Raw genomic sequence first — 213,047 nt, forward strand, 5'->3', positions numbered from 1 at the left:
CGAATGTCTTGGATCAGCTCTTAGGCGTTAACAAGACGGGTACTGCGACAGCCGCACAAGACTCTTTACTCTACGCAGTGGCCGGTCAAACCGCAGCAAGCCTTCCAGGCTTTGCACAGTCCCTCTCGGGCGAGATCCACGCGGCCTCCGCTGCGACCTTGCCACAGGCAACACAGCGGGTGCAGCAAGCGGTGTTGGCACGCCTAGGCGACTTCCCGATGGCACCGAATCAACTCAACGGCGGTGCTGGCGCCGGCAACGCAGCCACCCCCTTATCGGCAGGCGCCATCACAGGTAATAACCCCTCAGGGCTACCTACCGCCAACATGAGTTCAAACCCCGCCGTCAACCCGAAGTCCGCAAATATTACTAGCGCAGCCGTAGCAGACGGTCGTGCCTGGGGTGAGATCGCCTACCAGCGCGGTGAGCGTTCAGGTAACAGCGGTGGCAATGGCTTTAACAACAACCTATACCAAGCCGTGTTTGGCGTGGATGCATATACAAACGCTGCGCTTGGGCTCAAACTTGGTGGTGGCTTAGCGCTCTCAAACACCACAGTTAATGCTACGGGTGGCAACAGCACCATCCAACAGGGTGCACTGTTCCTGTACGGCAAGATGCCTGTGGCAGAAGATTATGTACTCGACGGTATGGTCAGCCTTGGCCTAAGTTCAACAAACCTCTCGCGTAGCGACATCACCGGCATCAGCAATGGCTTTAGCAACAAGTCAGTGATGGGTAACGATGTGCTGGTGAGCGCAGGACTGAGCCGTCCGTTTGAGACCAGCGGTGTGCGCATCACGCCGTATGTACGGCTCACTTACCAGTACGTGGGCCAAGCCGCTTACGATGAAGGCGCAAGTGCTGCAGCACTTAACGTCTCACGCATGGGCGCCAATGGCGTACGTGGAGTGATCGGAGTGGGGGCAGGGTCGCTTAACAAAGATCCGCTCAAAGATGAATACACCTACCGTGCGAACCTCGCCATCGGTGCCGACTCGCAGGGCTTACTGAACCCGACGCTTAACACCACCCTAGGTGGTTACTCAAGCAGTGTGACCACCCCCACAGCGGGCTCTACGTTTGTGCAGGCAGGTTTGTACGGCACAGTGAAAGTCGCTGACAGCGCCTACGCCTATGCAGGCGTCTCGGTCGAGGCTAGGACAGGGCAGACGTTGTATGGCGGGAGTGTGGGTTTAAGGGTGGCGTTTTAGGGAGGGTGCCCAGAGTTCGTATCCCTCCCGCAGACCAAAAGCAAAAAACCTGAGATTGCAGCACCTCAGGCGATTTGTGATGCAGTCAAGGCTGCCCCGCTAAGTAGTAAAGCAAATCAAGCACCCTCGGGTGCTTTTTGTTTTTTTACATATCAATTCGGCACCTGCGACTAATTGTTTTAGCCGATGCACAGTGTTTTGCTCAAACGATGCTATTCGGGCATAAAAAAGCCACCCGAAGGTGGCTGTCTTGCTTGTTACCCCAGTGGGTGAGGGTTGCCGGTGTAGTAGGAACTGATACCAGTGAAAGACATTATTAATAATGAGCCATCCTTGCAGCTCGTACACTTAAGTTAATGCTTGAGTCGTCCCTCGAGCACCACTTAGGCCCTTACTACTCCATAGGCGATGTGAGCAAATGGGGTCCAAGCAATGAAACCAACCACCACGGTAGCGAGGGTCATCGCGCCTGAGGGTTTCTGTTTTGAGTGAGAGGTGGCTGAATCTAGTCGTCTCATTCTACAAGAGATGAGATCCAAAATGCCCCAGAGCAGGACGCCACCAAATAAGAGGATGCCCGCGAGACTGCCAATCGTGGTGAGATGACAGAGCGCCCAAACAATGACCCCTACAAGCATTGGATCTTTAAGTTTGGCTTTAATGGCATTATTTGGAATGTAGGCTGCCGCGACCAAAATGAGTGAGACAAGGCTGAAGTACACGGTGATGTGCCAAGCCCAAGGTGGGGGTGTCCAGATCGTGATGGGTTGCGGTCTTGCTTCTAGGTAACCAACAGTGATCAGTGCCAAGCCAGCGATCGAAATCAAGGAATAAATTATCTTCCAGGTGACAACACCAAATTTTTTGACCTGTGTATTTCGCCATTCGTGCGCAACGATACTGACTGAATGGATTCCTAAAAAAAGGATTAATCCAAAGATGAGTGTGGTCATAACGTTCCCTTAAATATACGACTAGGCAAATATCATAATAAACAACTGTTTAATATGATACCTGACCTTGTGGTAATTAAGGTTCGTCTATCCAGTGGGGTGTATCAGCTGACCAAGCTAACGATTTTGCCCACCAAGCCGTTCTTTGGTAGGGCCGGCAATTGATCAAACGGGATCTTAGAAATTTCGTCAGCTCTTTTGGTATCTACCCCTAAACTCAGTAGTAAGGTGTAAACGATCTCGGTCTCATATCCTTCTGTATGCTTCGAATTGAGTGCGTCTTGAACCCCAACTCTTAGGGCGCTGATCACGAGATTGACACCGATCTCAACAGGCATATCTGTGAAGTAGCCTTGTTCAATACCCGCTGCGATATCGTTTTGAATGTCCTTATAGCCTTTGTGTCGGGCGTCGCCAAACGGCCACTCAGTTTTCAACATTAGCCTACCCAACAAGGGCACGCTGGTCATCATACGGATGCCAATTCTAGTTTTAGTCGCTGTGCGTAAGGCGATGTCAGAAATTGTAGAACCAACCGAGTTGACGGGTTTTAGTAGCTCTACGCCAGATTTTTTAGCACTGGCATTCAGAAAATCTTCTACGCTTCGGAAACATTTATAGAAAGATGCCCTGGACATCTCCGAATGTGCTGCGACATCTTCAACTTTTATGTCGCTGATCGGTTTCGTCGAAATCAACTTGGCGCTACTCGACAGGATACGCGCGCGCGCCCATTGGCGCCGTTTTTTATCATCGGTAAAGAGGTGGTTAGTAATCTTAGCCATCGTTAATTTTCATGACACATTGACCCACAAGGGTAAGTTTGTCGAAGACTAATTATCTAACGCAGCGACCTTGCCTAGTAATCCAGTTGTTGGCAGTGCGGGTAGAGCAGGAGATGGGATTTTCAATAGTTCATCAGCAGTTTTTGCATCCAGACCCAACCCAATGAGCGCTTGGTATAGCACTTTGTTCTCATAGCTTGTGGAGGGTGACTTGCTAAGCATGACGCTAATTCCACCAATTAGGCTGCCGACCAAAAGGTTGCACCCAATGGACGCAGGCATTTTGGCGAATAACCCTTCTTTAATGCCAAGTTCAACATCCGAACTGATGTTGGTAAAGACATTGAACTCAGTGTTTTGAGTCGGCCAAGGCAGTTGAATCAGGAAATTCCCTAAAATCTTATGCTTGGCCAAGCTGCGCATGGTTAATTTTGCATTGACGACCAATCGGTTAGCCGTGCTGGGGATTTGGTGGGTGATTGCATCGATCTCTGCGGTGAGTTCGTGTGCCAGTTGGTTTGCCAAGGCTGGAATTAATGCCTGAACCGAGGGAAAGTACTTATAAAAGCTGCCTCTCGACACCTCTGCATGCTTAATGATGTCGTCAACATCTATCTCATGGATAGAGACCTCAGAGGCTAGAGCAAGCAAGCTAAACATGAGGGAGTTTTGCATCTCTTCACGTCTTGATGCCGCAACTCTAATTCGATGGTCTTGTATTTTAAGCATCCTCGTATTTTAGGTCATCTGCATTCTTTTTAAAAGAATCGCGAGTTTTTTGGGCATTTTCGCCAGCCTGACCTATTTGAGGCCTCGCACGTCAATGTTTGACACGGCACAAATCAGGCCTCCTGCGTGATTGCATTGACACGCCAACCAATGAATTTGTATACTAAGTGTCACTATGACATTTAGTTTATTTACTTTTTGACAACAAGTATTTGTCAAAAAAACCAGGGTAGGAATCGAACATGTTTGGCTCAAAAAATCTCCGTTCTCTTTTAGGACTCATCGGTCTAGTTACGGTACTAGTGGGTTGCGGAGAAGGTTCGTCTTCATCGAGCAGTTCGCAAACAGATCCGGGCACGCCAACGACGCTGGTGACCGCGGCCAATGGAACAAGCACTCAATTCTGCGCTCCAAATGCTCAGTGTATTTCCCCTCTGTTTGCAAAACTCGCTCAGGTTTCAAACAAACTGAGCATAGCCGCTACGCCTTGGACCAACACTACGACTAATATTATTACCATCTCTAAAACTCCTTACGTCGAAGGGGCGGTGACGGCGGCCCAGATCGACCCGGCAGGTAGTGTCTTCTCAATCACAACCGATGACAAATATCGCTACTTTCAAGGCAATGGTTTGCCAAGTACGCCAATGGGAAATTATCCTGTCCAGCCAGGCACCGCGGCGTACTCGTATTACTCGGCCTTACCGGGTGGTACCGATCCGCGAACAGGTCAACAATATTCCTCTGCTGCCGCCATTTCTATTTCTCCTTACGACCTGAGAGGGAAATTGCCGTTAAATCCCGTGGTGACTGGCTTTAATCCGATTAACTCGCTCATCATTGGCATCACGTTGACCGGCACAGTTTGGCATGCAGAAATCGCAAACGATTCAAGTGGTAATTGGTACAGCCCAACCAATGCGCTTCCGAATGATCAGTGCTTTGGCCATCCTTATTCTCAGCAATACCACTTGCATGGCTATTCATGGAAGTGCTTCCCCAATCAAGGGACCACTGGTCACTCGCCCTTAGTTGGCTATGCGTTGGATGGTTTCGGCATTTATGGTCCACGCGGTGAAGATGGAAAGATGGTCACGAACGCTCAGTTAGATGCGTGTCATGGCCATACTCACCCAGTCGAATTTAATGGCACGGTTCAAAATATCTATCATTACCATTTGAATAATGAATATCCTTTTTCTGTAGGCTGTTTTAGAGGGACGCCAGACTATGCTGCGGCACTTGGCTCTGAAACGATGCGACAGGGCGTCCCCTATGACAAGCTCCCGGACCTGGCAGGGATTGTTGTTCCTCCGGATGTGACTTCTGAAATTTTAAAACCGGGTGTGCGTTAGGTACGATCGAAGACGTGACCCTTAATGTTCGTGCGGTGAGTGCTGGCAAAAGTCAAACCTTAGCGCGTTTGCAAACTGGCGAGATACTAGGATGGGGCGGAGCGGGTAGCGGACGCTATTCGCCTGGAAATATCGATATCTGCAGCCCTAGAAGATCGAATCGCGATCCTGTATACGTTGGACAATCTGAACGTTTTTCTTCAGCGTCAGCAGGCTATGGTGTCAGTCTGGGCGTGACGATGCAAAACGAAGTGTTGGTTTGGGGTTGGAATCCAATCGGTATCGGTGGTATTGACGCAAGTTCTGAAATACCCAGCCTCATAGAATCCATTGCTCGCCCTGTATCCGTGGCGGCAGGTCAATCAATCTTTGCTGCTCTTGATGAAGCGGGCAGACTCTACACCTGGGGTCTTAATGTGGATCACGCTTTGGGCCGAACGACTGAACACATGAATACTTTGCCCGGCATTGTGTATGGCCTACCCGCTCTACAAGCGGTAGCGTTAGGCGATAACTTTATGATCGCGTTATCGCGCGCGGGCGAAGTTTTTTCTTTTGGTAGTAATTCCGTGGGGCAACTTGGGTTGGGCCATTTAAGAAACGCAGCCACTCCAATGCCTGTTCGCATTGCGGCTTCGATTAAGAGTATCGCCGTTGGCGCGACCCACGTCTTAGCCCTTTGCCGTGATGGCAACGTTTACGCTTGGGGTAGCAATCAATACGGACAGTTAGGTCATCGACGCCAGCGCTACGACAGCCAAGCGACTTTGCTTGAGATGCCAGAAAAAATATCAGTACTCGCTGCCGGTATGCATTTTTCATTAGGGCTAACAGAAGCCGGTCACGTCTACGCTTGGGGGTGGAACGGTTTTGGCCAACTTGGTACCAATGACACGCAGCCTCGAAGTACACCCACAAAAGTGCAGGGGCTTGCCCAAGTGCAGGCAATTGCTGCGGGTGAGATGCATGCTCTGGCGGTTAGCAAGCAAGCTTTATTCGGATGGGGTAATAATGAAGTCGGTCAGATCGGTGGTGCCGCTCAACAACAACTGATACCTTTCCCTTTCTGGGAAAATGGCTGATGCGACCATGACGAACGGCCACGAACAAGAACATGGCAGGCGTCAATTTTTACGCTACGGGTTGAGTGTCGCTTCAGGTGTCGTGGTGCCAGTAAGCTTAACGGCTTGTGAGCAACGCGAGACTGAGCGTCAAAAAACTCCGATACAAACCTTCGTCCAACCGCCATTGGTCGAAGCAAAAAATGGTTTGTTGGATGTCACGCTCACAGCTTCCTATTTTGACACTGTGTTATCGGGCGTACATCCAAATGTCCGTCATCCCGTGTCCTTACGTGCCTATGGCTATGACGCTCAACGTGCAGGGTACGCAGGCCCAACCTTAGTGGTGCGCGGCGGCGATACCTTGAGGATTAGGCTGCTGAACCAATTGCCAGAGAATCCTCCCTTTAGAGCGTTTCGCGATCCGACAAATTACATCAAGCCGAACACGACGAATTTGCATGTACACGGTTTGCATGTGTCTCCCGCTATCAATGAGGACGCAACACCGCCCGAATATGGCGACTATGTGGTGGATCCGAATTACGGTGGCGTATTGCCGAACGGGGAGTCTCGTCAGTACGTCCACCGCATACCCAATAATCACCCTGCCGGTCCGTTCTACTATCACCCCCAATATCATGGCTCAAGTGCCTTGCAAGTCGGCAGCTTGATGTCGGGTGCGATTATGGTCAGAGGAGAGGTGGATGACTTGCCAGAAATGGCGCAAGCGACGGAGCTGATCTTTTTATTTCAGGCGCCTTATTTTGCGTTAAATCCCTTCTTTAATGACGCGATGGGTGTTGCCGACGGTCGCTTAGAAAAGTTTCTTCAGTTGACGCAATACCCAACCGGTCGAGGCTTAAAGAAACATACTCGCGCCGATGAGTATAGCGATGCTCAGCCTGTACTGATTAATGGTGTGCGTCAACCTACGATCGTGATGCGTTCTGGCGAAGTCCAGCGCTGGCGATTGATCAATACCCAAGTGTTTAACTCTCTGAATCTCAGTCTAGATGGGCACGTGCTAAAGCAATACACAGCGGATGGCTGGGGTAGCACTTCGTATATAGAACATGACGACGCCAGAAAAGCGAGCGGACTTGGTTTGCACCTCGCGCCAGGTAATCGCGCCTCTGTTGTGGTCCAAGCAGACAAGCCGGGCACCTATTACTTGCGCGGCTTGCCTGTAAAGATTTCCGGAGGTGCTGATCCAATCGTATTGCCAGAAGATACCTTGGTAAAAGTGATCGTGGTCGACGTTAAACACACCATGTCAATACCGAAGACGCCCTTGCCGGTCAGTCACTTTTTAGCGCCCATTACGGATGACGAGTTTGCCAATAACGGCGGTAAGAAACGCAACATTATTTTTAAGATGACCGGCAATGACGCGTTGTTAAATGCTCAACAAACACCAGGTCCGTTGGAGCAGGCGGCAGAAGTACTCAGCTCCCTTGTCGCGCAGGCGGAAAAGTCTTACCAACATCACAAGTTGCAGCTTCAAGAAAAGATCGTGTCAACCTTCGGGTCGCGGTCTCGGACGCCAATCTACCCACCACCGCCAAACCTTGTGCCGCCTTTTGATATTCAGGCCGCCAACACAGTCCATGAAATTGCGATACTGGATGCAGTTGAAGAATGGACTATTTTCAACATGAATCACTTGGCTCACGTGTTTCATATTCACGTCAATCCGATGTACATCATCAAGGTCAATGGCAAGCCTATTGAGCCATACTGGTGTGATACGGTCGCTTTACCTACGGGTGGTACCAGCCAAAATCCTAGCTCAGTCACGTTTCGGATGCGGTTTAAGGATTTTACTGGGCCCTACATCCTCCATAATCAGCGGCTGCAAGCGAGCGATCTTGGAATGATTCAACGCGTCACTGTCGTTGCGCGGGGTTGAGTTGACATGGCCAGTCTGATCATTCGTTGCCCTGTACACCCCGTCGCAAACAATGTTGAAGACTGGTCGGCGCAAGAGCTGTATTTCTCTTGGACGCTGAGCAATGAAACCGATTTTAAAAAAGTGTTGGATTTAGACGCTTTGCCGGTCGCAGACTCTGTGCTCGCGATTATTCCTGGCATTGACGTTCGATTAAAAGAACTCAAGGTTCCAGCGGTCAGTTCTAAGAAAATCATTCAGATTTTACCGATGCTCATGGAAGATGAGTTGTTGGCTTCAGTTTCGGACACCAGTATTCAGCTGCTTCCCCCGATGTTGAATCAAGCTCCCGATCGAAGATTAGTAAGCGTGATCAATCGCGACTGGTTGTTGTGGCTCAGTCAAAAACTTTCGGTGATCAATTGCGAACAGCTTCAATTGATTTCAGAGAGCCTATTGCTGCCAGAAACGACTTCAGTTATTTTTTATCAACAAGAGGACACAACAAATTTCTATACTTCAAAAAAATCGTCGACTGATATCGTGTGTTGGTCGCAACCAGTGGATGAGCCTGTTCTATTCACTGAACAATATAGCGATCAGCCGGAAATGCTGGAGCTGTCCGCAGAGCTCTTAGTTAGTGGCGTGACGATATATAAAGAATCGTATAAAGCAGTTAATTTACTACCAGACGAATACTATGATTTTAGAAAAGACCGACAAAGCGAACTACAACACTGGCTATCGCGAGATTTATGGAAAGCTCCCTTACGATGGGCAAGATACGCGACACTGACGCTTTGTACGAGCTACCTTTGTTACATATTGACCTTGCTATGGCAAGATCGTCAGTGGGAAGCCCGCCTACAGAATGCAACGAGTCAATTCTTAACAGCTCGCACAGATAGTCAAACGAGTTTTGCAAGCTTAGTCAACGTCAGTTGCCTTGCTGCACATAGAAATCTTGAGACTTGCAGCGGCGATTTTGAGCCACAGTTAGTGGCTTTGCAAAACGTACTAAGGAACGCCCCACCCGAGGGCTTAAAAGTCTTGGAGTATTCAAAAAAAGGGTTGATCTTTGAGTTGCAGGAAGCGACTCTTTCGACTAGCCAGCGTTTAGCCATTATGCAAGATCACTCGGTGCAGTCTCTCGGCCCGACGCGGTTTTTGTTGAGTCCATACGCGAGTCTTGCATATGACTAATACCGTCTTGTCGCCAGCGATAAAAGAGACTCTTCTGCGCATCTTTAAACAGTTGCCGCCTAAGATCATTATTGGCATTGGTGCATTACTGATGCTGGGTGTTTGTTGGTCATTGCTGGTTCAGCCACTTCAGCAAACCCTCGAGCTGCGTTTACAAAGATACCCAACTCAATTAATGAGTATTCAAGAGCTCAATCGAACGTTACTCAACTATAAAGATAAGAGTGTACGAATCCCAAGCTTGTCAGAAAGTGAATTGTCTGTTTTGCAACAAAAGCTATTTTCTGAGGGAGTCAAATTCACCTTAACTCGAGTTGAGACGACGGACCTAGTGCGGCTCGAGCTGAAGATTGATGAGATTGAATTCAGCCGATGGCTTGAGCTCGTGGTGGATTTTCGAAAGAATAATGGGTTGTACGCGAGCGATGTCGTCATCAAAAAAATTGATCGTGTGGGCGTGATTCAGCTGAACGCAACCTTGGTGCAAGTGCGATGAAGATTAAATTTGAGCGCCATTCGTTCGGTTTCGGGTGGCCGAGCCGAATCGTTCTTTTGGCTAGCGTGCTAATTCTAGTGATCGCTTGTTTTCCAATACGCTGGCTGAGTGCAAGCGTTGCAAAATTGACAAATTGTCAATTGGCTGTTCTCCAGCCCGAAGGGACTCTGTGGAAGGGGAGTGCACAGCTGGGCTTTTCGGATATTAGATTAGGTACTTCAGAGACGTGCCAGGCTCCGGGGGCTGGCACTGACAGATTTTCATGGAAAACGCAGTGCTCAGTATTTGATGTTAAGTGCACGTGGTTGATTCAGTATGTCAATACGATACGACCCATTGAGTTAAGTGTTCAGCCCAGCACAATCACGTTGGCCAGTAATCAAATCGAACTGCCGGCCAATCTGCTTGAGGTTGCGGGTGGTGTATTTCGCTCTCTACATCTTCGCGGAAAATTAGTGATTCGTTGGGACGATCTTATTTGGGATTCTTCGCGTAAAGGCCTTGTCGAGGTTCAATTTTTACAATTGGCGAGCCCTATCAGCCCGGTTAAACCACTCGGTAGTTATGCATTGACGTTTCAAATTGCGCAAGAGTTGAAGTTGGATTTTTCGACAATCAATGGACCGTTGCTGTTATCGGCAAAGGGAACGATTGAGAAGGGTCGCTTGTCATTGCATGGGGAGGCAACGGCTTCACCAGAATCGCTTGACTCCTTAATTGGCTTGCTCTCAGTCATTGGTAACAAAGACGGCGCTGTTTACCGCTTTAAAATTTAAGGCTCATTATGTTTCGTTTCTTTAAAAACACCGTAACGTTAGCGTTTATCGTCTTTGTGCAACAAAACTGTTTTGCGCAAAGCAATGGTATCAACCTGTCGTTTAATAATGCGGATGTCGAGGCTGTCATTTCAACCGTTGCTCGAGCCACTAATCGTTCGATTGTGGTTGACCCAAAGGTTCGAGGCAAGATCTCTTTAAATAGTAGTCGGCCGCTTACGCCTGATCAAGCGTTAGACAGCTTGTCAACAGCCTTGCGAATGAACGGCTTTGCGCTAGTGAATACTGCCGGTGGTTACCGTGTTGTGACAGAGGCGGATGCAAAATTACAGTCCTCACAGACTTACTCCTCAAAAACAGATGTCACGGGCGATCAAATTATTACCCGCATATTTCATTTGAACTTTGCATCAGCGGCCAATGTGGTCAATATACTTAGGCCTCTGATTGCGCCTAACAATACGATCAACGCCTTGCCTGGTAATAACTCAATCCTTGTGACTGATTACGCCAGCAACCTCGAGCGAATTGAAAAAATTATTCAAAGCGTCGACAACCCCTCCGCAACCAAAGTGGAAACAATTGCATTAAAAAATGCGCAAGCGGCGAAAGTGGCATCCCTTGTCAATCGAGCGCTCGAAACTAGTGTCCCGCAAGGAGGGGATCCTATTTCGAAACCCACCGTTCTGGCAGATCCTAGAACAAATTCATTAATCGTTCGCAGTGGCAATGCCGAGCGGTTAGCGCAAATTCGAAGGCTTGTCGCTACGCTCGATACCGCAAAGAATGTAGGTAGTGTGTATGTGGTGCCTTTGAAAAATGCAGAGGCGTCCCAATTAGCGATTACCTTGCGGGCACTTGTGGCAGCCGATAGCTCTTCGACTGACCCTACCAATACAAACGTTCAAGGCAACGCCAATCTTAGTGCGCAAGCACCAAATCCTATTCAGGGTGGCACATCGCCAATAAACCTTGGCGGCGGTGTCGGCGGCGGCGGGGCCAATCCTCTTGGAGCCGGAATGTCGGCTGCGGCATCCACTGCGTTGACCAGCAGCAGTAGCCCTTCGACCGGAGGCATTATTCAGGCCGATCCCAATACAAACTCACTGATTATTACGGCGACCGAACCCGTTTTTAAAGATTTAATGAAAGTGATCGCGCAGCTCGACCGGCGCAGGGCCCAGGTCTATATCGAATCCATGATTGTTGAGTTGACGGATGCGAATGCTGCCGAACTTGGCGTCCAGTGGCAGGCACTCAACAGTTCGAATACTGCCTTTGCAGGCACCAATTTTACCGGACCCACCTCTTCGGGTAACACAAACATCATCGGAGCCAGCGCTGCAATTAACGCACTACTTGGCACAGCTGCTGCAGGAACAGTTGCTGCAGTCACACCTGTTCCGACCTTGGGTCTTGGAATCAATATCGGTTCAATCACAAATTTTGGTAGTAATTTGGCATTCTCATCGCTCCTGAGAGCGATTTCAACAATTTCTGGTGCAAACGTTTTATCGACGCCTAATTTAATGACGCTCGATAACGAAGAGGCCCGCATTATTGTTGGTCAGAATATTCCAATTGTGACGGGTTCGTATGCGCAGACAGGAAGCACTTCGACCGTCACGCCGTTTCAAACATTTACGCGACAAGATGTTGGCTTAACACTCCGTGTGCGGCCACAAGTGTCAGAAAATGGGACGGTGAAACTTCAGATATTTCAAGAAGTATCGAGCATCCAATCCGTTTCGAACGCCACCGGAATTATTCTAAATAAAAGAAACGTTGAGTCCAATGTGATTGTTGAGGACGGACAAATCATTGTGTTGGGCGGGCTGATTGGGGATAACTACACGGATGGTAGCTCTAAGATTCCTTGGCTAGGTGATCTTCCGTTAATCGGCGGTCTGTTTAGATATGATAATAAGTCTCGAACTAGAACAAATTTAATGGTGTTTATACGCCCATCGGTGCTGCGCAACAATGAACAAATTAATACGTTTTCAAATAACAAATTAGATGACCTAGAAGAAAAACGTAAGACTTTTGTGCAGGCTCCGTTATTGCTTCCAAAAGAGAATCTAAATACAGCGTCTTTGAGAGACATCAGAGACATCATGCATGACATTGCACCGTGATCAGAATTCCATTTTCCTTTGCTCAGAGTCACGAGGTCTTATTGCGAGATCTGGTGGGAGAGACTCCAACTCTATTTTTTAGCACTAAAACAAAGCCTTCAACTGTCCACGAAGTTGCGCGCAACTTGGGGCCCCTGCGCTATTGTCAAAAGAGTTCAGAAGAGCTTCTTTCAATGATTAGTCAAGAGTATGCTCAAAAAGAAACGGATGCAGCGACGGTCGTTGATGAGTTAGAAGAAAGTGTTGACCTGGCGCGTCTCATGCAAGAGATCCCACTCACACAGGACTTGTTGGAACTCAGTAATGATGCGCCCATCATTCGTATGATCAATAGCCTGTTCAAGCAGGCGAGTCGTGATGATGCGTCAGATATTCACTTAGAGGCCTACGACAAACAATCTGTTGTACGTTTTCGGGTGGACGGAAACTTACGAGATGTTGTGGATTTGAAACGAGGTCTGCATGCAGCCTTGGTCTCCAGAATTAAGATCATGGCTTCATTGGACATCGCCGAAAAGCGCATGCCGCAGGACGGCAGAATCTCTTTGAGAGTGGGTGGTAAGGCGCTAGACATTAGAGTGTCAACGCTACCGACCGCCCACGGTGAGCGCGTTGTGATGCGTCTGTTGGAAAAGAATTACTCTAAATTGGATTTAAAAGCGCTTGGTATGGCGGTGGATACTGAGAAAAGTTTTTTAGAGTTAATTAATAAGCCTTATGGAATTGTGTTGGTGACGGGCCCAACCGGTAGTGGAAAAACGACCACGCTATACAGCGCACTATTAACCTTGCGTTCGCAAGTCAATAATATTATGACTGTCGAAGATCCCATTGAATACAATTTAGAAGGGGTCGGTCAAACGCAAGTGAATTCACGTATCGAAATGAACTTTGCGCGGGCGCTTCGGGCAATCTTGCGGCAGGATCCTGACATCGTCATGATTGGCGAAATCCGTGATTTAGAAACGGCACAAATTGCAGTCCAGGCTTCCCTCACTGGTCACTTGGTTCTTGCAACATTACACACAAACGACGCACCCTCGGCGGTGACTCGCTTGATCGATATGGGTATTGAGCCGTTTTTGTTATCTTCTTCGTTGTTGGGTGTTTTGGGTCAGCGTCTTATCCGGCTGACCTGTACGGCCTGTCATGGTCAGGGTTGTGCAGACTGTACTCAGACTGGATTTAAAGGCCGAGCCGGTATTTACGAGTTAATGACAACGTCGGTTGAACTTAAGGAGCTAATCCACCAAAACGCTTCTGAAGCGCAGATACGACAAAAGGCCCTAGAAAGTGGGATGCGTTCGTTAGTGCAAGATAGCGAGAGATGGGTGAATACGAAGATGACCACGCTTGCCGAGGTGAGGCGTGTGACGGGTGCAAATCACGTGGATATTTAGCCATGCCACTATTCCAGTTTGAAGCTGTTACCTATGCTGGTAAAACAGAACGCGGCACCGTTGAAGGCGATAGTCTGCGCGCGGTCAGGCAGCTTTTGTTGAGTAAAGAGTTGGTTCCTCTTTCAATTGTCGATGTCGCATTGACACAAGCGGTTGTCAATGACCGTCGTTTATTTTCGAGTCGCCGGTCGATCTCTTCAAAAGACTTGGCTATTCTGTCAAAGCAGCTAGCGCTTCTGGTTAGATCGGGAATCTCTATCGAAGATGGTATCAGCATTCTTTCCGAAGATTCTAGTATCAAGAAGCACACGCGCAAGGTGCTTGATTCAATCTTGGCAGATATCCGTTCTGGTCTACCTCTCTCTCAGGCGCTAGCCAACCACCCCCAATCTTTCGGCGCGTTTTATCAAGGTATCGTCGCTGCGGCTGAGCAGTCCGGCCAAATGGCCGAGGTGCTGACGCAATTGGCCTTTTTTTTAGAAAAGCGAGAAGCGCTTAAGCAAAAAGCCTTAGGCGCCTTAGTCTATCCCGCAACACTCGCCAGTATTTCAATTGTCGTGATCATCTTTTTAATGACGTATGTGGTTCCCCAAATTGTTCGCGTCTTTGAATCGACTAAACAAACAATGCCAGTCATCACTCAAGTTGTGATGGCAATGTCTAATTTTTTAAGCAAATGGGGTTTGGTTCTGTTGCTGGCAGGCTTGGTGAGCACGCTGATCTTTAAATATTTGTTACGCCGCCCTGATTTTAAATATCGCTGTCATGAGCTATGTTTAAAGATTCCCGTTGTTGGGGCATTACTTCTCGAGTTTGAAACGGCCAGATTTGCCGGGACAATGGCCTTGCTTTTGGGGGCCAATATCCCCATACTCTCCGCGTTGCATTATTCAAAGAATACGCTTTCTAATTTGGTTCTGAAGCGAACAATCGAGCAGGCTGAAGTACGGTTGTCTGAAGGATCGTCTCTTGCCAAGGCTATCGCGAACCAAGGGATATTCTCACCTATCCTTGTACATTTAATTCGCTCGGGGGAGGCTAGTGGCCAGTTAGCTGAAATGTTGCGTTATGCGGCAGAGAATGCCGAGGCTGAAGCCGAACATAAAACCAAGCTATTTACCAACTTACTTGAACCACTATTGATTTTATTGATGGGAGGGTTGGTGCTTGGCATTGTGATGGCGGTGATGCAGCCGATCTTAGAGATGAATAACGGAATTCGTTGAAATACAGGTTAAAAGGAATGGGCTCACTTCACTTGAATAATTCTTTGCTTGCTCCATAAAACTGCGGTGTAGTTTTTATCAGACTGTGGAGTTGTAAATCTTCGGATGAGCGCTTGGGTATGAATACTGCGCTGCTCGATGAGCATGTTGGTATGTGCCAACCAGTAATCGGATTTGACTTCCACTGAGCTCAGAGGCTGCAGTGCTCTATTTGGTTGAATCTTTGTCAGTAACTGAGTGATATCGTTCTGGCTTTTTAAAGGCATGCTCACTCTCAACTGTATAAATCGCATGGCATCTGCTTGCGATAAGGTTGGCAGTAATGCTAACAAGATCTCGTTAGACGTCGTATTCATGTTGATCGCGGTCGGCTCTGGCAATACGATTGCAAAGCGGCTAAGTTTTCTTAACATATCACTGCTGTAGCCTGGTATGTTGATCAGTTCATCAAGATATTGCAGTCGGCGGTTATTCCGCAAAACATACTGTGCCGTTTGGTCGGCTAGATTCTTGTTAAGTCCAAGTTGCTCAAGCAAATTTGCATAGGTCTGAAGTCCGGCGAGATTGACACTGCTTGTGTTGGAATCCCACAAGTTGGCAATATTAAAAAGTGCTTGGGCGTCTTGGATCGCACCGCTAAATTTGATGCTTCTTAACTCTTCCGGTAGATCTTGGTTTTTAAGGTAGTCTTCTACGCGACTATTTTCGATGGGTAGCGCCCAGATCTCGCCTAAATGATCGACTCCGGGGCTGTTCACTAAATCAATTTTCAATACCAGTCTCACTACATCAATGAGTGATCGTTGCAGCCAAGACACCTGCGTATTCTCTTTATAAATTTGAGTCTTTCTGATTTCAAAATCTTGTTGCCACATCAGGCTTGATACGCAGATCGCAATCAGGCTGACTACAACTAACGCGATAAGCGTAGCCGAGCCTTTTTGTGACTGTGACTGTGAGTATGAATCACACATCTATAACTTCCCTTCTGCGATACAAGAACTTGTCAGAGGAGCTCGCATGCCGACACGTGATAGTGAAAGTTGCAGACCGACAGCCGATGTTTTGGTGTGCGAACTCCAGTACGGTTCAATCTTTTGCTGCAAGACTCGTGGCAATTGATAGGAGAGTTGAGCAGAGGCTAACCCTAGGTCTGGATCTTTTGACAGCACTGCGAGCATCTGTGCCGCATCTTGCTTGTCGCGAAAGGGCGGGGTGGTATATCTTTTAAGGGAGTTGTCTGAGACGGTATAGCCGACAAATTGCCAGCCACTCGCTTGCACGGAGGAGTAGTGCCGCATGATCCAGGTGTACGTATTTCCTTGGATAAAACTAGGTGGTGATTTTTCGTCAGCATTTTTGACCATTGTCTCGCAGTCATTTTGAAAGTGTTTCAGCATGACAACAACCGTTTCGTGATCCTTGATTTGTTCCTCTACGCTGTCTTTCACTCGAAACGCACCACCTAGGCCTTGACTGGCCATGAGGCCAAGGATGCCTAAAATAAGAAGCGCAACCATGGTCTCAATTAACGTGAAGCCTTGATCGTTCTTCATAAATTTGACGTTAAATAATTGAAGACAATCGTTGTGAGTTTGGCCAGCCGTTGACCCTGTGCTGAGGTTGGGTCAGTTGGATTTGAGAGGTAGACTTCAATGACGACCCGTCTAAACAACGGATTTGGTGTGGCAAAGGTAGAACGGATGCAAACTAATGGTACGTTTAGTTGCGAGCAGTTTGTTTTATACGTTTCAAATTCTGGCCATACCTTTTGTAAGTAAATTCTGTTGAGCGCATCATTGGCCGATAGCATCGCAAAATACTGTTGCTGAACTGTCGTTTGCGTTTGAACGCTTTGTGTTAACGCTTTAACGCCAGCCATGAGGGCAATCGCTAGTATTGAAAGGCCAACCAGGACTTCTATTAAAGAGAAGCCTAGTTGCTGAGCATTATTCTTATGTCTGAACTGCATAGCTGTTAACGAGTTTCAAAATAGCCATCCCGACGGCGATGAATTGTGGCGGTCAAAGAGCCTTGAATAATCTTAAATACAACGGGTGACGTTGAGCCCGCTTCGTCTAACTGAAATTGAGTGATTCCTTCGACATTTGTTTGAGTTTTCCAAGCGTAGGGGGAGAGCGCATCGCCAAGCACATAAAACTCGTCTTTTAAGTTAGGTGCTAAAAAGCGCCAGCCTTTTCTATCGATTTGAAACACAATCGGCGCACCAGACAGAGTTGTTTCATCTTTACCGTGATTCAGACTAACGAGCAGTCTGCGATTCATATCTTTCCACTGCGTTTGCTCAGTATTGAAAAACGATACTGACATCATCCCAAACGTAATGCTGAGGACTAATAAAACAACGAGTACTTCAATGAGTGAAAAGCCAGCTTGGTCGTCTTTGTTACCAATTACCAAGATCGGCGTCAAAGCCGGTTCCTCCAGGCTTATTGTCGGCGCCGAGACTAAAGACATCAATTTCTGCTCGGGTACCTGGATTTGAGTATTGATACGCAAAGCCCCACGGATCTTTTGGTAGGCGGTCGACATAGCCGTTTGGTTTCCAGTTTTGCGGGATGGGTTCGCTAGTAGGTTTTGCCACCAGAGCGGAGAGCCCTTGTTCGGTGGTGGGATAGCGACTGTTATCCAGGCGATAAAGTTTGAGTGCTTGAACGATTGAGCTAATGTCTTGTTTGGCAGCTATTACACGTGCCTCATTGGGTTTACTCATAATCTGCGGCACGATCAAGGTTGCCATGATTCCGATGATCGCGATGACAACCATCACCTCAATCAACGTGAAGCCAAGCTGTGAGCGATTTTTGGCGAGACAACCCTCGTGGGTTCGGTCGAAGATGTTAATTTTTCTCATTTGAGTTGAAATCCTAAATAGACAAAAGTAGGCCAGATAGGGATAAAATCGGGATTCGAGATCATCTTTGACAACCTATTCAAACAGTGCCTAATCAATTAAGTTCGCTCGCTCGGTGGTTCAGAAAGATCAAAGAGTTTCTAACTGCTGATCGCTCGATCGACTGGGCAACGTCTGGGCATAAAGTTGTTGGTTACCTGACATCAAAGCCTGCAAATCAGAACTTGTATCGTTCTCGGCAGTGGGGTAGCTTTTTCAATCAATTGAAGCCCCTATGGTTTGCGAAGGTAATCAGAAATATATTAGTGTTGTGTATCGTTTTGACCCTGATCTACACCTACTTAGCGGTGCAGCGTTTGCCAAGATTTTCGGATGCTGTTCAACCCGCGCAGATTTATCAAGTGCATGATATTCAACAAGCTGCTAACCTCTTCGGTCATAAGGACCTTGACCTCTCTAAGATTCAACTGACAGGTTTGATGCGTCATGATGCTTCATCCAGTGGGTATGCGATATTTGAGATCGATGGAAAAAATTCGGGAGCCATTGCTGTTGGTGAGACTTTTGATAAAGGGTACTTTTTAAAGAGTCTTGGGCCCGATAGCGTCGAGGTTGTTTATCAAGGTAAGCAAATTTCAGTTCCGATGACGGCAAAACGCTTTTAAACTTCATTAGAAAAGACAAAGCAGATGTATGTTTACGTTACCGTCTGGATTGTCTTGCTTGTGTGGGCATCGCTCATCGATCTAAAGGAGTTCAGACTTCCCGATTGGATCACTCTGCCGCTCATCGTAAGCGGCGTGATATTCAACACGTTTAGTACAAATAATTTTTGCTCAACCGCTGAGGCATTGCTTGGCATCATGATCGGGTATGGATTGCTACGGTTAGTCGATGAATGTTATTTTAAAATTACAAAACGACGAGGGATCGGACAAGGTGATGCAAAATTGCTGGCAGCGATTGGAGCGACTTTAGGCTGGCAAGCAATCTTTCCGATATTGTGTTTTGCCTCGATACTCGGGTTTATTGTTGGCCTAATCCTCATTAAATTCAAACGTTTGACGCTTCAAAATCCCATACCCTTCGGGCCATTTTTGAGCATATTCGCCTGTGCGTTTATTCTTGATAAAGTGCTATTGGCTGGGCCTTAAATCTTTTGCTGAACAACCCGCCTGCTTTCAGCGGCCATGCCATCCGATATTTCTTTACGTTTACGGTTGTAAACACCCCAAGTAATGTTTCCTTGATAAAGATCTAAGCGATTTTTTTGAGCCGCTGGAAACGCAACCAGTTTGTTGTAATCGGCCATCTGCTTGTTTGCGGCCGATGTTAAAGCCAGCGCTTCGTTCATTTCGTTAGCAAGTTTGTCATACGCCTGGGCCCAGGCGTTAAGAGCGTTTTTTTGCGCTTGAGTGATTTTGGTTCTGTCGGACATCATGGCAAGGCTCAATTCGCTGGGTGTGCAAAAGGTCTTGGCAAAGTACGTCGCATACTCTGGTTCAATACAGAGTGATTTTATTTTTTTGCTCACGGCGATGACGGCTTCTAGCGGTGAAGGCTCTTCTGCTGGCGCAGGGTTTAGGATACTGCCACCAGGGGGAACTGCGCACGCGCTGAGCAGCATGACTAGAAGTATGGCAAGTGCGCGCATAGGCTCTACAAGATAAGTGCACCAATGGTGATGTTCAAAGAATTAAGTTTGGCCAACACAAGTACGGGCCCTTGGAAGCAACCATAGTTGACACTATATCATAGTGACAAAAATGCTATTTTGTTAGATATAGTGTGGCGCGCTGAACTTTGGCCGTAGAGCATGTCAAATTCGACCCCCCTTTTGTTGGGGAGGCGGGCGTTGATACCTTCATCCGCCGCTCAAGTAGCAAATAAAAAAACGCCCCTTAGGGCGCTTTTCTACTTCTCGATCCGCTTAATTGACTTTAATGCCGGCTTTTTCAACGACCGGTTTGTACATCGCTAGGTCACGTTTGATTTCGTCACCAAACTCAGCCGGTGTTGTATTTGCCGCTTCGATTCCAGAGCCAAGTAACTTTGCTTTAACTGTCGGATCCTGCAAGACGGCATTGATCTCTTTGTTTAACTTGGCAACGATGGCAGCGGGTGTTTTTGCTGGAGCCATGACACCGACCCATGAGTTCAGTTCAATCCCAGGGATACCCGCCTCTTTAAAGGTTGGAATGTCAGAGTAGGCTGCCGAGCGGGTTGCGCTTGGCACACCGAGGGCCACTAATGTCCCAGCTTTTAAGTGTTGATTGATGGAGGCAGCCGAAGCAAAAGTCAACGGAATGTGTCCTGCCAAAGCGTCGGCGACAGCAGGGCCACCGCCTTTATATGCGACATGCACAAAATTGGAGTTGGACTGTTGTTTGAGCAGTTCGCCGGCTAAGTGCACGATACTGGCATTACCCGACGTGCCATAAGAAAGGCCACCGGGCGTGCTGTTTGCCAAGGCCACCAGTTCTTTCAGGGTCTTTGCCTTCACATTTGGATTGGCCGCCAAAATAATGACGGAGTTACCAATTTTTGCGATCGGCTCAAAATCCTTTAGTGTATCGAAGCCAATCTTAGAATACGCATGGGGGTTAATTACCAAGGTCCCATCCAGCGCTAAAAACAGCGTGTAGCCATCGGGCGCCGAGGTCGCTACTTGCTGGGCACCAATATTGCCGGAGGCACCGGGCTTGTTTTCAACTATGACTTGTTGACCCAGTCGTTTGGATAAGCCCTCGGCGACGATGCGACCACTCGTATCAGTCACGCCGCCAGGCGCGAAGGGCACCACAAGCTTAATCGCTTTAGTAGGGAAAGCGTCTGCTGCTTGCGCTTGCGCCTGACCGCCTGTTAGACCAATCCCTGCCACCGCCATCAGCGCTGCACAGAGCTGTTTAACAGGTAAAGTTTTCTTCTTCATTGTTGTCTCCGTAAGCCAAGCCATAATAACCATGACGCATACTATACACATTAGGGAAGCCTAAAGTGGCTATGTCAGGATTGAAGAATTTATATTGTATAAAGACCCCACAAAGCTATCCGTATGAGTTGATTCGTCAATTAGGAAACTATTCATGAGTACTGCAAAAGCAAAACACAATAAAGTCATGATTACCTGTGCGGTGACAGGCGCAATACATACGCCGACGATGTCGCCCCATTTGCCCATTACAGCGGATCAGATTGCGGATGCCGCTTTGGAGGCACATGCTGCGGGCGCAGCTTTGGTGCACCTGCATGCGCGAGACCCTGTCAATGGTCGCCCCGATCAGCGCCCTGAGGCCTTTACGCCTTTCTTGAAGCGCGTCAAAGACAATAGCAATGTCGTGATCAACATTACGACTGGTGGCGCGCCGACGATGAGTGTGGAAGAGCGCCTTAAACCCTGCGCATATTTCAAACCTGAGGTCGCCTCTTTAAACATGGGTTCAATGAACTTCGGTTTGTTCCCGATGCTGGCGCGCTATCCAAAGTTTCAATTCGATTGGGAAAAGCCTTACTTAGAAGAGTCGGATGACCGGATCTTTAAAAATACGTTTCGAGACATCGCAAATATTCTGATAACGTGCGCGGCTAATGGCACCCGCTTTGAAATCGAGTGTTACGACATTGGGCATCTGTATACGCTGCGTCACTTTGCAGATCGTGGTTTAGTCAAACCACCATTTTTCATTCAATCCGTTTTCGGTATCTTGGGTGGAATTGGGCCGCATCCAGAAGACGTCGCTCACATGAAGCGTACGGCGGATCGTTTGTTCGGTAACGATTACTATTGGAGCGTCTTGGGTGCGGGACGAAATCAGCTGCCGATCGCGGCGCAATCTGTAGCCCTCGGTGGGCATGTGCGTGTTGGCCTGGAAGATTCGCTTTGGATAGGCCCAGGAAAACTGGCCGAGAGCAATGCCATGCAAGTACGCGCGGTGCGCCAGGTGATTGAGGGGCTTGGGTTAAGTGTTGCCTCTTCTGACGAGGCGCGCGAGATGTTGCAGCTCAAGGGCGGCAACGATGTTAACTTTTAATGCCCTGAGCACAGCTCCGGTCTCGAGTGAAGATGACTTGTCGCAAGGGTTGTTGGCTCAGCAAGCACATTGCTCGCCAAAGTATTTCTATGACGCGTTAGGGTCAACATTGTTTGATGCGATTACGCATCTACCTGAATACTATTTGACACGAACTGAGGCGGCCATTTTTACTGAGCATGCTGAGGCGATTCATGCGCAAATCCCTGCGCAGGCGGCATGGCTTGATCTCGGCGCGGGGAGCTGTGAGAAAGCAGCTCGCTTGTTTGAGCGTACTCCCCCAGGTTTATATGTCGCCGTAGATATCTCACTAGACTATCTCACTGGTACGTTAGAGCGGTTGCAACGCGAGCATCCTCAGGTTCCGATGGTTGGTGTGGGGATGGATTTTTCAAGCGACTTAACGTTCGCGCCCGAGCTACAAGCGCAGCTTTCAGCGAAACCTGTCTTTGCGTTCTACCCAGGCTCTAGTCTGGGTAACTTCGATCCTGTTCAGGCCTTAGGTTTTTTGCAACGTATCGTCGGGGTATGCAAAGCTGCACGACCCGGCTCAGGCTTGCTGATAGGGATCGACCTCGTGAAAGACGCTGCGGTTTTAGAGCGCGCGTACGCGGATGAGCTTGGTGTGACGGCCGCCTTTAATCTAAACGTACTGAGGCACGTGAATAGCTTGCTTGGTGCTGATTTTGAGGTGCGCGACTGGGAGCACCTAGCGAATTTCAATGTAAAAGAGTCACGTATCGAAATGCATTTGCAGGCGCGTCGTCAAGTGACTGTGTCGTGGCCTGGCCATCAGCGTGTTTTTCAAAAAAACGAAACGATTCACACTGAAAATTCGTATAAATGGACAGTTGAAAAGTTTTCAAAACTTTTGCTGTCGGCAGGCTTTACGCAAACTCAACACTGGACTGATCAACAAGAGCAGTTTGCTGTATTTTGGGCTAGCTAAGGGCAGACGCGCCTAGAGCGCACAGGTTCTGAAGCCTGAATAGATGTCGCAGCGCTCGGGTGTAAAAAAATTGCGGTACTGAACATGGCGTAAAGCGCGGTGGGTTGCGCGGGCCGCGCCGCGGAGCACTTTGCGTGTTCCAAACCAAGGTGCAGAGTATTCGGCATAGGGATGCACGACGAAACCCTCGAAGGGCTCAAACGTATCTTGTGTCCATTCCCAGACCTCACCCCAGTTAAAGTTTGCGAGAGTGCGTGCCGCACAATCCCACTCGGCTTCGGTTGGCAGTCGACATTGCGCCCAGGTGCAGTACGCTTGTGCGTCGTCCCAAGAGATGTGAACAGCTGGTGCTTGCATAACCATAGGCGCCCAAATACCAAAAGTTTGCACCTCGAAGCTTGACCCCACATGACGAACATAAGGAGGCAGTCTATGGCCCGTTGACACAATAAATGTCATGTATTGAGCCCAAGAAACAGGCTCGAGACTGATTTCAAATGCCTGAAGTGCGACGCTGCGAGTACCTAGTTCATTATCAAAACAAAAATGGTCGGATGCCGAGCCGAGTGTCCAGTGCTGTGAGGGTAGCTTCGCTGTCGTGCTTTGCGATGCCGATCTGTGTATGGGCGCGCTGTATACCCATGCTGCGTCAAAGGGGATGGAAAGTGCTTGCGCCATATAGACGCCTGCCTCGAGATGCATCGCTTCGTGTTGTAAGACGAGCCAATAAAAGTAAACCGCTGGGTCGTCGTCTAAGGTGTTTTGTAAGAGCGTGAGGGTCTGCTCTAGTGTTTGCGCTGCATAAGTCAAGCACTCATCGCTGGAGGGGTATCCTTGCCCCCAGCGCGTTTCGTGCTGTACTTTAGCGCTGTCGTACCATTGATCTGCCTTAGCGAGCACTGAATTTTGTTTAGGAAGGCCGCTTCGCATTGCGACTCCTTCACTGCGTGTCGGGTTGCGCGCGATCCAGTATTCTTGAAACCAAGCTATGTGACCAAGTTCCCAGAGCGGCGGATTGAATTCTGGTTTGTAGGGAATGTGAAGTTGTTTTGCACGCGCATAGAAGCTAAATGAATCTAGAGTATGCGCGCGCATTTCCTGCAGTGCGGCAGACAGCTCTTTGGTATTAGCCTCACGCATCTTGGTTTAGTTACTCTTCATGTTGACAGCTGCTCAAATTCGCAAGCCCAGAGTTGTTATTGTAAGTCCGGCACTGGCAAGCGCCAATAATGGTAATTGGCAGACGGCTAAGCGTTATGCCAATATGCTTTCGACAACTTGTATGGTCCGCATTGTCAATGAATGGGATGGTGCCCGAACAGATGACGTGTTGATTGCCTTGCATGCTCGGCGCAGTTATTCATCGATAGCTGCCTGGTATGCTCGGCGAGGTTCTGAGGGCCTATGTGTGGTGCTCACCGGTACCGACCTCTATCGGGATATCAAGCAAGACCCTCAGGCACAGCAGTCCCTGGGTTGGGCCAAAAAGTTAATCGTGTTGCAACCAGCGGGGCTGGCCGAGTTGCCAACGAAGTTTCAAGATAAAACGCAGGTGTTGTTTCAATCGACGAGTACTCGTCAGACCTTGCTCAAAACGAGCCGTCATGTGCGAGCGGTTATGGTGGGGCACTTAAGATCAGAAAAATCCCCTCAGACTTTTTTCGAGGTGGCTACGTTATTAGCCGAGCGTAGCGATATTGAGCTGCGTCATATCGGTGGCGAACACGATCAGGTTTTGGCACAACAAGCGCACGATACCGCAGCTAAGCATCCGAACTATCGGTTTTTGGGTGCTCGCAGCCATGAGCAAACTCGACGCTATATTCAGCGTTCGCACGTTCTTGTGCATCCGAGTGTGATGGAAGGCGGGGCCCACGTCATTATGGAAGCTGTCTGTAGTGGCGTTCCTGTGTTGGCCTCCCGCATTGCAGGCAATATTGGAATGTTGGGCGAAGACTATGTTGGATTTTTTACAGTCGGTGATGCGCGCGAGCTCGCGAGACTGCTGATCCGCTTTAGAGAAGACTTGTCGTTTGCTGCGCAATTACAAATGCAGTGCGCACAGCGTGCATATTTATTTGAGGCCGCTCGCGAGAGCAGTGGATTGATTACAATTGTTGAAAACCTAATACTCAAGGAAGCATGATGCCTAACAATGAACCTCGTTTGACCTCGCTCTCGCATGGCGGTGGCTGTGGTTGCAAGATCGCGCCAGCGGTCTTATCTGAGATTTTAAAAGGTACCTTGCAGATGCCGATTCCTAAGGAGTTGATGGTAGGGATTGCGACGGCAGATGACGCCGCGGTCTATAAAATCAACGATGAGCAGGCGTTGATTGCAACAACTGATTTTTTTATGCCAATCGTCGACGATCCCTATGACTTCGGTCGCATTGCGGCAACTAATGCAATCAGCGACGTTTACGCGATGGGTGGAAAGCCAATCTTGGCTTTGGCGTTAGTTGGAATGCCGATCAACGTCTTGTCGACTGAAACAATCGGCAAGATCCTGGCCGGGGGAGCTTCGGTGTGCAACACCGCTGGGATCCCAATTGCAGGAGGGCACACGATTGATTCCGTCGAGCCGATCTATGGTTTGGTAGTACTGGGCTTGATTCATCCCGATCGTGTCAAGCGCAATGATGGTGCGCGTGCTGGTGATGTGATGGTGCTTGGTAAACCTATCGGTGTTGGAATTTTATCTGCGGCACTCAAAAAAGAAGCGCTTGATGCAGCAGGCTATGCGTCGATGCTGACGAATGCAACCAAACTCAATACACCAGGCCCGGAGTTAGCTGAATTGCCCGGCGTGCACGCGTTGACCGACGTCACGGGGTTTGGTTTGGCGGGTCATGCCTTAGAGATCGCTCGAGGCGCGAAGTTGACTGCCAATATCAATTGGGCTGACGTACCGTTGCTGCCAGATGTTTCTGAATTGATCAAAAAGGGCATGGTGACGGGTGCTTCAGGCCGCAACTGGGAAGGCTACGGTAAAGAAATCACACTGGGCTCGGGCTTGCCAGCAGAGTGTCAAACGTTGTTGTCTGATCCGCAAACAAGCGGTGGCTTGCTGGTGTGTTGCTCACCCGATACGGTGCCAGAGGTGCTCGCTGTGTTTAAGCGTCATGGTTTTGATGATGCTGCTGTGGTGGGCCATATCGGCGAGGCACAGGCTACCCGTTTGATGGTCAGCTAGTGTTGAGTCGGTCTCGCTGGGTGCTCAGGCTGGCCTGTTGGGCGCTAGCAGCGTTTTCGTTGCCAGCGCTGTCTCAGCCTTTGGTGGTGGGCTCTAAGCGCTTCACGGAATCCTACATCTTGGGCGAGATTGTCAGCCAGTCAGTTGTCGTCGCAGGTCAAGACCGGGTGCGGTTAAAGTCTGGTTTAGGTAATACGGGGATTTTATTATCTGCTTTGCTAAGCGGCGAAATAGATCTCTACCCGGAGTACACCGGAACGATAACCCGCGAGATCTTAAAAACAGAGCAGGCGCTGTCACTAGAACAAATTAACGAACGCCTGGCACCGCTTGGGCTTCAAGCCGGTGTGCTGTTGGGTTTTGACAATTCTTATGTGCTCGCAATGCGGCGTGAGCAGGCGCAAGAGCTTCAAATAAAAACGATTTCGGATTTAACTAAGCATCCGCGACTCGTGCCGGGTCTATCGCACGAGTTTATTGGGCGCAAAGATGGTTGGAAAGGTTTGTCAGAGGCCTACCAGTTAGGTGGGATGTCACCGCGTGGGCTTGATCATGGGCTTGCGTATGAGGCGATCGTTGCAAAGCAGATCGACGTAGTAGACGCCTACGGCACGGATTCGAAGTTAAAACGTTACGGTTTGACGATACTGCAAGATGATCGGCGGTTCTTCCCGACGTATGAAGCATTACTGTTGTATCGGGCGGATGTGCCGACTAAGTTTCCAGAATCCTGGAAAATCATCCAAACCTTGGAAAACAAGATTTCACAGGGAATGATGCTTGATCTCAACACCCGTGTTGAGATCGAGGGGCAAACCTTCGCTGCCGTGGCGCAGCAATTTTTATTGCAACAGAAAACGGATCAAGCGCAGGGCACCTCTAGTGGCGTGAACTCGAGCGACGGTCAGCGGGTGAGTACCCTGCAGTCATTTTCGCGAACACTGTTTGCACCTGACTTTTGGCGTTTGGGTGCACAGCATATTTTCTTAGTGCTGTTCTCCTTGCTTCTGGCTCTTGTTGTTGGCCTCCCTTTGGGAATAGTCTGTTTTTATTGGCCCCGCACCGGGCAAGCTGTCTTATCTGTGATTGGCGTTATTCAAACCATCCCATCGTTAGCACTACTAGCATTTTTAATTTCATTGTTCGGTCTCATCGGGACCATACCCGCGATCGTGGCGTTGTTCTTGTACGCTCTGCTACCTATCGTGCAAAGTACCCACGCAGGGTTCAGTGAAATTTCTTCCTCAATGCGACAAGCGGCTACCGCGCTTGGTCTTGGCTTTAGACTCCGCTTATTTTTGATTGAGCTGCCCCTTGCACGCACAATGATTTTGAGCGGCATTAACGTCGCGGCCGTCACAAGTGTTGGTACGGCGACGATCGCAGCCTTTGTGGGCGCAGGTGGCTTTGGTGAGCGCATCGCACAGGGTTTAGCGCTCAACAATACGTCGATGTTGCTTGCTGGTGCAATCCCGTCAGCGACCCTTGCGCTGCTGATACAGGGTGGTTTTTATATCTTTGAACGCAGGCTGGCAACTAGCAGGCGTTAAGTGCTCTGTATCAGGTCTTGTTGCGATGCTTGAGTATCTAGGCAACATGCCTTGCAATATAAAACACTCCAGCAAAGCTTACGCCGAGTACGGTGGTCATCCAGGCAATCATTCTCCAGGTGCAGTGGGTGATTTCTTTATGAATGGCGGCGGTCAGTTTTAGCTCTAAGTTTTTTAGGTCTTCTTTTGTAGCTAAAGTTGGCAAAATTGCGTCAAAGCGTGTTTCAAGTGCGGTCATGCGGTTTTCCAAAACAGAATCCTAAGATGCGACGTCAGCCAAGATGCTAACTTGCCGTCGTATGTTTGAGAAAAGTATCGCCGAAAACTAGCTATTCGTATGAGTCCCGTTACACTTATTACCATAATTAGTACATTTAGCTCCAGCTCTTCTTGGGAATCATTTGATGACGAACACTGTCGGCGTAATTGGTCTGGGCAATATGGGTCGTGGCATGGCGCTATCGCTCGAGCGTGGCGGTTTCTCTGTCATTGGTACAGATGCGCTTGCTTCAACGCGGGACGCACTTACAAAAGAAGGTGTCGAGGTCAGGCAGACCATCGGCGAGGTGATCGCGGCGTGTGATTTAGTGATTCTTTCCTTGCCTACCGCGGCGATTGTTGAGGACGTTGTCGCGGGTGCCGACGGAATCCTTGCGCATGCCCGCAAGGGTGTGTTGGTGATTGATACCTCGACCTCGCATCCTGACACGACCCGTCGTTTGGCAGTCAAGCTCGAAGCCGCGGGTATGAGAATGCTGGACGCGCCAGTAAGTGGTGGCCCCAAGGGTGCGATCACAGGCACTATGGCCATGGTCATTGGTGGAGACGCTGCAGATCTAGCGAGAGCAGAGCCGGTCTTGGCTGCCATGACGGCCAAACGTGTGCACGTTGGCGCCATCGGTGCAGGACACGTTGCAAAAATTGCGAATAACTTATTTGCTGCTGCGCATTTGCTGGTTGCAGGCGAGGTCACCCGTATGGCAGAGAAGGCGGGCGTACCGACTGATCAATTGCTTCAGGGCATTAATGCGGGATCGGGGCGCAGTTTCATTACTGAGCATAGCTATCCGACCTGGATCATGAACGACAAGTTCGACTCCGGTTTCACAATGAAGCTGATGCGCAAAGACGTGCGCTTGTCGCAAGAGCTGATTGGCGCGCTGGGTGTGGATTTGCCGCTTTCTGCAAAAGTGGCGGAGCTTTGGGCAAAGAGCGCAGACTCCATTGCAGACGATGAGGATTTCAACAGAATCGTTGAGCTAGGTACACGTTGATCTAAGTTCTCGCAGTGCCCATTAATCTTATATATGCATTAGGTGAGTCATGAGTCTGAATCAAACTGAACAGTTATTAGCCGCCTATAAGACCTTTTTTGCAGATGGCGTGGTTGGCTCTTACGTGAATGGCGCGATGCTGTTGGGCGAAGCCGAACCCATTAAGCTCATTAACCCGGCAACGGGTGATGTGTTTTTGCAATATCAGGATGCAGGTGCTGGGGTCGCTAAGCAAGCGGTTGCGGCTGCAATCGCCGGACAAACGGTCTGGGCTGCCCTGAGCCATGCCGAGCGGGGCCGTTTGATGCAAGAAGCCGGAAGGCTACTGCGCGCAAATATTGAGGCGCTCGCGCAGCTGGAGTCAGTCTCAGCAGGCAAGCCAATCAGGGACTGTCGCGGCGAGGCGCTGCGTGTCGCAGAAATGTTTGAATACTATGGCGGCTGGACAGACAAACTTTATGGCAACGTCATTCCTGTTCCGAGTGGTCACCTCAATTACACCCGACGCGAGCCCTTTGGCGTCATTCTGCAGATCACACCTTGGAACGCACCCTTAAATACCTGTGGCTGGCAAATTGCGCCGGCAATGTGCATGGGTAATGCTGTAGTGCTTAAGCCCTCTGAGCTCACCCCCTTGAGTTCCCTTGCAGTGGCCAAGCTCGTTGAGCAAGCCGGTATCCCCAAAGGAGTCGTAAACGTGTTGGCGGGGTACGGTCACACAACTGGGCAGGCTGCGCTAAGCCACACGGCAGTGAAGAAAGTTGTCTTCGTGGGCTCACCTGCGACAGGCGGCAAGATTGCAGCAGCTGCTGCAGTGCGCGGAATACCTTGTTTGTTAGAGTTGGGCGGTAAGTCCGCCAATATCGTGTTCGAAGATGCTGACTTAGATCGTGCCTGTATTGGCGCGCAGGCAGCAATCTTCGGTAATGCAGGGCAGAGCTGTGTGGCGGGCTCACGGTTGCTGGTGCAGCGTAGTGTTTACGATAAGTTCGTGAAGATGGTGGCCGATGGCGCAAGCAAGCTACGCGTCGGTGAGCCGACCGCGGCAGAAACTGAAATTGGTCCGATTCAGAACGCCACACAATTCAAACATGTCATGAATATGATTGAGACGGGCGTACGTGAGGGCGCTGAGGTTGTCAGCGCCTCTGCTGTCACCGGAACAAACAGTGCTGGTTATTTTGTGCGACCAACCGTTCTTAAAAATGTGACGAACGACATGGCTGTTGCACGTACTGAAATTTTTGGTCCCGTGGTTGTTGCGATTCCCTTTGACACTGAGGAAGACGCAATCCGGATTGCAAACGATAGTGACTTTGGTTTGGCGGGTGCCGTTTGGACAAAGGATATTGGGCGTGCCTTTCGCGTAGCGGGTCAAGTCAAAGCAGGCACGTTCTGGGTCAATATGTATAAGGTGATTAACGTGGCCTCACCTTTTGGTGGGTTTGACGCTAGCGGCTATGGGCGTTCAAGTGGCGTTGAAGCGTTGCATGAGTACACGCAGGTTAAGAGTGTTTGGGTCGAGACCGCTGCGCAGCCGAATCAGCCATTTGGGTATGCGCCGTCTCTTGATTAAGTCTGGTTTTTGCAACAACACAGGAGTATTGTGTTGTTGCAATGAGGTACGTTATTTTCTCAGCACATAGATTCTGGAACTAAGACAACTTTATACAAATTGGAGTTCGGTCATGATTCGTCGTTTATTGTCATTATGTTGTGTCGCGATGTTTGCGTTAGTGGGGATGTCCGCCACGTCTTTTGCGAATCCGGCTTGGCCCACAGCACCGATCCATATCGTTGTTCCGTTTCCACCTGGTGGTAGTAATGATGTCATCGCCAGACGCTTGGCAGATCGTTTGAGCAAAGCGTTTGGTCAGACAGTTGTGATTGAAAACAAAGGTGGGGGAGCAGGAACCATCGGTTCGCAAGCTGTTGCGATCTCAAAGCCGGATGGATACACCTTCTTGTTTATTTCAAGCTCAATCTCCACTTCAGCTGCCGTACAAAAAACGCCGTATGACCCACCCAAGGCGTTTATGGGTGTCGCACAGGTAGCGCGTTCGCCGTTTGTGGTGCTTACAAGCAAAGATTTTCCAGCCAAAGATATCAAAGGTTTGATCGCTTATGCCAAGGCGAATCCCAGCAAGATTAATTTCGGCAGTGCGGGCTTAGGCGATAGCACGCAAATGGCGACTGAGCTCTTTAATGAAACCTTTGACATCAAAATGACTGCAGTGCCTTACAAGGGCATCTCGCCGGCCCAGTTAGATCTGGTAGCAGGGCGCCTTGACATGATCATTACGACCATTGCATCGATAAAAGGTAACGCGGCAGATAGTCTGCCAAAGCTTGCCTTCACCGGAGCCAAACGTGAACTGGACTACCCAAGCATTCCTACCGTGATGGAGGCGACAGGCACTCCGTTTGACGTGGACGTTTGGTGGGGATTGTTTGCACCCGCAGGTATTCCGCCTGCGATCCTACAAAAGATGAATGCAGAAGTGAATAAGATCGTAAAAGAGCCAGATTTTGCAGATTTCCTCAAGACGGTTGGCGCCTCGCCGGCAACTGGTACGCCAGAGTCTTTTCAGCAACTGATGGTTAAAGATTTAGAGCGTTGGCGTGCGATCGCGAAGCGTGCGGGTGTGCAGTAGCCGAGGTTCGCAACTTAACGATAACGGCTCGAATAATGATAGGAGACTTTAAGTGAGTGATCGTGCGCGACAGGCCGACATAGATGCGATTCAGACGGCTTTGCAACAGACCAGTGAACTCTTGCATCAGATTGTGTCTCGCTCTGATATCAAGCAGATTTCTGCTGAAGTTTTACGGCTGAATGAAGCAGTGCGACGCGGTGCCGCAGGTCGCATTCAAAGCGGGGATCATCCGCAAGATTTTGCAATGATGCTCTTGGCTGAGGCAGATGACACAAATCGAATGGGTTGATCACTATGCAACTAACGTTAAATCAGCCTTCGGATATTCTAGAAGCTTCAATTAGTGAGGTTGGCGCGCGTTTAAGGCGCAAAGAGTTAAGTTCAGAAGAGTTAACGCGGCATGCAATTGATCGTGCTGTGCAGACTCAGCCAACGCTTAATGCCTTCATCGACATCTGGGCAGACAGTGCGATTGCGCAGGCAAAGCAGCTCGACCTTGAGGCCGCCTTAGGGAAATGGCGAGGGCCTCTGCATGGCATCCCCCTCGCACACAAAGACTGCTTTGAGCGGGAGGGTCTGCCCATGACGGTAGGCTCAAAGGTGACGGGCAAGGATCTTGGTCGAACAACTGCGTCTGCTTTGCAAAGGCTAAACCAAGCTGGGGCAGTGGATTTGGGCCCGCTCAACATGAATGAAATGGTTGCTGGGCCGACTGGACAGAACCCACACTTCGGCGATTGCCGTAACAGTTGGGACCCAGACCGTATTTCTGGTGGGTCTTCAAGCGGTTCTGGTGCGGCGGTAGGCGCTGGGGTGATCTATGGTGCGCTCGCCTCTGATACGGGGGGATCAACGCGGTTGCCGGCGTCGATGAATGGGTTGTTTGGAATGAAGGGGACGTACGGACGTGTTTCTCGTGCCGGTTGCTTTCCTCGGGCATTCTCGTTGGACTGTGTGGGGCCTATCGCCCGCACCGCTCAAGATTGTGCGATGTTGCTACAGGTTTTAGCAGGCTGGGATCCACGTGACGCCTCCAGTATCGATGCGCCAGTACCTAACTACCCTGCTCTTATCGAGAATGCAGGTCAGGGCAGTCGATGGGCCGCCTTGGAAGGTATCGCTTCCTATCATCCAGACATTAGTCGCGCTTTTGAGTCGTTCATTGAGGTCGCTCAAAAAAGATTTGGACATGTTGATCGTGTTCGCTCTGATCAAATTGCGACGTGTTATGCGATGGCCGATATTTTTTCTAAAGTTGAAGCTGCGACGTTGCATGGCCAGTGGATGCGAGAGAGACGTGAACTTTACTCGCAAGCCGTATTTTCTAGGACAGAGCCCGGTCTGCATGTCCCTGCTGTACGCTACCTTGAGGCGCTTCAGATGCGTGCAAAGATACTTCATGAGTTTCTGCATGGCACGATGCGAGATTTAGATATCCTTGTGTGCCCGACCATGCCGATACCGGTTCCAACCCATGAGGAAGCCGATGTTGAGACTCCTGGCCGCGTGTTTGGTGTTGTGACTGCGTTAACGCCACTCGTTCGCCCATTTAATTATCTAGGGCTGCCCTCGCTCACTATGCCAATCGGAGTCGATAGCGCGGGGATGCCTATTGGTGCTCAATTGGTTGGCCGACCTTTTGCAGAGGCTCGTTTATTGTCTGTCGCGCATCAATTGTCGGCGGATATCGGTTGGGATCGTTTGGCTAACATGAAAAGAGCGCAAGCATTAAAGGAAAAAAAATAATGAGCACCCTTTGGGAAAAGTTTTTAACAAACGAAGATAGAGCCGTACTTGCGCGCGGTAAGTTCGGTCGGAGAATGGGATTCGGGCAGCAACCCGCCGTGTTGGTGATCGATGCGCAACGCTATATGGTGGGTTCTGTAGAAGATGAAAAAAGCTGGCCATCAAGCTGTGGTGAGGTGGGACGTGAATCAATGCGTTATATCGCGCAGATCGTGCAGGCTGCCCAGCAAGTGGAAGTGCCTTGTATTTTTACGCGTTTCGAAATTGATCCCTCCGGTGCGGATATGGGAGTTTATCGACGCAAGAGAGATTTATTGCAGTCTGACAAATGGTGTCTAGCGGGCACGCTGGGTGCCGAACTTTCCCCGCTGCTCGCACCCACAGAACGAGACCTCGTCTTTGTTAAAAAGAAACCAAGTGGTTTTCATGGAACACCGCTTTTAGGTTATCTGATTGACCGTGGCGTGGATACGGTCATCGTTGTTGGTGGGGCAACAAGTAATTGTGTCCGAGCGACTGTTTTTGATTGTGCCTCTTATAACTATCGTGCCATCGTGCCGCAAGAAGCTGTATTTGATCGCATTCCAATTTCCCATGCGATTTCGCTCTTCGATATGGATCGTCAGTTCGCTGATGTTTTGCCTACCGCTGAGGTGATGGACTATTTGTCGGCGTGCCGTGGGGGCCGATTTGAAGCGGGTCGTTCTAATAAATGATGCGAAGTAAACTTTTCGTACCGGCGTCGAGACCTGAACTTTTTACGAAAGCGCTGTCCTCGGCCGCTGATGCGATCTCCTTCGATTTGGAGGATGCCGTAGAGGAAGGGCAAAAAGGCTTTGCACGGCAAGCACTAGTTGATTTTTTTAAAACCAGTCAGGCGCAAACGACTAAAGCAATTGTCGTCAGAATCAATGCAATGGACACGGCACATTGCTCTGCGGATCTCGAGGCAGTGGTCTGTTCGGCAGTTCACATCATTAATTTGCCAATGGTCGAGTCAGCTACCGCTGTTCGCGATCTCAGTGCGCGTATCGGCAAACTCGAGACGGATAGGCGTCTGACGCGTCCAATCGGGATACTGGTCAATATCGAATCACCCAAAGGGCTGCGTCAAGCTGCAGAATTAGCACTGGCGGATCCACGTGTGGTGGGCCTGCAAATCGGCTTTGGCGACTTGTTTGGACCCTATGGGATCGTGTCTGGCGAGCCCTCTGCAACGCAAGTCGTGAGAGTGTTGGTCAAAATGGCTGCCGCTGAAGCGGGCATAGAGGCCTATGACGGTGCCTATGTGGATATTGCAAATCCTGACGGGTTCACGCTTGATGCTCAGGCAGCCTACCGTTTGGGATTTGCGGGTAAGAGTTGCATTCATCCTTCTCAGGTGGGATTGGCGAATGCGGTGTTTCGACCCTCGGAGCAGCAAATTCAACAGGCACTGAGGGTTGTTCAGGCTGCCAAAGAAAATCTTGCCAGAGGCGTTGGTGCTTTCGTCGTGGATGGACAGCTCGTTGACGGCCCGCTGATTACACGGGCCGAACGAACTGTTGCTTTAGCGCGCCTTGCTGGCTTGATTTGACGGTAGCGAACGGTCTCTATCCTGCGGTCGCGCCCGTTGAGCGCACGACATCCCCCCACATCTTGATCTCGGCAGCAACAAAAGCTCTGAATTGTTCAGGAGTGCTGGATTGAACAATCGCCGCCTGCGCTGCAAAAGTCTCCTGCACGTCTTTCATCGCGGCAATCTTCGCGCAGGCAGCTGAAAGTTTATCTACGATTTCTCGTGGCGTCTTTGCTGGAGCAAACAAGCCATTCCAAGACGTAATGTCAAAATTTGGAACGCCTGCTTCGGCCATGGTTGGAACATCGGGCATCAGTGCTAAGCGCTTAGGCGCAGCGACTGCCAAGGCCCTGAGCTGTCCTGACTGAACACTTGGAATAGCGGATAGAGCCGTTTTGAAACCAAAGTCCGTCACCCCGCCTATTGTGTCCGTCAGCGCAGGCGCTGCTCCCTTATACGCGATGTGAGCGATGTCAAGCCCGAACCGCTGCTTGAACATTTCACCTGCGAGATGGGGTGTCGTGCCGACGCCCGATGAGGCGTAGTTCATTTTTCCGGGGCGCTCTTTTGCGTATTGGATAAGTTCCTGCACAGTTTTGACGGGTAGCTTAGAAGACGAGACGAGAAGCGCTGGTGCGCTCGAAATATTGGATATGGCTTCGAAGTCTTTGAGCAGGTCGTAGCCAGGATTTTTAAAGAGCGACATATTGATGGCGTTTGCGACTGTGCCCAAAAAAAGCGTGTAGCCGTCTGCGGGGGATTTAGCCGCCAGTTCTGACCCGATGTTTGAGCCACCACCTGGTTTGTTTTCAATCACGATCCGTTGGCCGATAATTTCCATCAGCTTTGCCGAAACAATTCGAGCGGTCACATCGGTTGAGCCACCGGGGCCGAAGGCGACGATCAATTTAATTGTTTGTGATGGCCATTTAGAGACAGAGCTCTGCGCCAGAGCCGGTACGCTAACGACTGCGCCTAGCGCTAATCCACCTTCGATAAATTTTCTGCGATCCATAATATCTCCTCGAGTAATTGGGCTTGCTTTAGTAATTGAGAGTTCTGAATAAACATCTTGTTAAGACGCCGTCGATCAGTACTGATCGAACATGCGTTGTATTTCGGTTGAGTCTGTTGTTTTAGTTAATGCTAACGCTAACAGAATTCTGGCCTTTTGAGGATTTAAATTATCGGCTCTCAGGAATCCCGCTTGAACTATTTTGCTTGGTCCGAAGGTTCGACCAGAACCTGCGCGCGAAGACATGACCACCTTGATGCCTGCTGCGACCGCCTCCTTCATTGCAATATTCTCTTCCGGTGACATCAGACCGGGCGCAAAGGCCGCGCCAATGATGCCCTTGGCTCCTCCTTGAATGAAGGCGCGTGTCGCCATGCCGTCGCTTCCGGCGTAGTGGTATGCGATCTCGACGCGTGGAAGTGCATCAAGAGTACGGATATCAAATTCCGTGTCAGGATTGTGGCGCCTAAGGGATTTTCGGTAGAACACAACACGATCCCCATCGGCATGGCCCAAGACCCCAAAGTCTGGAGATCTAAAAGTTTGTAAGCGCGCTGTCGAGGTTTTGCTTACTTCGCGCGCAGCATGTATTTCGTCGTTCAAACAGACCAAGACGCCTAAGCCACGAGCCTCGGGTGTTGTAGCAATTCGCACAGCGTTAAAGATGTTTAGTCCAGCATCTGACGAGAGTGCACTCGCCGGACGTTGTGCGCCTGTGATCACGACGGGGAGGTCAGTCTTGAGGGTTAAGCTCAACGCATAGGCAGTCTCTTCTATTGTTGCGGTGCCATGCAGGATCACAATACCTTGTAGGTTGGGTGTGCTGACCAGTAGCTGATCAATCATTAATGCTAGTTTTTTCCAGTGCGGAAAAGATACTGCAGTGGAGGGAAGGGTATCAAACTGAACGGGTATGACGTTAGCAATCGTTTTTGCTTGGGGAAACTTTTCAAGCATTTCTGTTGCGTTTAGTCGCGTCCCCGTCGCCGTGTACTCGAAGAGGTCTAGTTCGCCATTTGCGCTGATGGTTGTCAGAGTTCCGCCGGTACTGATCATGGCGATTGTTGGTTTTGCACTCATTCTGTTCTATCTCCGAGAAATGATATTTTTTATATTCGGCGGTGGCATACAAGTAAAGCGTTCTAGAGGGCTTTACTTGTCAGTATGTAAGACTCAAGATACTATTTCTTCATAATACAAACAAGCATCTAGGAGACGCATGATGGATAAGCTAGAAAAATGGCGTGGCTTTGTTCCTGATCACGAGCTCGAGACTTACCGCAAAGGTGGATTCGCGCAGCGGATTGGCATGGGAGAGCGTGTGGCATTGCTCAATATCGATACGACGCACATGTTCGTTGATCCAGCGTACTCGATGTGCGGACGAGATATGGATTCAGTTAAATCTTCCTTGATTCAACTGACGCAGGCTTTTCGTCGACTCGATTTACCGATTTACTACAGTCGACGCGATGATCGGAGTCATCCGACCTATCGTGGAGCCTGGAACTATAAGTTGGCAGAGCCGGACTCTTTTCAGTACACACTCGATCCTCGTGCTGATGAATGGCCGGAGGAATATGCACCAAGGGCCGTCGATCGGGTCGTCTTCAAGAATAAACCTTCGTGTTTTTTCAGCACCCCGCTTGAGGCATTTTTACGTTACGACAAAGTTGATACGCTGGTGATCTGCGGAATCTCTACCTCTGGCTGTGTCCGCTCTGGGGCAACGGATGCGTTTTCTCATAATTTCCGAGTCATTCTTGTAGATGAGGCTTGTGGTGATCGTAGTCCTCAGGCACATAAAGCGAACATGTTTGATTTGGATATGAAGTTCGCCGATGTCGAGTCGATGGATTACGTTCTTGCAGAGCTAGATAAAAAATTCGGAAAGTAGACGAATCCTAGAAAAAAGATAGAGCAATTTTTACGAATCTAATTTCAGGACAATTCGCCACGAATTGTCCTTTTTTTTGCTCCTGCGGTTGTGGGTTTGTGAATACTTTTAGTGGACCTTTTACCTTTTGATGTGGACCACACATTCCCCTTCGCTGACTGTGTACGTTCAAGGTCTACACCATATTGGTAGATATCTGGACGATATTGAACGGAGATCCATTCGACCGGTCGGTCTGCTAGGTCATAAACAACCCTTTCAGATACCAGAAGTGCTTCGCCACGTTCGATGTGCAGGGCGCGTGCTACCGCTGCCGTTGCGTTTTTTGCACTGATCACCTGTTCCGCTCTACCAATAACAATGCCCGCTCCTTCCAGCAGTTCTAGCAAGGGTTTGGCCGACATTTGCTCCGTCTTGATTTGTCGCGTGACCACTTGTGGCAGATAAGTGACGGCGTAAGAGAACGGCACGCCATCTAAGCTTCTAACGCGCACTGACCATAAGACAGGTTCACCTCGTTTTACTTTCAGCGTCCGCGCGACATCTTCAGTAGCGGCGATCGTCTCGTGGGACAGAAGCTCGACTGTTGTCGAGTCACCCATCCTACGATTGTTTTCAATCATGCCCTCAACACCGGCTAATAGGTGGGTGCTCGGCCGATAGGCGGCTACACGAGAGGCCTTGCCTTGTTGACGACTAATTAGGCCTCGCGCAGAGAGTTCATCCATCGCGCGACGCGCTGTGATGCGGGAGACATTAAGCTCTTTCTCGATCTGACTCTCACTCGGGAACAAGCTGCCTGGCGGGAAAATACCGTTTTGAATGCAGTCTCGTAGGTGAGAGTAAATTTGGTGGTAGAGCGGCGTTGGTAGAGACTTACTTACATTGAAGTTAGACCATTTCATATGTAGTGATTATGTGAGCCCAGGAAGCCAAAGAACAATCTGTGGGAAGAAATAAATGAGCGCCATCAATAATAGATAAAGTCCGTAGAAGGGCATGGTTCCCTTGATAACACTGCTGAGTGATTCACCCGAAATATTCTTTATCACAAATAGATTCATGCCCATTGGAGGTGTGACCTGACCTAGTTCAACTAAAAGAACAATTAAGATACCAAACCATATAGGATCAATGTTGTAGACATGTAGTGAGGGCAAAAGAATGGGCACGGTAATAACCATCATGCCCATGCTATCTACAAAACAGCCAAGAATCGTCAACGCTAGAATGACAAAAAGCAGAAACATTTCTTTTGAAATGCCTGCTTGTGTGACTCCCTCTGATATCTCCTTTGCAATTCCAGCCATGCCAATTGCATAGGAAAACAAAAAAGCCGCATATACGACAAACAGGATAGATCCTGTTGCAATGACTGACTTCCGCATGGCACGGCGAAGCGTCGAAAACGACATATCGCCCCAGATCTTGGAGACTAACCAAGCGATACAGCATCCAAGTGCGGCGGCTTCTGTTGGAGTCACGATCCCGCTGTATAGACTTCCCATCAATAAGATGATCATCACGCCAAATGGCATGACATCATTCACTACGGCAAGCCATGCCGTGGTTGATCCGGAGTTGTCCTTGGGCGCTAGGGTGGGATTAAGGACAGCGCGTATGCCAATGTAGAGCATAAAGAGTCCGGTCAGGATTAAGCCCGGGACAATGCCTGCCAAAAACAACTTGGCAATCGATGTTTCGGCGAACGTGCCGTAAACGATCATCGCGATTGATGGTGGAATCAGAATTCCCAGAGTGCCGCCCGCCGCCAAGGTCCCAGCGGCGAGAGACATGTCGTAGCCTCGCTGCCGAAGCTGAGGGACGGACACTGTTCCGATAGAGGCTGCGCAAGCTACGCTTGAGCCACTCACTGCCGCAAAGACTGCACAACCAGCGATATTCGTTTGTAGAAGTCCGCCAGGTAAAAAGCGTACGACTTGAGAGAGACCCCGGAAAATTCTCTGGCTTAAGCCGCTTTCAAGAAGAATCTCTGCCATGAGTATGAATAAGGGGATTGCCGTCAAGGTGAAACTGTTCATGCTTCCCCAGCTCACCAAGCCTAGGGAGGTGAGGCTTGGCACGCCACCGGCATGTATGAGGTAGGCGAGAGCCGCAATTCCGACAGCAAATGGGATCCACATCCCTGAAACAAGAAGTCCAAGAAAAAGAAGTAAGAGGGGGATCGTTGCGCTATCCATTTAAGACCTCTTTTCTGTCGGTCTTAAACAGCAACTTGTAGTCGTTGATAATGTGCACCACAAGAACAAGAGTGGTGGAGAGTGCTCCGACAACCATTAGGAGTTGAGGTATCCAAAGTGGTGTCCGCAGTATTGTCAGGGCAGAGATCTCTTTTGCATGGGATCGCGTGACGAGACCCCAAAAGTGCCAGAGCAGCAAAAGCATGAATGCGAGTGTGAGTATATCGAAGACCAATTGATATCTTGCCCGATTGATGGGTGATAACCAATCGTAGAAAGCGTCTACACGAAAAAGAGCTTTTTCGTGTAGCGCTATCGAGAAGCCAAAAAAAGCAAGGCAAACTAAGGCATAGCCGCCAAGCTCGTCTACAACCAGGATTGACCAATTGACCGACCAGCGCAAAAGCGCGTCTACCGAAATACAGACTGCTAGCGTACCGAGTACAAGCTCACAAATAATGAGCTGCAGGTTCGTTAGCTTTCTCACTAGACTTGCAAATCGGCTCTCGTCGATGCTGGCATTCACAGGCATTCCTTTCGGACTGGGTTATTTGTTTAGCGCTGCGCGAACTTTCTTCAATGCTTCGATCGCTTCAGGACCGCGCTGTTTTGCCCAATCCTCCCAGTAAGGTGCCATTTTCTTTGTGGCAGCAGCAATTTGCTCGGGCGTCGCTTCGTTAATGACCATCCCTTTGGCTTTTAATGTTTGTGTCACCTCGGCTTCTTCCTTGCCCAGTTGATCCGTTGTGGAAGGAGCTAAACGTTGCACTGCATCTCGGATTTTTTGTTGATTTGTGGCTGACAGCTTATCAAAAGCCTTTTTGTTTACGATATAGACACCGTCGAAGTAGTTGACTCCTAAGCGGTAGTTGTATTTAAGCAAGTCACCCCAAATTTTTCCGCCACCCGCACTAGCGGTGAACACACCATCGATCGTGCCGCGCTGAAGTGAAGGGGGTACCTCAGGAGCGCCTAAAGTGATAGGGACGCCACCAAAACGCTTAACGAATTCAGCTTGTTCGGGTGAAGTGACTCTAAATTTCTGTCCAGAAAACTCTTCGAGATTCCCCAGTTTCTTTGTCGTGAAGGCCACTTGAAACGGAAATACAAAGCGCCCCAACACGACAACATCTTGCTTTGCAAACGCTCTGTCGATATAGGGCCGCATGATCTTTTCGGCCTTATCGAACTCTTCCCTGCTGCTGATCAACATTGGGAGTCTTAGAACGCCTGCTATTGGCACTGCGCCCAGGAAAAATCCGTCATCACCAAATTGAACGGTTCCTTCACCAGTTGCCTGAGTAATATCAGAGGACTGAATTGGAAGTGATCCAGCCAAGTTCAGCTTTATTTTTACTTCGCCATTCGTGTCTTTTTCGATGGCGGTGATGATGCGTTTCAACCCCTGAACGTTTGCGAGAGCTTCAGAAGGTCCAAACGTGTATGCATTCCACGAGGTGGCTTGTGCGTGACTGCTAGAGTTGGCGGCCAAGCTAATCGTCAAGGCCATAAACATAGTACTGAGTTTCGTTTTCATTTCATGTCGTCCTTAGAGGTGTAGTTGTTTTCTAGTTCAATGAAAGCAGGATATTCAAAAAGATTCCATAACCCACGGTGGTCAAGCATTTGATTCGACATGGATTTTGTGGATCCTGTCTTTAGTAACTCCGTATATAAGGTATTTCCAATTGATGCAAAAACACGAGTGATTGAATTTGGATAGATCGCCAATCCATACCCCAGTACTTCGAGCTCTTTGGCGGGAAGCATCGGTGTTCTGCCGCCTTCCACTTGATTGGCAAGAGTGGGTGTTTGAATCGCCTGATTGAGTAGACGCATTTCGTCCACGCTTTCTGGTGATTCGACGAACGCGACGTCCGCTCCGGCCTCTGCATAGAGGTTGGCGCGTTCGATTGCAGCTTGAATGCCCTCGCTTGAGCGCGCGTCAGTGCGCGCGACAATGACCGTTTGTTCGTCTTGACGCGTATCAACTGCGGCACGAATGCGACCGACCATTTCCTTTATAGAAACGATTCGTCGACCTGGTTCATGTCCGCAACGCTTTGGCCAATCCTGGTCTTCAATCTGAATCCCACTCACGCCAGCGCGCTCCATCTCTCTGACGGTGCGCATAATGTTTAATGGACCGCCATAGCCAGTATCTGCATCGGCAATTAGAGGTAATTTAGTCACATCACAGATGCGTTTTGCTTGGTCAAGAATCTCAGCAAAGGAGAGCAGTGCAATGTCTGGGGCTCCGAGGCGTGTGATGGAGACTCCTGAGCCCGTCATGTACAAGGCTTTTGCCCCTGCTTGTTCAGCAAGTCTTGCTGTGAGGCAGTCGAAAACGCCTGGAGCGATCAATAGTTTCTTTGATGCCAACATGGCGCGAAGCGTTGCATTTTTTCCGCTGTGAATGCCCAGCGATAGTGGCATCTCTTTCATGTTTTACCTTTTTGCTTTGCTAAAGTGATTGCGGCAAGAACTTCTTCACAGGTGTGAGTCGGATATCTTGCTTTGAAAAAATTTATAGAGCCTTCATGGAGCTTTGCGTTGGGTGTTGCAACGGCATCCTCTAGCACCACAACGTAATAGTCGTGATAAGAGGCGGACCGAACTGTCGATTCCACACATCCTTCGGTAGTCGTGCCTAGAAGAATGACGCTCTGGATACCTTGCGTGCGTAGAATGTGATCTAAGTTTGTGCCAACAAAGCCATCCGGTCTAAACTTTTCGACGACCCAATCTTCTGCGCGAACGTCAAGTCCATCAACAAATTCCCACCCCCATGTTCCTGGTTTCGTGTAGTCGGGGGCTTTACCGTCTCTCGTTTTAAATCTAAGCCAAGCGGGCGAGTCCATGCGTCCATCAGGCAGGGAGGCCTGCCGCAAAAATATTGTTCTCATTCCGAGGTTCTGAGCCGCCTTGACGAATGAAACCATTTTTTTGACGGCTGGCTCCATGCGTGCGACGTCTTTACCGTACTTTGCAAAATGCCCTTTTGTGCTGCAAAAGTCATTCTGAATATCGATCACAACGACAGCTGTCCATCGAGGATCAACGAGCTCATCTAATGTGTCGAGCACTTCACGATCTAGAATTTTTTTCATGGCTTTCTGATGTCTAAACTAAAGCGTTTCGATAGTGACTGGGAACAGGTCGCGATGATCTGCAGCGGGCATCACGTGATATGCGGAAAATCGATATGCTTTCCCCGCCGCAAGTTCTGGTGGAGTGAAGGGAAATGCAAGATTGCCACCTGTGCACTGGCGGCCATTAAAGCCCTGGTGTAGTAAGAACTGCTTGAAGGTCTTGGCGGCCGCAAGTGCCAGGTCTGGAGTTTGCGCAATGACCTCTATGAGAATAAATGATTCGCGTACGGGCGTTGATACATTCCTATTCTGCTGCGGATATACACCGTCTATGCCATACAGCCTTGGGTAGATTTGGTATTCGCCAGGGACGAGTGCACGAGTGGTTGATTCGACCGTGGCAATTAACTCAGGAAGCCGTTGAATCACCTTAGGATCTGCCGTGCCAGCCAGTAAGACAGCTCGATGGCCAACAAGCATGCTTGCCTCGACTTTGATGGTCGTATGGGTTGCGTCTTGCCAGGTCGCGCCCGATACGTAAGTCCGTCGATCATCTAGCGCCCGGTACGTCGCTGTATCCACCTTGAGTGTGCCGTCTGGCTCTGTGAAGCTTACGGGATCAGCTTGTTCATACAAGCTGTGTGCCGCCACAGATAGAGGTGTTGCACGACGTTCCGGGTTCATGCTTTCTAGCTCAAAGCCCTTGGCATCAAGGGTCGCGAGCATCGCATCGCGACCACCTGGCTCACAGCAAATTGAGGTGCACTCAATAATCTTCGCCATGTGCATGACGTTTGCCATGTTGAAGCCCAACATTTTAGGTATCGAGGCAAAAACGGCTGTGTCACAGGCTCGCCCCGCAATAATGACGTCCGGCTCAAGGGCGAGTGCCTGCTCAAACGGAGCGCAGCCCATTTGCCCGACAATATGGGTGCTTGCTCTCAAGTCCTGTGCCGAGACGGAAAGATCTCCTCCGAGTGGGACCAGTGTGTTTGCCTCTAAGGCTTGAATGACCCGATCTGCTTTGAGGTCCGCCCGAATGGAGGCGAGACGAAAATGTAGGTTATGTTCCGCTGCGATTGAGCGAATCATGTCGAGTGTGGCATCAAGGTGTGGTCCGGCACCTGAGGTACCTGCAGTCCCTATGATGAGAGGGATATTGAGGCGTCGTGCTGCAGTCAGGACAGCAGCGAGATCGCCTCTCGTTACGGCCGGGCTTGTGGCCATTTCGCCAGACCCAAGATAGGCGGGGCCCGGATCTACGGATCCCATGTCACAGCCGATGAAATCGGGATTTCGAGCGAGACCCGCGGCAAGTGCTTTATGCGGTATGCCGTAGCCCAGCTGACCCGATGCAGACAACACGCGTAACGTGCTGGGGCGACGTTTTAGAAGTGCCTGAACTGCGCTCATAGCTCTAATCCAAGAAGAGGGACGTGTTGTTGGGCTCCGTATACATCCCGGTCGCCTGGCGAACCTGATACGATTTTGCGAGGCATGGCGATTTTGATTGCTCGCGCAGCATCATAAGAAGTCACTGAGATTTTTTCGGGGGCTGTGTCGTACAGGCGTCCAATCGCTTCGGGTGTGAGTGAGCTCGAGCGTAGGGCGATTCGATAGCTCTCCTCACTCGGGAACATTAAATCAAGTGACAGGGTGAGCGGGCCGGCATTTTTACTGCGGATGACAGTGGCGAGGTCCTGAAGTTGAGTCATTTTTATTCATCTAATAAAGTGTTCGTTGCTCGGTTTTTCTTCTGGCGGTAGATTTCATTAATCTCTGGGGTAGTGTTATCTTGTTATAACAAGCTGTCAAGTAAAAGCGAGGTTTGTCAACGGGGCTAGTAATCTCAGTGGGGTCGTTGTATTGTTTGGATCAGATTCAAACACTTCAAGGAAACCTTTATGATTCGCTCTGTTCGCCACTTTGCAAAAGTAGCCAAACTCTCCGTATTGACGGGTCTTGTCGCAGGACTCTCGCTTGTTGGTTCTTCAGCAGTTGCCCAAGCTGACTATCCAAACAAGCCCATCCGGCTGATCGTAGGTTTCGCTCCCGGCGGAGGCTCTGACTTGATCGCGCGTCTCGTGGCCGTGAAGTTGGCCCCCGTGCTTGGGCAGCCGGTTATCGTAGAGAACAAGCCTGGTGCTGGCAGTAACTTGGGCGCTGAAATTGCACTCAAATCCCCACCAGATGGATACACGCTGTTCTTGTCGGCAGCGAGCTACACCGTGAACCCCAGTTTTTATAAGCTGCCTTTTGACTCTGGCACTGATATGACGCCAATCGCGCTGCTTGCACGCGGTCCGTTCATCATCACGACCAACAAAGACTTTCCGGTAAAAACGTTGAAGGAGTTGGTGGAGCTCGCTAAGGCCAGCCCAGGTAAATACAGCTATGCTACTTCTGGCACTGGAAGCATCACCCAGTTAGCGACTGAGTACTTCAATGAGATTGCTGGGATCAAACTTTTGCATGTTCCCTACAAAGGTACATCACCTGCTTTGACTGACACGGTTGCTGGTCACACGAACATCGTGTTTGGAACGGTCGCTTCGACTCTGCCTTTGGTCAAGTCAAATCAGCTGAAAGCGCTTGCGGTGACGACTCCGGCGCGTCTTGCTGCCTTACCTGATGTTCCCACGGTGAAGGAAGCGGGTTACCCTCAGTACGAAGTGACCAATTGGCACGGCATTATTGCTCCGAAAGGAGTACCTGTTGCGATCCAGCAGAAACTGAACAAGGCCATCAACCAAGTCTTACAAGACAAAGAAATGGAAAAAACCTTGACCAGTGACGGCTTGACTGCAGCTGCGTTGACGCCTGAGGAGTTCGGCGCCTTGCTCAAGAGCGAAATCGCTCGTTGGGGTGCAGTGGCCAAGAGCCGCGGTCTTTCGATTAAGTGAGGTGAATTAACCGCCCAGGTTTCGTCATCATGCTGTTTTTTGTAGAGGTAGCATGATGACGATTTCCAGACCTCCGTCGCTTGAGACGTGAGCCGAGAGGAAGCCTTGGTACAAGTCGATAATGCTCTTGCACAGGTCTAGATCTTCTCCAGGGCATTGCAAGTTAGAGTGATGTAAGCGCAATGAGACGGCAACCAAGGTTCGCTCGCAATGGAGAGTGACTTCGTCGTTCTCTTGAATGCTCTCAAGCGCGGCATGAATCAGTATGTTCAACACTTGCTGTAGCTGCTTTTCGTTAGCCCGCACTATCGATGTACCACAACGTTTCATCGCAACTTGCGCTCCGCGCGCATTGAATTGCGGATAGAAAGCCGATAGCGTACCTGCGAGTAGCTCTGGAAAATCAACGTTGTCGATGTGTTGTGAGGGCAATTCTTTATCGTCTTGCGCGATCCTTTTTAGATCAGCGCTGAGCTGCTCTAATTGGGACAGGTCAGAATAAATACTGTCTTGTAGTCCCTGCCTAGCTGATTCGCTCTCTGAATCGTTCTTGATGGCAAGCCGATCAATATTGGCGCGAAGATTGGCTGTCTTGCGTTCGAGTTCCCTTGCAGAATAGCTCGTCAATTGCCGTTTTACGTTAACAGCCGTCGCTTGCTCGGAGCGGTCGTCTTGCATTGTACGTAGGGCTGTGATGGGCGTTCTGCTCAGGTGATTGATCGAGACAGCGAGAATTGCGATTAAACCTAACGTAACTGCGACGCCTAATCTAATAGCTTTTTGGTTGTCCTGCTCGAAGACCCAATCCAACGAGAGCGAATCGTGTACTTGAAGTTGCACGATTAGGCCGAGCATCCCCACAAGAGTGAGGCAAGCTAGGACTGTGACAAGCAAGATTTTTTGATTGACTGGGATTTTCAAAATGCGACGATACCGCAGGGTTGCTCTGTCCAAGAGAATGTAGCGTCCACATCACCTTCCGTCAACCGAAACGTACAGTACAAAAAATGTCTCTGCATCTCTCGCGTCCCGACCTTAGACACTTTTGGTGGTCACTACCGCGGTACGTAGGACGCATTTCTTCCGTGTTGTCGGGCGGACAGAGGAGGTAACCTGCGGTAAGCTAAGCATGTATTTGACCGGTCGATCTGGTCCATCCCCTTTGTGAAGCAACGTATCTATGTCGACTACCCAGAGAGGTGCAGCCGGATTGGCTGCTCTTGAAGTACGTTTAAAAGAAGATTTGGCTTGGCTTGAGTTGCCAGCTAAACGCTGGGTGGTTGAGCGCTCACAGGACGGACAGCCTTTGCTCGAGGTTGCCATCATTGGCGGTGGTATGGCTGGCATGGCTTCTGCGGCAGCCTTGCGGATGGTTGGTGTGCAGGCGGTTATCTTTGATCGGTCGCCTGCGGGCTCTGAAGGACCTTGGGTAACGACTGCCCGTATGGAAACTCTGCGTTCTCCGAAGCAACTCACAGGCCCTGCGCTCGGATTGCCAGCCTTAACGTTTCGCGCTTGGTTCGAGGCCCAGTTTGGCCGCGAGCAATGGGATGCGCTAGACAAAATCCCACGCACGCAATGGATGGACTACTTACGTTGGTATCGTCGCGTGATGTCACTTGATATTCGCAACGAGCACGACGTCATCCGCGTCTCGCCACGCAGCGATCAGTGCGTTGAGCTAGAGATCAATACGCCTGAGGGACGGCACATTGTATGCGCGCGCAGGTTAGTCATGGCTACAGGCAGAGATGGTCTTGGTGGTGCTTATGTTCCTGACATCGCAAAGACCTTACCCCGTCAGTTCTGGGCACATTCATCTGATGCCATGGACTACGCGAGCTTGCAAGGCAAGCGTGTCGCGGTTGTTGGGGCAGGCGCTTCTGCGATGGATAGCGCGGCAACTGCGCTCGAGGCCGGTGCGCTGAGTGTGGATATGCTGGTGCGTCGTGACGATTTGCCGCGTGTTAATAAGGGTAAAGGCGCAGGCAACGCCGGTATGGTGCATGGCTTTATGAGTCTTCCTGAAAAATGGAAATGGCGTATTCGGCATTACCTCGGTACCCAGCAAGTGCCTCCACCACGCGGCAGCACGCAGCGCGTTTCAAAGTTTCAGAACGCGCGCTTTAACCTTGGCTGTGCGTTGGAGCGCTTTGAGGTCTCCGACAAAGACTTTGTTGTGCACACGACGAAAGGCACCTTTGCGCTGGACTTCGTGATTTTTTCGACGGGCTTCATGATTGACTGGTGGAAGCGCCCCGAGTACGCCGCCATCGCACCGAACGTTTTGTCGTGGGGCGAGCGCTTAAGCACACCATCCGAGCCAGGAGGTCAGGAAATGATCGATTCACCTGATCTGGGACCTGCGTTCGAGTTCAAAGAGAAAAATCCGGGACAGTGCCCGGGTTTGGAGCGGATTCATTGCTTTTGTTACCCCGCAGCACTGACGCATGGGACCGTATCCGGAGATATTCCCGCTATTAGCGATGGCGCTAAACGGCTTGCTCAGGGTATTGCAGCACACTTCTATCGCGAAGATATTGACGAACACTATGCTCGCATGCAACGCTATGACGAGCCTGAATTACTTGGTGATGAATGGACACCAGCAGTACCAAAGAAAAATTAACTCAAGGAATAACTATGGTTGATGCAAAACAAACGGACACAGTCGATCGCTTGGTCGGCCTGACCACTGCAGATCAGACGTATCAGGTGCGTCATCAGCGAGATAAGGTCGTTGCGGCGACGCAGGGCAGCGAGAATGGTCTGTTTGATCCGACTCTAGATGGCTTGACTGTCACTGAGCGACTTTATGTGGCACTCTTTGCCTGTGTGCTGACGCCCGCGCCAGAACTGACTAAAGAATATGCCGAGCGACTCATTCGTTTAGGTGCGGATACTGAAATTATTGATTTTGTGTCTGCTGGCGCGTTAGAGAATATTCAAAGCCCCAGACTGCACACGATCCTTAAATTTACGCACACCTTAATCACTGATCCAGTGAAGGCAGACCGCCAAGCATTATTGGCATTGCCTCAGGCGGGTCTGTCGACTCCCGAGGTGGTGACCCTCGCGCAACTCATTGCTTTTGTGTCTTATCAAGTGCGATTGGTTGCTGGACTGATGGCGATGAAGGCCCTGGAGAAATCAGCATGAGCGCACCCATCGATATAAAAGGCTTCACGAATGACACGCTGGGCTGGAAGGCCTGGCTTGATGTGGTCTCGCTGGATACGGCAACACCTGAGCAGATGGCTGTACTTGAAGAGAGTCACCCCAAAGCGAAGGTGTCAGACTACTACCTGTTTTTAGTACATCAGCCAGAGATTCTGAAACAGCGGTCTGTTGCGTTCAACGCGATTATGTATGCTCCAGGCGGGATGCCCCGTGCCGAGCGTGAGTTGGGTGCGACGGTTGTTTCGCGTATCAACGGTTGCGTATATTGTGCGTCTGTCCACGCGCAACGCTTCGAACAGTTGGCTAAGACGCAGGAAGCCATTATTGAAGTCTTCAACGAGCCGCAAGGTGCGGGCACAACGCCGCGTGAACGCGCCATCGTTGATTTTTCAATCGAGTTGACAGCGAATCCTGGCGAAGTAAATGCGCAAAGCATTCAAAAGCTCAAGGACGCTGGATTAACTGACCCCGAGATTCTGGATCTCATTCACTCTGTTGCAATTTTTGCTTGGGCGAATCGCTTGATGTTGAATCTGGGTGAGCCAGTATTTCCCTCCAAAGAATCTTCCTAATTAGAGAGTTGGCCATGTTAAAAATTCTACGTGTTATTACATCGCTTGCAACAGTATTCTGTGCCGCGTCAGCATTTGCGCAAACGAGCGATTGGCCCGCTGCGGGCAAGCCCATTCAGTTGACTGTTCCTTCCCCTGGGGGCGGTGGAACGGGTGACACGATTGCTCGTATGTTGGCCGAGCAGCTGGCGATTAATCTAAAAACCAATATCGTGATTGATAACCGTCCGGGTGCAAACGGTAATATTGGTGCGGCAGCCGCAGCTAAATTCGCTCCAGACGGCTATCGATTTTTGTTTTCTTGGGCAGGTACCTTGGCCGTCAATGCCAACTTATATGCAAAGATTGCGTACGATCCACAGAATGATTTTGATCCGATTGCGTTGATCTGTGATGTGCCAAACATTCTTGTGCTGAATACGACATTGCCTCCCAAAGGGGTCAAAGAGTTTATCGCTTATGCGGAAGCGAATCCGGGAAAACTGAACTTTGGTTCGACTGGAATCGGTAGTTCCATGCACTTGGCGGGTGAACTGTTTATGCGTGAGACAGGGACAAAGATGGTGCATGTTCCTTACAATGCGCCGGGAACAGCCACCACCAACCTCATTGCCAATGAGATTCAACTTATGTTCCAGCTGATTCCCGGTATTGCGGGCCAGGTTAAAGCGGGTAAGGTTAGTGCGCTTGCGGTGATGTCTCCAACGCGTTCGCCTGCTTTGCCTGATGTGCCGACGACAGCAGAGCTAGGCTACCCCAAGCTGATGTCGTCGACTTGGTTTGCTCTGTTAGCGCCACGTGGCACATCGCCAGAGATCATTGCGCGGATGAACACCGAAGTTAATAAAATCTTGAAAGACCCCGCATTCCAGAAAAAGCTAGCTGATATTGGTGCGACGCCACTTGGTGGGACGCCGAAGGACTTGTCATCCCATCTCGCCTCAGAGCTTGATAAGTGGGCGATAGTGATTAAAGCGGCCGGAATTAAGCCACAATAAAGATCCACTTTAATAAAAATATAAAAGGAGACAACGCATCATGACGGACGCAGCCGCAAGTGCATCACGCTACGACGTAATCGTAATTGGCGCTGGCTTTGCTGGAATGTATGCCTTGCACCGCTTACGCCAATTGGGTTTGCGTGTTCGCGTGCTTGAGGCTGGCGACGGTGTTGGGGGGACTTGGTATTGGAATCGATATCCGGGCGCCCGCTGCGATGTCGAAAGTCTTGAGTATTCCTACTCTTTTTCTGAAGATCTTCAGCAACAGTGGGAGTGGCCAGAGCGCTACGCAACCCAACCTGAAATTCTAAAGTACGCCAATCATGTTGCAGATCGTTTTGATTTGCGGCGTGATATTCAATTCAATACGCGAGTTATATCTGCAGTATTTTTTCGCGCCTCAAATACCTGGAAAGTAACAACGAATAAGAATGAGGTGCTTGAGGCTCAGTTTTGTATTATGGCTTCTGGAAATCTCTCGCTACCTAGAGTGCCTGATTTCAAAGGCTTGGATTCCTTCAAAGGCAAGTGGTATCACACCGGTCAATGGCCGCACGAAAAAGTTAACTTCACTGGTAAGCGCGTGGGGATTATTGGCACGGGTGCCTCTGGCATTCAGTCGATACCGATCATTGCCAAAGAAGCGAAACATCTTCACGTATTTCAGCGCTCTGCAAACTATTCCGTTCCAGCAATCAATCGTGTGTTGACTCCTGCGGAAGTAAAAGCACATAAAGAAAAGTACTCCGCATGGCGTAAAGAAGCCTTGAAGACTCCGTTCGGTATTGCCGGATTTCCTCCGCCCACGAAGCTGGCGCTTGAGGATACGCCTGAGGCGCGACTCGCGAGCTTTGAAAAGAAGTGGGGTACAGGTGGAAACATCAGCTTCTTGTATGCCTATAAGGATTTGCTGACGAGCAAAGAAGCTAACGAAACAGTCTGCGAGTTTGTGCGCGACAAGATCCGTACGATTGTGAAGGATCCTGCGGTGGCTGCTGATTTGATCCCGAATGACCACTATATCGGCACGAAGCGCCTGCCGCTTGATACCGATTATTACGAGACTTTCAACCGCGAGAACGTGACGCTGGTCAATATAAAAAAGAATCCAATTGTTCAGATTACTCCCAACGGCATACAGACAGCCGAGCAAGAGTATGCGTTCCATGCGATTGTCTTTGCGACCGGCTTCGACGCCATGACGGGCGCACTGCTAGACATCGACATTCGGGTGGATGGCGAAGCGGATTTGCGCAGCAAGTGGGTAGATGGGCCTAAAACATATCTAGGCATCATGACCGCCGGCTTCCCAAATATGATGATCATTACGGGGCCGGGCAGTCCATCGGTCAAGACCAACATGATTGCGGCGATTGAGCAGCACGTCGACTGGATTACTGATCTACTGAAACATGTGAAGAGCCAAGGCTTGAGTCGTATTGAGGCAGATCGCGACGCCGAGGAGAAATGGGTGCAACATGTCAACGAGGTCGGTGATTCCACCCTGTATCCATTAGCAAACTCTTGGTACGTGGGGGCAAACATCCCTGGCAAGCCCCGTGTGTTTATGCCCTACGTAGCTGGGCTCGATAAGTATCGCGTCATCTGCGATCAGATCGCGGCAGAAGGTTATCGCGGACTTCAGTTCGAGCGTTAGCCCTCAGTGCTTCAGTCTGCAGACGGCGCCGATTAAGTTCGGCCCGTTCGTAACACTAGAAGAACGCCACTGGCAATAATCACAGACATCCCTAAGAATGTGAGGGAGTCTGGTGAGTGACCAAAAAATATGATGCCCATTACGCTTGCGAACAGGATCTGGACATAAGAAAAGGGTGCCAAGGTCGCTGCCGTTGCGCGCTGAAAGGCGTTGGTTAAAAACAGGTGCCCGATAATCACTAGTATCGCTTGAACAACTAAAAGAATCGCGGTGCTCCAGTTTATGGGCTCCCAGAAAACGGGCAGCCAAAGTCCCAGCGCTAGCGAGGCAATCGTACAAGTCAAAAAGTTGCTCGCGACCGACGAGTCTGTGGCCACGACCTTTCGCGTGAGCATTTGATACACAGAAACAAAAAATGCACTAGCAAGTGCCAAGAGAATGGCGGGCGTAAATATTGCGCTTGTGGGACGCGCAACGAGCGCGACGCCAATCAGGCCAAGTACAACAGATAACCACTGCCATCTGTTTGTCTTTTCTTTCAAGAAGTAGTGAGAAAGAACCACAACCATGATCGGTGAGAGGAACAGCACGGCTGTGGCCTCGCCAATCGGAACATACTTTAACGAACTCAAAAACAGAATGGTTGAAATCAGGGCGCTTAAACCTCTGAGGAGTTGCAACTTGGGCTGTTTTGTTTGGATAAGTTTTCTGCCGTATCTAGGACCATACGCCACAACAAAAATAACACTCTGAAGCGCGTAGCGACTCCATACAATTAGCAAAGCAGAATGAAACGTTGTGAGATATTTGCCAATCCCGTCTTGTAAGGAGAAGAGGAATACCGCTGCGACTGTTAGAAGAATTGCTTGGCGTGTAGTGTGCATCAATCTTGCCACGCTGCACGATGCCGTCCTAGAGCGCCTGACCCAGGTGACCAAGCCATTTCAACGCCAGTCACCGTGACTGGCCATTTCAGTCGTTTGGCGGAACCCCATTGCGTGATCTCAAGCGTATCTGACCAATCTGCAGGCTCTATAGGGTTGAGGACAGGTCGTTCGATCAGTTTGGCGTCAAGCGTTTGCATCAGCAAAGCACCTGTGCGCGCGAGTGAGCCCTTCACGATGCTTCCCTTGCCGGTTTCGACGCGGATTGTTAGCGCGCGCAGGATGGCGGTCGCGAGCAAATAGCCTGTTCCATGGTCGAGTGCTTGCACCGGCAACGGGAATGGCCTGTCTGAGCCTGATAGGCGTTGCCCCGCCTCGGCGATACCCATGCTCATTTGCACAAGGCTGTCGAACCCTCTACGGTGCTTCCAAGGACCAGTAAAGCCATAGGCGTCGAGGGAAACATCAATCAAGCCAGGCCGGATGTTCTGTCGTTGCTCAGCGTCGACGCCGAGCGCACTGAGGGCATCGCTGCGGTACCCGTGCACAAAGACATCAGCTTCGCTTAATAGTGTCTTCCAGTGCTCAAGATCTTTCGCTTCTCGCAAATCCAGGCGGGTGCAGCGTTTACCAAGACTCATCTCTGGTTCGCCAGAAGGTTCATCCCACCAGGGAGGGTCGATGCGCAAGACAGTAGCGCCGAGTCCGGCCAAGAGGCGGGTTGCGGCTGGGCCTGCCAATACACGCGTCATATCCAGCACTTTTATACCTGTCAGGGGTCGCGCACTCGAGGGCGCCCAAGGCGAGGGAGCCGCTGTCGATCCGGAGCGCCAGTGCAAAAGGGGTTCGGCCAACACCGCGCGCCCTTGTGGGTGGTGTTGCCAGTCTTGCCAGGAGCGCATTTCTGCTGCGCATGCACCGTTGGCGACCATCGTAGTCTCAAGCTCGGTTGAATTCCAACTGGAAACTGCCGCAGCAACAGCCTTGGGGTCTTGTGGAGTGCCAAGGACCCGCAGCGCTGCATCGCGATGGTGTGGTGCGTTCGTATGCAAACGGATCCATCCATCCCGGGTGCGGTAGTCAGCAGGGCCCAAGGCTGGCTCGGGTGGAATTTTCCAACCCAGCGGGGATATTGTCTTATTGAACCAAAGTGACGCAAGTCGACGATCAATAGCCACATCCAGGCTTTGTGTGAGCTCTGCAAGTGCCAAGCCAGTCGCCCCCATTGAGGCTGCTGCAAGTTCCGTCACGGCGAAGTAGGAGGGCAGACTCCCGTGTCCTGCAAAAGAAAGTCGGTCTGTCGCGGAGGCATTGCCATGCACCGATCCCCAGATTTCCTTAAGTAAATTCACTGCGGTATTGGTCGGGGCGGAGGGGGCAACCATAGTTGTGGACATTGCGCGGGGCAAATATTAAAAAAGTGTCGTATAAAGAAAAGAATGTACGCCAATACTGGCCCATATCAAAATAAAAATAACATTAACCGAGACAACGTAGCGAGCTTCTGTATGGCCAATTCATCGAACGCAGCACCAACTCCCCTGACCGTGACCGGATTAAAAACGCCTAACACAGTTGCGCATGCGGTGATCCGCGCGCTCAAGCGTCACGGCGTCACCTGTACGTTTGGTCAGAGTTTGCCAACAATGATTCAGTTGTCAGCAGAGCATGGTGGCATCAAGCAGATTGCGTACCGCACAGAAAATGCGGGTGGCTATATGGCCGATGCCTACGCCAGAGTGTCTGGCAAGCCCGGTGTCGTGACTGCACAGAACGGCCCCGCGGCAGCCTTGTTGGTGGCGCCGCTGGGTGAAGCCCTGAAGGCATCGATACCTGTGATTGCTCTCGTGCAGGACGTGAGCCGTCTACATCACGACAAAAACGCTTTTCAGGATCTTGATCATATCGGCATGTTTAGTCCGGTCGCCAAGTGGGTGCGGCGTGTCGGCGATGCAAGTCGTGTAGATGATTATGTTGATCAGGCTTTCGCGATGGCCTGTTCGGGGCGACCTGGACCTGTTGTCTTGTTATTGCCCTCTGATTTGCTCTTGGAGCCCGCCGTGGAGACAGGGCGCCGCGCCAGTCTTGGACATTTTCCGCTAGATCCTGTTGTAGCCTCTCCGGAGTCGGTGCTGCGTGCTGCAGACTTGTTATCCAAGGCCAAACGTCCGCTTGTGATTGCGGGGGGAGGCGTGCACTTATCTCATGCTCATCTGGCACTCACTCGGTTAATGGACGAAGCGCATTTGCCAGTGGCAACGACGGTGATGGGCAAGGGTGGTGTCGATGAGCAGCATCCGTTAGCGGTTGGGGTCGTGGGCTATTTCATGGGTCCAAATGGCGCCACACGCTATCAGCGTGATTTGGTTGCTCAAGCTGATGTCGTTCTGCTTGTCGGCAATCGTACCAATCAAAACGGCACGGACTCCTGGCAGCTCTATCCTAAAGATGCGACCTTCATCCATTTGGATATTGATGGAACAGAGGTGGGTCGAAACTATGAGGCGCTGCGACTGGTGGGGGATGCGCGCTTGACGCTTAACGCCTTGGCGGATGCGTTAGTGCAGTGCGATCTTAAGCCACGTGCAGCCGCGCGCGCTGCGGTCGTGGGCAGTATTGCGAAAGCCAAAGAAAACTACCTAAAAGAGTCCGAGCCAGTGCGGGTGTCTGCGCAGTCGCCTATTCGACCTGAGCGTGTGATGCATGAATTGCAGAAGCGTTTAACCGCGCAGTCGATCGTAGTCGCGGATGCTAGTTATTCCTCGATCTGGATCGCGAATTGTTTGACCTCGTTGGCAAGCGGCATGCGCTTCATTACGCCTCGTGGGCTAGCTGGTCTTGGCTGGGGCTTTCCGATGGCGTTGGGCGCCAAAGTTGCCCGACCTGACTCCGAGGTGTTTTGTTTGGTTGGAGACGGTGGTTTTGGCCATGTCTGGTCTGAGTTAGAGACGGCCCGCAGAATGGGTATCAAGGTAACTCTCCTGTTGCTGAACAACGGTATTCTGGGTTATCAAAAGCACGCTGAAAATGTAAAGTTCGGTGAACACACCTCAGCCGTAGATTTTTATCCGGTTGATCATGCTGCGATTGCGCGAAGCTGTGGTTGTCTGGGCGTGCGGGTAAGTGATCCCGCGCAGCTCGCGCAGGCACTTGAGGATGCCACCAAGAGTGAACTCACGACGCTCATCGAGATCATGACGGATGAAAATGCATTCCCTCCGATTACGTTTTACACGGCCAACGTCAAATGACACAGCGAATAGCGTTAGTAACGGGTGCGGCAAAGGGGATTGGCTTGGCAACAAGTCAAAAGTTGATTGCAGCAGGATGTAAGGTCGTGATGGTGGATCGTCTGCCGCTTGATCTAGGCAAACTCGGGATTTCTTCAGCGAACGCCTTAGCGTTTTCGGGTGATGTCAGTGACACTGCGTTTTTGTCGCGACTGAAAGAGCAGATTGAGGCGCGCTTGGGCACGGTATCGATCTTGGTCAATAACGCAGGTATCTCACCCAAGCGGTCTGATGGTCGATCGAGCGGTATTCTCGAAGTGACGCTCGACGAGTGGTCAAAAGTGCTGTTGATCAATCTCACAACGGTGATGCAACTTTCTCAGCTTTTTTTACCTGGGATGCAAGCACAAAAGTTTGGTCGTATTGTTAGCCTGTCTTCACTTGCCGGACGGTCAAAGTCTATCGTTGCCGGGCCCAGCTATATGGCTTCCAAGGCCGGCGTGCTGGGTTTGATGCGTGCTATTGCCTCGGAAATGGGTCCTCATGGCATCACCGCAAATTGTGTAGCGCCTGGACGTATCTTGACGGATATGGCTATGCAGGCGGGCGAAGAAGTTAATCGACGCTATGCCGAGCAGATCCCCGTCAGACGCCTAGGCACTGCAGAGGAAGTCGCTGACGCCATCACATTTTTATGTGCGGAATCCAGTGGATTCATTAATGGCGCGACGATTGATATCAATGGCGGTTTCTTTATGTCCTAGCGTGAGCGATTTTTGTAGTGTGTAAGGTTTAAATTTTTTATCCTAATAAAACTAAAGATAGTGAGGAGACTTGATGAAAAATAACTTAATAAAATCTGTTCGCATCGCCGCAACTGCGGTCATGTTTTTAGGTCTGAGCTGGAATAGCCAGGCACAGACCTTCCCTGATCGTGAAGTGTCGTTGATCGTGAACTATGGAGCGGGCGGCACGACGGATGTTGCCTCACGCGCACTCGCTCAGGGTATGGAAAAGAGCCTTGGTAAACCGATCATCGTTCAAAACAGGCCTGGCGCACTGGGCACGCTGACGCCGGCTTACATTGCTCGGCAAAAGCCAGATGGTTATCAGATTGGTGTGGTGACATATTCGACAGTCGCGATCATGCCGCACCTGATGGACTTAACTTACACCATCAAGGATTTTGAGTTCGTGGCCGGCTTTGGACGCTTTCGTTACGGTGTAGCCGTTAATGCAGATTCTCCTTACAAGACCTTGGCGGATCTGGTGAAGGCGGCACAGTCAGGGCAAGGTCTGTTTTTTGGGACGACCTCTGCACCGAATAACTTGGCAATCTTTGAGTTGTCTCGCTTAACGGGGGCCAAGTTCGAACATATTTCCTATAAGTCTGGTGCTGAGGCTGTTACTGCGGTCTTAAGTGGTCAGGTTCAGGTGATCGTTCAAAACCCCCCCGACATCTTGCCTCATATCAAGGCAGGTAAATTGCGTATGTTGGCCTCAGCGAGTCCAATGCGTTGGGTTGAGCAGCCTGACGTGAAAACGATGAAAGAGCAGGGCTACGACGTGGAAATTGACTCTTGGCTGGGATTGGCGGTCCCGAAGGGGACTCCGGCCGCAATTGTCAACACGCTAGAGAAAGCTGCGTTGACCGCGATGGCTGATCCTGCGCTGGCAGCGCGTTTAGCGAATATGGGGGTCGATCCGGCATCCCTATCCGCAAAACAGTATCTGGATATCTTGGAAAAGGGTTATATCGAGATGGGTCGCGCAATCAAAGCGGCCAAAATCCCACGCATCACCGGTTGACGCCTGTAAAAACTGATATACTGTCGCACTTTGCTGCGCCCGTAGCTCAGTTGGATAGAGTACTTGGCTACGAACCAAGGGGTCGTGGGTTCGAATCCTGCCGGGCGCGCCATATAAATCAAGGGCTTACAGAGCGATCTGTAAGCCCTTGTCCTTTTTAGCTGGATGTTGTTTAAATCATCAGATTTGTAATGGTGTTGTAAGATAGGCTTGCGTGCTATGTTGGATTTAGTCAATTTTTAGGGATTGCGATCGTATGTCTGATACCTCCAAATACTCCGTCACTTATTTGCGGTTTTTGCATTTGATGCAGGCAATCCGACAAATCCCATCCTTCCCGAACATGGATCCGGTGGAAGAGCGGTTGCTTACGATGCTTGGCGTTAAGTGGCATGATGCGCAAAAAGTGAGTGTGCTCGAGGCAATGGGTCTGTCCACAGAGATTTCTGCAACCACTGCGCACCGACGCTTAAAGACCTTGCGCAAGAAAGGCATGATTGAACTTGATGTCGATAAGTTAGACAGTCGAGTTAAGTATGTCGTGCCCACCGAGCTCGCACGTAAATATTTTGTCGCCTTAGGGCAAGCCATCGATAAGGCTGCTCAGCCTACCTGATCTAATGCCGCCCCCTTCGCAGGTCCATTCGGATGGGTCGTCAAGATCCAGCGTCCGTCCCATACAGAAGCCCAAGTCGACACCAGCACTATTAGGCGCGGGTGTTTTGGTCGTATTGCTATGGATGTTCCTGTTTTATCTCAATGAGTGGTTGTTCTCCGATCTGTCGCTCAGCAAAGTCATTAATTGGATTTTTTTGCCGGCCGCAATTCGTATGCTATCGGTCATGGTGCTTGGATGGGTTGGCGCCGTAGGTTTGTTTTTCGGCGCCTTGCTAACGAACGACATGATGATGCACGCTGGTTGGGCTGATGCAGTGGTAATTGCAGGGCTGTCAGCGCTTGGACCAGTTGCTGCGGTTAAGGCCTGTGGGACATGGCTTCAAATAAGCGAGGACCTATCTGGTTTGCGTCCTAGTCAACTGATGATTTTCTCTCTTGCGGGCGCAATCTGTAATGTCGTTCCGCACAATATTTATTTCTTTTTCTCTGGCCACACGCCCGATATTTTCTCGGGCATGATTCCAATGCTTGTTGGGGATTTGCTAGGCACGCTTGTGATTCTCTATTTCGCGAGCCTAGCACTCAAGTTCTTTACCGCTCGATCGTGATGTTGCCGTCCGTAATCACTTTTTGCCACATTGCCGTTTCTTCCGCCATCTTCTTAGCAAACTCTTGCGGGGTACCGCCTGCTGCATCGAAGCCGAGCTTTGCAAACTGCGCTAACAAGCCTGGATTTTGAATAGCTTTGTTCAGAGCTTGATTGAGGGTTGCTTGAATGGCGGGTGGCAGGCCAGCAGGTCCAAATACGCCAAACCAAGTCAATGACTCGTAGCCGGGTACGAATTGTGACAATGTCGGGATATTAGGTGCTACGGAAGAGGGCTTTGGTGAAGTGACTGCCAAGGCGCGCACTTTGCCATCGCGAATATGCGGTAGCGACACTGAAATCGAATCAAACATCAAATCTAGGCGGCCAGCCATTAAGTCGGGCATCGCTAGAGCAGTGCCTTTATAGGGCACATGCGTCATTTTGGTGCCAGTCATCGCCAAGAATCGCTCTGTTGAAAGGTGCGGGATCCCGCCCGTTCCAGCTGAGCCGAAATTGAGTTTGCCAGGATTCTTTTTAATGTAATCAATCAGCTCTGGCATCGTGGTCGCAGGCGATGACAAGGGCACGACCACGACTTGCGGAGAGGCAGCAAGATACATGATGGGGGTGAAGTCCTTTGTGGGTGAGTACGGGATCTTCGGGTTTAAGATCGGCCCGATCGTATGTGTGCTTGAAGTGGAAAGCAGAATCGTGTAGCCATCAGGTGCTGAGCGCGCTACTGACTCGGATCCGATGACGCCAGCCGCTCCTGCGCGATTATCCACGACGACCGTTTGCCCAAGCTCTACACCGAGCTGTTGTGCCACGACTCGTCCCACAATGTCAGTGGCGCCACCGGCGGGGAAAGGAATAATCAGTTTGATTGGCTTAGTTGGGTAGGCCTGCGCCATCAACGGTGCTGATAAAAATGTGCTGATGACGCCGAGTGTGGCGATCATGATGTTGCGGCGCGTGTTCATTCAAGTTGCTCCGAAAAGTATGTAAAAAGGTCTTTGGGTGGTGATGTTGTTCGTTAGACGTACTCTTTAACCGCGAGTCTCGCAGCTAAAGTCTGGGGTACCTCAATAGGAAGGTCTAGCATCCAGAAAGACAGCCCCTTACCATGTGTGTCCAGATTTAGCGCATCGTTGACGCCGCCATCGAGAACTCCCTCGATCACAAAATTCATTGCTTCGAGTTTAGGAAGCAAGTAGCGTGCCACATTCTTAGGGTGACGGTAGCCAAACCATTGGGCGACACGCGCCTCGGTCAGTTGCTCTGTGAGCAGTGCATAGCACTCTGCATCCCAGGCAATCACACTGATGTTAGAGGTGTTGCCTTTATCGCCAGCACGGCTGTGCGCGAGTTGATAAAGCGGGAGTTTGACGGTGGCGCTCATGGGAGTTGCTCCTGAACAAAACTGTAGCCGCAAGGCACGGCCTCGCGAGGAATGGTGCAAGACAGGGTGTCGAGGCGCGGACGCAGGGATGTGCGAACGCCACCACCACCGGCGGGGCCGCAACAGTACAGTGAGGTCACATCGCGTAGAATTTTTTCCGCAATCTCTTTCTGTAAGTGCACACCGGCCACACGCAAGCGGACATCTCGTGACTCGGGCAAGCCCTTGCTCATTAATTCTCCAGCGTCATCTCCAAAGATGCTGATGGCGCCGATCAGGTCAATACGAAGTGGTAAGAGATGGCCGATACGTTTTCGTACTGTTTCGCCGGCGAGTGCAGCCCGTTCTCGTGCTTGAAAGCCTGCGTAAGAAATCTCGGCCTCGGCTAGATAACCATTGTCGTAGCAGACATTGACTTTCAATTCTGCAGGTCGTGCATGACCAGTAACGCCTTGAATAAGGATACGATCTTGTCCTTCGGATTCAATTGTGACCTGAGTAATATCTGCCGTGACATCCGGTGTCAGATACTTTGCAGGGTCGTGTACCTCGTAAAGAATTTGTTCACGACCGGTGCGGTCGTCTACGCGTCCGCCTGTGTTATCCGCCTTAAAGACGGAGAAGCTGCCATCGGCGCGTATCTCGGCAATTGGAAAGCCAATACGATGCATATCGGGTACGGGCTTTTGTCCCGGAACACAATAGTAGCCGCCAGAGACCTGTGTGCCACATTCAAGCATGTGCCCGGCCATCGTGCCACAGCCCATCTTGTGCCAGTCGTCCATGGCCCACCCAAAGTGCGCGATGGCGGGGCCTAACGTGAGAGACGGATCTGATACACGGCCTGTGACGACAATGTCAGCGCCATCGTTTAAGGCTTGTGCGATTTCAGCGGCACCAATGTAGGCGTTTGCACTCACAACGCGCGAGGGGTCGATATCTGTACCGAGCTTTTTAAGTAGAAACTTCAGTTGTTCGGGTTGCGTTAAGTCGTCACCGTGCACGACAGCAATACGTGGCACACGTAAACCTTGCATGCGCGCTAGCGCAAAGATCCTTTGGGCCGCTGCTTGCGGATTCGCGGCACCGAAGTTGCTCACGATCTGTATGTTGTGCTCGAGGCAGCGTTTTAAGACTGGACCGACAAGATCGTCGAGCAGCGGCTCATAACCCATTTTTGGATTCTTGCGCTTTTCAATTTGCGCAAGCGCAAGTGTGCGCTCGGCTAAAGTCTCGAAGTTGAGGACTCCGCCACCCAGCGCTATGAGTGTGTCCACGACCGGACCCGCACCGTCGGTTCGGTCGCCCGAGAAGCCAGTAGCACAGCCTACATATAGCGGCTTGTCTGTTTTGGTTTTGCTCATAAATAGGCTCCAGTATTAATCAGCTGACGACATTGATCGGTTTGCCTTGCACAAAAGCATTCAGATTTCCAAGAATGCCCTGCGTAAGCCGGGACATCCCATCTTCGTTTGCCCAAGTAATGTGGGGCGTGATGATTAGATTAGGCAAGTGCATTTGTAATAGGGTGTGTTCGGCTGCAGGTGGTTCACTGGCTAAAACGTCTAGCGCGACGCCACCGAGATGGCCACTCAACAGGGCGTCGCCGACAGCACCCTCGTCAATCAGTGGACCTCGGGCTGTGTTGATCAGCATGGCACCAGGTTTCATCTGAGCAAGTTCTTTTGCACCAATCAATCCACGGGTATCGGGGGTCAAAGGGCAGTGCAGTGTAATCACGTCGCTTTGGGCGAGCAGTTCTTCAAAGGCGACGTAACCGGGTCGCACAACCTGGGCACCTCGGTGTTCACCGAACAGCACTTTCATTCCAAGCGCTTGGGCAAGCGTCGCAACCTCCGAGCCAATCGCGCCTTTGCCGAAAATACCTAACGTGGCTCCTCTTATATTTAAAATAGGTGCGCCGTGCACGCAGAAGTGAGCAGAGGTTGGCCATTGTTGGCGTCCGTCGGTTTGATAAAAATACAGCGCACGACGCAGCGCAAAAATAAACCCAATGACACCTTCCCCAACGCTTTGTCGTGAGTAGCCCGGCACATTGGATACGACAACGCCACGCGCGCGGCATGCATTCAGATCAATGCAGTCATAGCCCGTCGCCGCGACGCACACAAACTTAAGCCTGGGCGCACCCGCCAGAACCTCGGCGGTAATTTTTACTTTGTTTGTGATGCATATCTCGGCATCGCCCAGTGCTTGCAGGGTTGCTTGAGCTCCAGGACTGGTGGCTGGGCAGTTTTTCCATTGAGTAGCCCAAGCTGGCACGGTAAGCGGGTTTGGAATGGTGTCGCTATCTAAAAATACGATCTGCATGGTTAAACTTTGCTCGAATGTGGTCTGATATGCCTTGCGCGTTGGCTGGCGTGGTTTTTGTACATTAAATCATGCCGCACGACCTTTTAAATTGGTCTTGTAAGAGCTGGTTCCGCTGTTTTTTCTTTTGGGATGTCTTTGATGATCGCTTCTTCTTCCGCCCTTGGTGTGTCGGCTTCTGTTGTCGCATCTGCCGTGTACGGCCGAGATGGTCAAAAACACGTCGTCGAGGTCACGCAGATTAGTGCCGTACTAAAGGCAGAAAATTCCCTTTTATGGGTGGGTCTACATGACCCAGCTCCGGACGTCATTGACATGATTGTGGCGCAGTTAGGGTTGGACGCTGCAGTTGGACAGGATATGGGCGCAACGCACCGAGTTCCCAAGGTGATGGATTATGGGACGGCTGTGCTGGTGGTCGCAATGACAGTCGAGGTGCGAAGCACTGATGGCTTGCCGGCTTTCGGCGAAACACAATTGCTTATCGGGTCAAACTACCTCATTACACTGCGTCGTGGTGCCATCGCCTCTCACACAGCGCTCAGGCACCGAATGGAGAGTCGGCCCGACCAGCTTGCTCTGGGCAGTGCTTTTGTCGCGTCTGAACTGCTGGATTTGTTGATCGATCGCTATAACCTCGCTCACGATATGTTCGAGCGCGCGGTCGAACCGATGGAACAAGCCATGATTTTGAGAGGTCTAGAAAAACTGAAAGTTCGGCGGCTCTATCAGTTGCGCAGAGATTTCCAGCGGATGCACAATGCAATTGCGCCCCTCGGGGAGGTTTGTCGTCGTTTGTCGCATCGAGAGTTCCTGCCAATCAATGCGCAGGCGCGTCCGCTATTTGCCGACTTGGCTGACCGCGTCTACCGCGTGGACCGCTTGCTCGACAACTTGGGTGATGGTCTCACCTTTGCGTTCGAGGCGGGCATGCTCATTGAGCAGGCTAAGCAAACTGAGACAACACGTCGCCTTGCTGCGTGGGCAGCGATTCTTGCCGTTCCGACTGCCATTGCTGGGATTTATGGAATGAACTTTGAGTACATGCCCGAACTCCAATGGAAGTATGGCTATTTGGTAATCCTAGGCTTAATGGGTACGATTTGCGGAACGCTGTTTTATAAATTCCGTCAGGCAAAATGGCTTTAAAGATATTCCCACAGTGGTAAATTCAATTTTTTTTGAAATAATCAGATAAATCAAATACTTATATGAATAGCAGCTACCAAACTCTCTCGCGCCGCGCCGGGCGAACGCTCACTCAGTCAGTGATTTCGATGGCCTTCCTTGGCCTCGTTGGTCTGACGGGTCCTGCCCTAGCGCAAGGCGTAGGGCAATATGCTTTAACCGGCAAGGTCGTGCAGGTTTCTGACGGGGACACGATCAACTTGCTGGTGGACAAGACGCAGCATCGTATTCGCCTGGCAAGCATTGATGCACCTGAAACGAGTCACGGTAGTGAGCGACCTGGCCAGCCGTTTGGCGAGGCTTCGCGCAAGAACCTGGCGGACTATGTGGCTGGTAAGACCTTGACTCTGACCTGTTACGAGAAGGACCACTACGGGCGAGATGTCTGTGACGTGCCAGCAAATGGTACGACAGCGAATCGCTTGCAGGTGCAAGATGGCATGGCCTGGGCGAACCAACAGGCCAAGGGTAAGTTTTTGCGCGATAAGTCCTTGGTGGGAATTCAAAGTGATGCGCAAAAAAAGAAACTGGGGCTCTGGGCTGAAGCTGGCGCTGTCGCACCTTGGGAATGGCGTGTTGTGTGTTGGCAAAACAAAAAGTGCAAGTGAAAAAGCTCTGCCTGGCGATTGCTTGCTGTGCTGCGGTGGTTGGCTGTGGACCGCAAGGCGTTGAGTCGCCTATTAATAGCCCTTATGCGGCTGGCGCCGAGACTAAAAATGTGTTGTACACCGCCTTTACGCAGCGATCGCCGAAGTATCTTGATCCTGCGCGGTCCTACTCGACCGATGAAACACCTTATACCTATAACATTTACGAACCGCTGTATGGCTATCATTATCTCAAGCGGCCGTATGAGTTAATCCCGCGTACTGCGCTTGAGGTCGTTGAGCCAGTATTTGTAGATAAGCAAGGCAATAAGTTAAGCGCAGACGCTGCGGTCAAAGATATCGCAGAGAGTGTGTACGACATTCCTTTACGCAAGGGGATTCAGTATCAGCCACACCCTGTTTTTGCGCGCGAAGCAGATGGTCGTTTTAGCTATTGGCCGCTAACGTCAGAACAGCTGACTGATAAATTTGTGATGAGTGACTTTGCGCAGCAAGGGGCGCGCGAGCTGACCGCACACGATTACGTCTATGCAATTCGGCGTTTAGCGAGCCCCCGCGTGGCGTCGCCAATTTTTTCAACACTTGCCCAGCATGTTGTGGGGATGAAAGAGTATGGCACCCGCTTGCGGGAGATAGATACTGCGCTACGCAAGGGCGTCTCTGTTGGTTCGCGCGATTTGCCTTGGTTAGATTTGCGTAGTGTTGGTTTTTCTGGAGTTGAGGCGCTCGATGAGCACACGCTACGAATTCGTGTCAAAGGTCTGTACCCTCAGTTCAAGTATTGGCTGGCGATGACCTTTGTTGCCCCGATTCCCTGGGAAGCAGATCGCTTCTACAGTCAACCGGGTATGGCTCAGCGCAACCTGACGCTTAATAATTGGCCTGTCGGGACAGGACCCTATATGTTGACTGAGTCAATTCAAAACCGGCGGCATGTGTTGGCGCGCAATCCTAATTTTCGAGGTGAACCTTATCCGTGTGAGGGTGAACCGGCTGATCGCGCAAAAGGTTTGTTAAACGATTGCGGCAAGATGACGCCCTTTATTGATCGCATCGTTTTCAACATTGAGAAGGAAAGCATTCCCTTGCAGGGAAAGTTCATGCAAGGCTATTACGACGTGCCGCAGGTTGACCGTGGCGATACGGGGGTCGCGATGCTTGTAGCAGCATCTGACTCAACAGAGAAAGCTGCGCTATATGCAAAGCATGGCATCCAGTTACCGACGACAGTCGAAGCACAAATGCAATACTTTGGATTTAACTGGCGCGATCCGGTCGTTGGGCGTGGAGATACCCCTGAACAGCAAGCACGTAATCAGAAACTGCGCCAAGCGCTGAGTATTGCGTTCAACTGGGAGGAGTTTGTTGCGATCTTCCAAAATGATCAGGCTCAGGTCGCCTATGGCCCTGTCCCTCCTGGAATTCTTGGCTATCAGTCGGGTATCTCGGGTATCAATCCTGTTGTCTATGATGTCGTCGGTGGTAACGCGCAGCGAAAGTCGCTTGAGCAGGCCCGTCAGCTGTTAGCCGAGGCAGGCTATCCAAATGGACGTCACGTAACGACAGGCGAGCCTCTCGTGTTGTACTTCGATTCCGCGAGCGGAGGGGGTGGGTCTAGTCCAACGCTCGATTGGATGCGTCGCCAGTTCGCTCAGATCGGCGTGCAGCTCGACATCCGTTCCACTGACTACAACCGTTTTCAAGAGAAGATGGCGCGGGGTGTGGCGCAGATGTACATGTGGGGTTGGGTCGCTGACTATCCAGATGCAGAGAATTTCTTGTTTTTGCTTTATGGGCCAAATGTGAAAGCTGAGAAGGGAGGCGAGAATGCATCAAACTATGTGAATCCGGAGTATGACGCGCTGTTTGAAAAGATGCGTGACTTACCGGATGGCCCTGAAAAAGAGCAGCTCATCGCGCAGATGATAAGAATTGTGCAAGAGGATGCCCCTTGGATGTTTGGTTTATTTCCCAAGTCAGGCGGAGCCTTTCAGCAATGGGTAGGTAACGCGAAGCCAACTCAAATGGTGCGTAACAGCTTGCAGTACATGAAGATTGATACTGAGTTGCGCAGTAAAAAAATAGCGGAATGGAACCCTCCTGTTTGGTGGCCACTGCTGGTGTTATTTGGTCTACTCGGCTTATTGGTTTGGCCAGCCTGGCGTGCGCTTCGCCAACAAGCGCAACAGAATGCTATGGGCGACGTTGTGGAGACGCCAAAATGATCGGATACGTTTTGCGTCGAATGCTCTACGGTGTGCTGATCCTGATAGGGGTTAACCTTTTTACCTTCGTGTTATTTTTTGCTGTGAACACGCCTGACGATATGGCTCGTCTTGCGATTGGTGGTCAGCGCGTAAGTGCTGATGCGATTACGAAGTGGAAGGTCGAACGCGGTTATGACAAGCCATTGTTCATCAATACACAAGCGCGTGGTTTAGAGCAATACACCGATACGATTTTCTATCAACGCTCGGTCCCCTTGCTGAGATTTGACTTTGGTGCCTCCGATGAGGGTAGAGACATTGGACGTGAAATTGGTAAGCGGATGTGGCCAAGTCTGGCGCTAGCGATTCCAACTTTTATCCTGGGTCTGCTGGTGAGTATTGCCTTCGCCTTGCTGCTTGTTTTTTTTAGAACAACGCACTTGGACTTTTGGGGAGTCGTGTTGTGTGTGGTGATGTTGTCAATCTCTGGGCTTTTCTACATTATCGCTGGGCAGTGGCTGTTTTCTAAATTACTACGTCTGGTGCCTTACTCTGGTTTTGCTGGGGGATGGGACGCCTTAAAATTTTTGGCTTTACCTATTTTGGTCGCCGTGATCGCTCGATTAGGTCCGGAGGCGCGATTTTTGCGTAGTCTTTTCTTAGAAGAAGTGGGTAAAGATTACGTTCGCACGGCGCGTGCTAAAGGCCTAAGTGAGCGCGTGGTGTTGTTCAAACACGTACTGCGTAATGCCATGCTTCCGATCCTAACGGGCGCGGTCTCGGCCCTACCATTACTCTTTATGGGAAGCTTGATTTCAGAGTCGTTCTTTGGAATCCCTGGGCTTGGAAGCTACACCATCGACGCCATTAGTGGACAAGATTTTTCTGTCGTACGTGCGATGGTCTTTCTAGGCTCCGCGCTCTACATTCTGGGACTAATTTTGGCCGATATTTCTTATACGCTCGCTGATCCGCGCGTACGTTTCGAGTGATCATGCCAAAATTTATTCTCCTCTGGACGGACGCTGCATTATTTGCTTTGCTTGCAGTGGTTTTCGGTTATGCCTGGCATGTATCGCGTTCGCGTACTCTTCGTGCGACTTGGGGGCGCGTTGCGCGCAATACGCCGGCGATGTGTTCGGCCGTTGTGCTGTCCTTATTTGTTGTGGTTGGGTTGTTGGACTCCATACATTTTCAGCCAAGATTGCCGCCTGCGCCAGGAGCTGCCAACCCGAGTGCAGTGGTGTATGCGCCCAAAGTCGTGTCCTTGTTAGATGTTTTGCTTGAGGACACGGCTTTTGTTCGACCTGAAAAAACCTACTCGTCACCCTTGTCCTGGCAGCAGTTCACAAAGGAAACTATTTTGCAGGAAGGGGGCGCCCCGGTACGCGACTTTCCTCGGCTCCGTTTTGGGGGACGACATCTCGGTGAGCCGCAGGAGCAATGGTTCGTTGATGTGTTGAAGCGACTCTTGTTGGGGTTGGGTGGTGGTGCCTTGTTAGCGGCATTGCTAGTCGGCCTGCGGATGATTTGTGTCAAGCGTGGCGCGCGCCTTGAGTGTTGGCGACAGATGTTAAGCGGACAATCTGAGGTTCCTTGGCGTGCCATCTTGATCACGTCGACGACTGTTTGTTTGTTGCTCGGCATTGTCGTTGGGTTAGCCTCCGGCTATCACGTTCTTGGGACAGATCGCACGGGTAACGATGTTCTTTGGCAAGCGTTGAAGAGTGTACGTACCGCCTGGGTGATTGGTAGTCTAACCACGATTGCGATGCTTCCCCCCGCAATCGTGTTTGGCATTGCTGCGGGTTACTTTAAAGGCTGGATTGATGATGTCATTCAGTATGTCTACACGACGTTGACGTCGATTCCCGGTGTGCTGTTGATTGCCGCCTGTGTCTTAATGATGCAGGTGTACATCGACACAAATCCTGGTTTGTTTCCGACCTCTGTTCAGCGGGCAGACTTGCGACTGTTTTTACTATGCATGATTTTAGGTCTTACCGGATGGGCCGGCTTATGTCGTTTGTTACGTGCGGAATCACTCAAACTGCGTGAGCTTGAGTATGTCCAGGCGGCCCGGGCATTTGGCATTTCTAACCTCCGTATTATGGGTCGACATCTGTTGCCCAATGTGATGCATATCGTGTTGATCACGGTCGTGCTGGAGTTCTCTGGATTAGTGCTGTACGAAGCTGTCCTTTCTTATCTTGGTATCGGCGTGGATCCGAGTATGAATTCTTTCGGCTCGATGATCGAGAAAGCGCGGTTTGAAATGTCGCGCGATCCGATGATCTGGTGGAACTTGCTTGCTGCATTTCTATTCATGCTGGCTTTGGTGCTAGCGGCGAATTTGTTTGCAGACGCGGTTCGTGAAGCCTTCGACCCGCGATCTAGGTCGTTTCGAGTACGCCGTGGGACTACAGCCTTGCCCGAGGGAGGCGTCACGACAGCGCACACAGCTCTTCCGACTGGCGTGCAAGGGCTTAAGCCTGTCCTTCAGCCAGTGTTGAAAGTGACAGACCTCGATGTTTCGATCGATACGCAAGAACGTTTTCAACTTGCTGTGAAGGCGTTGGCTTTAACCGTACAGCGCGGCGAAACCTTTGCGTTGGTCGGTGAATCTGGTTCCGGCAAAAGCATGACAGCGATGGCTTTACTTCGATTACTGCCCGAGGCCTTGCAGGTGACGCGTGGACGCGTTGTGTTGGAGGGCACAGAGTTGCTAGGCCTGCCTGAAGTGGCGATGCGGGACGTGCGTGGTGGGCGTGCGGGGATGATCTTCCAGGAGCCTGCGACCAGTCTGAACCCCGTGATGCGCATTGGTCAGCAAATTATTGAGGCAATCGAGGCGCATACAACGCTTCGCGGACAAGCTGCACGTGCAAGGGCGATCCAGTGGCTCGAGCGTGTCGGGATTCCGGACCCTGCGCGCCGAGTGGATGACTATCCTTTTCAGTTCTCTGGCGGACAAAAGCAGCGCGTCATGATCGCTATCGCTTTGGCGGCCGAACCCGAACTGTTGATCGCTGACGAGCCCACTACGGCGCTGGATGTGACGGTTCAGGCGCAGGTGTTGACGCTGTTGGCCGATATTCAGAAAGAGCTTGGAATGGCAGTTTTGTTGATTACGCATGATCTAGCTGTGGTAAAGGATGTAGCAGATACCGTTGCCTTAATGCGTCATGGCGAGGTTGTTGAGACGGCTTCGGCTGAAAAGTTCTTTCGTGCGCCAGAGCATGCGTATGCGCGTGAATTGTTCGACGCTATTCCGACCTTTAGCAAGCGCGGCAGACCGCTATCCGCTGCGGGACGTGAACGTTTGTTGGTATCTCAGCCTCCTACTTCGCCAGCGTTGGGGGGGCATGCTGTCTGCTTGGCTGTGCAGGACTTGCAGATTCGTTATGCGCAACGACAAGGTCTTTTGCGGCGTGTGTCGGGTCACAATAATGTTGTGCAAGGCGTGAGCTTTGAGTTGCGTGCGGGGGAAACACTTGCTTTGGTGGGTGCCTCTGGGTGCGGCAAGACAACGGTGGCTAAGGCGCTGCTTCGATTGCTCGATTCGAACGCTGAAGTATCCGGTAGCGCGATCATCAATAATTCGAATATTCTGACATGCTCGGGGCGTCAACTGCTCGCGTTGCGCCGGCAGATCCAGATCGTTTTTCAAGATCCCTACGCTTCTCTCGACCCAAGAATGCGAATTGGTGCGATTTTGCAGGAGGGTATTGAGGCGTTGCGCCCAGAGTGGAGTCGCGTTGAGCAAACGCGTCGCATCGCGTATTTGCTGGCAAGGGTAGGCTTGCCGAGCGATGCCTCGGATCGCTACCCGCATGAGTTCTCCGGCGGGCAGCGCCAACGTATTGCGATTGCGCGGGCGCTCGCCGTCGAGCCCGCTGTACTGATCTTGGATGAGCCTACCTCGGCACTTGATGTATCGGTGCAGGCGCAGATTCTGGATCTTTTGTCAGATCTACAGAAAGAAACCGGTATGGCGTATTTATTCATTACCCATAACTTTGGTGTCGTAGAGTATCTGGCAGACCGTGTCGCTGTGATGGATTCGGGCGTGCTGGTTGAGATAGGGGATGCAGAGCAGGTGCTGCAGTCGCCCAGGCATCACATCACACGTGAGCTACTGGCGGCGGTTCCCCGTCTCGATCTAGTGGCTTAGTCCTGCCTTGGTGGGGGCCTCCGGTATACTCAGGGTCTTGTATTTACCGGTTTAGCCTCAAGATAGACGGTATGGGATTAAAAGTTTTCGATCTGCAGTGCGCGAATAGCCATCTTTTTGAAGGCTGGTTCGGCTCGCATGATGATTATGATGCCCAACAAGCGCGCGGTCTGGTGAGCTGTCCCATGTGTCAAGACACCACGATTACCAAGCGGCTGTCTGCGCCACGACTCAATGTGGGACACTTTTCAGACGCGCCCCCGGTTTCTGATACCCAAGCGTCTACGGCGGCCGGTTCGTCCAATGCAGTGGCGGTTTCTAACGAGTCAGGTCAGCTTCTGCAACTACAGGCGGCCCTAATGCAGCAGATGCGCGACTTCGTCAGTAAAACCGAAAACGTTGGCGATCGGTTTGCCGATGAAGCGCGTCGTATACATGAGGGCGAATCCGACGACCGACCTATTCGTGGCACCGCCACGCCGCAAGAGCGTGAGGCCTTAGCTGAAGAGGGCATCGCAGTCGTTGCCTTGCCAGAGTTTCTGGATACAGACCGACTGCAGTGAAGTGTCGCCCCGATTGCGGTGCCTGTTGTGTGGCGCCCTCCATTACAAGCCCAATACCCGGAATGCCGCTTGGCAAGCCTGCAGGCGTCCCTTGTGTGCAGCTTTTGGCAGACTTTCGGTGTGCCTTATTTGGCAAGCCTGAGCGACCACATTTTTGCGGCGGCTTGCAGCCATCAGAAGAAATGTGTGGCACTGATCGAACCTATGCCATTGTCTGGCTCGCCGAGTTAGAGCAAAAAACTCGATACAACTAGTTACAAAATTCTTGCTCTTTGACCTAGCTTTGTCCTGCTTTTGCTCTTGTTCGTATCATCGTATTTGCTTAAGATGTGCGCATGGAAAAACGCATCACAGTACTCGAAGTTTTAGTTCAGCAACACACAAAATCAATCGATCGTCTTGATCGTTCGATTACTGAATTGCGATCTGATATGGATCACAGGTTTTCTGAGGTGAATCGCACACAGCAAGATTTCCGCGCTGACGTTGATCGCAAATTTGTCTGGGTCATCGGTATGCAGTTTACGAGTCTGATCGCAGTGCTTGGTGCAATCGCCAAACTTGCTAACTTGTTTTAGTGTTGCAGAGCAAAAAAAATAGCTCCCAAGGGAGCTATTTTCTGATCAGCTTGTGATTTTTACATCACGCGGCTGCGGTACTCGCCAGTGCGTGTGTCGATTTCAATCTTGTCGCCAATTGCGCAAAAAAGCGGCACAGGCAGTTCATGGCCGGTATTGATTTTTGCGGGCTTCATGACCTTACCGGAAGTATCGCCACGTACAGCAGGTTCGGTGTAGACGATCTCGCGGACAACCATGGTGGGTAATTCAACAGAAATCGCACGGCCATCATAGAACACTGCTTCAACCGGCATGCCTTCTTCGAGGTAGTGCAGGGCGTCGCCCATGCTGTCTGCTTCGATCTCATACTGGTTGAAATCGGCATCCATAAAAACGTACATAGGATCAGCAAAGTAAGAGTAGGTGCATTCTTTGCGATCAAGCACAACGACATCGTACTTTTCGTCGGCTTTGGACACGGTCTCACTGCCTGAGCCAGTCAGCAGGTTTTTAAATTTGAGTTTAACGACCGATGCGTTGCGGCCCGATTTGCTGTATTCGGCGCGCTGCACGACGACGGCATCTTTGCCAACCATCACGACGTTGCCTACGCGCAGCTCTTGTGCGGTTTTCATGCTTAAAACTCCGGTAACTTGGGGTCTCCGGGACTCGATTGCCGGAGCGGTTTTGTAAAAAAGCCCTCTATTCTAGCCTGTTCGAGACGCAACTGCTGTGAAACTCGCTTAAAGCGATCCTTTTGTCCGGCAAAAAAGGTCTAGTGAACAGGCCAAATCTTGGTTTTTAGCTAAATCGGCCGCGATTTCTTTGGCTGCCAACGTCCATGCGGTCAGGGACGCTGGTTCTAAAATTTGAGCGAAGGCGTTTGAAGACGCGGCTGAGGCATGCTCAAGGTTCCAGTTCCGGATGCAGGACTGTACGGGCGCGGGCAGCGCCGCACGTGCGAGCCAAGCATCGAGCTTGACCAGATGGGTCTCTTCCGTTTGCGGGTAGATGTGCCAGATGGAAGGTTTTGCGGCCCACAGTGCTCGCACAAAAGAGTCCTCGCCGCGAACAATATTGAGGTCAGCAGTCCAGAGCGTTTGGTCGTATTCTGGTTGCGTCGTGAACGGTATACGCGCGACGTGAAGATTGCCTTGCTGTCCTCTTGGGATGTCGCTAGCGATACCCTCAGGGATCAGAAGTAGCGTCGAAATAGACTCGTTCGCCAAGTGCTTACAAAATGCGCTGAGAGGAGCCTGTGGGTAACAGAAGGCTGAGATCAGTCGACCTGAACGCCAGGCTTGTAAGCCATCGGATGGCACGCCGAGGGACTTGATCCATTGGAACTGTCGATCAGGGTTGGCCTGCCAAGCATCTCGGACCTCAATCAAGCTTGATTCTTTGATTAAGCCACCTGTTTGCGAGGTAAAGCCAGGGAAAAAGAAGTTGGAGTGTAGGCCATCCGAGCGCAGCGAAGGGAGTCCGTGACATCCCTCGACCCATGCTTCTGCACTGAGATACTCCAGATTAATCCAAAGTGTGTTGCCAGGAATCATCCGGGCCTGGAAAGCGGGTGGCAGCTCGCACGAGAAGCTAGCGATGACAACTGGACGGGGTACGAGGTCTGGCGCTGGGTTCGTCCAGTGAACAATCTCGATGTTGTCGATGAGCTGAATACTTTGCGCAGTGCTGACGCGCGCATCAAGTTTCTTGAAGCTGTCGAGTGCATCGACCCAAAGACGAATCGACCAACCGTGTTCGCTTTGCAGTTGACGCGTCAAGCGCCAAGTGACGCCGATGTCACCAAAGTTATCGACGACGCGGCAAAAAATATCCGCGCGCATCGCTAATGAAAATGCGCAGGCGCCGTCTCGGCGTCTTCTGGTAGTTCGGCATGGACCATTTCACCAGAGGGGTTTGGGAAATGCGGTGCACCACAGTCTTCACAAAAGTCTGGTGGCAACGTGCCTGGTAGACGGCGAATGTCGGTTACGCCGCACTCTTTGAGTAAGCTTGCGATTTCATCGACCGTATCAATCGGTGTCGGTTCGCTGTCGAGCAAGGGTTGGTCGTCCTCGCGGCCATACAAGGGCCAAAGGCAACCATAGACGACTTCATTCTTATTTTTTTGTGTGAAGCCGATGCGGTATTCATCGATACGCTGTTCGCCGCAGCCCGCCACAACAGCACGCAACTGGCTCGGTTCGATGTTCAGTGCTGAGCCCAACCAAGACACGGCAGCTTTAACCGAGAGTGGTCGAACGCGTCGGTCGGCTTCACGATTACTAACGTAGTAGGCATCAGGAACAAGTATTTCAAAGCCGCAGCCCGCCAAGAGCTCTGTAAACAAAGTCTGTGTTGCGTCACCCCAGTTCTCTAGGCACTTGACGCGTCCATTACCGAGTTCGCCGGGCTCTTCTTGCCAACGAAATAGCGGCTGCCCCTCTGGAATCGCGACGGCAGCCACTAAGTAGCGGGTATCGGCCAGCATATTGAAGGCGTCTGGCTCAGCGTGTAATTTTGGTAGTGCACCGGGTAAGCCGAGAGCGTGTGCGCCGAGTTTGAGTAGCCATTCCCATGTTTCACAAAAGCTGCGAGGCATTTGATCCAAACTTGCGAGCCTGGGCATTACTGCAACCTGTGTGTTCGCTGCGAGCACATGCGCCTGTAAGTGACTTTGCAGTGAGGTGACCATGCTGGTCGGGAGATCGCAAGCGGGGATGCTGTAGCGCGTCCAGGCAACAATAGGGGCAACAATTAACAATACATCGTAGCGCGCACCGTCCTTCTCAATCACGCAAGACTCCGACAGCGTCTCAGCTTGTTCAATTAACACTTCATAGCCACCAAGATTCGTCTTCGAGAGGTGATCTAGTGCAGAATCGATGATGGTGTCGTTGCCAGCGCGCATGAGCTTGTTCAGAAGCGCACCGAGCTCGTTTTCCCAGTACTGATCTTCTACGCGACTTCCGGAGCTATGTAAGGCAAGTGCAAGCGATACCAAGCGGGTGGCATCACGGGTCAGACGGGTAGAAGAGGGGGTTGAGCGGGCACGAGCCATAACAGGGGGGAGCAAGCTGAGAGAACACTAGTGTAACGAACAATGGCCCGATCCCACTGTCAGGTTCGCTTGATCTGGTGAGATAAAAAAACACCCGTCAAGCGCACGAGGCGCAAGACGGGTGTTTGTGGTGTTACGAACAGCAGTGCTTAAACTGCGTCGGCAACATCCTTGTAGTCAGGAATTTGATCAAAGTTAAGATACTTGTAGATATCCTTACTGCTTTCTTTGATCACACCCATGTCGGCCATGTACTCTTCTTTGGTCGGGATGCGGCCAAGTTTCGAGCAAATCGCGGCGAGCTCAGCTGAGCCAAGGTACACATTCGTGTTCTTACCCAAACGGTTGGGAAAGTTACGTGTACTGGTTGACATGACCGTCGCGCCTTCGCGTACTTGTGCTTGGTTGCCCATGCACAAAGAGCATCCTGGCATTTCGGTACGTGCACCGGCTACACCGAACACGCCGTAGTGACCTTCCTCAGTGAGTTGGGCTGCATCCATCTTGGTTGGCGGAGCAATCCACAACTTAACGGGCATATCACGCTTACCCTCAAGTAACTTCGAAGCGGCGCGGAAGTGACCGATGTTGGTCATGCAGCTACCGATAAACACTTCGTCAATCTTGGAGCCAGCGACTTCAGACAGGAACTTCACGTCATCAGGATCGTTCGGGCAAGCAACAATTGGCTCGTGGATATCAGCGAGATCGATCTCGATCACGGCTGCGTATTCTGCATCAGCGTCAGGCTGGAGCAACTGTGGGTTGGCCAGCCATGCTTCCATTGCTTCAATGCGACGACGGATGCTGCGCTCGTCGTCGTAGCCATTGGCAATCATCCACTTCAACATCACGATGTTGCTGTTGATGTATTCAATGACGGGCTCTTTGTTCAGGCGAACCGTACAGCCAGCCGCGGAGCGTTCAGCCGAAGCGTCTGACAGTTCGAACGCCTGTTCGGCTTTGAGATCTGGCAAGCCTTCGATTTCAAGAATACGACCCGAGAAAATGTTTTTCTTGTTTTGCTTCTCGACAGTCAGCAGGCCCGCTTTGATTGCATACAGCGGAATCGCGCTGACCAAATCACGCAGGGTGACGCCAGGCTGCATTTTGCCCTTGAAGCGCACTAGTACAGATTCTGGCATGTCGAGTGGCATGACCCCCGTCGCTGCAGCAAACGCCACCAGACCTGAGCCTGCTGGGAAGCTGATGCCAATTGGGAATCGGGTGTGCGAATCGCCGCCCGTGCCAACTGTGTCAGGCAAGAGCATGCGGTTGAGCCAAGAGTGAATCACGCCGTCGCCTGGGCGCAGCGAAATACCGCCACGGTTGCTCATGAATTGCGGCAACGTGTGCTGGGTCTTCACGTCGACCGGTTTCGGATAGGCTGCGGTGTGGCAGAACGACTGCATAACCAAATCAGCAGAGAAGCCCAAACATGCGAGGTCTTTTAGTTCGTCGCGTGTCATCGGACCCGTTGTATCCTGGCTCCCAACGGATGTCATCAGTGGCTCACAGTAGGCGCCAGGACGAACGCCGTGGCCCTCTGGCAAGCCACAAGCACGACCCACCATTTTCTGGGCAAGTGTGAAGCCTTTTTTGCTCTCAGCCGGCTTGGTTGGCAAGCGGAAGAGGGTTGACGCAGGCAAACCGAGTGCCTCGCGCGCCTTGGCAGTCAATCCGCGACCGATAATTAGCGGAATACGACCGCCAGCACGAACTTCGTCGAACAGAACGTCAGATTTGACTTCAAACTTCGAAATCACTTTGCCATCTTTCAGGGCTTGGCCCTCGTAGGGACGCAGTTCAACGACGTCGCCCATATTCATGTTGGAGACATCCAATTCGATTGGCAGGGCTCCAGCATCTTCCATCGTGTTGTAGAAGATCGGTGCAATCTTGTTGCCCAAACATACGCCACCAAAACGCTTGTTCGGTACGAAAGGAATGTCTTCGCCCGTAAACCATAGAACAGAGTTTGTCGCCGATTTGCGCGACGAGCCCGTGCCAACGACGTCGCCAACGTAGGCGACGAGGTGGCCCTTCTTCTTTAAATCGTTGATGAACTTGATCGGTCCAATTTTGCCGGGTTCTTGCGGTTCAATTCCAGGACGCGGGTTCTTGAGCATCGCCAGGGCGTGCAAGGGAATGTCAGGACGGCTCCAAGCATCCGGAGCGGGAGAGAGGTCATCCGTGTTTGTTTCGCCAGTCACTTTGAGAATCGTGACTGTCAAGCTCTTGGGGACTTCAGGACGGCTAGTAAACCATTCGGCATCAGCCCAGCTTTGCATGACAGCTTTCGCGTTTGCATTGCCTTTAGCGGCCTTTTCTTTGACGTCATGGAATGCGTCAAACATCAGTAGTGTCTTCTTCAGGCCTTCTGCTGCGATCTTGCCTACTTCGGCATCGTCGAGCAATTCGACCATTGGGCCGATGTTGTAGCCGCCAAGCATGGTGCCCAATAACTCAGTTGCTTTGGCACGCGAGATGAGGGAGCACTTTTCTTTGCCGCTCGCCACTGCGGCAAGATAGGCTGCCTTCACCTTCGCTGCCTCGTCTACGCCCGCTGGCACGCGATGCGTAATGAGTTCAACCAGCGCTTCGCCCTGACCGGCCGGAGGCGATTGCAGCAGAGCAATCAGATCTGCTGTTTGTTGAGCTGATAAGGGAAGAGGAGGAATGCCGAGGGCTGCGCGTTCGGCAACATGTTGGCGATAGGCTTCGAGCATGGGAGCGCCTTTGAGGTGAGGAAGATAAGTAAATTAGATTGTAAAGTGAAGCGGGTCCAGCGGCAAGTGTCTTATATCTTATATAAGACTTAAGTTAAAGCAGGTCTTAGCTCTAACTAGCTGATCGTGGATTTAGGCTACCAAAACTGCATATTCCGGATGACGTTGGATGTATACCGCAGCATAGCTGCAGCGTGGGACAACCTTCCAGCCCTGTTGCTTTGCGTGTTCCAACGCAAAGCGTGTGATCTCGCCCGCCAAGCCGCGCCCTCCCAAGGCCTCTGGGACCCCAGTGTGCGTAATGGTCATGGTGTCGTTTGTCAGTGCATAGTCTAGAACGCAGCGATGACCTTCGATCATGAGAGAAAAGCGGTTTGCTGCAGAGTCGTGTTGGATGTCATACATTATTTGGATCCCAAGATGAGCGTCGCCCAAAGTGTCACCATCGAGACGAGTCCAATGATACAACTGCCCCAAAGCCCAACAATGGGCCAACGCACACTCATCGGGAGCTCTTTGGGGTCTACGTGCGATAGCAGTTGATTGGCGTTCTTTGCAAACCAAAGATTGGTACGTGAAAACAGCGTACGCAAAAAATAATCCAGAACAATGGTGAGGCGGATGCTGATCGTGAATTGGTTAAAGTTCTTTTCGCGAAGGTAGGGGTGTTTATACAGTTGATTCGCTTCTTTGATTTTGAAGAGAAACAAATAGACACCCGAGATCACAAAGACAAAACTGCAGGCAATAAAGAGGCTGAAACTAAAGGTTAGTGCAACGGCAATGTACTCAGACATAGTGCGGCACCCGAACCCAGCCTTCCATTAAAACGCGTGCGCTGCGACTCATGATTGCTTTGGTAACTTTCCATTCGCCATCGATCAGTGCCGCTTCCGCGCCAACCCGTAATGCGCCGGACGGATGACCAAAGCGTACGGCATCACGTTTGCCGCCGCCGGCCGCCAGGTTGACGGTCGTACCTGGTATGGCGGCCGCAGCGCTAATGGAGACTGCAACCGTTCCCATCATCGCGTGATGTAACTTGCCCATCGATAGAGCGCGCACCAACACATTTACATCGCTTGCAGCAACCAGTTTCCCACTGGAGGAAACGTAGTCGGTCGGCTTGGCGACAAAGGCGACTTTCGGTGTGTGTTGACGCTTCGCTGCTTCGTCCAGGTGTTGGATCAGACCCATACGCAAAGCACCGTAAGCGCGTATTTTTTCAAACATGGCGAGCTTTTCAGAGTCGCTATTGATGTCGTCTTGCAACTCAGTCCCCGTAAATCCAACTGCGGCAGCATCCACAAAAATGGTGGGTATGCCTGCGTTAATCATGGTGGCCTTGAGAGTTCCCACCCCAGGCACCTCAAGGTCATCGATCAAGTTACCTGTTGGGAACATGGAGCCGCCCGCACCTTCCTCGTCAGCGGCTGGATCCATGAATTCAAGTTGCACCTCTGCGGCAGGGAAGGTGACACCGTCGAGCTCAAAGTCGCCGGTCTCTTGCACAGCACCGTTAGTCATCGGAACATGGGCGATGATAGTCTTGCCGATGTTCGCCTGCCAAACGCGCACAGTACAGGTGCCATTTTGTGGAATGCGGCTGGGATCGATTAAACCGTTGCTAATCGCGAACGGACCCACTGCAGAAGAGAGATTGCCGCAGTTACCGGTCCAGTCAATAAATGGCTTGTCGATGGACACTTGACCAAACAGATAGTCGATGTCGTGATCAGGACGGGTACTTTTTGAGAGGATGACGGTCTTGCTCGTGCTCGAGGTCGCTGCACCCATGCCGTCGGTTTGCTTGCCGTAGGGGTCTGGGCTGCCAATCACGCGCATCAGAAATGCATCGCGAGCGGCACCTGGAACTTGTGCGTCTTTGGGCATATCCTGAAGACGAAAAAACACACCTTTACTTGTACCGCCGCGCATGTAGGTTGCAGGAACTTTTATTTGTGGTGCATGGGACATGTCATAACTTCCTGAAAAAGATTCTTTGTGCGGTTGCTTTCTGCTTTAAGCGGCTGCTGTGGATTCAAGAAAATCCTGCGCAAAACGCTGCAACACACCGCCGGCTTCATAAATCGAGACTTCTTCGGCCGTATCCAGTCGACAGGTCACGGGGACCTCAATTCGCTCACCGTTCTTGCGAGTGATGACGAGCGTCAGGGTCGCAAGTGGTACGCGTTGACCGATCACGTCGTACATTTCTGTACCATCTAATTTTAGTGTGTTGCGATCGACGCCAGACTTGAATTCCAGGGGCAGAACGCCCATGCCCACGAGGTTCGTGCGGTGGATACGCTCAAAGCCCTCTGCCACAATCGCTTCAACGCCTGCGAGGCGAACACCTTTGGCCGCCCAGTCACGCGACGAGCCTTGTCCGTAGTCAGCGCCTGCAACGATGATCAGAGGCTGCTTGCGCTCCATGTAGGTTTCAATCGCTTCCCACATGCGTGTTACCTTACCCTCGGGTTCAATGCGCGCGAGTGAGCCTTGCTTGACCTTGCCGTTCTCTACGGCCATCTCATTGATGAGCTTAGGGTTGGCGAAGGTTGCACGCTGCGCGGTGAGGTGATCTCCCCGATGCGTGGCGTACGAGTTAAAGTCTTCCTCAGGCAGGCCCATCTTGTGTAGATACTCACCAGCGGCGCTGTCCATCATGATGGCGTTCGAGGGTGACAAGTGGTCTGTGGTGATGTTGTCGCCAAGCAGAGCCAGCGGACGCATGCCTTTCAGAGTCCGTTCTCCAGCAAGCGCACCTTCCCAATAGGGCGGGCGACGAATGTAGGTGCTCTGTGCTCGCCAGTCGTAAAGGGGGCTCAACTTTTCGCCGGTATCGACGGTCGCAGCGAACATAGGCTCGTAGACTTTACGGAATTGTGCTGGCTTGACGCTCGACGCGACGATTGCGTCGATCTCTGCATCTGTTGGCCAGATGTCTTTGAGCGTCACGGGCTTGCCTAGCTGATCGATGCCCAAGATATCTTTTTCAATATCAAAGCGAATGGTGCCAGCGATCGCATACGCCACAACAAGTGGGGGCGAAGCTAGAAACGCTTGCTTCGCATACGGGTGAATACGACCGTCGAAGTTACGGTTGCCAGACAGCACCGCAGTCGCGTACAAGTCGCGATCAATGATCTCTTGCTGAATCACGGGATCAAGTGCACCGCTCATACCGTTACACGTTGTACAAGCAAAAGCGACGATACCAAAACCGAGCTTCTCTAGCTCTGAGAGGAGCTGTGCGTCTTGCAGGTAGAGCTCGACTGTCTTTGATCCTGGCGCTAATGAACTCTTCACCCAAGGCTTACGTGTGAGTCCACGGGCATTCGCATTGCGCGCGAGCAGGCCTGCTGCGATCACATTGCGGGGGTTGCTGGTGTTTGTGCAGCTGGTGATGGCGGCGATGATGACTGCGCCATCGGGCATCAAACCAGGCTCGTTCTCGACTTTACCCGAGATACCGAGGGCTTTGAGCTCTGTTGTCGGCACACGTCGGTGCGGGTTCGATGGGCCTGCGATATTGCGCACAACAGTCGACAGGTCAAAACGCAGTGTACGCTCGTACTCGGCACCCTTGAGGCTATCTGCCCACAGGCCAGCTTGCTTAGCGTAAGTCTCGACCAGCTTCACTTGAGCCTCTTCACGCCCTGTGAGGGTGAGGTAGTCAATGGTTTGTTGATCGATGTAGAACATGGCGGCTGTTGCGCCATACTCAGGTGTCATGTTCGAAATCGTCGCGCGATCACCGAGCGTTAAGTGCGAAGCGCCTTCGCCAAAAAACTCCAGGTAGGACGACACGACTTTTTGGTTGCGCAAGAATTCAGTTAGAGCTAATACGAGGTCAGTAGCCGTAATATTGGGCTGAAGCTTGCCCGTGAGCTCTACGCCAATGATGTCAGGCAGGCGCATCCAGGAGGCGCGGCCGAGCATAACGCTTTCTGCTTCCAAGCCACCTACACCGATTGCGATGACGCCCAAAGCGTCTACGTGTGGTGTGTGGCTATCTGTGCCAACTAGTGTGTCAGGGAAAGCCACGCCATCCAGCGCATGGATCACTGGCGACATACGCTCCAAGTTGATCTGATGCATGATGCCATTACCTGGGGGGATGACATCTACGTTCTTGAATGTCTTCTTGGTCCAGCTAATAAAATGAAACCGATCTTCGTTGCGTCGATCTTCGATCGCGCGGTTCTTTTCAAACGCATCAGGATCAAAGCCACCGCACTCCACCGCCAGCGAGTGGTCAACGATCAGCTGTGTGGGCACAACGGGATTGACTAAAGCAGGGTCGCCGCCTTGTGCTGCAATCGCATCCCGCAAGCCTGCCAGGTCAACTAAAGCAGTTTGACCCAAAATGTCGTGACAAACGACGCGAGCAGGAAACCACGGAAAGTCGAGGTCGCGCTTGCGTTCGATAATTTGCGACAGCGATGCGGTCAGCGTGGCTGGGTCGCATCGACGTACAAGGTTCTCGGCAAATACACGCGAGGTGTAAGGGAGCTTGTCATAGGCGCCTGGTTTGATTGCATCAACGGCGGCACGCGTGTCAAAGTAATCAAGTTTGGTGCCCGGCAGGGGCTTGCGGTTTGCAGAGTTCATATCAGCGACGTTTGGCGAGTGGTACAAATTTTTGATCATCGGGTCCGACGTAGTTGGCGGCTGGGCGAATAATCTTGTTGTCGATGCGCTGTTCGATAATGTGTGCGGACCAACCAGCGGTGCGCGCGATCACAAAAAGCGGTGTGAACATTGCTGTGGGTACACCCATCATGTGATACGACACTGCCGAGAACCAGTCGAGGTTCGCGAACATTTTCTTGGCATCCCACATCACACCCTCGAGACGGTCCGCGATGTCATACATCTTGGTCGTGCCGGCCTTCTTCGATAAGCGCAGGGCAACGTCTTTGATGACCTTGTTGCGAGGATCGGAGATGGTGTAGACAGGGTGGCCAAAGCCGATAACGACTTCTTTGTTCTCGACGCGCGCACGAATGTCTGCCTCTGCTTCATCCGGCGTTTCGTAACGCTTCTGAACTTCGAAGGCGACTTCGTTCGCACCGCCATGCTTGGGTCCGCGCAGTGCGCCGATACCGCCCGAGATAGCGGAGTACATATCCGAGCCTGTTCCTGCGATGACACGGCAGGTGAAGGTTGAAGCGTTGAACTCGTGCTCTGCATAAAGAATCAAAGACGTGTGCATCGCGCGAACCCAGTCTTCATTGGGTTTCTTGCCATGTAGCAGGTGCAGGAAGTGTGCGCCAATTGAGTCGTCGTCAGTTTGTACGTCAATGACACGACCGTTGTGGCTGTAGTGGTACCAGTAAAGCAGAGCCGAACCCAGATTGGCCATGAGGCGGTCGGCGATGTCGCGTGCGTCGGGAATGTTGTGGTCGTCTTTCTCTGGCAGGATGCAGCCCAGTGTCGAGGCAGCTGTGCGCATGACATCCATTGGATGGCTGGCAGCAGGCAATGACTCGAGCACCGTTTGCAATTGTGCGGGCAAGCCGCGCAGTGAGCGCAGCTTTGCTTTGTATGCAGCGAGTTCGGCTTTGTTCGGAAGCTTGCCGTGAATCAACAGGTGGGCAATTTCTTCGAACTCGCTCGTGTCAGCAAAGTCGAGAATGTCGTAGCCGCGATAGTGCAGGTCATTGCCGCTGCGACCAACGGTGCACAGGGCAGTGTTTCCGGCAGTCACGCCTGATAAGGCGACTGACTTCTTTGGCTTGAAGGTGGGTGCAGCTGCGGGGGCGGCTGCCGCGACAGACTTCGCTGCCGATGCTGTGACGGGTTTCTTTTTGCTTGCCATGAGGTATTCCTTTCGAAATTATTTGGACTTGCCTTGCGCGAATAAAGTGTCGATGCTGCTTTCAAATGCGTGATAGTTGATACGATCGTACAGCTCGTCACGCGTTTGCATGATGTCGATTACGTTGCGTTGGTGCCCATCGCGCCTGACGGCTTGATACACCGTCTCTGCAGCCTTGTTCATTGCACGGAAGGCTGAAAGTGGGTACAGGACCATATTGACGCCCACTGATTTGAGCTCTTCGACTGAAAACAACGGTGTCTTGCCAAACTCGGTGATGTTCGCGAGCAAAGGGGCGCCCGTGGCTTTCTTGAATTTTGCAAAAGTCTCGAGGTCATAGGCAGCTTCTGCAAAGACCGCATCGGCACCGGCTTCCATGCAAGCTAAGCCGCGCTCGATCCCAGCTTCAACACCGTGCGAAGCAATTGCGTCCGTACGGGCAATGATGTAGAAGCTGTCATCGGTACGTGCGTCAACGGCTGCTTTGACGCGGTCGCGCATTTCTTCGGTTGAGACCACCTCTTTGCCTGGACGGTGACCGCAACGCTTGGCGCCCACTTGATCCTCGATGTGGCATCCTGCTGCGCCAAATTTTGTCAGGCCTTTGATTGTGCGTGCAATGTTGAAAGCCGACGGGCCAAAACCTGTGTCGATATCAACGATCAGTGGCGTGTCGCACACGTCGGTAATACGGCGAACGTCTGTGAGTACGTCGTCCAAAGAGATGATGCCCAGGTCTGGCATGCCCAACGACCCAGCGGCGACACCGCCACCGGAGAGATAGATGGCCTTAAAGCCGGCACGCTTAGCAAGTAGTGCATGGTTGGCATTAATCGCGCCAATAATTTGCAGTGGTTGTTCTGCTGCGAGAGCCTCGCGAAAACGCTGGCCTGCTGTGGTTAATTTGGACATGCTTGTCTCCGGAACAAAGCTTTAAAAAAAAACGGGCCCTTGCATGGGCCCGTTGCTGCAGTAGTTACTTCAGAAGGTGTGCGACAGCGTCGCGCTCTTCGATGAGCTCTTTGAGCGTCAGATCCATGCGCTCTCGTGAGAAGGCATCGACTGCGAGATCTTTTACGCGATGGTATTCGCCGCCTTCGCAGGTAACTGGTACGCCGTACATGGTGCCCTCTGGAATTCCGTAGGAGCCGTCTGAGGGGACTCCCATCGTGACCCATTTACCGTTTGTGCCCAACACCCAGTCGCGAATATGGTCGATGGCTGCGTTGGCAGCCGAGGCTGCTGAGGATAAGCCACGCGCTTCGATAATCGCTGCACCACGCTTGCCAACTGTGGGCAAGAACACATCCCGATTCCAGGCAGCGTCGTTAATTAGTTTCTCGACGCTCTGGCCGCCAATGGTTGCAAAGCGGTAGTCTGCATACATAGTGGGTGAGTGGTTGCCCCAGACGGCGAGCTTCTGGATGTCGGCAACAGGCTTACCCATCTTGGTGGCGAGTTGCGACAATGCGCGGTTGTGGTCGAGACGCAGCATGGCGGTGAAGTTCTTCGCAGGCAGGTCTGGTGCGGACTTCATGGCGATGTATGCGTTGGTGTTGGCGGGGTTGCCCACGACCAATACTTTAACGTTACGCTTGGCAGCCTGGTTCAGTGCTTTACCTTGAGCGGTAAAGATTGCGGCATTAACAGCGAGTAAGTCAGCGCGCTCCATGCCTGGGCCGCGAGGACGCGAACCGACTAGCAGGGCAACTTCTACGTCTTTAAAGGCTTCGACAGGGTCGCTGTGCGCGGTCATGGACTGCAGCAGAGGAAACGCGCAGTCATCTAGTTCCATCATGACGCCCTTGAGTGCTTTTTGGGCCTTTTCGTCAGGAATTTCGAGTAACTGCAAAATTACCGGCTGATCTTTGCCGAGCATTTCACCCGAAGCGATACGGAACAAGAGGGCGTAACCGATCTGGCCTGCGGCGCCAGTGACCGCAACACGCACGGCGGGTTTGGACATAACTATCTCCGAAAGAACTGAGAGGATTGTGGGGATGGATTAATAGCGAGTTTAGCTTTTTTGCTGTCCCGCTAACCTCGTCGGCGAGACAACTGAAATCTGCGTCGAATGCTAGTCCAAATTGTGCAAAGCGTCAATAATCTTATATCTTATATAAGACACAAGAGTAGTGGACTTGTGGGGCAGGCTATGTCACAATATTGCTATGAATTTTTACGTCTCCTGTCATGTCTGACTCCGCACGCGGTCGAAATCTCCCATTGGGGCAGGTCGCGAGTGCGGCGGCTTTTAGTCCGCTTTACCAGCAGATTAAAGCCCTCCTGGTGCAGGCGCTTGACGCCGGCGAATGGAAGCCTGGCGAATCGATCCCCAGCGAAATTGAGTTAGCTTCGCGGTTTCAGGTTAGCCAAGGCACTGTGCGAAAGGCTGTAGACGAACTTGCGGCAGAGCATCTGCTGACGCGCAGGCAGGGAAAAGGTACGTTTGTCTCGACCCACCATGAGCCCCGCGTCCGATTCAGGTTTCTGCGCCTCGCTTCCAACGAAGGTGAGCCCCAGCCCGCTGAGAGCCGGGTGCTTGACTGTCGGCGGATCCGGGCGAATGCCGAAATGGCTCGGGCGTTAGAGCTGAAGTCAGGAGATCCCATTGTGGCGATTCGCAGACTGCTGTCGTTTGCAGGTACGCCAACGGTGGTGGACGACATATATTTACCCGGTGCGCTGTTTAAAGGGCTTAGTGCAGATTTACTCAACGGGTACTCAGGGCCTCTTTACGGAATGTTCGAGTCTGAGTTCGGAATTAGTATGGTGCGCGCTGAAGAAAAGCTGCGCGCCGAGCTCGCTGAAATCGAAATCGCAAAGTGCCTCGGTGTTGAACCTGGAATACCCTTACTTTGCGTGGAGCGGATTTCTTATACGTACGCGAATCGTCCAGTAGAATTGCGCGTTGGGCACTATGTGACCAGTCAGTATTATTACCGTAATAGCTTGAATTAAAAGAAGTTTGTAGTTGATTTAATCGCAAGGCTCGCGTTAAGCGAAAGTAGAGTGTTTATCCCTAGTTAATTGTTTTTTCGTCGAGGTCGTTATGTCTGACTCAGCTGCTAAGCCGCGTCCTCAGTTCCGCAATATCGGAATCACCGATTTGATGGCGTATCGCTTGCCAATGGCTGGCAAAGTGTCAATTCTGCATCGCGTGAGCGGTGCCCTCTTGTTCCTCTGCTTGCCGGGCTTGATTGCCCTGTTTGCCATGAGCTTCTCGTCTGAGGCGGGGTTCAAAGCGATGTCGACAGTCGTCGGCTTCCCATTAGTCAAGCTCATTTTGCTGGTGTTGATCTGGGGTTACCTGCATCACTTCTGTGCGGGCATACGCTACCTCGTGCTCGACATGCACATCGGAGTCGATAAAGAGTCCGCTGCCAAAAGCGCCAGTCTGGTCTTGGGCGTCAGCCTCGCGCTGACGGTTGTCTTTGCACTCAAACTATTCGGAGTCTGGTAATGGTTCCCGTTGAAAAAATTGGTCCCAAGCGCTTGGTTGTTGGTGCGCATTACGGAACAAGCGAATTCATTATCCAGCGCGTGACCGCCATTATCTTGGCTGTTTACACGCTTGTGCTACTTGTGGGCATCTTAACGATGTCCGGGTTCACCTACGCTGGTTGGAAAAATCTTTTCACGTTCACCTGTTTCTTCATTCCGATGGGGCAGATTCTGGCAACGCTCGCGATGATCTCTCTCGCGTGGCATGCCTGGATTGGTGTGCGTGACATTTGGATGGACTACGTTAAGCCCGTAGGCCTTCGCCTCTTTTTACTGGTTCTGACTATTTTGTGGTTGGTCGGATCGGTCGTGTACTTCGTACACATCCTCTGGAGAAATTAAGCCGTGGCTGCTGTCAAATCTTCTTTACCGCGCCGTCAGTTTGATGTGGTGGTCGTGGGTGCCGGCGGTGCCGGTATGCGTTGTTCGTTGCAGCTCGCAAATGCGGGACTGTCCGTGGCTGTGTTGTCCAAAGTGTTCCCAACCCGTTCGCACACGGTTGCCGCTCAGGGTGGTATCGGTGCTTCGCTTGGCAACATGAGTGAGGACAACTGGTACTGGCACATGTATGACACAGTGAAAGGATCGGATTGGTTAGGTGACCAGGATGCGATCGAGTTCATGTGTCGTGAGGCGCCTAACGCCGTCTACGAGCTTGAGCATTTTGGTATGCCCTTTGACCGTAACCCTGATGGCACGATTTATCAGCGTCCGTTCGGTGGTCATACCGCTAACTTTGGCGAAAAGCCTGTCCAGCGCGCCTGTGCGGCGGCTGACCGTACCGGTCATGCTTTGTTGCACACGCTCTATCAGCGCAACGTCGCGTCGCGCACGCAGTTTTTCGTTGAGTGGATGGCCCTTGATTTGATTCGTAACGATGCGGGTGATGTTTTGGGTGTGACCGCACTCGAGATGGAAACCGGCGAAATTTATATTTTTGAAGCCAAGACCACCGTGATCGCAACCGGCGGTGCTGGACGTATTTGGGCGGCTTCGACCAACGCCTTTATCAATACAGGCGATGGCATGGGCATGGCTGCTCGAGCAGGCATCCCGATGATGGATATGGAGTTCTGGCAGTTTCACCCAACGGGGGTGGCGGGCGCAGGCGTGCTCATCACGGAAGGTGTGCGCGGCGAAGGCGGCATCTTGTTGAATAAAGATGGTGAGCGCTTCATGGAGCGCTACGCACCAACTCTTAAGGACTTGGCGCCACGCGACTTTATTTCGCGTTGTATGGACCAGGAAATCAAAGAGGGGCGTGGCTGCGGTCCGGACGGTGCTTATGTGCACTTGAAGCTGGATCACTTGGGTGCTGACGTCATTAACAAGCGTTTGCCTTCTATTCTCGAAATTGGTCACAAGTTTGCCAACGTCGATGCAACGAAAGAGCCTATTCCGGTTGTTCCAACCATTCACTATCAGATGGGTGGCATTCCTTGCAACTACCACGGTCAAGTGACGGTTTGGGATGGTAAAGAGGCTCAAATCGTTAATGGTCTATATGCGATTGGCGAGTGCTCGGCCACGTCTGTCCACGGTGCAAACCGTCTGGGTACAAACTCCCTGCTTGATTTGATCGTGTTTGGTCGCGCTGCGGGCAATCACATTGTTGCTGCGCATCCAGAACGTCAGCGTTCACATCAGCCGCTGCCACAGGCATCAGTGGATTTCTCCTTGGATCGCGTCAACAAGCTTGAGTCGCGTACGAAGGGTGAGCGCACTCAGGTGGTAGGGAACGAAATTCGTAACGCGATGCAGCAGCACTGCGGCGTCTTTCGCACCATGGCTTCGCTCAAGGAAGGTGTCAACAAGATCGATGCGTTGGCTGAGAAAGTCGATAACATCGCTTTCCAAGACAAGTCGAAGGTGTTCAACACTGCCCGTATCGAAGCGCTTGAGCTGAGCAACATGATCGAAGTAGCACGCTCGACGATTCACTCTGCGGCTGCCCGCACAGAAAGTCGTGGTGCGCATGCGTTGGATGACTTCCCCACACGCGACGATGACAACTGGATCAAGCACACGCTCTGGTATTCGAAAGGTAACCGCCTCGACTACAAACCCGTGCAGATGCAGCCACTCACTGTTGAGAGCTTTCCTCCCAAGACGCGTACATTCTAAGATCAGGACACCTGGAACACATCATGAGCACTAAACGCATCGTGAAGTTTGAAATCTACCGCTACGATCCAGACAAGGACGAGCGCCCTTATATGCAAAAGCTTGAAGTCGAGCTGCAGCCCACAGACAAAATGTTGCTTGATGCGCTCATGCGTATCAAGATGGACGTGGATGACAGCTTGGCCCTGCGTCGCTCCTGCCGTGAAGGTGTGTGCGGCTCAGATGCCATGAACATCAATGGCAAAAACGGCTTGGCTTGTACGACCAACATGCTCGAACTGACCGAGCCCGTTGTGTTGCGTCCGTTGCCTGGCTTGCCAGTCATTCGCGACCTGATTGTCGACATGACGCACTTCTTCAATCAGTATCATTCAATTCGTCCGTACCTGATCAACGATACGCCTCCTCCTGAGAAAGAGCGCTTGCAAACGCCTGCTGCTCGTGAAGAGCTCGATGGCTTGTACGAATGCATCTTGTGCGCATGCTGTTCAACGTCGTGCCCATCATTCTGGTGGAACCCGGACAAGTTTGTGGGCCCGGCTGGCTTGTTGCAGGCTTACCGCTTTATTGCTGACACGCGTGATCACGCAACCGGCGAGCGTCTGGACAACCTTGAAGACCCTTACCGCTTGTTCCGTTGTCACACCATCATGAACTGTGTGGATGTGTGCCCGAAAGGGTTGAACCCAACGCGCGCAATCGGCAAGATCAAAGAAATGCTTGTGCGACGCACGGTATAGGATCGTTTAAGAAATGAGCAAACTTTCAGACCTCGATCGCACACGCCTACGTTGGCGTGCACGCCGCGGTCTGTTAGAAAACGATCTCATCATCACGAGATATCTGGATGCGCACGAGACCGACTTGACCGACCTTGACGTCAGTGCGCTGACCCAGCTTTTTGAGTTGGGTGATAATGAATTGTTAGACTTGATTTTGGCCCGAACCGAACCCGAAGGTGCGCTCGACAAGCCAGAGGTTAAATCTGTATTAACGCAGTTGCGTGCGGCTTAGATAGGTCACGACCGCTAGCCTTGTATTGAATTGAGAACTTTACTGAAGGAACCCAACGATGAAACTGTCCGACAAAAAAGCTACGCTCTCGTTCTCTGACGGCAGTCCCTCCGTCGATTTTCCAATGTACGACGGTTCGGTGGGCCCTCAGGTCATCGATATCCGTAAGCTCTATGGTCAAACGGGTTTGTTTACCTATGACCCTGGCTTTCTTTCGACAGCGTCATGTTCGTCCGACATTACCTACATCGATGGCGACAAGGGTGAGTTGTTGTATCGCGGCTACCCAATCGAAGAGCTTGCTGTTAACTGCGACTTCATGGATATCAGCTACCTGATCCTGAACGGCGAACTGCCAGACGGCACGCAGAAAAAAGAGTTCGATAGTCTCGTGATGCACCACACAATGGTCAACGAGCAGATGCATTTCTTCCTGCGCGGTTTCCGTCGCGATGCACACCCCATGGCTGTGTTGACGGGCTTGGTCGGTGCATTGTCTGCGTTCTATCATGACTCGACAGACATCACGAATGCGCATCATCGTCATGTATCCGCTATTCGTTTGATCGCTAAGATGCCAACGCTTGTTGCGATGGCCTATAAGTATTCACAAGGTCAGCCTTACATCTACCCGCAAAACAATTTGTCGTACACCGGTAACTTTTTGCGCATGATGTTTGCGACACCTTGCGAAGAGTATGTGGTGAACCCAGTTGTTGAGCGCGCACTCGACCGCATCTTTATTTTGCACGCAGATCACGAGCAGAATGCGTCGACCTCAACGGTTCGTCTGTGCGGTTCGTCCGGCACCAATCCATTCGCAGCGATTGCGTCGGGTGTGGCGTGTTTGTGGGGCCCTGCTCACGGTGGCGCAAACGAAGCCTGCTTGCAGATGCTAGAAGAATTGCAGGCCAAAGGTGGCATGGCTAAAGTCGGCGAGTTCATGGAGCAAGTTAAAGACAAGAACTCTGGCGTACGTCTGATGGGCTTTGGACACCGTGTCTACAAGAACTACGATCCACGCGCAAAACTGATGCAGCAGACTTGCAAAGAAGTACTTGCAGCGTTGGGTCTTGAAAACGATCCACTGTTCAAGCTTGCGATGGAAGTGGAGCGTATCGCACTTGAAGACAAGTACTTCGTCGATCGTAAGTTGTATCCGAACGTTGACTTCTACTCGGGTATTGTTCAGCGAGCAATTGGTGTGCCGACAGCCTTGTTCACAGCAATTTTCGCCCTGGCTCGTACAGTGGGTTGGATTGCTCAGTGGAACGAGATGATCTCTGATCCTGAATACAAGATTGGCCGTCCACGTCAGTTGTATCAAGGCTCAGTATCGCGCCACGTGCCAAAGCGCTAGACACAGTACGATGTGGTTGTCGTGACGTGACTGCCGAAAAAAAAGACTGCCAAGTGGCAGTCTTTTTTTATCTGGAGGCTCTGTCTATCTTTTCTCTGCTTCCATTTGTGCGTTAACCACGGCAAGTGCGGTCATGTTGATGACACGTCGTACCGTTGCACTGGTTGTGAGGATATGGACCGGACGTGCAGCACCCAACAACACAGGACCCATGGCGATGCCATTACTGCCTGTCATCTTCAATAGGTTGTAGGTCACGTTGCCGGTATCCAGATTGGGCGTGATCAGCAAGTTCGCTGAGCCTTTCAATGTGCTGTCTGGATAACTTGCCATACGGATGCTTTCGGACAATGCAGAGTCAGCGTGCATCTCTCCGTCGACTTCAAGCGTTGGTGCACGCTCTGTAATCATCTTGCGCGCATGGGCCATTTTGCGGGATGAATCAGTTGGCCTGCTGCCAAAGTTAGAGTGGGATAGCAGGGCGACCTTTGGCACAATCCCGAAGCGACGCACTTCAGCAGCTGCTTGAATCGTCATCTCTGCAACCTGTTCAGCGCTCGGATTCTCATTGACATGGGTATCGCAGATGAACAAGGTCTGGTCCGGGAGCATCAACACATTCATTGTGGCAAAGGTGGAGGCACCGGGCTGCAGACCAATGACGTCTTCGACATACTTCAGCTGGTTGTCAAAGCGGCTAGTCACGCCACACAGCACAGCATCCGCATCGCCACGCTTGAGGAGTAGTACAGCTATCAAGGTGTTGTGCTTGCGAACCATGGCCTTCGCAATCGTGGGCGTAATGCCGTCACGCCCCTTGAGTCGATAATATTCGGTCCAAGACTCAGTGAAGCGCACGTCATCTTCCGGATCGACAATCTCGAAATTTTTACCAGCCTCAAGGCGCAAGCCCATTTTCTTGATTCGCATATTGATCACGGAAGGGCGACCAATCAGAATTGGGTGAGCGATCTTTTCATCGGAGACGGTTTGTGCGGCGCGCAGTACGCGTTCGTCTTCACCGTCGGCATAGATCACGCGCTTGGGCGCGCGTTTAGCCTGCGTAAAGAGCGGGCTCATCAGTTGACCAGAGTGATAGACCATCGCGAGCAACTTTTGCTTGTAGGCCTCCATATCTTTAATCGGTCGGCGAGCAACGCCTGAGTCTGCTGCAGCTTGCGCGACAGCTGGAGCGATTTGTACGATTAGTCTTGGGTCAAACGGTTTCGGAATGATGTAGTCTGGACCGAAGGTTAAGTCTTGTCCTGCATAGGCTTGTGCGACCTCGTCGCTTTGTTCTGCTTCGGCGAGTTCGGCGATTGCTTTGACGCAAGCGAGTTTCATCTCTTCGGTGATGCGGCTTGCACCAGCGTCGAGCGCCCCACGGAAAATAAAGGGGAAGCACAGTACGTTGTTGACTTGGTTCGGGTAGTCAGAGCGGCCTGTTGCGATGATGCAGTCTGGGCGGGCAGCCTTTGCGATTTCTGGACGAATCTCGGGCTCGGGGTTAGCTAGCGCCAAAATCAATGGCTGCGTCCCCATGCTTTTGACCATTTCAGCGTTGACGACACCAGCGGCTGAGCAGCCCAGGAAAACATCTGCACCCACCATCGCCTCGGCGAGTGTGCGTAGCGAGGTTTGCTGCGCGTAGCGCTTTTTGTTTTCTTCCATGTCTGTTTCACGACCTTCCCAGATCACACCACGGGAGTCGCAAACAAAAATGTTTTTCTTGGAAATACCCAAGTGCACAAGCAAATCGAGGCATGCAATCGCCGCAGCGCCAGCGCCCGACACCACAAGCTTGACCTGCTCCATGCGCTTGCCGACAACCTTTAAGCCGTTCATGATGGCTGCGGAAGAAATGATCGCTGTCCCGTGCTGGTCGTCATGGAAGACCGGGATCTTCATACGTTCGCGCAGTTTGCGCTCAATGTAGAAGCACTCCGGTGCCTTGATGTCCTCAAGGTTGATACCGCCCAGCGTAGGCTCCAGCGCGGCAATGATGTCCACGAGCTTGTCGGGATCCGTCTCAGCGAGTTCGATATCGAAAACATCGATACCTGCAAACTTTTTAAAGAGACACCCTTTACCTTCCATCACGGGCTTAGCCGCGAGGGGACCAATGTTCCCTAAGCCAAGAACTGCCGTGCCGTTGGTGACCACAGCAACCAGATTGGAGCGGGACGTATATTTTGCAGCCGCCTCATCGCCTTCTGCGTAAATTGCCATGCACGCTGCGGCCACGCCGGGCGAGTACGCCAAGGACAGGTCGTCCTGGTTTGCCAAGGGTTTGGTGGGCGTAACAGAGATTTTGCCAGGCGTAGGGTAGGCGTGATAGTCGAGGGCCAGTTTGGAGAGGTTTTCGTCCATGATTCACTTTAGTAGGATTGTGTGAGACAGCTCTATGTAAGCTTACCGCCCTGAGCCCCTCACAGCACCACATTTTGGACTCTTTCGATTTTGCACTGCAACATCGGTTCAGCAAAACTTCAGCAAATTTAAGGGCTTAAGGGTATACTTTCGTGCCGGCTCTTAAGGCTCCTATAACCGCCTTCTGCCCCGCTATCCGCCCATCGGTTTGGCCGAAAAACGGAAGGTATTCCTGCATCGTAACGAGTGAAGCACTCGAATAGGTGAAGCGCTAAATGTCATCAGAACTTGAATCACTACAGAACTCCTATCTCTTTGGCGGCAATGCGCCGTACGTAGAAGAACTCTACGAGGCCTACCTGGACAACCCAGGCTCGGTTCCAGATAACTGGCGAAACTATTTCGATCAGTTGCAGCACATGCCTGCAACCGATGGTCAAGAAGCCACGCGCGACCAAGCGCACGCTCCAATTGTTGAGTCCTTTGCCCTGCGCGCTAAAGCGAATGCTTTTGTGCAGCGTGGCCAAGAGCCTGACCTTGCCGTTGCAATGAAACAAGTGCACGTGCAGTCACTGATTGCGGCGTACCGCTCCTTGGGTTCGCGCTGGGCCGATTTAGATCCGCTCAAGCGTCAAGATCGCCCCGGTATCCCCGAGCTTGATCCAGCGTTTTACGGGTTGACCGAAGCGGATCTTGATCAAGTGTTCTCAGCCACGAATACTTATTTCAGCAAAGCAACGACGATGACGTTGCGCGACATCATCAAGGCATTAAAAGACACGTACTGCCGCTCGATTGGTGCTGAATTCATGCATGCCTCTGACCCTGCCGTAAAACGCTGGGTACAAGAGCGCCTAGAGTCCTCACTCAGCGCACCGACCGTCACGCCTGACCGCAAAAAACATATCTTGCAGCAGTTGACCGAGGCCGAAGGCCTTGAGCGTTATCTCCATACAAAGTACGTGGGACAAAAGCGTTTTTCACTTGAAGGCGGTGAGAGCTTTATCGCCTCGATGGACGAGCTTGTGAACCATGCCGGTGAATCCGGCGTGCAAGAAATCGTGGTGGGGATGGCACACCGTGGTCGCCTCAACATGCTTGTGAACATCATGGGCAAGATGCCTGGTGATTTGTTCGCCGAGTTTGAAGGTCATCACGCTGAAGGACTGACCGACGGCGACGTCAAATACCACAACGGTTTCTCCAGTGACTTGTCGACGCGTGGTGGTCCCATGCACTTGTCATTGGCGTTTAACCCCTCACACCTTGAGATCGTGAACCCTGTCGTCGAAGGCAGTGTGCGCGCACGTCAAGAGCGCCGCGGTGCCGATGGCTACAAGCAAGTATTGCCTGTGTTGGTGCACGGTGATGCGGCCTTTGCAGGCCAAGGTGTTGTGATGGAAACCTTAAACCTTGCTGAAACACGCGGCTACGGTACGGGCGGCACAGTGCATCTGGTGATTAACAACCAGATCGGTTTTACAACCTCCGATCCACGTGACACCCGCTCGACAATCTATTGCACAGACGTTTCAAAAATGATCGAAGCGCCAGTGTTCCACGTGAACGGCGATGATCCTGAGGCAGTCGTTTTTGCAACGCGTTTAGCGCTCGATTTCCGCATGCAGTTTGGTCGCGATGTCGTGGTTGATATTGTCTGCTTCCGCAAGCTTGGTCACAACGAACAAGATACGCCATCCCTGACACAGCCGCTGATGTACAAGCGTATTGGCGCGCATCCTGGCACACGTCAGTTCTATTCAGACAAACTGACAGCGCAAGGTGTATTGCAGGCAGGCGAGGGTGATCAGCTCGTTAAGGACTATCGTCGTTACATGGAAGACGGTCGTCGTACGATCGAACCCGTGCTGACGAACTACAAGAGCAAGTACGCGATTGACTGGACACCTTACCTGAGTGCAAAGTGGACGGACCAGGCAGATACGGCCGTGCCTGCTGCTGAACTCAAGCGGATTGGTGAAAAGCTCACAACTGTGCCTGAAGGTTTCACTCCGCACTCCTTGGTCAACAAGCTTTTGAATGATCGTCGCGCCATGGCGCGCGGTGAACAGAATCTTGACTGGGGGATGGGCGAGCACCTCGCGTTTGCGACGCTCGTGGCTTCGGGCTATGCCGTGCGCATCACTGGCCAAGATTCTGGTCGCGGCACGTTCACCCACCGCCATGCCGTGTTACATGATCAGAATCGTGAGCGCTGGAATGATGGCACGTACCTTCCTTTGCAAAACGTAAGCGAAGGACAGGCACCCTTCACCGTGATTGACTCGGTCTTGTCTGAAGAGGCGGTCTTGGGCTTTGAGTACGGTTATTCGTGCGCAGACCCAAATACCTTGACGATCTGGGAAGCGCAGTTCGGCGACTTTGTAAACGGCGCTCAAGTTGTGATCGATCAGTTCATCGTGTCAGGTGAGGCAAAGTGGGGGCGTCAGTCTGGCCTCACAATGATGTTGCCTCACGGCTACGAAGGTCAGGGCCCAGAGCACTCGTCGGCGCGTATTGAGCGTTTCTTGCAGCTTTGCGCAGACAACAACATTCAGGTTGTTCAGCCAACCTCCGCTGCGCAGATTTTCCATTTGTTGCGTCGTCAGATGGTGCGTCAGTTCCGCAAGCCGCTGGTTATTTTGACGCCTAAGTCGCTCCTGCGTAACAAAGATGCGGGCTCACCGATGTCTGACTTGTCGAGCGGTCGTTTCCGTCCGATCATTGGCGAAGTCGATGAGAAGATCAATCCCGCTTCGGTCAATCGTGTGTTGGTCTGCTCGGGCAAGGTTTACTACGATCTGGTCAATGCGCGCAAAGAGCGCAAGGACAATACGGTTGCGATCGTGCGTGCGGAGCAGTTATACCCGTTCGCTCACAAAACGTTTGAGGCTGAACTACGCAAGTATCCAAAGGCTACCGAAGTGGTGTGGGTTCAAGATGAACCACAAAACCAAGGCTCATGGTTCTACGTGCAGCATCACCTCTATCAGAATATGTCGAGCGGTCAAAAACTCGGTTACGCGGGACGTGTTGCTTCGGCTTCGCCCGCTGTCGGTTATTTGGCTAAGCACCTTGAACAACAGAAGGCCCTGATTGAACAAGCCTTCGGTAAGTTCAAGTCCTTCATGCTGACCAAATAATCTTAATAATCGAATCTATCCAATTACGGAAAAAAATATAATGGCAATCACTGACGTCGTTGTTCCGCAGTTATCTGAATCGGTGTCCGAAGCGACGCTGCTCACCTGGAAAAAACAACCTGGCCAAGCCGTTCAGGCAGACGAAATTCTGATCGAAGTTGAAACGGATAAAGTCGTACTTGAAGTGCCTGCTCCTGCTTCAGGCGTGTTGTCTGAAATCGTCAAGGCCGATGGCAGCCTTGTCACCTCGGGTGAAGTTCTCGCACGCATTGATACGGAAGGCAAGGCCGCCGCTGCTCCCGCAGCTGCTGCACCGGCAGCGGCTCCTGCTGCTGCAGCGCCCGCCGCAGCGCCAGCGCCAGCATCAGCCTCGGGTGCAATCGCCTCGCCAGCCGCTTCAAAAATTCTGGCTGATAAGGGCATGTCGGCAGCGTCGGTTACTGGCACAGGCCGTGATGGCCGCATCACCAAAGGCGATGCACTCGGTGCATCGACTGCCCCCGCTGCGCCTGCTGCGAAAGCTGCGCCATTGGCAAACCCAAGTGTGCCCATGACCCAGTCGCTGGATGGTCGCCCAGAGCAGCGCGTGCCGATGAGCCGTTTGCGTGCGCGCGTCGCCGAGCGTTTGCTGCAATCGCAGCAAGACAACGCGATCTTGACGACGTTCAACGAAGTCAACATGCAAGGCGTGATTGATCTGCGCAATTTGTACAAAGACAAGTTCGAAAAAGAACACGGTGTGAAGCTCGGCTTCATGTCATTCTTTGTGAAAGCGGCCGTTGCTGCGCTCAAGCGCTACCCTGTATTGAATGCCTCCGTTGATGGCAAAGACATCATCTACCACGGCTACTTTGATATTGGCATCGCGGTGGGTAGTCCACGTGGTTTGGTGGTGCCGATCCTGCGCAATGCCGATCAACTTTCAATTGCAGAAATTGAAAAGACCATCGCTGACTTCGGTAAGCGTGCCGGTGAAGGTAAGTTGGGCATTGAAGAAATGACTGGCGGTACGTTCTCAATCTCGAACGGCGGTGTGTTCGGCTCAATGTTGTCGACCCCGATTATCAACCCACCTCAGTCGGCTATTTTGGGTGTGCATGCAACGAAAGAGCGTGCTGTGGTTGAGAAGGGTCAGATTGTGATTCGTCCAATCAACTATTTGGCAATGTCTTACGACCACCGCATTATCGACGGTCGCGAGGCTGTGTTGGGTCTGGTCGCGATGAAAGAAGCGCTCGAAGATCCACAGCGCATGCTGCTCGAAATCTAAGCTTGGGATACTTATGTCTTCAAATCAATTTGATGTAGTCGTTATTGGCGCAGGACCTGGCGGCTATATCGCCGCGATTCGCGCAGCGCAGCTCGGCATGTCGGTCGCGTGTATTGATGCATGGCAAAACGGCAATGGCGGTCCTGCACCTGGTGGCACTTGCACGAACGTTGGTTGTATTCCTTCCAAAGCATTGTTGCAGTCGTCCGAGCACTTTGAGCAGGCGAATCACCATTTTGCTGAACACGGCATCGAAGTCAAAGGTGTGTCGCTCAAGCTCGACAAAATGGTTGGTCGCAAAAATGATGTCGTGAAGCAAAATAACGACGGTATTTTGTATTTGTTCAAAAAGAACAAAGTCACTTTCTTCCATGGCAAAGGCGCTTTTGCTGGCCAAGTCGATGGCGGCTGGGCAATCAAAGTGTCAGGAACGACAACCGCTGACCTCGTTGGTAAGCATGTGGTGATCGCCACGGGCTCGTCTGCGCGTGAATTGCCAGGCACACCTTTTGATGAACAGCAGATTCTGTCTAACGACGGCGCACTGAATATCGGCGCAGTACCAAAGAAGCTCGGCGTGATTGGTGCGGGCGTGATTGGTTTGGAAATGGGTAGCGTCTGGCGCCGCCTCGGTGCGGAAGTGACCGTACTCGAAGCGATGCCTGAGTTTCTCGCTGCTGTCGATACGCAAGTCGCAAAAGAGGCGCACAAGATTTTCACCAAGCAAGGTCTGTCGATTCACATGGGCGTCAAGCTCGGTGAAATCAAGTCGACAGCCAAGCAAGTGACGGTGCCCTACACCGATGCGGCGGGTGCTGCGCAAAAGTTGGTGGTTGATAAGCTAATCGTATCGATCGGTCGCGTGCCTTACACCGGCGGCTTGAATCCTGACTCGGTTGGCTTAAAGCTCGATGAGCGCGGCTTTGTTGTCGTTGACGGTGATTGCAAAACCAACTTGCCAAACGTTTGGGCAGTGGGTGATGTGGTACGTGGACCCATGCTCGCCCACAAGGCCGAGGAAGAGGGCGTTGCGGTTGCTGAGCGTATCGGCGGGCAACACGGCCATGTCAACTTCAACACGATTCCTTGGGTGATCTATACCTCGCCTGAGATTTCGTGGGTCGGTCAGACCGAGCAACAGTTAAAAGCGTCTGGTCGTGCTTATAAGGCTGGTAGCTTCCCTTTCTTGGCGAATGGACGCGCACGCGCTCTGGGCGACACAACAGGTTTTGTGAAGATCCTAGCTGATGCCGCGACAGACGAAGTGCTAGGCGTGCATATCATTGGCCCGATGGCATCCGAGTTGATCGCAGAAGCTGTCACCATCATGGAGTTCCGTGGTGCGGCTGAAGATATCGCTCGTATTTGTCATGCGCATCCTACTTTGTCGGAATCGATGAAAGAAGCGGCTTTGGCCGTGGATAAACGCGCGCTTAACTTCTGAAGCTTTCTTGAACGTCCTTCAATACTATGAGAGCAGTCTGGCTGAACGTGGTTATCAGCCAGACCATGCGCAACGCGCGGCCATTGAGCGCCTGCAAAAATACTTTGACGACTGGATCGCCTTTAAAGGGGATCGGTCTAGTGCGCTTAAACGCTTGATCAAACGTCCTGAAGTGCCTCGTGGTGTATATCTGTGGGGTGGGGTCGGGCGTGGCAAGAGTTTTTTGATGGATGCGTTTTATGCAACTGTCCCGGTCACGCGTAAGACGCGATTGCACTTTCATGAGTTCATGCGCAGCGTGCATCGGCAGCTCGATGAAGTCAAAGGGCGGCAGGACCCACTGGATGAAGTCGCCAAACGTATATCAAAGCGTTATCGCCTAATTTGTTTTGATGAGTTTCACGTATCAGATGTCGCAGACGCGATGATCTTGTACCGATTGCTGCTGAAGTTTTTTGAATACGGCACGTCTTTTGTCATGACGTCCAATTACGAACCATCAACGCTATACCCCGATGGTTTGCATCGTGATCGGATTTTGCCAGCGATCGAGTTGATTGAAGATCGCATGGACATCCTGAACGTTGATGCTGGCATTGACTATCGTCGTCGCACACTTGAACAAGTGAAGTGTTATCACACACCGCTCGATGCGACGGCAGAGTCTGCGCTCGAGCAAGCTTTTCTGCAGCTGTCCGATACGCCACCCCAAGATCCCGTGCTGTTGATTGAGCATCGTGAGATCACCGCCAAAAAACGTGCTGGCAGTGTGGTCTGGTTTGATTTTGCCACCTTGTGTGGTGGGCCTCGCTCGCAGAACGACTACCTTGAAATCGCCAGCCGTTTCCATGCAGTCATCTTGTCGGGTGTGCCGAAGATGGGTCCTAAGCACGCGTCTGAGGCGCGGCGCTTCACCTGGTTGATTGATGTCTTCTACGATCACAAGGTAAAGCTATTGATGTCGGCCGAGTGCGAGCCCGAAGAGCTCTACACTTCGGGTCCTATGTCAAACGAGTTCCATCGCACCGTTTCCCGTATTCTTGAAATGCAGTCCAAAGAGTATTTGGACTCTGAACAGCGCGACACCGTTAGTCTTTAAGCAAGTCTCGGAGCTTTTACGCCATGAATACCCGCGTTCTCACTGGTATTACCACCTCGGGTACACCTCACCTGGGTAATTATGTTGGCGCCATTCGTCCAGCAATTCAGGCCAGTAACGAGGTGAAGGTGGATGCCTTCTTTTTTCTGGCGGACTATCATGCGTTGATCAAGTGCGAAGACGCGAACTTGATTGCACGCTCACGCTTGGAGATTGCAGCCACCTGGCTCGCGTGTGGACTCGACCCCGCACGGGTGACGTTTTATCGTCAATCCGATGTACCAGAAATCCCCGAACTGTCCTGGATGCTGACCTGCGTCACAGCCAAGGGTTTGATGAACCGGGCGCATGCCTATAAAGCCTCTGTCGATCAAAATACTGCCAAAGGCGTGGAAGGTGACGATGGGATCACGATGGGGTTGTTTTCTTACCCTATCCTGATGGCTGCCGACATTTTGATGTTCAACGCCCACAAGGTTCCGGTCGGACGCGATCAAACACAGCACCTTGAGATGGCGCGTGATATTGCTCAGCGGTTCAACCACTTGTTTGGTCAGGGCAAAGAGTTTTTTGTCTTGCCGGAGGCAGTGATCTCAGAGGATGTTGCAACCTTGCCAGGCTTAGACGGTCGCAAGATGTCTAAAAGCTACAACAACACCGTTCCTCTTTTTGAGGGCGGTTCGAAAGCCTTAAAGTCGGCTGTTGCGCGCATCGTGACCGATTCGCGGGGTCCGGGCGAGCCGAAAGACGCGGAGGCATCACACCTCTATTTAATTTATAAAGCGTTCGCACAGCCCGCTGAAACGGCTGCGTTCCGCAAGGAGCTCGAAGCGGGACTGGGTTGGGGAGATGCCAAGCAGCGCTTATGCGAGCGCGTCGAGCAAGAGCTTGGTCCTATGCGTGCGAACTATCAAGACTTAATGTCTAACCCTGCGCGTATCGAAGAGATTCTGCAAGAGGGTGCACGCAAAGCGCGTGCGATTGCGACACCGTTTATCAAAGAGTTACGTCAGGCGGTTGGCTTGCGTTCCTTGGGCGCTGCTGCTTCCTCAGAGCAGATAGGTAAATCAGCTGGTAAGTCCGCTAAATCAGGTAAAGCCGCACGCTTTGTGAGCTTTCGCGATGAGGCGGGTCAGTTCCGTTTCCGCTTCTTGGCAGCGGACGGGACCGAGCTCTTTTGTTCAGTTGCCTTTGCAGATCCCAAGTTGGCTGGGGCGGCCATGCGCAAGTTCCAACTGACAGACGTGGATGCTTGTATCAAATTGGAAGGTGAGCTCGGATTTTCGATCCTGCTCGATGGGCAATTTCTCGCAGCCCAGCGGGATAATGAATCGTCGCAGCGACGTGATGAACATGTCGCGTTGCTGCAGGCTGCGCATGCCTCGCTTGCCGAGGCTACCTGATTCGGGAAGGCGCTCTCCCTGCGAATGCAGGGTATCTTTGAGCGGCGCACTTTGGCATGATCGGGTGTTGTGAGATTCAGCTGATCTTACATTCGACAGTAGATAAATGACCTTATCTGGAAGATTATCCATGCCGCAGTCCACAAATCGGCCCTCCGGTGACACACAAAATCCTGGCTGCGTATTTCTTGTAGAAGACGATCAAGAGCTTCGTACCAGTATTTGTGAAGTGTTGCGTTTCGTTGGTTACAAAGTGCAGGCTTATGCAAACCCTCAGGAATTCTTGCATGACTTCACCAACGTTGTCCCCGCGGTACTCGTGACGGACGTGCGCATGCCGGGAATGTCCGGTGTGGATCTTCAAGAGAAGCTCCTGAGCCATGGCAGACAAATGCCTATTATTTTTATTAGTGGCGAAAGCACCATTTCAGAAGCTGTTAAGGCTATGTCGAATGGAGCAATCGAATTTTTACTTAAGCCGTTTAGTCGCGAAAACCTGCTGTCAGCCGTATCGAAAGCACTGGCGCTTGACGCTCAATTGATGCGTGATTTAATCAAGCAGGTAGAGTTTGAACAAAAACTAAAAGTACTCTCTCCCAGAGAGCGCGAGGTATTCAAATTAATGACTAAAGGATATGGCAATGCCGAGCTCGCCAATGAGTTAGGTGTAGCGCTATCAACAGTCAAAGAGTACAAATCGGAGATGATGTATAAACTGCGTTTGCGTTCATTGTCTGAACTTATCGCTCTAAGCGAGTCCGCTGAGCGTCGCTCAGCTAGCAAATTAGATGAATCTCCACGATCGAAGAGTTAATTATCCAATAGTCGCGACACTAGTTCCTGAGTCTTCGTGCTGGTTGCGCGCGGCGTCTATCTTGAGATTCATTGACATACGGTGTAGCGTTCTAGTATGAATGAATATCTCATCCCGATACACATACTACTGGCTACCGCTTCGATGGCCATGATCTTCGTGTTGGTAGTGTCGACCTCACCGAACGATCGAAACGCGTCTTATTCTATTTTTGTAACCCTTTTGGTTCTAACCTTTCTTGCTTATGCAGGGAGAGGCGGGTTGTTCGCTTTTGACATTGTTGAGATTAACGAGGCTATCGATCGCACACAAGTCGGTGGCACTCCAGCGTTTGTTTTCGTCAGCACCATCATTGGTATCTCTATCTACTTAAGGGTCGTATTAATCAGAAACCTCATCGACAAGAGCATTGTATGGGGGCGCGATCTGCTTATGCTTCTAGTCATTATTTTTCTGTCCATTGCACCTATCCATTTTTTTGCTACGAGCATCGACAGCCTTGTCCGTTTATCTACCGCTACAATTTTTTATTTGCTTTGTGCAGCCATCATTTTTTTTATTCTTCATGGCGTACGACAACGGTCTGGAATGTTGTTGGGGCACTTGATATATCTGCTTTCCATAGCTCTGATCATTATTAATGTTGTGGCCTTGATCGTCCTTGCGTATATGCTTCCCGGGATCGATGCTGCGGGTACTAAATTTATAAATGTTGCGGATTTATGGTTACGTGGCATTAGGATTTCACTCCTTTTTTGTATCGATATCGCACTTTTATATTATTGGTTACAGAACTGTTCCACCGCTGCCTTGCGTGCCGCCGCCGATAGGATTCGTCTTGAATCTTTGCTTGAGGAGAAAGAGATACTTGTACGTAACCTCCTGGATGCGGATGCTCTAACGCACACAGGCGCCTTGGCGGGTGGACTATCGCACGAACTCAATCAGTTTTTGGCTCGAATCCAACTCGACGCTGAGTCTGCAAAGTCATACGTGCTGGCAAACCAGAGTCCCGATAGAATTGTTTCAATACTCGACCGGCTAACGCAAGCAAATCAAGAGGCTGCCAAATTGATCGGGAGCCTGAAGAAGTTGTTTGTCAAGCGTGCCGAGGAGCGCACGCTCTGCGAGCTAGATACGCTGGTCGAGACCGTCGTGTCGCTCTACGCGAGCCGCATTAAACAATCCGGGATCGATTTTGAGTGTCACGCACAAACTGGCGCTAAAGCCATGTTGGACGATGGTTTGATCCGGCGCGTGATATCTAACCTGTTGGCAAATGCGATGGACGCTTGCAATGCCACGGGTCGCAAGGATTTAAAGGTACGCGTCATCAGTCAGATTGAAAGAGGTTCTTGGGTATTCACTGTTTCTGACAATGCCATGGGCGTACATCCAAGCGTCATCCGCAAGGTGTTTAGTTTGTTTGCTACTACAAAATCTGAGGGCACTGGCGTTGGTTTATGGTTGAGTCAGCATATCGTTGAAATCCATGCTGGTTCAATCCGCTTTGAAAATCTTGACGCAGGTGGCGTCAAGTTTTCTTTCCGGATCCCCGTGGCTTAGCCCTTACCGCTTCAACTTCGCAAACGCCGCAGCCATCGCACCCTGGCCCAGCGGCTCTGGTGCAGCGCCTTTGTTTTGCTTGCTAGCAGATTGCCCGCCGCTAGAACGATTGCTAGAAGCAGGCGCACCACCTGCGCTGCGTGCGGGTGGTGTCTCATCATTCAAACGCATCGTTAGTGCAATACGCTTGCGCGGAATATCGACTTCCTGCACGCGAACTTTCACGGTCTGGCCAACACGCACCACATCGCGCGGATCAGAGACGAACTTTTCTGCAAGGGCCGAGATGTGCACTAGGCCATCTTGATGCACGCCGATATCCACAAAGGCGCCGAAGTTTGCGACGTTGGTGACAACGCCCTCAAGCAGCATACCGGGTAATAAGTCGTTGAGTGTTTCGACGCCTTCTTTGAAAGTCGCGGTTGTGAACTCTGGTCGTGGGTCGCGGCCAGGTTTTTCGAGCTCAAGTAAGATGTCGCGCACGGTGGGCACACCGAAGCGTTCATCGGTGAACTCCGAGGGCGATAAGCCTTTGAGCTTGTCGCGATTGCCAATCACTTCTTTCATGTCGGCCGCAATTTTCTTCAAAATCCGTTCGACAACTGGATACGCTTCGGGGTGCACAGAGGAGGCGTCTAGCGGATTGTCACCATTTGGAATTCTCAGAAAACCTGCTGCTTGTTCAAAGGCTTTTTCACCGAAGCGTGGGACTTCTTTTAGTGCGCTACGATTTGGAAACACACCTTTAGCATCGCGATACGAGACGATGTTTTTGGCTAATGTGCTGTTAAGCCCTGATACGCGCGTCAAGAGCGCTGCAGAAGCGGTGTTTACATCGACGCCGACAGCATTCACGCAATCTTCGACAACCGCATCGAGTGAACGTGCTAACTCGCGCTGATTAAGGTCGTGTTGATACTGACCGACTCCAATCGCTTTCGGCTCGATCTTTACGAGTTCTGCGAGGGGATCTTGCAGGCGCCGCGCAATCGAGGCGGCACCCCGCAAGCTCACATCCAGATCGGGGAATTCAAGTGCAGCCAACTCAGATGCTGAATAGACCGAGGCGCCAGCTTCTGAGACCACGACACGTGTCAGCTTTAAATCGGGTTGCGCAGCCATGAGGTCTGCAACGAGCTTTTCCGTTTCGCGTGAGGCGGTACCGTTGCCGATCGCGACCAGTTCAATCTTGTGACGACGCGCGATTGTGGCAAGCGTCGTTAGCGAACCCACGCGATCACGACGCGGTTCAAAGGGATAGATGGTGGCCGTTTCAACGACCTTGCCAGTGTGGTCGATCGCGGCAATTTTGACGCCTGTGCGAATACCTGGATCCAAGCCAAGCACAGCTTTAGGGCCCGCCGGTGCGGCAAGCAGCAAATCCTTCAGGTTGGCTGCAAACACGCGAATGGCTTCAGCTTCAGCCGTTTCGCGTAAGCGCGTCAACATTTCTGTTTCGAACATCGTGAGTAGTTTCACGCGCCACGTCCAGCGCGCAATATCTGCGAGCCACTTCGCGCGTGGTGTTGGGGCAGCATCAAACAAGCCTTTACCAAGCTCTAAGAACCGTGCTACCCGTTCTACACAAGGGTGCGGTACCAGTATGTCTTGCGACGCTTCTATTCCAATACGCAGCTCAAGCGCACCTTGTTGACGTCCGCGTAACATGGCAAGAATACGATGCGAGGGGAGGGTGCGAAGCGGTTCATTAAAGTCAAACCAGTCACGAAAGTTTGCGCCTTCGGCTTCCTTGCCATCAGCGACTTTTGAATACAGATAACCTTGTGTCCAGAGATGATTGCGCATGTCCGCCAAGAGATCGGCGTTTTCTGCATAACGCTCGGCCAGAATATCGCGGGCACCATCGAGCGCAGCTTTAGGCTCCGTGATGCCAGCCTCTGCATTCAAATATTGTGCAGCAAGCGTCAGCGGATCGCATTGCAAGTCGGCCAGAATGCCGTCTGCCAGAGGCTCTAGGCCCGCTTCTCGGGCGATTTGTGCGCGAGTGCGACGCTTGACCTTAAATGGTGCATAGAGATCTTCTAGGCGCTGTTTGGTGTCGGCTTGCTTGATGGCCAGTTCGAGTTCTGGTGTCAGTTTATTTTGTTCGGTGATTGAGCTCAAAATTGCAGCGCGGCGGTCCTCGAGATCGCGCAAGTAGAGCAGACGCGTGTCCAGGTTGCGCAGCACGGTGTCGTCGAGCCCGCCAGTTGCTTCTTTGCGATAGCGCGCAATAAACGGCACGGTTGCGCCGTCTTTCAGCAACTCAATCACGGCTGCCACTTGTTGTGGACGAACACTTAACTCTTCTGCGAGCTGGGCAATGATGCGCAGTTCGGTGTCTGACGTGGTAAGACTTAAATCACTCATTTGATCAAACGCTTCTTGTAAGGCGACAAACGGACGATTTTGCCACATGTCGAGAGTGTCCTCAGTTCAGGCGGTATGATCCGGCATGCTTCGTTGGTATTTGATATGCAAGAACCCCTGATTTCTGAGATTTTTTCCCTAGATGGGCCGCTTGCGGCGATGTCGCCAGGATTTCGTGTCCGGACGACACAAATTGAGCTTGCGCAGGCCGTTGAACGCACGATTGCAGAGCGTTCTACCCTAATTGCTGAGGCAGGTACTGGCACGGGCAAGACGTGGGCCTACCTCGTTCCTGCGTTACTCGGCGGGGGTAAGGTGTTAGTGTCAACCGGCACCCGAACCTTACAAGATCAATTGTTTTCTCGAGATCTTCCCCGCGTGCGCGAAGCGCTTAGTATCCCGGCCACGATTGCTTTGCTCAAAGGGCGGGGTAATTATGTTTGTCATTACCACCTTGAGAGACTTCAGGGAGAAGACCGAGCCCTTAAATCCCGTGGCGAAGTGCATCAGTTACGTAACATCCAGACCTTTGCCCAACAAAGTGCCACGGGAGATCGAGCGGATTTGCCGACCGTTCCTGAGGATGCGGAAATCTGGCAACGTGTGACCTCGACGCGCGAGAACTGCCTGGGGCAAGATTGTCCGAATGTGCGCGATTGTTTTGTATTGAAGGCGCGTCGACAGGCGCAGGAGGCCGATGTAGTTGTGATCAACCACGCCTTATTCATGGCAGACCTCATGCTGCGCGAAGAGGGGGTTACCGATCTATTGCCTGCGGCCGACACGGTTGTGTTTGATGAAGCCCATCAGTTGCCCGATACGGCGACACGTTTCTTAGGCTCGAGCGTATCGACGCATCAATTGCTTGATTTGGGGCGCTTGATTGAGACGGCAGGCTTAGCCCATGCACGCGAGCTTACGAACTGGTCTGAGCAAGCACGGGCGCTCGAACAAGCAACACGTGAGTTGCGCCTTAGTTGTGCTGCGCTGGAGAACATGCCTTCGCGCCGTGTGACGTTCGAGGCGTTCCCTGAGCCCGCTGCGTTTGATATTGCCCGAAAGGCGTTGCAGACCTCGCTTGATGCAGTGGGGCAGTTGCTCGCAAGTGTTGAAGAGAAGCATCCCGATCTTGCGACGGCTGCGCGCACGGCACGTGAGTTGTCTGAGCGACTAGCCGAGTGGGGGCAACCCGCAAGAGGCTTGCGCTCTGATGCGCAAGATCTGCATCAAATCGTTCGCTGGGTTGAGTTGGGTCTGCATCATGTGCGGCTGCATGCAGCGCCTTTGTCTGTGGCGGAGGCCTTCTCTCGCTATCGGCAAGGGGGGCAGGCATGGATTTTTACCTCGGCGACGCTGTCGGTGCATGGTGACTTTTCTCACTTCACCGAGCGACTGGGTTTGCAGAATGCCGAGACGGTACGTATGGAGTCTCCCTTCGACTATGCCAAGCAGGCGATGCTGTTCGTGCCGCAAAGTCTGCCTGTACCACAGTCGTCAGAGTTCTTGCCTGCCTTCGTTGAGCAACTGATGCCACTGATTCAGGCGAGCCAAGGTGGTGCGTTAGTTTTATGTACGACGTTGCGAGCGGTCGAGCGCGTCGCGGCCTTGTTGGCTGACGCCTATGATCGCATGGGCTTGAGCTGGCCGATCATGCGCCAGGGTAATGGCACCCGCCGCGATTTACTAGAGAGATTTCGAACACTCGACCATGCTGTGTTGGTGGGTAGCGCAAGTTTTTGGGAAGGCATCGATGTGGCGGGTGATCGTCTGACGTTGGTTGCCATCGATAAACTGCCGTTTGCACCGCCGGATGATCCGGTGCTTGAGGCGCGCTTACGCGCATGTCGCAGTCGTGGGGGAAACCCCTTTATGGAATACCAACTACCCGAGGCGGCCATTGCGCTCAAGCAAGGTGCAGGACGTTTAATTCGTAGTGAAACGGATTGGGGGGTCTTGATGGTTGGGGACACGCGCTTAGTCGATAAACCTTATGGCAAGCAACTCTGGCGCGGGTTGCCGCCGTTTGCGCGTACCCGCGTGCTTGAAGAAGCCGTTGAGTTCTTGACCTTAAAACAGGCGTAGAGGATTCCAGATGCTGTAGCGATCGGGGAAGCCTTCGCTAATTAGTTTGGTTTTGGGAAAGTTTTGCAACAAAACACGCTCCGTGTCGTCACGCATGTCTTTCATACCCAGCTTTTCGTAAGACTTCATCATCACATAGAGCGCAACCTCGGCTGACGGTACACCTTGAAAGTCTGTGATTACTGTTTGTGCTCGGTTGATCGCAGCGACGTAAGCGTAACGTTCGTAGTAGTAACGTGCGACAGCAGCTTCGTTTTCTGCCATCGTCGCCACAAGCCACACCATACGCTTGCGTGCATCAGGTGTATAGCGGCTGTCGGGGAAGAGGGTGATGAGTTCGTTAAATGACGTATACGATTGACGCAACGCACGGGGGTCGCGTTCGCCAGGCCTCTGACCAGTAATCGATGAGAAAACGGCACTTGGAGGTGTGAAGTTGATCAGCCCCTTGAGATACAGTGCGTAGTCTGTCACTGGACTGCCAGGATATTGTTGCTGAAATCTGCCAAGGGTTGCTAGCGCAAGTTCGGGTTCTTTGTCTTTCCAGTAACAGTAAGCCAAGTTGATAAGTGACTGTTGCGCGTAAACACCAAAGGGGAAGCGGGATTCGATCGCTAAAAAGCGTTCTTTAGCGACGCGCCAGTTTGCCGCATTCATTTCAGTCTTACCGTCTTGGAATAGGCGCTCGGCATTCCAGTTGGCGGTGGGATCATATTCGGGCTGCGTCGAGCCGCAGCCTGCTAGCGCCACCACAGCAAATACCAACAACAGGCGGCTGAGTAAGGTGGTGGCTCGGGAGGTCCAGAGCAAAGAAAAAGTGGGCAGACCCATCACAAAATGATCCTTGGTGTTAGCATTCTCTGCTGATTATAAGACGAGTCCCAATGCCTGATACGCCTATTTCTGATGATGTGCTGCCCGACGATGAACCGCAGTTATTTCAAGTCACGGATAACCAAGCGCTGGAGCGGCTGGATAAGGTCTTGGCGCAGCTCGTTCCGCGCCATTCCCGTAGTCGCTTGCAAACTTGGATTGAGCGTGGCCATGTGCTGGTAAACGGTAAACCTGCCAAGATTCGCCAGACCCTGCATGAGGACGATGTGATTACCGTCTATGAGCAGGAGTCCCCTGAGGATCAAGCATTTACGCCCGAGCAGATCGATTTTGAGGTTGTGGGCGAGAGCATGGATTGGGTGGTCGTGAACAAGCCGGTCGGCCTAGTGACGCACCCTGGCGCCGGTAACTGGGGTGGGACGCTGCTAAATGGCTTGCTTTACCGGTACCCAGAGCTTGCGCATGTAGCCCGCGCGGGTATCGTGCACCGACTAGATAAAGACACCTCGGGTTTGCTCGTTGTTGCCCGCAACGAGGTGGCTCAGACGCATTTGGTTCGGCAATTACAGGCCCGCACCATGGGGCGAGAGTATCTGGCCTTGGCGCACGGCCGCATGTTGAGCGCAGGAACCGTGGATCGCCCCATCGGACGTGATCCGCGTGTGCCAGTGCGTATGTCGGTCGAGCGACCCAATGCTCCCAAAGCGGCTATTACGCACTACAGCTTGTTACGCGGTGGCCAATATATGGACTCCAATATTTCAGAGGTGAGTTGTCGCTTGGAGACAGGTCGCACGCACCAGATTCGTGTGCACTTGGCGAGCCTTGGGCATCCTTTACTTGGCGATACCCAGTATGGTGGGCGAGTGCTCGGTGACGCACAGCGGCAAATGCTGCATGCGCATCGCTTGCGTTTTGATGACCCGAGTACTGATACTGAGGTGTCGTTTGTTGCGCCGGTCCCAGAGGATATGCGTAAGGTGTTAGAGGGGATCCAGTGGAAATAAAAGTAGCGCCAGACTTGCAGCTTGTGTTGCCACATACGCCGTGGATGGGTGTGCAAATGTTTTGCACCACAAGGGCAGGCGGAGTGGGTAGTGCACCTTATGAAAACTTTAACCTAGGCTTGGGTGCAGGAGATATCCCAGAAGTTGTTCATAAAAACCGACAGATCCTGCGGGGATTGTTACCGGCGGATCCCGTCTGGCTTAATCAGGTGCATGGCATTCGGGTGATTGATGCCGATGATCCCGCGCAATGCCAGGAGCAGGGCGCAGCACCTCGTGCCGATGCGAGCGTGACCTCACAACCAGGACGCGTTCTTGCGGTGCTAACTGCGGATTGCCTATCTGTTGTGATCGCAGATGACGCAGGGAGCGTTGTGGGAGCAGCCCATGCTGGCTGGAAAGGCTTGGCGGGCGGCGTACTCGAAGCAATGTTTGGACAACTGCTGCGTAAGCGCCAGATACTGGGCCGCAGCGGCGTTTGTAACTGGCGCGCATGGATCGGTCCTGGCATCGGTGCTCGTGCGTTTCAGGTGGGCGAGGATGTGCGGCTCGCTTTTGGGCAGGATGGGGATCCTAGTACAGGCCTTTTTGTGGTTGATCCGGTCGAGCTCGGCAAATGGCGTGCCGATTTAGCGGGTTTGGCTGAGCGACGATTATTACGTCTAGGCATCCAGCAGGTCGAGAGGTCTGACTGTTGCACTGTGACAGATCAGACTCTCGATGGGGCTAAGAAATTCTTTTCTTATCGACGGGATCGCCAGACGGGACGTATGGCGACACTTGTTTGGCTTGGCTAAGCAAATAACCCCATTGACAATCATCATATTGCAGCGCACGATTCTTATTGCGCTGCAAAATGAAGTCAAAACCGTCCCATAGGATTTTGAATTGAACTTTCCTTTCCCAGAAGGTTGGCAAATCCCAACCGGGGTGCCCTCCGAGACACTCACAAAAATCCAGCAAGACTTTATGCAAGGCTGGCAACAACTCTCCCAGGATGCTGCGACCGGTCATTTGGCTCCAATTAAAGACCGACGCTTTGCTGCACCCGCTTGGGCGAGTAGTCCCGCGCATTTGATGATGGCGCATTTGTACCTTTTGTCGGCGAATGCCATGGGCAAAATGGTCGAGGCTTCTGATGTGACGCCTGACGTGAAGGACCGTTTGCAGTTTTCAGTTATGCAGTGGGTCGATGCGTTATCTCCCGCTAATTTTTTTGCCACAAATCCTGACGCGCAGGCTGCTTTAGTCGATTCGGGTGGCGAAAGCTTAGTCGCAGGCTTAAAGAATTTGTTATCAGATGTGCAGCGGGGGCGTATCACTCAGACCGATGAAACAAAGTTTCAGGTTGGTGAGAACGTCGCGACGACTCAGGGTGCCGTGGTGTTTCAGAATCGGTTCTTTCAACTGATTCAATACGCACCATCCACCGCCACTGTATTTCAGCGTCCGATCCTGTTGGTACCACCCTGCATCAACAAGTTTTACATTTTAGATCTCCAGCCCGAGAACTCGTTCGTTCGTCATGCGGTAGAGCAAGGCTTTACGGTATTTCTGGTGTCCTGGCGCAATCCCTTAGAGCAAGACAAGGATGGTATCGATCGCGCAACATGGGATGATTATTTAGAAGAGGGCGTTCTCAAAGCCATTGACGTGACGCGTGAAATCTCCGGTCAAAAGCAGATCAATGCGCTGGGCTTTTGCGTCGGGGGGACGGTATTGGCCACAGCGCTGGCAGTCGCCGCAGCGCGTGGCGAACAACCGGTCGCCGCTTTAACCATGCTGACTTCAATGGTTGATTTTAAAGACACTGGGGCACTCGGCGTCTTTGTCGATGAGCAACATGCCAAGTTGCGCGAGCAGCAAATTGGTCAAGGCGGCTTGATGTCTGCGCGTGAGCTCGGCGCAACATTCTCATTTTTACGTCCGAATGAATTGGTGTGGAACTATGTGGTTTCCAACTATTTGAAAGGTGAAACGCCTGCAGCGTTTGACCTGTTGTTCTGGAACGGCGATAGCACGAATTTGCCCGGGCCCTTCTTCACTTGGTATTTCCGTAATACCTACCTCGAAAACAAGTTGCGCTTACCAAATAAGCTGACTTGTTGTGGAGAGCGCATCGATCTACGCAAGCTGAATATGCCCACCTATATTTATGCGTCGCGGGAAGATCATATTGTTCCCTGGCGCTCGGCCTTCGCCTCGATGTCTTTGTTCTCAGGCGATAACCGTTTTGTGCTCGGTGCATCTGGCCATATCGCAGGAGTGATCAATCCGCCTGCTAAGAAAAAGCGCAATTATTGGGTCGCTAGTGATAAGGCCTCGCACACCGATCCAGCGAAGTGGGAAGCGCAGGCTGCTGAAGTACCAGGAAGTTGGTGGCCGGATTGGTACGAATGGTTGGCCGCGCATAGCGGCAAGAAGATCAAAACGGCCAAGTCCTTGGGAAATACTCAGCACAAGGTGATCGAGGCAGCGCCTGGGTCCTATGTAAAGGTTAGAGCAGTTTAGTGTGGTGCCAAGCCGATAAATTCGGCAAAGGGAGAAGACGATGAGTACAAAGATTGCTTACGTAACTGGCGGTATGGGTGGCATCGGTACCGCAATTTGTCAAAGATTGTCGAAAGAAGGAATGACTGTGATCGCTGGTTGCGGCCCTAGCCGTGATCATCAGCAGTGGATTGATGAGCAGGCAGCCTTGGGTTACACGTTTTTCGCATCGGTGGGTAACGTCTCGGATTGGGACTCCTGCTCTGCGGCCTTCAAAAAGGTGCGCGACGAGCATGGTCCGGTGGATGTCTTGGTAAACAACGCAGGTATCACGCGTGACGGTGTGTTTCGTAAAATGACGGCGGACGATTGGCGCGCCGTGATGGATACAAACTTGAATAGTTTGTTCAATGTGACGAAACAAGTCATTGATGGGATGGCTGATCGCGGTTTTGGTCGCATCGTCAATATCAGCTCTGTGAACGGGCAAAAGGGCCAGTTTGGTCAGTGTAATTACGCGACAGCAAAAGCAGGCATCCATGGTTTTACAATGTCTTTGGCCCTTGAGGTTGCCAGCAAGGGCGTGACGGTGAATACCGTATCGCCTGGCTATATCGGGACCGATATGGTTCGTGCGATTCGGCCGGATGTGCTTGAAAAAATCGTGTCGACCATCCCGGTCAAGCGTTTGGGACGTCCTGAAGAAATCGCATCGATTGTGGCGTGGATCGCCTCGGAAGAATCGGGCTTTTCCACCGGTGCAGACTTCTCGTTAAATGGTGGTTTGCATATGGGCTAAGCCCACTGTAGTTAAAATTAAAACAAGTATTGGGGAATGTAATGACTGAAGCAGCAGATGCAACCGTGCGGTTGATTAAGAAGTATCCCAACCGTCGGTTGTACGATACACAAACGAGCACCTACATTACCTTGGCTGATGTCAAGCAATTGGTACTCGAGAACGAATCATTCAAAGTAGTCGATGCGAAGTCTGCTGAAGACCTCACACGCAGCATTTTGTTGCAGATTATTCTGGAAGAAGAAAGCGGTGGCGTACCAATGTTTTCTTCAACGATGCTTGCCCAAGTGATTCGCTTTTATGGCCACGCCATGCAAGGGATGATGGGCTCGTATCTCGAGAAAAACATCCAAGTCTTTATGGAGGTGCAAGACCGAATGAGTGAGCAGTCAAAAGGTCTTTATGGTGGCGCGAATCAATTCTCGCCCGAGGCTTGGACGCAATTAATGACTGCTCAAACGCCTGCCTTGCAAAACATGATGAATAGTTATGTGGAGCAAAGTAAAAATTTATTTTCCGCTTTCCCGTTTGCACCAACTGGCGCAAACGAGAAAAGTAAGAGCTAGGCTTCAGCGATACGTTTGGCTAGGTGATCAAGTGCTTCTTGCACTTGGTCCACTAGTATCAAACAGAGGTGCCCTGGCTGCATTTTTGCTAGCGCCGTATCAATGGCAATAAACTCGCCACGGATCTCTATGATTTCCTTTGTGCGCGTCGCGTTTTTCAGGCCCAACTGCAGCAGCGCCAATACCTCACCGTCTTCGCGTCCGCGCTGGCACTGGTCTTGATAAAGAATCGCTTGATCGAAGGCTTGTCCTAGGATTTCCGTTTGCTGGATGATGTCTTCATCGCGACGATCTCCTGCGCCGCTAATGACAACCATACGTTTGTTTGCGGGGATGGTTTCGATCGCTTGGATAAGTGCCAGAATCGCATCGGGGTTATGGCCATAGTCGGCGATGACCGTTGCACCACGGTAGTCAAAGACATTGAAGCGTCCGGGGGCGGTTTGGGCGTCATTCACAAAAGTGGCTAAGCCCATTTCAATGATGCTCCAGTCCAGCCCGAGTGCCCAAGCTGCAGCGATAGACGCCATCGCATTTTCTGTTTGAAACGTGATCGTACCGTTTCGTGTTAGTGGGATGGCTTTCAGAGGAATTCGGTGCTCTTTGCCGGCCTCGCTGCAGACGATGTGCTCTCCATCAACAAACACGACACGCTTACCTTGGGCGCGATGCGTGTTCAAAGCAGGTAATAGCTTGTCGTGTGAGAAGAAGGTGACCGAGCCCGGGCACGCGTCCGTCATCCCCACAACCATTGGGTCTGCAGCATTGAGCACGGCACTGCCATGCGGTGCAACGTTCTGAACGATGACGCGCTTCACGAGAGCAATCCCGTCTGTGGTGTTGATGAAGTTCATCCCGAGGTGATCGCCGATGCCAATGTTCGTGACGATCGCGACATCGCATTGATCAAAAGCGAGGCCTTCGCGCAAGATGCCTCCACGCGCAGTTTCCAATACTGCGGCATCGACATCTGGATGCATTAGTACGTTACGGGCACTGCGTGGCCCACTGCAATCCCCAGTGTCGATGCAGCGTTGTTCAATATAGACGCCATCAGAGTTTGTCATGCCAGTGCGTTTGCCGCTTGTTCTGAGTAAATGGGCTGTCAGCCGTACAGTGGTCGTTTTGCCATTCGTTCCTGTCACGGCTACCACTGGTATGCGTGCATTGTCGCCGTCGCTGAACATGGTTGAGACGATCGCCTCGCCCACGGGACGTGCCTTACCAAAAGAGGGGCTTAAGTGCATACGCAAGCCAGGTGCCGCATTGATCTCAACGATACCGGCGCGTTGCTCTTCCATTGGTTTAGCGACGGTTTCAGCCACCAGGTCGACTCCAGCGATGTCGAGGCCCACCATTTGCGCTGCCGTGACAATGCGTGCCGCTAATTCTGGATGTACCTCGTCGGTGACATCTGTCGCGCTTCCACCCGTACTTAGGTTTGCGTTGTTACGCAACAGAATCCGGCTACCTTTCTCAGGGACGGATTGGGAGGTCAAACCTTGGTTAGCCAGCGTCGCAATCGCGATATCGTCAAAGCGAATTTTGGTGAGCGCTGTCGCGTGACCGTCGCCGCGCAAGGGGTCCTGATTTACTTGCTCCACGAGTTGTGCAATTGTGTGTACGCCGTCACCAATGACATTTGGAGGGTCTCTACGTGCTGCAGCGATTAATTTGTTGCCAATCACGAGCATCCGGAAGTCGTGACCTGGAATGTATTGCTCCACAATTACATCGCGACTGATCTCGCTTGCCACGCCAAAGGCTTTTGCTAGCTGGTCCCTTGTCTCGATGTTGACTGCAACACCTTTGCCCTGATTGCCATCCCGCGGTTTAACTACAACGGGTAGTCCAATTCTGTTTGCGATTTCCCAAGCGCGCTCTTCGTCAGATACCACGAAGCCTGTTGGCACAGGAACGCCCGCAGCCTCAAGGAGCATCTTCGTCAGATCTTTATCTTGCGCGATCGCTTCAGCGATCGCACTGGTATTGCTTGTCTCTGCCGCTTGAATGCGTCGCTGTTTACTACCCCAACCGAACTGCACAAGACTACCTTCTGTTAGGCGGCGATAGGGCACACCACGCGCAAGCGCCGCGTCAACGATTGAGCCGGTGCTGGGCCCAAGACGCACATCCTCATCGAGTTCGCGTAGTTTGGACAAGGCGAGTTTGATGTCAAAGGGTTCGTCGCTTAGGGCGGCCAGGCAAAGAGCCTCGGCTAGATCCATCGCTAGACGGCCCACAGGTTCTTCGGTGTACTGAAACACAATTTGGTAAACACCCGGTTCAGGTGTCGCAATCGTTCGCCCGAACGCAACGGGGCAACCAGCGGCAGCTTGCAGGCCTAAGCCGACGGCTTCCAGAGCGTGTGCGACGCTGATCGGCTCTTTATGGCCAAAGGGCCGCAAGGGTTTAACGTCTGGGAAGCGTGCGCGTAGACGCGTGACAAATTCGGGGATCTGGTCGAGATCGGCTTCTGGACCGACGCAGGTAACGACCGCTTCGATCGCAGTATGTTTACTCCACAAATTAGGGCCACGCAACGCACGAATACGAGAAACTTCCATTTATTTTCCTGTGGAAAAACGATGCTCACCGCAATGGCAGAATATTAGCGCAGTGAGGGCAATTGATCATGAAGGGAGGGCTGTATTTGGATCAAAGCTCAAGAGTCCAGCTTCGATTAGTTCAAGCGAAACACCGAGTGCCCAAGCCGCCGCAGCAGCAGCCAGAACATTACAGATTTGTTGATGATTTCGAGCTTGTTCGGTACATCCGATCGCCGACACATTGCAGAGGTTATAGCGTCGAGCACCCTCGGCCATGACAAGTTGTCCGTGATCGATAAACACCCCTCTGTGACCGGCGGCAACATGTTCCACCAGGGTGGGTGTCGCCGCAGATTTGCTAAACAGTGTGACTTGTCCATCGCAGTACTGGGCTAACGCAAGCAATTTCGGATCATCGGCCAGAAGAACCGCCATGCCTGAGGGCAAGACCACATCCATCTGTGTGCGGTAGACGTCACTGCGCTCAAGAGGTGAGTGGATATTGAACTCAGATAAGTCCTGGTCCCAGTCAATATTGGTGATGATGCCGACTTCGCAACGCTCGTAGGTCAGGCCTTCGCTCAGAATTTGCTTTGCGCCGTTTTCTAGCACGACTGCTTGCACTTCACGGTTGAGTAACACACGTCTCGCGTTTTCGTGGTTGGCACTGTTGCCGGCGTGAAGCTTGCGCCGCTGCACGAACAACCCCTCTGTGGTGGACAAGCCTGTATTCCATCCATGCAGACATAAGAGGTGATAGAGAATTTTCCCCACCATGCTTTTGCCGTAGGTGCCGGTAATGCCGACCACCGGCACGCGAGCCATGTCACCAGGGGGAAAGGTATAGCCAACGATATCGCGACCGACTTGGCGTGCCTGGCCGACTGCCGGTTTTAAATGCATGAGTAAACCTGGTCCCGCATTGACCTCTACAATCGCCCCTTGCTGTTCGATAAGTGGCTTGGAAATGTCTTGGACGACGAGATCAATGCCGGCGATGTCTAAACCAACAATACGGGCAGCAGTACAAGCGGTTGACGCGATATCTGGATGCACTTCCTCTGTGCAGTCAATGGCAACATTACCGTTACGCTGAATGACGACCGTCTGCCCTAGCGCAGGAATAGATTCCCAAGACAGTCCTTGCCGTGCGATTTCCAGCTCTACAACAGAGTCGAGCTTGATGTAATTGAGCGGAAGGTCTTCTTCGCGTCCGCGTAAGGGGTCTGCATTGAGTTGTGATTCAATTAAGGTGCGGATGCCGCTTTTGCCATCGCCGGTGACACAGGCATATTGCCCGCGTGCAGCCGCAATGAGTTTCCCCCCCACGATGAGCAGGCGATGTTCAAAGCCCGCAATGAAGCGCTCAACAAGCACACCGGAGCCCTCTTGCTCGGCCAAGGGGTAGGCGGCAAGAATTTCTGCTTGGGTCGACAAGTTGGTGAAAACGCCTCGGCCATGATTGCCATCACTCGGTTTGACGACAACGGGTAAGCCTAGCTCTTGAGCGACTTCCCAAGCTTGGGCGGCGCTGTCGACCGCTTGACCGACTGGTACAGGTACGCCACAAGATTGCAAAAGCGATTTCGTCAAATCCTTATCGCGTGAGATGGTCTCAGCAATCGCACCGGTATTGTCGGTTTCTGCGGTCCAGATACGGCGCTGGTTGATGCCATACCCTAATTGCAGCAGATTGCCGGCACTGAGCCTGATGGCTGGGATGTCACGGTCATCTGCGGCGTCGACAATACAGGCCGTGCTCGGCCCCAAGCAATGCTTGATTCTAAGCGTGTGTAATGTATCCACGAAGGGCCCAACCGGAGGGACGGACCCATCGACTGCACCGCAAATTAGCGCGATAGATGACTCAAGCGCTTTGTGCGTGACGATCTCATGCCAGGCGCGCACAACGACCTTAAACAAACCAGGCGTGTCGGTCGCTCGAGTCTCACCGAAGCCGCCCGGGAGGCCTGCGAGCTGTTGTAAGGCAAGCGTAACGTGTTCAACCGTCGCAGGGGTCCACTGACCATTTTCAAACAGCTTGGCAAAGCCTTTCGACGCTTCGATGCCTGCACCTGGGCTTAGCAAGGTCGGTAGTGCCTCTCTTAGACGCGCATAGGTCTCGTCGAGGCGTTGTGGTGATAGCTTGATTAGTTCGCCGAAATCGATCCATGCCTCGAGAACGGGCCGATAGGTCCAGATGTTTGGCCCTTTTAGGTTAACCAGACGCTGGATCGTAATGTGGCGTTGACTCATGGTGAAATAATAAGCGATGCTGCGCCGCAGCAATTGCGGCTTTGTCTCATTATCGCAGTAAAAACATGGCTTGGTGCAATTAGCTAGGCTCGGTCAGTCTCTAGGTTGCGGGTTGGTCGTTATACTTGCGCTGTTTAATGATAATCCGAGCTAGCCAAATTCATCCGATGAACCGCTTTTTGTTGAAGTGGGTGGTCTTTGAGCCTGGGCATACCGAGCCGCTGACATGACGCCACTCTCAACTGCAGAGTCCCCGCTCAACTTAACGTTGCCAAGTGGCTGGTCTAGCGCCGCAAGGGCTTTGCTCGAGCCCGATGAGCAAGTATTAGCCTGGCTAGAGCCCGATCTGGACGAGAAGCTTTATTTCACTACAGGCGCCATCGTACTGACGTCACGACGCCTCCTGTCACGAGCACCGAACGGCGTGGACTGGCTCACTTGGAACATATCGGCAGGCCACACTCTGCAACATCGCGATCACGCTGGTGTTGGCACAATCGAACTTTTTAAGGAAGGACATCGACTCGCCGCTTGGCGACATACTTTGGGCATGGCGCCTGCCGTGAGCCGACTCACCGATTCCTTCGGTTTTGTGCAGCAAAAGCTGGTGAACCCCGATGCTGCTGTTGTGGTCGATGCAGCTTCCTGTCCGACGTGTGGCACGCCTTATGCGCCGGATCAAGACGAGTGCGCCGTGTGTGACGATGACCCGGTCGGCCCTACCGATACCTGGGCGCTCCTGCGACTTGCGCGATTTGCCGCACCCTACCGTGGCGCACTGATTGTTGGTTTGATTCTGACGTTGCTGTCCACTGCGGCAACGCTCGTTCCGCCGTACCTAACCATGCCGTTAATGGACGACGTCTTGATTCCGTTTCAAAACGGCAAGCCGATCGATTATGACTTGGTCGCGTTTTATTTGACGGGTGTTGTCGTTGCTGCATTACTGGCCTGGTTACTTGGCTGGGCTCGCACTTATTTATTAGCGTGGGTGAGCGAACGTATCGGCGCCGATCTACGCACTACAACCTTCAGGCACTTACAGACGTTGTCCCTACAGTATTTCGGTGGAAAACGTACCGGCGACTTGATGGCGCGGATTGGTGCAGAGACGGATCGCATCAATTTATTTTTATCCCTCCATTTGCTCGACTTCTTAAATGATGTGCTCATGATCGTCATGACAGCCGTCATTTTGATTTCGATTGATCCGTGGTTGGCTATGACCACGCTGATTCCTTTGCCTTTAATTATCTGGCTGATTCACCTAGTCCGGGATCGCTTGCGCTTCGGCTTTGAGAAGGTAGATAGGTCTTGGAGCGAATTGACCAATGTGCTCGCGGATACGATCCCAGGGATTCGTGTGGTGAAAGCCTTTGCACAAGAGAATCGAGAAGTTGGACGTTTTCGTGAAGCCAATGATCGCTACTTAACTGTGAATGATCGCATCAACAAAGTTTGGGCGCTTTTTGCACCGACGGTGACGCTGCTGACGGAAGTGGGTTTGTTGGTTGTGTGGATCTTTGGTATTTCGCAAGTGGCGTCAAGCGCTATCACAGTTGGTGTGCTTGCCGCCTTCCTCGCGTACATTGCACGCTTTTATACGCGACTTGACTCAATGAGTCGTATCGTTTCCCACACCCAACAGGCCGCAGCGGGCGCAAAGCGCATTTTCGATATTCTCGATCACGTATCCAGCGTCCCGGACGCGCAGCGTCCAGTCCCGCTAGAGCGTATGGAGGGCAAGATCGAAATTCGTAATATTGGATTTCGCTATGGAAGTCGCAGTGTGCTCAAGAACGTCAGTCTCGATATTGGTGCTGGAGAGATGATTGGTTTAGTCGGACATAGCGGTTCGGGTAAGAGTTCGCTAGTGAATTTGATCTGTCGTTTTTATGATGTGACTGAAGGTGGTATTCGAGTTGACGGAGTGGATATTCGTTCTTATTCCTTGAATTCTTACCGCCGCAACATTGGTCTTGTTTTGCAAGAGCCGTTCTTGTTCTTCGGTACGATTGCGGAAAACATTGCGTATGGCAAGCCCGAGGCCTCCCGCGAGGAGATCATCGCTGCCGCACGTGCCGCACGTGCGCATGACTTTATTTTGCGTCTACCGCAAGGCTATGACTCGTTGGTGGGGGAGCGTGGACAGGCGTTGTCTGGTGGTGAGCGCCAGCGTATCTCGATCGCACGTGCGCTGCTAATTGATCCACGGATCCTCATTTTGGATGAGGCAACCTCCTCGGTCGACACCACAACTGAAATGGAAATTCAAGAGGCACTCGACAATCTCATACAAGGCCGAACGACGATTGCGATTGCACACAGGCTAAGCACGCTACGCAAAGCCGACAGGCTCGTCGTGCTAGACCGCGGCGCAATTGTAGAAATTGGAAATCACGAAGACTTGATGGCCAGAGGCGGTGCTTACTACGATCTTTATGAAGCCCAGACCCGCCAAGTCGATGCAGAGCCCCCCCTTGAGAGTCCTGGATCTGGGGGTAAAGTCTGATGGATTTCCAGTTGACGCGTAATCAAGCAGGTCGCTTGGTTCTTACTCTTTCCGATGGAGTAGTGCATGAAGGCGTGTTGCCGGTTCGTGCTTTTCCGGTGCACGCACCCGACGATTACGTTGCACTTGTGGGTGTTCAAGGCAAGGAGCTTGTTTGGATCGACCACTTAGAGGAGCTCACAGAGGATGTCCGCAGTCTGATTTTGGAGGAGATCGCGTCGCGTGAAGTGATGCCAACTATTTTGAGTATTGCCAACGTGTCGACCTATTCGACGCCGAGTACGTGGGATGTTGTGACCGATCGCGGAACCACGAGGTTCGTGCTCAAGGGGGAAGAGGATATTCGGCGCTTAGCCAGTGCAGCTTTGATTATTACGGATAGTCACGGGATGCGTTTTTATTTGGCCGACATGCTGCAACTCGATAAGAATAGTCGCCGAATACTTGATCGATTTTTATGATTGAAGCCTTTTTGATGTCAACGGGGATTGTGGCCCTTGCCGAAATGGGCGACAAAACCCAGCTGCTTTCTTTAGTGTTGGCAGCACGTTATCGCAAGCCTGTACCGATCATTTTGGGTATTTTTGTCGCGACGCTCTTGAATCATGCTGTGGCGGGGGCGCTTGGCTCGTGGCTCATGCACTGGTTTGGACCCTCAGTGATGCGCTGGGTGTTGGGTGTTTCGTTTTTAGGTATGGCAGTTTGGATCTTGATTCCAGACAAGCTCGATGACACGGATGCTGCTCCTAAGGGTGGTATTTTTTTAACGACCGTCGTTGCCTTTTTCTTGGCAGAGATGGGTGATAAGACGCAGTTCGCGACGGTGGCGCTTGCCGCGCAGTATTCGTCTCTCTGGGCTGTTGTGATGGGGACAACAGCCGGAATGATGCTGGCTAACGCACCCGCAGTGCTGCTCGGTGACCGCATCACCCGCGCAGTGCCCATGCGCACTGTGCATATTGTTGCCGCGATTCTATTTGCGATTCTTGGTTTGCTCGCTTTATTTGATGTGGGTTCGCTCACCACAGGGTAGCGAAGCTTTTAAACCTTCACCGTAGCTTGACTAACTGCTTGCCGAAGTTTTCACCTCGCAGCAAACCGACGAAAGCTTGAGGCGCAGTCTCCAAGCCTTCCACGACCGATTCTTTAAATTTTAGCTGGCCACTCACGACGCGGTCGATCAGCTGCGCGCGAATCGCGGGCCACGTATCGAGTTTGTCCGAGACGATGAAGCCTTGCACCCGAATACGATTGATCAGGATAGATCTCAATGTGCGATGCGCGTGGGGCTCTCGATTGAATTCGGATACCATTCCACACAATGCGACGCGCGAGAAAACATTCATGCGTGCAAGCAGAGTCTCAAAAATTTCGCCCCCAACATTTTCAAAAAGACAGTCAATGCCATTGGGAAGTAGCGCGTCAAGCTGAGCGTGAAAGTCTGTTGCGCGGTGATCGACGCAGGCGTCAAAGCCTAATTCGTTGACCACATATTCACATTTTGCTCGCCCTCCCGCTACGCCCACAACGCGGCAGCCCACTTGTTTGGCGAGTTGGCCCACCACACTTCCTACAGCCCCAGAAGCGGCATCGACGACGACCGTCTCGCCCAGTTTGGGCTGACAGATATCGATCAGTCCAGTCCAGGCTGTAATGCCTGGCATACCAAGAACGCCAAGATAGGCAGAGGCGCGAACGCGGGAGGCGTCTATTTTTGTGACAGCTTGAGCCGGCATCGTTGCGTAGAGTCGCCAGCCGCTCGCTGCCAGTACAGTGTCCCCCACCGCAAATGCGCTCGAGCGAGATTCGACGACGGTGCCGACCGCTCCGCCGACCATCACATCCCCTGGATTGACGCCCTTGGCGTAAGACTTTGCGTCTGATATACGACTGCGCATATAGGGATCTAAAGACAGCCAGTCGTTTTGAATCAGCACCTCGCCCTCGAGTGGCGCCGGCATTGGCGCCTCGACAAGTTCGAAGTTGTCAGCGCGCACCCAGCCGGTTGGGCGGCTAGCGAGTCTTACAAGTTTGTTTTGCATGGGCTCGACAAAGTTTAGTTAATTAGGGTAAATGCTCATAAAGGAATCCTTTTTGCAGTTGCTTAGTAAGCCCCAGTTTTCAAGGCTTAATTGCAGTAAGGATCTCGTGACTGCGGTGTTTACCTCAGTTACTATCGGATCAGTTTATTCCTACTTTCCACCTGCGGGAGCACCCAAATGGCGATACAGCTAAAAGTTAATGGTAAAGATCACAGCGTCGATGTCGACCCCACCACGCCTCTGCTTTGGGTGATTCGCGAGCAAGTTGGTTTGACAGGTACGAAGTACGGTTGCGGTATCGCGCAGTGCGGTTCCTGTACCGTCATGTTGGAAGGGCAGGCTATTCGCTCGTGTGTGATTCCTGTGTCTGCAGCCGCAGGCAAAAATGTGCAGACCGTTGAGGGTCTCGCGACAAATGGCAAGCTGACGAAATTGCAACAAGCCTGGATCGATCATCAAGTGCCACAGTGCGGCTTTTGTCAGTCAGGTATGTTGATGGCTGCGACTGATTTGTTGGCGAAGAAGTCAAAACCAACTGACGCGGATATTGATGCCGCGATGACAAATATTTGCCGCTGCGGAAGCTTCCAAGAAGTCCGCGCTGCGATCCACTCTGTTGCTAAAGCCTAAGGGGTCTTCACATGAATGCACGCGTCCCGAATCCTTCCCGCAGACAGTTTATTGTTGGCTCGACTGCAGTCAGCACAGGTCTTGCAATTGGTTTGCAGTTTCCCTTCATCAGCTCCGCACAATCGGTCGCCGCGACACCTGAGATCGGTGTGTGGGTGGTTGTGAAGCCTGACGACACCGTTGTCGTGCGTGTTGTGCGCTCAGAAATGGGGCAGGGCACGATCACTGGTCTAGCGCAGATGGTCGCCGAAGAGCTTGAGTGCGACTGGAAAAAAGTCACGACTGAATATCCAACTCCCGGTCAAAGCTTGGCTCGCAAGCGTCCTTGGGGTGACTTCTCCACTGGCGGTAGCCGTGGTATCCGCACCTCTGAACAATACGTGCGCAAGGGTGGGGCTGCTGCTCGCATGATGTTGGTGCAGGCCGCTGCTGATGAGTGGAAAGTGCCGGCCGCCGAATGCGTCGCAGCCGAAAGCGTGATCACACACACACCGAGCGGGCGTAAAACAACCTTCGGTAAAGTGGCGTTGGCTGCATCGAAGTTGCCTGTGCCTACCGAGATTACTTTGAAGGACCCCAAGTCCTGGAAGATCATTGGCAAGTCGGTACAGCGTATTGACACTTTCGAAGATAAAGTGACCGGCAAACAGGTATACGGCATTGATTTAACACTGCCCGGCATGTTGGTTGCAACGATCAAAGAATCCCCAGTGTTTGGTGGCAAGGTTAAGAGTTTTGATGCCGCCAAAATCTCCGGGATGAAGGGCGTGAAAAAAGTTGTACAGGTGGGTGATACCGCTGTTGCCGTTGTTGCAGACACCTTTTGGATTGCTAAGACTGCACTGGATGCCCTCCCAATCGTTTGGGACGAAGGTGCAAATGGTAAGGTGAGCAGTGCCTCGATCGCAGAATCGCTCAAGGAAGGGTTGACGGCTGAGCAGGCCTTTGTCGGCAATACGCGCGGGGATACCAAGGCAGCGATTGCGGGTGCTGCGAAAAAAGTCGAGTCAACGTACTTCTATCCATTCTTGAACCATGCCCCGATGGAGCCGATGAACGCAACGGCAAAGTGGACACCAGAGCGTTGTGAAGCGTGGGTGCCTACGCAAGACGGCGAAGCATCCTTAGCCGCAGTGATTGCTGCATCCGGTTTGCCTGGCGATAAGTGTGAGGTCTACAAGATTAATTTGGGTGGTGGCTTTGGTCGCCGCGGTGCCTTCCAGGACTACACCACGCAGGCGGTCAATATCGCTAAGCAGATGCCTGGTACACCGATCAAACTGATCTGGACGCGTGAAGAAGATATGACACAGGGTCGTTACCACCCCGTCATGATGTGTAAGCTCACAGGCTCCTTTGATGCCAACAAGAATTTGACGGGCGTGCATATGCGACTGTCGGGCCAATCGATTTTGGCAGCTGTGCGTCCCGCAGTAGTGGCTCAGCAAAAAGGTCGCGACCCTCTGGTGTTCCAGGGTGTGTTTGATGGCGGTGAGCATGGCTTCGGTTACGAGTTCCCTAACCAGTTGATGGATCACGCCATGCGCAATACGCATGTGCCTCCAGGCTTCTGGCGTGGTGTGAACGTCAACCAGAACGCAATCTTTATTGAGTGCTTCATGGATGAGATGGCTGAGGCCGCTGGAGTCGATGCCGTTGAGTTCCGCCGCAAGTACATGGGTAAGTTCCCGCGTAACTTAGCCGTGCTGAACGCAGTTGCGGACGGGATCGGCTGGACCAAGCCTGCTGCAAAAGGCGTGTTCCGCGGAGTCGCGCAAATGACTGCCTTTGGTAGCTATGTTGCTGCGGCTGCAGAACTGTCTGTGACCGATGGCAATAAAGTGAAGATCCATCGCATCGTTGCCGCAACAGATTGTGGTTATGCAGTGAATCCTGCGCAGATCGAGCGCCAAGTCTCGGGTTCGTTTGTGTATGGCTTGTCTGCCTTGTTCGAAGAAGAGTGCACTATCAAAGATGGTCGTGTCGAGCAGAAGAACTTCGATACGTTTGGTTCGATCCGTTTGGCGCAAATGCCAAAAGTTGAGACCATCATCATTGAAGGTGGTGGGAAAGACTGGGGCGGCATCGGTGAGCCAACGATTTGCGTGGCAGCCCCTGCAGTGCTGAACGCGATTTATCGCGCGACTGGGAAGCGCTTGCGTGATGTGCCACTCAAGAAGAGTGGCTTTACGTTGGTATGACCTTAAGGCTTGTTGGTGGGGCGTTGCTTGCGACGATCGTGTCGTTCGTAGCACCCACTACAAGCTTTGCGCAGATTCGCTCTGGGCACGAGATTCCCGAGCCTTTGGCGAGTCAGCCAGGGGATGCTGTTCGGGGTAGGGCAATTGTTTTAAGTCGACAAAGCGGGCTTTGCATTCTTTGCCACAGCGGTCCTTTTCCCGAGGAGCGTTTCCAGGGCAACATGGCACCTGACCTTGGTGTGAGTGCGCAGCGGCTGACGGCGAGTCAGTTGCGAGCTCGTATTGTTGATGCAAGCGTCTTTAATCCCGAGACGATTATGCCGGCTTATTATCGGTCTAGTGGGTTGAGCCGAGTTGCTCCGGGGTATGCCGGTAAAACATTATTGACTGGCCAAGAGATTGAAGATGTCGTAGCGTTTTTAGTGAGCTTGAAACCGTGACAACAAATCGAAGAACCTTTGTGATGGCGATGGGTGCTGTTGGGTTGGCGTCCTTTTTTGCTTCGCATGCGACGGAGGATGAGGCGCTGGCCGCCATGAAGGCGATCATGGGCTCTGCTACGCCGCGCGCGGGCAAGGTTACGCTTGAGTTACCTGCGCTGGTTGAGAATGGCAATCTCGTGACGATCAAAGTCTCGGTCGAAAGTCCGATGACGCAGGCGGATCATGTCAAGGCAGTGCACTTAATTGCGGAAGGCAATCCCTTGCCAAATATCGTGAGCTTCTTCCTTGGGCCGCGTGCAGGTCGAGCAGAAATTGGCACCCGCATTCGTTTAGCGAACTCTCAGCGGGTCTGGGCTATCGCCCAGATGAGCGATGGGTCGTTTTGGCGTGGGTATGCTGAAACCTTGGTGACCCTAGCTGCCTGTACGGAGGTCGTATGAGTAAGACTTCACGTACGCTAGTCACGATGCCAAAGGTCGCGACAAAGGGTGAAGTGATCGCCATTAGAGTGATTGTTCAGCACGACATGGAATCTGGCTTTCGGCACACACAGCAAGGTGAACGCATCCCCCGCGATATCATTCGTGAGTTTGTTTGCACATATAACGGGCAGGAAGTTTTTCGTGCGGATCTTCACCCAGGTGTTGGTGCGAATCCTGTGATTAACTTTTTTACTGTTGCAACCGAGACTGGGTCGCTTGAGTTTAAGTGGATAGGTGATAACGGCTATGCGTCGAGCGTCACCAGCCAGTTAACCGTTTCGTGATCTGTTGGTGTTGATGCGCCGTCTCGCACGTTGTTGCTGGTTGTGGCTAGCGTGTTTGTTTTCTGCCTGCGCCTGGGCAGATCCGGTGGGGTCTGCGCGTCAGTCGAGTTATGCGCTGATGTCGCCGGAAAATCGCAGCATGCAAGATGATCCGTCACAGAATCCAGCAACGTTTTGGGTGTTGGATGGCGAGTCGCTCTGGCAAACACCTTCAGGTAAGCGCCAGATTGCGTGTGCGACATGTCATGGTGCAGAGTCCACCTCAATGAAAGGCGTAGCTGCCAGCTTCCCTAAATTTGTGGGCTCAAATCTGCTGAGCTTGTCGGATCAGGTCAATGTGTGCCGTCAGACGCGCCAAGAGGGTGAGCCTTATGCGCCCGAGAGCAAACCTTTACTTGCGCTAACGTCCTATATTGGACAGCAATCGAAAGGCCTGCCAATTACCATTCAGATAACGCCTGTGAATGCTCTTGCGCTTGAAGCGGGCAAAACATTGTTTTATGAGAAGCTAGGGCAACTCAATCTCTCTTGCGCGCAATGCCACGCCGAGCGGTCGGGGCAAAAGCTTGGGGGAAACCCTATCCCGCAGGGTCATCCCACCGCCTATCCGCTATACCGTTTGGAGTGGCAATCCGTCGGTTCTTTGCAGCGGCGCCTGCGCAACTGCATGACGGGAGTTAGAGCCGAGCCGTTCGCGCTTGGTTCAAAAGAGCTCGTTGAGCTTGAACTGTTTTTGATGTGGCGCGCGCGCGGGATGCTAATGGAAACCCCGGGGGTTCGACCCTAGGTTTGCGCCGATATTTCTCTTGACACACCTATCCGGCAGGATTGACAATCAATCATCAGTATACGAACCGTTCGTATACAAACGATTGGGCGGGAAGTCGCGTGGCAAAGAGCTTGGGAGCTGGCGAAGGTAAAGGAAGGGCGGCCTTAGTCGTCGTACCAACTGTCGACTCCAAAAGGCAAGCGAGCGGGGCTCCACACACGATTTGGGATCGTCCTGGATATCTGATTCGTCGGCTGCACCAAATTCACGTTGCGATGTTTATCGAGCAAGTTGCAGATGGTCAAGTGACGCCCATTCAGTTTGGGCTATTAAGTGTTTTGATGATGCGGCCCGGCGTTGATCAAGCGACGATTGGGGAGGAGATGGGGCTCGACCCCGCCAACGTAGCCGAGATACTCAAAAGGCTCGAAGACCGTGGCCTCGTTTCAAGGGTCGTTGATCCACTAAACCGCCGCCGTAAGCTCTGTCTGACAACACCTGCAGGAAAAAAATTCGTACAGCGCTATCAGCGGGATATGCAGTTATCGCAGCAACAGTTGTTAGAGCCGCTTGTGCCGGCGGAGCGACGTATGTTTCTTGACCTGTTGGTAAGGCTAGTAGAAGCAAATAATGAGAGCGGCCGCACTTCGTTGCGTCCCGGCGGGAATGCGTTAGACGCACGCCGCAAGCGTAAACAAAATTCTGTGTGATTTGAAATTATTCGATTTGGAGAAATAGTATGGCTGATCTGTCGTTAGATTTTTGTGGAATTAAGTTTAAGAACCCAGTCGTCATTGCCTCGATTGAGACCACGAATAGTCCAGAGGTTATTCGTGAATGTGTCGATGCTGGTGCGGGCGGCATGATCATCAAGACCCTGACCGACATCGAGGATATGGCGCGACTGACGCAGAACTCAAAATATGCGATCTTGAACGAAAAGAATGAACCCATCAAAGGCAAGGTAAATAAGAATTTCGTTTTTTATAGTCGTTCAGGCTATTCCAGTACGCCCCTACGTGAATGGATTCCACATCTCAAGGATCTAAATAAATACGCACAAGATCAGGGCTCGCATCTCATCGGTAGCGCTGGTGGCAAGACGATGCAGAGTTGGATTGACATCTGTCGCACGATCGAGGACTGTGGTCTTCCAATGGTGGAGTTGAATTTTGGGTGTCCTCACCCAGCCATGATGCCTGGCGTGCATGGCGGTTCGATGATCGGACAGGAACCAGAAATCGCTCGTGAAGTGACGGCGCGTGTGTGTGAGGCGGTGAAGATTCCCGTTGTGATCAAGCTCACACCGGACCAGTCTCGAGTGTTGGATGTTGCGCGCGCAGTAAAAGAGGCCGGTGCCTCAGCAGTGACGGCAACCAATCGCTACACAGGCTTTTCGGTTGATATTGAAACAGGCTTGCCTCGCCTTGGAGGCCCAGCAGGGATCGGTGGGGTTTGGGCTAAGGCGCTCTCGTTACGTTGGGTCAATCGCATCTATACCGAACTTGGGATGCCCATTACAGGATCAAACGGTATTTACGACCACCGCGATATCGTCGAGTTCATCATGACCGGTGCACCCTTGGTGCAGGTTGGTTCTGTACTGATGCTCAAAGGTATCAAGTACTTGCCTAGTATGATCAACGGACTCGATACCTTCATGGATACTCACGGCTATCCTGATATTGCATCCATGACAGGTATCGCTTCACGCCAGGCGGTAAAAGATTATGGTGAGCAGTTTCGCAAGCCACGCATGCACAGCGAGATCGCAAGCGAGGCCTGTAAGAATCCGAGCTGTACGATTTGCATCCAAACTTGTTTTTATGATGCCTTAGCGCAAGGCGATGGGAGTGTTGAATCCATCCATGCAAATTGCATCGGGTGTGAGATGTGTACACAAACCTGTCCCTTTGATGCGACGACGATGCACACGACGACCGAGGAGCAGCGTGCGCTCAAAGAGTTCTTTCAAATCAAGCCAGATGTATTTGAAAACAAAAAATTCGAGAAAGGATTTGAACGTGGCATCAAGCTATCGAAGGTCAAGGGGTAATTGATGTCAGCTGGGAAATCTCCATTGCAGTACCGCTTCGCTTTTGATATCGGGGGAACGTTCACCGACCTGGTATTGCTTGGTTCTGATGGTAGTGCCCTGACCGCTAAAGTGCTGACGGGCGTCGGTGATGTCGTACTTCCGATACGCACAGGTCTTTTGGCGATGCTTAAAGAGCACGGTCTGACTCTGTCGCAGGTGACAGATGTGGTGGTGGGCGCTACGACGGCTGTGACAAACCTTGTGATCGAACGAAAAGGTGCTGTCACGGGTTTGATTACGACCGCCGGTTTTCGTGACGTATTGGAAATCGCCCGTGAGCTTCGGTATGACCTCTACGACCTCACTGCACCAGGCCCTGACGCAATCGTGCCCCGACACTTGCGTATGGAGGTCCAGGAGCGTGTCGACGCCTCAGGCGCCGTTGTGCACCCGTTAGATGACGCGGACGTTGAGCGCGTCGTGGGTCAGCTTAAAGAGGCAGGGGTGCGTGCGATCGCTGTGTGTCTGCTGCATAGTTATAGCAACCCCTCGCATGAGCAGCGTATCAAGGAGGTCATTCAGCGTGTTGCCCCTGACTTGTGTGTATCGCTTTCGAGTGAAGTGCTAGGCGAGATGCGTGAGTACGAGCGCTCGGTTGCGACCGTATTGAATGCGTGTGTGATGCCGATGGTGGGACATTATCTCAGCGCAATTGAAGATGGTCTGCGTCAAACTGGGCTGAACGCGACCCTGCATATCATGCAATCCAACGGCGGCGTTATTTCTCGACAGTTGGGTGAGCGTATGCCTATCCGTATGTTGGAGTCTGGGCCAGCCGCGGGTGCGCTCGGTGCTGCCTATGCAGCGCGGCTAGCTAAGACTGCCGATGTGATGGCGTTTGATATGGGAGGGACAACTGCTAAGGCGTGTCTTATTTCGAATGGCCGTCCGTCTATCACGACAGAGTTTGAGGCTGCCCGGCAAGAGCGCTTTAAAAAGGGTAGCGGTTTACCCGTCCGCTTACCGACGGTCGATTTAATTGAAATCGGCGCGGGCGGCGGCAGTATTGCGCATGTAGACACGACCGGATTGCTAAAGGTTGGTCCGCATAGTGCAGGATCGAGTCCTGGTCCCGCATGTTACGGGCTAGGAGGTGAGCGCCCGACGGTGACCGATGCAGCCTTGGTATTGGGCTATCTGGATCCACAAGGAACATTAAGCGGTGCTGTCCGCTTACGCTTAGAGCTTGCTGAGCAGGCGATTAAAACGCATGTGGCAGATCCATTGGGGATTTCTGTGATCGAGGCTGCGAATGGTATCCATCGCATCGTTTGTGAGCATATGGCGGTCGCCGCAAAAATTCACGCGGTTGAAAACGGTCGCGACATCAGGCGTTATACCCTGTTAGCGTTTGGTGGCGCGGGTCCCATCCATGCGCGCGAAGTTGCGCGCCGCAGTGGTTGCCAAGCGGTTTTAGTGCCTGCAAACGCCGGAGTATTTTCTGCGTTTGGATTATTGGTTGCCCCCATGAAAATGGATCTTGTTCGTACTAAGTTTGTACGGCTGGCAGATATGGATTGGGCGGCTACCGAGGCGCTGCTTCAGGGCATGGAGGAAACACTACGCCAGGAGCTCGCTACCGCAGGGGTGGCGAGTAAGGACATACAGTTTCGGCGAAGCGCGGATATGCGTTATGTGGGGCAGGGTTTCGAAGTTGAAACAGAGCTGCCAGCAGCACTTACTGCGGCAAGGCAATCCGACATTGAAGCGGCCTTTGCTAAAGCGTATGCACAGCGCTTTGGCGGTCAGTTGACTGCTCAGCGCGTTGAGGCCGTGAATTGGCGCGTCGAGGGTTCCGCTCCAGCGCCAAAGACGGTTGTGGGCGACGGTACACAAGGTGGGGTGAGTGACGTTTCGACAAAACCTCGGATGCGCTCGGCCTTTTTCCCCGATCAAGGCGTTTATATCGATACGCCAGTTATGGACGTAACTGCCTTGCGGTTGGGTGAGGATTACGCTGGACCTGCCTTGATAGAGCAGCCTGGATCAACGGTGGTGATTGGTCCCGGCGACCGTTTTAGGTTGGATGAGCACGCGAACCTACGTATCACATTGGGCGCGAAACAAGGGCATTCCGCATGACACAGACAAATCAGACTGCTATGAGTCCCATCGATTTAGAAATTTATTGGAATCGTCTTATTGCGATTACGGATGAGGCCGGTGCAACGCTTAAGCGAACCTCCTTTTCTACAGTGGTAAGAGAGTCGAATGATTTTGCGTGTGTCTTGCTCGACACTGAAGCGCGTCTCGTTGCGCAATCCTCACTGAGCATCCCGGGCTTTATCGGAACGGCACCTTTATCACTCAAAGGTATCTTGAAGGTCATGCCTCAGGAGCAGTTAAAGCCTGGGGATATTCTGTTCACCAACGATCCTTGGATTGGTACGGGACATCTTCCTGATGCGACCATGGTAGCGCCCATCTTCTTTAAAGGTCGTTTGGTTGCGTATGCGATGGCTGTCGCACACCTCTCTGATATCGGTGGGCGACAGTGGTCTGCCGATGCGGGCGAGGTCTATGAGGAGGGTATTCGGTTTCCCGTCGTCAAGCTTGCCGAGGAGGGTACGTTCAATCCCTGGGTCATGCAAATGCTTGAGGCGAATGTTCGACTGCCCCAGCAAGTGCGTGGCGACATAGAAGCGCAAGTAGGTGCCTTACGCGTTGCCGAGCGCCGCTTAATTGAGCTGCTTGAAGAGTACGGAATTCCAGATATCCGAGAAATTGCAGGCGCAATCTTTAAAGCCTCAGAAGATGCGGCACTGCGCGAACTCCGCAAAATCCCCCCTGGCGTGTACCGAGGCTCGGTTGAATCTGATGGCTGGGACGAAACGGTCCGCATCGAGGCAACCTTGACTGTCACGCCTGACGGTGTCACCGTCGATTACAGCGGTAGTACTGGGCAGGTGAGATTTGGCATTAATGAGACCTTCAATCATACCTACGCCTATACGATCTATCCCTTTAAGTGCTTGCTCTCACCGGGCATACCGAATAATGATGGCTTCACCCGATTGTTCAAGGTAATCGCGCCAGAGGGGACGATTGTTAATGCGAAGCCCCCTGCTGCAGTAGGCGCGCGGCATCTGATCGGACACCAACTGCAGGCCGCGGTATTTGATGCCTTGTCCTCGGTCATGCCAGGTAAAGTGCAGGCAGATAGTGGCACACCGCTTTGGTCTGTTTTGATGCGCGGTGTTGACACTGTGCGTGGCACCTCCTTCTCGAGCATCTTGTTTTTTAACGGCGGAATGGGCGCGATGCGCGACCGTGATGGAGCGCCGGCAGCAGGTTTTCCGGCCAATATTTCTAATACGCCCGTCGAGGTTGCTGAGATGCTTTCGCCGGTTCTCTTTCGCAGCAAAAGTTTGATCGATGGGTCAGGTGGCGAAGGAGCCCATCGCGGTGGAATGGGGCAAAAAGTTTCCTTCCAGTCGCGTTGGCCGGGTCGGCTCCGAGTCTCGTTATTAACGGAACGCACGCGAATTCCTGCGAAGGGCATCGAGGGCGGTTCGGCTGGTCGTACTGGGCATGTGCTTCTAAATGGGCAGCCGGTGCAGAATCCTAAGGGCGTCGTGGACATGGTTGAGGGGGATACCCTTGAGCTTGCCTTGCCCGGAGGCGGAGGTTATGGAATTAAGCCCTAGCCTCCAAAGAGTTAGAGTTGTAGAAATTAGAGTTGTTGATCTTTGTTAGACCTATCAGTATGCTCACTTAACCTACCTTTTACCGTCAGGAGATTCGTATGCAACGTCGTCGCTTTCTCACTAAAACCGCTACCGTCGCCGGTGCTGGTCTTGCCACACTAGGTGCACCTGCCTTTGCGCAGGGCACGCCACAGGTCAGGTGGCGTATGGCTACAAGTTGGCCTAAAAATCTCGATACCATTTATGGCTCGGCAGAAGAGCTCGCTAAGCGTGTCGGTCAGATTACTGATGGGAAGTTTGACATCCGTGTGTTTGCCGGAGGTGAGATTCTTCCTGCGGCACAAACGATGGATGCGGTCAGCAATCAAACAGTTGAGTGTAATCACACCTTGAGCACGTACTTTTTAGGCAAGAACAATGCACTAGCGTTTGACACAGGCTTGAGTTATGGCTTGAACGCGCGTCAGCACAATGCCTGGATGATGTATGGCGGCGGTCTTGAGCTCGTGCGGGAAGTTTACAAAAAATTCAACATTATCAACTTTACTAGCGGTAACGTTGGTGTGCAGATGGGTGGTTGGTACCGCAAAGAGATTAAGTCGGTTGAAGACCTCAAAGGGTTGAAGATCCGAATCGGTGGTATTGGTGGCATGGTGTTGTCCAAGCTTGGTTCGGTGCCGCAACAGATTCCAGCTAGCGATATTTATTCGTCGCTAGAAAAGGGAACGATCGACGCGGCCGAGTGGATTGGTCCGCATGACGATTTGAAGTTGGGTCTGAACAAGGTTGCGCCGTTTTATTATGCGCCTGGTTGGTTTGAAGGTAGCGCGTCCATTACAACAATGGTCAATGACAAGGCCTTTGCAGCTTTGCCACCCGCTTACCAAGCTGCATTTGAAGTCGCCTGTAACGAGCAGACTCTCAAGATGTTGGCTAACTATGACGCCAAGAACCCAGACGCGCTGCGCAAGCTCATTGGTGGTGGTGCGAAGGTCAGCATCTTCCCTCGTGATGTGATGGATGCAACCTACAAGGCATCGCAAGAGCTGTGGACGGAGCTTTCGGCAAAGAATCCTGACTTTGCGAAGATTTTCCCGCAGTGGCAAGCATTCCAGCAAAGCGAAGCTAGCTGGTTCCGTTTGTCCGAAGCCTCTTTGGATAACTACACCTACGCTGCGGTTGGACGTCGTTAATTCATTTTTTTGATGTGAGAAAACCGCATGGGTCACCCAGGTGATGTGAAGCAGATCAAGCCCCAGGGTATCGGGGCGAGAGTGCAACGCAAAGAAGATGCCCGACATCTTCACGGCAAAGGCAACTTCGTCGCTGACATGACAATGCCTGGGCTGAGTGAAGTCGCGTTCACAAGAAGCCCTCTGGCCCATGCGCGTATTACAAATATTAGAATTCCGCCCACCTTAGCAGGACAGATATTTGAGCGTCGTGATCTAGTCGGCGCTCTCGATATAGCTGCCGATTCGTCACTGCCAACATACCAATCTTCCGTGCAATCACCGCTTGCAAGCGGTAAGGTGCGTTTCGTTGGAGAGGCGGTTCTTATGTCTTGCGCACCAACGCGTGCTGAGGCCGAGGATCTGCTAGAGCAAGCAGAGGTCGACTATCAGGAACTTCCGGTTTACGCGGATATCCACACGGCTGCGCAAGCCCAATCGGATTTGATGCATGAGGGTTGGAAAGATAATATTTTTGTCACACTATCCGCAGACAAGCGCTTTGACGAGTTAAGTGCGAAGGCTGATGTGGTCGTACACCGCAAAATGAGCTTGGCTAGACAGTGCCAAGTACCGCTCGAGGGTAAGGCGGTGCTCGCTTACTGGGATCATCCGGCAAACCAATTGGTTGTAGTGAGCGCAACGCAGGTCCCACACCTCATTCGTACGGCACTCGCGCAATACCTTCAATTAGATCAGGGGCAGTTGCGCGTCATTTCCCCAGACGTTGGCGGCGCCTTTGGTTATAAGTGTATCTTGCAACCAGAAGAGCTATGCGTTGCCTGGCTGGCGAAGACTTATCGAAAGCCCTTTCGCTATGTTGAAGACCGACGAGAGCATTTGATCGCTGGTGCAAATACACGCGAACACTATTACGAAATGACAGCTTACGCCGATAAGCGAGGGCGACTGTTAGCGTTAGATGCGAAGATTACGATCGATGGTGGTGCTTACTCGGTTTGGCCTTTTACGATCGGCATTGAGCCTGGTCAGGCAGTAGGTAACTTGCCTGGCCCTTATGCCTTTGAGGGATATCGCTGTGTGACCCGTTGCGTCGCGACGAACAAGCCAGGTTTTGTTCCTTACCGTGGTGTAGCACGCACGGGTGTTTGTTTTGCCATGGAACTCACTTTGAATGCGATCGCACAAGAGGTTGGCCGTGAGCCCTGGGAGATTCGAGTAGAGAATCTCGTGCAGCCGGAGCAGATGCCTTATCTGAATGTGGCTAATAAATACTTTGATAGCGGCGATTACCCAGCAAGTGTGCGGCGTGCGTTAGAGATGATCGACTTGAAAGCGATCCGATCGCGTCAAGAGGTTGGGGAGTCGGATGGAAGGCTCGTCGGATTCGGAATTGCAACCTACACCGAACAGTCCGCCCACGGGACATCCGTCTTCGCTGCATGGGGTATGCCAATTGTCCCCGGTTTTGATCAAGCGATGGTACGTCTGACCCCAGATGGTGGACTCGACATACGCGTGGGGGTGCATTCGCACGGTCAGGGTATGGAGACGACCTTTGCACAAATCGCCAATGAAGTTCTGGGTATCGATGTATCGCGTACTCGGGTGATCCATGGCGATACTGGGCAGACACCCTATTCGAGTGGTACTTACGCTTCGCGCTCGCTCGTCATGTCAGGCGGAGCGGTTTCTCAGGCCTGTAAAAAACTCATCCCGCAGATTTTAAAGATCGGTGCCCACCTGCTTGAGGCAGATGTTGCCTCCGTACATTTTGAAGACGGTTGTGTCAAAACGGCAAGTGCGCATGTGACCATCGACCAAGTCGCAAACGCTTGGTATCTGAATCCTCAAAGACTACCAACGGATGTCGATCCAGCTGGATTAGAAGCAACGGTAGGCTATAAGCCCAAAGTTGATACTGGAGCCTTCTCTTATGCCACCCACGCAGCAGTCGTAGCGATCGACCCAAGGATGGGCAGTGTCGAAATTTTAGATTATGTCGTTGTGGAAGACTGTGGCGTAGTCGTGAATCCGATGGTAGTAGAGGGCCAAACGATCGGCGGCGTTGCACAAGGAATCGGAACAGCCTTGTATGAAGAAATGCCTTATGACACGTTTGGTCAGCCTCTAGCTTCCACCCTTGCAGACTACACGATGCCCGGTGCGACTGAGGTTCCTAATATCCGTATCGACCATATTGAAACGCCTTCTCCGCACACAGAATTTGGCGCAAAGGGGATGGGGGAGGGAGGTGCTATCGCACCGCCTGCCGCAATTTTTGGAGCGGTTAACGACGCTTTACGTAAACTCGGTGGTCGCATCGAGGTGAATCAGACACCCTTAACGCCACGGCGCCTGCTTGAGGCGATTAATCACGCCAAGCAGCAAACCGCAAGGGGTGACGTATGAAGGCTGCACAATTTGAATACGTTTCGGCCAACAGTGTTGAACAAGCCCTTAGCGTGCTGCAGGCAGGGGGTGAACGAGCAAAGCCTATCGCAGGCAGTCAGTCCCTAGGCCCCATGCTCAATTTGCGTCTGACACGTCCTCAAACTGTTGTCGATCTGTCTAAGCTCGCAGAGATGCAGACAGTCACTCAGCATCGGAACACGTTGCGCGTAGGTGCTTCGATCACACATGCACAAATTGAAGATGGCGTTTACGAGTTAATACGAAATCATCCGGTGCAAATGGTCGCATCGCGTATCGCGTATCGCTCGGTGCGCAATCGTGGCACCTTGGGCGGCAGCCTCGCGCATGCAGACCCTGCTGCTGACTGGGTGTTAGCGTGTGCTGCACTGGATGCGCGGATTGAGGTTCAATCCGCTTCGGGCACTAAGCTGGTGTCTATATCGGACTTTATGATTGCCGCATACACCACAGTACTGGCTGCAGACGATATTATTACCGCAGTACATTTTCCAGAGGTTTCGTCTCGGGCGCGCTGGGGCTATCAAAAGTTTTGCAGAAAGACGGGTGAGTTCGCACATGCAAGTTGTGCCACCTATATCGATCCTGCCTCAAAAGTTGCTCGCATTGTTGTGGGTGCACTAGATGGTGCTCCTTGTGTGTTGAGTACGCTGTCGGTAAGTGTTGCCGCCCATGGCCTTGAAGGGTTTGATGAGGCAGCGGTGCAAGCATCCTTGCAGCAGATGCTCCCTCAGCAGGACGACATCACTCGGCAAATGTTTGTGCAAGTGGTATTGCGGTGCGTGCACCAGGCGTTCGGAGTACAGCGATGAGCATGAAGACGATTCAAATACAAGTCAATGGGCAGAGCTCGTCGCAGCAAGTCGCACCCAGGACGCATTTGGGTGATTTTTTGCGTGACCAGTTGCAGTTGACTGGGACGCACCTTGGGTGCGAGCACGGTGTATGTGGCGCATGCACGGTGTTGGTTGATGGCGCTCCGGTGCGTTCTTGTATTACCTATGCAGTTGCCTGCGATGGCCAGTCGGTAACGACCATCGAGGGTTATGGTCAAGATCCGGTAATGAAACGGTTGCGTGATGCGTTTACGGTTCATCATGCGCTTCAGTGCGGATACTGCACTCCAGGGATGTTGGCGAGCGCACGAGATATTGTTTTGCGTTTGCCTGAGGCAGACGAAGAGCGCGTGCGGATAGAGCTTGCCGGCAATATTTGTCGGTGTACCGGCTATATGGGGATCGTGGCTGCCATCATGAGTGTCTTGCGCGATTTGTCGCAGAATCCTGATGCTGAAGTGAATCTGTTGCGCGGTGGCAAGCATGGGCCTCAGACGTCTGAGCGCAGTGCCACAATACAGTCCGAACGTTTCGAGGGGTTTAGTGCACAAAACAGTGGCCGCGTAGCGGAGTCGCAACAGGTCGTCACAGATGCTGCTCTTGTCACGGCGGTTAGCAAGGTGACCGGCACAAAAGTCGATGGTTTTTTTGAGGTTCCTTGCTCTGCCGATGACGTCTGGACGCTCATGACGGATTTGCGTCGTGTGGCATCTTGTTTGCCTGGTGCACAAGTTGATGAGATGTCTGGCGCTGAGGTGACGGGATCTGTCGCGGTGAAATTTGGCCCGATGTCTGCGTCATTTAAAGGTCGAGCGATGCTTGAGCTTGATTCGCAAAACAGAAGCGCGGTTTTGCGTGGCAGTGGGCAAGACGCATTAAGCCAATCGCGTGCGACCGGAGACGTGCTCTATCGCGTTCAAAGCTTGGATCAATCGCATACGAAAGTCTTTGTTGAGCTGACATATGTCCTACAAGGGCCGTTGGCTCAATTTTCTCGCTCGGGCCTTGTGCAAGAGTTTGTTCGTCGAATGATTGCAGACTTTGGTCGCAATGTGGCGGGGATCATTCAAGATCCTGATAGGCAACGCGCACCCTCAGCGGCTGCTATTAATCCTCTCGCCGTATTCGCTTCAATTCTTTGGTCGCGGATCAAGCGTTTATTTGGCGGCAAGTAGACTGCAGGCCGCTTAGCCTCCAGAAAGGCTTTTGACATCATCTGCCAGTGAGGTGCCAGACAGGTGCGTCGTACAGTTAACCAGTAGCGCGCGATGTGGTTTGGCTGGGTCGATGGTGCTGACCGCTGTATTGCTGATGCGCTCCGGTAGGCTGTGTCCGTTGAGATCAACACAGCGCTGGAGTAGAGAATGAATCACCAGCCCATGACTGACAACGATAAGCGGACCATTAAGCGTGGCATGCAATGTGAGCGCATGCGCTAAGGCCTGCTCAACACGGGCATGGAATGTGGCCAACGACTCACCGTTAGGTGGCGCATCCTCCATGTTGATGGGATCAAAGTCAAAGGCATTATGCGGCTTACCCCGAAAGTCTCCAAAATTTCTTTCCCATAACAAGGTGGTAGTTTGAGGAGTGAGGCCAGTCGCTCTTGAGATGGCTTGCGCAGTTTGCCAAGCGCGAGGCATGTCACTGCTTAGTATTGCTGCAGGCTTAAGTGCCTTGATACGCTGTGCAGCCAATTCCGCTTGTTCTAGTCCGCGAGGTCCTAGGGGTGTGTCGGCTGGCTGAATGACGCGGGCGGCATTCAGTAAGGTTTCACCATGACGAATAAAGTGGATGCTCATGCGGTTAGCGCCCTTAGAGAACATGTTGGGACAGATTGTGTAGACAGCCTGAGTTGAAGTGCTTGATACTTGATTGTATCGGCATACGCACTAAAATCTCATTTTTTGCTGAGCCCCTTGGAGGAAGTATGAAATTCGGTACAGCTGTTTCGACTTGTTTGTCAAAGTACGCGACTTTTTCTGGGCGAGCTACAAGAAGCGAATTCTGGTGGTTTTATTTGTTTACGTTTTTGATCAACTGGATCGCAAGTCTCGCCGCTGGAAATGTGGTTTCCTTGCTGGTTAGTCTTGCATTTGTCTTGCCGTTGTGGGCTGCCGGAGCACGACGATTACACGATATTGGTCGAACTGGTTGGTGGCAGCTAATCTTTATTACAGTCATCGGAATTCTGGTACTGATCTATTGGTACGCGCAAGAAACAAAGCCTGAGGAAAATCAGTACGGTGTTTATGTTCCCCCCACAGAAGCCTGACCGAGAGTTGATTGCCTAGAATTTTCTGGCCCTCACGCCTCGGAGATGTTTCGCTTAGGGGGTAAACATCCCAATAAAAATAGCTGGATCGACACGTGCGTCATTTAGGCTGACGTTCCAGTGCAAGTGGGCGCCTGTCACGCGGCCTGTCGCTCCCACTTTCCCCAACACTTGACCACGTTCCAGTCGTTGTCCTTCCGTTACATCAATGACGGATAAGTGACAGAACATACTGATCATGCCCTGTCCGTGATCCACAAATACGGTTTTCCCATTAAAGAAAAAATCGCCGATTAGGATGACAGTACCGGCTGCAGGAGCTTTGATAGGCGTTCCTGTTGGCGCTGCAAAATCTAAGCCAGAGTGAGGCGCCCGCGCTTCTCCGTTGAAAAAACGTTTTAGCCCGAATGGGCTAGAAAGCGGTGCGTCGACCGGTCTGTCGAGAATGAGGTTGCTTGGATGCCCCTGACTAAACTGTTGATAGGCATTGTCTTGCAGAGTTGCTTCACGTTTATAGCGCGCCAAGTCCTCGTCGGATAAATGAACGTGTTTGTTGCTCTTGAGTGTGATGCGTTGTTCGCGATAGACCTTGTTTCGCACTTCAAAGTCAGCAGAGCTTTGGGTTGTGCCGTGTGTGATTGTGATACGTTGCGTACCTGGCGTAGTGCTTAGAGGTATCCCCACGATTGCCAACGTTTTTCCTACTTTCGTGCGTGTAACTAGGACTCGCTTTTCGAGAAAACGTACCTCAGTTGTTGTACCTTTTTTTATCTTGGTGGTGATGTCTATGACAGCTACGCCTCCGGGTACCGGATGGTTCAGGGCTGCAAACAGCGGATCTTGCGCTGCTGCACAAGCACCACTAAGAAACGTCAATAGGCAGGCTAGCCAACGCATGACAGGCATAGTGACACCGGACATTATTTTTGCCAAAGGTATTGCGTAGGGTTGTCAGGGCAGGGACCAAACCCGCAAACTGCGACCGCGCTAAAAGTGTTGGCGGCGGCAATAATGAAAAATAGTGCGATTAAAAATGTGGACAATGCACATGTCGTGGCAGCTTTTGATCGTTGGAGTTGATCGCGATCAATGCAAAGCATCACGGCACAAAATAGCATCATGATGACAAAAGAGACAAAACCCCAAGTGTAAAAATGTAGACCAAAAAGCGTTGAGCCATAGCCGGTATCGCCTGGTGCAATATGCAATAGGACTTGTCGAACGGATGCTGTAGCGCCCGCGAGCGCAGAGGCTAGGATGATCGCATAGTGTGTGGCATGGGGTCCAAAACGAATATTGAGCATCATGCCGATGCCTGCGAGTGTGAGAGCTACCCGCTGTAATTGGCACAGAGGACAGGGAAGTTCGTTGAAAGCAATTTGCCAGAAAAGCGCTTCGATTAAGGAGCCGCATACCGCCGCCAAAGCAGCGGCGTTAAGCCAGTAAGAAAGCGATTTGCCGAAGTAGCGATGCGCACCGCTCAGGTCTTCCGATAATGTGTTCATAGCGAAATATTCAACTTATCAGTCATGTGATAGTGCATCCATGCGAGAAATATCACAAACGTAAATATCCAGGCCCAGATTGTGTAGGGACGATTGCCACGCAAGCTGAACCAAATCGCAAGGAGGGCGCTTAAAAACGGCAACATCATAATCATGCGGTATTTCCTTTAAATCGCGTAGTCGGCTTCAAAACCTTGTCCAACGTGTAGTGTCTGGCCTATCCCGGAGAGAACAATAGCATTCATTCCGAAACAAACTGCACCGTCCATACGCGCAAGTGCTCGGTAGGTAGCCAGCGTGTCCATGACCTCGTGCGTGCTGTTCGCAGTGTAGGGGTCAATGTTCGGGATAGGACAGCGAGGGCAAGGCTTCACGAGTCCTAAGGCGACAAGTCCCGAGGCGGTATGAAGGTGGAGTTCACTTAAATTATCTTCAGTATGCGCCTCAAGACCTTCAATCACAATGTTTGGCCGAAAGCGCAGCATATCTACGGTTTCGTGTCCCTGCTTAAGCAGTCGTTCATTCAAGATATCCAAACTGCGCTGGGTCGCAACTAACACGGCAAAGCCGTCGCTAAACATATTGGCTGCGTCGATCTCTTTAGTCCAGTCCTTAGACGAAAGACGCTTGGCATCTTTTGCAAAGCGCACCAGTCGAAAGCGCTTGCCTGGAACAGCCAGATATTGATCAAGCCAAGCAGCGGCCTCGTCACCCATGTCATCGGCGAGAAGGGTGTCACGCCAAACGGTTACGGAGCGGCTCGCACCCCGTTGATTGAACTCGATCTCCAGGGTCGGTTGGTCCGGCGCTTTCAGTTTTAGGGAGTGACTGGTCAGTTCTGGGGTGATCCACACCATATGTGGGATCTGGCGTTGGGTCAGAAACAGCCCGTCTTGGTCGACAATCATCCACTCGCGATCGAACGCCAAGCCTGTAGCAGTAAGAGTCGCTTGGTTGATCTCGATCCCTGCGCAGGATTTGACAGGGTAAATGAACATTTGGCTGATGATTCCGTTGCAGTCTGCCATTTGGTGTTGTCCTGATCATTGTGATGCGTTCTATTCTAAAATGAATCCTGTTTTCACTGTCGGGATTTTGCTATGCCTTCTTTTGATGTGGTGTCTGAGGTTGATAAACACGAACTTACCAACGCTGTCGATCAGGCCAACCGAGAGTTGACGAACCGTTTTGACTTTAAGGGAACGGATGCCAAGTTTGAATTGGATGGTTATGTGGTGACCCAAGTTGCCCCCAGTGCCTTTCAACTTAAGCAAATGATTGATATCTTGCGCGGGCGCCTGAGCGCACGCAGTATCGATGTGCGTTGTATGGATGTAGCGGATCCGCTCGAGAATCTAGGTGGCGCGCGTCAGAAGATCACGGTTAAGCAGGGTATTGAGCAGGCCGTTTCTAAGAAGCTGATTGCGTCAATCAAGGAAGCCAAACTCAAGGTGGAAACACAAATCACAGGCGATAAGCTTCGTGTGACAGGTAAAAAGCGCGATGACTTGCAGGAAGCCATCGCGCTCTTAAAGAAGGCGGATGTGCCTCTACCCCTGCAGTTCAATAACTTTAGGGACTAGAGGCGGTTTTACCAAGTGTTATCGGCCACCTGTTTTGGCATCCCCAAAGAGGGTGGTCAAGCCGCGAGGCTGTGAACGCCAGTATTGCTTGGGTGCCTGAACCGATGCACCCAGCTCTGCTGCAGCATGCCAAGGCCAACGGGCGTCATAGAGCATGCCCCGGGCTAATGCCACCATGTCAGCCTCGCCGTTGACAATAATTTCTTCCGCCTCTTTTGCCTCGGTAATCAAACCGACTGCCATCGTGGGCAGGCCTGTCCCTTTTTTGATCTGCGTTGCCAAAGGAACCTGATATTTTGGGCCCAGAGGTATTTTTTGTTGGTGCGCCACGCCACCGCTTGATACATCGATAAAGTCGCAGCCCAGCGCCTTCAGTGCATTGCCGTATTCCACGCTTTCCTCAGGTGTCCAGCCGCCTTCAGCCCAGTCGGTTGCAGAGATGCGTATACCCAGGCTGACATTTGCTGGAGTCGCTGCGCGCACGGCCTCAAAGACTTCCAGAGGAAAGCGCATGCGATTCGCTAGGGAACCGCCGTAGGCATCGGTGCGCTGGTTTGCGATTGGTGAAAGAAATTGATGCAACAAGTAGCCGTGCGCATTATGTAGTTCGATACCCTCAAAGCCGATGCGAACCGAGCGTTTAGTCGCTTGCACAAACGCCTCACGAATCCGCTTGAGTCCTGCCGCGTCGATTTCTTGCGGGGCTGGTTCGGTAGGTAGTTGGGGAATGGCAGAGGGCCCTTGCGGGACCCAGCCCCCATCCTTCGGCGCGAGGAGCTGTCCGCCCTCCCAGGGACGCTGGCTCGATCCCTTGCGGCCAGCGTGCGCGAGCTGGATCATGATAGGGATGTCTGAATACTTTCGAACCGAATCAATCGTACGCTTGAGCGCGGCCTCTGTTTCGTCCGAATACAAGCCAACACAGCCGTTTGTGATGCGACCGATTGGTTCGACCCCAGTGGCTTCGATGATCAGCAGACCTGCGCCAGAAAGTGCCATGTGGCCGAGATGGATGGTATGCCAGTCAGTCGTCAGACCGTCATCGGCTGAGTATTGGCACATCGGGGCGATCACAATACGGTTTGCAAGCTTCAGGGGACCGATTGTGATGGGTGTAAAAAGTTGGCTCATCGCTGAATCCTATAAGTAATTCGGTAAGTGGCAAGATGCTAACGGTTGGCTTGAGGAGTCGCAAGTTGTTCGGCCTCCCAGTTCAGAATTGTTGCTTTGCGTTGGGGGCCCCAGCGATACTGACCGGTTTGACCTGTCTCGCGGATGATGCGGTGGCAGGGTACGAGGTATGCCAGGAGATTGGCGCCGATCGCGGTACCTGCTGCGCGTGCTGCACTTGGGTTTCCCATTGCTTCTGCGAGTTGCCCGTAAGATCTGGTTTCGCCAAAAGGAATCTCTAAGAGGGCACGCCATGCTTTGAGCTGGAAAGGTGTTCCGCACAAAATCAGCGCGGGCGGCTTACTTGGACCGTGCGCAGAAAAAATCGACGTTGCGATGGTATTGGCCTCTGCCTGATTGTGCTGCACCATAGCCTGGGGCCACAGGTGCTTGAGGATTAAATCGGCTTGCGTCGCGGGACCATCTAGAAAGTGCAGTAAGCAGATCCCTTGACCGGTCCATGCCAATAGGCAGGGTCCGAAGGGGCTTTTTGCCGTCCCGTATCGCAGGGATAGACCACTGCCTTTTGCGCGCAGGGCATTCGGAGGAAGGGCATGCACTTTTAACGGGTTTGGGCTCATGTGCTAAGTGTAATGCAGACCCTACCTTATAATTTGAGGCATCTAAACACTGCGGGTGCTTAAGCTTGGCACCCTTTGGACGTTAATCATGCCTCGCGTGCTCTTGGGTTGTATTGCTGACGACTTTACCGGTGCAACCGATCTGGCCAACAACCTCGTGCGCGCCGGAATGCGCGTGCTTCAAACAGTCGGTGTCCCGACGGCTCCCTTGAGCAACGAAGTCGACGCTGTTGTGGTGTCACTTAAGAGCCGCACGATAGCGCCTCAAGAAGCCGTGGCGCAGTCTCTGCATGCGCTGCAATGGCTGCAGGCGCAAGGTGCTCGTCAGATTTATTTTAAGTATTGCTCGACTTTCGATTCGACTGCACAGGGCAATATCGGGCCTGTGATTGATGCCTTGATGGCGGCGTTAAGCACAGACTTCACCATTGCCACACCAGCATTCCCGGACGTGGGTCGAACGGTGTTTAAGGGTTATCTGTTTGTCGGCGATGTGCTACTCCATGAAAGTGGCATGCAAGACCACCCGTTGACTCCAATGCGGGATCCTAATCTTGTGCGCGTGTTGGCGCCCCAGACCAAGCGGCAAGTCGGATTGATCGACTATGCCGTTATCGCACAGGGTAAGGATGCCATCCAACAACGTATCGCAGCGCTTAAGCAACAGGGCGTGGGTATTGCGGTTGTCGATGCTATTAGTAACGCTGATCTGCATCGGTTGGCACCTGCCTTAGCCGATATGCCTTTGGTTACGGCTGGTTCCGGAGTCGCGATTGGTTTGCCCGCAAATTTCGGTATTGTGCCCAATGAGAGGGCTGCCGCTTTACCAGCCGCACAAGGCTTACAGGCAGTAATTGCAGGAAGCTGCTCGCGTGCAACGAATGCGCAGGTTGCTGCGTTTGTCGCGAGCGGTCGACCCAGCTACCTAGTCGACCCCATGCGGATGGACCAAGGACCGGATGCGCGTGAGGTACTCGTAAGAGAAGCGCTGGCCTGGGCGACTCCCCAACTGGTGGATGGCCCAGTGCTTATCTACTCAACTGCACAACCGGACGCTCTCAAAGCGATTCAAACAAAACTTGGCATCGCCGAGGTCGGTGAGTGGGTTGAGCAGACCCTTGCGCTGATTGCACGCGGATTAGTGCAAGCGGGTGTGGCACAGTTAGTCGTAGCAGGCGGAGAAACGTCCGGCGCTGTTGTTCAAGCGCTGGGGATGCAGCAGCTGCAAATCGGGGCGCAAATTGATCCCGGCGTGCCCTGGTGTGCCGGAAACACCAATGTGAATGATCAAATTCTGCACATCACATTGAAGTCCGGAAACTTCGGTACCGAGGACTTTTTGTTGAAAGCATTTGGAAAGTTATCCTCATGAGCAGCACCACTGAAACAGCGCATTTGATTTTTTTACGACAGGAAATCTGTCGGATTGGGCGAAGCTTGTTTGAGCGCGGCTACGTGCATGGCTCGACCGGAAACATCAGTGTTCGTGTGCCGCAGGCGGATGGCGGTGGTTTTTTAATTACACCAACGGATGCATGCCTAGGATTTCTTGACCCTTCGCGCTTGTCTCGCATTGATGCGCGAGGAGAGCAACTCAGTGGCGATCGGGCAAGCAAGACGCTTGTCTTGCATCGACGTATCTACGATTGCGATTCTGAGGCGGGCTGTGTTGTACACACACATTCGTCCTGGCTTGTCGATTTGACCTTGCGCGGGGTCTGGTCGAAGGATGATATTGTTCCGCCCATCACCCCTTACTATGTGATGAAAGTCGGGCATGTGCCACTGATTGATTATTACCGTCCTGGTGCACTAGCGGTCGCCGATGCGCTTGAACGGCTCATAGCGTCCCACCGTGCGCGTGGTTTGTCGCTCAGAGCAGTGATGTGCGATAAGCTCGGCCCGCAAGTCTGGGGCCCAAATCCTGGCGCTGCCATGGCGACGCTCGAAGAGCTCGAAGAGACTGCGAAACTTTGGTTGCGTGGCGGCTGCACGGCGAAGGCATTGGATGAGTCTTCCATACAAGAATTGCGTGAACTTTTTAAGGCGTCTTGGTAAATATGAATATTTTAATTACTGGTGCGGCTGGTTTTCTGGGAACCCTCTTGACGCAAGCGTTGCTCAAGCGCGGTCAGCTACGCGATCAGACGATCACATCGCTCACACTTACTGACTTATATGCGCCTGCGCGACGAGAGATCGCGTCACATCCGTTAGTGACGGTCGATGTTGGTGATTTACTCACGCGTATCGATGCTTTATGTGAAAAAAATTACGACGCTGTTTTTCATTTTGCGTCTGCAGTATCTGGTGAGTGCGAGACGGATTTTGATTTGGGTCTACGCTCAAATCTCGATACAACCAGAAAACTACTGGATGCATTGCGTGCTCAGCAAGCGCGTAATGGGCAAGCGCCGCTATTATTTTTCGCAAGTTCTGTGGCGGTATTTGGATCGGACCCAGCAATTGCTTTGGCCGATGTCGTGCGTGATGGGACATTACCTACGCCTCAGTCGAGCTATGGCATTCATAAATTCATTTGCGAGCAAATGATCGCGGATTACACACGCAAGGGTTATATCGACGGAAGAGTAGCGCGCTTGATGACTGTGTCGGTGAGGCCTGGACGTCCGAATGGGGCGGCCTCAAGCTTTCTGTCCGGTATTGTGCGCGAGCCTTTGTCTGGTATCGCTTCAGTGTGTCCCGTTGAACTAAACACTGCGGTCGCGCTTTCCTCTCCGAACAACACGATTGAGGGCATATTGAAAGTTGTCGAAGTCAGTCGAGAGGAGTTCGGTGGCCGAACTGCCTTGAACTTGCCTGCCTTGACAGTGACGGTAGGCGAGATGTTGCAAGCGCTCAAAGATGTCGCTGGACCCCAAGTCGCTTCGCTGGTGACGGTTCAGCCTGACGCAACAATTAAGCGGATTGTGGGTGGTTGGCCACCACGCTTTGATTGCCAACGCACAAACAAGCTCGGCTTGAAGGCAGATGCTTCTTACCGAGCTGTGATTGAGCAGTATATCGAGATGGCCGGGATTAAACGACCAGAGGGTGTGCCGCACCGTCCATCGTAATAATGGTGCCGGTGACGTAGCTGGCACGACTTGAAGACAGATAGACCACCGTATCGGCGACTTCCTCAGGTGAGGCAAGTCGGCCCATCGGCACGCGTGCCGTGGCTTTTTGTATGGCCTGCTCGACCGAGATGTTCTCGTGCTTAGCCGCGACCTTCATGCCTTCCATCAAACGATCTGTTGCCGTCGCCGCAGGGTTCACTGCGTTCACTCGAACGCCGTGCGGCGCATAGGCTGCGGCCAGGCCAGCGCTTGCGAGCATCAAGGCTGCGTTTGCGCTTCCGCCCGAGATGTGTAACACCGATGGTGACTTACCGCCATTGCCGACCACATTGACCACGACACCTTTTTTACGAGCACCCATGCGCTTGATGCAGGGGTCCAGCATGTTGATGTAGGTGAAGAATTTTGAATCCATCGCATCACGCCAATTTTCTGGCTTGAGGTCTGCGGCCGCAACACGCTTGGCCGCTCCTGCAGAGTTCACTAATACGTCGACGGGACCAAACGCTTTTTCGGCTGCATCAAGGGCTGCTACAGCCGAGTCCGATGCTTTGAGGTCTGCTGCGTAGATCGCAATGTGCGCGGCAGCACCTGGATTTTGTGTGGCCAGTTGCTGCTTGGCTGCCTCTAGCGTAGCGAGGTCGCGTGATACGAGGCTGACTTTGGCGCCTTCCTCTAAAAACACTTTCGCGCAAGCCAGGCCGATGCCTTTGCTGCCGCCTGTGATGAGGACGTGATGATTTTTTAAATGTAAGTCCATGTCTGCTCCGGTGGTAAAGGTGTAATGCTTTAGATAAAAAATTTATTGCGGATTTGGTTCAGCGCTACGAATGATGCCCTGGTCCCTCAAGCCGTCGATCTCAACGTTTGAGTAGCCCAGGCTTTGCAAGAGTTCTATTGTGTCGGCGCCAATGCGAGGAGGTGCATTACGAATGCGTAGGCGTTCATCATTTAGCGCGAGTGGCAATAGGGCTGCGCGCGTTTCAATATCTTTTCCCGAACTTGTGTTGTCGGCGGCGATCGTCACAGGCGCGAGTCCTCCGGTTGCTAGCAAGTGTGGATCATCAAAGAGCTCGTGAGGGCGCGTAATCGGTGCGTAAGGCAGTCCGACTTTCTCGAAACGCTCGCTAAGCTCTTTCGCGCTTAAGGCAGCGAACCGCTCGCGTAGTATTGGAATCAGAAAAGAACGGTTTTGAACACGCTCGTTGTTAGATCCCAGTCGTGTATCGGCTTTTAGATCATCAAAGGCGAACTCTTTACATAGCAAGGCCCATTGCGTATCGCTGACTGCCGAGAGGAATATCTGCTCACCGTCCTTGACGGTGAAGACGTCATAGACGGCCCAAGCGCTCAGTCGGTTCGGCATGGGGTTCGCTGGTTTACCTGTGACCGCAAACTGCATCATATGTTGTGCGACTAAGAAAACATTGTTTTCAAACAAAGCGCTGGCTACCTCTTGGCCGTGCCCCGTGCGATTACGTTGCTGTAGGGACGCCAAGACACCAATTGCGCCAAACATGCCTCCCATGATGTCGTTCACACTTGCGCCCGCACGCAGCGGTTGTCCGGCAGGGCCCGTCATATACGCTAAGCCACCCATCATTTGAACGACTTCGTCGAGCGCGGTACGGTTGTCGTAGGGACCGGGCAAGAAGCCTTTGTGCGAAACATAAATGAGGGAGGGGTTGAGCTTAGATAGGGCGGAGTAGCCAAAACCCAGCTTGTCCATCGTGCCACTTTTGAAGTTTTCACTGAAAACGTCAGCTCCGGCCACAAGTTTTAGAATAATTTCACGACCGATTGGGTTCTTGACATCGATCGAGATGCTTTTTTTGTTGCGATTGAACATGGGATAAAAGCCGGCTCCCGAACCCAGTAGCCTGCGGGTGTTGTCCCCGGCCAGGGGTTCGACTTTGATGACCTCGGCGCCTAGGTCGGCCAAAATCATGCCGCAGGTTGGGCCCATCACCATGTGGGTGAACTCAACAACGCGTATCCCTGCTAGGGGTAGGGTCTCAGACATGCATTACCTTTTCGGAACTTCAATGTGGTTTGTGAGGTTTTGAAGCACGGGTTGTTATACCATCGCTGTAGTGGCTAGCGCTTGTTGTTCTTTACGCACATGAAGGGAGGTATTTATGCAGTGCAGCATTTCAGTTCGAACCGTCGATTACCTTAACCCTACTGACCGTGCGGATTTGTTGACCATCCTTGATATGTACGCGAGGGATCCTATGGGCGGTGGGGACGAGTTGAGTCCTGAAGTCAAAGCGCGACTATGTGATGACTTGGCGAAGTTTCCAGGTGCAATGAGTTGGTTAGCTTACAGTGATGGACGCCCGGTCGGACTGCTCAACGCGATGCCAGGTTATTCCACCTTCAAGGCGCGTCCACTGATGAATGTGCACGATATCGCGGTTATCCCAAGTTTTAGAGGGCAAGGCGTAGGTCAAGCACTGCTTGGTGCGTTAGAGACCTATGCGCGCAAGCAAGGTTGTTGCAAGTTGACCTTGGAAGTCTTAAGTGGCAATCAGGGTGCACAAGCTTCGTACGCTCGGTTCGGCTTTGCACAGTACGAGCTGAGTGCGTTGACGGGGCAGGCCTTGTTTATGCAAAAATGGCTCTAGTGACTGTCTACTACGATGGTTCATGCCCTCTTTGCCGCAAAGAGATAGCGGTCTATCAACGATCTAGAGGTGCCGCAAATATTGAATGGACAGACGTCAGTTCAGCAGAGCAGGCATGTTTAGGAGAGGGCTTAACCTGCCAGTTGGCGATGGCGAGGTTTCATGTCAGAGACCGACAAGATAATTTGTGTAGTGGAGCCTTGGCTTTTGTTAAGCTTTGGCTTGAGCTGCCAGAGTGGCGCCGGCTTGGAAGGCTTTGTTCAAATAAACCGACGCTTTGGTGTTTGGAGCGGCTGTATGTCGGATTTTTAAAGATACGTCCCAGCATGCAACGCAGATTCAGATAGCGCACTTTAGTATTGAAAATTTCCGAAAGTATTGTTTAAAGAACCTAACACATGAACTCGAACGATCAGGACAAAGGCACGCCGATTTCGGTGGTTATTCGCAACCGCCTTAAAGAGGCGCGCAAGCGATTTCATGCCAACGACAATATTTCGCAATACATCGAACCGGGTGAACTTGGTCAGTTGCTTGATGAAGTCGAGCAGAAAATGAAAGGCGTGCTAGAGAGCCTGGTCATCGATACGGTGTCAGATCACAACACAAACGATACTGCACGACGTGTCGCCAAAATGTATTTACAAGAAGTGTTTGGTGGGCGGTATGCCGCTCAGCCCAAAATCACTGAATTCCCAAACGCTGAACACCTTAGTGAGCTGATGATTGTTGGTCCGATTACTGTGCGAAGCGCCTGCAGCCATCATTTTTGCCCAGTCATCGGTAAAGTCTGGATTGGTGTGATGCCAAATGAACATACCAACGTGATTGGCTTATCCAAATATGCACGGCTCGCAGAGTGGATCATGAGTCGTCCTCAGATTCAGGAAGAGGCTGTGGTGCAGCTCGCTGATTTGATACAAGAAAAGACACAACCTGATGGACTAGCTGTTGTGATGAATGCAACGCATTACTGCATGTCTTGGCGCGGTGTGAAAGATCCGGATAGCAGAATGATTAATTCAGTGATGCGCGGTGCCTTTTTGAAAGATGCGAATTTGCGTCGAGAATTCTTGTCGTTAATGCCTAAAGAGAGCTAATCATGCTGGTACGTTTGTTGTATGTGAGTCGGGCAGTCAATCCCGAAGATACTAAAGCGACACAATCAATTTTAGATTCCGCGCGTGAGCACAACTTAAGTAATGGCATCACAGGCATTCTTTGCTATGGTGGCGGGATCTACTTGCAGGCGATTGAGGGCGGACGCCATCAGGTCAACGAGTTATACGGGTACATCGTACGCGATCAACGTCACAAAGATGTTGCCCTGCTGCACTACGAGGAAATCACGGAGCGTCGTTTCGGTGGCTGGACAATGGGGCAAGTCAATCTCGCCAAGCTGAACACTTCCATCGTATTGAAGTATTCAGAGAAGCCTGAGCTGGATCCATACTCGGTCTCTGGCGCAGTCTCGCTCGCACTGCTAGAAGAACTCATGCTGACCGCTTCAATAATTGGTAGAGCGTAAAGATTATGGCAAAAGATCACTCTCTCGCAGTACGTCTGCTTCTAAACATCGGGCATGGACTTGATCACATGTTCCTGCTCATTTTTGCGGCAGCCGTTGGTGTGATGGCGCATGACTTCGGGTTTTCGACCTGGGAAGATTTGATGCCATACGGGGTTGGAGCATTTGTACTCTTCGGCTTGGGATCTATTCCGTCTGGACGCCTAGGGGACTTATGGGGCCGACGTCGAATGATGATTGTGTTCTTTATTGGCATTGGTGTGGCCACCTTGCTGGCAGCAGTCGCGCAGACGGTTTGGCAGATGGCAATCGCTTTGACCTTAGTCGGTGCTTTTGCCTCCATCTATCACCCAGTGGGTATTCCTTTTCTAGTACAAAAATCGGCGAATCCGGGCTATGCAATTGGAATCAATGGTTTGGCCGGCAACCTGGGTGTGGCCTTGGCGGCGATGCTGACGGGTTTTTTGATTAAGTGGATCGGTTGGCGCGCAGCTTTTGCGGTACCCGCTTTATTTTCTATCGGCTGTGGTGTCTGGTTTGCTTTGATTTGCCCACCAGAGGTCGAGGCGCCCGCCAAGCGTAAGAGCGGGCCAAAGGTCGCTTTATCACGCGCGATGGTGGCACGTGTGTTGGCAGTCATGACGGTGTCTGCCGCAACAGGAAGCGTCATTTTTAATTTCACCACGAATGGAAACAATCAGTTGTTTGCCGAACGCTTCGCCGGTGTGCTCGAGGACCCCGCGATTCTAGGTATTCTGCTCGCGGTCATTTATACCGTTGCATCCATCATGCAGGTCGTTGTCGGAAAGTTGTTAGATAAATATTCGCTACGACCGATCTTCCTGGGTATCGTGTTGTTGCAGATCCCGTTGTTTGTGCTTGCGGCGTATGCGCAGGGCTGGTGGTTGTTCGCCGCTATGTTGGGCGTGATGGTTTTCATATTCGGTGCTGTGCCCTTTGTAGATGTCATGATTGTGCGTTACGTTGATGATCGTATGCGTTCACGTGTCGCCGGTATTCGGCTATCAATTTCGTTGGGGCTGAGCTCGATCGCTGTGTGGGCCCTTGGCCCTGCCGTGAAGGGTTGGGGCTTTGAATCGTTGCTCTTAATCATGGCGGGTTTTGCAACATGTACGGCGATCGTGGTGCTGTTCTTGCCCGCTGATACGGATGTAAAGGTAGAGCCAGCATGACCATTGAGCGCCTACCAGCAGGGCAGTTAAACGCATGTCTAGCCTCCATCCCTAATTGGAAGTATGACCCTTCCGCTGGTGGCAGTATTAGTCGAAAGTTGGTCTTTGAGGACTTTACGCAGGCCTTCGCTTTTATGACGCGTGTCGCTTTTCTCGCGCACGAAGCAGACCATCATCCCGAGTGGAGCAATGTGTATAACAAGGTTGAGATCACCCTGCGTACGCACGATGCCGGTGGGTTGTCGATTAAAGATATCGATCTGGCAAAACGTATTGATCAGATTTGATCTAGATCGTTGCGAATCGTAAAAGCCCGGCTTTGTAGGCTTGTTTTACTTTCTGTGTCCATCTTTTCAATTTGTCGATAGACCATCCCAAGCCGATGGTTGCCCGATAGTGCGCTGGCATTTCGAATAAAGAAATCCCAGTAGAGCGCATTAAAGGGGCAGGCGCGTTCGCCGACTCGTAACTTCTTGTCGTAGTAGCACCCTTTGCAGTAGTCCCCCATTCGGTCGATATAGGCAGCGCTCGAGACATAGGGTTTGGTTGCCAACAAGCCCGCATCCGCAAACTGACTCATGCCAATTGTGTTTGGGAGTTCGACCCACTCAAAGGCATCGATATAAATACCCAAATACCAGCGGTGTAGTGCTGAAGGATCGATGCCTGCTAGCAACGCAAAGTTTCCGGTAATCATTAACCGTTGGATATGGTGCGCGTAAGCATGGTCAAGGGACTGTCCTACGGCTTTGGAAACGCATTGCATCTTGGTCTTGCCAGTCCAAAACCAAGTGGGCAGTGGCGTGTCATGCGCGAAATGATTGGAGTCTTGATAATCAGGCATGCGGAACCAATACACGCCTCGAATATATTCGCGCCAACCCAAAATCTGACGGATAAAACCCTCTGCCGTGGCGATACTGATGCGTTGTTGGCGCCACGCCGTCTCTGCTTTTGCGACGACCTCTTGTGGACTCAGCATCTTTACGTTCAGGGCGAACGACAAGAGGGAATGAAACATGCGCCAGCTCTGCGTACTCATCGCGTCTTGAAATTCACCAAAATAGGGTAGTACATCTGAGATAAAGCGCTCTAGGTCGTCGAGCGCCTCTTCGCGGTTGACAGGCCAGCGAAAAGTGTTGCACTGGGGTTCACCAAAGCTAGAGACGCCTGCGGCTTGAATTTCTGCCCACAGCGACGAGTGATCGTGCCGACGCGTATGGTCGACGGGTTCGGGAGGTGTGCCACTCCAACGTTTTCGATTTTCGTGATCAAAGTTCCATTGACCACCCTCGGGCTTTTTAGATGCATCGATCAAGACACGATGCTTGACACGCATTTGGCGATAAAAGCGCTCCATCAGCCATTGCTTTTGTGTTTTGAATAGCTCTGCTGTCTCAAGCCGCTCTGTAAAGAAATGTTCACTCGACACCATCTCAGAGGGAATCGATAGCGCGTGACAAAAGCTCGATAGCTGTGCATCTAGCCGCCACTCGTCTGGCTGTTGATATTCAAATTTTATGCATCGATGCTTAGCAATCAGCGCCTTGAGATTGCCTTCAATCGTCTGTGTGTTCTCGGGATCACCAATGCGCAGGTAATGCACGCGATGACCTTCTACTTCGAGCCGCTGGGCAAGCGCTCGCATGCCGGAAAAAATGCTAATAATTTTTTGAGCGTGGTGTAAGACGTAGTCTGTCTCTTGTCGCATTTCTATCAGCGTATAGAGATGCTCAGAATCGACGTGTTTGAACCAGCTGTGTTCTGGATTGAGTTGGTCACCCAGCAGCAGTCTAAGTGTGGTCAAGCGTGTCCCCAATGTTTACGATAGATACTGTCCGGATCATGCTCTTGAATCTGTTTTTGCATATTCATTCGTCGACCGCCTCGGGGGTCGGTCCCACATCCCGCAATATAGAGCCAATTACCCTGATTGCTGTAGATATCAAAATCAAGTAATTGACTTTCAAACCAGGCGGCGCCAGCTCGCCAATCGACCTCGAGATCGTAAATAAGATAGCTGGCGACGACTTGTCGCATGCGGTTCGACAGATGTCCCGTTTCTCTGAGCTCGGTCATGCCGGCATTGACGAAGTCATTTGGTGTCTGAGCGTTCGTCCATGTTAGTAGCCGTGCCTGCTCAATGCTTGGGTCTTGTCTTGCAGGTAATGTTGCGGCGGGCTCACGTTTGAGTCCATCTCTCAGATACAGCTTTCTGCCGTATTTGAGGTGCAAGAGCCGGAAGTAGTCGCGCCAGAGCAGTTCAAAAAAAATCCAGTATGTACTGTCGTTGCTACCGCGCTTGGCTTCGTATCGCTTGAGGGTCTGATAGGTAGTGGCGGCAGAGATCGCGCCAGAGGCAAGCCAAACAGATAATCGGGTGGAGTAATGTGCTCCCATGAGCTGGTTACGTGTCTGCTTGTAATACAGTGGATGCTCGGTCGAGAAGTATGCAGTGACTGCACGGTGTGCCGTGTCTTCGCCAGCAGGTTTACGCGTTATATGTTCGCCTAATGCATCGATGTTTATCACCCGCGCCAAACCCGGCGGTGGGGGTGGAAGACGCGTTGGTGCTGCAACCGGGTCTCTTGGGTACACACCAGACTGCTCGATCTTCTGACGGAATGCGGTAAAGATATCGGGCATCGCCAGGGGCGCGAAGGGTAGGGAGGCTGGGTCGAACATCGTAGACTGCCAGGTGGATACGACCTGCATGCCTCGACTTTCTATGTTTGCAACGTCGGTACGCTCTTCAGGAGCTTCGATCGCTTCGCAATAGACACACTCGACATTGAACCTGTCTGCCAGTGAGCTCAGAACCTGTGCAGGCTCACCGGCTAACTCCAAGAGTTGGTTGCCGTGGTTGGCGATGTTTGCACGCAGTTCTTTTAGTGCTGCTCGCAGCTGCGTTGTTCTTTTTTCGCTCGTTCGGGCAAAGCCCCAGACTGTGTCACCTTGAAGGCGCGTAGGGTGAATGTAAACAAGAATAAGTTGTTGCGCACTCTCGCAGGCTTTTAACAACCCAGGCGAGTCACCCAAACGCAAATCCTGTCTAAACCAGTAAATGTTGGTCTTCATGTCTTGGATGGGCCCGCCTGACGACAGCGGTCCGAACAGTACCTAACGTTCTCCCAGTCGCGCTCCCATTTTTTTCTCCAGTTAAAAGGGCGAGCGCAAGTCAGACATACCTTGGAGGGTAAGTCTGACTTCTTCTGCATACGATGATTGGAACGCTGAGGCATTAAAAATCAAGTGTGTGCTGTGGCGAGACTGGTGGGGCAGTGCCAGATTTTGGTTTGTTGCGCAACACCGGGCGCTTACGCGACCCGTGCTTATTTAAGACTGCTGATTTCTCTGCAGAGACTTCAGGTCGTCCACGTCGCTCAAACAGTTTTTGTTTTGCCGCACGTGTCGACATTTCTAAGTCTACGATTGGTGCGTTGATTTTAGGGGGAGAGACCTTAGAGACTGTACGAATCAAGTCGTCGGGGATTTTCCAAGGTTCAAAAACCCAAGGGTCAGGTACTTGTCTGAGCTCCGGCAGCCACTTTCGGACGAATACGCCTCTGGGATCGTGATCCTGCGCTTGTTTGATTGGGTTGTAGATGCGTGGAATGTTGATTCCCGTCGTACCCGATTGCATCTGCATCTGACTCCAGTGAATGCCAGGTTCGTAATCAAGGAAGTGCCGTGCTAGCCAGTTTCCAACGGGTTTCCAGTGGAGCCAAAGTGGGTATGCCGCTGTTGAGACAAGCATGGCACGCATACGAAAATTAATCCAACCCGTGTGTTTGAGCATCGCAACACAAGCATCCACTATTGGCCATCCTGTCCGGCCTTCACTCAGTGCGTCGAAGTGTTTGGCGTTCCAGTCATTCTCACGCAGCCCATCGTAGCCGCGGTGCATATTTTGGAACTCAAGCTCTGGTTCGCATTCAAGCTTTTGGATGAAGTGGCAGTGCCAGTACAAGCGGCTCACCATACTGCGCAGGCCTTTAGCACGACGACTATCTTCTTGTGTCTCGTCCGCTATTGCATACATGACCCGCTGATAGACTTCTCGAACGCTAACACAGCCGTGTGTTAGATAGGGCGAAATCCTTGAGCATGCGGTCGGTGCTGAAAGCGGAGAGGAAATGCCGCCGCGATAGCTCTCACTTCGATTGTTGATGAAATCGTCGAGCACATACATAGCCTGAGACCGCCCACCGCGCTGGCGGCTGGGTGGATCAAGCAAATCGATCGCGAGCTGCTCTGCCGTCGGAGGTTTGACCTGCTCGACCAGCGGTTGGAACGATACGAGGCGCTCGGGTGTCGGCGTTTGCGACTGACTTGTATGTTGAGTCCAAAGCCTCTGCCAATCATCGCGATCAAGGCGGCCACGAAAGACTCCCGACTGTATGGGTTCGTGCCAAGCGATATTTTTGTTTTTACACCAGCCTTTCACTGCGAGATCGCGCATAAAAGAGGCATAGTTACCAGTCTCTTGGTGAGAGTAGATTGCATCAAACGGGGTATGTGCATGCAGACGTTCGAGGACGTCGCACGCTTCGCCCGTTAATACATGCAGGGTCGCACCAAGTTTCTTGAGCGCGACATATAGGTCGCGCAGACTTTCAAGAATAAAGTCGTAGTGCTGCTTGGAGGCATCGGGACCTTGCCAGATGCTTGGTTCGACAATGTAAATACAGCATACCGCTCCTGCCTCGGCTGCCTTGGCAAGTGCCGCGTTGTCGTGGATGCGCAAATCCTTTTTGAACCAGACAACGCTTTTTGCCATTGCAGTGAGGGTGATCGGTTCTCCGCGGGCTAGGCCGAGAAGAGCGTTCTCAAGGAGGGTAGTGTTTCTAACGCCACAATCCGGTCGTACAGACCAGCGTCTGCGCCCTTGATCGCTGGATTGATTGCACGACCCGTTATGACGCAGTCATTGAATTTCTTTTTTAAGCCTGCGGCGTCAATCGGATTCTTCGAGTTGCCAAGCGGGAAACGAATTTCGCCAGAATCAAAACTGCGTCCATCCGTCGTTTTGATGACAACCCGATCTGTGAACGCAAAAGCGGGCTCTAGCGGACAGAAAGTGTCAACGGTCGACACCTTTACTTTGCTGTAGAGGTTCGAGACATCTTTGCGCGTCGCGAATTCATCGGTCAACTGGGATAGTCCAACTTCCCGCGCAACGATCGCAGACGCGACGGCAAACTGGGCGCTGAACTTAGCTTCCAGGCCGGTCTTAGGATGATGGTTACGCAGCATAGATGCTTGTGCGGGTCCCATGGTGAGCGCGACTTCTGCAATCTCTTCAGGCTGCAAGTTTTCTCGATCTGCAATCTCAATCACGCCATCAATGGTGCGATGACTCGAATAGCATACGGGGTAGCGCTTGATAGATAAACCGCTATCGAGAATCCTGAGCGTTTTACCTAATGTGTCGGCAGGGCGGGTACGGTCGACTTTCCCGGCCAGGGAGAGTGCAAAGAGATAGCCGGCAGGGTGCTCAAAGACGTCAGGCGCTGAAGTCATCCCAAGCTTGGATAACTTGACTGCCTCAATGCCGTGAGAGGCGGCTCTACCAGCGTGGAAGGGTTTGGTCATGGTTCCAAAGTTGGCGACCAAGCCACTGGCCAGACTTGCTGAAATGGCGAGCGCTTGTCCCGCGTCCGCTTCATTCAATTTATTAAGGTATGCGACGGCTGCTGCTGCACCAACCGCACCAAAAACGCCGGTGGGATGCCAGCCTTTTAAGTGATATTGATCGGTTTCGCGGTTGACGAGTTCGCCCCACACTTCGTAGCCGACAACATAAGCGCGTAACGCGTCGAGGCCTGAGCAGTTCAGTTTGTAGCCCTCTGCCAAAATGGCTGGCACGAGCACGGTACTTGGATGGCCAGAGATTGCCACATCGTCATAATCCAGCGCATGACCAGCAACAGCACTGATAAATGCTGCTTGTGCAGCGGGGTGCATCGTACCGAGAAAGGGCACAGGTGCCTCGGCAGGAGTTGTGGCCTCGGCAAAATACTTGCGTACGATATTGACAACCGGCTCTGCATTGCCAGCCATCATTGTTGCAATCGTATCGATGAAGCCCGTTTTTGCGACCTCGAGTGCAGCATGTTCATCAGTGCCAAAACTGGGTTTGGCAACGAAGGCGGCGAGTGCTTTAGTTAGACCTGTCATGTTGATGTCTCCGGTATGGCTTTATTTATTGTTAGAACGAACGTGGCATGCCAAGCATGTGTTCGCCGATGTACGACAGCACTAGGTTAGTTGAAATGGGTGCGATCTGGAATAAGCGCGTTTCGCGCCACTTTCTTTCAACGTCATACTCTTTGGCGTAGCCAAATCCGCCGTGGCACTGCAGGCAAGCTTCTGCCGCATGCCAGGTTGCTTCCGAGGCAAGTAACTTACCCATATTGGCGTCATCGCCACAGGGTAGCCCTGCGTCAAATAGTGCCGCAGCGCGACGTAGCACCAGATCGGCCGCATCGGTTTCAGCGTGGGCGCGTGCAATCGGGAACTGAACGGCTTGGTTTTGACCAATGGGGCGATCAAACACACGGCGCTCGTTAACATAGTTCACTGCAGTCTGGGTAAACCAACGTGCATCGCCAATCGCTTCGGCTGAAACGAGGATGCGCTCCGCATTCATGCCATCCAGAATGTATTTGAAGCCTTTGCCTTCGTCACCAATTAGGCAATCCGCAGGGATCTTGAGATTATCAAAAAAGACCTCGGTCGCATGGTGGTTCACCATTGCCTTGAGCGGACGAATGTCCAGACCTTTACCTAGGCCATCACGGATGTCGAGCAAAAATACCGAGAGTCCATCGCTCTTCTTTTTGATCTGATCAAGTGGTGTGGTTCGTGCGAGCAAAAGCATGAGGTCAGAGTGCAGCGCACGCGAGGTCCAGACTTTTTGACCGTTGATGACGTAATGATCACCTTGACGTTCAGCACGCGTTTTCAGTTTGGTCGTGTCTGTACCGGTGGTGGGCTCTGTGACGCCAAAGGCTTGAAGGCGAAGTTTGCCGCTCGCGATATCAGGAAGATATTTTTTCTTTTGCGCTTCGCTGCCATGACGCAGCACGGTTCCCATTGTGTACATCTGTGCATGGCATGCGCCTGCGTTACAGCCTGAGGCGTGGATGGTTTCAAGGATCACCATCGCTGCGCGCAAGGGCATGCCGCTGCCACCGTACTCTTCAGGGATCAAGGCACCAAGGTAGCCTGATGCAGTGAGGGCTTGCACAAATTCAGTTGGGTAGGCGAGAGTCTCTTCTAGTCCGCGCCAGTACGACCCTGGAAAGTCGGCACAAACGCGTTTTACACCTTCGCGAATTTCTGGATAATCTTCGCCAGTCGAAATGCTAATGTTTTGGACGGGTTGACTCATGATTAACAGCCTTTAAAGTTTGCTTTTCGTTTTTCGTTAAAGGCTTTGACGCCTTCCATGCGATCTTCGGTGTCAATAAGATGGTTGTACGCTTCAATTTCAAAGCGGAATGCCGTGCGCAACTCCATTTGACCGCCATAACGCACAGACTTCTTAATTTGCCGCACAGATAATGGGGCATTGGAAGCGATGACTTCTGCTGTTTCCAGCGCCTTTGCCAGCACTTCTGTGGGTTCGAGGATGGCATTGATCAAGCCGTATTCACTTGCTTGCTGTGCGCTGAACGGCTTGCCGGTCATGAGGATCTCTTTGGCGCGTCGCTCGCCGATGGCGCGCGGTAGGTTTTGGGTGCCACCAGCCCCCGGCATGATGCCTAAGGTCACTTCGGTCAAGGCGAAGCGCGCAGCATTGCTGGCGTAGATGAAGTCGCAGGACAAGGCCATCTCGAGTCCACCGGCGTAGGCGTGCCCATTGACCGCAGCGATCACTGGGATGGGCAAGTCCACTAGGGTCCAATACATGCGCTCAAAGAGCTCATGCTGCAGCGTCCATTGCTTCTTGGTCATCCCGTTACGTTCTTTGAGATCGCCGCCAGCACAGAATATCTTCTCTCCGGCGCCGGTCAGGACGATGCAGCGGATGTCGCCTGCGTCAGCGGTCAGACGGTTCCAAAGATCGAGCAAGTCATGGCCAGATTGTGTATTAATCGCGTTGCCGACCTGGGGTCGATTAAGCGTTACTTTTAGAACATGCGCACCCACCATTTCAGTGGCGATCGTTTCGTATGCGGGGAAAGCGGTCATTTCTTATTCCTTTGATTAATCAAATCTGAGTGTTCGCCAAGTTTGGGAGGCGGTGCGCTTGGGTGTGGTCGCACACCGTCAAAACTAATTGGCAGCCCGATGAAGCGCATTCCTGAACCGGGCACATCTTGAATCAAACCGAGCGCCTCAGTCTGTGGATGTGCAGCCATTTGAGCGATATCGTTAACGGGTGCGCAAGGGACTCCAGCTTTCTCGAGCTCCGCAACCCAGTGTGAAGTTGGCTTAGCGACAATCAGCGCATCAAGCATGCCGTAGAGCAGTGTTTCGTTTTCGACACGTTTAGGGTTGTCGGTAAAGCGTGGATCGTCGATCCATTCCGGATGTCCAACCGTTTTGGCGAGAGATTTAAATAGAGCGTCGCTGCCGGCAGCAATCACGAGCTCACCGTCACTGGTCAGATAGCTTTTGTACGGGACAATTCCTGCGGCACCGGAGCCTTGTTTTGCCATGACTTTACCGCTAGCAAAGTACTGCGCCGCCAACAAAGAAACCCAAGTTGTTGCGGTTTCAAAAAGCGATACATCGACCACTCTGCCACGGCCCGTCGTGTGGCGTTCTAGCAGGGCGGTGAGGGCGCCAATCACGGCCCACATCCCGGTGCCCATGTCCACGATCGATGCACCCACGCGCACCGCAGGTCTGCCTGGCTCGCCCGTGGTGCTCATGATGCCCCCAAAGGCCTGCATCAACGGATCGTAGCCAGGACGATCCTTGAGTGGTCCGGTATTTCCGAACGCGCCAAGATTGCAGTAGATCAGGCGCGGTTGGCGAGCAAGAAGGGTGGCGCCATCAAGTCCGAGCTTTTGAACATGACCAGGCCGTAGATTTTGAATCACGATATCAGCGTGCTCGCAGATGTACTGGCGCAGGGCTTCGACCTCAGTCTCATTACGTAGGTCGCAGACTACCGACTTTTTATTGCGATTGAGCGATTGAAAAAAGGGTGAGGCACCTTCCCAGAAAGGGGGACCCCACTTTCGGGCATCGTCACCGTCTGACTTTTCAATTTTGATAACATGGGCACCCAGCTCGCCGAAAATCTGACCAGCGAAAGGGGCTGCCACACTGTTTCCCAGTTCGATCACCACGAGTCCCGCGAAAGGGGTGGCACCGAGGGATTGCTGCTGCGTATGCTCAGACATTTTTAATGTAATTTTGGGATGATTCGTCTCTCCAAAATTATGTCACGAATTGACCTCCATCAACGCCTAGACAGTGTGTCCGGCAAGGAGTTGACCGCATAGCGGAATGCGGCCGGCGCTCTAGCGCAAAATCAGTTCGATGGAAGGGGGTTCGTCCCAAATCCAGTTGCCATGACGGCGAAAGATCTCTGGGAAGTGACCAGGAACCACGATGTCGGTATTTGCACAAATTTCTGCGATCGAGCGCCTGGAGTCCTCAGTCGAGCCAAAGCACATGTCGCCGACCTGGGCCAGGACCTCTTTTGGGTATTTGATTGCATCGCCCGCTAAGACGACCCGACGACCATCTTCCTGCGCGAAACGCAGGGCTTGACAGCCGGTCGTATGTCCTGGGACTTCAAAGTGCTCGATCCCGGGAGCAATTATGCCGCGCTGCGGCAACACGCGTAATTCAAAGTCTGCGAGGAGGTCGTGGATTTTCCAGGGAATAAACAAGTCGTCTGGATGTGGGTTGCGCGCGTATTCAATTTCTGTTTTGCCGACTGCGACGGGAACACCCTTGAAGAGATCGAGGTTCTGGCAATGATCGAAATGCAGATGCGATAGAAAAACAAGATCAATATCCGTGGGAGCAAGCCCTCGGTCTTTCAGGCCGTTGATGAGACCCTTGCGTACACAGTAGTGACCCGTGTCGAACAAAACACGCGTGCCGTCCGCGGCAGTGACGAGTGCGACGTTGCATAATCCAAAAAAGCCACCTTTGAAGCTTAAGCTATTACCTCGGACGAGTAGTTCGTATTTTGCGTGCACGGGGGATCTCCAGACGAATGAGTGCGCCTAATTACTTCAGTTGCTCACAAACGGCAGCCGTAACTTGTGCAGTAGTCGCCAAGCCACCTAGATCACGGGTATGCAGGCGAGGGTTTGCAGTGACGGCCTCAATTGCCTGCATTAAACGATCTGCTGCAACCTGCTCACCGAGGTGCTCGAGCAGCATTACTACGGACCAGAATGTACCGATTGGGTTAGCAAGACCTTTGCCCATAATGTCGAAAGCCGAGCCGTGAATGGGTTCGAACATAGAGGGGTAGCGTCTTTCTGGATCAATGTTGCCCGTCGGCGCAATCCCTAGACTGCCAGCTAAAGCGGCTGCAAGATCACTCAAAATGTCTGCGTGCAGATTAGTCGCGACAATCGTGTCGAGCGTGGCGGGGCGGTTCACCATGCGGGCTGTCGCTGCGTCAACAAGCTCCTTGTCCCATTTGACATCAGGAAATTCTTTCGCGATTTGGACCGCAATCTCGTCCCACATCACCATGGCGTGACGCTGCGCATTCGACTTCGTGACGACGGTCAACAACTTACGTGGGCGCGACTGTGCAAGGTTGAAGGCATAACGCATGATGCGTTCAACGCCGGCTCGCGTCATCATGCTCACATCGGTTGCCACCTCAATAGGGTGGCCTTGATGGGCTCGGCCGCCAACGCCTGAATACTCACCTTCTGAGTTTTCGCGCACAATGATCCAGTTAAGCTGTTCAGGTGTGCAGCGTTTGAGCGGTGCATCGATACCAGGCAAAATTCGCGTGGGACGAACGTTCGCGTACTGATCGAAGCCCTGGCAGATTTTTAAACGTAAGCCCCACAGGGTGATGTGGTCCGGAATATGGGGATCACCAGCGGAGCCGAACAAAATGGCATCCTTGTCGCGCAAGGCGTTGAGGCCCTCCTCAGGCATCATCATTCCATGCTTGCGGTAGTAGTCGCCACCCCAATCAAAGTCCTGAAATTCAAACTTTATATTTTTGTCTTTCTGGGCAATGGCCTCTAAAACTTTTTGGCCCTCAGGGACGACTTCTTTTCCAATGCCGTCTCCGGGGATTGTTGCTATGCGATATGTTTTCATCATTTTGTTTATGTGTGTCGTTAAAGCTACTGCTTCAAAGGGTGTGGATGGTCTGTCTAAGCGGTTCAGCGCTCGCCACTCTCGTAGCGCTTGCCGCGCGCCAATAGTTCCGGAGTCCCAATGAGGTCATTAAGCCCATCAAAGTCGAGCATTCTGTCCTGAAAGGCTTGAGTGCTACCGGTCTGCTTAAGGCTTCCATAATATTGCTGCAGTGTATTTGCCACGGCGCGGACCGTGCCGCCTGGAAAAATTACGATGGAATAGCCAAGCGACTGTAGCACTTGTGTCGATTTTACTGGCGTTTTTCCACCCTCGACCATATTGACCAAGAGGGGCGCGCGGCCCTTGAACTGCGCGTTCACGACTTGCATTTGCTCGTCGGATCGAACCGCCTCCACAAACAATACATCAGCACCGGCGGCGAGGTATTTCTCAGCGCGTTCCAAGGCAGCTTCGAAACCCTCGACGGCGACAGCATCGGTACGCGCCATAATCAGCGTGTCGGCGTTGTGGCGCGCGTCAGTCGCTGCCTGAATCTTGCCTACCATCTCTTGCGTACTAACAAGCGTTTTTCCTTCGAGGTGCCCACAGCGTTTGGGAAAACTCTGGTCTTCGAGCTGAATGATGTTTGCACCGCTGCGTTCGAAGCCGCGTACTGTGCGTTCCGTGTTGAGTGCGTTCCCAAATCCCGTATCCGCATCCACGATGATAGGCAACTTTATACGGTCACGTATTTGAGCAATTTTTTCATTGACCTCGGTGAACGTGGTTAAGCCGACGTCGGAGCGCCCGAGCGTGGTGTAAGCAATCGATGCGCCCGACAGATACACCGCTTCAAAACCAGTTTGCTCAGCGACCATTGCAGAGAAGGCATCGTAGATGCCTGGTGCAAGGAGAATCTCTTCTTTTTGTAAACGTTGTTTAACGGTCATCATCTTGCACCAGGTCGAAAATTATTAGCGGGCTCATCAAACCAATCTCGATTTTTCTGTAGGCGTCGAGTCATTTGTAATGCGTAGGGCGCTGCCTCAAATAGCAGTTCAAGAAGCTCATCATTCAGCCGTAATCCCGCGTTGATAGCCATACGATGCGCAAAGTCTCTGGTCGCCGCATCACAGTGGGAACTGTCTGGAGTCAGGTCTGGCGTAATTAGAGAGGGGGCAGTGTCGCCGGGCGTTAACTGAGGACGCTTTGCGCGCAGCGCAAGTGCGCACTCTAGAATATGTCCTGTTCTTAGCACTTGTGCATCCTGCAATGGGGCTCCGACGAGTTGCATGCCCATCGGCAGTCCGCTCGCATTAAAACCGCAGGTCATTGCAAGGGCAGGTCCTGCCGTAATGTTAGCCAGCACTTGTGCATTGGCCCCTTTCCAAAAGCTGATCGGACGGTGCGCCGTGATGGGTTTGGCAGCGCCAAAACTTGGCATGAGCAACACATCAAACTTCTCATAGATGGGTGCCATTTCGTGGATCATACGGCGATGCTCTCGGGTCGCTGCGACAAAATCGGCAGACTGGAACATCACTGCAGGCAATATACGTGTCAGAAAATCTCGACCGTAGTCACCGGGTCGCTCAATGAGACCTTGTTGTTGAACCGTAAAAATCTCGGTCTCGGCCAGCACGACCTTGACATCCATGTACTCCTGCATCGGACGAAGCGTGCAGTCTGACACCGTTGCGCCGAGTCCTTTTAAAACCTGCACGGCATTGTTTAGTGCTTGTTGGTGGTCGGCTGAAATGGGTAGATCACCCTCCCATACATAGCGCAATACTCCAACGCGCAAACCTTTCAAGTCACCGTCTAGGCCAGCGCTATAGTCTGGTATGTTTTGTATAAAACTGTTGCCGTCAGCGGGATCATGCCCAGCAAGAGCTTGCAGCATGATGGCACAGTCTTTCACGGTCCAGGCCATAGGACCACAGTGATCAAGTGTGAACGAATTTGGCATGACTCCAGTTCGGCTCACTAGCCCAGAACTCGGCATAAATCCTGCGATACCGCAGAGAGAAGCAGGCCCGCGGATAGAGCCTCCTGTGTCTGTGCCTAACGCTGCAGGCAAAAGGCCCGCAGCAACAGAAGCTCCCGAGCCACTGGAGGATCCGCCACTAAAGCAGTCCAAGCTCCAAGGGTTACGGACTATTGGCCAGGGCACGTCAAACGAAGGACCTCCGTGCGCAAATTCGTGCGTGTTGAGTTTACCGAGCAAGACGGCGCCCGCATTTCGCATGTTGGAGATGGTCGTCGCATCATGCTTAGGGACATGGTGCTGAGCAATGCGCGAACCGCCAGTCGTCAGAATCCCAGCGGTCTCATAGATGTCCTTCGCACCGTAGGGGATGCCGTGCATCGGACCGCGGTAATTGCCAGCTGTGATTTCTGCTTCGGCCGTCTTGGCTTGTGCGCGAGCCATTTCGACTGTTGGAGTAATAAAGGAATTGATTTGTGGATCAATAGCCTCTATCCGCTTCGCTAGATGATCGACATATTCGACTGGTGACAACGTACGCGCTTTAATTTGTTGCGACGCTTCTGCAATCGTTAAGAAATGTAATTCTGTTGTCATACGGAGCCTCGTAAGGAGTTAAAGCAGTGGGTCCAAGCCTTGGGAGTGTAAGGCGGCAGCTACTTCTGGAGAGTGCATAAAGGTTGCTAAGGACTGAATGACCTTTGCTTGCTTTGTCTCGGTGAAGCTAGCTAAAGAAAAGATTGTTGATTGTTGAACGGCGGGGGGAAGTTTTGCAAAAATATGAATCCCTGATACTTGCATCAACTCGCTCATCTGTTGTACGGCGAGCTCGATCTCTCCGCGGGCGACAGGTTCACCGGTTAAGCCCTCTGGTAAGACTAGTGCTTTAGCTCTCACTTCGTCTTCAATCCCTATTTTTTTTAATAAGCTGGCGAAGTACATACCGCTTGCACCTTGCTTAGAAAAACAGATTGAGCGACAGGATAGGAGCGTCGCTTTGAAAGCCTCTGCCGTAGAGATGTCCGGTGCAGGAGTGCCTTGCTTGACTGCCATTGCGACATCCGAGCTGACAAAGTCCAAACGACTTCCGCTGTGTAAGATGTTTTCTTTGATGAGTTCATCAATAGAAGTTGATACAGCCATGATGGCATCGGCGCGCGCGCCTGCCCGGATGCGTTCCGATAACTGAGCGGTCGCACCATACTCAATCGTCACGTGTGCGTCAGTGCGCTTTTCGAACTCGGGGATAATCTCTTTGAGCACGTTGCGCATCGCAATCGTAGAAAATAATTTTAGGGACTGGTTCGGAGTCGTCATAGTGTCTCGGGGTTATGCAATCAAAGATGATTTGATTCTATTCGATTGACCCGGAGGTATCCGCTCGTTAGCATTGGGTTCACGATTTAATAAGTTTGTGTGCAGTGCGCAAAAACGCATGAAACAAGCAATGCTTAGCGGGTTGCGGCGCGTACGCAAGAATGTGGCGAATGGGTGTAAACCGGAGGAACAATGACACGAGATGTTGAGCAGACAGAAATGAATCTTCAGCCTTATGAGGTGTTTGCGGTGAAGTACGCAACACGCGAGGCCTTACGCAAAAACCATTTCATTGGCGGGGATTCGCACGATGGTCCGATGGCGATGGATTACTACGTGTGGGTGGTGCGTAATGCCGAGCACACGTTTGTCGTGGATACGGGATTTAGCGCAGAGATGGCTGCCAAGCGTGGGCGAACCTTATTGCGGACACCAGCTGAAGGACTCAAGCTGTTAGGTGTTGACGCGGCGACCGTCCAACATGTGATCATCACGCACCTTCATTACGATCATGTAGGCACGTTTGAAAGCTTCCCGCAAGCTCAGTTTCATTTGCAAGACGATGAGATGGCCTATGCAACTGGCCGCCACATGTGTCAGAAGCAATTCAGCCATAGCTATGAAGTCGACGAGATCGTGGGTATGGTGCGCTTGGTCTATAAAAACCGCGTGAGTTTTTACGCGGGCAAGGGTGACTTGGCGCCGGGCCTGACGGTTCACCGTATCGGAGGTCACACACATGGTATGCAGTGTGTACGCGTGTGGACTCAACGCGGCTGGGTTGTACTTGCCTCAGATACGAGTCATTACTACGAGCATTTTGAAAAGCGGCGTGCCTACACAACGATGTTTAATGTTGGCGAAGCATTGCAGGGATACGCTAAGCTTGAAGCGTTAGCGCAATCGAATCGCCATATCATCCCCGGTCATGACCCTCTTGTTATGCAGCGTTATCCAGCGGCGTCACAAGCTATGACGGGTATCGTCGCCCGCTTAGATTTGGAGCCCAGCCATGGATAGCCATCCCGTTTCGTTATTGCCAGGTGCGACGCGCGAGTTGGCGGCCTTCTCGGCGCAGCTTCGCTTTCAAGATATTCCGCCTGAAGTCATCGCGCGTATGCGTACGAGTTTTCTGGATAGTGTGGGTTGCTGTTTATTTGGTGCAACCTTACCCTGGACGCAACGTGTCGCCGCGATGGTGCAAGAAGAGGGGGCACGGCCTGTCGCATCAATTTTTGGTTGTGGACAAAAAACTTCGGTGAGCTCGGCTGTGCTCGTGAATGCGACGGCTGGTCATGCATTTGAGCTAGATGATATTCACAAAGAGTCGATTTTGCATGCGGGTTCGATTGCAACGCCGGTTGTTGTGGCACTAGCCGAACAGACGAAGCAGCGCGATGGTCGCGCTTTGCTTAAAGCGATGACGGCCGGCTATGAGATTGGCACTCGTATTGGCAATGCTGCGACGATGGGTCTCTTTTTTAGAGGATTTCATCCGCAGGGTGCCTCCGGTGTGTTTGTGGCGGCAGCCAGTGCCGCGGCGATGCTTGGGCTTGATCCCTTGCGTACACAACACGCGCTGGGTATCGCTGGATCACAGGCGGGTGGATTGATGGCTGCGCAGGAAGGGGCAATGGTGAAACGTTTTCACTCTGGCCGGGCAGCGCAGAGTGGTGTGTATTCGGCGTATTTGGCACAGAGAGACTTTACCGGGATTACCGATGTGCTAGAGGCCGGTTACGGTGGCTACTTAAGTACCTATTCAAATAGTCCCAACCCAGAGCGATTATTGGAGGGGTTAGGGTCCGTCTGGGAGACCGGGAAGGTTGGCTACAAGCCGCACGCTTGTGTCACAAGCATTCATTCGGCCTTGGACGCGTTCTCCGCGCTCTTGACCAAACATAAGTTGACGCCTCAGGATATTAAAACGCTCGATGTTGGTGTCAGTTCAATGACCTTTACGCATTGCGCCTGGGAGTACAAGGCACAAGGTGTGACCGCAGCCCAGATGAACTTGTACTACGGTTTAGCGGTGATGGGCTTTGACGGCATGGCGTTTGTTGCGCAGTATCAGGAGCAGCGTTTAGCTGATCCCCAGATTATGGATTTCATTGGGCGGATTCAAGCGCGGATCGACTCAGAGATTGATGCGATGGGACCCGCTTATCGCCATGCAGCCAGGGTAGGCATTACGACGACCGACGGACGTCGCTTTGAGCATGAAATACTCAATCGTCGTGGTAGTCCGGAAAATCCCTTATCCCACGATGAGGTAGTCTATAAGTACCGTCATGTTGTGCAATCATGCTTGTCCGCCAGTCAAATCGACCGCTCGATTGCCCTGATTGACAAGCTCGATAGGCTTGAGGACACCACGGAACTATTTGAGTTGTTGGCAGCGGCAAGGGTCGTATCGACTTAAAATGGAACTCTAACCCGACTTTTGTTGTCAGATCGGGTTCCATCCTCGTTAAAGGTAAGTGGTATGTCGCGCAGTTCAGTGATTCTTCGAAAGTGTCTGCAGGTGTTTAGCCTCTGGTTATGCTTTCACATACCAGCATTCGCTCACCCCCATATTTTTATCGATGGTGGCGTGCAACTTTTATTTAATAGCGAAGGGCAGATTGTTTCCTTGCGCCAGAGCTGGAAGTTTGATGAGTTATTCGCGGCCTATGCCCTGCAGGGCATGCCTCGCTCCAAGTCCGGAGAGGTTGCGCAAGATGAGCTCGAAAAAATAACGAAAGAGTGGATGACTGCGCTTGCTGACCCTGAGTCGCATTTCTTTACGGAGACGCTGCAAGGGACGAAAAAATTTGCATTTGGCTTGGCTAAGGAGGCGGTGACAACCTGGGAGCCAAAAAGCGGTCAATTGACATTGTCGTTTGAGCTGCCCTTCACTCTGCCCATAACCCCCGGTAAACAAGCGGTAGAAGTTGATATTTACGACCCGAGCTATTTCGTTGCATTCGCGTATAAAGGGGCTGCCTCCTATCGCTTGGACGGTGCGCCCAAGAGTTGCCGAATCAACTATCTGTCCCCACGTCCGCTCGACCCCAAAACAGAAAGGCTTCTTTGGTCCATTCCTGCAGACCAGAAGGAGCTACCGCCTGAATTAAAAGAGATCACTAAGCAGCTATCACACCAATTTAAGGTGACATGTTGAGAGGCCCGTTGCAGCTCCAACGCTTTCTGAAGCGGCCAACGATCGCGTTCGTCGTTGGGTTGTACGTTTGCGGTTTGTTTTTAATGAGCGCAGAGGTGCTCGCTCAAACAGCTCACCCGTTTGCGACACCGGAGCAACGGTTAAATTTCAACTTGGGAGGCTGGTTCAGTGAGTTCTCTGCCCAGATGGCGATGTGGCAATCGCATTTTTACCGACAACTCACCGGGGCTGTTCGTGCGTGGCAGCAGGATGGCTGGGCCGCATGGCTCTTGTTGGGCCTCTCCTTTGCTTACGGGGTGTTTCATGCTCTTGGACCTGGGCACGGAAAAGCAGTGCTGACTGCGTACGTGCTTGCGAACCGAGAGACGATACGTAATGGAGCGCTTTTGGCCTTACTGTCAGCATTTTTGCAGGCTGTCGTTGCCGTCGTGCTAGTGGGTGTTGCAGCAGGTTTGTTAAATGTGTCGGGGATGACTTTAAATCGGGCAACCTGGTGGCTGGAGCTTGGCTCCTATTTCATGATGGTTGCGCTTGGGCTCTTGCTTGTTTATCGGCATGTCATACGTGTGGCGTTTCAGCGTGGGTCGTCTCAGCAAGTGTCTCCCCATGCTGGGCATGATCATGGATCACATGCTCACGCTCATCACCAGGGGCATCATCACGATCATCACCACGATGACGCTTGTGGCTGCGGGCACTTACATGCACCCGATCCAGCGCTAGTGAGCGGCAAACTCAATTGGTCGAGGGCGACCTCTGCGGTCTTGGCAATTGGACTTAGGCCTTGCACCGGTGCTATCTTTGTTTTGGTTTTTACACTCTCGCAAGGTTTCTTTATTGCAGGCGTCGCCGCAGCGTTGGCAATGGGGCTCGGTACGGGTTTGACAGTGGCTGCGTTGGCGAGTGCCTCGCTTTGGGCGAATCATGCCTTAGAGAAAATCGTTGATGGACCCAAACTGCGGTTGGGCACGTACTTGGTCGCGCTTGTGCAAGGCCTTGCCTCGGTCGCGGTCTTGCTATTTGGACTGTTGATGTTTAGCGCCGCCTGGTCAACGCATGCTTGACGGCTAGCAGTCTTTGCAGCGCCCGTAGAGCGTGAGGTCGTGACTTTCGACTTTGAAGCCTTTAGGGGCTAGATTGCCCAAGTCGCTTGGGCAGGAGTGGATATCGAACACTTTCTGGCATGCATTGCATTGAAAATGATGGTGGTGGTCGTGCCCCGCTAGTTCGAAGCGCGGGTTCTCTCCAGGCAGCAGTACTTGCTTGATCGCGCCTTCTTCCACCATGACTTTGATGTTGCGATAAACCGTCGCAATGCCAAGGCGGGGTACATGCAGACCAGCAAGCTCAAGCACTTCTTGCGCCAGCAAGGGGCGTCCGGCTTGTTCAATCGCTTCGCGGATCGCCGCACGTTGGCGTGTCGAGCGTTCTACTTTTGGAGCATGATTGTTGTTCATACCGTATCTTACCTACATCAATATTGATATTGTATTATCATTATTGAATTGTGTGAATATTTCCTCATCTTAACCAGTCTTTTCTAAACCTAACCCCTACGACAATGTCGTCATCATCGAAGCACGAGCATTTGCATGCTCATCCTCATGAGCACCATCATGAGCACCACCACCAAGACCAAGTCGGACTGGGGGGCGAGGGCCCGCGCACGTCTAGGGGGATTGTGTATGCGCCTCCGGCGCTACGCAGTCCGGTGCTCAGTGGCGTTGCTCAGCGTGTCGCCGTTGTCTGTGGCGTGATCGGTCTCGTTTGGATCGCTGTGTGGTGGGCGCTGCAGAACAATGGATAAGCTCACTAAGCAAGGCAGTTTCGCGCCGGAAATTGCGTTGACGAATTTGACGATTGCCTATGATGGACATCCGGCGGTACATCACCTGTCGGGAACGTTCGCTTCGGGTTCGCTCACCGCGATTGTCGGGCCTAATGGTGCTGGGAAAAGCACTCTTTTGTCGGCTCTCTCAGGTCAATTGAAGGGTATTGAGGGATCTATTCGGTTTGGAGATGCTTCGCGCATTGATCTTGCCTACTTACCGCAGCAATCAGCGATTGATCGAGATTTTCCCGTTCGCGTTCTCGATGTCGTGGTTCTCGGGGCATGGAAGATCATGGGGAGTTTTTTGCCAGCATCCCGTGAGATCAAGCAGAGGGCGACTGAAATGCTCGCGGCGGTGGGTCTCGTCGGCTTTGAGCGACGTTTTATCGGAGAGCTATCGGTCGGACAATTGCAGCGCGTTCTTTTTGCACGCCTACTGATGCAGGACGCACCTGTAATTTTGTTGGATGAGCCGTTTAACGCACTGGATACGCGAACGGTTGAAGACTTGCTGCAAGTCGTCTTAGACTGGCATCACCACTCGCGGACCGTGATTGCTGTTCTGCATGATCTGGAGATGGTTCGTCAATACTTTCCCCAAACACTTTTATTAGCGCGTGAGGCGATTGCCTGGGATGCCACGCAGGCTGTCTTGAGTACTGATAATTTATCTCGGGCTCGTGCAACGGCAGAATATTGGGATGACCGAGCACCGTGGTGCGTTCGGGCTCCCGAAGCTGGAGGACGTCTCTAATGCTGACGGACGCATTTCAACAAATATATAACTTTGTATTCTTGCCGTTTGTCGACTATGGCTTTATGCGACGCGCGCTCGTGGCTTGTGTCATCATCGGTTTGGCGTGTGGCCCGATTGGTACCATTTTAGTATTGCGGCGCATGAGCCTAGCGGGCGATGCGATCGCACATGCAGTGCTCCCAGGGGCTGCAGTTGGTTTTATATTTTTTGGTCTTTCGCTGCCGGCCATGACGATTGGTAGTTTTGTAGCCGCTGCCTTGATGGCGCTAGTTGCAAACCTAGTCACGCGTTGGACCAAACAAAAAGAGGATGCGAGTTTCGCTTCGTTCTACCTTATTTCTTTAGCAGCTGGCGTAATGTTGATTTCCACCAGTGGAAGCAAAGTGGATTTATTGCACTTTCTATTTGGGAGTGTTTTGGCGACGAATGATGAATCCTTGATCATGATCGCAGGCGCCTCGACTGTCACTTTACTGGTCTTGGCCGTTATTTGGCGTCCGTTGGTGATTGAATGCTTTGACCCAGCGTTTTTGCGCTCCGTCGATGGTCGTGGTGGGCTGATTCATCAAGTGTTTATGTTGACGGTTGTCTTGACCTTAGTGTCTGGTTTTCAAGCACTGGGCACCTTGATGGCCGTCGGTTTGTTGATGTTGCCAGCCACAGCAGCTCGATTTTGGTGTTACGGCGTCATTGCTCGGGCGAGCGTTGCTGCCGGTATTGGCGCGGCAAGCGCGGTCGTGGGGCTGTTGATTTCATACCACGCCAACTTTCCTTCAGGGCCAAGTATTGTGCTGGTGGCTGGGGCGCTCTACTTGGTTTCCTTGTTTGCTGGTTCGCGCGATAGTCTTAGACAAGTGTGGTTTCCTGCCCCACAACATAAGGAGTCATAATGCACCTTAGTACATTTCGCACGTTTCGCTCATGGCTGTTGATTGCACTTGCGAGTGTTCTTGTCGCCCCTGCAGCGGCTCAGCCTTTGCCGGTCGTGGCTAGTTTTTCAGTTCTTGCGGATCTCGTGAGAGTGGTTGGTGGCTCGCATGTCGAGGTGACGAGTTTGGTGGCACCGAACTCAGATGCTCATGTGTTTGATCCAACTCCGGCTGATGCCAAGCGCCTTGCTAACGCCAAACTTGTTGTGATCAATGGTCTGGGTTTTGAGGGCTGGATGGATCGCTTGATAAAGTCCTCTGGATATCGCGGCTCGGTCGTCGTAGCCAGCCGAGGCATAAAGACCATTCAAGAGGCGGCAGGTCATGGGCATCAGCATGGGCATAGCCATAGTCATGCGGCTGATCCACATGCCTGGCAGAACCCATTGAACATCAAACAGTATGTACAAAATATACGTGTTGCGCTTGCTGCTGCAAAGCCTGAGGCGGCCCAGGAGTTCGAACAGCGTGCAACGGCTTATAGTAGGGAGTTAGATGCGCTTGATCAGTCGATACGCGAGCGGTTCAAAGCAATCCCTGTTGCACAACGACGTATTATTACTTCACATGATGCGTTTGGATATTTTGCTGCCGCCTACAACGTTAAGTTCTACCCACTGCAGGGTTTATCGACAGGTAGTGAACCTTCCGCTGCCGACGTTGTGCGCATCATTGACCAGATAAAAAAGAACAAGGTCACTGCGATTTTCGTTGAAAACATTTCTGATTCACGCGTGCTCGAACGTCTTACCAAGGAGAGTGGGGCGCGGATTGGCGGGACGCTCTATGCCGACGCTCTCTCTGAGCCAGGTACAGCGATGGACACCTATTTGAAAATGATCGAGCACAATGCAGCGACCATCATCAAGGGACTTTCGCCGAGACAGTAAAAACACAATGCAAGAAATGCCGTGACAAACTTGCAAATGAGAATCATTATCGTTTAGAATATGCGCATGGATGTCATTACTCATGCGTTAAACCCCGCTGCCAAAAAGCCAAAGCCCCAAAATCTTGGGGTGTCTGGTTTGCCGCAGCAGGGTGTCATGCACACCACGAGCCAGGCTCTGTTTCGCTCGGCTCTTGAAATTCATATCCAACATGACGGTGTGCTGTACCGCTTGCGCAAGACCTCTCTTGGTAAGTTGATTCTCACTAAATAATATTCACCTCACGTCCCGACTTGCTCGAGGCCGTGAAAATTCTTTAATTCGCACCAGCCAGCCGTCGCCAGCCAGTGCCTAAGATGTTTTAGGACACTTCATGCTGAGCAAAACGCGTGTATCCCTCTATTGTTTAACACTTGGCATTCACTTGCCTCGCTTAGTGCTCGCGGATCCGAGTACGTCAACAACCGTTTCGCATAGTAGGCTTGAAGAGGTCACAGTGAGCGCGACGCGCAGCCCGCGTCGCGTTCACGATGTGTCCGCATCCGTTACCGTCATCGGCGCACAACAAATAGAGCAAGAGGGCGCGCGCGATATAAAAGATTTGTTCCGCAATGAGCTTGATGTCAGTGTGCGGGCAGCGCCAACGCGCTTTGGGCTAGGCGGTAACGCCAGCGGCCGTGCGGGTAACGAAGGGATCAATATTCGAGGCTTAGGGGGCAATCAGGTCCTCATGCTAGTTGATGGGATCCGGATCCCAAACGGTTTCAACTTTGGTGCCTTCGCAACAGGGCGGGGTGACTTTCTTGATATTGATGGGCTCAAATCTGTCGAAGTATTGCGTGGACCTGCTTCTACGCAATATGGCAGTGATGGCTTAGCCGGTGCCGTAAGCTTCCGTACACTCGACCCAAGCGACCTGCTTAAGACGAAAGCAGTGGCGGCCTTTTCGCGCATGAGCTATGCCAGTATCGATCACTCCGGTGCGGGGACGCTTGCCGTTGCAGGCGAACGGACGGCTTGGCAAGGTATGGTGCTAGCTAGTTATCGCTTGGGGCGTGAGACTGCAACCCACGGCATTGACGGTTCGGAAAATGCGATGCGTACTCAAGCCAATCCCGCAAATTATCGTAATCGTTACCTGTTAGGCAAAGCAGTTCATTCGCTCAGCGCAGCGCAGCAGCTCTCACTCACTGTAGAGTCACAATATCGTACGCAAGCGATTGAAGTCTATTCCGCGCGAGCTCTCCGACCTACCTCACCTCGAGCAACGCTAAATTTTGATACGCGTGATCAGATACAGCGCGATCGAGTATCGCTAGAGCATCGTTTCAGCGATATGAATGCATCTTGGATTCAAAGTGCAGAAACCAAGGTTTATTGGCAGGATGCTTTTGTGAATCAGTTCACTCAAGAGGAGCGCGTTCGAAGTGCAGTACGAACGCGCGACAACACCTACCGTACGCGCTTAGTTGGCCTTACCTCCCAGTTTGAAACTAATCTATCCGGTGTGGTTAGTCAGAAATTAACGTACGGCTTCGACTGGAGTCAGGCTCAGGTATCTGGCTTGCGCGACGGAACTTTACCTCCTTATGGGGAAGTCTTTCCGGTTAAACCCTTTCCGGATTCACGCTATACGCAAAGTGGGGTATTCGGTCAAAGTGAAATGGAGTTCGGAGCGTTAAGTGTCATTCCGGGTCTGCGCTTTGACTATTATCAGATCGCACCCTCGACGAACGCCTACAAAGGCAACTCTCCGCAAATATCGCAGGGACAAGCCGTTACGCCAAGACTGGGTGCGGTCTGGCGATGGCTACCGAATTTTTCTCCTTACGGACAGGTCGCACGCGGATTTCGAGCGCCCACTCCGGAGCAAGTCAATAACGGATTCAGCAATATTGCGGCTGGCTATACCAGTGTCGGAAATGCTGAACTTAAGCCCGAGTATGCAGACAGCATAGAGCTTGGTGTGCGGGGTTCAATGCAAGGCCTGCGCTACAGCATCGCGGGTTTTGACAATCGGTACAAAAACTTTATTAGTCAGCAACGTGTAGGCGGCATCGGTCGCCCTAGCAATCCCTACGTCTATCAGTATGTGAACCTAACGACTGCCAGAATCAGGGGGGTCGTGATAAGTACTGAATCCAAAATAGATGAACGCTGGAGCCTTCAGGCAGGTATTGCCTATCTAAAGGGAACAAGCGAAGTCAATGGACGCCAGCAACCCCTGGATAGTGTTGACCCGCTCAAGGCAGTCCTTGGCGTACGTTATGACGTAGGGCAGTGGGGTGCACGTGCAAACGTAACCTACAGCGCACCCAAATCAGCAGGCGACATCGCGGAGTCCGCCGAGAAGGCGTTTGCACCTGGAGCAAGTGCCGTACTCGATCTGGGATGGTTCTGGAAGCCCACCCGCGATCTCACGCTCAACGTAAATATCAACAACGCCTTGGATGCTAAGTATTGGCGTTGGTCCGATATGCGTGGACTAGAAGATACCAGTCCCGTCAAGGATGCGTACACCGCAGCAGGTCGCAATATCCAGCTTTCCTTACGCTATGACTATTAAAGAGATCCCCATGCACCTAACACAAGAGACGATTCAAAATTCTTATCAGACAATGCGCAGCCTTCATGGAATGCGTGTGCGTGATATTGCGAATCAGCTACACATTACCGAAGGTCAATTAATTGCGGCACATCTGGACGTCTCGGGTGGGGCAGCAGAGGCTACACAGTCTGGCGCAGCGAATGCACTGAGTGCAATACGCTTGAGCGAAGACTGGCCTTCGATTTTGCAGTCCCTTGAAGCCTTGGGTGTCGTGATGGCGTTGACGCGTAATCACGCTTGCGTACATGAAACTATTGGCATCTACAAAAATGCAAGCCATCGAAATAGCATCGGTATTATTCAAGGTGACAAGATTGAACTTCGCGCTTTTTATCGTACTTGGCGTTTTGGCTTTGCAGTAACTGAAAAGGGAGTTTCAGCTGCAGGTGCAACTGGCGGTGTGCAGCACAGCTTGCAGTTTTTTGATGAAGCAGGAATTGCAATTCATAAAATATTTTTACGTGCAGAGAGCGCTATCAAGCAGTTTTATCAACTGGTTGACCGGTTCCGGCATCCGGTGCAAAAGCCAAGTGAGTTTGCCCGAGCTCCTGCGCGACACGCCCCAAATTGCTGCGCCACTGAGCATGTGGATGTTCGTACGTTTCATCAAGCATGGCGCAATCTTAATGATACCCATGAATTTTTCGATTTACTAAAACGATTCTCAATCTCTCGTATCGCGGCCTTACGTCTAGCAGAAAGCGAATTCGCACAGTCATTAAGACCCGATCAAGTAGAGTCACTTTTGCTGCGCGCTTCTGAGCAGAAAATTCCTATTATGGTGTTCGTAGGAAATCAGGGGATGCTACAAATTCACTCAGGATTGGTGAATCGAGTGGTCCAGAGTCAAGCGTGGCTCAATGTCCTAGACGATTGTTTTAATTTACACCTGCTACTTGAAAGCGTACGGAGTCTTTGGTTGGTCAAGAAGCCAACCCAAAATGGCTATGTCACTTCGATTGAAGCCTTTGATTCCCAGGGTGAGCTAGTCGTCACATTTTTTGGAGAACGCGAGCTTGATAGTCCCGAGTTAGAAGTTTGGAGAGAACTGACCGAGTCTTTAGCGCTGGAGGCAGAAGCATGTCTGCACTGAGGCGTTCAAGCTCCCTATTCCTAGATCGACGGCAACTAATCCAAGCGACTTGTCTGAGCATTCTGTCGGGCTTTCCCGCAGTAGAGGCTGCGAACTTTCGTCCTAACGCTAAAAAGCGAGTGGTTTGCGTTGGAGGCGGCTTGACTGAAATCGTGTGTGCGTTGGGATGCGAGTCACACCTTGTCGGTGTGGATACTACATCGAGATTTCCTTTGAGCGTACGACGCCTGCCTAGCGTTGGCTATGCGCGTAGCCTTTCTTTAGAGGGCGTACTTGCGTTGGCTCCCCAGAACGTGATTGTCGGCCGTGATGCCGGCCCGGCATCGGTGTTAGCGCGTCTGCGCGAGGCGGGCGTCACCGTTTCGAGCGCGGACGATGGTTATACGGTCGAAGCGCTCCTTTTGCGGGTGACGAAACTCGGTCGTGTCCTAAAGTGCGAGGAGAAGGCTCAAGCGCTCACTGAACAACTATGGCGTGAGTGGACCGCTCTGATATCCATGATTCCTGTCGCTGAGTCTGGTATCCGAGTGATGTTCATTCTGGGGTTGGCACCGGGCCAAGTCATTGTGGCAGGGTCGGGTACTGGTGCGGATGTCATGCTGAAGTACGCAGGACTTCAAAATGCATTTTCTGATACGAATGGCTACCGTCCCATCACAACAGAGGCATTAATTGCTGCGCAGCCCGATTTGATTGTGTTGGCGCAGCCAGATTCCAGCACACAAGAGGTCGCTCGTAGTACGCGCGAGTCGATCAAACAGATTCAGGGCTTGTCTGCGACACCTGCTGCACAGCCTGCGCGTTGGCTGGTGTTTGACACGATGTTTCTGCTGAGCTTTGGTCCACGCATGCCAGACGCAATATTGACGCTGCATCGTACATCGCTAGAAGCGATGCGAGCATGAGGCGATACCCTGGCTGGCCAGAGCCACCTAACACCCTCGTTCTCGTGGGCGTGTTGTTTTTAATTACGCTGGTCGCAACCAAGTATGGTGCATTGCCGCTAGATCAATCGGCGTGGCTGTTTTGGCGTGAGGTGTCAGAGTCAGAAATCTTGGCAGTGGGCAGCCGGCACATTCTATGGGGTATCCGTTTGCCTCGGATACTGTTTGCGGGTGTGGTCGGGGCCAGTCTTGGCATTGGAGGGGCATTAACCCAGGCGTTGTTTCGGAATCCCTTAGCTGAACCGGGACTTTTGGGGATTTCCTCGGGTGCGGCGTGTGCGGCTGCCTTATCGATTGTTTTTCTCGGGCGGATCCCGGGTGCGGACACCTTTGCTTCACATTGGCTGCCTCTACCACTTATTGCATTTAGTGGAGCGATCCTTGTCTGCCTTTTTTTGAATGGAATTTCTCAGAGATGGATGACAGGTTCCATGGCGGGTCTTCTGTTAACAGGAATTGCAGTTAATGCACTTGCAGGAGCGGTGATCGGACTATGTGCGTATACGGCGACAGATATTCAGCTACGCACACTTACTTTTTGGACGCTGGGCTCACTGGCAAATGCCAGCTGGACGCTTGTCGCTGTTTCGAGTGGAATTCTTTTGGTTACCTGGATAGCTGCACGGCCACTTTTGCAAGGCTTGAATGCGCTGCTTCTTGGCGAAAACATCGCCAGACATGTAGGAGTTTGTTTGCCCAGTCTTCGATTACGGATTGTCTTGATGGTGGCAGGATTAGCAGGCTTTGCTGTGGCATTTTGTGGTGTGATCGGTTTTATAGGGTTAGTCGCGCCACACTTGGTGCGCATGACGGCTGGCGCTGATCTTCGAGTTGTTTTGCCTCGTGCTGCAATTGTTGGTGCTATTTTGCTAATTTGCGCTGACACGTTGGCCCGTACGATTGCTGCCCCTGCGGAAGTACCAGTCGGCATATTTACCGCTCTATTGGGCAGCTCATTTTTTTTGTGGCTGCTGGCTCGAGACAAAGGGCGAGCGGTATGACTGCTCAAACTGGAGTGCTTTTACGTCTGGACCAAGCTGAGGTGTGCATCGGATCGACGCGGTTTGGACCGTTCAGTTTTGATGTTTTGGCGGGAGAGCGCATCGCAATCCTCGGGCCAAGTGGCGCGGGAAAGTCATCCTTACTAAAAGTGATCTCGGGTGAGTATGCGACTGCAAATGGCAATCTTAGTTTAGGGGGAATGCCGGTAGAGTCCTTGAGGCCTGCTGCACTGAGTCGTGTGTTGGCGGTGTTGCCCCAGTCTTATCAGAATACCTTTGCAATGCCGGTTGAGTTAGTGATTGGACTTGGCAGATTAGGTAGGGTGGCAGGTGGAGACTCGAATCAAATTATTAGACAGTCTGCGACCTTGGCACGCGCAGAGCATTTGCTGCATAGAACAACAGCGGGCCTCTCCGGTGGGGAGCTTGCGCGAGTGCATCTCGCACGCGTGTTCGCACAGCTTTGGGATGTCTCTGGGGGACTCCTTCTTGTAGATGAGCCCCTCACTGCCTTGGATCCTGGTCTTGCGCTTGAGCTATTTGATCGACTGTCGAGCTTCACTCGATTGCGCGGGCATACCTTAATCGCCGTTTTGCATGATGTGCAGCTTGCTTTGCAAGAGTTTGATCGACTCATCCTAATTCGGCAAGGACAGTTATACGCAGACTGTCCTTCTTCGGTTGATGCGATACCGATATTAGAGCGTCTTTTTGAAGTGCGTTTTAGGAAACATCACGCTGACGATCTTCTGTTTATATGCGCAACCGCTACCCAAGGGCATTCATAATGTGCACGGACACTTGCTCTTTGCGGCGTTCTATTTTGCTAGCGAGCTTGATGCATCTTGGCGGGGTTGCAATCCTGATTGTTTTAGCGATGGTAGGTCAGTCACAAAGCACAGCCATGCCTCCTCAAGCGGAATCTGACAACATTCTGATGCTCTTTGCGAGCCCAGCGCAAGTCACTGAGAACGTTGTGGCTACACAGGTGGTTGCCCAAGCCATAGCGGTTGCCGAGACGCCGCCGGTGCGCTCCGAAGTCATCATCGCGAAGGAAATCGTGGCGCGTCCTTCTCCAGCCTCGGTCCCAGTGCAGGGCAAAGAGTTCAAGGAGGTGGTGCACACCGCGTACGAGTATGCGCGACCTCAGCATGACCTCAATCCAGTACCAGATTATCCGATCATGCTGCGTCAACGCGGTATTGAAGGTACGGTGTGGTTGCGGGTTTTGGTTGATCGGTCGGGGCTGCCCGAGCGAATTATCTTATTTAAAACGAGCGGCTATCGCTTGTTCGATGAGTCTGCATTGCGAGCCGTCGCGCGCTGGCGCTTTAAACCCGCGAGATCTCAAGGGACTACCATGGCAAGTTGGGTAGAGTTTCCTGTGCGTTTCACTTTGCAGGGATAGGGCCATTTGGCTGTTTGGCGGTTTCCAGTCGAATGCGAGCGATGCTTGGCTCGAGATCGTTCCAGGCTCCCTTGTCGGGTGCGAAGCGAGCGCGCATATACTGCACTAGGGACAGGATTTGATCGTCGTCGAGTTGGCCTGCGAAGGACGGCATGAAGCCGATCGCTTGGCTTGCGGGCTTACGGACACCCTCGAGAATCACTCTAATGACGTTATCCGGCTTATCGCTATGTAAGTTGGTGTTTAGCGCCAGCGGGATGTTTGCGCCGAGTAGTTTAGGGCCGTCGCCATCGTGATGACATGCAGCACAAGCCATCGTGAACATTCTTTGAGCAGGTCCGAGCAAGGTCGCACTTTGGGTTTGGGCCGCCACGACATAGTCTTGTGCCGCTTGGGTCGCTCGTGCGGAGGTGGCTGCTTCTTGGAAAGAGGCTAAATAATGGGCCATCGCTTTGATATCGCTATCTGGTACGGAGGCCAGTTGTTGCACAACCGGTGCCATGGGGCCTCCGGCACTACCGTGTTGGCCACTAAAACCCGTGCGTAGATAGTCATAGAACGATTGCTCCGTCCATCTGACGGGCGACTTGGATGCGGCGGTTAAGGCGGGGGCTTCCCAGCCTTTGATCCAGGCGCCGGATAAAAAGCCTTTACCTAGTTTTTCACCACCAAGCATGTCGCGCGGGGTGTGACATGCTGTGCAGTGTCCAACACCATTGACGAGGTAGGCGCCGCGGTTCCAAAGCTCGCCTTGATCGGCGAGTAAGGTCTGGGAGGTTGCGGGCTCGCTGTATAGCGCGTTCCATACGGCCATGAGTGGACGATAGGAAAACGGTGCTGAGAGTTCGGTTGAGGGATTCTTCTGTTCGACGGAGGGCTGCACCATCAAGTAGGCATAGACCGAGGTAATGTCCTCGTCGGTCATATTTTTAAATGAGGTGTAGGGGAAAGCGGGATACAGCAGATGTCCGTCCTGCGATACGCCATCGCGCATCGCGCGCCTAAAAGCGGGCAAGGACCAGGAGCCAATCCCAGTCGCTTTGTCTGGCGTTAAGTTTGTCGAATACACCGTGCCAAAGGGGGTTTGTATGCCTAAGCCGCCTGCATTGGGCTGGCCGCCCGGTGCCGTGTGACAGCTGACACAATTGCCTAGTGCAACTAGCTGACGACCCTTCTCGATGGTTTGTGCCGAATACAGGGCAGGGTTGAACTGCGTGATGGGCGCAATGGGTGCCGGGCTACGTAAGCCGATCCAGCCGAGTGACAGACCTGCGACACCGGCAAGCACTGCAGCCAGTCTTTTTGCAAAGGGTCTTCGCGTGGGCCACTGTGCGTTCGGATTTGCTGTGGGGGGCAACTGCCGTTGTATGGGTTGCTCAGCAGGGTAACCAGGTTGGGATGCAGGGGGTAGGGGATTCAGTGCCGCGCGGACCACTTCTGGCGTGAAAGGTGGTTGACGAAAGCGAATTCCGGTCGCATCAAAGATTGCATTGGCAATCGCTGCTGTACCTGGTACCGAGGATGACTCGCCGGCTCCCAGTGGTACCTCGTTTGGCCGAGGCATTTGCAAGACATCGATAACCGGGACCTGACGGAAATTCAGAATAGGATAAGAGCCCCATTCGCGTGTTGCCACGGTGTTATCTTGCTTGCGCACCGGAACGCTCTCATGCAGTGCGCGGCTCGTGGTTTGGACTACATTGCCGTGCACTTGATGCTCTACACCGGCGGGGTTGATTGTCATGCCGGCATCATGGCCCACGACGACGCGTTTGACATGGACCTCGCCGGTGCGACGGTTTACCTCGACATCGGCCACCCACGCTGCCCATGCTGCCCCAAATCCCGGCCACTTGCTGTGGATATAACGGGCATAGGCAACACCTTGACCACGTAAGATATCGCCCTGGGTATCTTGCTGTTGCGGCTCGGCATGCCGTATCCAGCCCGCTTTGTCGGTCGTTGCTTGCAAGAGCTCTCTTGCGCGCGGATCGTCTAAATAACGTAGGCGGAACTCGACTGGGTCAACGCCGGCTTGTGTGGCGAGCTCGTCAATATACGACTCGTGTGCGAAAGAGTTTGGCAGTGCGGATACGCCACGCAACCAGGAGGCGCGCAGGATCGGCGGCATGTCGTTGACAGTGACCCGTAGATTGCCGACTTGGTATGGCGGGCGGGCCGTGCGGTCACCCATTTCGTAGGTTTGGGCAAGCGGTTCAATCGTGCGTGTTAACAGCAGGGCAAGGGTAGGAGCACCGTTCGATGGGTATGAGGTTTGAAAGTCATAGGCGGCAAAGTCGCCCGCTGCGTCCAGCCCTCCGCGTACTTGCATCCATTGCGCCGCGCCTTTTGGTTCCCAAAGGTTTTCTTGTTCGCGCGTGAGCTGGACCCGCACGGGTGCACCGACAGCGCGCGACAGCAAAACCGCGTCAGCTGCGACATCGTCGGCACCGTTGCGTCCATAACAGCCAGAGGCCTCCATTCGGACGATTTCAATATCTAGGTCGGTAAGCCCTGTCAAGCGCGCAAGATCGGCCCGCAGTACATGTGGGTTTTGTGTGCCAGCCCATACTGTGAGCGTATAGGGTTCCGCATTCGACCAATCTGCGACCGCGCAAGATGGGCCGATTGACGCATGCATCTGATAAGGCCAGATGTAGGTGCGCGAGATCTCAGTGCCCCCATCCTCTAGCGCGGCATCGATGTTGCCTTCGTTGATAAGTTCGCGGGGCGTGGAAGGGTTCGCGCGTAGCGCATGCTCAAGGTTGCTCAGGTCAGGCAGACCAGGCCATTCCTTCCAGACAACACGCAGTTGGTTCGCCGCTTGCTCGGCAAGTTCTTCGCGCTCGGCAACAATGCCGATAAAGTCACGAATGACGACCACGGCTTTTATGCCAGGGATATGGGCAATCGAGGTCTCGTCAACAGACTCCAGAAGGTTGCCAACAAAATCACCATGGTCAGCACCTGCATACGGCGGTCTGACGACGCGTCCGTGCAGCATTCCGGGTACGCGCATGTCATGCACGAAGGTAAGCTGCCCTGTCGCTTTGCCTGGGATGTCAACGCGGGGAATCGGTTGACCGATCGTGTGATGCTCTTCTTGAGCCTTAAGTCTGACCGAAGGATCAAGTAACAAACGAATATTGGCCTCACCAACGAGCTCGCCGTAGGTCAGGCGCTGCGTGGGGTGGTCGACCTGCTCGTATAGGACTTCACCACGCTCAGTGTGCAGGGAGTCTTCATGCGTATTCCATCTGGCTGCCGCTGTTTGCAGCAACCAGCGTCGCGCTTGAGCGGCTGCTTGCCGCAAAGGGGGGCTATGAAGTTGTATGGAGCCGCTTGCGATCGTTGGACCTTGGTTCGGTGCGCGGCCAGTATCGCCAAGGATCACCTCAACTTGAGCCATTGAAACATCAAGTTCTTCTGCAACGATTTGACCGAACGCTGTACGTAGTCCGGTTCCAAGATCTACATGACCGTGGAGTGCAACGACTCGTCCATCAGACCATACCGAAAGCAATACCTCCTGACCCTCCGCAGGATTAGCAGGTACAGCGGCGGGCTGCCCTTTTGTTGGAGGAGGTGCCGGGAGTGGCTCTCGTACAACGAGCAGCACGCCGGACGCCTCGAGAAAGTCTTGACGCAGCCGCAGTACTTGGCTAGGTGCCATGCTTAGCCACCTGAGGATGTTTGGCCTCGCGCATCAGCTGCGCTGCACGCTGAACGGCACGGATAATCTCCACATGTGTGCCGCAACGGCAAAAATTCGAAGATAACTCTGAGCGAATTTCTTGCTCGCTGGGTGAGAGCGTCCGTGCCAAGAGAGATGCGGTCATCATGATCATTCCGTTGAGGCAGTAGCCACATTGTGCTGCCTGTTCGGCAATGAACGCTTGTTGAATGAGATGAGGCTTGGCAAGTGTTCCCAAGCCCTCTAGCGTTGTGATGGCTCGGCCTTGAACGCCATCGAGCGGGATCACGCAGGAGCGAGCTGCCTGCCCATCGACGAGCACCGTACAGGACCCACATTGACCAAGACCACAGCCATATTTAGGTCCATTGAGCCCAAGGTCGTTCCGTAAGAAATTGAGGAGAGGCGTATCTGGATCCAGCTGAGTTTCAACCGCCTGACCGTTAATGGTCAGATTCAGAGGCTTCGCGTTGATGTTCAGAGAAGGCATGTGCGCTTAAAGGCTCAAGTAAGCGCGTCGCACTGCTTCGTTTTCGTCGAGCTCGCGCATCGTGCCCGCAAAGCGGATTTGACCTTTTTCTAGGACATAGGCGCGGTCGCACACGAGATTCGCAAAGTGTAGATTCTGTTCGGATAACAAGATGCTGACTCCTTGCTGTTTAAGAGCCAAAATCATATGAACCATTTGCTCCACAATGACGGGAGCGATCCCCTCGGACGGTTCGTCGAGTAGGATCAAGTAGGGATTGCCCATCAGAGACCGCGCAACCGTCAGCATCTGTTGTTCGCCACCACTCATCCGTCCGCCTGGGCGGTGGGGCATCTCGCCAAGGTTCGGGAAAAGCTTGAAGAGCTTTTCTGGCGTCCAGTGTGGTGCCGCCTCACCGCTAGGCCAAAGACGCGTCGTTTGTCGCCCAACTTCAAGATTCTCTAGGACAGTGAGATCGGTAAAAATACGTCGATCCTCTGGTACAAAGCCAAGACCCATGCCAGCGATCTCGTGCGTCGAGCGTTGCGAAATGTCGCGCTCCATGAAGTGTAGCTGACCGCGCCGCTTATCTATCAATCCCATGATAGATTTCATTGTGGTGGATTTGCCTGCGCCGTTGCGTCCCATCAGCGCGACAACCTCACCACGCCCAACAGTCAAGTCTACGTCGTACAGAATTTTTGCTGCACCGTACCAAGCCTGCAATCCAGAGACGGCTAGAAGGGTCTGCTGACTCATTGTGAAACCTCTACTGCTTTAGAGGGGTTGAGCGCAAAGGTGCTGCCACCACCAAAATAGACCTCTTGTACGTTCCGGTCCTCACGGATAGAGTCGGGTGTGCCGTGCGCAATCAGTCGTCCACGGGCCAGCACGCTAATGCGATCGGCGTAGGCGAAGACGACATCCATGCTGTGCTCGGTGAAGAGCACAGCAATTCCGCGCTCAATCACTAGGCGCTTGGTCATCGCCATCATGTCGTTTCGTTCTTTGGGCGCCATACCGGCTGTCGGTTCGTCCATGAGTAACAGTTTTGGCTCATTCGCTAACGCGATCGCGAGCTCTACTCGCTTCACGTCGCTATAGGCTAGTTCGCTACAAGGACGATCCGCCTGCTCCTGCATGCCCACCTGGCTCAAAAGTTCGAGTGCTTTGTCTCGCGCGTGTGAGGAAGCGGGTTTAAAAAAGGAAAACAGCTGGTTGTCGTGAGATAACAAGGCCATCTGCACGTTTTCAATCACCGTCAGGGAGGAAAATGTCTCTGCGATCTGAAAGCATCGTCCCACGCCTAAACGCCAAATCGCACGTGGCGCCAGACCGATGAGTTCAGTGCCATTCATTTTGATCGAGCCTCGATCGGCCTTGAGTTGACCATTGACCATGTTGAAGGTGGTCGATTTACCTGCGCCGTTTGGTCCGATCAGGGCGAGCAGTTCACCGGCCTTTAAGTCAAAGTCAATACCATCGACCGCTTTCACGCCTCCGAAAGACTTTCCGAGTCCACGTACAGTGAGCAAGGTCATACGGCCTCCTTGCGCGCTGCTTTGATGCGCTCGGTAATTTGTGCGGCAAAACCAGCAATGCCTTGGGGAAAGAGTAAGACGAGCAAGAGAATGATGGCGCCTAGCATTGCGCGCCAGTACTCTGTGTTGCGTGCAACGGTGTCATGCAACCAGGTAAAGGTGAAGGCGCCAACGATCGGCCCTGCAAGGGTTTGAATCCCACCCAAGAGCACCATCACTAAACCATCAATTGAACGACTGACATGCAAGCTCTCAGGTGAAATGCTCCCCTTAGAGAAGGCAAATAACGCGCCTGCTAAACCTGCAAAGGTGCCTGCCACAATAAAGGCAACCCATTGTATTTTCTTTACATCGATCCCAATTGCATCGGCGCGAAGAGGGGAATCTCGACCCGCGCGCAGCGCATACCCAAACGGGGAGTAGAGAAGACGACGCATGACGTAGACTGAAATCACCACCAGTCCAAGCGTTAGGAAATAGTAATTTCTCTTGTCCTGTAACCACTGCGCCGGCCACACCCCAGTTAAGCCGTTACTGCCGCCGGTGAACGCATCCCACTGATAAACGATTGCCCAGGTAATTTGGGCGAAGGCGAGGGTCAACATGGCCAGATATACGCCCGAGAGTCGTACACAAAACCAGCCGTAAAGAAAAGCCCCAAGCGCAGCAACGGCAGGTGCGAGTATCAGACTAAGCTCCATCGGTACGCCGAGGTGTCGGATGAGCAGAGCTGCACCATACGCGCCCAAGCCAAAATAGGCGGCATGCCCAAACGAGTGAAGCCCTGCTGGCCCCATGATGAAGTGCAAGCTTGCTGCGAAGAGGACAGCGATTAAGAGGTCGATCAGCAGGACTGTGACATAAGGTGATTGCGCGGCAAGCCATGGCATGGCAATCAAAGTTAGAACGACCAAGACACCACCCAACTTGTAGGCGTTCGAGGCCGGACGCAATGGCAATTCGATTTCGGCGGCGTTTCGCGAGGCCGGCTGAGCACGTCCCATTAGTCCCCAGGGTCTGAAGACCAAAACGATTGCCATCACGAGAAACTCAACAACGAGTGTTAGCTTGGAGAAAGATATTTGTATTCCGGCGATCTCGACGAGTCCAAGCCAGATGCAAATCGCTTTGAGTTCCGCGATAAGTAGTGCAGCAACATAGGCACCGGGAATAGAGCCCATGCCACCAACAACGACCACCACGAACGCGGCACCAATCGTATGGAGATCCATCTCGAGGTTTGCAGGTTCGCGAGGAAGTTGAAGGGCGCCACCTAGTCCTGCCAGGAGTGCACCAAGTGCGAACACCGCCGTAAAAAGCCATGCTTGGTTGACGCCCAGCGCCGCGACCATCTCTCGGTCTTGTGTCGCCGCACGCACAAGGGTGCCCCAACGTGTACGGGTGAGTAATAGCCATAACAAGCCAAGCAAGACGGGTCCCACGACAATTAAAAACAGGTCGTAGGAGGGAAAGTTACGACTCAGAATTTCGACAGAGCCCTTGAGTCCTGGGGCACGAGGCCCGAGTAGTTCTTCAGGCCCCCAGATCCATAGCACAGCGTCTTTGATGACGAGCACCAAGGCAAAAGTGGCTAGAAGTTGGAATAGTTCGGGTGCGCGATAGATGCGACGCAACAGCGTGACTTCAATGACTGCGCCCAGCAGACCGACGGCCAAAGGGGCTAATAATAGAGCTGGCCAAAAACCAATACTCGCCGACAGTTTCTCAACGAGCGTGTATGCGATATAGATGCCCACCATAAAAAACGAGCCGTGGGCAAAGTTCACAATCCGGGTTACCCCGAAAATCAAGGATAGCCCCGCCGCCACAAGAAAAAGTGACGACGCGCCCGCTAGACCATTGAGCAGTTGAACAATCAAGCTTGAAAGGTCCATGCAGGCAGGGCTCCTTAATTAATTAATAAATGCATTAATCCGCAGGACGAAGCTTTTTTACTTCTTCTGCAGAAGGTAATACGGTTGCGCCATCGATGTAACGGAACGTGCCCATCACACCCTTCCCGTTCTCAAGTTTAGTACGACCCACATAGCCTCCCATCGTCGATTGGTGATCCTCAGGGCGGTAAGTGACGCTGCCAAAAGGTGACATGAGCGTCAAGCCACGGAAGGCCGTGATTAGCTTTTCAGTATCTGTACTTTGGGCTTTTTTAATCCCGGCGGCCAGAGACATGATGGCGCTATAACCGACAACGGAGCCAAGTCTTGGGTAGTCTTTGAACTTGGCCTCATAGGCATTCTTGAAGGCGTCATGTTCGGGTGTCTTGATTGCATACCAAGGGTATCCCGTTACTAACCAGCCTGTTGGGCTTTCGTCTTTGAGTGGATCCAGGTACTCTGGCTCTCCAGTCAGGAGACTCACAACCTCTCGACCTTTAAACAGCCCGCGCGTATTACCTTCGCGGACAAAACGTGAAAGGTCCGCTCCAAATAAGACGTTGAAGATCGCATCCGGTTTGGCATCTCCTAGAGCTTGCACCACGCTACCCGCATCTACTTTTCCCAATGGTGTTGCTTGCTCAGCCACAAATTCGATATCTGGTTGAGCAGCCTTCATCAGTGTTTTGAAGGTCGCCGCTGCAGATTGACCGTATTCATAATTTGGGTAAACGATTGCCCAGCGCTTCTTTTTCATGGCACTAGCTTCTGGCACTAACATCGCCACTTGCATGTGGGTGGAAGGGCGCAGACGGAACGTGTAGCGGTTACCGTTTTGCCAGACAATTTTGTCCGTTAACGGTTCGCTTGCAAGAAAGAAAACCTTTTTCTGCTTCGCAAAATCCGTGAGTGCTAAGCCAATATGTGACAGAAATGATCCAGTCAGGACATCGACTTTATCGCGTGAAATAAGTTCCTCGGCGACGCGCACTGCATCGCCTGGGTTTGCATTGTCATCACGCGTAATCAGTTGAACTTTCTTTCCATTTAATCCACCTGCTGCATTGATTTGATCAATCGCCAGCTCCATCCCCTTTTTGTAGGGCTCCAAGAAAGCGGGCTGCGCTTTATAGCTATTGATCTCCCCAATTTTGATGACGTCCTGTGCCGTGGCTGCGATAGACGCACCGAGCAGTGAGGCGCCTAAGAAAAATGACGCTGTGATGCGTTTGGTAAATATGCGACGCATGAAGTTCTCCTGGAAATTAAAACTGTTTTTATTAACGTAAGCCATCTTTACCCTCGATTTCACTAGCCTGCAGGCCGCCGATACGAGGCAAAGGGCGACCGCTATCCGTTACTGCGACTGCAACGACGATTTCTTTTGCACCTGGAGCATCTGTCACGCGTGCTTCAATTGCGTCAAAGTGACTGCGGACAAAGGCCGCATCTTTGTGGCCTAGCGGCACGTCAATCGCACAACCTGGTCCACCGCGTTTTTTACTTGAGGGAACGAGCGCCGCGCCTTGCTGCACAGCTTGACGCAGCGGAGCACCTAACTTAGGGTGCAGAATTGCCGCTGCGTGCTCGAGTTCGCCAGCCTCTCCGACTATTGCCGCTTTTCCATAGCTTTGAGCCTGCTCTGGCTTGATGCCTAGCGCTTGCACACACTTGTTGCCAAGAAGGGCGCCTAGCTCCTCTCCTATTTGAATCAACGCGTCTAGATTTTGGCTAAAGGTGCCGGCATAAGGATTTTCAATGACGGCAATGGCAAGTGCTCTGCGCGTAGGGGGCGAGACAACCTGACCCATTTCAAGATGGGTCTCATCGACCTGAACGATGAGTTTGCGAATCTTTGCGGCCATGCGGACTCCTGATTGATACGTAAAACGTTAGTGAATTTGATTGCGAACAATGTGGGGCGAAGCTGTGCTGACGATCCAGCCTTGACAGGTCAAGATGCAATCAGAGATTAAACCGCTTTGTTTCATTTGTAGAGCCTGCTGTAAACCCTGTTGCAAGGCATGCTGAATTGTGTCTGAAGCTAAAGGGGGAACATGCACAGTGACAAGTCGTTGCCCCAAGTCGGAGTTATCTTTGACTTCGTTGGCAGGTTGTCGCTCAACGGCGGGATGGTCGGTATCAACAGCATTCGCGATTACAGTTGCAGCAGCATCGGCCAAACTTGCGGTGGCGGCTAAAACGGTGACGCTATCGGCGATGCCGAGAGACAGGCTGCGACCTCGCCAACCGCTCGTGGCGACGCCGCGAACAGGCATTGCGTAATCGATGCTTAGTGTCCCATCCAAGGTAAGCCCTTGTTTAAGCGCGTGAGCATCAAACTTTGACAGGTCGGCAAACAAGCCAATGTCAACTTTTGTTCCAGGTGTTAAATACAGCGCAATGTCACCACCATTGTTTACCCAAGCCCGCGTGACACCGGGCTGCTGGTAGAACGTAATAAGTGCCTGTGCAACAGAGCCCGCCACGGCTGCCATCGGCGTAATAAAGTCGCTCGGGCAGCGTTGGCAGGCCTCCCACATTACTTGGGCGATTGGGCCTGTCACGGGGCAGGCAGATTGTTGCTTGACGGGTTGGCGTAGTGTCGGTAGTTCTTGAACGAGCTCAGTCAGGATTGTTGCGAAGCGTTCAGATGCAGCATGATGCGCGTCCGCCACTGCGGTCCGATCGCCTTCGGCATGCGCCACGATATCGATTGGACCGTGTTGAAAGTGTAGACGTCCGTCTTCCAGCACGACAGAGGTTGCATGTGACATGTTTGCTTAACCTAGCATTGGCGGCATGCCTAACGGCCACGGGGTATCCTCGCGTGGAGCTACCCATAATCTGTTCTGCGGCGCTCCGTCGTCATGCCAGGCACCTTCTCGTAGGACCTGATCCAGCCCTCGCACATAATCGACATGCCCACCCAGCTGTTTGAAATCATCCGCGCGCATGCTGAACTCAATCGGCGCAACGATCGCTGGGGTTGGAACGGTACCGAAACTATTGTCGGGCATACGCAGTACGTCGACCATCACAGTAATCCCGCCGCCTGGCCAGACATAGGCCGGGGCTCCACCGCAGGTGACATTGACGAGCGCCTGTTTGATCGCTCTGGTCAATAGAATCGGGTTGTTTGTTACCCCTGCACGCAGGCTACCTCCCGCACCACCCAAGAACAGCACGGATGCCAGCGACGGCTCACAGTTTTCACCTATGCGGTCGATGACAGTTTGAACTGCATCAGGCATCGCTTGCTCAATGGGGCGCAACTGCTCGTCTAGGACGTACCAGCAGGCATGTTCGCCGGTTGTCGAGGTCATCAGCAAGCGCAGGCCTGGCCAGGCGATATCGGGCTCCCAGCTTTCAATAATGCTCAAGGGATCAGCAATATCTGTCCCGCCCCAGCCCGTGCCAGGGTTGGCAACTTGAAAATAGCGCCCAGGTGTCGAGCGCCTGCCGCCAATGACAATTCCAGAGGCGCGCATACCCAAGCACTTACCTGCCTGGTGCTCGGTCAGCACACCAGTAATGTGGTCATCCACAACAACCACCTCGTCGGCGAGCTCGGAAAACTGCTGCGCAAAAATCCCAATCGCGGCTGAACCACACCCAACGCGCATGCGTCGCTCTTCTATGCCGTTGACGATCGGCGCTCGGCCCGCCTGCACGATCAGGTTTGATCCGCCTTCGATGTCGAGCTCAACAGCTTGTTTGTTGCCTAGCGTCTGCATCATCTCCATGGTGATGCGACCCTCTTTTTTACTTCCACCAGTTAGGTGATGTACGCCACCGAGCGAGAGCATTTGCGACCCGTACTCAGCAGTGGTGACATGACCAACGACTTCGCCCCGGCAGCGCACATTTGCCTGCTCAGGCCCGAGGTAGCGATCAGTGTCAATTTTGACCTTTAGGCTGCAGTAGCTGAAGATGCCTTCGGTGACAACGGTCACCATGTCAACACCATCTACTTGCGAGCCGACGATAAAAGGAGCTGGCTTGTAGTCGGGGTAAGTTGTGGAAGACCCGACACCCGAGACAAAAACTTGGTTGGCGTGCAGTAAGTCCTGGTCCCAGGCTTGCGCTTGCTCGGTTGTCCCCAGCTTTTGAGGGTCGACGAACGGGACTAGCGCTGGAGTTTCATTGTTTTGTAGGCTGCGGTTCAGCAAGACAACAGGATCCACCCGAATGAGCGTTCCATTTGCGTTTGCATACCGGTCGCAGGCGCCGGTCTTTCCCGGACTGATCTGGCATAACACCGGGCAAGCGTTACATTCGATCTTTGCTTTAGTCTGGTCTGTCATCCGAATCCACTAGCTTTTGTCAAAATTTCATGTTGCAATTACTACATTAATTAGTACCTTATTACATTTGTTGCCCTCTGGCAATGACTCTTATGATTCTGTCTCCAAACGGCTCGGCGCAAGACGACTCCCCTCGAAAGTTAGGGGTGCGTGAAAAAGCGGCCCTCGCAACGCGTGCGAGCTTGTTGCGAGCGGCCATTAAGATCTTTGCGCAATACGGGTTGGATGGCGGCAGCGTCGACAAAATTTCGAAGGCAGCCAAGTCGCACGATCGAATGATTTATTACTATTTTGGTAATAAGGAAGGCCTGTTCGTTGCGGTGATTGAGGAAATCTATAAGCGTTTTAACGTGGCGGAATCTAAGCTCAAGCTTGATTTACTCGATCCGTTGCGCTCGCTAGAGAAGATTGTTCAGTTTATTTTGCGCTACTACCGGGATCACCCAGAATTCGTCACGTTACTGAATATTGAAAACCTGCACAAAGGCAAGCACATTGGTAAGGCGAGCTTTCGGGACTATTCATCGACAGCCATTGGCGTGATTGATCAAGTGCTGACTACCGGCGCGCAGGCGGGAGTGTTTAGCAAACAGCTCAAAGCGCGTGATCTGTATATGATGATTGCTGCGCTTGGTTATTTTTATCAGTCGAACCGCTATACGCTCTCCGCGTTTTTAGGTGAAAACTTAGAGGCGCAGAGCGCGTTTGATCAGTGGGAAAACTTTGTTATCTCTACGGTGCTTAAAACGATTGCACCGGACTCCTCTAACTCCTGAAGGAAGACAAGTATGGCGCACGCCGTCGTTGAAGAAAAATCTGGAAAGGTCGTTATTAAAAATATCGGGTTACTGCTCTCCGGTGATTTAGATCGTCCGATTTTGGACGCCGACACGGTCGTTGTGCAAGACGGAATTATTACGGCGGTTGGTAAGGAAAAAGACTGCGATATCGCGCATGCAGACTTATTGATCGATGCCCAAAAGACCTGTTTGGCGCCAGGACTCATCGATAGCCATGTGCACCCCGTTTTTGGTGACTGGACGCCGCGGCAAAATCAGTTGGGATGGATTGAATCCACCATGAACGGTGGTGTGACCACCATGATTTCAGCAGGAGAGGTCCACCTGCCTGGACGTCCGAAGGATATCGTCGGTCTGAAGGCTTTGGCCATTACCGCGCAACGCGCTTTCGATAGTTTTAGACCAGGCGGCGTCAAAGTGCTGGCTGGTGCGCCAGTGATCGAAAAAGGGATGACCGAGCAAGACTTCAAAGACCTGGCAGATGCAGGTGTTAAGTTGCTAGGTGAGGTCGGTTTAGGTTCTGTGAAGGCTGGTGAAGAGGCCCAGAAGATGGTGGCCTGGGCGCGTAAACATGGCATACAGAGCACGATCCATACCGGCGGACCCTCGATTCCCGGATCGGGCCTGATTGATAAGGATGTAGTACTTGAGGCGGACGCTGACATTATCGGTCACATCAACGGGGGGCACACGTCCTTATCCGAGGCGCATGTCTGCGAGTTATGTGAGAAATCCACACGTGGAATTGAAATTGTTCACAATGGCAACGAAAAGGTAGCGATTGCTGCCGCGCAGCACGCGATTCAGCTAAAGTGCCCGCATCGTGTGATTCTCGGCACGGACGGACCTGCAGGGTCGGGTGTGCAGCCGCTGGGTATTTTGCGCATGATTGCCTTGCTGTCTAGTCTGGGCAATATCCCTCCTGAGCTTGTGTTTTGCTTTGCCACCGGAAATACTGCGCGCATGCGTAATCTGAACTGTGGCTTGATCGAGCCGGGTCGTGCAGCAGATTTTGTTTTCATGGACCGCGCCCAGCATACAGCCGGTCGTGATTTGCTCGACAGCGTGCGCTTAGGCGATATTCCCGGTATTGGTATGGTCATGATTGATGGTTTGGTCAGATGCCATCGCAGTCGCAATACGCCACCCGCAACAGAAGTGCCCGTGATCGTGAGGCAACACACCTAGATTCTTAGGCGATGCGGAAACCGTTATCGCGTTCTGCCGACTTAACCGTTTTATTCAACAAAACGGGGTCGCAGGACTGAATCCGATACAGCAAATCGCCAGGCTGTACGCGGCTGCCTGTTGGCTGGACGATATCAACTCCAGCGAGCTTGTCGAAGGGAGCGCCGGCCATACGTGCTAGCCCCGAGATGACGAACCCATCTATCTGACGCACGGTTCCTGCCTGTGTCGCATAAACAGGATGCTTGAGGATGCCAGACAGATCGGGCCAGTCGTGCGAGCCTTGGGCCTGGATGATGTTTTCCATGGCCTCGCGCGCTGCGCCTGAAACTAACAATCTCTGTGCGACTTCGGCCCCTTTTTCCACTGTTCCAACGGCGGGATCCATCGCCAGGATCTGGCTGGCGAAGAAGAGTGATTTTTCTAAGAGATCGCTTGGAGCGTCCGGGTGTTGCTCTAGCACCTGGAGCACATCCCGAACTTCAAGAGAAGGACCGATGCCGCGCCCAATGGGCGATTCACCGCTTGTGGCGAAGGCTTTGACAACAAGACCCAACTCGCGACCTACCATTTCAAAGAGCTGGCCTAAGGCGAGCCCGTCCTCTTTTGATTTGACCTTTCCCGCTTCAGCATACGGGATGTCAATCACAACATGAGTCGCACCTGCGGAGTATTTCTTTGAGAGTATCGAGGCGACGGACCACTTGCGCGTATCGAGTCCAAGCGGACGGGTGATGGCATTCATCGCGTCATCTAGGACGGAGTGATTAAGCTTCCCGTTCCAAGCAATACATGCATTCGCTTTCGCTACGCATTGTTTAAGCTCCTCAGGTGTCAGATCGACTTTAGCGATAACTTCCATTGCGTCTGCGGTGCCAGCTGCTGAAGTAATGGCGCGCGACGATGTCTTGGGAATCATTAAGCCATGTGCGGCGACAATGGGAATCACAACCATCGTCACGCGGCTGCCTGGTAGCCCACCTAAAGAGTGTTTGTCGACCACCATGGGACGACCCCAGTCAATACGAGGCAGAATCTTTGTGCGTGCTTTTGCAATCGCAATCATTTCCTCGTCTGACAGCTCTACCGTGCAAGCAATCAGGAAGGCTTGTAACTCTGCCTCTTGAGTCTTAGCCGACAGGATCGTCTCGATCGCAGTCTGATACTCAGCAGGTGTTAAGGCGCGTCCGGCAATTTTCTTGAACAGAATGCGCGAGGAGGGCGGCGCGCTGTCCGTTTCTGTCAGGAGACAAGCTAGTAATCTGATCGTGCCGATCGCAAGCGATTGATCATTGACGACTTTGAGTAGTGGTGTTCCCGCTGGATAAGGCTCAACAGACCGACTCAACCGCTTGGCAATATCATCGGCAGACTCTCGTCCACGGGCGTTCAGTCTTGTTTGTAGAACGTGTGCAGGTGCGTTGATTTCGATGACAACTAAGTTAGGCACCAGTTGGCTTAGCGCCTTGATCATGCCGCGCGAGCCATTCGCAATCACATGCTGCCCAGACCTGAGTGCATCGAGTAGCTCGATCGGTAGCCCGTAGTGCAAACCATGTGCCTGCCAGGAAATCAAAAATTTCCCAGCCGCATTGAGTCTCTGGAAATCGGCTTCAGTGCAAGCAGTATGCACTTCCCCAGGCGATCCCTCCGGGCGCGTGATCGTGCGCTTGGCAAAGATAAAGCGTGACGGGTCGAGCGACGGTCGAACACCATCGAGCAGGCTGTCTTTGCCTGCTCCGCTGGGGCCAACAACAAAAAAGAAGCTACCTGCGGCCATGCTCTCGCGTTACTCGTCGAGCCCGATATCGACCGCTGGAGCCGCTTGTGTAATCTTGCTGGTCGAAATGTAATCGACACCTGTCATGGCGATTGCGTGGATGGTGTCGATACGGATGCCGCCGGAGGCTTCTATTTTGGCGCGCCCATTTACTAACTTGACAGCCTTTGCCATTTCATCAACGGACATGTTGTCCAGCATGATGACATCGACCTGTGCATCAAGCGACTCTTGCACTTGTTCAATGCGATCACACTCAACTTCGATTTTTGTGAGGACTGGGAGTCTCTCGCGCACGCGCTCGACGGCCTTTTTGATATTGCCGGCGATGGCGATGTGGTTATCTTTGAGCATCACACCGTTGTCGAGGCCGAGTCGGTGATTTAAGCCACCACCGCAGGTCACGGCGTGCTTTTCTAACATGCGCAACCCTGGTGTGGTTTTGCGGGTGTCGATTAGCTTGGCTTTGGTGCCAGCCATGGCGGCGCAGTAGCGTGCTGTCTCTGTGGCAATCCCGCACAGCAGTTGAAGAATGTTGAGGGCAGGGCGCTCTGCTGTCACGATGCTTCGGGCTGGACCCGAAATCGTCATGATGCGCTTGCCCTTTTCTACGCGCTCACCATCTTTAACCAGTTTGGTGATGGTCAAGCGCGAGTCGTATCGGGTGAAAATGCGGGCAGCCACATCAATTCCGGCGATATGCATGGGTTCGCGGGCATTCATGTGAAAGGTGCTGATCGCGTCTTCGTCGATCATGAGTTGAGCGGTGAGGTCGCAGGAGCCAATATCTTCGGTCAGCCAAAGATCAATGAGGCGCTCAATCTGGAAATGATCGTACATGAGGATACCTTTATAAAAGCGGAAATTTTTATGTAGTGTTCACTACATCAATTCCTCATGCTAATGCAGTTTTTTCATCCTTGCAACAGTTTTTTAGGTGGGGGAATCGCTTGCCAAAGAGCATTCGCAGCTGCCGACTTAATCTCAAGTTGGCGGTACAACCTGACTTCTAACTCGATATCCCAGGAAGAGTCCGCCGCATGCACGAGACGTCCCGAGTGCAGTTCGTCTTCGATCAGCCCTGTCGGCAGCCAAGCGAGTCCGCGCTTCTCGAGGACCATCGTCTTGAGAACTGTTGCCAAATCCGCAGTAAATACGGTGTCGACCGAGCATTTCGCTAGTGCTCCTTCTTTGATGGCTCTGAAAATTCTGCCAAGACCGGATCCCGCGCTGTAGGAAAGGAGTGGCACCGGCACGCCGGTAGTAAGTCCCAAGCTGAACAACGGTTTGGCATTCTTAGCGCTTGGGGCGGATACCGGAATCAAGGCTTCAGTACCAATTACGATTGAGGGAAAGCTCAAGGTGTCGAGGGTTGAAGGGACAAGGGCATGCGCATGAGTCAGTAAAAACTGCGTCTTGCCCTGTTGCATTAGGGATTCGCAACGTTGAAAGACGTCCGACACTAACTCAATTCCCCCAACTGCAATGCGAGACTCCATCGTCCGAAGCCATTTCGGCAGAAAGGTGAAGGACAGGGCGTGCGTGGAAGCGAACCTTAGGGTGTTCGAGTGCGCTTGCGAAAGCGCTTGTGCTTGCTCGGGTAACTGGTCAAGATCATCTAGGACGCGTTGAGCCACACTCACGAACCACTGGCCGACTGGGGTTAACCCTAGTGGTTGATGCGTTCGGTCGAAAAGCTCGACACCGAGCCATTCCTCTAGGGCGCGAATGCGCCGGCTGAAGGCAGGCTGCGTCATATGCCGCTCTTCGGCGGCTCGGGAAAAATTGCCCGACTTTGTTAGTGCCAAGAAATCTTCCAGCCAGGTTGGATTCATGGGCAGTGCTTTTTAAGCATAGAAGTCAAAGTAAATAGCATTGGAAATGCAAACCTTATTCAAGCAAAGTATGGCTGGTACATATTAACGGGCTAATTTCGCCGTCAACGACTAGGGAGCTACACGTGCCGACCATCAGTAACTATAAAGGAATCATTCCTGCTATTGCGTGTCCGTTTACCGCCGATCATAGAATCGACGAGCCGGGCTTGCGTAAGCTGGCGTCTTGGTTGTCGACGCAGCCCGGTGTTGTTGCGGTGATGACGAACGGCCACACCGGGGAAGTGTTTTCGTTAACCCCAGACGAGCGTGCCCAGGTCACCCAGATTGTTGCCAGTGAGATTGCGCATCGCACCCCTGTGGTTTCGTCGATCGTATGTGAAGGCTTAAGGGACGCTCGTGTGCACGCAGAGATGGCTAAAAAAGCGGGTGCGACAGCTTTAGATGTCATGCCGCCGCACCATTGGTTGCGGTTCGGATTCCGTCCGAGCCATGTCAGAGAGTATTTTGATGCGATTGCAGAGTCTGGGCTCGATTTGATCGCACATGTCTATCCTGCTTGGACTCGCGCCTCTTATTCGACCGCAACAATGGCTGAGCTAGCGAAGTTGCCTTACCTTCAGGCATTTAAAGTTGGTCAGCGAGATATGAATAAGTACGCCGCTGATGTGAAGGCCGTGCGCGATGCGGATCCAACAAAAGCCATTCTTACCTGTCACGACGAATATCTGCTCGCATCGATGGTGCAGGGTGTCGATGGCGCCCTGGTCGGCTTCGCGACATTTATTCCGGGTTTGATTAATGATTTGTGGCAGGCCGTACAAGCGGGTGATTTGAAAAAAGCGATGCAAATTCAGGCAGTGATCACTCCATTAAAAGATGCCGTGTACGGGGGCGGAGAGCCCACTGGCGAGGCGCATGCACGGATGAAAATGGGAATGTATTTGGCAGGCGTCATTGATGCGCCGACCGTGCGTCCTCCAACCGAGATGCCGAGCGACGCTGAGACTAACCAATTACGCGCAGCGGTAGCGAATGCAGGCTTGCTGAAACGCTAAGGCAAGCAGAATACTTAACAAACGGAGACAGACATGAAATTAGAAAAATCACTAAAAATGATTCTCGCAGCATCAGTGGCGTTACTTTGCGCCACAGCGGGTGCGCAAAACTATCCAACAAAATCGGTAAACGTCATTATTCCTTTCCCTCCAGGAGGGACACTTGATATCGTGGGCCGCATGCTGGCACAAAAGCTCAGTGAACAAACGGGACAGACCTTTGTTGTCGAGAACCGCGCAGGCGGGGGAGGTACGATCGGCGCGAACGCTGTGGCGAAAGCACCTGCGGACGGTTACACATTACTGTTCAGTGCGTCCACCTTCACAATTGCACCAATGCTAGTGACTGGAATCCCTTACAACATTGAAAAAGATTTCATTCCGGTATCTCTGGTCGCAAAAGCGCCGCTTGCGGTAGCGATTGGTAACCACGTCCCTGCAAACAACATTAAAGAGTTGATTGCCTATGGGAATGCGAATCCAGGAAAGCTATCATTTGCCATTGGTTCGTCGGGCTCTGCGGGGCATCTATCGACAGAATTGTTAAAAAAGGCTGGTAAATTTACCGCGGTCACGATTCCTTATAAAGGCTCGTCACCGGCCTACACCGACTTAGTAGGTGGACGTATTGACGGCTTCATCGATCCAATTTTGGGTTCCCAGCCGTTCGCCAAAGCCGGCAAACTAAAAGTCATTGCAGTCACGTCAAAAGATCGGCTCAGCAGCATGCCTAATATTCCAGCAGTTTCGGAGTCTGTTCCGGGGTATGAGTTCTACAGTTGGTATGGACTGTGGGCGCCAGCCGGTACGCCAGCTGCCGTTGTTAACAAGTTGAGCGCTGAGTCCTTAGCAGCACTAAAGGGTGACATGGCTAAGAAGCTTGTTGAGCAAGGATTGATTGTCGATCCGGGTACGGCCGCTGATTTTGCCAAGTTTCAAAAGGCTGATATGACTATGTCGCAAACCATTATTAAAGAGGCCAATATACGTGCGCAGTAAATTCAGTGCGCTAGTGACTGGAACAAGTTCTGGGTTGGGTTGTGCGATTGCCCAGGACTTGTTGGCCGAAGGCTGGATGGTGCATGGTCTGGACGTATTGCCCGCTACGATCAGTCATGAACGCTTTGTGTCGCATGCTGTGGACCTGCGTGATGCCCTGGCGGCGCAGGAGGTTGCTGCCGCTTGCGCCTCGATTGGTGTGTTTGTGCACGCAGCTGGGTTGCTGCGCGTCGCTCGGCTTGGGAGCTTAGCCCCAGAGGATCTCGAGGTCATGTGGCAGGTGCATGTTGCTGCAGCGAGCGCAATTGGAAATCAATTAATTCCTCGGATGGTAGAGCAGCAGTTTGGAAGAGTGGTGTTGATCGGCAGTCGCGTTTCGGCAGGAATTGCCGGACGCAGTCACTACGCAGCCACAAAATCCGCATTGAATGCTTTAGCGCGCAGTTGGGCTTCCGAGGTGGTGCGCGCGGGGGTGACTGTGAATGTTGTCTCACCCGCCGCAACGAATACTGGAATGGTGAAACAGACAGGTCGCAGCGCATCGCCGCCTGTATTGCCACCGATAGGGCGGTTGATCGAACCGCAAGAAATTTCATCACTTGTTCGCTATCTGATCGGCCCTAATGCTGCTGCCATCACCGGTCAAAATATACAAATTTGCGGCGGCTCTTCACTTACTTGAACTTTAAAGCATCGTTATGAAAATTGTAGAAATCCGCGAGTCCACACGTCCAATTAAATCTGATATTCGTAATGCGTATATCGATTTTTCTAAAATGACTCTCAGTCTTGTCGCCGTGGTGACTGACGTGATCCGGGACGGCAAACCAGTGGTTGGTTATGGTTTTAATTCCAATGGACGTTACGGCCAAGGCGCCTTAATGCGTGAGCGTTTTATTCCACGCGCACTCGAGGCTAAGCCCGACACCTTGCTCGACGATCGTGGCGTGTTGTGCCCCCATAAAGTGTGGGAAACCATGATGCGTAACGAGAAGCCTGGTGGGCATGGCGAGCGCTCGGTCGCGATTGGCACAATTGATATGGCAGTATGGGACGCGGTGGCCAAGATTGAAGAGAAGCCTTTACATCAGATGCTGGCCGAACGCTACGGGAACGGCAAGGCTGACCCTAAGGTTTTTGTATACGCCGCCGGCGGCTACTACTACCCGGGTAAAGATTTAGATGGGCTGAAGTCTGAAATGTTGAGCTACCTCGACCGTGGTTATTCGGTCGTCAAGATGAAAATCGGTGGTGCGTCCTTGGCTGAAGACTGTACGCGTATTGAGTCTGTTCTGAAGTTGCTCGGTCCAGGCCAACGTTTGGCTGTAGATGCGAATGGTCGCTTCGATTTAAAGACTGCGATTGCCTACGCAAAGGCTTTGTCACCGTACAACCTGTTCTGGTACGAAGAGGCGGGCGATCCTCTCGACTACACGTTGCAGGCCGAGCTCGCAAACCACTATCAGAATCCGATGGCTACAGGCGAGAATTTATTTTCCATGCAAGATGCGCGCAACCTGATTCGCCATGGCGGCATGCGTAAAGATCGGGACTGGCTGCAATTTGATTGTGCGCTAAGCTATGGGCTAGTTGAATATCTGCGTACCCTAGAAATGCTCAAGGAGTATGGTTGGTCTGCGACCCGCTGTATTCCACACGGCGGACATCAGATGTCTTTAGCGATCGCTGCGGGCTTAGGTCTGGGCGGCAACGAGTCTTACCCTGATTTGTTCCAGCCTTATGGCGGCTTTCCTGATGGTGTAAAAGTGCAGAACGGTTATGTAACCTTGCCGTCTCTAGTCGGGATTGGCTTTGAGGGCAAGGCAGACTTGTATGCGGAAATGAGTGCTTTATCTCGTTAGTATTCTTACAAAAAAAATGGAGAAAAAATGGTCCGACTTGCTGATTTACTAGAGATCGAACGTGCCCACCACTTGGAACGTTTGCACGTGATGCCTGAGATGGGTGCACCCACGCTTGTCGCAGGGGTGTCTCTTTCTAAACGACGCGTCGCGATCGTGACGACTGCAGGTATGCATGTACGTAGCGATATTCCTTTCAACACGACGGGGTCTGGAACGGACTATCGCGTGATTCCTGGTGATGTCGCTTCTGCCGATCTCGTGATGAGCCACGTGTCCGTCAATTTTGATCGTTCGGGTTTTCAGTCAGATGCAAACGTTGTGTTTCCGCTTGAGCGCTTGAAAGAGCTTGCGGAACAAAAATATATTGGGTCTGTCGCGCGTTTCCATTACTCCTTTATGGGGGCGATCTGGCCTATCACTAAGTATGAGGCGAAAGCGCGCGAGCTTGCTGCTTTGCTTAGAGCGGACGGCGTCGATGCGGTAGTGCTTTCTCCGGTTTGACCGCTATGTACGTGCGCCGTGAGCGCCGTCGGCCGTTATCTCGAAGAGCAGGGCATACCTACCGTTCAAATCAGTCTTATTAGGGAGCACACCGCCGCCCTCAAAGCGCCGCGAGCCTTGTGGGTGCCTTTCATGCTGGGCCGGCCCTTCGGTGCGCCGAAGGAGCCCGAGTTTCAGGCTCGCGTATTGAGAGAGGCACTCGCGCTACTCCCCCGCTTGGATGGTCCGGTTTTGGAGGACTTTCCTGAGGATGCACCGCCGGATCGCCTTGGCGTGGAGGATCATCAACTGGTCTGCCCGGTGAGTTTCCCTGGTCCAATACCAGATGGGTCGGTGGCGCAGCGCTTGTCGTCCGAAGTGGCGCAGCTAGCTGCGTGGCACGAGTTAAGCGTACTTGCAAGAGGACGAACAACCCTCGGCGTGACAGGTGCCACGCCGGCGGAGCTCGCAACTTTCATTGCCTCTTGGCTCGGTGAGCGTCCAGAGGGCGTTCTGAAGGATCCGACGATGGCCCCTGCTGTTGCGTTGAAATTTGCAACCGACGAGTTGAAGTCGTTCTATTACGAAGCCAAGGCAATGCAGCCGGGCGGGCATACTTCAGACTCTATTTTGCGTTGGTTTTGGTTGGAAACCTGCGCAGGCGAGGCTTTTCTAGCTTTGCGCAAGAGGTTGGGTCAGGAGGCAGATCCGTCGTTTAAGGGACTGGCTACGTTGAGTATGGTGCCCAGAGTGGTGTTGGCTATGGTGCAAGAATAAACCGGCTGGCCCGACGTTATCTCTACCTAGGGCCGCGCGGTTGATTTCAAGATCGACGAGTGAATGTCCTGCTAAGGCGTTTTTTGACAGAGTTTGTGAGGTTCAAAAGCGCCTTCGCCCTTAAAATCAAGCAGTTATATAAAGGTGTTGCGAGCCCTGCGGGGCAAGTAATCCTTTATTTGTTCTGACTGATTTTCTGATTGGGCGTATGCAAAACTTAGTGTCTAACAAGATTGCGACGCTGCCTTTATCTGGCGCGCAACGCAACATCTGGTTTCACCAGCAAATCGATACGGCGAGCGCCGCATACAACCTGAGTTTCAGAACTCGGATCTTGGGTGATCTGAACCCTGAACGATTGGAAAGATCGCTACAGTATGTTGTGGACCGCCTTGACAGTCTGCGTGTACGTTACTTCGTAGAAAATGAAGAACCCTTTCAGGAAATACTGCCCCCCTATCGGGTAGCGCTGACCCATTGGGATGTTCGCCATGAGGCGAATGCGCAGGAGGCAGCCATCAGGCTTCTTGACGCGCAGACCCTGATGCCTTTTGCGTTTGAAAAGGGCCGCTGTAATCGCTTCGGTTTGGTACGCGTGTCGGACGGGGATTGGCTTTGGCAGTGGGCGACGCATCATTCGACATTGGACGGCGCTGGCTGTGAGGTATTCATACAGGCGTTGAATCTTGCCTACAAGAATGATGAGGCGTTGACGGGTACAGGAGATGCGGCCGCGTTGTGCGAGCAATCGACACGTCTTTGGCTGCAGGCGGTTCAAGCGGATCAAGCGTATCGCCATAGCGAAGCTTGGCAGAGCGACAAAAAATATTGGGAAGACAAGCTGGTCACGGTGACGTCACCCACGACGTTGTCTGCAACAGAGCCTGCTGCAGTAGACATACAGGTTCCACGACGAGTCAGTCGTCCACTCAGTCGGCACGACTTCAATCAGTTGGCCGCCTTCGGTCGTATCAACGGAAAAAGTGTTTATGCTGCTCTCGCAGCAGGATGCCTTGCCTATCTTTACCGTGTCAAACAGCAGACTGAGTTGTGTATTGGCGTTCCGACATCACGCAGAACAAGAGAGACTCGCTTGGCGGGTGGGATGTTGGCGAATCAACTTCCCCTGCGTATAGCGATTGACGCAGAGTCAACGCCAGCGGCAATCGTTCAAGCGGTTGCGACAGAGTTGGCTGAAGTGATGGCGCACGGACACTATCCGAATGGCGAAATTCAACATTTACGCCGGCTGTCGCGTCAGCCCGATGCATTCAACGTCATTATCAATCTTGCCAGTTTCAATTATGTGGCAGATTTTGGTCTGCCCAAGACACCGTATTACGTTGTGGGCACAGCTCCGGTTTCGGACATGACCTTGCACGTATGGGATCGGCGCGACGACGATGTGGTCGACTTTTCATTTGAGTACAACAAAGAGCTCTACACAGACCACGAGGCGACCACTCATTTAGAAGCTTTACTGCGATTCTTAAAGGCGTTTGTTACAAATAGTAGTGAACCTATTGTAATCGTTCCGATGATGGACGCGACACAACGCGCGCGGGTGCTGGCCAACTCTTGTGGTGAGGAGGTCGATCGAGCGGAGCGTCCGTTAACAATGCCGGTTTTGTTCGACAGACAGGTTAAGAAAGATCCTTCCGCGATTGCTTTACGTTTAGCCGATCAGGTGGTGACTTATCGGGAGCTCGACCAGAAATCGAATCAGGTCGCGCGCCTCTTGATTGATCGTGGTGTCGGTCCAGAGCAAGTTGTTGCTGTGTTGTTGAACCGTTCGGTCGACTTGATCGTGGCAATGCTGGCAGTGCTGAAGACCGGCGCTGCGTATTTGCCATTAGATCCTGAGTACCCATTGGCGCGCTTGGCATTTATGTTGGAAAACAGCAAGGCGTCACAGCTATTAACGCGCGTCGACTCCTTTCAAGACTTTTTGTCCCGAAGTGATTTGTCTGTAGTGCCGCTTGTTGACTTTAGCTCGTCGACACAGCAAGACATTATGCGTGTTCTCAGTGCTGAGCCGATCACGGACTCGATCCGTGTTAGTCCACTTTTGCCGGATCACCTTGCGTATCTCATTTATACGTCGGGTTCGACCGGGTTACCGAAGGGGGCTGGCAATATCCATCGTAGCGTTGCAAATCGTCTGGACTGGATGCAGCACGTTATGCAGTTAGATGCGTCTGATCGCGTATTGCAAAAAACAAGCATAGGTTTTGATGTAGCGGTTTGGGAGTGGTTTCTGCCAATCATGACTGGCGCATCGCTCGTGATCACGAAGTCTGATGGTCATCGCGATCCTACCTATCTTAGAGAAACGATCGCGAAGCAGCAGGTAACGGTTTTACATTTTGTTCCGTCGATGTTGGCCGTCTTCGTCGAGCAGCTTGAAGCGGGCGAGTGCCAGTCGATTCGGCAAATCGTAACAAGCGGCGAGGCACTTGGCGGAGTATTGCAAAGTCAAACTTTAGCGAAGCTTAGTCGCACGAAGCTTTGGAATTTGTATGGGCCGACGGAAGCATCCATTGATGTGTCGGTGTGGCAATGCCGTGAATTGGACGGCACGCGCACCCCGCCCATTGGCCATCCTATTTGGAATACAGAACTTTACATTTTGGACGCTGCGCTAGAGCCCGTTCCTGATGGCAGTGTCGGTGAGCTTTACATTGCTGGTGTGGGGCTTGCCCGCGGCTATCTTGGTCGTTCGGCCTTGACTGCGGAACGCTTTATTGCGTGCCCCTTTGCCACTGACGATCGTCGTGGCTCACGTATGTACCGAACCGGTGATCTGGCCTATCGCCGAGATGATGGTGCGATTGAGTATTTGGGCCGAGCAGACCAGCAAGTCAAAATTCGAGGCTATCGAATCGAAACCGGAGAAATTGAAGCCTCCCTGTTGACAGGATTTCCTGATTGCTTGAGCCAAACGGCGGTTGTGCCGATCAAGATAGGCACAGAGTCGCATCTTATTGCTTACCTTGTGCCACACCCTGGAATGCTTGTTCCAGAGTCGGCTGTGCTACGCGCCACGTTGCTCGAAACCCTGCCAGAGTTCATGGTGCCATCGGCATTTATGTCGCTCGATGCGTTGCCTTTGACACCAAACGGCAAACTTGATCGTAAAGCGCTACCGAATCCTCAGTCTCTTTCGAGTGAAACACCTTATCGGGCAGCCCAGACCGATACCGAAATCATTTTATGCCGTTTGTTTGCTGAGTTAACGGGAGTGAGTTCGGTTGGATTAGATGATAGTTTCTTTTCCATTGGTGGTCACTCCCTCTTGGCAATGAGACTCATCTCTAGAGTTGCGAAAGAGCAGCATTGGCATATTTCTCTTCGAACGCTATTTACATCTCCCACGCCTTATGCGCTCGCTCAGCAGGTTGCGCGTCGTGTGGATGAAAATGTCGTCGCGTTGGTTTCAGGGTCAGGCCGCCTCGATGCAGAGCGTGTCGTTTTGTCGTTCGGTCAAAAACGTCTCTGGGCGTTAGATCGAGTTGAGGGATCCTCATCGACTTACAACATCCCTTCGGCGGTTCGTCTGCTTGGTCATTTAAATGTCGACGCACTAAAGAGCACGCTTTGGGATATTTTGTCACGCCATGTTCCCTTGCGAACGGTTTTAGTTGAAGGTGAGGATGGGCTTCCTGTTGGGCGAGTCCTGCAGTCTCCTGATGTTAATGCTTTGTTAAAGGTCGCTGACCTATCGATTTATCCAGAGCAAGGCCGAGAGGCTTCGGTGCAGAGCTTGATTCGTGAAGAGTATGACAAGCCTTTTGTATTAGACAAAGACTTTGCGATGCGCGCCAGTCTCATCAGAGTGTCCGATCTAGAGCATGTCTTGATGATTACCTTGCATCATCATGCTGGCGATGGTGTGTCACAGGCGGTTCTGTTTAAAGAGCTTGCGCAGGGATATCTTGCTCGCTGTGCTGGCAATCAGCCTGATTGGTCCGCATTACCCATTCAGTATTACGACTGGGCCGCTTGGCAGCAGGCGACGTTGGAGCAAAGTCTTGAGGCTAAGGTCGAACGAGCCAAGAGGCGTCTTGCTGACTTTCCAGAATGTTTGACATTGCCTCTGACCTATCCCCGTGATCCAAATCGTGCACGCCGCGCTGAGTATCTACCAGTCAAACTCGACACGCAGTCCGTACAAGGGCTAGAACAATTAGCAAAGCAAGAGCATACGACCCTATTTACTGTATTGCTTGCAGCCTATGGTGCAACCTTGGGTCGACTTTCGGGCCAAGATGATGTTGTGATTGGTGCTCCGGTTGCCGGGCGAATCCATGGCGACGCTGAGGCACTAATTGGTTTTATGGTCAATACATTGGCAATACCGCTGTCAATGGGTGATTGCTGTACCGGTAGACAGTTAATCGCGCGTGCGCGTTCGAGTGTCGAGGAAGCGCTGATTGATCAAGATGTTCCCTTTGACCGGTTGGTTGAGAGCCTTGGCGTAGCACGGTCACTCTCGCACACACCAGTCTTTCAAGCGATGTTTGCCTTTGAAAATGAGCAGCCCAAGCCGCCGTCATTACTTGGCCTCGAAGCAAAATTTGAGCCTGTGACGCTGTCGCGTGCCAAGTTCGATCTCATTTTGGCGTTGTGCCCGAATGCGAGTGGCGAGCTCGTTGGAACGTTTGAGTACGACGCAGATTTATTTTCTAAGTCGAGTGTCGAGATTTGGTGCGAAGCATTTGAGCAGCTTTTGCATGGGTTGATATCTTCCGTCGAAGTGCCAGTCAAGACGCTCGCGCTGGTAGACGGTGTTGCACGTAAAGAGCTGTTAAAGGATGCACAAGGGCCAGAAGTCTTGTGGCACAAGGCGGGTGAAGAGACGTTGCCGGAGATGTTTGCCGCACAAGTGCGTCGTAGCTCTGAGGCGCTTGCGCTATACGCGGACGGTCAGAAGCTGAGTTATGCAGAGCTTGATGCAAGGTCGAATAAGCTTGCGCGTCATTTGATCGCGTTGGGCGCTGGCCCCGATCAGGTCGTGGCGGTACTGTTGCATCGCACGGTGGAGCTGATGGTGACGCTGCTGGCGGTGATGAAGTCTGGCGCGGCGTACCTGCCTTTAGATCCAGAATACCCAGAGTCACGCCTGCAGTTTATGCTGAGCGACAGCGGAGCACAGATTCTGGTGAGCGCTGAGGCGAGCCGAGTCCAAGGCGTGGTATTGCCTGTAGAGGTACGGCTAGACGATCCGGAGGTTGCGCAGACGCTGCGAGGTATGAGCGATGCGCATGTGCTCGAGCACGAACGGCACGGAGCATTGCGTGCCCAGCACTTGGCGTATGTCATTTACACCTCCGGCTCGACTGGGCAGCCCAAAGGTGTTGGGGTGCTTCATGCGGGCCTAGTGCACCAATTACGCTGGATGCAGAAGCAGTATCCTTTTGGTGAAACCAATGTGATGTTGGCGCGTACGTCTTACGCCTTTGATGCTTCAGTGTGGGAGCTTTTTGTACCGCTCGTCTCTGGTGCGAGCGTTGTGTTGGCAGACAAAGAGACGCTGCTGGATATGGATGCGTTGAGCGAGCTGATGGTTGAGCGCGCAGTCACGGATTTACAGCTCGTGCCGTCTCTGTTTCCGATATTTAAAACCGCACTGTCGCGCGCTCGTCCCC

195 protein-coding genes, 1 tRNA gene and 2 pseudogenes are annotated in these 213,047 nt (G+C 52.2%); 117 read left to right on the forward strand and 81 right to left on the reverse strand.

Going from position 1 to position 213,047, the window contains the following annotated elements; all coding sequences use genetic code 11:
- Nucleotides 1–1,214 (forward strand): autotransporter outer membrane beta-barrel domain-containing protein (locus KZZ10_RS14435; protein ID WP_259662245.1); only part of this gene is annotated, 1,214 nt, incomplete at its 5' end.
- 383 nt (nt 1,215–1,597) lie between these two features.
- Here the strand turns inward: KZZ10_RS14435 and KZZ10_RS14440 are convergent.
- The 3 genes from KZZ10_RS14440 to KZZ10_RS14450 form a co-directional block, all read right to left on the reverse strand.
- Nucleotides 1,598–2,167 (reverse strand): NnrU family protein, encoded by a 570-nt coding sequence (locus KZZ10_RS14440; protein WP_259662246.1) that lies wholly within the window; start codon nt 2,165–2,167, stop codon nt 1,598–1,600.
- 104 nt (nt 2,168–2,271) lie between these two features.
- The gene (locus tag KZZ10_RS14445) at nt 2,272–2,952 is read right to left on the reverse strand and encodes a TetR/AcrR family transcriptional regulator (protein WP_259662247.1); all 681 of its coding nucleotides are present in this window, start codon (nt 2,950–2,952) and stop codon (nt 2,272–2,274) included.
- A 48-nt stretch (nt 2,953–3,000) separates the two neighbouring features.
- Complete coding sequence (locus KZZ10_RS14450) at nt 3,001–3,612, reverse strand: TetR/AcrR family transcriptional regulator (protein ID WP_259662248.1); 612 nt, start codon at nt 3,610–3,612, stop codon at nt 3,001–3,003.
- 311 nt (nt 3,613–3,923) lie between these two features.
- On the opposite strand from KZZ10_RS14450, the gene KZZ10_RS14455 reads away from it, so the two are divergent.
- The 9 genes and pseudogenes from KZZ10_RS14455 (at nt 3,924) to KZZ10_RS14495 (ending at nt 15,227) form a co-directional block, all read left to right on the forward strand.
- Nucleotides 3,924–5,036, forward strand: coding sequence for a YHYH protein (locus tag KZZ10_RS14455; protein ID WP_259662249.1), 1,113 nt, complete (start codon nt 3,924–3,926; stop codon nt 5,034–5,036).
- A 14-nt stretch (nt 5,037–5,050) separates the two neighbouring features.
- On the forward strand, nt 5,051–6,118 hold the full coding sequence (locus tag KZZ10_RS14460) for an RCC1 domain-containing protein (RefSeq protein WP_259662250.1): 1,068 nt from the start codon (nt 5,051–5,053) through the stop codon (nt 6,116–6,118).
- Nucleotides 6,111–8,009 (forward strand): multicopper oxidase family protein, encoded by a 1,899-nt coding sequence (locus tag KZZ10_RS14465; protein ID WP_259662251.1) that lies wholly within the window; start codon nt 6,111–6,113, stop codon nt 8,007–8,009. Before KZZ10_RS14460 ends, KZZ10_RS14465 begins: the two co-directional genes overlap by 8 nt.
- 6 nt (nt 8,010–8,015) lie before the next feature.
- Nucleotides 8,016–9,191 (forward strand): type II secretion system protein L, encoded by a 1,176-nt coding sequence (locus tag KZZ10_RS14470; protein WP_259662252.1) that lies wholly within the window; start codon nt 8,016–8,018, stop codon nt 9,189–9,191.
- On the forward strand, nt 9,184–9,687 hold the full coding sequence (locus KZZ10_RS14475; RefSeq protein ID WP_259662253.1) for a type II secretion system protein M: 504 nt from the start codon (nt 9,184–9,186) through the stop codon (nt 9,685–9,687). Before KZZ10_RS14470 ends, KZZ10_RS14475 begins: the two co-directional genes overlap by 8 nt.
- Entirely contained in the window at nt 9,684–10,463 is a 780-nt protein-coding gene (gene gspN / locus KZZ10_RS14480; protein WP_259662254.1) for a type II secretion system protein N, read from the forward strand. The genes KZZ10_RS14475 and gspN overlap by 4 nt, the downstream gene beginning before the upstream one ends.
- An 8-nt stretch (nt 10,464–10,471) precedes the next feature.
- The gene (gene gspD, locus KZZ10_RS14485) at nt 10,472–12,601 is read left to right on the forward strand and encodes a type II secretion system secretin GspD (protein ID WP_259662255.1); all 2,130 of its coding nucleotides are present in this window, start codon (nt 10,472–10,474) and stop codon (nt 12,599–12,601) included.
- Between the two features lie 5 nt (nt 12,602–12,606).
- Nucleotides 12,607–14,001, forward strand: a pseudogene (locus KZZ10_RS14490) (GspE/PulE family protein); the annotation flags it as partial.
- 2 nt (nt 14,002–14,003) lie between these two features.
- Nucleotides 14,004–15,227 (forward strand): type II secretion system F family protein, encoded by a 1,224-nt coding sequence (locus tag KZZ10_RS14495; protein ID WP_259662257.1) that lies wholly within the window; start codon nt 14,004–14,006, stop codon nt 15,225–15,227.
- A gap of 23 nt (nt 15,228–15,250) precedes the next feature.
- Here KZZ10_RS14495 and gspK read toward each other — a convergent pair whose 3' ends face one another.
- Genes gspK through gspG form a run of 5 tightly spaced genes read right to left on the reverse strand, consistent with a single transcriptional unit; the run spans nt 15,251 to nt 18,102 of the window.
- On the reverse strand, nt 15,251–16,201 hold the full coding sequence (gspK, locus tag KZZ10_RS14500) for a type II secretion system minor pseudopilin GspK (RefSeq protein WP_259662258.1): 951 nt from the start codon (nt 16,199–16,201) through the stop codon (nt 15,251–15,253).
- Nucleotides 16,202–16,783: a PulJ/GspJ family protein gene (locus tag KZZ10_RS14505; RefSeq protein WP_259662259.1), complete on the reverse strand. Its 582-nt coding sequence runs from the start codon at nt 16,781–16,783 to the stop codon at nt 16,202–16,204.
- Entirely contained in the window at nt 16,780–17,199 is a 420-nt protein-coding gene (locus KZZ10_RS14510) for a type II secretion system protein (protein WP_259662260.1), read from the reverse strand. The genes KZZ10_RS14505 and KZZ10_RS14510 overlap by 4 nt, the downstream gene beginning before the upstream one ends.
- Nucleotides 17,200–17,204: 5 nt before the next feature.
- Entirely contained in the window at nt 17,205–17,660 is a 456-nt protein-coding gene (locus tag KZZ10_RS14515) for a prepilin-type N-terminal cleavage/methylation domain-containing protein (RefSeq protein WP_259662261.1), read from the reverse strand.
- Nucleotides 17,635–18,102, reverse strand: coding sequence for a type II secretion system major pseudopilin GspG (gene gspG / locus KZZ10_RS14520; RefSeq protein WP_259662262.1), 468 nt, complete (start codon nt 18,100–18,102; stop codon nt 17,635–17,637). The genes KZZ10_RS14515 and gspG overlap by 26 nt, the downstream gene beginning before the upstream one ends.
- A 320-nt stretch (nt 18,103–18,422) precedes the next feature.
- Between gspG and KZZ10_RS14525 the strand changes: the two genes are divergently transcribed.
- Together KZZ10_RS14525 and KZZ10_RS14530 are read left to right on the forward strand one after the other, a co-directional pair.
- Nucleotides 18,423–18,767 carry a hypothetical protein gene (locus KZZ10_RS14525; RefSeq protein ID WP_259662263.1) on the forward strand — a complete coding sequence of 115 codons (345 nt, stop codon included), beginning with the start codon at nt 18,423–18,425 and terminating at the stop codon, nt 18,765–18,767.
- A gap of 24 nt (nt 18,768–18,791) precedes the next feature.
- On the forward strand, nt 18,792–19,256 hold the full coding sequence (locus KZZ10_RS14530) for a prepilin peptidase (RefSeq protein ID WP_259662264.1): 465 nt from the start codon (nt 18,792–18,794) through the stop codon (nt 19,254–19,256).
- On the opposite strand, the gene KZZ10_RS14535 is transcribed toward KZZ10_RS14530, so the two are convergent.
- Together KZZ10_RS14535 and KZZ10_RS14540 are read right to left on the reverse strand one after the other, a co-directional pair.
- Nucleotides 19,253–19,756 carry a hypothetical protein gene (locus KZZ10_RS14535; RefSeq protein ID WP_259662265.1) on the reverse strand — a complete coding sequence of 168 codons (504 nt, stop codon included), beginning with the start codon at nt 19,754–19,756 and terminating at the stop codon, nt 19,253–19,255. The two genes, KZZ10_RS14530 and KZZ10_RS14535, sit on opposite strands and share 4 nt — an antisense overlap.
- 276 nt (nt 19,757–20,032) lie before the next feature.
- Nucleotides 20,033–21,034, reverse strand: coding sequence for a Bug family tripartite tricarboxylate transporter substrate binding protein (locus KZZ10_RS14540; protein ID WP_259662266.1), 1,002 nt, complete (start codon nt 21,032–21,034; stop codon nt 20,033–20,035).
- A 154-nt stretch (nt 21,035–21,188) separates the two neighbouring features.
- Between KZZ10_RS14540 and kce the strand changes: the two genes are divergently transcribed.
- Together kce and egtD are read left to right on the forward strand one after the other, a co-directional pair.
- Complete coding sequence (gene kce / locus KZZ10_RS14545) at nt 21,189–22,133, forward strand: 3,5-dioxohexanoate:acetyl-CoA acetone transferase (RefSeq protein WP_259662267.1); 945 nt, start codon at nt 21,189–21,191, stop codon at nt 22,131–22,133.
- A complete protein-coding gene (gene egtD, locus KZZ10_RS14550) occupies nt 22,120–23,082 on the forward strand; it encodes an L-histidine N(alpha)-methyltransferase (RefSeq protein ID WP_259662268.1) in 963 nt (320 codons plus the stop codon). Before kce ends, egtD begins: the two co-directional genes overlap by 14 nt.
- A gap of 12 nt (nt 23,083–23,094) precedes the next feature.
- Here egtD and senA read toward each other — a convergent pair whose 3' ends face one another.
- The gene (senA, locus tag KZZ10_RS14555; RefSeq protein WP_259662269.1) at nt 23,095–24,222 is read right to left on the reverse strand and encodes a selenoneine synthase SenA; all 1,128 of its coding nucleotides are present in this window, start codon (nt 24,220–24,222) and stop codon (nt 23,095–23,097) included.
- 19 nt (nt 24,223–24,241) lie between these two features.
- Here senA and senB point away from each other — a divergent pair, with 19 nt between their 5' ends.
- The 3 genes from senB to KZZ10_RS14570 are packed head-to-tail and all read left to right on the forward strand — an operon-like array spanning nt 24,242 to nt 27,827.
- Nucleotides 24,242–25,228, forward strand: coding sequence for a selenoneine biosynthesis selenosugar synthase SenB (gene senB / locus KZZ10_RS14560; protein ID WP_259662270.1), 987 nt, complete (start codon nt 24,242–24,244; stop codon nt 25,226–25,228).
- Nucleotides 25,225–26,277 carry a selenide, water dikinase SelD gene (selD, locus tag KZZ10_RS14565; protein WP_259662271.1) on the forward strand — a complete coding sequence of 351 codons (1,053 nt, stop codon included), beginning with the start codon at nt 25,225–25,227 and terminating at the stop codon, nt 26,275–26,277. The genes senB and selD overlap by 4 nt, the downstream gene beginning before the upstream one ends.
- A 2-nt stretch (nt 26,278–26,279) precedes the next feature.
- On the forward strand, nt 26,280–27,827 hold the full coding sequence (locus KZZ10_RS14570; RefSeq protein ID WP_259662272.1) for a glycine betaine ABC transporter substrate-binding protein: 1,548 nt from the start codon (nt 26,280–26,282) through the stop codon (nt 27,825–27,827).
- Nucleotides 27,828–27,864: 37 nt separating this feature from the next.
- On the opposite strand, the gene KZZ10_RS14575 is transcribed toward KZZ10_RS14570, so the two are convergent.
- Nucleotides 27,865–28,065, reverse strand: coding sequence for a hypothetical protein (locus KZZ10_RS14575; protein ID WP_259662273.1), 201 nt, complete (start codon nt 28,063–28,065; stop codon nt 27,865–27,867).
- A 157-nt stretch (nt 28,066–28,222) separates the two neighbouring features.
- On the opposite strand from KZZ10_RS14575, the pseudogene KZZ10_RS14580 reads away from it, so the two are divergent.
- The 7 genes and pseudogenes from KZZ10_RS14580 to KZZ10_RS14610 form a co-directional block, all read left to right on the forward strand.
- Nucleotides 28,223–29,101, forward strand: a pseudogene (locus tag KZZ10_RS14580) (NAD(P)-dependent oxidoreductase); the annotation flags it as partial.
- A 49-nt stretch (nt 29,102–29,150) separates the two neighbouring features.
- Entirely contained in the window at nt 29,151–30,677 is a 1,527-nt protein-coding gene (locus tag KZZ10_RS14585) for an aldehyde dehydrogenase family protein (protein ID WP_259662274.1), read from the forward strand.
- 112 nt (nt 30,678–30,789) lie between these two features.
- Nucleotides 30,790–31,755: a Bug family tripartite tricarboxylate transporter substrate binding protein gene (locus KZZ10_RS14590; protein ID WP_259662275.1), complete on the forward strand. Its 966-nt coding sequence runs from the start codon at nt 30,790–30,792 to the stop codon at nt 31,753–31,755.
- 52 nt (nt 31,756–31,807) lie between these two features.
- Nucleotides 31,808–32,047 carry a hypothetical protein gene (locus KZZ10_RS14595; protein WP_259662276.1) on the forward strand — a complete coding sequence of 80 codons (240 nt, stop codon included), beginning with the start codon at nt 31,808–31,810 and terminating at the stop codon, nt 32,045–32,047.
- 5 nt (nt 32,048–32,052) lie between these two features.
- On the forward strand, nt 32,053–33,504 hold the full coding sequence (locus KZZ10_RS14600; protein ID WP_259662277.1) for an amidase: 1,452 nt from the start codon (nt 32,053–32,055) through the stop codon (nt 33,502–33,504).
- Nucleotides 33,504–34,220, forward strand: coding sequence for a cysteine hydrolase family protein (locus KZZ10_RS14605; protein ID WP_311133561.1), 717 nt, complete (start codon nt 33,504–33,506; stop codon nt 34,218–34,220). The genes KZZ10_RS14600 and KZZ10_RS14605 overlap by 1 nt, the downstream gene beginning before the upstream one ends.
- Nucleotides 34,217–35,080 carry an HpcH/HpaI aldolase/citrate lyase family protein gene (locus KZZ10_RS14610; RefSeq protein ID WP_311133562.1) on the forward strand — a complete coding sequence of 288 codons (864 nt, stop codon included), beginning with the start codon at nt 34,217–34,219 and terminating at the stop codon, nt 35,078–35,080. The genes KZZ10_RS14605 and KZZ10_RS14610 overlap by 4 nt, the downstream gene beginning before the upstream one ends.
- A gap of 16 nt (nt 35,081–35,096) precedes the next feature.
- Here the strand turns inward: KZZ10_RS14610 and KZZ10_RS14615 are convergent, their stop codons facing one another.
- A complete protein-coding gene (locus KZZ10_RS14615; RefSeq protein WP_259662278.1) occupies nt 35,097–36,077 on the reverse strand; it encodes a Bug family tripartite tricarboxylate transporter substrate binding protein in 981 nt (326 codons plus the stop codon).
- Between the two features lie 75 nt (nt 36,078–36,152).
- On the reverse strand, nt 36,153–37,157 hold the full coding sequence (locus KZZ10_RS14620) for an asparaginase (RefSeq protein WP_259662279.1): 1,005 nt from the start codon (nt 37,155–37,157) through the stop codon (nt 36,153–36,155).
- Between the two features lie 139 nt (nt 37,158–37,296).
- Here KZZ10_RS14620 and KZZ10_RS14625 point away from each other — a divergent pair, with 139 nt between their 5' ends.
- Entirely contained in the window at nt 37,297–37,974 is a 678-nt protein-coding gene (locus tag KZZ10_RS14625; RefSeq protein ID WP_259662280.1) for an isochorismatase family protein, read from the forward strand.
- A 44-nt stretch (nt 37,975–38,018) separates the two neighbouring features.
- Here KZZ10_RS14625 and KZZ10_RS14630 read toward each other — a convergent pair whose 3' ends face one another.
- The 8 genes from KZZ10_RS14630 to KZZ10_RS14665 are packed head-to-tail and all read right to left on the reverse strand — an operon-like array spanning nt 38,019 to nt 44,982.
- The gene (locus KZZ10_RS14630; RefSeq protein WP_259662281.1) at nt 38,019–38,879 is read right to left on the reverse strand and encodes a GntR family transcriptional regulator; all 861 of its coding nucleotides are present in this window, start codon (nt 38,877–38,879) and stop codon (nt 38,019–38,021) included.
- A 9-nt stretch (nt 38,880–38,888) separates the two neighbouring features.
- Nucleotides 38,889–40,175 (reverse strand): TRAP transporter large permease, encoded by a 1,287-nt coding sequence (locus tag KZZ10_RS14635; protein WP_259662282.1) that lies wholly within the window; start codon nt 40,173–40,175, stop codon nt 38,889–38,891.
- A complete protein-coding gene (locus KZZ10_RS14640) occupies nt 40,168–40,701 on the reverse strand; it encodes a TRAP transporter small permease (RefSeq protein WP_259662283.1) in 534 nt (177 codons plus the stop codon). Before KZZ10_RS14640 ends, KZZ10_RS14635 begins: the two co-directional genes overlap by 8 nt.
- A 21-nt stretch (nt 40,702–40,722) precedes the next feature.
- Nucleotides 40,723–41,712 (reverse strand): TRAP transporter substrate-binding protein DctP, encoded by a 990-nt coding sequence (gene dctP, locus KZZ10_RS14645; protein ID WP_259662284.1) that lies wholly within the window; start codon nt 41,710–41,712, stop codon nt 40,723–40,725.
- Entirely contained in the window at nt 41,709–42,620 is a 912-nt protein-coding gene (locus tag KZZ10_RS14650) for an isocitrate lyase/PEP mutase family protein (protein ID WP_259662285.1), read from the reverse strand. Before KZZ10_RS14650 ends, dctP begins: the two co-directional genes overlap by 4 nt.
- A complete protein-coding gene (locus KZZ10_RS14655) occupies nt 42,617–43,285 on the reverse strand; it encodes a cysteine hydrolase family protein (RefSeq protein WP_259662286.1) in 669 nt (222 codons plus the stop codon). Before KZZ10_RS14655 ends, KZZ10_RS14650 begins: the two co-directional genes overlap by 4 nt.
- An 18-nt stretch (nt 43,286–43,303) precedes the next feature.
- The gene (locus KZZ10_RS14660) at nt 43,304–44,680 is read right to left on the reverse strand and encodes an acyclic terpene utilization AtuA family protein (protein WP_259662287.1); all 1,377 of its coding nucleotides are present in this window, start codon (nt 44,678–44,680) and stop codon (nt 43,304–43,306) included.
- Nucleotides 44,677–44,982 (reverse strand): DUF4387 domain-containing protein, encoded by a 306-nt coding sequence (locus KZZ10_RS14665; RefSeq protein ID WP_259662288.1) that lies wholly within the window; start codon nt 44,980–44,982, stop codon nt 44,677–44,679. Before KZZ10_RS14665 ends, KZZ10_RS14660 begins: the two co-directional genes overlap by 4 nt.
- A 189-nt stretch (nt 44,983–45,171) precedes the next feature.
- On the opposite strand from KZZ10_RS14665, the gene KZZ10_RS14670 reads away from it, so the two are divergent.
- On the forward strand, nt 45,172–46,170 hold the full coding sequence (locus KZZ10_RS14670; RefSeq protein ID WP_259662289.1) for a tripartite tricarboxylate transporter substrate binding protein: 999 nt from the start codon (nt 45,172–45,174) through the stop codon (nt 46,168–46,170).
- A gap of 27 nt (nt 46,171–46,197) precedes the next feature.
- On the opposite strand, the gene KZZ10_RS14675 is transcribed toward KZZ10_RS14670, so the two are convergent.
- Complete coding sequence (locus tag KZZ10_RS14675) at nt 46,198–47,091, reverse strand: sensor histidine kinase (protein WP_259662290.1); 894 nt, start codon at nt 47,089–47,091, stop codon at nt 46,198–46,200.
- Nucleotides 47,092–47,350: 259 nt separating this feature from the next.
- Here KZZ10_RS14675 and KZZ10_RS14680 point away from each other — a divergent pair, with 259 nt between their 5' ends.
- The 5 genes from KZZ10_RS14680 to KZZ10_RS14700 are packed head-to-tail and all read left to right on the forward strand — an operon-like array spanning nt 47,351 to nt 52,580.
- Nucleotides 47,351–48,799 carry an NAD(P)-binding domain-containing protein gene (locus KZZ10_RS14680; RefSeq protein ID WP_259662291.1) on the forward strand — a complete coding sequence of 483 codons (1,449 nt, stop codon included), beginning with the start codon at nt 47,351–47,353 and terminating at the stop codon, nt 48,797–48,799.
- 14 nt (nt 48,800–48,813) lie between these two features.
- Complete coding sequence (locus KZZ10_RS14685) at nt 48,814–49,329, forward strand: CMD domain-containing protein (protein WP_259662292.1); 516 nt, start codon at nt 48,814–48,816, stop codon at nt 49,327–49,329.
- A complete protein-coding gene (locus tag KZZ10_RS14690; protein WP_259662293.1) occupies nt 49,326–49,922 on the forward strand; it encodes a peroxidase-related enzyme in 597 nt (198 codons plus the stop codon). Before KZZ10_RS14685 ends, KZZ10_RS14690 begins: the two co-directional genes overlap by 4 nt.
- A 14-nt stretch (nt 49,923–49,936) precedes the next feature.
- On the forward strand, nt 49,937–50,920 hold the full coding sequence (locus tag KZZ10_RS14695; protein WP_259662294.1) for a Bug family tripartite tricarboxylate transporter substrate binding protein: 984 nt from the start codon (nt 49,937–49,939) through the stop codon (nt 50,918–50,920).
- Nucleotides 50,921–50,960: 40 nt separating this feature from the next.
- Nucleotides 50,961–52,580: a flavin-containing monooxygenase gene (locus KZZ10_RS14700; RefSeq protein WP_259662295.1), complete on the forward strand. Its 1,620-nt coding sequence runs from the start codon at nt 50,961–50,963 to the stop codon at nt 52,578–52,580.
- Between the two features lie 32 nt (nt 52,581–52,612).
- On the opposite strand, the gene KZZ10_RS14705 is transcribed toward KZZ10_RS14700, so the two are convergent.
- Nucleotides 52,613–53,464, reverse strand: coding sequence for a DMT family transporter (locus KZZ10_RS14705; RefSeq protein WP_259662296.1), 852 nt, complete (start codon nt 53,462–53,464; stop codon nt 52,613–52,615).
- A complete protein-coding gene (locus KZZ10_RS14710) occupies nt 53,464–54,861 on the reverse strand; it encodes a CoA transferase (protein ID WP_259662297.1) in 1,398 nt (465 codons plus the stop codon). Before KZZ10_RS14710 ends, KZZ10_RS14705 begins: the two co-directional genes overlap by 1 nt.
- Nucleotides 54,862–54,972: 111 nt before the next feature.
- Here KZZ10_RS14710 and KZZ10_RS14715 point away from each other — a divergent pair, with 111 nt between their 5' ends.
- The 6 genes from KZZ10_RS14715 to KZZ10_RS14740 all read left to right on the forward strand — a co-directional run bounded on the left by KZZ10_RS14715 (nt 54,973) and on the right by KZZ10_RS14740 (nt 59,729).
- On the forward strand, nt 54,973–56,715 hold the full coding sequence (locus tag KZZ10_RS14715) for an acetolactate synthase catalytic subunit (protein WP_259662298.1): 1,743 nt from the start codon (nt 54,973–54,975) through the stop codon (nt 56,713–56,715).
- Nucleotides 56,712–57,458: a 3-oxoacyl-ACP reductase gene (locus KZZ10_RS14720; protein WP_259662299.1), complete on the forward strand. Its 747-nt coding sequence runs from the start codon at nt 56,712–56,714 to the stop codon at nt 57,456–57,458. The genes KZZ10_RS14715 and KZZ10_RS14720 overlap by 4 nt, the downstream gene beginning before the upstream one ends.
- An 88-nt stretch (nt 57,459–57,546) precedes the next feature.
- Complete coding sequence (locus KZZ10_RS14725) at nt 57,547–58,503, forward strand: Bug family tripartite tricarboxylate transporter substrate binding protein (RefSeq protein WP_259662432.1); 957 nt, start codon at nt 57,547–57,549, stop codon at nt 58,501–58,503.
- A gap of 35 nt (nt 58,504–58,538) precedes the next feature.
- Nucleotides 58,539–58,615 (forward strand) — tRNA-Arg (locus KZZ10_RS14730).
- A 144-nt stretch (nt 58,616–58,759) separates the two neighbouring features.
- A complete protein-coding gene (locus KZZ10_RS14735) occupies nt 58,760–59,119 on the forward strand; it encodes a winged helix DNA-binding protein (protein ID WP_259662300.1) in 360 nt (119 codons plus the stop codon).
- Nucleotides 59,120–59,123: 4 nt separating this feature from the next.
- Complete coding sequence (locus tag KZZ10_RS14740) at nt 59,124–59,729, forward strand: hypothetical protein (RefSeq protein WP_259662301.1); 606 nt, start codon at nt 59,124–59,126, stop codon at nt 59,727–59,729.
- Here KZZ10_RS14740 and KZZ10_RS14745 read toward each other — a convergent pair.
- The 4 genes from KZZ10_RS14745 to KZZ10_RS14760 are packed head-to-tail and all read right to left on the reverse strand — an operon-like array spanning nt 59,713 to nt 63,440.
- Nucleotides 59,713–60,690, reverse strand: a complete 978-nt coding sequence (locus KZZ10_RS14745; RefSeq protein WP_259662302.1) for a Bug family tripartite tricarboxylate transporter substrate binding protein — start codon at nt 60,688–60,690, stop codon at nt 59,713–59,715. The two genes, KZZ10_RS14740 and KZZ10_RS14745, sit on opposite strands and share 17 nt — an antisense overlap.
- A gap of 53 nt (nt 60,691–60,743) precedes the next feature.
- Nucleotides 60,744–61,109: an AtuA-related protein gene (locus KZZ10_RS14750; protein WP_259662303.1), complete on the reverse strand. Its 366-nt coding sequence runs from the start codon at nt 61,107–61,109 to the stop codon at nt 60,744–60,746.
- On the reverse strand, nt 61,106–62,473 hold the full coding sequence (locus KZZ10_RS14755) for an acyclic terpene utilization AtuA family protein (protein WP_259662304.1): 1,368 nt from the start codon (nt 62,471–62,473) through the stop codon (nt 61,106–61,108). The genes KZZ10_RS14750 and KZZ10_RS14755 overlap by 4 nt, the downstream gene beginning before the upstream one ends.
- Before the next feature lie 19 nt (nt 62,474–62,492).
- Nucleotides 62,493–63,440: a D-2-hydroxyacid dehydrogenase gene (locus tag KZZ10_RS14760; protein ID WP_259662305.1), complete on the reverse strand. Its 948-nt coding sequence runs from the start codon at nt 63,438–63,440 to the stop codon at nt 62,493–62,495.
- Nucleotides 63,441–63,581: 141 nt separating this feature from the next.
- On the opposite strand from KZZ10_RS14760, the gene KZZ10_RS14765 reads away from it, so the two are divergent.
- The 8 genes from KZZ10_RS14765 to KZZ10_RS14800 all read left to right on the forward strand — a co-directional run bounded on the left by KZZ10_RS14765 (nt 63,582) and on the right by KZZ10_RS14800 (nt 72,758).
- Nucleotides 63,582–64,589, forward strand: coding sequence for a magnesium and cobalt transport protein CorA (locus tag KZZ10_RS14765; RefSeq protein ID WP_259662306.1), 1,008 nt, complete (start codon nt 63,582–63,584; stop codon nt 64,587–64,589).
- Between the two features lie 62 nt (nt 64,590–64,651).
- The gene (locus KZZ10_RS14770) at nt 64,652–65,236 is read left to right on the forward strand and encodes a thermonuclease family protein (RefSeq protein WP_259662307.1); all 585 of its coding nucleotides are present in this window, start codon (nt 64,652–64,654) and stop codon (nt 65,234–65,236) included.
- A gap of 11 nt (nt 65,237–65,247) precedes the next feature.
- The gene (locus tag KZZ10_RS14775; RefSeq protein WP_259662433.1) at nt 65,248–67,461 is read left to right on the forward strand and encodes an ABC transporter substrate-binding protein; all 2,214 of its coding nucleotides are present in this window, start codon (nt 65,248–65,250) and stop codon (nt 67,459–67,461) included.
- Nucleotides 67,458–68,435, forward strand: a complete 978-nt coding sequence (locus KZZ10_RS14780; protein WP_259662308.1) for an ABC transporter permease — start codon at nt 67,458–67,460, stop codon at nt 68,433–68,435. Before KZZ10_RS14775 ends, KZZ10_RS14780 begins: the two co-directional genes overlap by 4 nt.
- Nucleotides 68,436–68,437: 2 nt before the next feature.
- Nucleotides 68,438–71,617 (forward strand): dipeptide ABC transporter ATP-binding protein, encoded by a 3,180-nt coding sequence (locus KZZ10_RS14785; RefSeq protein ID WP_259662309.1) that lies wholly within the window; start codon nt 68,438–68,440, stop codon nt 71,615–71,617.
- A gap of 71 nt (nt 71,618–71,688) precedes the next feature.
- On the forward strand, nt 71,689–72,180 hold the full coding sequence (locus KZZ10_RS14790; RefSeq protein WP_259662310.1) for a DUF1178 family protein: 492 nt from the start codon (nt 71,689–71,691) through the stop codon (nt 72,178–72,180).
- Nucleotides 72,177–72,434: a YkgJ family cysteine cluster protein gene (locus KZZ10_RS14795; RefSeq protein ID WP_259662311.1), complete on the forward strand. Its 258-nt coding sequence runs from the start codon at nt 72,177–72,179 to the stop codon at nt 72,432–72,434. Before KZZ10_RS14790 ends, KZZ10_RS14795 begins: the two co-directional genes overlap by 4 nt.
- Before the next feature lie 81 nt (nt 72,435–72,515).
- Nucleotides 72,516–72,758, forward strand: coding sequence for a hypothetical protein (locus tag KZZ10_RS14800; protein WP_259662312.1), 243 nt, complete (start codon nt 72,516–72,518; stop codon nt 72,756–72,758).
- Nucleotides 72,759–72,817: 59 nt separating this feature from the next.
- Here KZZ10_RS14800 and efp read toward each other — a convergent pair whose 3' ends face one another.
- From efp to KZZ10_RS14855, 11 genes are all read right to left on the reverse strand, one after another.
- Nucleotides 72,818–73,375: an elongation factor P gene (gene efp / locus KZZ10_RS14805; protein WP_259662313.1), complete on the reverse strand. Its 558-nt coding sequence runs from the start codon at nt 73,373–73,375 to the stop codon at nt 72,818–72,820.
- 108 nt (nt 73,376–73,483) lie between these two features.
- Complete coding sequence (gene earP, locus KZZ10_RS14810) at nt 73,484–74,584, reverse strand: elongation factor P maturation arginine rhamnosyltransferase EarP (protein WP_259662314.1); 1,101 nt, start codon at nt 74,582–74,584, stop codon at nt 73,484–73,486.
- Nucleotides 74,585–74,586: 2 nt separating this feature from the next.
- A complete protein-coding gene (locus KZZ10_RS14815) occupies nt 74,587–75,801 on the reverse strand; it encodes a DUF2863 family protein (protein WP_259662315.1) in 1,215 nt (404 codons plus the stop codon).
- 149 nt (nt 75,802–75,950) lie between these two features.
- Complete coding sequence (acnB, locus tag KZZ10_RS14820) at nt 75,951–78,530, reverse strand: bifunctional aconitate hydratase 2/2-methylisocitrate dehydratase (RefSeq protein WP_259662316.1); 2,580 nt, start codon at nt 78,528–78,530, stop codon at nt 75,951–75,953.
- 132 nt (nt 78,531–78,662) lie between these two features.
- The gene (locus tag KZZ10_RS14825; RefSeq protein WP_259662317.1) at nt 78,663–78,935 is read right to left on the reverse strand and encodes a GNAT family N-acetyltransferase; all 273 of its coding nucleotides are present in this window, start codon (nt 78,933–78,935) and stop codon (nt 78,663–78,665) included.
- Nucleotides 78,935–79,327 (reverse strand): hypothetical protein, encoded by a 393-nt coding sequence (locus KZZ10_RS14830; protein WP_259662318.1) that lies wholly within the window; start codon nt 79,325–79,327, stop codon nt 78,935–78,937. The genes KZZ10_RS14825 and KZZ10_RS14830 overlap by 1 nt, the downstream gene beginning before the upstream one ends.
- A complete protein-coding gene (gene prpF / locus KZZ10_RS14835; protein ID WP_259662319.1) occupies nt 79,320–80,507 on the reverse strand; it encodes a 2-methylaconitate cis-trans isomerase PrpF in 1,188 nt (395 codons plus the stop codon). Before prpF ends, KZZ10_RS14830 begins: the two co-directional genes overlap by 8 nt.
- 45 nt (nt 80,508–80,552) lie before the next feature.
- The gene (gene acnD / locus KZZ10_RS14840; RefSeq protein ID WP_259662320.1) at nt 80,553–83,147 is read right to left on the reverse strand and encodes a Fe/S-dependent 2-methylisocitrate dehydratase AcnD; all 2,595 of its coding nucleotides are present in this window, start codon (nt 83,145–83,147) and stop codon (nt 80,553–80,555) included.
- Nucleotide 83,148: 1 nt separating this feature from the next.
- Entirely contained in the window at nt 83,149–84,357 is a 1,209-nt protein-coding gene (prpC, locus tag KZZ10_RS14845; RefSeq protein WP_259662321.1) for a bifunctional 2-methylcitrate synthase/citrate synthase, read from the reverse strand.
- An 18-nt stretch (nt 84,358–84,375) separates the two neighbouring features.
- Nucleotides 84,376–85,269 (reverse strand): methylisocitrate lyase, encoded by an 894-nt coding sequence (gene prpB / locus KZZ10_RS14850; protein WP_259662322.1) that lies wholly within the window; start codon nt 85,267–85,269, stop codon nt 84,376–84,378.
- A gap of 64 nt (nt 85,270–85,333) precedes the next feature.
- Nucleotides 85,334–86,323: a malate dehydrogenase gene (locus KZZ10_RS14855; protein WP_259662323.1), complete on the reverse strand. Its 990-nt coding sequence runs from the start codon at nt 86,321–86,323 to the stop codon at nt 85,334–85,336.
- A 227-nt stretch (nt 86,324–86,550) separates the two neighbouring features.
- Between KZZ10_RS14855 and KZZ10_RS14860 the strand changes: the two genes are divergently transcribed.
- The 7 genes from KZZ10_RS14860 to KZZ10_RS14890 all read left to right on the forward strand — a co-directional run bounded on the left by KZZ10_RS14860 (nt 86,551) and on the right by KZZ10_RS14890 (nt 92,359).
- Nucleotides 86,551–87,318, forward strand: coding sequence for a GntR family transcriptional regulator (locus KZZ10_RS14860; protein ID WP_259662324.1), 768 nt, complete (start codon nt 86,551–86,553; stop codon nt 87,316–87,318).
- A gap of 91 nt (nt 87,319–87,409) precedes the next feature.
- Nucleotides 87,410–87,820 carry a succinate dehydrogenase, cytochrome b556 subunit gene (gene sdhC, locus KZZ10_RS14865; RefSeq protein WP_259662325.1) on the forward strand — a complete coding sequence of 137 codons (411 nt, stop codon included), beginning with the start codon at nt 87,410–87,412 and terminating at the stop codon, nt 87,818–87,820.
- On the forward strand, nt 87,820–88,203 hold the full coding sequence (sdhD, locus tag KZZ10_RS14870) for a succinate dehydrogenase, hydrophobic membrane anchor protein (protein WP_259662326.1): 384 nt from the start codon (nt 87,820–87,822) through the stop codon (nt 88,201–88,203). Before sdhC ends, sdhD begins: the two co-directional genes overlap by 1 nt.
- A 3-nt stretch (nt 88,204–88,206) precedes the next feature.
- Nucleotides 88,207–89,985 carry a succinate dehydrogenase flavoprotein subunit gene (sdhA, locus tag KZZ10_RS14875; protein WP_259662327.1) on the forward strand — a complete coding sequence of 593 codons (1,779 nt, stop codon included), beginning with the start codon at nt 88,207–88,209 and terminating at the stop codon, nt 89,983–89,985.
- A 23-nt stretch (nt 89,986–90,008) separates the two neighbouring features.
- A complete protein-coding gene (locus tag KZZ10_RS14880) occupies nt 90,009–90,725 on the forward strand; it encodes a succinate dehydrogenase iron-sulfur subunit (protein WP_259662328.1) in 717 nt (238 codons plus the stop codon).
- A gap of 13 nt (nt 90,726–90,738) precedes the next feature.
- Nucleotides 90,739–90,999: an FAD assembly factor SdhE gene (locus tag KZZ10_RS14885; RefSeq protein WP_259662329.1), complete on the forward strand. Its 261-nt coding sequence runs from the start codon at nt 90,739–90,741 to the stop codon at nt 90,997–90,999.
- Nucleotides 91,000–91,057: 58 nt separating this feature from the next.
- Entirely contained in the window at nt 91,058–92,359 is a 1,302-nt protein-coding gene (locus KZZ10_RS14890; protein WP_259662330.1) for a citrate synthase, read from the forward strand.
- An 84-nt stretch (nt 92,360–92,443) separates the two neighbouring features.
- Here the strand turns inward: KZZ10_RS14890 and KZZ10_RS14895 are convergent, their stop codons facing one another.
- Complete coding sequence (locus KZZ10_RS14895; RefSeq protein WP_259662331.1) at nt 92,444–94,729, reverse strand: NADP-dependent malic enzyme; 2,286 nt, start codon at nt 94,727–94,729, stop codon at nt 92,444–92,446.
- 275 nt (nt 94,730–95,004) lie between these two features.
- On the opposite strand from KZZ10_RS14895, the gene KZZ10_RS14900 reads away from it, so the two are divergent.
- The 7 genes from KZZ10_RS14900 (at nt 95,005) to KZZ10_RS14930 (ending at nt 105,468) form a co-directional block, all read left to right on the forward strand.
- Nucleotides 95,005–97,872, forward strand: a complete 2,868-nt coding sequence (locus KZZ10_RS14900) for a 2-oxoglutarate dehydrogenase E1 component (protein ID WP_259662332.1) — start codon at nt 95,005–95,007, stop codon at nt 97,870–97,872.
- A gap of 40 nt (nt 97,873–97,912) precedes the next feature.
- Nucleotides 97,913–99,142 (forward strand): 2-oxoglutarate dehydrogenase complex dihydrolipoyllysine-residue succinyltransferase, encoded by a 1,230-nt coding sequence (odhB, locus tag KZZ10_RS14905; RefSeq protein ID WP_259662333.1) that lies wholly within the window; start codon nt 97,913–97,915, stop codon nt 99,140–99,142.
- 13 nt (nt 99,143–99,155) lie between these two features.
- Nucleotides 99,156–100,586, forward strand: coding sequence for a dihydrolipoyl dehydrogenase (gene lpdA / locus KZZ10_RS14910; RefSeq protein WP_259662334.1), 1,431 nt, complete (start codon nt 99,156–99,158; stop codon nt 100,584–100,586).
- Between the two features lie 7 nt (nt 100,587–100,593).
- Nucleotides 100,594–101,685: a cell division protein ZapE gene (gene zapE, locus KZZ10_RS14915; RefSeq protein WP_259662335.1), complete on the forward strand. Its 1,092-nt coding sequence runs from the start codon at nt 100,594–100,596 to the stop codon at nt 101,683–101,685.
- A gap of 23 nt (nt 101,686–101,708) precedes the next feature.
- The gene (locus KZZ10_RS14920) at nt 101,709–103,088 is read left to right on the forward strand and encodes a tryptophan--tRNA ligase (RefSeq protein WP_259662336.1); all 1,380 of its coding nucleotides are present in this window, start codon (nt 101,709–101,711) and stop codon (nt 103,086–103,088) included.
- A gap of 130 nt (nt 103,089–103,218) precedes the next feature.
- Complete coding sequence (locus KZZ10_RS14925; protein WP_259662337.1) at nt 103,219–103,902, forward strand: response regulator transcription factor; 684 nt, start codon at nt 103,219–103,221, stop codon at nt 103,900–103,902.
- A 96-nt stretch (nt 103,903–103,998) separates the two neighbouring features.
- Complete coding sequence (locus tag KZZ10_RS14930) at nt 103,999–105,468, forward strand: sensor histidine kinase (protein WP_259662338.1); 1,470 nt, start codon at nt 103,999–104,001, stop codon at nt 105,466–105,468.
- Nucleotides 105,469–105,471: 3 nt separating this feature from the next.
- On the opposite strand, the gene KZZ10_RS14935 is transcribed toward KZZ10_RS14930, so the two are convergent.
- Entirely contained in the window at nt 105,472–107,838 is a 2,367-nt protein-coding gene (locus KZZ10_RS14935) for a Tex family protein (RefSeq protein WP_259662434.1), read from the reverse strand.
- Nucleotides 107,839–107,943: 105 nt separating this feature from the next.
- On the opposite strand from KZZ10_RS14935, the gene yoaA reads away from it, so the two are divergent.
- Entirely contained in the window at nt 107,944–109,920 is a 1,977-nt protein-coding gene (gene yoaA, locus KZZ10_RS14940; protein WP_259662339.1) for a DNA repair helicase YoaA, read from the forward strand.
- On the opposite strand, the gene KZZ10_RS14945 is transcribed toward yoaA, so the two are convergent.
- Nucleotides 109,906–110,751 carry an outer membrane protein assembly factor BamD gene (locus KZZ10_RS14945; RefSeq protein WP_259662340.1) on the reverse strand — a complete coding sequence of 282 codons (846 nt, stop codon included), beginning with the start codon at nt 110,749–110,751 and terminating at the stop codon, nt 109,906–109,908. The genes yoaA and KZZ10_RS14945 overlap by 15 nt on opposite strands.
- Before the next feature lie 53 nt (nt 110,752–110,804).
- On the opposite strand from KZZ10_RS14945, the gene KZZ10_RS14950 reads away from it, so the two are divergent.
- From KZZ10_RS14950 to phaR, 5 genes are all read left to right on the forward strand, one after another.
- Nucleotides 110,805–111,761: an RluA family pseudouridine synthase gene (locus tag KZZ10_RS14950; RefSeq protein WP_259662341.1), complete on the forward strand. Its 957-nt coding sequence runs from the start codon at nt 110,805–110,807 to the stop codon at nt 111,759–111,761.
- Nucleotides 111,762–111,805: 44 nt separating this feature from the next.
- Complete coding sequence (pgeF, locus tag KZZ10_RS14955; protein WP_259662435.1) at nt 111,806–112,558, forward strand: peptidoglycan editing factor PgeF; 753 nt, start codon at nt 111,806–111,808, stop codon at nt 112,556–112,558.
- Nucleotides 112,559–112,649: 91 nt separating this feature from the next.
- A complete protein-coding gene (locus tag KZZ10_RS14960; protein WP_375372582.1) occupies nt 112,650–114,272 on the forward strand; it encodes a PHA/PHB synthase family protein in 1,623 nt (540 codons plus the stop codon).
- Between the two features lie 40 nt (nt 114,273–114,312).
- On the forward strand, nt 114,313–115,050 hold the full coding sequence (phbB, locus tag KZZ10_RS14965) for an acetoacetyl-CoA reductase (protein ID WP_259662342.1): 738 nt from the start codon (nt 114,313–114,315) through the stop codon (nt 115,048–115,050).
- Between the two features lie 41 nt (nt 115,051–115,091).
- Nucleotides 115,092–115,616, forward strand: a complete 525-nt coding sequence (gene phaR / locus KZZ10_RS14970; protein WP_259662343.1) for a polyhydroxyalkanoate synthesis repressor PhaR — start codon at nt 115,092–115,094, stop codon at nt 115,614–115,616.
- On the opposite strand, the gene cphA is transcribed toward phaR, so the two are convergent.
- Together cphA and KZZ10_RS14980 are read right to left on the reverse strand one after the other, a co-directional pair.
- Entirely contained in the window at nt 115,613–118,183 is a 2,571-nt protein-coding gene (cphA, locus tag KZZ10_RS14975; protein WP_259662344.1) for a cyanophycin synthetase, read from the reverse strand. The genes phaR and cphA overlap by 4 nt on opposite strands.
- Nucleotides 118,184–118,249: 66 nt before the next feature.
- Complete coding sequence (locus tag KZZ10_RS14980) at nt 118,250–120,421, reverse strand: cyanophycin synthetase (protein WP_259662345.1); 2,172 nt, start codon at nt 120,419–120,421, stop codon at nt 118,250–118,252.
- Nucleotides 120,422–120,647: 226 nt separating this feature from the next.
- On the opposite strand from KZZ10_RS14980, the gene KZZ10_RS14985 reads away from it, so the two are divergent.
- Genes KZZ10_RS14985 through KZZ10_RS14995 form a run of 3 tightly spaced genes read left to right on the forward strand, consistent with a single transcriptional unit; the run spans nt 120,648 to nt 123,966 of the window.
- Nucleotides 120,648–122,933: a cyanophycin metabolism-associated ABC transporter gene (locus tag KZZ10_RS14985; protein WP_259662346.1), complete on the forward strand. Its 2,286-nt coding sequence runs from the start codon at nt 120,648–120,650 to the stop codon at nt 122,931–122,933.
- On the forward strand, nt 122,933–123,394 hold the full coding sequence (locus tag KZZ10_RS14990; protein ID WP_259662347.1) for a cyanophycin metabolism-associated DUF1854 family protein: 462 nt from the start codon (nt 122,933–122,935) through the stop codon (nt 123,392–123,394). The genes KZZ10_RS14985 and KZZ10_RS14990 overlap by 1 nt, the downstream gene beginning before the upstream one ends.
- Entirely contained in the window at nt 123,394–123,966 is a 573-nt protein-coding gene (locus KZZ10_RS14995) for a TMEM165/GDT1 family protein (RefSeq protein ID WP_259662437.1), read from the forward strand. The genes KZZ10_RS14990 and KZZ10_RS14995 overlap by 1 nt, the downstream gene beginning before the upstream one ends.
- A 16-nt stretch (nt 123,967–123,982) precedes the next feature.
- On the opposite strand, the gene KZZ10_RS15000 is transcribed toward KZZ10_RS14995, so the two are convergent.
- On the reverse strand, nt 123,983–124,975 hold the full coding sequence (locus tag KZZ10_RS15000) for an NADP-dependent oxidoreductase (RefSeq protein ID WP_259662348.1): 993 nt from the start codon (nt 124,973–124,975) through the stop codon (nt 123,983–123,985).
- A gap of 183 nt (nt 124,976–125,158) precedes the next feature.
- Here KZZ10_RS15000 and KZZ10_RS15005 point away from each other — a divergent pair, with 183 nt between their 5' ends.
- The 14 genes from KZZ10_RS15005 to KZZ10_RS15070 all read left to right on the forward strand — a co-directional run bounded on the left by KZZ10_RS15005 (nt 125,159) and on the right by KZZ10_RS15070 (nt 141,166).
- Nucleotides 125,159–125,605: a (2Fe-2S)-binding protein gene (locus KZZ10_RS15005; RefSeq protein WP_311133566.1), complete on the forward strand. Its 447-nt coding sequence runs from the start codon at nt 125,159–125,161 to the stop codon at nt 125,603–125,605.
- Between the two features lie 11 nt (nt 125,606–125,616).
- The gene (locus KZZ10_RS15010) at nt 125,617–127,806 is read left to right on the forward strand and encodes a xanthine dehydrogenase family protein molybdopterin-binding subunit (protein WP_259662350.1); all 2,190 of its coding nucleotides are present in this window, start codon (nt 125,617–125,619) and stop codon (nt 127,804–127,806) included.
- On the forward strand, nt 127,803–128,246 hold the full coding sequence (gene soxX, locus KZZ10_RS15015; RefSeq protein WP_259662351.1) for a sulfur oxidation c-type cytochrome SoxX: 444 nt from the start codon (nt 127,803–127,805) through the stop codon (nt 128,244–128,246). The genes KZZ10_RS15010 and soxX overlap by 4 nt, the downstream gene beginning before the upstream one ends.
- Nucleotides 128,243–128,689 (forward strand): SoxY-related AACIE arm protein, encoded by a 447-nt coding sequence (locus KZZ10_RS15020; RefSeq protein WP_259662352.1) that lies wholly within the window; start codon nt 128,243–128,245, stop codon nt 128,687–128,689. Before soxX ends, KZZ10_RS15020 begins: the two co-directional genes overlap by 4 nt.
- A complete protein-coding gene (gene soxZ / locus KZZ10_RS15025; RefSeq protein ID WP_259662353.1) occupies nt 128,686–129,015 on the forward strand; it encodes a thiosulfate oxidation carrier complex protein SoxZ in 330 nt (109 codons plus the stop codon). The genes KZZ10_RS15020 and soxZ overlap by 4 nt, the downstream gene beginning before the upstream one ends.
- A 13-nt stretch (nt 129,016–129,028) precedes the next feature.
- Complete coding sequence (soxA, locus tag KZZ10_RS15030) at nt 129,029–129,802, forward strand: sulfur oxidation c-type cytochrome SoxA (protein ID WP_259662354.1); 774 nt, start codon at nt 129,029–129,031, stop codon at nt 129,800–129,802.
- 101 nt (nt 129,803–129,903) lie between these two features.
- On the forward strand, nt 129,904–130,494 hold the full coding sequence (locus KZZ10_RS15035) for a MarR family winged helix-turn-helix transcriptional regulator (RefSeq protein ID WP_259662355.1): 591 nt from the start codon (nt 129,904–129,906) through the stop codon (nt 130,492–130,494).
- Between the two features lie 29 nt (nt 130,495–130,523).
- Nucleotides 130,524–131,840: a tRNA-dihydrouridine synthase gene (locus KZZ10_RS15040; RefSeq protein WP_259662356.1), complete on the forward strand. Its 1,317-nt coding sequence runs from the start codon at nt 130,524–130,526 to the stop codon at nt 131,838–131,840.
- A gap of 3 nt (nt 131,841–131,843) precedes the next feature.
- Entirely contained in the window at nt 131,844–133,964 is a 2,121-nt protein-coding gene (locus tag KZZ10_RS15045) for a hydantoinase/oxoprolinase family protein (RefSeq protein WP_259662357.1), read from the forward strand.
- Complete coding sequence (locus KZZ10_RS15050) at nt 133,961–135,529, forward strand: hydantoinase B/oxoprolinase family protein (RefSeq protein WP_259662358.1); 1,569 nt, start codon at nt 133,961–133,963, stop codon at nt 135,527–135,529. The genes KZZ10_RS15045 and KZZ10_RS15050 overlap by 4 nt, the downstream gene beginning before the upstream one ends.
- 98 nt (nt 135,530–135,627) lie before the next feature.
- Nucleotides 135,628–136,722 carry a TRAP transporter substrate-binding protein gene (locus tag KZZ10_RS15055; protein ID WP_259662359.1) on the forward strand — a complete coding sequence of 365 codons (1,095 nt, stop codon included), beginning with the start codon at nt 135,628–135,630 and terminating at the stop codon, nt 136,720–136,722.
- 27 nt (nt 136,723–136,749) lie between these two features.
- The gene (locus tag KZZ10_RS15060) at nt 136,750–139,134 is read left to right on the forward strand and encodes a xanthine dehydrogenase family protein molybdopterin-binding subunit (RefSeq protein ID WP_259662360.1); all 2,385 of its coding nucleotides are present in this window, start codon (nt 136,750–136,752) and stop codon (nt 139,132–139,134) included.
- The gene (locus KZZ10_RS15065) at nt 139,131–139,967 is read left to right on the forward strand and encodes an FAD binding domain-containing protein (protein WP_259662361.1); all 837 of its coding nucleotides are present in this window, start codon (nt 139,131–139,133) and stop codon (nt 139,965–139,967) included. Before KZZ10_RS15060 ends, KZZ10_RS15065 begins: the two co-directional genes overlap by 4 nt.
- Nucleotides 139,964–141,166, forward strand: a complete 1,203-nt coding sequence (locus KZZ10_RS15070) for a xanthine dehydrogenase family Fe-S subunit (RefSeq protein WP_259662362.1) — start codon at nt 139,964–139,966, stop codon at nt 141,164–141,166. The genes KZZ10_RS15065 and KZZ10_RS15070 overlap by 4 nt, the downstream gene beginning before the upstream one ends.
- Nucleotides 141,167–141,178: 12 nt before the next feature.
- Here KZZ10_RS15070 and KZZ10_RS15075 read toward each other — a convergent pair whose 3' ends face one another.
- Entirely contained in the window at nt 141,179–141,793 is a 615-nt protein-coding gene (locus KZZ10_RS15075) for a histidine phosphatase family protein (protein ID WP_259662363.1), read from the reverse strand.
- Between the two features lie 128 nt (nt 141,794–141,921).
- Between KZZ10_RS15075 and KZZ10_RS15080 the strand changes: the two genes are divergently transcribed.
- Complete coding sequence (locus tag KZZ10_RS15080; protein ID WP_259662364.1) at nt 141,922–142,266, forward strand: DUF805 domain-containing protein; 345 nt, start codon at nt 141,922–141,924, stop codon at nt 142,264–142,266.
- 54 nt (nt 142,267–142,320) lie between these two features.
- On the opposite strand, the gene KZZ10_RS15085 is transcribed toward KZZ10_RS15080, so the two are convergent.
- Genes KZZ10_RS15085 through KZZ10_RS15100 form a run of 4 tightly spaced genes read right to left on the reverse strand, consistent with a single transcriptional unit; the run spans nt 142,321 to nt 144,799 of the window.
- A complete protein-coding gene (locus KZZ10_RS15085) occupies nt 142,321–143,187 on the reverse strand; it encodes a peptidoglycan DD-metalloendopeptidase family protein (RefSeq protein ID WP_259662365.1) in 867 nt (288 codons plus the stop codon).
- A complete protein-coding gene (locus tag KZZ10_RS15090) occupies nt 143,187–143,771 on the reverse strand; it encodes a disulfide bond formation protein B (RefSeq protein WP_259662366.1) in 585 nt (194 codons plus the stop codon). The genes KZZ10_RS15085 and KZZ10_RS15090 overlap by 1 nt, the downstream gene beginning before the upstream one ends.
- Nucleotides 143,768–143,926 carry a DUF5993 family protein gene (locus KZZ10_RS15095; RefSeq protein WP_259662367.1) on the reverse strand — a complete coding sequence of 53 codons (159 nt, stop codon included), beginning with the start codon at nt 143,924–143,926 and terminating at the stop codon, nt 143,768–143,770. Before KZZ10_RS15095 ends, KZZ10_RS15090 begins: the two co-directional genes overlap by 4 nt.
- A 12-nt stretch (nt 143,927–143,938) precedes the next feature.
- The gene (locus tag KZZ10_RS15100; protein ID WP_259662368.1) at nt 143,939–144,799 is read right to left on the reverse strand and encodes an MOSC domain-containing protein; all 861 of its coding nucleotides are present in this window, start codon (nt 144,797–144,799) and stop codon (nt 143,939–143,941) included.
- Between the two features lie 72 nt (nt 144,800–144,871).
- Here KZZ10_RS15100 and KZZ10_RS15105 point away from each other — a divergent pair, with 72 nt between their 5' ends.
- On the forward strand, nt 144,872–145,354 hold the full coding sequence (locus tag KZZ10_RS15105; RefSeq protein WP_259662369.1) for a YajQ family cyclic di-GMP-binding protein: 483 nt from the start codon (nt 144,872–144,874) through the stop codon (nt 145,352–145,354).
- 18 nt (nt 145,355–145,372) lie between these two features.
- Here the strand turns inward: KZZ10_RS15105 and KZZ10_RS15110 are convergent, their stop codons facing one another.
- On the reverse strand, nt 145,373–146,485 hold the full coding sequence (locus KZZ10_RS15110; protein WP_259662370.1) for an NADH:flavin oxidoreductase/NADH oxidase: 1,113 nt from the start codon (nt 146,483–146,485) through the stop codon (nt 145,373–145,375).
- Nucleotides 146,486–146,523: 38 nt separating this feature from the next.
- Complete coding sequence (locus tag KZZ10_RS15115) at nt 146,524–147,105, reverse strand: methylated-DNA--[protein]-cysteine S-methyltransferase (protein WP_259662371.1); 582 nt, start codon at nt 147,103–147,105, stop codon at nt 146,524–146,526.
- A gap of 88 nt (nt 147,106–147,193) precedes the next feature.
- Here KZZ10_RS15115 and otnK point away from each other — a divergent pair, with 88 nt between their 5' ends.
- Genes otnK through denD form a run of 3 tightly spaced genes read left to right on the forward strand, consistent with a single transcriptional unit; the run spans nt 147,194 to nt 150,182 of the window.
- Complete coding sequence (gene otnK, locus KZZ10_RS15120; RefSeq protein ID WP_259662372.1) at nt 147,194–148,477, forward strand: 3-oxo-tetronate kinase; 1,284 nt, start codon at nt 147,194–147,196, stop codon at nt 148,475–148,477.
- A complete protein-coding gene (locus tag KZZ10_RS15125; RefSeq protein ID WP_259662373.1) occupies nt 148,474–149,163 on the forward strand; it encodes a class II aldolase/adducin family protein in 690 nt (229 codons plus the stop codon). The genes otnK and KZZ10_RS15125 overlap by 4 nt, the downstream gene beginning before the upstream one ends.
- 2 nt (nt 149,164–149,165) lie before the next feature.
- Nucleotides 149,166–150,182 carry a D-erythronate dehydrogenase gene (gene denD / locus KZZ10_RS15130; protein WP_259662374.1) on the forward strand — a complete coding sequence of 339 codons (1,017 nt, stop codon included), beginning with the start codon at nt 149,166–149,168 and terminating at the stop codon, nt 150,180–150,182.
- Here denD and KZZ10_RS15135 read toward each other — a convergent pair.
- A complete protein-coding gene (locus KZZ10_RS15135) occupies nt 150,145–150,945 on the reverse strand; it encodes an SDR family NAD(P)-dependent oxidoreductase (protein WP_259662375.1) in 801 nt (266 codons plus the stop codon). The two genes, denD and KZZ10_RS15135, sit on opposite strands and share 38 nt — an antisense overlap.
- Before the next feature lie 42 nt (nt 150,946–150,987).
- Nucleotides 150,988–152,208, reverse strand: a complete 1,221-nt coding sequence (locus tag KZZ10_RS15140) for a CaiB/BaiF CoA transferase family protein (RefSeq protein ID WP_259662376.1) — start codon at nt 152,206–152,208, stop codon at nt 150,988–150,990.
- Nucleotides 152,209–152,323: 115 nt separating this feature from the next.
- On the opposite strand from KZZ10_RS15140, the gene KZZ10_RS15145 reads away from it, so the two are divergent.
- The 6 genes from KZZ10_RS15145 to KZZ10_RS15170 are packed head-to-tail and all read left to right on the forward strand — an operon-like array spanning nt 152,324 to nt 155,820.
- Nucleotides 152,324–152,812 (forward strand): GNAT family N-acetyltransferase, encoded by a 489-nt coding sequence (locus KZZ10_RS15145; RefSeq protein ID WP_259662377.1) that lies wholly within the window; start codon nt 152,324–152,326, stop codon nt 152,810–152,812.
- Nucleotides 152,803–153,159 carry a thiol-disulfide oxidoreductase DCC family protein gene (locus KZZ10_RS15150; RefSeq protein ID WP_259662378.1) on the forward strand — a complete coding sequence of 119 codons (357 nt, stop codon included), beginning with the start codon at nt 152,803–152,805 and terminating at the stop codon, nt 153,157–153,159. The genes KZZ10_RS15145 and KZZ10_RS15150 overlap by 10 nt, the downstream gene beginning before the upstream one ends.
- A gap of 51 nt (nt 153,160–153,210) precedes the next feature.
- Nucleotides 153,211–153,912, forward strand: a complete 702-nt coding sequence (gene folE, locus KZZ10_RS15155) for a GTP cyclohydrolase I (RefSeq protein ID WP_259662379.1) — start codon at nt 153,211–153,213, stop codon at nt 153,910–153,912.
- Nucleotides 153,913–153,914: 2 nt separating this feature from the next.
- The gene (locus tag KZZ10_RS15160) at nt 153,915–154,340 is read left to right on the forward strand and encodes a BLUF domain-containing protein (RefSeq protein WP_259662380.1); all 426 of its coding nucleotides are present in this window, start codon (nt 153,915–153,917) and stop codon (nt 154,338–154,340) included.
- Nucleotides 154,341–154,345: 5 nt separating this feature from the next.
- Nucleotides 154,346–155,533 carry an MFS transporter gene (locus KZZ10_RS15165; protein WP_259662381.1) on the forward strand — a complete coding sequence of 396 codons (1,188 nt, stop codon included), beginning with the start codon at nt 154,346–154,348 and terminating at the stop codon, nt 155,531–155,533.
- A complete protein-coding gene (locus KZZ10_RS15170; protein WP_259662382.1) occupies nt 155,530–155,820 on the forward strand; it encodes a 4a-hydroxytetrahydrobiopterin dehydratase in 291 nt (96 codons plus the stop codon). Before KZZ10_RS15165 ends, KZZ10_RS15170 begins: the two co-directional genes overlap by 4 nt.
- Here KZZ10_RS15170 and KZZ10_RS15175 read toward each other — a convergent pair.
- The 13 genes from KZZ10_RS15175 to KZZ10_RS15235 all read right to left on the reverse strand — a co-directional run bounded on the left by KZZ10_RS15175 (nt 155,811) and on the right by KZZ10_RS15235 (nt 170,087).
- Nucleotides 155,811–157,340, reverse strand: a complete 1,530-nt coding sequence (locus KZZ10_RS15175) for a cryptochrome/photolyase family protein (protein WP_259662383.1) — start codon at nt 157,338–157,340, stop codon at nt 155,811–155,813. The genes KZZ10_RS15170 and KZZ10_RS15175 overlap by 10 nt on opposite strands.
- A complete protein-coding gene (locus KZZ10_RS15180) occupies nt 157,337–158,611 on the reverse strand; it encodes a DASH family cryptochrome (RefSeq protein WP_259662384.1) in 1,275 nt (424 codons plus the stop codon). The genes KZZ10_RS15175 and KZZ10_RS15180 overlap by 4 nt, the downstream gene beginning before the upstream one ends.
- Entirely contained in the window at nt 158,608–158,775 is a 168-nt protein-coding gene (locus tag KZZ10_RS15185; RefSeq protein ID WP_311133563.1) for a DUF2256 domain-containing protein, read from the reverse strand. The genes KZZ10_RS15180 and KZZ10_RS15185 overlap by 4 nt, the downstream gene beginning before the upstream one ends.
- Nucleotides 158,775–160,313 carry an FAD-binding domain-containing protein gene (locus tag KZZ10_RS15190; RefSeq protein ID WP_259662386.1) on the reverse strand — a complete coding sequence of 513 codons (1,539 nt, stop codon included), beginning with the start codon at nt 160,311–160,313 and terminating at the stop codon, nt 158,775–158,777. Before KZZ10_RS15190 ends, KZZ10_RS15185 begins: the two co-directional genes overlap by 1 nt.
- A gap of 29 nt (nt 160,314–160,342) precedes the next feature.
- Complete coding sequence (locus tag KZZ10_RS15195) at nt 160,343–161,713, reverse strand: MmgE/PrpD family protein (protein WP_259662387.1); 1,371 nt, start codon at nt 161,711–161,713, stop codon at nt 160,343–160,345.
- Between the two features lie 31 nt (nt 161,714–161,744).
- Nucleotides 161,745–162,929: an acyl-CoA dehydrogenase family protein gene (locus KZZ10_RS15200; RefSeq protein ID WP_259662388.1), complete on the reverse strand. Its 1,185-nt coding sequence runs from the start codon at nt 162,927–162,929 to the stop codon at nt 161,745–161,747.
- Nucleotides 162,930–162,931: 2 nt separating this feature from the next.
- Nucleotides 162,932–163,732, reverse strand: coding sequence for an enoyl-CoA hydratase/isomerase family protein (locus KZZ10_RS15205; RefSeq protein ID WP_259662389.1), 801 nt, complete (start codon nt 163,730–163,732; stop codon nt 162,932–162,934).
- Complete coding sequence (locus tag KZZ10_RS15210) at nt 163,729–164,895, reverse strand: CaiB/BaiF CoA transferase family protein (RefSeq protein WP_259662390.1); 1,167 nt, start codon at nt 164,893–164,895, stop codon at nt 163,729–163,731. The genes KZZ10_RS15205 and KZZ10_RS15210 overlap by 4 nt, the downstream gene beginning before the upstream one ends.
- 120 nt (nt 164,896–165,015) lie before the next feature.
- Nucleotides 165,016–165,705, reverse strand: a complete 690-nt coding sequence (locus KZZ10_RS15215; protein WP_259662391.1) for an MBL fold metallo-hydrolase — start codon at nt 165,703–165,705, stop codon at nt 165,016–165,018.
- A 31-nt stretch (nt 165,706–165,736) separates the two neighbouring features.
- Nucleotides 165,737–166,801 (reverse strand): tartrate dehydrogenase, encoded by a 1,065-nt coding sequence (locus KZZ10_RS15220; RefSeq protein WP_259662438.1) that lies wholly within the window; start codon nt 166,799–166,801, stop codon nt 165,737–165,739.
- A 65-nt stretch (nt 166,802–166,866) separates the two neighbouring features.
- On the reverse strand, nt 166,867–167,736 hold the full coding sequence (locus KZZ10_RS15225; protein WP_375372583.1) for an isocitrate lyase/PEP mutase family protein: 870 nt from the start codon (nt 167,734–167,736) through the stop codon (nt 166,867–166,869).
- Nucleotides 167,733–169,367 carry an amidase gene (locus KZZ10_RS15230; RefSeq protein ID WP_259662392.1) on the reverse strand — a complete coding sequence of 545 codons (1,635 nt, stop codon included), beginning with the start codon at nt 169,365–169,367 and terminating at the stop codon, nt 167,733–167,735. Before KZZ10_RS15230 ends, KZZ10_RS15225 begins: the two co-directional genes overlap by 4 nt.
- Nucleotides 169,368–169,385: 18 nt before the next feature.
- Nucleotides 169,386–170,087, reverse strand: coding sequence for a substrate-binding domain-containing protein (locus tag KZZ10_RS15235; RefSeq protein WP_259662393.1), 702 nt, complete (start codon nt 170,085–170,087; stop codon nt 169,386–169,388).
- A 192-nt stretch (nt 170,088–170,279) separates the two neighbouring features.
- Between KZZ10_RS15235 and KZZ10_RS15240 the strand changes: the two genes are divergently transcribed.
- The 4 genes from KZZ10_RS15240 to KZZ10_RS15255 all read left to right on the forward strand — a co-directional run bounded on the left by KZZ10_RS15240 (nt 170,280) and on the right by KZZ10_RS15255 (nt 174,314).
- Entirely contained in the window at nt 170,280–171,107 is an 828-nt protein-coding gene (locus KZZ10_RS15240; RefSeq protein ID WP_259662394.1) for an N-acyl homoserine lactonase family protein, read from the forward strand.
- Nucleotides 171,100–172,509: an MmgE/PrpD family protein gene (locus KZZ10_RS15245; RefSeq protein WP_259662395.1), complete on the forward strand. Its 1,410-nt coding sequence runs from the start codon at nt 171,100–171,102 to the stop codon at nt 172,507–172,509. The genes KZZ10_RS15240 and KZZ10_RS15245 overlap by 8 nt, the downstream gene beginning before the upstream one ends.
- Nucleotides 172,510–172,572: 63 nt before the next feature.
- Nucleotides 172,573–173,250, forward strand: a complete 678-nt coding sequence (locus tag KZZ10_RS15250) for a DUF1007 family protein (RefSeq protein WP_259662396.1) — start codon at nt 172,573–172,575, stop codon at nt 173,248–173,250.
- Nucleotides 173,244–174,314, forward strand: a complete 1,071-nt coding sequence (locus tag KZZ10_RS15255) for a nickel/cobalt transporter (protein ID WP_259662397.1) — start codon at nt 173,244–173,246, stop codon at nt 174,312–174,314. Before KZZ10_RS15250 ends, KZZ10_RS15255 begins: the two co-directional genes overlap by 7 nt.
- Before the next feature lie 3 nt (nt 174,315–174,317).
- Here KZZ10_RS15255 and KZZ10_RS15260 read toward each other — a convergent pair whose 3' ends face one another.
- Nucleotides 174,318–174,707 carry a Fur family transcriptional regulator gene (locus tag KZZ10_RS15260; RefSeq protein WP_259662398.1) on the reverse strand — a complete coding sequence of 130 codons (390 nt, stop codon included), beginning with the start codon at nt 174,705–174,707 and terminating at the stop codon, nt 174,318–174,320.
- Nucleotides 174,708–174,811: 104 nt separating this feature from the next.
- On the opposite strand from KZZ10_RS15260, the gene KZZ10_RS15265 reads away from it, so the two are divergent.
- From KZZ10_RS15265 to KZZ10_RS15315, 11 genes are all read left to right on the forward strand, one after another.
- On the forward strand, nt 174,812–175,057 hold the full coding sequence (locus KZZ10_RS15265; protein WP_259662399.1) for a hypothetical protein: 246 nt from the start codon (nt 174,812–174,814) through the stop codon (nt 175,055–175,057).
- Nucleotides 175,050–175,835 carry a metal ABC transporter ATP-binding protein gene (locus KZZ10_RS15270; RefSeq protein WP_259662400.1) on the forward strand — a complete coding sequence of 262 codons (786 nt, stop codon included), beginning with the start codon at nt 175,050–175,052 and terminating at the stop codon, nt 175,833–175,835. The genes KZZ10_RS15265 and KZZ10_RS15270 overlap by 8 nt, the downstream gene beginning before the upstream one ends.
- Nucleotides 175,835–176,728 (forward strand): metal ABC transporter permease, encoded by an 894-nt coding sequence (locus tag KZZ10_RS15275; RefSeq protein WP_259662401.1) that lies wholly within the window; start codon nt 175,835–175,837, stop codon nt 176,726–176,728. The genes KZZ10_RS15270 and KZZ10_RS15275 overlap by 1 nt, the downstream gene beginning before the upstream one ends.
- A complete protein-coding gene (locus tag KZZ10_RS15280) occupies nt 176,728–177,657 on the forward strand; it encodes a metal ABC transporter solute-binding protein, Zn/Mn family (RefSeq protein WP_259662402.1) in 930 nt (309 codons plus the stop codon). Before KZZ10_RS15275 ends, KZZ10_RS15280 begins: the two co-directional genes overlap by 1 nt.
- Before the next feature lie 66 nt (nt 177,658–177,723).
- The gene (locus KZZ10_RS15285; RefSeq protein ID WP_259662403.1) at nt 177,724–177,930 is read left to right on the forward strand and encodes a hemin uptake protein HemP; all 207 of its coding nucleotides are present in this window, start codon (nt 177,724–177,726) and stop codon (nt 177,928–177,930) included.
- A gap of 100 nt (nt 177,931–178,030) precedes the next feature.
- Nucleotides 178,031–180,223, forward strand: a complete 2,193-nt coding sequence (locus KZZ10_RS15290; RefSeq protein ID WP_259662404.1) for a TonB-dependent hemoglobin/transferrin/lactoferrin family receptor — start codon at nt 178,031–178,033, stop codon at nt 180,221–180,223.
- A gap of 10 nt (nt 180,224–180,233) precedes the next feature.
- The gene (locus KZZ10_RS15295) at nt 180,234–181,358 is read left to right on the forward strand and encodes a hemin-degrading factor (RefSeq protein ID WP_259662405.1); all 1,125 of its coding nucleotides are present in this window, start codon (nt 180,234–180,236) and stop codon (nt 181,356–181,358) included.
- A complete protein-coding gene (locus tag KZZ10_RS15300) occupies nt 181,346–182,263 on the forward strand; it encodes a heme/hemin ABC transporter substrate-binding protein (RefSeq protein ID WP_259662406.1) in 918 nt (305 codons plus the stop codon). Before KZZ10_RS15295 ends, KZZ10_RS15300 begins: the two co-directional genes overlap by 13 nt.
- Entirely contained in the window at nt 182,260–183,303 is a 1,044-nt protein-coding gene (locus KZZ10_RS15305; RefSeq protein WP_259662407.1) for a FecCD family ABC transporter permease, read from the forward strand. Before KZZ10_RS15300 ends, KZZ10_RS15305 begins: the two co-directional genes overlap by 4 nt.
- Nucleotides 183,300–184,091: an ATP-binding cassette domain-containing protein gene (locus KZZ10_RS15310; protein WP_259662408.1), complete on the forward strand. Its 792-nt coding sequence runs from the start codon at nt 183,300–183,302 to the stop codon at nt 184,089–184,091. The genes KZZ10_RS15305 and KZZ10_RS15310 overlap by 4 nt, the downstream gene beginning before the upstream one ends.
- Nucleotides 184,091–184,711 carry an energy transducer TonB gene (locus KZZ10_RS15315; RefSeq protein WP_259662409.1) on the forward strand — a complete coding sequence of 207 codons (621 nt, stop codon included), beginning with the start codon at nt 184,091–184,093 and terminating at the stop codon, nt 184,709–184,711. Before KZZ10_RS15310 ends, KZZ10_RS15315 begins: the two co-directional genes overlap by 1 nt.
- Here the strand turns inward: KZZ10_RS15315 and KZZ10_RS15320 are convergent.
- From KZZ10_RS15320 to KZZ10_RS15360, 9 genes are read right to left on the reverse strand one after another with little or no spacing between them, the layout of a single operon-like run.
- Nucleotides 184,695–188,384, reverse strand: a complete 3,690-nt coding sequence (locus tag KZZ10_RS15320) for a molybdopterin cofactor-binding domain-containing protein (RefSeq protein ID WP_259662410.1) — start codon at nt 188,382–188,384, stop codon at nt 184,695–184,697. The two genes, KZZ10_RS15315 and KZZ10_RS15320, sit on opposite strands and share 17 nt — an antisense overlap.
- Nucleotides 188,374–188,895 (reverse strand): (2Fe-2S)-binding protein, encoded by a 522-nt coding sequence (locus tag KZZ10_RS15325; protein WP_259662411.1) that lies wholly within the window; start codon nt 188,893–188,895, stop codon nt 188,374–188,376. The genes KZZ10_RS15320 and KZZ10_RS15325 overlap by 11 nt, the downstream gene beginning before the upstream one ends.
- Nucleotides 188,896–188,901: 6 nt before the next feature.
- Nucleotides 188,902–189,633, reverse strand: coding sequence for an ABC transporter ATP-binding protein (locus KZZ10_RS15330; RefSeq protein ID WP_259662412.1), 732 nt, complete (start codon nt 189,631–189,633; stop codon nt 188,902–188,904).
- Complete coding sequence (locus KZZ10_RS15335) at nt 189,630–190,415, reverse strand: ABC transporter ATP-binding protein (protein WP_259662413.1); 786 nt, start codon at nt 190,413–190,415, stop codon at nt 189,630–189,632. The genes KZZ10_RS15330 and KZZ10_RS15335 overlap by 4 nt, the downstream gene beginning before the upstream one ends.
- A complete protein-coding gene (locus KZZ10_RS15340; protein WP_259662414.1) occupies nt 190,412–192,310 on the reverse strand; it encodes an ABC transporter permease in 1,899 nt (632 codons plus the stop codon). Before KZZ10_RS15340 ends, KZZ10_RS15335 begins: the two co-directional genes overlap by 4 nt.
- Before the next feature lie 34 nt (nt 192,311–192,344).
- Nucleotides 192,345–193,559, reverse strand: a complete 1,215-nt coding sequence (locus tag KZZ10_RS15345) for an ABC transporter substrate-binding protein (protein ID WP_259662415.1) — start codon at nt 193,557–193,559, stop codon at nt 192,345–192,347.
- Between the two features lie 31 nt (nt 193,560–193,590).
- Entirely contained in the window at nt 193,591–194,175 is a 585-nt protein-coding gene (locus tag KZZ10_RS15350) for an amino acid synthesis family protein (protein ID WP_259662416.1), read from the reverse strand.
- 27 nt (nt 194,176–194,202) lie between these two features.
- Nucleotides 194,203–195,087 (reverse strand): UPF0280 family protein, encoded by an 885-nt coding sequence (locus KZZ10_RS15355; protein WP_259662417.1) that lies wholly within the window; start codon nt 195,085–195,087, stop codon nt 194,203–194,205.
- 6 nt (nt 195,088–195,093) lie between these two features.
- Nucleotides 195,094–196,617, reverse strand: a complete 1,524-nt coding sequence (locus tag KZZ10_RS15360) for a 6-hydroxynicotinate reductase (RefSeq protein ID WP_259662418.1) — start codon at nt 196,615–196,617, stop codon at nt 195,094–195,096.
- Between the two features lie 92 nt (nt 196,618–196,709).
- On the opposite strand from KZZ10_RS15360, the gene KZZ10_RS15365 reads away from it, so the two are divergent.
- Nucleotides 196,710–197,393: a TetR/AcrR family transcriptional regulator gene (locus tag KZZ10_RS15365; RefSeq protein ID WP_259662419.1), complete on the forward strand. Its 684-nt coding sequence runs from the start codon at nt 196,710–196,712 to the stop codon at nt 197,391–197,393.
- Between the two features lie 12 nt (nt 197,394–197,405).
- A complete protein-coding gene (locus KZZ10_RS15370; protein WP_259662420.1) occupies nt 197,406–198,605 on the forward strand; it encodes an amidohydrolase family protein in 1,200 nt (399 codons plus the stop codon).
- Nucleotides 198,606–198,609: 4 nt separating this feature from the next.
- Here KZZ10_RS15370 and phnN read toward each other — a convergent pair whose 3' ends face one another.
- From phnN to KZZ10_RS15385, 3 genes are all read right to left on the reverse strand, one after another.
- On the reverse strand, nt 198,610–200,385 hold the full coding sequence (gene phnN, locus KZZ10_RS15375; RefSeq protein ID WP_259662421.1) for a phosphonate metabolism protein/1,5-bisphosphokinase (PRPP-forming) PhnN: 1,776 nt from the start codon (nt 200,383–200,385) through the stop codon (nt 198,610–198,612).
- 9 nt (nt 200,386–200,394) lie between these two features.
- Nucleotides 200,395–201,225, reverse strand: a complete 831-nt coding sequence (nadC, locus tag KZZ10_RS15380) for a carboxylating nicotinate-nucleotide diphosphorylase (protein ID WP_259662422.1) — start codon at nt 201,223–201,225, stop codon at nt 200,395–200,397.
- A 74-nt stretch (nt 201,226–201,299) separates the two neighbouring features.
- Entirely contained in the window at nt 201,300–202,220 is a 921-nt protein-coding gene (locus tag KZZ10_RS15385; protein ID WP_259662423.1) for a LysR family transcriptional regulator, read from the reverse strand.
- A 125-nt stretch (nt 202,221–202,345) separates the two neighbouring features.
- On the opposite strand from KZZ10_RS15385, the gene KZZ10_RS15390 reads away from it, so the two are divergent.
- The 7 genes from KZZ10_RS15390 to KZZ10_RS15420 all read left to right on the forward strand — a co-directional run.
- Nucleotides 202,346–203,278, forward strand: coding sequence for a dihydrodipicolinate synthase family protein (locus KZZ10_RS15390; protein ID WP_259662424.1), 933 nt, complete (start codon nt 202,346–202,348; stop codon nt 203,276–203,278).
- Nucleotides 203,279–203,311: 33 nt separating this feature from the next.
- Complete coding sequence (locus tag KZZ10_RS15395) at nt 203,312–204,277, forward strand: Bug family tripartite tricarboxylate transporter substrate binding protein (protein ID WP_259662425.1); 966 nt, start codon at nt 203,312–203,314, stop codon at nt 204,275–204,277.
- A complete protein-coding gene (locus KZZ10_RS15400; protein ID WP_259662426.1) occupies nt 204,267–204,959 on the forward strand; it encodes an SDR family NAD(P)-dependent oxidoreductase in 693 nt (230 codons plus the stop codon). The genes KZZ10_RS15395 and KZZ10_RS15400 overlap by 11 nt, the downstream gene beginning before the upstream one ends.
- 16 nt (nt 204,960–204,975) lie before the next feature.
- Nucleotides 204,976–206,139, forward strand: a complete 1,164-nt coding sequence (locus tag KZZ10_RS15405; RefSeq protein WP_311133564.1) for a mandelate racemase/muconate lactonizing enzyme family protein — start codon at nt 204,976–204,978, stop codon at nt 206,137–206,139.
- Nucleotides 206,140–206,166: 27 nt separating this feature from the next.
- Nucleotides 206,167–206,643: a glycine/sarcosine/betaine reductase selenoprotein B family protein gene (locus KZZ10_RS15410; RefSeq protein WP_259662427.1), complete on the forward strand. Its 477-nt coding sequence runs from the start codon at nt 206,167–206,169 to the stop codon at nt 206,641–206,643.
- Between the two features lie 18 nt (nt 206,644–206,661).
- Nucleotides 206,662–207,399 carry a hypothetical protein gene (locus KZZ10_RS15415; protein WP_259662428.1) on the forward strand — a complete coding sequence of 246 codons (738 nt, stop codon included), beginning with the start codon at nt 206,662–206,664 and terminating at the stop codon, nt 207,397–207,399.
- Nucleotides 207,400–207,619: 220 nt separating this feature from the next.
- Nucleotides 207,620–213,047: non-ribosomal peptide synthetase (locus KZZ10_RS15420; protein ID WP_259662429.1), on the forward strand; the 5,428-nt coding region annotated here is incomplete at its 3' end.

Origin of the sequence: Zwartia hollandica (assembly GCF_019923725.1) — a bacterium.
GTDB classification, from domain to species: domain Bacteria; phylum Pseudomonadota; class Gammaproteobacteria; order Burkholderiales; family Burkholderiaceae_B; genus Zwartia; species Zwartia hollandica.

Bases quoted from the DNA above. Each gene is read 5' to 3' on its own strand.
- KZZ10_RS15225 (WP_375372583.1), bottom strand. From the start codon at position 167,736: ATGATGACCGTTAAACAACGTTTACAAAAAGAAGAGATTCTCCTTGCA.
- KZZ10_RS14710 (WP_259662297.1), bottom strand. From the start codon at position 54,861: ATGTCCACAACTATGGTTGCCCCCTCCGCCCCGACCAATACCGCAGTG.
- KZZ10_RS15040 (WP_259662356.1), top strand. From the start codon at position 130,524: ATGGCTGATCTGTCGTTAGATTTTTGTGGAATTAAGTTTAAGAACCCA.
- KZZ10_RS15285 (WP_259662403.1), top strand. From the start codon at position 177,724: ATGGATGTCATTACTCATGCGTTAAACCCCGCTGCCAAAAAGCCAAAG.
- KZZ10_RS14855 (WP_259662323.1), bottom strand. From the start codon at position 86,323: ATGTCCAAACCCGCCGTGCGTGTTGCGGTCACTGGCGCCGCAGGCCAG.
- cphA (WP_259662344.1), bottom strand. From the start codon at position 118,183: ATGGAAGTTTCTCGTATTCGTGCGTTGCGTGGCCCTAATTTGTGGAGT.
- KZZ10_RS14715 (WP_259662298.1), top strand. From the start codon at position 54,973: ATGGCCAATTCATCGAACGCAGCACCAACTCCCCTGACCGTGACCGGA.
- KZZ10_RS14825 (WP_259662317.1), bottom strand. From the start codon at position 78,935: ATGTATGACATCCAACACGACTCTGCAGCAAACCGCTTTTCTCTCATG.
- pgeF (WP_259662435.1), top strand. From the start codon at position 111,806: ATGGGTGTGCAAATGTTTTGCACCACAAGGGCAGGCGGAGTGGGTAGT.
- KZZ10_RS15355 (WP_259662417.1), bottom strand. From the start codon at position 195,087: ATGTCACATGCAACCTCTGTCGTGCTGGAAGACGGACGTCTACACTTT.
- kce (WP_259662267.1), top strand. From the start codon at position 21,189: ATGAGTACTGCAAAAGCAAAACACAATAAAGTCATGATTACCTGTGCG.
- KZZ10_RS15145 (WP_259662377.1), top strand. From the start codon at position 152,324: ATGCAGTGCAGCATTTCAGTTCGAACCGTCGATTACCTTAACCCTACT.
- KZZ10_RS14470 (WP_259662252.1), top strand. From the start codon at position 8,016: ATGGCCAGTCTGATCATTCGTTGCCCTGTACACCCCGTCGCAAACAAT.
- KZZ10_RS15050 (WP_259662358.1), top strand. From the start codon at position 133,961: ATGACACAGACAAATCAGACTGCTATGAGTCCCATCGATTTAGAAATT.
- KZZ10_RS15235 (WP_259662393.1), bottom strand. From the start codon at position 170,087: ATGACGACTCCGAACCAGTCCCTAAAATTATTTTCTACGATTGCGATG.
- KZZ10_RS14660 (WP_259662287.1), bottom strand. From the start codon at position 44,680: ATGAGCGCAGTTCAGGCACTTCTAAAACGTCGCCCCAGCACGTTACGC.
- KZZ10_RS14885 (WP_259662329.1), top strand. From the start codon at position 90,739: ATGAGCAAACTTTCAGACCTCGATCGCACACGCCTACGTTGGCGTGCA.
- KZZ10_RS14685 (WP_259662292.1), top strand. From the start codon at position 48,814: ATGGTTGATGCAAAACAAACGGACACAGTCGATCGCTTGGTCGGCCTG.
- KZZ10_RS15150 (WP_259662378.1), top strand. From the start codon at position 152,803: ATGGCTCTAGTGACTGTCTACTACGATGGTTCATGCCCTCTTTGCCGC.
- KZZ10_RS14535 (WP_259662265.1), bottom strand. From the start codon at position 19,756: ATGCGCGCACTTGCCATACTTCTAGTCATGCTGCTCAGCGCGTGCGCA.
- KZZ10_RS15315 (WP_259662409.1), top strand. From the start codon at position 184,091: ATGTGCACGGACACTTGCTCTTTGCGGCGTTCTATTTTGCTAGCGAGC.
- gspN (WP_259662254.1), top strand. From the start codon at position 9,684: ATGAAGATTAAATTTGAGCGCCATTCGTTCGGTTTCGGGTGGCCGAGC.
- senA (WP_259662269.1), bottom strand. From the start codon at position 24,222: ATGCGTGAGGCTAATACCAAAGAGCTGTCTGCCGCACTGCAGGAAATG.
- KZZ10_RS15270 (WP_259662400.1), top strand. From the start codon at position 175,050: ATGGATAAGCTCACTAAGCAAGGCAGTTTCGCGCCGGAAATTGCGTTG.
- KZZ10_RS14665 (WP_259662288.1), bottom strand. From the start codon at position 44,982: ATGACTCAACTTCAGGACCTCGCCACTGTCATCCGCAGTAAAAATGCC.
- KZZ10_RS15190 (WP_259662386.1), bottom strand. From the start codon at position 160,313: ATGGCAAAAAGCGTTGTCTGGTTCAAAAAGGATTTGCGCATCCACGAC.
- nadC (WP_259662422.1), bottom strand. From the start codon at position 201,225: ATGTACGATCATTTCCAGATTGAGCGCCTCATTGATCTTTGGCTGACC.
- KZZ10_RS14740 (WP_259662301.1), top strand. From the start codon at position 59,124: ATGCCGCCCCCTTCGCAGGTCCATTCGGATGGGTCGTCAAGATCCAGC.
- KZZ10_RS14610 (WP_311133562.1), top strand. From the start codon at position 34,217: ATGATGCGAAGTAAACTTTTCGTACCGGCGTCGAGACCTGAACTTTTT.
- phaR (WP_259662343.1), top strand. From the start codon at position 115,092: ATGACTGAAGCAGCAGATGCAACCGTGCGGTTGATTAAGAAGTATCCC.
- KZZ10_RS15010 (WP_259662350.1), top strand. From the start codon at position 125,617: ATGAATGCACGCGTCCCGAATCCTTCCCGCAGACAGTTTATTGTTGGC.
- KZZ10_RS14920 (WP_259662336.1), top strand. From the start codon at position 101,709: ATGAATACCCGCGTTCTCACTGGTATTACCACCTCGGGTACACCTCAC.
- KZZ10_RS14720 (WP_259662299.1), top strand. From the start codon at position 56,712: ATGACACAGCGAATAGCGTTAGTAACGGGTGCGGCAAAGGGGATTGGC.
- KZZ10_RS15245 (WP_259662395.1), top strand. From the start codon at position 171,100: ATGGATAGCCATCCCGTTTCGTTATTGCCAGGTGCGACGCGCGAGTTG.
- KZZ10_RS15210 (WP_259662390.1), bottom strand. From the start codon at position 164,895: ATGTCTGAGCATACGCAGCAGCAATCCCTCGGTGCCACCCCTTTCGCG.
- KZZ10_RS14790 (WP_259662310.1), top strand. From the start codon at position 71,689: ATGGGATTAAAAGTTTTCGATCTGCAGTGCGCGAATAGCCATCTTTTT.
- KZZ10_RS15135 (WP_259662375.1), bottom strand. From the start codon at position 150,945: ATGGACTTACATTTAAAAAATCATCACGTCCTCATCACAGGCGGCAGC.
- KZZ10_RS15095 (WP_259662367.1), bottom strand. From the start codon at position 143,926: ATGATTATGATGTTGCCGTTTTTAAGCGCCCTCCTTGCGATTTGGTTC.
- KZZ10_RS14475 (WP_259662253.1), top strand. From the start codon at position 9,184: ATGACTAATACCGTCTTGTCGCCAGCGATAAAAGAGACTCTTCTGCGC.
- KZZ10_RS15365 (WP_259662419.1), top strand. From the start codon at position 196,710: ATGATTCTGTCTCCAAACGGCTCGGCGCAAGACGACTCCCCTCGAAAG.
- KZZ10_RS14895 (WP_259662331.1), bottom strand. From the start codon at position 94,729: ATGGACGAAAACCTCTCCAAACTGGCCCTCGACTATCACGCCTACCCT.
- KZZ10_RS15055 (WP_259662359.1), top strand. From the start codon at position 135,628: ATGCAACGTCGTCGCTTTCTCACTAAAACCGCTACCGTCGCCGGTGCT.
- KZZ10_RS15185 (WP_311133563.1), bottom strand. From the start codon at position 158,775: ATGCCTCAGCGTTCCAATCATCGTATGCAGAAGAAGTCAGACTTACCC.
- KZZ10_RS15080 (WP_259662364.1), top strand. From the start codon at position 141,922: ATGAAATTCGGTACAGCTGTTTCGACTTGTTTGTCAAAGTACGCGACT.
- earP (WP_259662314.1), bottom strand. From the start codon at position 74,584: ATGCGCGCGGATATTTTTTGCCGCGTCGTCGATAACTTTGGTGACATC.
- KZZ10_RS15085 (WP_259662365.1), bottom strand. From the start codon at position 143,187: ATGTCCGGTGTCACTATGCCTGTCATGCGTTGGCTAGCCTGCCTATTG.
- KZZ10_RS15335 (WP_259662413.1), bottom strand. From the start codon at position 190,415: ATGACCTTGCTCACTGTACGTGGACTCGGAAAGTCTTTCGGAGGCGTG.
- KZZ10_RS15115 (WP_259662371.1), bottom strand. From the start codon at position 147,105: ATGAGCCCAAACCCGTTAAAAGTGCATGCCCTTCCTCCGAATGCCCTG.
- KZZ10_RS15240 (WP_259662394.1), top strand. From the start codon at position 170,280: ATGACACGAGATGTTGAGCAGACAGAAATGAATCTTCAGCCTTATGAG.
- KZZ10_RS14605 (WP_311133561.1), top strand. From the start codon at position 33,504: ATGAGCACCCTTTGGGAAAAGTTTTTAACAAACGAAGATAGAGCCGTA.
- KZZ10_RS14655 (WP_259662286.1), bottom strand. From the start codon at position 43,285: ATGAAAAAAATTCTAGATCGTGAAGTGCTCGACACATTAGATGAGCTC.
- KZZ10_RS15250 (WP_259662396.1), top strand. From the start codon at position 172,573: ATGTCGCGCAGTTCAGTGATTCTTCGAAAGTGTCTGCAGGTGTTTAGC.
- KZZ10_RS15300 (WP_259662406.1), top strand. From the start codon at position 181,346: ATGTCTGCACTGAGGCGTTCAAGCTCCCTATTCCTAGATCGACGGCAA.
- KZZ10_RS14985 (WP_259662346.1), top strand. From the start codon at position 120,648: ATGACGCCACTCTCAACTGCAGAGTCCCCGCTCAACTTAACGTTGCCA.
- KZZ10_RS15070 (WP_259662362.1), top strand. From the start codon at position 139,964: ATGAGCATGAAGACGATTCAAATACAAGTCAATGGGCAGAGCTCGTCG.
- KZZ10_RS15395 (WP_259662425.1), top strand. From the start codon at position 203,312: ATGAAATTAGAAAAATCACTAAAAATGATTCTCGCAGCATCAGTGGCG.
- KZZ10_RS14455 (WP_259662249.1), top strand. From the start codon at position 3,924: ATGTTTGGCTCAAAAAATCTCCGTTCTCTTTTAGGACTCATCGGTCTA.
- KZZ10_RS14780 (WP_259662308.1), top strand. From the start codon at position 67,458: ATGATCGGATACGTTTTGCGTCGAATGCTCTACGGTGTGCTGATCCTG.
- KZZ10_RS15330 (WP_259662412.1), bottom strand. From the start codon at position 189,633: ATGAGTCAGCAGACCCTTCTAGCCGTCTCTGGATTGCAGGCTTGGTAC.
- otnK (WP_259662372.1), top strand. From the start codon at position 147,194: ATGCCTCGCGTGCTCTTGGGTTGTATTGCTGACGACTTTACCGGTGCA.
- KZZ10_RS15280 (WP_259662402.1), top strand. From the start codon at position 176,728: ATGCACCTTAGTACATTTCGCACGTTTCGCTCATGGCTGTTGATTGCA.
- KZZ10_RS15165 (WP_259662381.1), top strand. From the start codon at position 154,346: ATGGCAAAAGATCACTCTCTCGCAGTACGTCTGCTTCTAAACATCGGG.
- acnB (WP_259662316.1), bottom strand. From the start codon at position 78,530: ATGCTCGAAGCCTATCGCCAACATGTTGCCGAACGCGCAGCCCTCGGC.
- KZZ10_RS14575 (WP_259662273.1), bottom strand. From the start codon at position 28,065: ATGACCGCACTTGAAACACGCTTTGACGCAATTTTGCCAACTTTAGCT.
- KZZ10_RS15100 (WP_259662368.1), bottom strand. From the start codon at position 144,799: ATGGCAGACTGCAACGGAATCATCAGCCAAATGTTCATTTACCCTGTC.
- KZZ10_RS15290 (WP_259662404.1), top strand. From the start codon at position 178,031: ATGCTGAGCAAAACGCGTGTATCCCTCTATTGTTTAACACTTGGCATT.
- KZZ10_RS14615 (WP_259662278.1), bottom strand. From the start codon at position 36,077: ATGGATCGCAGAAAATTTATCGAAGGTGGATTAGCGCTAGGCGCAGTC.
- gspG (WP_259662262.1), bottom strand. From the start codon at position 18,102: ATGAGAAAAATTAACATCTTCGACCGAACCCACGAGGGTTGTCTCGCC.
- KZZ10_RS15230 (WP_259662392.1), bottom strand. From the start codon at position 169,367: ATGACAACAGAATTACATTTCTTAACGATTGCAGAAGCGTCGCAACAA.
- KZZ10_RS14800 (WP_259662312.1), top strand. From the start codon at position 72,516: ATGGAAAAACGCATCACAGTACTCGAAGTTTTAGTTCAGCAACACACA.
- soxZ (WP_259662353.1), top strand. From the start codon at position 128,686: ATGAGTAAGACTTCACGTACGCTAGTCACGATGCCAAAGGTCGCGACA.
- KZZ10_RS15220 (WP_259662438.1), bottom strand. From the start codon at position 166,801: ATGAAAACATATCGCATAGCAACAATCCCCGGAGACGGCATTGGAAAA.
- KZZ10_RS15180 (WP_259662384.1), bottom strand. From the start codon at position 158,611: ATGAAGACCAACATTTACTGGTTTAGACAGGATTTGCGTTTGGGTGAC.
- KZZ10_RS14735 (WP_259662300.1), top strand. From the start codon at position 58,760: ATGTCTGATACCTCCAAATACTCCGTCACTTATTTGCGGTTTTTGCAT.
- sdhD (WP_259662326.1), top strand. From the start codon at position 87,820: ATGGTTCCCGTTGAAAAAATTGGTCCCAAGCGCTTGGTTGTTGGTGCG.
- KZZ10_RS14630 (WP_259662281.1), bottom strand. From the start codon at position 38,879: ATGAAATGGTCTAACTTCAATGTAAGTAAGTCTCTACCAACGCCGCTC.
- KZZ10_RS15060 (WP_259662360.1), top strand. From the start codon at position 136,750: ATGGGTCACCCAGGTGATGTGAAGCAGATCAAGCCCCAGGGTATCGGG.
- KZZ10_RS14510 (WP_259662260.1), bottom strand. From the start codon at position 17,199: ATGCAGTTCAGACATAAGAATAATGCTCAGCAACTAGGCTTCTCTTTA.
- soxX (WP_259662351.1), top strand. From the start codon at position 127,803: ATGACCTTAAGGCTTGTTGGTGGGGCGTTGCTTGCGACGATCGTGTCG.
- KZZ10_RS15340 (WP_259662414.1), bottom strand. From the start codon at position 192,310: ATGGACCTTTCAAGCTTGATTGTTCAACTGCTCAATGGTCTAGCGGGC.
- KZZ10_RS14635 (WP_259662282.1), bottom strand. From the start codon at position 40,175: ATGGATAGCGCAACGATCCCCCTCTTACTTCTTTTTCTTGGACTTCTT.
- KZZ10_RS14585 (WP_259662274.1), top strand. From the start codon at position 29,151: ATGAGTCTGAATCAAACTGAACAGTTATTAGCCGCCTATAAGACCTTT.
- selD (WP_259662271.1), top strand. From the start codon at position 25,225: ATGATGCCTAACAATGAACCTCGTTTGACCTCGCTCTCGCATGGCGGT.
- KZZ10_RS14540 (WP_259662266.1), bottom strand. From the start codon at position 21,034: ATGAAGAAGAAAACTTTACCTGTTAAACAGCTCTGTGCAGCGCTGATG.
- KZZ10_RS14695 (WP_259662294.1), top strand. From the start codon at position 49,937: ATGTTAAAAATTCTACGTGTTATTACATCGCTTGCAACAGTATTCTGT.
- folE (WP_259662379.1), top strand. From the start codon at position 153,211: ATGAACTCGAACGATCAGGACAAAGGCACGCCGATTTCGGTGGTTATT.
- KZZ10_RS14495 (WP_259662257.1), top strand. From the start codon at position 14,004: ATGCCACTATTCCAGTTTGAAGCTGTTACCTATGCTGGTAAAACAGAA.
- denD (WP_259662374.1), top strand. From the start codon at position 149,166: ATGAATATTTTAATTACTGGTGCGGCTGGTTTTCTGGGAACCCTCTTG.
- KZZ10_RS15200 (WP_259662388.1), bottom strand. From the start codon at position 162,929: ATGAGTCAACCCGTCCAAAACATTAGCATTTCGACTGGCGAAGATTAT.
- KZZ10_RS14450 (WP_259662248.1), bottom strand. From the start codon at position 3,612: ATGTTTAGCTTGCTTGCTCTAGCCTCTGAGGTCTCTATCCATGAGATA.
- soxA (WP_259662354.1), top strand. From the start codon at position 129,029: ATGCGCCGTCTCGCACGTTGTTGCTGGTTGTGGCTAGCGTGTTTGTTT.
- KZZ10_RS14900 (WP_259662332.1), top strand. From the start codon at position 95,005: ATGTCATCAGAACTTGAATCACTACAGAACTCCTATCTCTTTGGCGGC.
- KZZ10_RS15265 (WP_259662399.1), top strand. From the start codon at position 174,812: ATGTCGTCATCATCGAAGCACGAGCATTTGCATGCTCATCCTCATGAG.
- senB (WP_259662270.1), top strand. From the start codon at position 24,242: ATGTTGACAGCTGCTCAAATTCGCAAGCCCAGAGTTGTTATTGTAAGT.
- KZZ10_RS14705 (WP_259662296.1), bottom strand. From the start codon at position 53,464: ATGCACACTACACGCCAAGCAATTCTTCTAACAGTCGCAGCGGTATTC.
- KZZ10_RS15360 (WP_259662418.1), bottom strand. From the start codon at position 196,617: ATGACAGACCAGACTAAAGCAAAGATCGAATGTAACGCTTGCCCGGTG.
- KZZ10_RS15260 (WP_259662398.1), bottom strand. From the start codon at position 174,707: ATGAACAACAATCATGCTCCAAAAGTAGAACGCTCGACACGCCAACGT.
- KZZ10_RS14760 (WP_259662305.1), bottom strand. From the start codon at position 63,440: ATGCAGATCGTATTTTTAGATAGCGACACCATTCCAAACCCGCTTACC.
- KZZ10_RS15075 (WP_259662363.1), bottom strand. From the start codon at position 141,793: ATGAGCATCCACTTTATTCGTCATGGTGAAACCTTACTGAATGCCGCC.
- KZZ10_RS15205 (WP_259662389.1), bottom strand. From the start codon at position 163,732: ATGACCGCTTTCCCCGCATACGAAACGATCGCCACTGAAATGGTGGGT.
- KZZ10_RS15255 (WP_259662397.1), top strand. From the start codon at position 173,244: ATGTTGAGAGGCCCGTTGCAGCTCCAACGCTTTCTGAAGCGGCCAACG.
- KZZ10_RS14600 (WP_259662277.1), top strand. From the start codon at position 32,053: ATGCAACTAACGTTAAATCAGCCTTCGGATATTCTAGAAGCTTCAATT.
- KZZ10_RS15110 (WP_259662370.1), bottom strand. From the start codon at position 146,485: ATGAGCCAACTTTTTACACCCATCACAATCGGTCCCCTGAAGCTTGCA.
- gspD (WP_259662255.1), top strand. From the start codon at position 10,472: ATGTTTCGTTTCTTTAAAAACACCGTAACGTTAGCGTTTATCGTCTTT.
- KZZ10_RS15345 (WP_259662415.1), bottom strand. From the start codon at position 193,559: ATGCGTCGCATATTTACCAAACGCATCACAGCGTCATTTTTCTTAGGC.
- KZZ10_RS15000 (WP_259662348.1), bottom strand. From the start codon at position 124,975: ATGCAAAACAAACTTGTAAGACTCGCTAGCCGCCCAACCGGCTGGGTG.
- KZZ10_RS14990 (WP_259662347.1), top strand. From the start codon at position 122,933: ATGGATTTCCAGTTGACGCGTAATCAAGCAGGTCGCTTGGTTCTTACT.
- egtD (WP_259662268.1), top strand. From the start codon at position 22,120: ATGTTAACTTTTAATGCCCTGAGCACAGCTCCGGTCTCGAGTGAAGAT.
- KZZ10_RS14930 (WP_259662338.1), top strand. From the start codon at position 103,999: ATGAATGAATATCTCATCCCGATACACATACTACTGGCTACCGCTTCG.
- KZZ10_RS14925 (WP_259662337.1), top strand. From the start codon at position 103,219: ATGCCGCAGTCCACAAATCGGCCCTCCGGTGACACACAAAATCCTGGC.
- KZZ10_RS15310 (WP_259662408.1), top strand. From the start codon at position 183,300: ATGACTGCTCAAACTGGAGTGCTTTTACGTCTGGACCAAGCTGAGGTG.
- KZZ10_RS15405 (WP_311133564.1), top strand. From the start codon at position 204,976: ATGAAAATTGTAGAAATCCGCGAGTCCACACGTCCAATTAAATCTGAT.
- KZZ10_RS15295 (WP_259662405.1), top strand. From the start codon at position 180,234: ATGCACCTAACACAAGAGACGATTCAAAATTCTTATCAGACAATGCGC.
- KZZ10_RS14750 (WP_259662303.1), bottom strand. From the start codon at position 61,109: ATGAGCGCCACCGTCAAACTCCCGCTTTATCAACTCGCGCACAGCCGT.
- KZZ10_RS14465 (WP_259662251.1), top strand. From the start codon at position 6,111: ATGGCTGATGCGACCATGACGAACGGCCACGAACAAGAACATGGCAGG.
- KZZ10_RS14755 (WP_259662304.1), bottom strand. From the start codon at position 62,473: ATGAGCAAAACCAAAACAGACAAGCCGCTATATGTAGGCTGTGCTACT.
- KZZ10_RS15160 (WP_259662380.1), top strand. From the start codon at position 153,915: ATGCTGGTACGTTTGTTGTATGTGAGTCGGGCAGTCAATCCCGAAGAT.
- KZZ10_RS14935 (WP_259662434.1), bottom strand. From the start codon at position 107,838: ATGAGTGATTTAAGTCTTACCACGTCAGACACCGAACTGCGCATCATT.
- KZZ10_RS15385 (WP_259662423.1), bottom strand. From the start codon at position 202,220: ATGAATCCAACCTGGCTGGAAGATTTCTTGGCACTAACAAAGTCGGGC.
- yoaA (WP_259662339.1), top strand. From the start codon at position 107,944: ATGCAAGAACCCCTGATTTCTGAGATTTTTTCCCTAGATGGGCCGCTT.
- KZZ10_RS14860 (WP_259662324.1), top strand. From the start codon at position 86,551: ATGTCTGACTCCGCACGCGGTCGAAATCTCCCATTGGGGCAGGTCGCG.
- KZZ10_RS15140 (WP_259662376.1), bottom strand. From the start codon at position 152,208: ATGTCTGAGACCCTACCCCTAGCAGGGATACGCGTTGTTGAGTTCACC.
- KZZ10_RS15105 (WP_259662369.1), top strand. From the start codon at position 144,872: ATGCCTTCTTTTGATGTGGTGTCTGAGGTTGATAAACACGAACTTACC.
- KZZ10_RS15350 (WP_259662416.1), bottom strand. From the start codon at position 194,175: ATGGCCGCAAAGATTCGCAAACTCATCGTTCAGGTCGATGAGACCCAT.
- phbB (WP_259662342.1), top strand. From the start codon at position 114,313: ATGAGTACAAAGATTGCTTACGTAACTGGCGGTATGGGTGGCATCGGT.
- KZZ10_RS14670 (WP_259662289.1), top strand. From the start codon at position 45,172: ATGATTCGCTCTGTTCGCCACTTTGCAAAAGTAGCCAAACTCTCCGTA.
- KZZ10_RS14680 (WP_259662291.1), top strand. From the start codon at position 47,351: ATGTCGACTACCCAGAGAGGTGCAGCCGGATTGGCTGCTCTTGAAGTA.
- KZZ10_RS14980 (WP_259662345.1), bottom strand. From the start codon at position 120,421: ATGAGTCAACGCCACATTACGATCCAGCGTCTGGTTAACCTAAAAGGG.
- odhB (WP_259662333.1), top strand. From the start codon at position 97,913: ATGGCAATCACTGACGTCGTTGTTCCGCAGTTATCTGAATCGGTGTCC.
- gspK (WP_259662258.1), bottom strand. From the start codon at position 16,201: ATGTGTGATTCATACTCACAGTCACAGTCACAAAAAGGCTCGGCTACG.
- KZZ10_RS14830 (WP_259662318.1), bottom strand. From the start codon at position 79,327: ATGTCTGAGTACATTGCCGTTGCACTAACCTTTAGTTTCAGCCTCTTT.
- KZZ10_RS14505 (WP_259662259.1), bottom strand. From the start codon at position 16,783: ATGAAGAACGATCAAGGCTTCACGTTAATTGAGACCATGGTTGCGCTT.
- acnD (WP_259662320.1), bottom strand. From the start codon at position 83,147: ATGAACTCTGCAAACCGCAAGCCCCTGCCGGGCACCAAACTTGATTAC.
- KZZ10_RS15305 (WP_259662407.1), top strand. From the start codon at position 182,260: ATGAGGCGATACCCTGGCTGGCCAGAGCCACCTAACACCCTCGTTCTC.
- KZZ10_RS14650 (WP_259662285.1), bottom strand. From the start codon at position 42,620: ATGAAAGAGATGCCACTATCGCTGGGCATTCACAGCGGAAAAAATGCA.
- KZZ10_RS14890 (WP_259662330.1), top strand. From the start codon at position 91,058: ATGAAACTGTCCGACAAAAAAGCTACGCTCTCGTTCTCTGACGGCAGT.
- KZZ10_RS14620 (WP_259662279.1), bottom strand. From the start codon at position 37,157: ATGAGTGCAAAACCAACAATCGCCATGATCAGTACCGGCGGAACTCTG.
- KZZ10_RS15045 (WP_259662357.1), top strand. From the start codon at position 131,844: ATGTCAGCTGGGAAATCTCCATTGCAGTACCGCTTCGCTTTTGATATC.
- KZZ10_RS14950 (WP_259662341.1), top strand. From the start codon at position 110,805: ATGCCTGATACGCCTATTTCTGATGATGTGCTGCCCGACGATGAACCG.
- prpC (WP_259662321.1), bottom strand. From the start codon at position 84,357: ATGGCAAGCAAAAAGAAACCCGTCACAGCATCGGCAGCGAAGTCTGTC.
- KZZ10_RS15125 (WP_259662373.1), top strand. From the start codon at position 148,474: ATGAGCAGCACCACTGAAACAGCGCATTTGATTTTTTTACGACAGGAA.
- KZZ10_RS14590 (WP_259662275.1), top strand. From the start codon at position 30,790: ATGATTCGTCGTTTATTGTCATTATGTTGTGTCGCGATGTTTGCGTTA.
- phnN (WP_259662421.1), bottom strand. From the start codon at position 200,385: ATGGCCGCAGGTAGCTTCTTTTTTGTTGTTGGCCCCAGCGGAGCAGGC.
- prpB (WP_259662322.1), bottom strand. From the start codon at position 85,269: ATGTCCAAATTAACCACAGCAGGCCAGCGTTTTCGCGAGGCTCTCGCA.
- KZZ10_RS14785 (WP_259662309.1), top strand. From the start codon at position 68,438: ATGCCAAAATTTATTCTCCTCTGGACGGACGCTGCATTATTTGCTTTG.
- KZZ10_RS15195 (WP_259662387.1), bottom strand. From the start codon at position 161,713: ATGACAGGTCTAACTAAAGCACTCGCCGCCTTCGTTGCCAAACCCAGT.
- KZZ10_RS14445 (WP_259662247.1), bottom strand. From the start codon at position 2,952: ATGGCTAAGATTACTAACCACCTCTTTACCGATGATAAAAAACGGCGC.
- KZZ10_RS14690 (WP_259662293.1), top strand. From the start codon at position 49,326: ATGAGCGCACCCATCGATATAAAAGGCTTCACGAATGACACGCTGGGC.
- KZZ10_RS14440 (WP_259662246.1), bottom strand. From the start codon at position 2,167: ATGACCACACTCATCTTTGGATTAATCCTTTTTTTAGGAATCCATTCA.
- KZZ10_RS15410 (WP_259662427.1), top strand. From the start codon at position 206,167: ATGGTCCGACTTGCTGATTTACTAGAGATCGAACGTGCCCACCACTTG.
- KZZ10_RS15090 (WP_259662366.1), bottom strand. From the start codon at position 143,771: ATGAACACATTATCGGAAGACCTGAGCGGTGCGCATCGCTACTTCGGC.
- sdhC (WP_259662325.1), top strand. From the start codon at position 87,410: ATGTCTGACTCAGCTGCTAAGCCGCGTCCTCAGTTCCGCAATATCGGA.
- KZZ10_RS15370 (WP_259662420.1), top strand. From the start codon at position 197,406: ATGGCGCACGCCGTCGTTGAAGAAAAATCTGGAAAGGTCGTTATTAAA.
- KZZ10_RS15065 (WP_259662361.1), top strand. From the start codon at position 139,131: ATGAAGGCTGCACAATTTGAATACGTTTCGGCCAACAGTGTTGAACAA.
- KZZ10_RS15325 (WP_259662411.1), bottom strand. From the start codon at position 188,895: ATGCCTTCTCTGAACATCAACGCGAAGCCTCTGAATCTGACCATTAAC.
- KZZ10_RS14530 (WP_259662264.1), top strand. From the start codon at position 18,792: ATGTATGTTTACGTTACCGTCTGGATTGTCTTGCTTGTGTGGGCATCG.
- dctP (WP_259662284.1), bottom strand. From the start codon at position 41,712: ATGAAAACGAAACTCAGTACTATGTTTATGGCCTTGACGATTAGCTTG.
- KZZ10_RS15320 (WP_259662410.1), bottom strand. From the start codon at position 188,384: ATGGCACCTAGCCAAGTACTGCGGCTGCGTCAAGACTTTCTCGAGGCG.
- KZZ10_RS14625 (WP_259662280.1), top strand. From the start codon at position 37,297: ATGATGGATAAGCTAGAAAAATGGCGTGGCTTTGTTCCTGATCACGAG.
- KZZ10_RS14770 (WP_259662307.1), top strand. From the start codon at position 64,652: ATGAATAGCAGCTACCAAACTCTCTCGCGCCGCGCCGGGCGAACGCTC.
- lpdA (WP_259662334.1), top strand. From the start codon at position 99,156: ATGTCTTCAAATCAATTTGATGTAGTCGTTATTGGCGCAGGACCTGGC.
- KZZ10_RS14945 (WP_259662340.1), bottom strand. From the start codon at position 110,751: ATGGGTCTGCCCACTTTTTCTTTGCTCTGGACCTCCCGAGCCACCACC.
- prpF (WP_259662319.1), bottom strand. From the start codon at position 80,507: ATGTCCCATGCACCACAAATAAAAGTTCCTGCAACCTACATGCGCGGC.
- KZZ10_RS14765 (WP_259662306.1), top strand. From the start codon at position 63,582: ATGATCGCTTCTTCTTCCGCCCTTGGTGTGTCGGCTTCTGTTGTCGCA.
- KZZ10_RS15275 (WP_259662401.1), top strand. From the start codon at position 175,835: ATGCTGACGGACGCATTTCAACAAATATATAACTTTGTATTCTTGCCG.
- KZZ10_RS15170 (WP_259662382.1), top strand. From the start codon at position 155,530: ATGACCATTGAGCGCCTACCAGCAGGGCAGTTAAACGCATGTCTAGCC.
- KZZ10_RS14700 (WP_259662295.1), top strand. From the start codon at position 50,961: ATGACGGACGCAGCCGCAAGTGCATCACGCTACGACGTAATCGTAATT.
- KZZ10_RS14880 (WP_259662328.1), top strand. From the start codon at position 90,009: ATGAGCACTAAACGCATCGTGAAGTTTGAAATCTACCGCTACGATCCA.
- KZZ10_RS14815 (WP_259662315.1), bottom strand. From the start codon at position 75,801: ATGGCTCGTGCCCGCTCAACCCCCTCTTCTACCCGTCTGACCCGTGAT.
- efp (WP_259662313.1), bottom strand. From the start codon at position 73,375: ATGAAAACCGCACAAGAGCTGCGCGTAGGCAACGTCGTGATGGTTGGC.
- KZZ10_RS14745 (WP_259662302.1), bottom strand. From the start codon at position 60,690: ATGAACACGCGCCGCAACATCATGATCGCCACACTCGGCGTCATCAGC.